Below are 230,686 nucleotides of genomic sequence, written 5' to 3' on the forward strand. Positions count from 1 at the left end.
ATGCCGCAGTAGCGCTCTATTGCAAACGATATGCTTCGTAAAAAGCTGTTGTCGTCATCACAAATGAGGACCTCAAAACTAGGATATAAATTAGTATTCATAGTTCTCTCTCGTGTTGTAATAAGGGTAGTGATAGCTTTACTTTTGTGCCTTTACCGAGGGTTGATTTAAAGGTGAGTTGGCCTTGGTGATCTGCCACGATCCCCGCTGATACAGAAAGCCCTAAGCCGGTGCCGCCAGATTGTCGTTTGGTGGTATAAAAGGGGTCGGTGAGCTTAATTAAGTGCTGTTGATCAATGCCTACGCCTTGATCTTCAATACTCAGCACAACCTGATTGTGTTTAGTATGGAAATAGCTGGTGATAATAATTTTTTGCGATTTGTCTTCAAGCGCTTGGCAGGCATTTAAAATTAAATTTACGATTACCTGCTCGATGCGGCTGCCGCTGCCTTTAAACGCAGGCAGTGAGTTGGCTAAGTTAACCTCTAAGTGGTTTGTCGAGTTTTTAATTTGATTTGTGACTAAGCGAATAGAGCGGTTTGTTAGTAGGTTTAAATCTAGCTGCTCAGTTTTCTCATGCGATGCTTCACCTTTTACGGCAAAGCTTTTTAAATCCTCTACTATGCCCTTTACCTTGTTACTGGCAATGTGCATATCGTCTAAAATTTCTGGCAGCATATGTTTAAAGCGCTGATAGCTTACACCGGCAACAAGAAAGTCGCCTTGGCGTGCTTGATGCTCATCAAGTATGTCTGTTGCATCTTCAAAGGCTTCTTTTATAAACGGAAAATTTAACGTTAAAATACTACATGGGTTATTTATTTCGTGAGCGACTCCCGAAACCAACACCCCCAGTGAGGCCATTTTATCTGCATGAAGTAGCTGTAACTGCTGCGCTTGTAGCTCTTTGGTGCGGCTTTCTACTTTTTTGCGCAGGGCTTTGTTCCAAATTATCACCACGGTGCTAATTAGTAGCAGCACCACTACACATATACCCGCTATTACGCCAGCTTTTGACCAAGGTGATACGTTTAACGGGCCAAACCATTTGTCGTAAATTTCTTGCTGGCGACCGGTGTTTTTTAAAATAGCTAAGCCTTGAGTAAATTGCGATAACAGCGCTTCATCTGCGGTTTTAGTGGCATAGCCATAAAGCCGGTTTCTTTCTAGGCTAGAAATAGCAGTGATGTTTGATAGCCCCAATTTTTTACTTAAATATAAGCCGGGTAAGTTTGAAACCACTGCAAAGTCATAGCGGCCAGAGGCAAGCAAGCGCAGGGCATCGGCATGGGTTTCAACCGGTATAAGGGTAATGTTTAAGCCTGAGTGGTTAAGCATATCAAATGCCGAGCCATTGCTTTGTACAATAACGCGGTAGTTTTCAAGCTCGCTGTAGTGCGTTATTTTAGGACTATTGTCGCGCGCAAATATAGAGTGGTTAACAAACGTGTGCGGGCTAAAGTTATACAGATCGGTGCGCTCGGGTGTGGCGGCCATGCCTTGTAAAATATCCACATTTCCACGGTCAAACTCGGCTCTTATTTCGGCCCAGGGCATTAGCTTTATTTTTATATTAAGCCCCATTACAGCGGCTATTTCTTGGCTAAGTTCTACGTTGTAACCTGTAAGTTCACCATCTTCGTTAATAAACTCATAAGGGGGGTAGTTAAAATCTCCGCCCACTATAATTTGTTTAGGCTGCGATAAATTAGCTTGTGCAATGCAGTTTAGGCTATTAATACCCAGTAGGCTTAGTAGCGCTATTTTTAATACATAAAACCAAGCGTTTTGTTTAATAAACAAGTGAGTAAACCTCTGCATTTTTTAGTTGTGGTAGTGCGTTAGTAAATTGTCTAAACAGTACAAATAAAATGGCGTTTATGTTCCTTTTACAGCCGCAAAAAGGTTGTTTTTAGTTGGCAGCAGGGGACTATAGTCTGTATTTTAATTTTATATAAATTAGGTACTAACGAATTTATCATGGTTTTAAGTCTTATCTATTTATACTTTAAACTAAATAAGAATAAATTAATTGTTAATTAAGGTTTTTTGTAAGGCAGTTATGTCTTTTTAAGGCTGTTTAATAAAATAAAAGCGATTTAATATCGGCTATTAAATCGCTTTTATTGGTTGGGCCTATTTAGAGAATGTTGACCTGTGTAGATTAAAGTTTTTCAAGCTAGGGCAGTTTAAGCAAGGCGCTTGGCTTTTAAGCGAGTGGGCTTAATAATCGCTTTTGCTAAATACTAAACTCACTACTGTAATTTTAATCACGATTGGTCAACATGCCTTAGTACTAAAACTTCATGTTTAGGTTTACTTGAATGCGATCGCGGCCATTGTTGTTAGTGGGTATATCGTTATTAATATTATCCACGCTAAACCATCTTAAATCGGCATTTAGGTTCTCTGCAATTTTGTAATCTAGCTGTACTCGTGTGCCTTTAATATTGGTATAAGAACCCGGAGTATTAGTTTGCGTAAACGCGCCGTTCATAGGTAATGCATAGGCTTCGGTGCGTAGCACGTAAAAACGCAGGCCAAACTGTTTATTAATTTGATAACGAGCATGTACAGTAAACGCTGTATTTTCGCTGTCGGCTTCACTTGTGTAGTAATCGGCTGCAAAGCGCACTGCGCCATAACGTACATCAAAGTTATAGGTCATTACGTTGCCTGCTTGGTCATCATCAAGACCCGACTCAGCACTGGCATAGGCCGTATCTGAGGCGCTAACAAAAATTCCGCCAATACCGGCTTTAAGGTTAATGTTATTAAAACTTGTAGCATATACACCTTGTAGCTGTTGCCAGCTAGCATCGCGCTTGCCTTCGCCATTATCGACGTTTTCTTCAAGAATAATATGCCCCGCATTAACGCTAAACGTATTGTTACTCCAGTTAGCTTGTACACCTTCTAGCGCTATATCGTCACGAAAAAGCAGCTCTGATGAATGCATATAAACGGGTGCCGCTTTACCAATATATACTTGGGTGTTACTAAGCCCTGTGTACTTCATAAAGGCGCGGTCTAAACCAAAGTCATCGTTATCGCTGGTATCGGTGATACCAAAGGTTTGATGGGTTGAATCGTGTTGGCTTGAGGTTGTTCTAAAGCGCATTTGCGCTGACCAGTTATCGGTAGCTGCGTATTTAATACCAAATCGGGCACGCAAACGGGCGCGGCTTGTTGAGTCAATTGTATCGCCTTCGGTGCGCTCAAAGCGCATACGCATATCGCCAAATAGCTTAACGGCTTCAAGGCCATTTAAACCTTCAATTGTAATATCAGCATGGGCTGGCTTAGCTAAGGCAATAACACCTAATGCAACGGGTAAATAGATAAGTTTACTAGTCATGGTTTGTTCTCTATAAAATTACTAAATCGAGGGTTATTGCTTAGCGGGTTGAGCCGCTGTGTTATCTTGGTTGTAAAGGGTTTCGTCAAGCTCGCCTTCGCTTTTGCCAATTAATAAAGTAACCATTAAATCGCCAGTTACATTTATGGTGGTGCGCGCCATATCTAAAATTCGGTCAATACCGGCAACTATTGCAATGCCTTCAAGTGGTAAGCCAACGGTAGTCAGTACTAGCGAAAGCATAATAAGGCCTGCACCGGGTACACCAGCGGTGCCTACAGAGGCTAAAGTAGCTGTAGCTATAATGGTTAAGTAATCTGTTGTGGTGAGGTCAATACCAAAGGCTTGGGCAATAAACAGTGCTAATACGCCTTGGTATAAAGCGGTGCCATCCATGTTAATAGTGGCGCCTACAGGCAGTACAAAGCTTGATACAGTACGCGATACACCTAAGTTTTGGGTGGCGCATTTAATGCTGGCAGGTAAAGTACCTGAGCTACTTGTGGTGGTAAAAGCAATAATTTGCGCTTCAATAATACCTTTATAAAAACGTTGTGGATTAAGCTTGCCTAGTAAGCCTACAAAGCCGCCACCCAACACTAAAACGTGAATAATACAGCCTAGGTACACTAAGCCAATTACTTTTATAAGTGGCAGTAAAACATCCAGTCCGTACTTGCCAGATACCCAAGCCATTAATGCAAATACACCGTATGGCGCCAGCTTCATTACAAGCTCAGTTAATTTGTACATTGCATCGGCTAGGCTTTCAAACATTTTGCTAGCGGGTTCGCCTTTTTCACCAATTAGGTTTAAAGCAATGCCTAAGCTCAACGCAAACACAATAATTTGTAAAATATTACCTGAGGCTAATGAGCCCACTGGATTTTTTGGTACTAAACCTACAATGGTGTCTACTAAGGTAGGGCTTGGTTTAGCATCAGCCACTGTGGTTGCAACCATATTCAAGCCTGCGCCAGGTTCAAATAACAACCCAAGGCCCAAACCAATAGAAATAGCTACTGCGGTGGTGGCTAAATAAAATACGATTGACTTAACACCAATACGCCCCATTTTAGTGGTGTCTTTCATTGAGGTAACACCAACAATTAATGAGCAAAATATAAGCGGTACAATTAACATTTTAATGGCGCTAATAAATAGCTGGCCAATTGGCTTTATATATTCAGCATTATTGCCTAACAGCATGCCGGCAATAATACCCGCTATCATACCTATGAGTATTTTTAGCCAGAGCGCCATTTTTTTAGGCTCGTTGTTATTAATACTTGTTGTACTGGTCATAGTGTTATTCCAATTATTTATAATATTTAGTGGGAGCTATTTAACTTTTGCTTAGGGCGTTAACGCGCTTATTGCACCGGCACGTGCACAGGCCACACAAGGGGCTTGCAATTTTATGGACAAGCTTTCGTTAGCCTTTTTAGATAGGGGTTGTTTGTACACGTGCATAATTAAGCTCTAAAGTTGTTAGATTATTGTTATTGCATTAATAATGCCAAGCACGGTTTTGTTAATAACGTATTGAATGTTATTGGTTTTATTGTTTTTGGTTGGTGGTTTGTTAATATAACTTTTTGAATAATTATTAATAATGAAAGGCGGGTTAAAGGCGGCTTAAATGATGATTTATAAATAAATTATTTAAAATCAATGGGTTGATTGGTGTATAACTTTTATTATTGATATAACAAAAGTTATATTTAATGCATTAATTAATCATATTTTTGATTTTTTAGGGTTTAAAACATTATTAAGTTGTAAATTGGCTGTATGTGGCTTTATTTTTTCTTATACGTTTAACTTAGATAATATTTTTACCCTGTTCAGGATCCCGTGATTTCTCGGCTTGATCACGAATTTCGTCGGTATCACTACTTACATCATCAACCGTTTCATTTTGCTGCTGCAGCTGCTTAGAGCTTTGCTGAGTAGTTAAAGGTTGCTCAGCTTTGTTGGTGGGCTTTTGTGTATCACTCTCATCAGGTGCACTGAGTAAAATACGCTCGCGGGCATCATCTGGCATACTGATGTTTTGCGCTGTAAATTCGGTTACTAGCTCACGCATTAACTGCGAGGCCACTTTTAGCGGACTATGTTGCTCGCTGTTAACCCAAAAAAACAGATTAAAGTTAATTGTTGAGCTGCCTAAATTATTGATCAGCACTTGTGCTGGTGGCTCAGTAATCACACCCGTTTGCTTGTTTGCAATTTCAAGGGCGAGTGTTTGGCAGTAACGAATATCGTTATCGTAACCTATGCCAATCACCACCTTGGCACGCATTTTTGGATTTGCAGTTAGGTTTTTAATGGTATTTTTATAAACCGTGGCGTTAGGTATTTGTATATGGTTGCCATCGTAATCAACTAAGGTGGTTGCGCGAGCGGTGACCTTTTTAACCACACCTAAGCGGCCATCGACTTCTATTACATCGTCTATTTTAAATGGCCGTTGAACGCTCAACAGCAAGCTAGCAATAAAGTTCTCTGCTATGTCTCTAAAGGCAAAGCCCAATATTAAGCCTATTAATCCGGTTCCGCTCATAATAGCAATAGCAAATTCGGTAAGTCCTGCTAAACGTAAAAATAAATACACGCCCAGCAATAAAATTAAAATGCTAATCCCGCGTTTGGCCACTAAGTGCACAAGTTTACTGTCGGTCATATAAATGAGCGGTTTTACTAACAGCTTAGACAAAGGACTGGCGACAAAGTAGCTAATAGTTAAAAGTATAAAACCTAATAAAAGAGTGGGTAATATTTGCGCTGTTGCGTGAAGTAATTGCAAACTTTGGGCGTATAAATACTGCCAACTGAGCACGCTTTCTGGGGTGTTTAAGGCATTCACAGCCGTGGTGTTCACTGCAATTAGCATAGTTATAAGGCTGTTCATGGCGTATTACCTTGGTATTTTAAATAATCTAGCAAGCAGCAAGTTTAATACCAATGCCAAAAGCACAGCTTGGCAAACTTTTTGCTCGATAATAGGCTAAAAAGGAGCAAACAATGAGCAAACCTAAACGGGGACAACATGCCGAGCAGCCAGTGCACATTCCGGTTATTGGTTGGTGGGACATAGCCAAACGTATTTTTAAGCAAATGAGCCAAGATAACTTATCGCTGGTTGCAGCGGGCGTTGCGTTTTATGCCTTACTTGCTATTTTTCCTGCTATTGCTGCAATGGTTTCTGTGTATGCGTACTTTTCATCGCCCACCGATATTAGTGAACACCTGAGTAAAATAGTTACCTTATTACCGCAAAGCACGAGCGATTTAATTTTATCTCAGGTCTCGAGCTTGGCTCAAACCTCTAACGCCAGTTTAAGCTTAAGTGCAATTGGTACACTTATTCTTACTATTTGGAGTAGCTCTAAAGGCAGCCAAGCGCTCATTACTGCCTGTAACATTAGTTATCATGAATACGAAAAGCGCTCATTTTTTCATGCTCAGTTAGTACGTTTTTTATTTTCGGTAGGGGCTATTTTAGTGGCTATTTTTGCTTTGCTAATTATAGGTATTTTACCCATAGTACTTAATTTAGTGGGCTTAAAAGAAAGTATAGACTTACTAATAAAGTTAATATCGTGGCCATTACTCGCCTTTATGTTTAATTTTGCATTGGTGCTTTTGTATCGCTATGCACCACACAGAAAACCCGCTAAATGGCGCTGGATCACACTTGGCTCGTGTATTGCGACTGTATTATGGATTTTAGCCTCAATTGGTTTTTCGTTTTATGTGTCTCACTTTGCAAGCTACAACGAAACGTATGGTTCGTTAGGCGGGGTAGTGATTATGCTAATGTGGCTCTATATAAGTGCCTATATTATTACGCTTGGGGCGGTAATAAATGCGGCAACCGAACAACAAACAGCGAAAGATAGTACCAAAGGCCCCGCTAAAGAACGCGGTAAACGCGGCGCCTACGTTGCTGATCACCTTGATGTAGATGAGCCGACAAACTCTTAGCCCGGCTCGTTATTGCACAAGCTTATGAGATGCTGAGTAAATGCTTGGCCAACGGGGCCTAAACGGTCATTGTCGGTGCACATTAAATAAAGCTTTAAGGAGCGGGTTGTACCTTGCTCTAAATTAAGGGGCTTAAGTGTGTTGTTTTTAAGATAAGGTTTAATTTGTGCACTAGGCAGCCATGCATAACCAAAGTTTTGGCTTACCATATCAATAGAGTTACGTAAGTGACTTACTGTCCAGCGCATATCAGCCCCAAGCCAGCCGTCGTCGTGGCTGGTGTGGGTGGCCGAATCGCGAACAACTATTTGCCTGTGTAATTTAAGCTCTCTGTAGGTCAGTGGTTCAGTGCGCTGGTGTAAGGGGTGATCAGGGTGCGCAACGGCAATAAATTCTATATCGCACAAACTATGGCAATTAATGCCATAAAGCGCAATAGAAGTAATTGCTAAGTCGACCACTGCATTGGTAAGTAATTCGTTTGCGCCGTTAAGTACGCTTTCTATCAGTTCTATTTTTACCAATGGGTATTGCTCATTAATATGGCTTAGCGCTTGGTACAATAAATGCTGCGGAAACACTTCATCTACCGCTATTTTTAATGTGCTTTCAATACCTTCGCTTAATGTATTAGCAACCGATTCTATTTTGCTGGCTTCATCTATTAAAAATTCGGCGCGGCGTAATATAAGCTTACCGTTTTCGGTTAAATACGCTTTACGGCCTTTTACTTCAAGCAATTTTACTTGCAGTGCCGACTCTAACTTTTGCACTGCATGGTGCACGGTTGATTGGCTTTTAAATACCGCGCTGCTAGCACCGGCAAACCCACCATGCTCTACAACAGCTTTAAACATTCTCCATTGCTCGAGTGTTGCCTTTGCCATTTTAAACCTTGTTACTACTTACTATTGATTAAACTACCTGACCGTGTAGACACTCTATTTATTGCGTAACTACTTATTTATTATTGGCAATAACCATTTTTTTGCTGCTCAGCAACGTCATAAACTCTTTTTTAGACACTGGCTTTGAAAACAAATAACCTTGCCCGTAGTCGCATCCTGCTTTTAGTAGTAGCTGCATTTGTTGCTGCGTTTCAATTCCTTCGGCAATAACTTTTAGGCCAAGCTGGTGGGCCATTACAATAATGGCTTCACATAAAGCAAGCTCTTGGCTCCCTGCCTTAATATTATCAATAAAGCGTTTATCTATTTTTAGGTAATCGGTATCCATTTCCTGTAAGTACGCGAGCGATGAATAGCCGGTGCCAAAGTCATCTAGCGCTAATTGCACACCTGACTGGACTAATGTTTTTAAGCGACTTTGGGTTAGTGGCTCTGGGTTAACCATAAGGCCTTCTGTGATCTCGGCCACAATAGAGGAGGCAGGTAGCTTGGCTGCTTTTAAAATCTCACACCAATCGTCAATTCCGCTATCGATTGTTGATAACTGCACAGGAGAGACATTTATACTAATTTGAAATTGCTCCCCTATGGTGGTGTTTATTTCTTTTAGGGTGTGTATTGCTTGTGTAAATACAAATTGGCCCAGCGCATTTATTTGCCTAGTTTCCTCAGCAAGCGGTATAAACGTCGCCGGCGAGACTAACCCCTTTTTAGGGTGGTGCCAGCGAATAAGCCCTTCGGCTTTATGAATGTGCAAATCGTTTAATGCCACAATAGGCTGATAAAATAGCTCAAATTGTTCAAGCTCTATGGCGGAGCGTAAATCTTTTAATAGCTGCATACGCGCTTGCGCATGAATACGCATATCTTTTGAAAAAAACTCAAACCCATTACGGCCGTTATTTTTAGCTTTATACATGGCTTGGTCAGCAGCTTTTAATAGCAGCTCTGTACTTTGGCCATCGCTAGGTGCGCATGCAATGCCCATACTAGCGCTAATAAATAGCTCCTCGTCTTCAAGCTGTATACTTGATGAAAGGCTTTGCAATATATTGCTGGCAATTTGGTTTATATGGCGACTGCTTTTAACATGGTCATATACAATCACAAACTCATCACCGCCAATACGCGCGACAAAACTGGCGTTTATTGCAGCTTGAATTATCCGTTGAGAAACTAACTTAAGTAGATTATCGCCATAATGATGGCCTAACGTGTCATTAATATCTTTAAAGTGATCAATATCGAGCAGCATCACAACAAGTTCGCATTTGTCGCCTGTTACTTCTTCAAAACGCTTATTTAAACGCTCTTTAAGCTCAAGCCTATTTGGTAAATCAGTTAAGTGGTCGAAGTGAGTTTTTCGCCATATGGTTTCATCGGCTTGTTTTTTTTCTGTTAGGTCGGTAAAAATGGCCACCCGGCGAGTAGGCATGTTTTTATCATCGTAAACGGTATCTATGATCAGAAACTCGGTATAGGTGTCGCCATTTTTTTTACGATTAATTATCTCACCCTGCCAACGGCCAGTTTCTCTGAGCTCTGCCCACATTTTTTCATAAAATGCTTTTGAGTGTTTGCCAGATGCTAAAATACGGCTGGTTTTACCTATCGCTTCTTCTTTGCTGTATTGGGTTGTTTCGCAAAAAGCAGGGTTTACGTCATAAATAATGCCGTCGGGGTCTGTAATCATCATCCCTTCACTACTATTACTGTAAACAAGCGACGCTAAATGAAGTGCTTTTTCGTTGACCTTTTTTTGGCTTATATCTCTAAGAACAATAATGTATTCATTATTAGTGAGTGCATTGACTCTTGCCTCAAAAAAGTGCTCTTTAGATTTTTTAAACAATGTAAACTCAATGGTTTGTGAGCCCTCTAAAGTACCTAATTGAGAAAGCAGTAACTCTGCGTTGGCCTCAGAGAGTACATCAACTAATTTTAAAGCTTTGCCTGTCTCAACGTTTAGCACAGGGCTAATATAGCCGCCAATATAAAGGATTTTGCCTTGGGCATTTATACGTATGTAGGTATCGGGTAAAGCATTTAATAAGCTCATTAATTCGTTGTGCTTATTTTTTAATTTAGCCTCTGCAGATAACCGGGTTTGTGCCATCACAGCAAAACGGTCATAAAGCGCGCGCAGCTCTGGGCTATTGGGCTTTTTAATATGCTTGGGCATAGTGCCATTTGCCAGTTCATCTGTGGCTTTGGTTAAATTAGCGATAGGCTTAAATATACTTTGTTTAATTAAGCGCCTAGCTAGCAGCACCAACAGGGCAATAGCCGTTAAAAACGCAAAAATGGTTTTAGCAAAGCTTTCATTCACTTTATTAATAAAGTCTTCAACCGAAACGGCTATATAAATATCTAAATTATTATCATGGCCGTCTTTGTATATAACTGAGCGGTGAAAAACCTGGTTTTCGCCTTCTGCATTTTTAAACACGGTTAACGAGCTTTTATCGTGAAGTAAATCTATGTCAGTAATTTTTTGGCCTAAATTACGTGGTTGATTAGGGTAGTTGGCCAGTATTAAGCCGTTAGAGTCGGCAATAACGGCCTTGGCATTGTTAGGTAATTTTGCTTCGCTTAAGGCGATATTCCACCAATTCAATGCAATAACGGTAACCAGTGTGCCTTTTAGTTGGTTATTACTATCTATAATTGGGTAGGCAAAATTGACACTTTGCGCTTGAATACTTCGGTCGTATTGAAAATACCCTACCGAAAAACTTTTATTACTAATGGCATTTTGAAAATAAGTACGATCGCTAATATTAATATTTTTACTACGACCATTTGTCACGCACTGTAGGTCGCCATTTTTATCAACAATACCTATATTTGCAATATTCTTATAAAGGGCTTTTATTTCGTAAAAGTAATTAGGGCAGGTTGTGGGGAGTGTTTCATTTTTTGCTGTTTTATCGGCTAAATAAATAGTAATACGTTTAACATCATCAACCATTGTTTTTTGATGTTGTGTCAAGTGCTTAGCTATATTTACTATTCTTTCTTCACTTTTTTCTATGGCAGCATCACGCTCATACCATAGCGTAAATACCGTCACAGCGGCACCGGGAATGCTAAGTAGGATGAGTAACCTGTAAAGCTGGCTTTTAAGCGATGAAGTAAAAATAAGTTTTCCTTAAGCTCTGCGTCCCTAAAAAGTGATTGTAGACATAAAAGCCAAAAATAACCATACAAAATATAGGGTTGCACTAAAAAGTTATTAGAAATCAGCTTAAGTCTGTGTTTTTTAATCATGAAGCTTATTATGCCAAATAAACGAATTATCAAAATAAACACTCAATTTTCTAAAAAATAGAACGTTTTGCTCGATTTAAAGACATAGTCGTATTGTTTTATGAATGCTTTAATAAGCTCATTAATTAATCTACTACAGTATTTTAAATATGAACATAGCAAAAGTGTTAACTGCTTACGCCACCCAAGATGGTGATGGTGTAAACATAAGTCGAATACCTGGTTTTGATGGCAAATATCTCGACCCTTTTTTAATGATTGATGAGCTAAAGTCTAACAATGAAAGTGACTATATTGGTGGCTTTCCACCGCACCCTCATCGCGGCATTGAAACCTTTACGTACATTATTAAAGGTGGCTTTGAACACCAAGATCAAATGGGTAACAAAAAAGCGATCCGATCTGGTGATGTACAATGGATGAGTACAGGTAGAGGCGTAATGCACAGTGAAATGCCACTGACAGATGCAAAAGAGGGGCTGCATGGCTTTCAAATTTGGATCAATATGCCCAGTGGCGAAAAAATGCGTGCGCCACGTTATCAAGATACTACACAAAATCCAGCGCCTGAAGTCACTAACAAGCACGGCGTGAGCTTTAGCGCACTTGCGGGTAATTGGCAGTTTGAAGATTGTACGTTAACGTCGAGTTTGCAAAGCTTAGCGGCCAATGCTGCACTGGCCAATGTTACTCTCCCCGTTAATACACGCATGCAGTTAGCAGGGCTTAAACAACGTAAAGTGATGATTTATGTTCATACAGGTGAGCTTATTACAGGTGACGAGCAAACATTTAATGCTGGCAAGTTGCTTATATTAAGTGAAAACAGTGACATTGATATATCTTCACAAAAGGGGGCGGGGATACTTATTTTAGCGGGTAACCCACTTGAGCAACCTATTGCACATATGGGCCCATTTGTAATGACCACGCAAGAGGAAATTAAACAAGCGGTGCGTGATTATCAAAACGGCGAATTTGGCAACATTTAATAATTAATTGAGGAGGTTATTATGGGTTTATTAGTTGATGGTCAATGGCAAGACAAATGGTACGACACCGACTCGAATAATGGTAAATTTAAACGCGAAGCAGCGCAGCTTCGTAATTGGATCACAAAAGATGGCAGCCCTGGACCTACAGGAAACGGCGGATTTAAAGCGCAAGCAAATCGCTATCACTTATATGTTGCCTTAGCGTGCCCGTGGGCGCATCGCACACTTATATTCAGACAGCTAAAGGGCCTAAGCGATATTATTAGCGTATCGGTAGTCAGCCCAGATATGTTAGATAAGGGGTGGAGCTTTGATAAAGATAACCTCAGTAGCGGCGATGATTTATTTAATAGTGAATACTTACATCAAATTTATACTAAGCACGATGAAAATTACAGTGGGCGAGTAACTGTGCCTGTGCTTTGGGATAAGCAGCAAAATAAAATTGTTAGTAATGAATCTGCAGATATTATTCGTATGTTCAATACCGCATTTAATGAAATTACGAATAATACGGATGACTATTACCCACAATCACTACAAGCTGATATTGACGAAATTAACGACCTTGTTTATACCAATATTAATAATGGGGTATATAAAGCGGGTTTTGCAACCACACAAACAGCATACGAAGATGCATTTACTGCGTTATTTAAAGCACTTGATAAAGTAGAGGGCATACTAAGTAAAAATCGTTACCTGATGGGGAGCACATTAACTGAAGCGGATTGGCGTTTATTTACCACACTCATTCGGTTCGATAGCGTGTATGTAGGGCATTTTAAGTGTAATTTACGCACCATTGAAAGCTACCCAGCGCTGAGTAACTATGTACGTGAGTTATACCAAATAGAGGGAGTAGCCAGTACGGTTAACCTTGAGCATATTAAGCGACATTACTATTTTAGCCACACGATGATCAACCCAACGCAAATTATTCCAAAAGGGCCGGCGTTAAACTTTAGCCAAAATCATAATAGAGACAAGTTGGGCTAAGAGGTATTAGAAGGCATTAAAGTAAGCGGCAATTGCACTTTTAAAAAAGCTTTTATAAATGCAATTGCTGCTATGCAAATAACTTTACCAGCCAGCCGTATTTTCGCACAAAGCTCGTTTCGCTTTTGCCAGCTTGAACCGTTGCTCCGGCTAAAAAGGCTGATGCCAATCCTACCTTGGTGGCTGCAAAGCGCTTAAAGCGGTACTTTATTGCTGCATGGTGCTGGCGTTTTAATGCATGCTGTAAATCCATTTGCTTATTTAACGTGTCAACGTTCTCATTGGGTTCTTTAATTAGAAAATTAACGAGCATGGTTATTTCCTTATAGATTTAAAAGTTGCTTCACACTTTTAATCGTTTTACTAAAGCCAATTTTATTGCTTAGGTATACGGTATTTCGCCAAAGCCAAATTAAACAAATTATTTGCGCGAGTGCAGCAGTAGCAAAGCTAAGCCAAACCGAGCCAAATAAATCATATACACCGTAGCCAATTGCACCTAATAAGCCGGCCCACAACAAAATCAAACCACTGGCAAAACATCCTAAAAATATAGTGATCAACGCCATTGATCGTAACGACAGCTTCCACTCAGCTTTTGCAAGTTGGTGGGTAAGCTTTCCTTGCGTTTTATAATCCTCCTTGAGCTGGTCAGAGTATTCAATGATCTTTGCTATATGATCCTGCCAATCATCCTTTTGGCTAGGGTCATCAGTTGTTTGATTTTGAGCATTACCGTCCGTGGTTGCTGTTGTTTGTGAGCTACTCATTATTTATTACTTACGACGAAATAGTGACGTTACAAGCATACCCGCCGCAAAAGCAATACCCGCTGTTGCTAGCGGATTTTCTGAGGCAAAAGCACGCGTTTTTGCGCTGCACTCAGTTAGTTTTTCACGAGCAATAAGTTGTTTTTCGCTTAGTGCTTCTGCAGAGCTTGAAGCGCCTTTACGTACGCTTGACTCAGCAACTGATGCCTTGCTTGAAAGTGCATCTACTGCATCGTGTGCTACAGACGTTGCTTTTTCAGTCAACGGTGCCTCACTCTCTTTTTGTTTAAGATCAGGTTTCATGTTTGTTTCAGTATTCGGTTTTGTATTTGTTGCAGTAGCCATAATCAATCCTTAATAAATAAAATAAAAAAATTTAACTGGTGCTATAGCAGATGCAACGATTAAACCAACCATTAAAAATAATTTAACCACTTGATTTTATTGTTTTTATATATTTAAGGTAGGGTGCGGTAGATTAAATAAAAAGCAGCATGAAGTAAGTATTGCTGCTGTGCTAAGTAAATTTTACATGCCTATAAACCTAGGGCCTGTTTACCTTTCGAGATTTAATTTGCAGCAGTCTGTTTGGGATTTAGGCAAGGTAGAGCCTATGTAGTGTGGTTATTCCCCATAAATAGGCGATAACGACGTATAAATGTCAAACAGGCGCTGCCCGAAGGGTTCTGCCTAGGGGGCATTTACTCTTTGTTACTCGGTTTTTACTTAGCCCACTAGGTTACAAACCTCACGCCGCGATTGAATACCCCCTAGATTGAACAAATTATAATCCTTAAAGGTCAACAGGCCCTAGATTCATTTTTTTGTAATTATTCATTGATTATTCAGTAAGCAAATTATGTAAACCAAACGTTATTAGTATCGCTTAAAAAAAAATTTATCTACTACCTCCACTTTTTCCCACGTAATTCAATCGCTTTGCGTAAAGCCTTATTTTTTCTAGCTTAGCGAGACGTTAAAGCTGGTCAGCTTACTTGACAAAAAGGCTTGTCAAGCCCTAAACTGGAGCACTGTGGTAAAAAGTGGTTTTTAGTGGATCTAACTGGATCAAATTAATCGAAACTCGATTACACAATTTAAAAGTAGGCTTTTTATGTTTCGTGGCGCTAGTTCACTGAGCTTGGATGATAAAGGACGTTTTGCGGTACCGACTAAGTACCGAGACGCTTTGCTGTCTGAAGATCAAGGAACGGTAATATGTACCATTGCGCTAAACGAGCCGTGTTTATGGTTGTATCCTCTTGCACAGTGGCAAGAAATAGAAAGCCGCTTATCTAAAATCTCTAATATGAATCCACGCGCTCGCCGAATGCAACGTATGTTGTTAGGTAATGCCACAGAGTATCAACTTGATAAAAATGGTCGAATTTTGCTGGCGCCTTCATTGCGTAGCCACGCAGAACTTGGCAAAAAGATCATGCTAGTTGGTTTAATGAATAAATTTGAAATTTGGGATGAAGCGCGTTGGCACGAACAAATGCGCCAAGACACTGAGCTGGAAAGGCTCGGCGATTTTGAAGCAAACCAAGATTTAGATAATTTCACACTCTAACGGCACTAAAAAAGGCAAACACAAGCTAATGACTGCGCAATTTGAACACGTATCCGTATTAATGGACGAAACCATCGATGCTCTTGCAATTAAGCCAGACGGCATATACATGGATGGTACTTTTGGACGTGGCGGACACTCAGGTCAAATACTTGCTCGACTTGGTGAGCAAGGGCGTTTACAGGCCATTGATCAAGACCCACAAGCAATAAAATCGGCTGAAAAATTTGCCGATGACGCACGCTTTGCTATAGCTCACACCCGCTTTTCTAACTTATACGATGTAGCAGAGCAAAACGATCTGTTAGGTAAAGTTGATGGCATTTTATTAGATATTGGCGTGTCCTCCCCCCAGCTTGATGACGCAGAGCGTGGCTTTAGCTTTATGAAAGACGGCCCTCTTGATATGCGCATGGACCCAACAAGTGGGCGCAGTGCAGCGCAGTGGCTAGCCGAAGCTGAGCTTGAAGACATTACCCATGTAATTAAAACCTACGGTGAAGAAAAATTCGGTAAGCGTATTGCCCACAAAGTACTTGAGGTAAGAGAGCACACGCCAATTACTACAACCAAGCAACTTGCCGATTTAGTCGATGAAGCGGTGCCCGTTAAAGATAAATTTAAACACCCAGCCACACGTACATTTCAGGCAATCAGAATTTACATAAACAGTGAACTGGAAGAAATTCAAACCGCACTGCAAGCCGCTGTAAAAGTATTAAAGCCAGGTGGGCGTTTAGTGGTTATTTCGTTTCATTCACTTGAAGACAGAATAGTGAAGCAATTTATTAGAAAACAGAGTAAGGGAGAAGCGATACCCAGAGGTCTGCCTTTAACCGACGCACAAATAAATAAAAACCTGACGTTAAAAGCAGTGGGTAAAGCTATTAAACCAAGTGCTGAAGAAATTGAGCGTAATCCACGCTCTCGCAGCTCAGTACTTAGGATTGCACAGAGGCTTGGATGAACACTAAAGCGAATCATCGCCAACCCAATTTATTTTTAGAAATATTAAAAGGCCTAGGAGCTAACAAGCTAACCTCGGCCTTGTTGGTTGTGATATTCGCTTCAAGCTTTGCAGTAGTGCAGGTTACGCACTCGGCTCGCGCGCAGCTAATTAAGCAAGATACGCTGCTACAAGAGCGAGATGAGCTCGACCTTGAATGGCGTTATTTACTTGTAGAAGAAGAGTTTTATTCGCAGCATGCGCGCATTGAAGAAGTTGCTACCACGCAGCTTCAAATGAAGCGCCCTACCAGTCAGGATGAACAGGTAATAATAATACAATGAGAAATCGCGGCAAAAAACAGGTCAATAACTTAATCACATGGCGCTTTATGTTGGTGTGCACTGTGGTGTTTTTAGTGTTTGTAACACTGGTGTCGCGTGCTGCCTATTTACAAGTTATTGAGCCAGATAAAGCCCGTTCAGAAAGCGATAAACGCACCGTTCGTGTAGAAAAACTACATGTACAACGCGGTATGATCTTCGATCGTCAAGGCAAAGAGCTTGCTGTAAGTGTGCCTGTAGTCAGTGTGTATGCCGATCCTAAAGCATTGCATAAGTCACTTGTTGCTAAAGTTATAAAACAAGCACGTAAAAACGGTGAAGATCATAAAACGCTTGCAGAAAATGCCGCTGAGCTTGATAAGCGTACCTCTGTTTATTATGAAAATGATCTGCGTTGGCGTGAGCTGGCAGATGTATTACGTATCGATCCTAAAAAAATAAATTCGCGTTTATTAAATGATCCCACCCGTCGTTTTGTGTATTTAAAGCGCCAAGTTACACCGGCTGTTGCCAACTACATTAGTCAATTACGCTTACCTGGTATTCATTTGTTAGATGAGTCTAAACGTTATTACCCCGCGGGAGAGGTAACGGCCCACATTATTGGTTTTACAAATATTGATGGAAAAGGCATAGAAGGCATTGAAAAACTCTACGAAAATGCCTTAACAGGCGAAGAAGGCCGCCGCACTATTCGTAAAGATGCCCAAGGCCGCGAAGTTGAAGTATTAGATGAGCGTGAGCGTGTAGAGCCTGAAAACATTCAGCTGAGTATTGATCAACGTATTCAAGCAATTGCTTATAAAGCAGTAAAATCTGCTGTACTCACATATAAAGCGACATCGGGGTCGGCCATGGTGGTTGATGTTAAAACCGGTGAAGTTTTGGCCATGGTAAATAGCCCATCATTTAATCCAAATAATTTGAACGATGCACAACCACATAAACGCCGTAACCGCGCAATTACCGATTTGTTTGAACCAGGCTCAACCGTTAAGCCACTAGCCATTTTAGCTGGGCTAGACTACGGCGCAATTAAAGCCGACGACACCATTGATACCTACCCAGGTTGGATGCGTTTAGGCGGCAGTTTAGTAAAAGATACCCGTAACCACGGTGAAATGACGCTTCGCGAAATTTTAAAGTATTCATCAAACATGGGCGTGGCAAAGGTAACGCAGCAAGTACCTAAAGATTACTTAGTTGGCTTATATCAAAAAGTGGGCTTTGGTAGCGATACCGGCACAGGCATGGTTGGCGAAAGTAGTGGTTTATTTTATCCAAACCGCCGCTGGTCTGACTTTGAAATTGCTACGTTATCGTTTGGTTATGCTATTTCGGTAAGTACGGCGCAAATGGCCCGTTTTTACACCATGTTAGGCGCCGGTGGGATTAATCGTCCGTTAACGATTTTAAAGCAAGACGGTGTGCCAGAAGGCGAGCGTATTTTTAAACAAAAAGACGTAGAAGCCGTTGTTCACATGATGGAAAGCGTGTTTGAAAAAGACGGTACAGCCCGAAACATAAAAGTAGATGGCTACCGTGCGGCAGGCAAAACCGGTACTTCTAAAAAGGCGGTTGCTGGTGGTTACGGTGATGAATACGTAGGTTATTTTGCAGGTGTAGCACCGGCAAGTAATCCACGCTTGGCTGTGGTAGTGATGATAAATGAGCCCGGTGGCGATGTGTACTATGGAGGTGCCACCGCAGGCCCTGCATTTGCAGAAATCGTCTCTAACGCATTAAGAATATTAAACGTAGCCCCTGATAAGGAAGAAGTGGCTTACGTAAAAGGTAAAGATAACGATGCGTGATTTAAAGGCTATTTTAAAATACATCGACATAGATGCACCTTCGCAGCTAGTTAAAGATTTACGCCTTGATAGCCGGGATGTAACCCCTGGCGATGTATTTGTGGCTATAAAAGGCCATGCGCTTGATGGCGGACAGTTTATTGCCAAAGCAATTGAAAACGGCGCTACAGCCATTATTGCCGATAGACTGTGTGAATTTGATGTCACTTTTGAGCCACTGTATTTAGTAACTGAGCTTGATAAAAAACTCCCAGAGCTAGCGAGTCAATTTTATGAAAACCCAAGCCAATCTCTCGATTTAATTGGTGTAACGGGCACTAATGGCAAATCTACAACAACGGCTATGATGGCGCATTTAGCGCAGTTTTGTAGTACCCCTTCGGCCATTATAGGCACATTAGGTTATGGCCACCCCGATACACTTACGCCACTTATTAATACCACGCCTTCGGCTGTTGACTTGCAGCACATATTGCATGACTTAAAACAGCAGCATAAAAAGCTTGTGGCGATGGAGGTTTCATCGCACGGGTTAGTGCAACAGCGTGTGGCACAATGCCAATTTAAAGCGGCGGTATTTACTAATTTATCGCGCGATCACCTTGACTATCACGGCGATATGGCAAGTTATGGCGACGCTAAGCTTATGCTGTTTCGCGATTTTGACCCACAGCTAGTGGTGCTTAATCAAGACGATGGGCAAGCAGAGCAATGGCTTGAAAAATACAGTTTTAATAATCTTATTTGTTATGGTCGTAAAAATTTAGCGCCTAAAAATGCACAATATGTGTATTTTTCTGATGTTGAGTATTCTAAAAATGGTATTTCGGCGCAATTGAGCACAAGTTGGGGTGATATTAGCGTAACATCGCCTCTATTTGGTGAGTTTAACTTATATAATTTAACTGCGGCACTGGCAACGTTGTTGGGGCTAGGTTATCCGCTTGAGCAGTTAGCCGCCGGATGCGCGCATTTGCACCCCGTTGCTGGGCGTATGCAAGCGTTTAGCGAAGTTAATTTACCTACGTGCGTTGTTGATTACGCCCATACGCCTGATGCACTTGCTCTGGCTTTACAAGCTTTACAAAAACATGTGCCTGGTGGGGTTAGTTGTGTTTTTGGTTGTGGCGGCGACAGAGATAAAGGCAAGCGTGCCTTAATGGCGCAAGCGGCAGAGCAAAATGCAGATAAGGTTATTGTTACCAGCGACAATCCGCGTTCAGAAAACCCAGATGCTATTTTGGCAGATGTGGCAGCGGGTTTATCGCAGCCTGAAAAAGCCCATTTAGAGGCTGACAGAGCAAAAGCCATTCGCTATGCAATAGAAAATGCAAATGCGGATGACGTTATTTTAATTGCCGGCAAAGGCCACGAGGATTACCAAATTATTGGCGATCAACGTATCGACTTTTGCGATCGCAGTTATGTAAAAGAACAACTAAAAAAAGCAGTAAGAGGGATAACTCAATGATCCCAATGGACTTTGATTGGCTGGCAAATGTGCTAGCAACCGATTATCTAGGTGATAATCTCAATGTAGTAAATATTAATACCGATACCCGCAGCATTTGCGACGGTGAGGTGTTTTTAGCTTTAAAAGGGCCTAATTTTGATGGCCATAAATTTATTGCTGACGCTAAACAAAAAGGCGCTATTGGCGTTATTGTTCAGCATAAAGTAGATGTAGATATTGTGCAGTTTGTTGTTAGCGATACCCGTATTGCATTAGGTAATATAGGTGCGGCAGTTATGGCGCAGGTAAACCCTAAAACCATTGCTATTACGGGCAGCGTGGGTAAAACAACGGTAAAAGAAATGTGCGCCGCTATTTTATCGGTGCACGGAGATGTGCTTGCTACAAAAGGTAATTTTAATAACGATATTGGCGTACCGCTTACGCTATTACGTTTAGAGCCGCAGCACCGTTTTGCTGTTATAGAGCTTGGCGCTAATCATTTAGGCGAAATTGCTTACACTACCGCCATGGCAAAACCCGATGTAGCTGTGGTGTGTAATGTGGCCGCAGCGCATTTAGAAGGCTTTGGTAGTCTAATGGGAGTTGCTAAGGCAAAAGGTGAGATTTTTGATGGCCTAAAAGACGATGGCGTTGCCATTGTTAACTGCGATAGCGAATTTAGCCAATACTGGCTTGATAAATTAAAAGGGCGCTCTGTTAAGTGTTTTTCAAGTACTGAAAAACTTGATATTTGGGCTGAAAATATCAGCCTGGACGAAAACGCTCGCGCGAGCTTTTTATTGTGTACACAAGATCAAAAAGTACCAGTAACGCTTGCTCTTCCTGGTAAGCACAACGTGAGCAACGCGCTTATTGCCGCGGCTTTAACCAGCGAGTTTGATGTATCACTTGAAGAGATAGCCACCGCACTTGCCACCATGGGCGATGTTAAGGGGCGGGTAAATTTAATAAAAGTAACTGATTCACTGACCGTTATTGATGATACCTACAATGCAAACGTTAAGTCGGTAAAAGCAGCAATTGATTTATTAAGTGATATTCAAGGGCACCGTATTTTAGCGCTGGGCGATATGGGAGAGCTTGGTGAACAAGCCAGAACTTACCATCAAGAAGTAGGCGAATACGCCAAACAACAAGGCATTGATGAGCTGTATACGTTAGGTGTGTTAAGTAAATACGCAAGCGATGTATTTGATAAGCCAAACCGTCATTTTTCTAACCGAGAAGAGATGCTCAAGCAAATTCAAACCAGTCTTAATAACACAAACAATAAAACCACGCTTGTGGTGAAAGGATCGCGCAGTTCTCGCATGGAATTATTAGTAACCGATTTAGTAAATGGCCAGCAACAAGCCATCAATGGAGTATCATAATGTTAGTTTGGCTGGCAGAGTATTTAACCCAATATTACAGTGGCTTTAATGTTTTTTCGTATTTAACCCTACGTGCCATTTTAGGCATATTAACAGCGTTAATGATGTCGCTTTATTTTGGCCCTAAGCTCATTCGTTCGTTACAAAAAATGCAAATTGGCCAAGTAGTACGTGATGATGGCCCCGAATCTCACTTATCTAAAAAAGGCACTCCTACTATGGGAGGCTTACTTATTTTAGGCGCCATATTTACCAGCACCTTATTATGGGCTGATTTATCAAACAAATACGTATGGGCAACCTTATTTGTAATTGGCTCATTAGGTTTAGTGGGCTTTATAGACGACTACCGCAAAGTAATACGTAAAGACCCTAAAGGGCTAATTGCTAAATGGAAGTATTTTTGGCAATCGGTTATTGCTCTAGTGGTGGCAACTGCACTGTATGCAACGAGTACACAAGCGTCAGAAACCTCACTTGTTGTGCCATTTTTTAAAGATGTATTGCCACAACTAGGCTTGTTTTACATTGTAATTACTTACTTTGCATTAGTGGGTACTTCAAACGCGGTAAACCTGACTGATGGCTTAGATGGCCTGGCGATAGTGCCGACTATTTTAGTGGCGGCAGCACTGGCGATAATTGCTTATTTAACCGGTAATATTAACTTTTCGGCTTACTTACATATCCCGCATTTACCGCTTGCTAGTGAGCTGGTGGTTGTGTGTACCGCTATTGTTGGCGCAGGGTTAGGCTTTTTATGGTTTAACACATACCCAGCACAAGTGTTTATGGGTGATGTAGGGTCGCTGGCACTTGGCGGCGCGCTGGGCATTATTGCTATTTTAGTACGCCAAGAGCTACTGCTTATTATTATGGGCGGTGTGTTTGTAATGGAAGCTTTATCGGTAATTTTACAAGTGGGCTCATACAAATTACGCGGACAGCGCATTTTTAGAATGGCGCCGATTCATCATCATTACGAGCTAAAAGGTTGGCCAGAGCCACGTGTTATTGTGCGCTTTTGGATAATTTCAATTGTGCTAGTACTTGCTGGCCTTGCGACATTAAAGATTCGATAAATGCAGTATTTAAACGAGATAAAAAACAAACATATAACAGTGCTCGGACTCGGTGTAACCGGTCTGGGCATTGTGCGTTTTTTATTATCTCATGGTTTTGCACCAAAGGTCGTTGATAGCCGGGTTGCGCCACCAGGTATGGATTGGCTTAGCGAGCATGCTCCTGAGCTTAATACGCATTTTGGTGATTTAGCTAGCGCCGCGCTTTGTAAAACCGACATGATCATCATAAGCCCCGGGCTTAGCTTAAAAATTCCCGCAATTGCTCAAGCAATAGAGTCAGGCATTGAAGTAATTGGTGATGTAGAGCTATTTGCTCGTATAAATACAAAGCCGGTTGTTGCTGTTACAGGCTCTAATGGTAAATCAACCGTTGTTACCTTAGCCTACGAGGTATTAAAAGCAGCAGGTTATAAGGTGGCATTAGGTGGCAATATTGGCACTGCGGTATTGGATTTACTAAGTGATGATTTTGACGTGTATGTGCTGGAGCTTTCGAGTTTTCAGCTAGATACCTGCTCAAGCTTAAAACCAATAAGCGCAGCGGTATTAAATATATCTGAAGATCATTTAGATCGTTACGACAGCTACCAAGCCTATATCGACTCTAAATTAAGCATTTATAACAATGCTGAGCTTTTAGTAACCAACGCAGATGATATTCAAACTAAGCCTATTAGTCGCGCTTTAGCGCCGCAAATGAGCTTTGGCACCGACCACGGTGATTACCACTTAGCTGAGCGCAATAATGAGCTGCACTTTATAGTAAAAGGCGAGGCGTACTTACCTGTTAGCACGCTTGCGGTCGTTGGTAAGCACAATTACTTAAATACACTTGCGGTTATGGCGTTATTAAGCCCGTTTGATATTAGCAAAGAACAGTACGCAGCGGCGCTTTGTCAATTTAATGGTTTAGCGCACCGTTGCCAGTTTGTTGATGAGCAACATGGTGTTCAATACTTTAACGACTCTAAAGCCACCAATGTTGGCGCCACTATAGCGGCAATAGATAGTTTGGCCTCAGATCACGAAAACCTGATTGTTATAGCCGGTGGTGATGCTAAAGGCGCTGATTTAAGTGCGTTAAAGCCATATATAAAAAGTCATGTAAAAGCGCTTGTATGCTTTGGTAAAGATGCAGCAGAGCTTGCTGCTTTAACGAGTAAATCGCACTTGGTAAACACAATGCAAGAGGCGGTATCGCTCGCTAAAGTACTTAGCAAGCGCGGTGACATTGTATTACTTGCCCCTGCCTGTGCCAGCATTGATATGTATAACAACTACATGCAACGCGGTGATGACTTTGTGCAATGTGTAATGGAAGGGCAATTATGATTGCCTTTGCCGATTTAAAAGAAACACTCACCCCTAAACCCTCAGCACAGCTTTACGATGTGCCACTGCTTTATTGCATGTTAATGCTTATAGGGGTGGGTTTTATAATGGTGACCAGCGCCTCAATGCCCACAGCCGAAAGGCTGTTTGATAACTCATACCATATTACCATTCGCCACAGCATGTTTTTAGCGATGGCATTTGTTTTATTTTGGATTGCCGCCAGCGTGCCTATGGATTGGTGGAAACGCTCAAACCCGTATTTGTTGCTGCTTGGTATGGTGCTACTTATTGCCGTGTTAATAATAGGCCGCGAAGTCAACGGCGCTAAGCGTTGGATACCCATTGGGCCTGTTGGTTTTCAGGTGGCCGAGGCCGCTAAATTATACTTTTTCAGTTATATAGCAGGCTACTTGGTAAGAAAGCGCGAAGAAGTACAAGAAAATATTAAAGGCTTTGCTAAGCCTATCGCTGTATTCGCGGTATATGCCTTACTTATTTTACTGCAGCCCGATTTAGGAACCGTGGTGGTTATGTTTGTAACAACAGTGGGGCTGTTATTTTTGGCCGGCGCAAAGTTATGGCAGTTTTTTGTACTTATTTTAACGGGCGTAGGGCTTGTTGTATTACTGATTATTGTAGAGCCATACAGAATGGCGCGAGTGGTGGGCTTTTTAGACCCTTGGGAAGACCCATTTGGTAAAGGGTATCAGTTAGTGCAGTCGCTTATGGCCTACAGCCAAGGTGGCTGGTTTGGCCAAGGGTTAGGTAACAGCGTGCAAAAGTTACAGTATTTACCCGAGGCGCATAACGATTTTATTTTTGCCGTTATAGGTGAAGAGCTAGGCCTTGTAGGTGTAGCAAGTATTTTATGTGTGTTGGCTGTGTTTGTATTTAGGGCGCTTTTAATAGGCCAACAAGCTTTAAAATGTGGCAAAGAATACGAAGGCTATTTTGCGTTTGCTATTGGCATTTGGTTTGCGTTTCAAACCATGGTTAATGTAGGCGCCAGTGCAGGGTTATTACCGACTAAAGGGTTAACCTTGCCGTTTATTTCGTATGGTGGTTCAAGTTTATTAATAATGACGATTGCCACCGGTATTTTATTGCGTGTTGATTTTGAAACCAAAATGGCAACCAAACAAGCCACCTCACGCGGAGGTAAGCGATGAGTAAAAAATTAGTAGTTGTGGCCGGTGGTACAGGCGGGCATATATTCCCAGGTATTGCTGTAGCCGATTATTTAAAAGAGCAAGGCTGGCAAGTAAGCTGGATAGGCACGCCAGACAGAATGGAAGCGGATGTTGTACCAAAGCACAACATTGAAATTGATTTTATTAATGTAAAGGGCGTACGCGGTAATGGCTTAAAGCGTCTTATTAAAGCCCCATTCATGGTACTTAATGCAATATTGCAGGCGCGTAAGGTATTGAAATCTCAGCAACCTGATGTAGTGCTTGCTATGGGCGGCTATGTAACCGGGCCAACCGGCATTGCCGCTAAAAGTTTAGGCATTCCACTGGTGATTCATGAGCAAAATGCAGTAGCAGGAATGAGCAACAAGTGGTTGGCAAAATTTGCTAACAGAGTACTTGCTGCGTTTCCAAGCGCCTTTGCACCAGGGCAAGCCGAATTAGTCGGTAACCCAGTACGTGCAAGCGTTGCTAATGTAGCTAAACGTGATGTTTCAAGCCCTATTAATATTTTAGTGGTGGGAGGCTCGCTAGGCGCACAAGTGCTTAACCAAACACTGCCAGAGGCGTTTAATTTACTTGCTAAAACAGCGCTAATTAAAATGTGGCACCAAACAGGTAAAGGCCATATTGAGGGCGTAAAAAGCGCGTATGCGAAAAGCAACATTGCAGATGAAGACCTAAAAGTTGCTGAATTTATAGATGATATGGACGCCGCCTACGCGTGGGCCGATATTGTTATTTGCCGTGCTGGTGCACTGACTGTTAGTGAAATTGCCGCCGCGGGTAAAATGGCTGTGTTTGTGCCGTTTCCACATGCGGTAGACGATCATCAAACCGCCAACGCAAAATATTTAGTAACCGCAAATGGCGCGCTTTTAATGCCTCAGCCGCAGTTTAATAAAGATTCAATAGTTGAGCTATTAAACCCGTATTTGGCAAAGCCTATATTAATTAAACAAATGGCCAGCAATGCTAAGCAGCAAGCCATTTTAGATGCCACAGCAAGCGTTGCTTCGCACTGTGAGCAAGTAACAAATAAGAGAAAATAAGTGAAAGATAAGTCAATACAAGAACAACAAACTCGACCTGCTATGCGTCGAATAGAAACCATCCATTTTATTGGTATTGGTGGTGCGGGTATGGGCGGCATTGCTGAAGTACTGGCTTTTGAAGGCTACCGCATTACAGGCTCAGATATAGCGCACAGCGCAATGACCGAACGCTTAATTAAAGCCGGTGCAGAAGTATTTATAGGCCATCACGAAAACAACGTAAAAGATGCAAACGTAGTTGTTGTTTCAAGTGCTATTGACGAAACAAACCCTGAGATTATTGCTGCAAAAGCAGCGCGTATACCGGTAGTTCGCCGTGCTGAAATGCTTGCCGAATTAATGCGTTTTCGCCATGGCATTGCCATTGCGGGCACACATGGTAAAACCACTACAACCAGTTTAATTGCCAGCATTTATGCTCAGGCAGGGCTTGATCCTACTTTTATTATTGGCGGCTTATTAAATAGCGCGGGCAGTAACGCAAAAGTGGGCAAAAGCGACTTTTTAATTGCTGAGGCAGATGAAAGCGATGCATCGTTTTTGCATTTACAGCCTATGGTATCGGTGATCACCAATATTGAAGAAGATCACATGGAAACCTATGGCGGCAGTCTTGAGAAAATGAAAGACACCTATGTGGACTTTATTCATAACCTGCCATTTTATGGCTTAGCCGTAGTGTGCATAGACTCGCAAGTAGCAAGTGAGCTGATCCCGCGTTTTGGTCGCCCTGTGATCACGTATGGCGAGTCAAAAGATGCCGACTACCGCATGAGCGATTTTAGCCAATCAGCAAGTACTTGTACTTTTACAGTGACACATAAAAGTGGTGAAAGCTTAAGTGCAATGCTTAATATGCCAGGTAAGCACAACGCACTGAATGCCACGGCGGCAATTGCAGTGGCTAAAGATCAAAACATTGCTAACCACGCAATTTTAGAGGCGCTGCAAAAATTTGAAGGCATAGGACGACGCTTCCAGCATTATGGCAGTTTTGAAAATGAGCGCGGCAATGTCATGCTGGTGGATGATTACGGACATCACCCATCAGAAGTTGCTGCCACCATTGCAGCGGTACGCGAAGGCTGGCCAGAAAAGCGTTTAGTTATGGTTTATCAACCGCACAGGTTTACCCGTACACGCGATTTATACGAAGACTTTGTAAAAGTATTAGCAGATGTAGATCAACTTTTATTACTTGATGTGTACAGTGCCGGCGAAGAGCCTATTGTTGGCGCAGACAGTAAAAGCCTGTGCCGCAGCTTACGTCAGCGCGGAAAAGAGCCTCTACATGTAGCAACGAGCGCAGAGCTTGCTGGTGTGCTGGCCGATAACTTACAAAATAACGACTTAGTTTTAACGCAAGGCGCTGGTAATATAGGACAATTGGTTAAAACATTAGCGGCAACAGGTATGTCGGTGGAAAAATTAAAGCAAGGTGAAGTATGACGCAAGCAAACGCGCAATTTGGTAAAGTAGCAGTACTGCTTGGGGGTAACTCAGCAGAGCGCGAAGTGTCACTACGTTCAGGGCAAGCGGTGCTTAATGCACTACAAAATGCCGGCGTTGATGCCATTGCTTTTGACCCGCAAAATCGCTCTTTGTGGGAGCTAAAAGAATTACAGGTCGATCGTGTTTTTATTGCTTTGCATGGCCGTGGTGGCGAAGATGGTACAGTGCAAGGCGCGCTTGAATTTATGAATTTGCCATACACGGGCAGCACTGTATTAGGCTCAGCCTTGGCAATGGATAAAGTCCGTTGTAAGCATTTATTTAAATCTGCAGGGCTAAGCACAGCGCCTTATGCAGTTGTTGATGCTAAAAAAGGCTTTGATGCAAAAGCCATTATGGATGAGTTTAAAAAAGTAATGGTTAAGCCATCGCACGAAGGCTCAAGCATAGGTATGGCGCAAGCAAGTACCGCTCAAGAGCTTGAAGATGCCCTTACACACGCTTTTAAGTTTGATAGCCAAGTGTTAGTAGAGCAGTGGATAACTGGGCGCGAATTTACCGTGACTGTATTAGGCGATGAAGTACAGCCTGTGATTGAAATGACGACTCCAAATGGTTTTTACGATTACCAAGCTAAGTATCAATCAAATACAACACAGTATCATTGCCCTGCAGATTTATCGGCGCAAGATACACAGCACTTACAGGCTATCTCGTTAGAGGCGTTTGATTTAGTGGGTGCAAGCGGCTGGGGCCGTGTAGATGCCATGCAAGATGAGCAGGGGAATTTTTATTTATTAGAAGTAAATACAGTCCCTGGCATGACCGAAAAATCGCTGGTGCCCATGGCGGCAAAAGCAAATGGGGCAACATTTGAGCAATTAGTTGTTCGCATTTTGGGGCAAACGCTTTAATATGCATCCCCTTTTAGAAAAAGCTCAACAGTTAAAACAGCAACTTAACTTTAATTGGTCGCTAATTTTTGGTGTGAGCTTTTTTCTGGTGGTAGTGATTGGGCTCGTGCAAATAACTACCGGTGTATCTGATTGGCTAGTAGAGAACAAAGATGCACAAATAAAGCACTTAACAGTGCTAGGAAAGCCCAAATACACTGACGAAAAGGCCATAATAAAAGCAATAAAAAAGGCCGATTTAAGCAGTTTTTTTGAGCTAGATGTAAAACGCGTACAGCAACTGGTAAAAGATTTACCTTGGGTTGCAACCGTATCGGTACGCAAGCAATGGCCCGATACAATACAAGTGTACGTAGTTGAACACGAAGCCGTAGCCCATTGGAATAGCGATTTACTGCTAAACCAAAGTGGCGATGCCTTTGAAGCAAGTAGCGATAAACTCGCCAATGATTTACCGCAACTTTACGGCCCAGAAGGCAGCGAAAAAGAAGCGTGGATTGCCTTTAAGCAGTTTGACGAAATGCTAAATGTAAATGCGTTAACGCTAAAAAGCTTAGCCCTTTCGGAGCGTTTTTCGTGGCAGTTATGGTTAGATAATGGTGTGCGCTTAAATTTAGGACGCAAAGACAAAGCAAAGCGAGTACAGCGGTTTATAGATGTGTACCCGCGCATGGAAAAGCGTGCAGATGCACAAATAGATGCAATAGATTTACGCTATGATACCGGCCTTGCAGTTAGCTATAAGCCTGTGCAAGAACAGCAATTACAAAATAAGAGTAAGGCATGACTAAGTCAGCAGAAAGAAACCTAGTGATTGGATTAGACGTTGGTACCTCAAAAGTGGTGGCCACGGTAGGTGAAATCACCGCAGATAACAAGCTCAGCATTGTTGGTGTGGGCAGCCAAGTATCTCATGGTATGGATAAAGGCGGCGTTAACGATTTAAACTTAGTGTCTGAGTCGATTCGCCGAGCAATAGATGAAGCCGAGTTAATGGCTGATTGTCGTATTAGCTCAGTGTACTTAGGGATTTCTGGCAAGCACATACAGTGTCAAAACGAAAGCGGCGTGGTTGCTATTAATAATACAGAAGTAACCGATGAAGACATTGAAAATGTAATTCATATAGCGCGCTCTGTGCCTATTTCGGCCGAGCGTAAAATGCTGCATGCATTACCGCAAGAATACAGCATTGATATGCAAGAGGGCATTAAAAACCCCCTTGGGATGAGCGGTGTACGTATGGAAGCACGTGCACACATTATTACCTGCTCAAACGACATGGCTAAAAACATTGAAAAATGTGTTGAACGCTGTGGTTTAGAGGTTGATCAGCTTATATTTACTGCACTCGCATCGTGTTACTCGGTTTTAACCGATGACGAAAAAGAGCTTGGTGTAGCGGTACTTGATATTGGTGGTGGTACAATGGATATCACTATTTATATTAACGGGGCATTACGTCATTCTTCGGTTATCCCAGTGGCGGGTAATCAAGTAACCGGTGATATTGCAAAAATATTTCGTACACCTATATCACATGCTGAGTCACTCAAAGTACAATATGCATGTGCAAGTAGCCAAATGGCCAGTAACGAAGACACCATAGAAGTACCAAGTGTAGGCGGGCGACCAGCACGATTAATGTCGCGCCATACTTTATCTGAAGTGGTAGAGCCTCGTTTTAGAGAATTATTTGAATTAGCGATGGAAGAAATTCGTCGCTCAGGTTTAGAAGACCAAATTGCGGCAGGCCTCGTTATTACAGGCGGGACTGCTAAAATGACTGGCGCAATGGAAGTGGCTGAAGACATTTTCCAAATGCCAGTGAGAATAGGCAAACCAATCGGGATAGTTGGTTTGACAGACTACGTAGACGATCCTTCGTACGCAACCGCTGTAGGTTTGTTACAATACGGGCGCACTATGCAATCGATGAATGCACAAAAGTCGAAAGCAGAGGATAATAATAATTGGTGGAACCGCATTACTAAATGGTTCCAAGGCGAGTTTTAAAGTACTCAAGTCGGAGAGTAAACATGTTTGATATGATGGAACAACACAGCGAAGAAGCTGTAATTAAGGTAATTGGCGTGGGCGGTGGCGGCGGTAACGCTGTTGAGCACATGGTAAAACAACAAATAGAAGGCGTGCGCTTTATAGCCGCAAATACGGATGCACAAGCATTACGTAATTCCGCTGCCGATATTACCGTACAACTAGGCACGCAAATAACCTCAGGGTTAGGTGCAGGTGCAAACCCAGAAGTAGGCCGCGAATCGGCTGAAGAAGATGCAGAAACAATCCGTGCCAGCCTTGAAGGCGCAGATATGGTATTTATTGCTGCCGGCATGGGTGGTGGTACAGGTACTGGTGCTGCACCAGTGGTTGCTAAAATTGCCAAAGAATTAGGTATTTTAACGGTTGCTGTAGTAACGCGTCCTTTTGACTTTGAAGGCAAAAAGCGCGCAGCAGCAGCTGAACAAGGCATTAACGAATTGTCAGAAATTGTAGACTCACTTATTACAATTCCGAACAATAAATTGCTTAAAGTTTTAGGTAAAGGGACTACACTGTTAGATGCCTTCGCTAAAGCAAACGACGTACTTTTTGGTGCGGTTCAAGGTATTGCTGAGCTAATTACACGTTCTGGTTTAATTAACGTGGATTTCGCCGACGTACGTACCGTAATGTCAGCAATGGGTACTGCCATGATGGGCACAGCCTCTGCATCAGGCCCAGATCGTGCTCAAGAAGCTGCAGAAGCGGCTATCTCAAGCCCATTACTAGAAGACGTTGATTTAACCGGTGCTAAAGGTATTTTGGTTAATATTACCGCGGGTATGGACATTGCGATTGAAGAATTTGAAATTGTGGGTAACCACGTTAAAGCGCTAGCGTCTGAAAATGCAACCGTGGTAGTGGGTGCAGTTATTGACCCAGAAATGAGCGACGAGTTACGTGTAACCGTTGTTGCTACGGGTTTAGGCGGCGATCGTCGTCCGCAGTTTGGTATTGTTGATAACGGCTTTAAAAAGGCATCAGGTTCTGATGTAGCAAGTTCATCAAACCAATCTAGCAGCATGTACGTACCAAGCTTTGCAAGCCAAGGCACAAGCACTGAAGAAACGACGCCAAGCACGCAAGTAGAAAGCAAAGAACAAGCGCCATCTACAAGCTCAAGCAACACGGCAAGTTCATCAGCGCAAAACAGTAAAAAAGCGGATAAATCAGAAGGCGGAGATTATTTTGATATTCCGGCTTTTTTACGTAAGCAGGCTGATTAACATTTACTAATGCTTTTGTTTGAAATATGTACAAATATTGAAAGGCAAAAGGATTTATGTTAAACTCCGCCGTCTAACTGTAACTGATTTAAAAGTGAGCGAACCTATGATTAAACAGCGTACGATTGCACAAGTAGTCAAAGCCATAGGAATTGGACTTCATAAAGGTGAGAAGGTCACAATAACTCTCCGACCTGCGAGCGCAAATACCGGGATTGTATTTCGTCGTGTCGACCTTGATCCGGTTGTTGATTTTGAAACAACACCTGAAGCCGTTGGTGATACGCAGCTGTGTACCTGTTTAATTAACAAAGATGGCGTTCGCTTATCAACGACTGAGCACCTAATTGCAGCGGTTGCTGCAATGGGTATCGATAATTTAATTGTTGAATTAGACAGCTCAGAAGTGCCGATTATGGATGGTAGTGCATTACCGTTCATTTATTTGTTACAAAAAGGCGGCATTGAAGAGCAAAATGTTGCTAAACGCTTTATTCGTATAAAAGAAAAAGTACGTATTGAAGAAGGTGATAAATGGGCCGAAGTAGAACCATATGATGGTTTTCATATCGACTTTGAAATTGCCTTTGATCACCCGGCCATTAATGAAAGCCGCCAGCGCATTGGTTTAGATATTACTGCGCAAAGCTTTACTGAAGAAATTAGCCGTGCACGTACGTTTGGTTTTATGAAAGACATTGAATACATGCATGCTAATAACCTAGCACTTGGTGGCAGCATGGACAGCGCAGTAGTACTTGATGACTTTAAAGTACTAAACCCAAATGGTTTGCGCTACAGCGATGAATTTGTAAAACACAAAATATTAGACTGTGTGGGCGACATGTTTATGACAGGTCATAACCTACTAGGTAAAGTAACGGCTTATAAATCGGGTCACGATTTAAATAATAAGTTACTTCGCAAAATTATGGCAACAGAGTCAGCATGGGAGTGGGCAACATTTGAAACGCCTGTTACGATGCCTGCACCCGGCCTTGAATTAGCGACGGCCTAATTTAGTATTTTTTAAAAATACACGCTCACAAACAGTTATAAAAAATGACGCTTAATAGCGTCATTTTTTTTGCCTTAAATTAGCGAGTTGCAGCTAATTACTATTAATTTTTAATAATTAACGCGCAGCTTAAAGCGCTAAAATTGTTGGTAACTGTGCCAGTTCAGTTATGGTGTAGGTTGGGCTTATGCCTGCTGGTAACTGCTCGCCTGGGTGCTGTAGCCAACAGGTATCAATACCGGCATTATTGCCTCCTAAAATATCGCTAGAGGCAGTGTCGCCCACCATTAATATTTTGCTCTTGTCTGGGTTACCCATAAGCTCAAATGTGTGCTCAAAAATAGCCTTGTTAGGCTTAGCAATGCCTACCAGTTCCGAAATAACCAGCCAATCAAACATGTTTTCAAGGCCGGTATGCGCTAGGCGCAGGGCTTGCAAACGGGCAAAGCCATTAGTAATAATACCCAATTGTGCATGCGGTTTGAGTGCATTTAGTAAATCGATTGCGCCGGGGAGTGGTTCACAAATTTGTGCCATAGCATCTAAAAATGCATCGTTTAGCTCCTTAGCGGGTACCCCTAATTTTACAGCCCACTCGTTAAAGCGGGTTACTTGTAAGTAATCGGCGCTAATTTTTCCATCTTGATAATCTATCCACAGCTGCTTATTAGTTTTTTGGTAATGGATGTAATCGGCTTGAGTAAACTCAATATTGTACGCTTTAAACATGCGGGTCATCCCCGCTAAAATATCAAACCTGAATAGTGTTTCGTCTGCATCAAACAGTACATAACTGTATTTCATTAATTTTCCTGATAAAGGCTAGGGTGTAAAAAAGGAGCCATAGCTAAGGTAAGCGCTTGGGTGTAGGTGCTCTGGCGAGTGGCATGATTGTTTGTGAGAAGTCCTATCGCGCCGCCTTTTTGCTTAACATTATGGGTGTTAAATGCTTTATCCATTACATCGCCAAGCTCTTCTCCGTTTAGCAGCGCGTTATATAACACTTGTGGTAACGGCAGGTTACTGCTGCGTCCTATCGCTTGCTCAGAGCCATTATTAATCACAACATAGGCAAAGGTGGCAGCTCCATAGCTAAATTGCTCTGCACCGCCTTCCATTGCACAGTAGTAATCTGCTTGGTACATGCTTTTACAGTAAGTAACTCGGTTTTGTGCGCCTATACGGGTTTGTTCCTCGCCAATTGGTTGATCGGGAACATTTGAGGGAGCATCAACGCCTTGGCAATCAATTTCGTAACTAGGAAAGTACATTGCAAAAATATGTTTTGCAGCGTTAATTTTTACTGGGTTTTTAGAGCCCACAATAATTTTTAATGAGTGCGACACGTTTTCCCTCACTGTTAGCAAAAGCAGCAGTGTACGTCAGAAGTGTAAATCATAAAAGAGGGGCTAAATGGGTATATCTAAAGGGGCTAGGTTTTCAAGAGCACGCTTTTTAACAATAATGTCTTTAATAAGCGGGGTAAGCACCAGCTCCATTGCTAAACCCATTTTACCGCCTGGCACCACAAGGGTATTTATACGCGACATAAAGCTGCCTTCAATCATCTGTAAATAATACGGAAAATCAACGTCATCAATTCCTCTAAAGCGAATAACCACAAAGCTTTCATCTAGCGAAGGAATATCTTTTGCGCTAAATGGGTTTGACGTATCAACCGTTGGCACACGTTGAAAGTTAATATGGGTGCGCGAAAACTGCGGTGTGATGTGGTTAATGTAGTCATCCATACTGCGTACAATGGAGTCCATTACTTTTTCGCGAGAGTGGCCGCGGTCTTGCGTATCGCGGATCAATTTTTGGATCCATTCAAGGTTAATAATAGGCACCATGCCTATAAGCAGATCCACGTGCTTAGCTACATCATGATCCTGATCAACCACGCCACCGTGCAAGCCTTCGTAAAACATTAAATCAGTGTTTGTTTCAAGATCTTGCCAAGGGGTAAACGTCCCCGGTAATTGATTGTATGGCACTGCTTCGTCAAAGGTATGTAAGTATCGGCGCAATTTGCCTTGGCCTGTTTCGCCGTAGGTACCAAATAAGGTTTCTAATGCGCCAAAGTCATTGGCTTCACGGCCAAAGTAACTTATGTGTTTACCTTCTTGTTGTGCTTCGCGTACTTTTTTATCCATTTCTGGGCGCGTGTAACGATGAAAGCTATCTCCTTCGATAAAAGCCGCATCAATGTTGAGGCTACGAAAAATATGTTTAATTGCATTGGTGGTAGTGGTAGTTCCCGCACCCGACGAACCTGTAATAGCAATGATAGGATGTTTAGCTGACATGTATTTTCTCTTTTTTAGGACCAAGTTAGTTATAAAGAGTTGACTGACTTAGGTCAAGTGACGCCATCGGCAAATAACGTTATCATGAGGTGCTTAAAAATAAAACGAGAGAAAGCATGAAACTTATTAAACCATGGCTTGGGCTAGTCTCTTTAGCGGCGCTAAGCCTTGCTACAGCGCAGGCTAGCATGCCTAAAAGCCAAATATTACTTGCTGATTTAAATACACCCTACGGTATGCAAGTGAGTATAGTGAGCGACAAAAACAGCTATAACAACCAACCTTATTTAACAAACAAGGGTATTTATTTCACCCATGAAGTTATTTCAAGCGAGCAAAGTCAAACCGATATTGCCTATTATGATTTAGCAACCAAGCAAATAAGCAACATAACAAATACGCCAGTGAGCGAATATTCGCCCACTGTTATGCCCTCAAAACAAAGTTTATCGGCTATTGTGGTAGAGCAAGATAGCAAACAAAAGTTGTGGCAATACCCACTTGATACTAAGCAAGCACCGAGCCGTATCTTTGATTGGATTGAACCTGTTGGCTACCACGCGTGGGGCGCTCAAAACGACTTAGTGATGTTTATTTTGGGTGAGCCACATACTTTGCAATATACTTCGGTTGCTGCGGCAAAAGGCGAGGTGGTAGCAAGTAACATAGGGCGTACGCTTATTTATAACAGTAAAACCGCAACATTTTTATTTAGTTACACAAAAAATGATCAGCATATTTTAGCAAGCTTTAACCCGCAATCTAAACAGGTAGAAAATTTACTTAGATTGCCAGAGCAAGTACAAGACTTTATTTTAAAAGATGCTAATACAGTGGCTTATGCGGTTAAAAACCGTGTATATATGCGTAATTTAAGCGGCACCGATGAGGTTTCTCAATGGCTTAACTTAAGCCCATATTGCGAGACAAACATAACGCGAATGAGTTATAAAAACGACAAACTTGCCTTTGTATGCGATGTAAAATAATTCGGACTTTGCAGCGCGTATAGGCTAATGTAATGCACCATTAAACATTAAAGGGATCACCACGTGGCTTATAGTGCAGATGAGTTAACAGAGCAGCTCATTCAGTTAAAGTGCAGAAGTAACTTTAAAATTAAAAACATTGCTGAGTACATGTTAGCAAATTCTAAAGAAGCAATTTATACCCACAGCGAAGCGGGTAAAGGCAAAATTATTATTCGCCCAGCCTTTGAGGTGTTTAGCGATGATTTTGCAACAATTGATGAGGTAACACGAGTACAAGGTTATTTTCATAGTAGCGAGATGACACGCTTTCCTACACGTATTCACAAAAGTGCGCAGCCGATTCACTATGGTGTGGCCTTTAAAATTAACTCAGAGCAAGCAGCAAAAGACTTTATTGCCAAGCTAACACAGATTATTAACGGGTAAATAAAAGCCGCTGAGTGAATAACTCAGCGGCTTTTTTAATTATGCATATTTACTTTTAATTAAGCTTATTTGCTTTTTAAAAAGTCATTAACTGATGCCAGTTCACGCTCTTTAAGCGCAATACAGTCATGGGTACTTTCTTCAAGCTTGCTTAGCGTACGCGCGTAGCCCGGTGTTTCTTCAATTTTATCTTTAAAGAATGCTTGCGTGGTTGCTAAACTTTGTTCATCACAACGCGCGGTTGTAAAGTACGGTAAGTTAGGCACAAAAAACGGCGGTAAGCTTTGTGTTACCTTGTCGTAATTGTTGTATATCCACTCAATAAATAGTGCTTGGCGTGGCTCGCTATAACTTTGACCCGCTAAAATAGTGCGCATATCAGACGCGGTGACTTCGTCGGTTAAGGTGTACGCTAATACCTGCTTTTGTAACTGCGCTTTACCCATAAAGCCCATTGCTGCCAGCATGTTTGTGCGTACTTGTGGATCTTTAGTGGTTTTAAAGGTTGCCATAAATTGATCAAGTAAGGCTTTATCCCCATTATAAGCGGCAAGTTTTAAGTAGGTAGCTGCTAAATACGGATCCACTTTTTGCGGATCGTTTAAGTACACTTGCGTTTGCTCTTTTGCTTTGCTGATCACACGTTGATCTTCGCCATCAAAACCAAGCAAGGACACAACACCTGCACGTAGTTGCGATACTGCACCGTCTTCGCCAGCTTGTGCTTCAAGTGAATATTTTTTAGCTGCAGGCATTACTGCACTGCGAATAAACTCAGGCCATAACGCTTCGTTGCTTTCATCTTTAAAGGTATTTTTTTGCGATACCAAGTAGCCCAGCGCTGTATTTGCAACACGAGGGTGATCATCGCTCACAAATACTTCTAAGGTTTGCATTAACTTAGCCGCCGATATTACACCCGCATCAAGTAGTGCATCAGTGGCAGAGAGCAGCGCTAAGCGCTCACGATCATTAAGTGCTTGCGGAGCATGTTTTATTAGTGAATCAAACTGCGCATCGTCCATTACCCAGCGGTAATAACCTAGCGCCCCTTCATCGGGATAAATCCACTGTGGCTCAAAATCAAGTGTTAAGGTTTGGCTTTGCTTATTGAGTAAAATACTGGCTGTTTTTACTTTATCGCCAGCGCCATATTTTATCCCAACAGGGACATTCCAAAGCTGTGCGGGGGCATCTACACCAGCATTAGCAAAGCGACTTTGCGATATAGTAATTTTTTTACCGTCTTGTTTTACATCTACAAGCGGAAAAGAAGACTGTTCAATAAATGATTTTAAAACACTCGCAACATCTTTATTAGAAGCTTTACCTAGTGCTTCCCATAAATCGGCTGCTTCGGCGTTTTTATACGAGAATTTTTTTAAGTAACTTTGAATCCCTTTTTGGAATGCGTCTTCACCAATCCAGTTTTCAACCATAGCCAGTACAGCGCTGCCTTTACTGTAGGCAAGCCCTAAACCATCCATAATATCGGCTTCGGTTTTAATTGGTTTACGAATCGGCTTAGTGCTTAAGCGAGCATCTAATGCCATTACGTTGTTTTGTGGTAAATCAAGGTGAGATTCAAATTCTGGATTAAGCTGCTTAGTAATCTTTGCCGCCATCCAGCTGGCAAATGCTTCGTTTAACCATAAGTCGTTCCACCACTTCATGGTAACTAAGTTACCGTACCATTGATGGGCAAGCTCGTGAGCAATAATCGACACATTACGCTGTTTTTTACTGCGTGTAGCAGCTGCTAAATCAACCAGTAATATATCTTCGCGGTAGGTTACTAGGCCTGAGTTTTCCATTGCGCCAAAAGGAAACTCGGGTACTGCTACCGAGTCGAGCTTTTTATAAATATAAGGAATACCAAAATACGCCTCAAGTGCAGCAAGTACTTTTGGCATGTTCTCTTTTGCGTAATCAGCTAAATGAATTTTACCCTGCGGGGTAATAACACGCCCTGGAATTGGCATGTCTTTTATTTCAAGCTCTTCAAAAGGGCCCACGGCCATAGCCACTAAATAAGAAGGAATAGGTGGCGTTTTATCAAAGTAATGCGTTGTCATCTCGCCGTTAACTGCGGTTTTAAGCTCTGGCGTATTGGCATAAACCTTTTGAGACGTTGGCGCTGTAATTGTTAACTGAAACGGTATTTTATAACTTGGTTCATCAAATACCGGAAATGCACGGCGTGCATCATTCATTTCAAACTGAGTAAATAAATAAGGTGTGCCCTGATCAATTGTTTTGTATAAGCCCACACTTTGGCGATTATACGGCGCAGAAAAATCTATTTTTAGGGTGTACTTACCCGGCTGAATTTGCTCATCACAGCTAAATTTTACTTTTTCTGTTTTTAGCATTTCGTTATTTAAGTCGCAGTTTTCATCGCCTAGTAACTGCGCCATTTTAACAGCGTAAGCCACGCCGTTAAGTTCAATGTAATGAGTGGGTTTTAACACTTCTAGGGCTATTTCTGTCATCCCTGTAAAGGTGTCTTGGCTTGGGTCGAGTGTTAACGACACCTTTTGTGAACTTGGTTTAGCAAGCTTTTCGATAACGAACTCGTTAGCGTTGGCAGTAGTCATTGCTAAAGCAACACTTACTGTTAATAGGCTTTTTAAAAACATAGTGATCCCTAGATTGTTGTTGTTAGAAACTGACTCAAACAGGCATTTCTATGCCCTTAAAAATTGAGATTTAGATATCCTAGCAGTTTTTTTTATGAGAGTAATTTAATAAAGTGGCTGCTTGGATTTAAAATAGTAACAAATAGTGTCAGTGGCTCTGGCGCAGCTTAAAGCGCTGCCAGTGCAGCTGTGGGTTAATGGTGCGAATTTGCTGTATTACGTTGTTTAGTAAGGCGGTATCGTCAAATTTATCATTGGGGTATTCGTTAAACCCCATTAAATAATTAAAGGCGTCTTTTGAATTAGCCTGTAATGCGTAAATACGTACTTGTTGCTCAAAATTAAGTCGTAGGCTACTTATGGCGGTTTTCATACCAAGTTGATCAACAGTGGGAATGGCACATTTTTGCAAATAACCCGCACGCTCACCTTCACCAGTAAACCAAATGCGTACTTTTTCGCTGTAACGGCCAGACTTAGCCGGTAAATCAAACAACAAACGTGTGTGATTATGTGCTTTAACAAAGGCAATAAAGTCGTTAAGCCCTGCATCAACTAAGGCTTGATGCACCGGAACCAAGCGCGCTTTTATTTTTCCATTAGTATGAAAATTAAAACATAAAATGCCATTTTTAAGCTCAAGATCGTCAAGCGTTAAGCAGCCAATTTCATCGCTATATGCGCCACTGTAATAGGCAATTAAAGGCAACCAAAAATGCCAATGCTTTGCTTGCTCTCTTGCTACTTTAAAATCGCCATAAATATAGCCGTTATAAAGCGTATGCAGTTCCATTGCTGAAAAAGGGCGGCGGCCAAGATGGGTTTTCAACGTAATCCCTTGAAATTAATGACATGTTATATTTTATACTTAAAACAGATAAACATGCGAGTATCGATTTTAGTATTTATGTTTTTAGCTACAAAACAAAAACACCCACTTAAAAAGCAGGTGTTGTATTCACTATTTAATTTATAGTGGCAGTTATTCGCTAAGTGCGCGTGCTAAGCCAACAGGCTCTATTTCTACACACACTTGGTCGTCATTCCAATTTAAACCAACTAATGCGCTGTCTTCGTTTAAATCTTCTACCCACTCATCTAAAAATTCATCTAAATTAATTTCTACAGGCGTAAATTCTTGCCACTCTTCTTTACACTGGGCTTTTGCTGCGTCTTCGCTTTCCCATAAAAGCAGTACATCCGTTTCGGCAAACTGGTTAGATTCGCACACTACAAAGCCGCCGTCGTCGCCACCTAACGCCCACACTTGCTCGCTTAAACGTACTTTTTCTACAAAGCTAACTAGTTGTGATTCAATTTCAATATCGCTCATGTGTTTACCTTATTTGTTTAGAGTCTAGGATCGGTGCTTACAGCAGCTTGACGCGTGCCATAGTCGTTATAAAAACTGACTAAAGCTGCGTGTTGGCTAAAGTCTGTTAATTCACGAAAGCAAATCCAATCAAGTAGGCAGTATAAACTGATGTTAAGGCATTCACAGCCTTTAAATTCATCATCGTTTAAATGACTATTTAAATAGCTTAATGTTTCAGCAATTCGTTCGTTTTGCAGATTAAAAAATAATTTATCGTCGTTAGTATCAAACCCTGAGCGTCTGCTAAGTGCTAATTCTACTAACGAGTCGTTACAGGCGTTAATAATATTAAGTAGGTGCTCTTGCGACCAGCTTAGTGGTGTTTTACCAGCCTTGGCGATAAGGTAACGTAAAATAATGGTTGAATCGCTTAGCGTTAAATCACCATCAATTAAAACCGGTATTTTTCTTCCAGGGTTGTTACTGGCTAAGGTAGGGCGGTCTTGCTCAGAAAAAATATCTAGGTTTACTAGCGCTAAGTCAACATTGTTTTGTGCTGCCCACATTCTTACTCTGCGCGCAAATGGAGAAGGGTTAGATCCTATAAGTTTCATAATTGCTCCTAAAAAAAGCCGCATAAGCGGCTTTTTGTGTTGCGATAAGTCAACGTTATTCTGAGCGGCTTGTCACTTCTAGTAAGTGATAGCCAAACTGTGTTTGTACAGGGCCTTGTACTTGATTAATTGGCGCTGAAAATACAACTTTATCAAACTCAGGTACCATCATACCTGGGCCAAACTCGCCAAGTGCTCCGCCGTCTTGACCAGAAGGACAGTTTGAATATGTTTTTGCAAGCTCTGCAAAGTCTTCGCCTTGTTCAATCTTAGCTTTTAAATCTAAGCACTCTGCTTCGCTGTCTACTAAAATGTGCCTTGCACTTGCCACTGCCATAAAATCTCCTGTTTAAAGTTGGTGTATTTAACCATTAAAGCCAGTCTAGTTAGTTTTAACTCGCAGTACCAGTATAAACTTAATTGATGAGTAGCGTATTTTCAATTGCATCAATTAATTCTTTTGAATTAGGAGCTACTTTACTGTTAAAGCGTTTAATTATTTTGCGATCAGCTGAAACTAAATATTTATAAAAGTTCCAGTTAGGTGAGCTGGTTTGCGCGTTTAAGTGTTTAAATATTGGATTTGCATCACTGCCGCGAACTTCGCTGGTAGTAAACATAGTAAACGTAACGCCGTAATTAATAAAACACACTTTTGCTATGTCTTTTTCATCGTTTTCTTCTTGAAAAAAATCATCAGATGGAAAACCTAATACCACTAAACCTTTGTCTTTGTATTGTTGGTGTACTTTTTCAAGGCCTTCAAATTGAGATGTAAAACCACAATTGCTTGCTGTATTTACAATGAGCAAAGGGCGGTTTTTAAATTGGCATAAGTTTAAGGATTCTTTTGAGCGCAGCTTACGTATCTCTACATTTGTAAAGTCTTCACATTGTTGCTGCTGTTGTTTGCTGGGTAACGTGTCATTTGCTTGGGCAGCTAAGCTCGTAATAAAAATACTGAGCCCTAGTATCGTTTTTTTTAACATACTCAACGCCTAAATTTATAATTGTTTGACTAGTCTATCTTACGCTAATATGCACAAAAGTGATCAACAATATTAAGCTGTTATGACTACACGTTTAGCCACTATAGAAGATTTACCTGCCATTGTCGCAATATACAATGAAACGATCGCCTCGCGTATGGTGACCGCCGATACCGAAGAAGTATCGGTACAGAGCAAACGTGAGTGGTTTAATAGCCACACCGATAAGCGGCCTATTTATGTTTATTGCGAAAATGACCAAGTACTTGCCTGGCTAAGTTATAAATCGTTTTATGGGCGCCCCGCATACGATGGCACCGTCGAAATGAGCATTTATATTACCAAAGCGGCGCAAGGTAAAGGGCTTGGCAAAAAGCTGATGGAGTTTGCCCAAATAGAGGCTAAACAGCTCAGAATTGATGTATTGCTTGGTTTTATATTTAGCCACAACTTACCAAGTATTAAGTTATTCAAGCACTTTGGTTTTAGCGTATGGGGTGAGTTGCCTAATATCGCGGTAATGGATAACACACGCTACAGTTTAACAATATTTGGTAAGCATCTACCAAAATAGTTGTGGAGCTTATCGGTAAAAAAATCAAAATTAAGTCTAACAACCTATACCAACTAAGAAATTATAGGCTACGCTATTAACATATAAAGTGTTTACGATAGTGTGGCTTAATGAGTCGAAAAATTTTAATTGTAGATAGCAGCAGTGTTATCGCAATGAGAGTGAAAGTTTTACTAGAATTAATAGGTTGTGAGGCTGAGCTCGTTCATTACTCTATGATTGATTTATACTCTAACACCAGCCAGTATGACTTGGTAATTGGTGCTTACGGAGTGCCGTGTGAAGTAATAAAGTCGTTAGCTCAAAAAATCTCACAAGACCGCTGTGTATTACTTGCCCCTAAAGCCGAAAGCGGTGAGCAACTTAGCGCCTTTAGCGAGCTTAATAAGCTAGTCCCAGATGCAACGGTTATTTATCCGTTTTTTTCAAATAAAGAAATTACCTCATTACTCGAAAACCTCTTAGAGCTTGGCTCTAGCCACGTTTTAAAACTCCCCACTATTTTACTTGTTGATCATATGCCTGAGCGCCTTGAAAAAATGAAAAGTAATTTAGTCGGGGCGCATATCAAAACGCTAACCGCAACCAGCGCAACCGAAGCGGTGGCAGTGGCTAATGAAAACAGTATAGATATTTTAATTAGCGATTTTAGCTTTGAAGATGGCACCGGTTTAAATATTTTTTCTGCTATTAAAATGTCTCAGCCAGATTGCCGATGCTTATTGTTTACCGCACGCCCTGAGCAAGTTTCAATGATTGAGGCAATTCGTAAAGGGGTCGAAGATGTTTTAATAAAGCCTCTAACCGATAGCGTACTGCTGCAATCGGTACATAAATTGTGGCAAACAGAGCTTTTAAAACGCCGTAACGCTGAGCTAGTTGAGCGTTTACAAGATACCGTTGATGCATTAATCGAAAAAGACAGCCTACTACAAGTTATTTATAAAAATACCCCTGACGCCATTATGCTATTTGAGCGCAGCGGCAAAGTAATAGAAGCAAACGATGCCTGCTTAAGGCTGTTTAAGCTACCCTTTGACAAACTCGCGGGCTTTTCTGTATTTGAATTTTTAGATGAGGAATCAAGTGCTGAAATAAAAAATAAAATCAGCACACTCAATCGTAACCGCCAATTTAGTAGCGACCTACGTTTGCAAAAAACAGACGGCGGGTATATTCCGCTGGTTGGTTCGTTTAACGAAATAGACCACCATGGCGAAATTGCGTTAGCGGTTATATTTAAAAATGTAACTCACTTAAAGCAAAAAGAAGAATTACTCCTTGAAGCCAAAGACTTACTTGAGGAGCAAGTGCGAGCTCGTACTTCGCAGCTAGAGCATGCTAAAAATGTGGCCGAAGCTGCCAATTTAAGCAAATCGGAATTTTTGGCTAACATGTCGCACGAGTTACGCACCCCTATGCACTCTATATTAAGCTTTTCACGATTTGGTTTGAGTAAGTTAGAAGCGGGCGATTTTGCTAAAGATAAACTCTTAAAATATTTATCCCGTATTGAAAGCAGCGGCGAGCGTTTACTGTCGTTATTAAACAACTTACTTGATTTATCTAAATTGGATGTAGGGAAATTTCCATTTAACCCACGTCCATACAATATAGAAAGCATTATAAAAACCAGTATTGATGATGTCTCTGGTACGGCTATGGAAAAAGAAATTGAAATTGTTTTTTCAAAACCCGGGCCAGTGGTTGTGCAGTGTGATGAAGAGCAAATTAATCAGCTATTGCGCAATGTTTTAGGTAACGCACTTAAATTTAGCGAACCTAAAAGTCGTATTAAAGTGAACTTAATGGCTGATCAAGATAGCGCCATTATTGATGTAGTAGACAATGGAATAGGTATACCTGAGGATGAATTAGAGCACGTGTTTACTAAATTTGTACAAAGCAGCAAAACGAACAGTGGCGCTGGTGGTACTGGTTTAGGGCTTGCGCTTTGTAGAGAGTTTGTAGCGCTTCATCAAGGCGAAATTACGGCAAGTAATAATAGCGATGGTGGTGCAACAATTAGGATTCAGGTACCCCTAGAAATAGATTTAGATGAGCATTTAGCCGATGATAAGCTAGCAGTGCAAGATAGCTAATTATATGTGTAATTAATGTTTAAATAATATTTAATTGGATGATGAAAATATGGCCTTAACTAAAATTCTTGCTGTAGATGATGAACCTTTCAACCTTGAAATTATTGAAGAAATTTTAGAAGATCTTGATTTCGAATTACAAGTTGCCACAAGCGGCCCTGAGTGTTTAGCCATGGTTGAAGGCTATATGCCCCAAGTTATTTTACTTGATGTAAGTATGCCGCAAATGAATGGCTACGAAGTGTGTAAAGCATTAAAGGCGAATCCGAATACCGCGCATATAATTGTTATGTTTGTTTCCGCTAGAGGAACGGTTGAAGAGCGTATGGAAGGTTACTCAGTCGGTGCTGAGGATTACATTGTAAAACCGTTTGGGCATGATGAGCTTAAATCAAAACTTAAAAACTTAAACCAAGTATTAATAGAAAAACAAAGCCTTGAAAAACAAGTAGAAGATGCAACATCTACGGCATTTAACGCTATGGCAAACAGTAGCGAAATGGGACAAATAGTTAACTATATTGAAAATATTGGTTTTATTAATAATCCGCAAGATTTAGGTAAAGCCTTAATAGACTGCTTACAAACGTTTGACCTACAAAGTAATGTTGAATTTAGACATGGTGATACAATAGAGCACTTTGCCCTTAATGGAGTGTGTTCGCCGATTGTAATTGAGCTGTTTGATATGCTTAAAAACAAAGGTCGCTTACATGAGTTTTCTCACCGAATATTAGTTAACTACGAGATGATTAGCTTGTTAATTCTGAACATGCCAGATCACGACCCAGATAAACACGGGCGTATTCGTGACCACGTTTGTTTTATTGTCAGTGTGACTGAACAGCAGTTACGTGCAATTATGACCAAGCAAATGCTTGAGTCGCAGCAGCAAAAGCTAAATGATGTAGCCAGCACAGTGCATAGTAAGTTTCATGGCTTAATTGGGTTACTAAACGAAAACCGCGAAAGTAACGAAAAAGTATTCAAGCAATTACAAGAAGACCTTGAAGTACGCATACCCACAATGGGGTTAGATGAAGACCAAGAGGTGTTTATTTATAAAAAAGTGGACGAAACTATTCAAAATTCAATTGCCAGAGAAGAGTCGGTTAAACAAGTTAAAGCCGCCTTTGCTGAAATTGAACAAGATTTATCTTTGTTACTTAAAAAATAAACCTTTCACAATAAGGCTCACCTGAGTGATTTACGCATCACGAGGTAAGCCTTTTTCGACAATTCTAATTAGGCGCTGTGTTTTACGAAGTTGTTCTCGTTGTTTATTATTTTGTTGCTCAAGCGCCCACTCTATATGCTCTTTTACTAGCTGCGAGCTAGACTCATGTTTGCTTTCTAAAGCGTTAATAATGCTAGGGCTAAAATCGGCATTGCCTAAACCCACCGCTAAATTACGCAACCAACGTTCGTGTCCAATACGGCGAATAGGGCTGCCTTCGGTATTTTTTAAAAAAGTAGGTTCGTCCCAGTCAAATAGCTCAAGTAAGTCTTTGTTTTTTAATTGCGTACGGGGATGGAAGTCTTGCTCATCGGTAATTTGACCATAACGGTTCCATGGGCAAACCAATTGGCAATCGTCGCAGCCATAAACTCGGTTCCCCAATAATGCACGGTATTGCTCAGGTATAGGGCCTTGGTGCTCAATGGTTAAGTACGAAATACATTTGCGTGCATCTACCACATACGGCTCTACAATTGCGCCTGTTGGGCAAAGCGTAATGCAAGCTACACATTTTCCGCAGCCTTCAAACGTGTTTTCATTATCTATTGGCAGGGGTAAATCAACAAAAAGCTCACCTAAAAAAAACCACGACCCAGCTTCTTGGTTTATTAATAAAGAGTGTTTACCTCGCCAGCCCAATCCCGCTTTTTCAGCAAGCTGGCGCTCAAGCACAGGCGCAGAGTCTACAAATGGCCTAAAACCGTAATCGCCAATTTCTTGCTCTATTTTTTGGCCCAGCTTTTTTAGTCGGTTGCGCATTAATTTGTGATAGTCACGCCCTAATGCGTAGCGGCTAATATAGGCTTTTTCGGTGTTTTTTAGTGTTTTGGCAAAACTAGCATCAGGGGGCAGGTAGTTCATTTTTACCGAAATAACCCGCTGGGTGCCAGGGACTAGTTCAGCAGGGCGTGCGCGTTTCATGCCGTGGGCTGCCATATAATCCATAGAGCCATGGTAGCCCGCATCTAACCAGCGCTGTAATTGTGCTTCGTGTTTAGATAGGTCTATATCGGTAATACCTACCTCACTAAAGCCGAGTTCTTGGCCCCAGGCTTTAATATTTTTGGCTAGCTGTTGATAGTTAGGGGTTGAGTTACTCACACACATTACACACTTAAATAATTAGCTGCGTAATTTACCATATTTATAAAGCGCTGTTGAATGTTGCCAGTTAAAATATTAAGGCAATATACCGCTCGGCTTTTGTTTTGTAATTGCTTATTGCACAAAACGCTTTAATTGCTGTTGTGTTTGTTGGCTAAGTGCATGTGATTGCTGGCTATTACTTAGTGCATGATCAATAGCGCTTTTAGCTTGCTCGCCTAAGGTAACAATTTGCTCTACCGATTGGTGAGTGTGCTGCTGCGCTTGCTCTAGCGTATGCACCGCATCCGCTATTTGCTGTAGCTGCTGTTGGTTTTGTTCAAACTCACCTAGCATTGTTTTAAACCCTTCAGAGGTATTACTAATGGCGCTTTGTGCGGTACTTGAGTGGCTAATTAACTGCTCACTTTCTTGATTGGTTTCGTTAACCAGCTCATTCATTTGGTTAATAAAGTCGCTTATTTGTCGGGTTGCACCACTTACTTTTACCGATAATGTACGTACTTCATCAGCAACAACAGCAAATCCTCTGCCAGCTTCACCAGCGCGTGCCGCTTCAATGGCAGCGTTTAGTGCCAGTAAATTAGTTTGATCCGAAAACTCCTCAACCATTTTTAAAATGCTGCGAATGTTTTCGCTGTTTTCTTTAAGGCCAGACACCGTTTTAGAAAATCTTTGCAGCAAGGTACCAATAAGCGACACCTTATCGACTAAGCTTGCAAGCTCTTGCGACGAAAGCTTAACAAAGTCTAAGTGCTCGCTGTTTACGCTATGCACGCTGTCGGTATTGCTCACTATGCCCTCTAAGCTTTGCACTATTTGGTTACTCGCATTAATAATATTGTGGCTTAGCTGAGTTTGCTGCTCACTTAACTGCTGCGTATTTTGCATAGCGGTATTTACATCAACATTACTTTGCTCACTGGCTTTAGCGCTGGCGTGAGTTGTACTTAGTAAATCACTTAAGTGGTTAGTAAATAAGTTATATTGCGTACTTAGTTCTTTAAATTCGTCAAAAGAAAATTGCGGTAAGTTGGCGGCTAAATTAGCCTCTTGCTGGTTTATGTTTACTAAAGTGTCGCACATAGCTTTTACAGGGCGCACTATTAAATAGCGCATATAAAAAATAGTAAAGGCAAAGCCCGCTACAATAACCAAGGTTAACAACCAAAATGCGCTAGTACTGTGCTGCTCGCTTAAGCTTTGATATAACCAAAATAAGGTAATGGCCTGAAACAAAAAAACAAAGCTTAAATTACCCACTATTTTACGCGTAAGCGTATAAAAAAATGTTCGCTCAATATAATTATAAAATTGCATTACACCACTCATTTTTTGCTTACCCATCTAGGGCGTGTTGACCTTTGATGGTTGAATTTGCAGCAGTATGTTTGGCTTTTAGGCAAGGCAGAGCCTATGAAGTGTGGTTATTCCCCATAAATAGGCGATAACGCTGCATAAATGCCAAACATGCGCTGCCCTTTGGGTTCTGCCTAAGGGCGATAAACTCTTTGTTGCCTACATGGATGTAGGTAAGGGGCGTGAGCAGGACGCGGAAGCTTTACTCGGTTTTTACTTAGCCCACTAGGTTACAAACCTCGTGCCGCGATTTAATCGCCCCTAGATTGAACAATTTCAATCCGCAAAGATCAACACGCCCTAGTATTTATATATAAATCAGCCTAGGTTTTTGTACTTAGGCTGACTTACAAATGACATAACAAAGCCATAAAAACCCCACATTTTTTTAACACCCCTGTAAATAAACTTCATTTTTGTTGTCATAATTCGAAATCATACTGTGCCCGCTTTCATAATTACTTTAGATAATTAAAACCAAACGGGATCACAATGTACGCTTTAACTAATAAATCGATTTTGAGCATGGCAATTGCTATGGCTGTATCAACGTCAGCTTATGCAAATGACAACGAAATAGAAGAAATAACCGTTACTGCAAAACCAACCAGTTACGCAAATAATGTGATTGAGCCTGCAATGCTTGATCAACAAACAACGGTTTCGAGTGTGTTATCGGTTATCGATAACTTACCTGGCATTAGCATAAACGAAGGCGATGCATTTGGTGGCGATGACTGGTCTACCACAATCACTATGCGTGGTTTTAGTATTGACTCAAACCAACAGCAATTAGGGATGACCGTTGATGGTATTCCTAACGGTGGCTCAAACTATGGTGGTGGCGCTAAAGCAAACCGTTACCTAGACACTGAAAATTTAGCCACTGTAGAAGTAGGCCAAGGCACCTCAGATATTAAATCGGCATCGCTTGAGGCACTAGGCGGTACATTTAACTTTGTAAGTAAAGCGCCAAGTCTTGATAGCAGCACCACTTTTGCTTACACCTCGGGTAGTCACGATGCGACCCGCTTTTACGTTAAGCACGAAACGGGTACTTTATTTGATAATACACAAGCGTATGTAAGTTACTCACAAACTGATACTAGCCGCTGGATTGGCTCGGGTAGCAACGGCGGAAAAGATAACCAACACGCAGAGCTTAAATTTGTAACAACGCTTGCTGATTTAACAATTACAGGGCGTTTATCTTACGATGATGTAAGCGAGACTAACTACAACAGTGTAAGTCTTGCGCAATTTGAACAAACGCCAGAGTGGGATCAGCTAACGTGGAACTGGACAGGCGTTCCACATTACGACCAAATGTTTGCTGAGGGCTGGGGTACACTGCGTGAAAATACGTTAGCGTATTTAAAGTTTGAGTATGCGCTTTCGCCAACATCGCTTATTACAGTGAGCCCTTATTATCATAAAAACTCGGGCCGTGGCGATTGGATCCCACCGTATTTAACAACTCCAGTAGATGAAAACGGCAACCCAACCACAGAGGGTGGCACTAACGCAGGCTCTTACGGTTTTGTAGATAGCGCAGGTAACGCACTGGCACCAAACGAAGGGTGTACGGCAAGTTTAAGCTGGCCGTGGGAGTCGGGCCCTGGTTTAAACCCAGCATGTTACGATGATACGGCAATACCTGTAATGTCGTATCGTCATACGCATTACAAAAAAGACCGCTTAGGGGTTACTGCCAACTACCAAGCTACGTTTGGCATGCACGATATAGAAGCCGGTTTTTGGTATGAGCAAAGCGACCGTGACGAGTCTCGCGATTGGCACAAAGTAATTAATGCCAGCATTTACCACCACTTTGATAGCACGCCATACTGGACCCAGTATAAAAACACTTTTGAGACCGACACCCTTAAATGGTACGCGCAGGATTCAATGGCACTTGGCGATTTCACGCTTAACGTAGGTGTTAAAAAGTACCTTGTAGATATTGAAAAGTACGACCATTATCAAAATGCCACAACCGCTAAAGTTAATAGTGACTCTGATGTGCTATTTAGTGGTGGTATTTTGTATCAGCTAAATAACTCAACAGAGCTATTTACCAGCTACAGCGAAAACTTTGCTGCTATTAAAGACGGTGTGCTTGAGCGCGACAGCTCTGATTTATCGGCCATTGAAGCTGAAACCGCTGAAAACATCGATTTAGGTGTACGTTATCAAAATAACGCGCTAAACCTGACCGCAACAGCGTATTCAATTGAATTTGATAACCGTATTACGTTTATTGCCCCAGGTAGTGACACCGGCGGTATTGATTACACCATAGGTACAAATGGCTCTTACTTAAACGTAGGGGGTATTGAATCGCAAGGTTTAGAGCTGTCGGCAAGTTACATGCTAAGCCCACAATGGAGTGTATATAGCTCGTACACGAATAATGACTCAGAGTACAAAGGCGATGCACCCGGGTTTGAAGCCGGTGAAAAAGTAATAGACTCAGTAGATGACTTATTTGTGCTATCGACCGATTACTTTAGCGGTGATTTCCGCTTTGGTTTATCGGCTAAATACACCGGTGAGCGTGGCGAAGTTGATGGCTATACCGTGCTTGATTTAAACGCAGGTTACGCAACCGATATAAACGCAGGACCATTTAAAGCTATTGATGTTGCCTTTGTTGTTTATAACGTTACCGATAAAAGCTATTTAGCGGGTGGTACGGGTAATGGCAGCACTTACTTTATTGGTGCGCCACGTACAGCAGCACTGACGTTATCGGCTACGTTTTAATAGCCATAATGTACAGTAAATAATTAAAAGCCCATCTTTGATGGGCTTTTTGTTAAAGGTACACAGTTATTAGGTACACAGTTATTATGCACTCAATTATAAAAGCCACGGTATTTAGCATCACTGTATTAATCAGCAATACCGTAATCGCAGCGCAAAATGTAGTGCTAGTGACCCTTGATGGTGTGCGCTGGCAAGAGGTGTTTAGCGGGGCAGATAAAAACCTCATTAATAATGCCGATTTTGTTAAAAACCCAACGCAATTAAATAAGCGATTTTGGGCGCCTACCGCCAATAAGCGCCAGCAATTACTCATGCCATTTTTAACGCAACATGTGGCTAAAAAGGGCGTAATTGTAGGTAATAGAGCAAAAGGCTCTTATATGTCGGTGAGCAACCCTTGGTATTTTTCATACCCTGGGTATAACGAAATTCTCACCGGCGAAGTAGACGAAAAAATTAATAGCAACAATAAAGTATTAAACGCGAATAAAACCATTTTAGAGCGCCTAGATGAGCGTGCAGACTTTAAAGGTAAAACCGCTTTGTTTGGGAGTTGGGATGTATTTCCTTACATTGTGAATACACAGCGTAGTAACGTGTATGTGAATGCGGGTTTTATGCCCATAGAAAACGATTTATTTGCTGATGCTAAGCTTTTAAACGCATTGCAAAATGAAATTCCAAGCCCATGGGAAAACGTACGCTTAGACAGTTTTACTTACCGATTTGCCAAAGCGTATATGCTGGCAAAAACGCCGCGCTTATTAGTCATTAGCTTAGGTGAAACCGACGACTTTGCGCACGATGGCCATTACGACCAGTATTTAAAATCTGCAAGGCAAAGCGATGCGTTTTTAAAAGACTTATGGAACACAATTCAAACTACACCGGGCTATAAAAACAATACAACGCTTATTGTTACCACCGACCACGGCCGCGGGGGCAGTGCAAGTGACTGGCAACATCATAGCTCTAAACGTGCGTTGGCTGAGCTGCATTTAGCGGGTAATAAATTTCCTGAGGGCATTGTCGGCTCTGAGCATATTTGGCTTGCTGCCATTGGCCCTGCAATAAAAGGGCACGGCTTAATTAAAACACAAAATGAGCTTAAACAAGCGCAGGTTGCAGCCACTGTTTTAAGCGCATTGGGTATAAACCCTAAACACCTAAATTCAAACATGGCACCGCCAATAAGTGAGATTTTAAAATGAAGCAGTTAGTAAAACCTATTACACACGCCGTATTAGCATTAGGGTTAGCGTTTAGCGCAAATACTATGGCAGCCCCTTCAAAAATTTTATTTGGCTCGTGTGGGCATCAAGATAAAGACATCCCAATATTTGACACCATTAATAAAGAGCAGGGCGATTTATTTATATTTTTAGGTGACAATATTTACGGCGACACCAACGATATGACGGTACTTGCCAATAAATACCAAAAATTAGGTGCAAAACCAGGCTTTAAAACACTAAAAGCGAATACGCCAATCATAGCGATGTGGGACGATCACGACTTTGGTCAAAACGATATTGGTAAAGACTACCCACATAAAGAGCAGTCTCGCCAAATTATGCTCGATTTTTGGGGTGAGCCTAAAAGCTCACCCAGACGCACCCGCACGGACGGCATTTACACGTCGTATATGTATGGTGAAGATAAGCAAACCGTACACGTAATAATGCCCGATTTACGCTGGAACCGTGATGCACTTAACCACGTAAGCGAGCTTGAATATTACACTAAGCGTAAGCTTAATAACCAAGGCCCGTATAGCCCAACAGAAGTGAAAGGCGCCTCTATGCTAGGAGAGGCGCAGTGGCAATGGCTTGAGCAAGAGCTTAAAAAGCCTGCGGCTATAAAGCTAATTGCCTCAAGCTTGCAGCTATTACCCGATTTTACAGGGTGGGAGTCGTGGGCTAATTTCCCAGAGGATCGTAACCGTTTATTTGCGTTAATTAAAAAACATCAAGTGAATGGGGTTATTATCATCAGTGGCGATACGCACTGGGGCGAAATATCAAAGTATCAACAAAACCTTGATTACCCTTTAATAGAAATGACCAGCTCAGGCCTCACTGAAAAGTGGAAAGACGTAAGCCCAAATAAACACCGTGTAGGTGATTACACCCACAATGTGAATTACGGCGATTTAAGCATAGATTGGCAACAAGCAGATCCGGCCATCTCACTTAAGCTTAAAGGGATAGATGGTAAAGTGATTATGCAAAGCGCATTTAGCTTATCAAGCATTAGCCCTTATAAATAAAATGACCTGATCAATAAAACGCACAGTGATTAAAATTAACGCTGTGCGTTTAAACTCCCTGCTAACTCGCTGATTTATTAGTGCCAATTTGCTGATTGCGCTACCCCTACAAATGAAAATATCTTAAACTGGTTTTACTTCAAGTAAGGACTCCAGTTGTATGCTCAATATTATTCAATCAAACCGTATGGAAGCGCTGCAGGCTCAGTTTAATCAGCTATTAAAAGTAAACCCGCTGCAAAGCCCATTCGATAAAGAAGTGGTATTAGTGCAGTCGCCGGGTATGTCGCAGTGGCTAAAAATTGGTTTAAGCGAAAACCTAGGGTTAGCCGCGCAGGTCGATTTTCCGCTGCCATCGAGCTTTATATGGCAGTTGTATCAGCAGTTACTGCCCAATGTACCTAAAGAGTCGGCATTTAATAAGCCTAACCTTGCTTGGAAATTATTTGCAATACTGCCCAGCTGTATTGATGAACCGCTTTATTTGCCCTTAAAAACCTATTTAGAGGGCGACCTAGACGGGCAAAAAACCTTTGCCCTGTGTGAAAAAATTGCCGATGTGTACGACCAATATTTAATGTACCGCCCGCATTGGATTGCCACTTGGGATAGCGGCAAAGACGAACTTGACGATGTTGATGTAAGCATTGCTCCGTGGCAAAGCGATTTATGGCGAAAGCTGGTGGCGCACAGTAAAGCGCTTGGACAAAGCCAATTTCATCGTGCCAATATGCAAGGGCAGCTACTCGCCGCCCTTGAGAATATGGATAATAGCTTACTACCTAAGCGCATTAGTTTATTTGGTATATCGGCGATTGCGAGCTCGCAGCTTGAGGTGTTTGAAGCGCTGAGCAAAAAAACAGAGGTGTTTTTATTCTTTTTTAATCCTAGCGAGCATTATTGGGGCGATGTGGTTGATGAAAAAACAGCAGCCAAAATAAATGCCAAATACGCCAAAATGCCGCTTTTAGAAGCGCAGCAAAAAAAACAAACTAACCCTGATGAAGAATACTACTTTATAGGTAACCCGCTTTTATCGTCATGGGGAAAACTAGGGCGCGACTACTTTGAGCAACTCGTACAACTTGATGCGCGTTGGATTGATGGCTTTATAGATGCGTTTGACGATAGCTTGCTGGGCCAAATTCAAAGCGAGATTTACCAACTGGCATTTAAAGGTGAGTCGCTTACCGATAATAAGCAATGGTTTATTAATGATGAGGGTAAACTGCCCATTAGCGACACCGACACCAGCATTACTTTAAGCGATTGCCACACACCGCTTAGAGAGGTTGAGCGCCTGCACGACTATTTACTTACTTTGTTTAATCAAAACCCGTCGCTCACTCCTAAAGACATTATTGTAATGATGCCTGATGTAGGTACGTACAGCCCGTATATTGAAGCGGTATTTGGCGGCGCGCAAAACACCAGTCGATTTATTCCTTATGCATTGGCCGATTTAGCCATAGAGCAAGAAAAACCGGTGCTTAGCTCGTTTGCCAGCTTAGCCAATTTGCCGTTTTCGCGTTTTGGTGTCTCGGATATTCTTGATTTACTGCAAGTAACACAAATTGCCGAAAAATTTGCGCTAGAGGCGCACGAGTACGAACAAATTCAATATTGGCTTGAGCGTGTAGGGGTTAAATGGGGTATAAATGCGGAGCACAAAAGTAGCTTTGATTTACCCGCAATAGATTTAAATACCTGGCAGCATGGTTTAAACCGTTTACTGCTAGGCATAGCCCAGCGCGATGAACAATGCCCGTTTAACGGCATTTATAGTGCCGATGAAGTAGAGGGAATGGCGCTAGATACCCTTAATAAACTGGTGCATTTTATTGATGTACTGCAGCGCTTTAAAGATGAGCTAACCCCTGATGATACCCTTAGCAATAAAGCGGATATTTTATCTGAGCTAATAAATGCTATTTATTACAATGAGGGCGAAGACAGCTGGGATTTACTGGTACTGCAAAATGTTTTAGAGGAGCTTAAAAAGCACCACGATAATGGCGATTACGATAAACATGTATCGCAACGAATTGTAAGCTACCTGATAAAACAAGGCATTCAAGAAAAAGGCGTAGGGCAGCGCTTTTTAGTGGGGCAAGTTAACTTTTGTACACTAATGCCTATGCGCGCCGTGCCGTTTAAAGTGGTGTGTATGCTTGGCTTAAACGATGCCGATTACCCACGTACGGTGCAGCCAATAGGGTTTGACTTAGTGCCGTATTCTAAAAAACAAAAAGGTGACCGTTCACGTAAATTAGATGACCGCTACTTATTTTTAGAAGCCCTCCTGAGTGCCCGCGAAAATTTATACATAAGTTACATTGGCCGCTCGTGTTTTGACAATCAACCACGTATGCCCTCAACCTTAGTAAGCGAGCTTTTAGAGTACATAGGCCGCAGCTTTACGTTAGCAAATAACAGCGAAAAAACGCTGCCTGAGTGTTTGATTAATCAACAGCACTTACAGCCTTTTAATCGTGCGTATTACACAGCAGACAGTGAAGCTGATGAACAGCTGAGTAATCACAGTTTTAATCCTATTTGGCTGCCAAGCGAGCGTATAGACGCGCAGCCGCTAACAGCCATTGATGTAACCGCGCCCGCGCAATTAGAGCTTGATGTATTTATTCGCAGTGTGTGCAACGCACAAGAGAGCTTTTACCAGCAAACATTAGGTTTACGCCTACCTGAATTTAACGAAGTAGCAAAAGATGAAGAGCCTTTTAGCCTAGATGCGCTGCGCCGCTACTTTTATTTAGACGAAATACTGCAAGCCAACATTAATGAGCAACCTTTAAGTACAGAGCAAATATTGCAACGGGGGGAGCTGCCACAAGCCAATGTGGGCAATTTAGTGTATGAGAGCATGGCGCACCGAGTAGATGCACTAGCAGGGCGAGTAAAAGAGCATATTAAAAGCGGCAAAACCGACCCGCTTGAGGTGTCTTTGCGCATAGAAAACACCACCATTGAGGGCTGGCTTAATCATATTTACCTTCAAAAACAAGTGTTTTACCGAAGTGCCAGTATAAAGGCCAAAGATTTAATTAAGGGCTTTATATATCATCTTGTTGCACAAAGTATGGAGCAAAATGTAGAAACCCTATTACTGGGGCTTGATAAGCAAATTAGCTTTGCACCACTGAGTAAAAATGAGGCCGATGCCTTGCTCGGTGATTGGTTTTCGTTATACCAAGCCTTGCGCAAAGAGCCTGTGGCATTTTATCCGGTAAGTGGCTATGAATACGTTAAAAGTGGTGGCGATATTGGTAAAGCCATTAGCAAGTTTAACCCACAATACATAGGGCGCGGCGAGGGCGAAAACCCGTATATTCGTTTAACGGTGCAATCGCTCAATGACTGCCAAGAAGAGTTTATTAAGTGGAGCGAAAAATTACTCTCCCCATTACATGCACATGCAAAGGAGAGTGACCATGCAAGCGCTTAATCCGCTAACAATGCCGTTAAAAGGGCAAAGTTTAATAGAAGCCAGTGCGGGTACAGGTAAAACCTACACCATTACCGGGCTTTATTTACGTTATTTATTAGGCTTGCAAATACCAGGGGAGATAAACACCCCGTTAAGCGTTGAGCAAATACTTGTGGTTACCTTTACCGATGCTGCAACGCAAGAAATTAAAGACCGCGTACGCAGCCGTATTATTGCTGCGCGCGATGCATTACTTGGCCAAAACCCAAATGATGAATTAATAGAAGGTGTAATAGCCGCAGTAGATGATAAACACCGCGCCTTTGATTTACTCGATGCCGCCGCTAAATCTATGGACGAAGCCGCTATATTTACCATTCATGGTTTTTGCCAACGCATGTTAAAGCAGCATGCGTTTGAATCGGGCGTTGCTTTTAACCTTGAATTTATTTTAGATGAGCGCGACATACTGCTCGACACAATTAAGGATTTTTGGCGCGCCTTTGTATACCCACTTAATAAAGAACGCACTGATGCTATTTTAGAGGTGTTTGCAGCCCCTGAATCGCTATTTAGCCAAGTTAGTAGTGTGCTAAATAAAGCCAATGCGAACATAGTGCCGCAAATAAACTTAGATGACGTATTTAAAGCTCGCGATGAGTACATTGCTAAAGTACCCGCTTTTAAAAAAGCAGTGCTGGAGCAAGAGTTTATAGTTGCAATAAAGGGCTCGGGTTTAAGTGGTTCTAAAACACCCGGGCGAAAAGGCAGTTTAACGGCCCTTGAAGCATTTTGTTTAGGTGATGAGTTATTTTTTGAATTTGGCACCAATAAATACTCGTTTGAGGTGTGGAGCAGCGAAAACTTAAGTGATGCCAGTAATTATAAAAAAAATCAGCCATTATTTAGCCACCCTCTGCTTAGCCTGTTTGATGAGCTCAGTGCACTTAATACTAAAATTAATCAGGGCCTTAAAATTGCCGTTGTACAAACCGCAGCTCGGTGGGTTAAACAGGCAATTGTAAAACGCAAGCAAGAGCAAAGTGTGATCACCCCAGATGATTTACTGACTAATTTACACAGTGCTTTAAATGCCGAGCAGGGCGAGGCTTTATCGCAAAAAATAGCGCAGCTATTTCCTGTTGCCATGATTGATGAGTTTCAAGATACCGATCCGATTCAGTACGGCATTTTTAGCAAAATATACGGCCAAGAAAAAACGACGCTTGCCATGATAGGCGACCCAAAACAGGCTATTTATGGCTTTAGGGGCGCTGATATTTTTACCTATATTGGCGCAAAAGAGTCGGTAGAGCCTGAGCAGCGATTTACTTTAGGTACTAATTTTCGCTCAAGCACCGATATAGTCAGCAGTGTGAACAGTTTGTTTTCTAAACATGCCAATAGCTTTATTTATAACGATGCCATACCGTTTAACGCAGTAGCAGCAAAAGGCAAAAAAGCCGATGAAACATTTACAATAGATGGCAAACCTGCCACCGCGTTTGAATTTAATGTATTTGTAGATGAAGCTGCAGATGAAAAAAACAAACCCACCAGCAAAGGCGTTGGGCAAGGGCATTTGGCCAGCTATTTTGCCAATAAAATAGTGACATTGCTTGAGCAAGCCGAGCAAGGGCGAGCGTGCATTGGTAAGCATAAGGTGACCGCTGCCGATATTTGTATATTGGTGCGCGACCGTGTAGAAGCGCAAATAATGAAAAAAGCACTGAGCAATGCCAATATTGCTAGCGTGTATTTATCGCGCGACAGTGTTTTTAGCCAAGAGCTTAGCCACCATTTACTTAACTTTTTAACGGCATTGCATGGGCAATACAACGAGTCATTACTGCGCGGCGTATTAGCTGGGCCGTTATTTTGTTTAAGCTACAACGAAATTTACGCCCTTGCTGATGATGAAAATAAATGGCAAGAGCACTTAAACTTTTTTGCTCAACTTAGCCATATTTGGAACAAGCAAGGCGCAATGGCGATGCTTGAGCGTTTGTTAAGCCATAATCAGCTGAGCGCTAAGTGGCAAGGCCTTGGCTATAACGTTGAGCGCTGGTTAACCGACTTTAGACACTTAGGTGAAATACTGCAGCAAAAGCAAATAGAGCTAGAAGGCACTTTGCGCTTGCTACGTTGGTTTGCACAAAAAGTAAGCCAGCAAGATGGCGAAACCGTGCAAGTACGCCTAGAGAGTGACGCCAACTTAGTTAAAATTGTGACTATGCATGCCTCAAAAGGGCTCGAGTATCCGCTGGTATTTATGCCTTTTGCCAGCGGCTATCGCGAAACTAAAGAAGCGCTGTATCATCAAAACGGCCAGCTAGTTTACGATTTAAGTAAAAACGAAGACGCCTTAGCACAAGCCGAGCAAGAACGCCTAGCTGAAGACTTACGCTTACTTTATGTTGCCCTTACCCGTGCGGTACATTTTTGTGCACTTGGGGTGTATAACATAGGGCAGGGGCAAAGTAGCCGTTTGGCTATACAAAGTAGTGCATTAGGGCATGTGTTATTTGCAGGGCTTGAGCTTACAAGTAGCCAAACGTGGCGCACCCACTTAAGTGAATTTTGCGACGATCACACCGAAATGCACTATCAGCAATTTACTGCTGAGCAATTGGCCGAACAAGGCCAATTAACACTTAATAGCGCAGTGCAGCAAAGCCAAGCGTTAAGAGTTAATATGGTTACGGCCAACATAGAGCGAGATTGGCGAGCAACCAGCTTTAGCGCGCTGAGCTTTAAAAAGCACACCGATCATATTGAGCCTGGGCGCAGCGATGAAGATCATGAAAAAGATGAATTTGCTAACAGCCAAGATGAAATACAATCGCCTTACAGTTTTCCCAAGGGGGCGAAGCCCGGAAGCTGTTTGCATGAGATTTTTGAGCAAATAGACTTTACCAGTGCGCAAGTACACCCTACAAATCCAGAGCAAAATTTAGCAGAGGTAGTAAAACATGCGCTGGATAAATACCATATTAGCGAAAGCTGGCAACACGTGACCGAGCAATGGGTGCTTGATTCGTTAACTTGCCCCTTAAACAATGAGGGGTTAAGCTTAAGCCAATTAGCCCCGACAGACTGCCTAGTCGAAATGGAATTTAATTTACCTTTAGATAGTTTAAGCGCGCCCAAATTAAACGAAATACTGGTTAAGCATTTTGGTTTTACCCAAAGTAAACTCGAGTTTTCTCATGTAAAAGGTCTGTTAAAGGGATTTATAGATTTAATTTTTTGCTATCAAGGGAAGTATTATATTTTGGATTATAAGTCTAATTACTTAGGCAATACGCCCGCTGACTATGAAAGCGACTTGCTAGAGCAAGCCATGAATAGCCATCAGTATCATTTACAGTATTTAATTTATAGCGTTGCGCTGCACCGATTACTCAAACAACGCATTAGTGATTATTCAATAGAAACCCATTTAGGCGGGGTTTATTATACGTTTTTACGCGGCATGCCGGCGGGCAAAGGGGTGTATTTTAATAAGCTTAGCGCAGAGCAAATCACACTATTAGATGGCTTATTTAGCCAAGGAGCCATGTTATGAGTGACTACCCTATGCAGCAAAGCCTGTTTGATGAGCCGCCAGCACCCGCCCAACCGTTAAATACGGTAGAGCTGCTTGACTACTTATTAGATGAAAAACGCATAAGAATGGTAGATGTAAAGCTTGCCTTAATGCTGTGCGATAACCAGCAAAACGACGTGTTTTATATAGTGTTATTGCTGTGTTTAGCACAGCAAAGCCAGCATAGCTGTTTAACATTAAAAGAAGTCGACTGGCAAAACCCGTTTAATTTACGCCAAAGCGACTTTACTAAAACCGAGGGCAATGTACCAAATATTACATCGCCTTTTAACGAAGCCTTTAACTACCTCGATGCGCTTAGCTGTTTAAGTGCCCATAACAGTGTGGGCGAGGCCAAACCCTTACAGTTATTTAACGAACGGCTTTATTTTGCGCGCCTTGCTGATTATGAGCACACCTTAGCTACACGTTTACTTGCGATGAGTGAGCGCCATTTAAATATAAATACCCAGTTACTCAGCCAATTATTAAATGACTACTTTGTAGATAATTCAGCGCTTGCGATTGATTGGCAAAAAGTAGCTTGTGCTATTGCCGCAACAAAAGGCTTTAGCGTTATTACGGGCGGGCCAGGAACTGGTAAAACCACCACCGTGACTAAGCTATTAGCTATTTTACAGTCGCTTTATAAAAGTGCACCTTTAAGCATTAAACTGGTGGCGCCTACAGGTAAAGCGGCAGCCCGTTTAAGTGAATCAATTTTAGGTGCAAAAGAGCAACTTAAAAATATTCCTGAGGATATAAAGGCCTTAATTCCCGATAGCGCGCAGACTATTCACCGGCTTTTAGGGGTTAAACCCTTTACCAATAAATTTAAGCATAACAGCACCAACCCGCTGCATTTAGATGTACTTATTATTGATGAAGCCAGCATGGTTGATTTATCACTCATGGCTAAATTAATAGAAGCACTGCCTGCGCATGCGCGTTTAATATTGCTTGGCGATAAAGACCAACTTGCCTCGGTAGATACCGGCAGTGTAATGAGTGATTTATGCCAAGGGTTAGCATTGGGTGAAACGCCTAATTACTCGCAAGCACGATGTGATGAGCTCAATGCTTTATGTTTTAAAGGAGAGGCTAAATTAGCGGCGCCTGGACATAGCGATTTTAAACTAGCCGATTGCATTGCGTTTTTACAACACAGCTACCGATTTGATGCACAAAGTGGCATTGGCCAGCTTGCGCTGGCGGTTAATACTAACCATAACGGTATTTTAAAATACGTAGAGCAACAAAGCACACAAGGGCAGTTTAACGATGTTATTTTAGATTATGACTTTGTTGCAAAACCCATAGAAAAATTAATAAACAGTGCTGCTAAGCATTACGCTCATTATTTAAATTTAATCGCACAGGGGGCAAGTGTTGCAGATGTTCACGCGGCGTTTTCTCAATATCAATTATTAGCGGCCGTTCGTGAGGGGGATTACGGCGTAAATAGCTTAAACAGCCGCATTGAGCGCGCACTTGTGCAGCAAGGGTTAATATCGGTAAGCCCAAACCAGCGCCATTACAGTGGTATGCCCATTATGGTGAGCCAAAACGATTATCAACTTAAGTTGTTTAATGGTGATATTGGTATTTTAATGCCCGATGAAAGCGGGCAGTTAAAAGCATTATTTATTGATGAGCAAAACACGGTACGGGCGTTTTCACCTGCGCGCCTGCCTGCTCACGATAAAGTGTATGTAATGACCATACATAAATCACAGGGCTCGGAGTTTAGTTATACAGCTATGGTTTTACCGCCGCTTAAAAACGCCAGTATGGGTGTAAATAGGCAGCTGGTGTACACAGGAATAACACGTGCTAAAAACACCTTTGAGCTGGTGGCCGATAAAAAAGTACTGCAATTGGCCATGAGCAAAAGCGTATCAAGAGCCTCAGGATTGTATGAGCGTTTAAAATACTAATACCTGTTTATATTTAAAGGTTGGACTAATTACTAAAAACCTAACGTATTTTTATGCGTTAGGTTTTTTAGCTTTAGTACTGCCGACTACTAGGTGTGTGTAAATAATACTAAATATTGCAATTATTTGAATTTAAGCCACTGAATATACAGTCAATATAGATTTAACAGAATTTAAATGATAATAAATTGTTGCATTTTTGAGCGTTGTTCCTAATACTGGTCAATGCATGTGCGCCTGCACATGTGTAAATGAATACCTTAAGTACATAGGCATAAAAATAAAACACTGAACACATTAAGGATTTATATGAACAACTCTAAACGAACACACACACTTAAATATCTACTTTTTGCCAGCGCTGCGTTTTTAATGAGCTTTTCTGCACTGAGTAAAGATCACAAAATTATACTGATCCACGGCTTGCAGGTATCGCAAATAACCAATAAGTCGGGCAGCGATGTAATACACGACGGTGAAACCTATTGGCAAACCTATTGGAATAACCGTGCTGATGAACGTATTGATTGGCCTGCCTATGAGCGCATTGAAGATAAAATTGCGACCGATTGGGTATGGCCTAAATTAAAGCAAATATCGCGTTCTAACTTATGTGCTGATGGCTGTGTGCTAGTAACGCATTCAACAGGCGATTTAGTTGCTCGTCATATTATTGATAACCAAGCTAATTGGCTTGAAAATGCAGGCCTTACACCACTTAATATTGTGGCGACCTTTGATTTAGCGGGAGCAGGGGGCGGCAGCGAGCTTGCCGATATTGCCGTAAGTGCTTTAACTGGCGCAGCATGGAACTTTGCAGTGGATGCTGCACTCAAATGGTGGTTAGGCAGCGATGTGACAGAAGCGGTGGGCGTATTACACGATTTAAAAGTAAATAACGCACGCAAAATTTCGCCGTTTCCAGATGCGCGTACGCCGCGTTTACGTTTTGTAGCCGATGGTAATGAGTACCTAGGTTTAACGGGCGGGTTTTTAAAAGGGAATGATGATTCGGTGGTGGCATCGCATTCATCGTGTGGAGCAAGCGCGGCTAAATCGTTTGGTAGTTGTAGTAGCAGTATTGATACTAATGGCCAGTTAAAATCACAAGGCGATGCCGTTAATAGCTTTATGCCGCACCATTATCCAATGATGATGAGCGACAGTTACAGCCACAACGAGATCCATAATGCGCAGCGCAAAGGGAATGTCACAATTGCCATGAACAATATAAATGTAGATGGTCAAAATGTTGGCTTTAACACATTTGATAAAACAACGGGTACTTGGTTTTGGAAAAAACACTACCGCTATATTAAGGATTCAAACACACAAAGTGCCTCGGCACTTATTTATAGCGTGATCCCTTAATAAGTACCTAAATTTTATAAACGCGTTAGGTATTAAACGCTAGAGCGTGTAGTTATTTGCTGCACGCTTTGAAAGGATTGATGCAACATGAAAAAGTTTTACATTGGTGCCGCTGTAGTCAGTATTGCGATGTTTTTACTGTGGTTTACAAATAAAAATGAAGTTAAAACGCTTGAACCTCCCGCTGCGCTGGCAATAAAAAATAAGACAGATCCAGCAAGCCCAGATAAAAACACCGTAATAACCATTGATGTGCCAAAACAAAAACAGGCAAAAAGCCCACCCAAAATACATTATGATCAGCACTTGGCCAGTGCCGCTGAGCATGTGGCAATGCAATACCAAAGCGCACTAAAATACCCGCCTTATTCGCAGCCTTTAAGCGCACTTGATGAAGACCGTTTAAAGCCCAATCAGTTTTACCCAGTTACAAGCCCCATTGACGATGCGGGTAATGCCCTCGTAGTTAGTTTAGATAAATATCGGTTTGTATACCCGCAAGAAATAACCGTTAATATTGCTGCGCAAAACCTAGCAGAGGTAAATGTAGCGCTAAGCAATACCGATACCAAAGCGTCAATCAGTTCAAAAACCACCACAGCTCAGCAGGGTGAAGCCACAGTAAGCTTTAAAGCCAGTGAAGACTACCCGCGAAATTTACAGCTATTTGTAGAGGCAAATGTTGCAGGTAAAAAGGTACCTGCAGTTGCGCAAATACAGTATATGCCACCCAGTGCGACGCTTATTGATTTTGATAATGCCTATGCACAAAACGAAAACATGATAGCCACAGCTCATTTAAAAGTGCTTAAAAGTGGCTTATATAGAATTAGAGCTAATTTATACAGTGATACGACCCCACTTGCACATTTGGTGACTAAAAAGAAACTTTCACAAGGCAGTCAAACGGTGGATTTAAAGGCGCATTGGTCGGTATTACCACAAGGGGTGGTTAACATGCGTTTAAGTGACTTTGTGATAGAGCGCATGTCGCCGAGCCCAGGAGAGCGTAATAGTTTTGGTAGCAGTAACATTACTGAGTTTGAAATTACAGATTTTGCCTACGATAGTTTGCAACAGTTGCCTTATCAAGCAAACGAGCAAGAGCGAATGAGTTTAGAGTTTTTAAAAGGGTTAGCTGATAAAGGCGCTTAGCAGGATTAATGAGTATAAAAAAAGGGGCGAGTAGCCCCTTAACTGTATTTTTAAAACCGTTAGCTTAGCTTAGGTTAATAGTAACCACATCAGCTTGTTGCTGTTGGTTTTCATCTTCATCGCTGACAGGCGCGTTAGGTATATCTGGTTTATCTAGTGCTATATCGCCGCCATCAATAACGTCGCCGGTTTTTAGGTTTTCAAAGTCAAATAGTTCTGTATCGGCTAAATGCGAAGGCACCACATTTTGCATTGCAGTAAAAATACTCTCAATACGCCCAGGGTGGTCTTTATTCCACTGCGCTAGCATGTTTTTAGTGTGTTTACGTTGCAGGTTTTCTTGTGAGCCACATAAGTTACACGGAATAATAGGGTAGCCTTGGCTAAATGCGTATTTACTTATATCGGCTTCTTTACAATAAGCGAGCGGACGAATAACCATATGCTCGCCGTTGTCGCTCATTAATTTAGCCGGCATGCTTTTAAGTTTACCGCCGTAAAACATGTTTAAAAAGAGTGTTTCGATCATGTCATCGCGGTGATGGCCAAGGGCAATTTTAGTTGCGCCCATTTCTTTGGCTGTACGGTACAAAATACCACGACGTAGGCGTGAGCAAAGCGAACACGTGGTTTTGCCCTCAGGGATGATATCGGTAACAATGCTGTAGGTGTCTTCTTCTACAATTTTGTATTCAATATCTTGTTTATCAAGGTACTCAGGTAAAACGTGTTCAGGAAACCCAGGTTGTTTTTGATCGAGATTAACAACAAATAAATCAAATTTAATAGGCGCCACACGCTTTAAATGTTTAAGCATATCAAGCATGGTGTAACTGTCTTTACCACCCGATAGGCATACCATTATACGGTCGCCTTCTTCTATCATGTTAAAGTCCATAACGGCTTGGCCAGTAAGACGGCGTAAACGCTTTTGTAGCTTATTTAAGTTGTATTGAGCTTTGGCTTGAGCTGAGTGAGACACTACGCCCCCTTATAAAACAATGCGGCAAATTATTTGCTGAAAATAAAGGGGCGTATTATATACCCAAGTACTATGGGTATTAAAGCGCTAGTTAAGGCTTTGTTTAACTTTTGGCAAGCGGGCTTACGTAGCCATCAGGCTTTAATGCCAAGACATCGCAATCTAGGCTATCAATTACGTGCTCGGCAGTGTTGCCAACCAATGCGGCACTTAGCCCCGTACGCCCTACGGTGCCAATCACCACCAGTTCGCTATTTAAGCGATTTGCTACATCGGGGATCACATCCTCCGGTAGGCCTTCTTCTATAAAGCATTGCTCATTAGTTAAACTAAAAGTTTTAGCAAGCTCGTTGGTAGATTCTATGTGGTGTTTTTTTACAGATTCGTTATAAAGCCCAGGGTTAAATTCTGGTATCTCTATGGCAATATTAATGGGGGTAGCAGGGTAGGCATTAACTAAGTTAAGTTTAGCGTTGGCAAGTTCACATAAAAATTGTGCATCTTTAATAATGCGTTTATTAAGGGCTACATGCTCATCGTTTTCACTAACCGCATTGACCGCGGCTAAAATATTACCTTGCTCAGGCCAAGTCATTTCTTTTACAAATAACACAGGTGTGGGACATTTACGTACTAAGTGCCAGTCGGTAGGGGTAAAAATAACCGATTTTAGCGCACCATGCTGATGGGTACTTTTAACCACTAAATCGTATTCTTGTTCAATAACGGTATTAATAATGGCTTCAAAAGGGCGGTTATGCCAGACCACCTGGGCGGTGATATTTACATCTGGGTAGGTAAAAATTATATCCTTAAGCCATAATTCTCTATCGTTTATAACGGCTTTTCGCATTGCTTCGCGCTCTTCAAACGACAACATGGTGGTCATTTCGTAAGAAAAGTCGTAAACAGTCATAAAGGCGGTAATACTGGCGCCTGACTTTTTGGCTAAATCAATCGAGCGAGCTAAACCGTGATGGTCATCCTTAGTGGGATCAATAACGGCTAAAATACGTTTAATAGTGTTCATATGCTACTCCCTTTTTAACTTACTTTCAGTGTAACGTAAATACACAGCAGTTAAAGGGGTAGCACACAAATTGTTGTTCTAAATCAAAGTTACAACACCTGTTAGCCTATCAAGGCTTAATTATTGCTGCCGTTTTGGCAAGTGCGTCGCTGTCTAAAATAGTAATAAATTTACCTTCTACCTTTATTAAGTCCGCTTTTTGAAAACGGCTTAGTAAGCGGCTGATGGTCTCAACGGTTAGCCCTAAGTAGTTACCTATTTCACCACGAGTCATGGTAAATCTAAATTCTTTACGAGAGAAACCGCGCTCGCCAAAGCGCTCCGAAAGGTTATAAATAAAGCTCGCTAGGCGTTCTTCTGCTGATTTTTTATTAAGAAGTAGCAGCATTTCTTGATCGTAGGTAATTTCGCTACTCATTAAACGCATAATTTGTTGGCGAAGTTTGGGTAATTTACCTGCTAACTCATCGAGTGTATCAAACGGGATTTCGCATACCATTGATGTTTCTAGTGCTTGCGAAAAGCTCTGATGAGCCATTTTACTAATAGCATCAAAGCCGACTAAATCGCCGGCTAAGTGAAAACCGGTAATTTGCTCATCACCTTGCTCAGACAATGTGTACGATTTAAATGAGCCTGAGCGTACTGCATAAATTGCATTAAGCGCAGCACCGGATTCAAACAAGTAGTCGCCTTTGTGCAGGGGCTTTTTGCGTTCAATGATTTCGTCAAGTTTATCCATTTCTTGGCCATTTAACGAAAACGGCAAACACAATTGGCTGATGCTGCAGTTGTTACAGCTAATTGCACAATTACTTTTAGCGCGACTTTGAGAGAAATCCATAATTTAATCCGTTTTAATTTTTATACACAGCAGTGAAAATAAACCGAGTGGCTTAATGCCGCTGACGATTAATGTACTAGTTTGTCGATGGCAATGATCAACAGGTACATACCATACCAAATTATAATACTGCCTAACACAATTCGCGTCCATGGGTGGTTAATAACACTATTAAGTTTTTGGGCGGCCAGGCCTAAGGTGATCATGGCCGGAAAGGTGCCAAGCGCAAAACAAAGCATCACTAGGGCACCATCAAATGCGCTAGGGCTGGTCATTGCCCATGTGAGCGCTGAATAAACCAAACCACAGGGTAGCCACCCCCACAACGCGCCGTAACCCAATGCTTTAGCCGTTGAATCTACTGGCATTAAATGTTTATTAAGCTTAACAATATGCTGCCAAATAAGTGTTTTGCCTATTTTTTCAAGCCATTGCAAAGTGGGGCCTACGCGCATTATATACACGCCTACCAGCAGCATAAAAATAGCCGCAATGAATGAAAGGGTTACAGAAAAAAACGTATTTTGTTTTGCAAATTGGCTACTTATACCCGCAACGAGTGCGCCAGCCAGCATGTAACTACACGCTCGGCCAAGGTTATAAGCAAATGAATAAATAACAGATTGGCGCTTGTTACTGGCCAATTGCAATGAGCTGGCAATACCACCGCACATGGCAAGGCAATGCCCGCTACCAATTAAGCCCATTAAAAAGGCGCTGGTGTAAAGTGGGTCAATCATTACTTTTGTTGTGCTGTTCTTTATCATCTTCAAACAAAATACTATGACCTTGTTTGTTTAAATCAGAGAATTGCTCGCTTTTAACGGCCCAAAAAAACACGCCAATGGCAATAATCACAAATAATATGGCAATCGGGATTAAAATATAAATTATGCTCATAACTTTAAAAGCCTTAGTGAATTACTAATCACAATAATTGAGCTGGCAGACATACCAATAACGGCCATCCACGGGGCAACAAGCCCAAGCGCTGCAAGCGGTAAAATAGAGGCATTATACAACAAAGACAGCGCCAGGTTTTGCTTAATGATTCGCCTAGTTTGCTTAGCAACATTGAGTAGGTGCGCAATTGAGGCTAAATCACTGTTTAACAGCACTACATCGGCACTGTTTTTAGAAATGTCGGCACCGGTTTCCATTGCAATAGATAAATGGGCACTGGCAAATACTGGGCTGTCGTTAATGCCATCGCCTACCATGGCAACCACTTCGTTTTGAGATGACCATTGCTCTACGGCAGTTTGTTTATCTTTAGGCGACAGGGCGCTTTGGCTGCTGTTGAGCTTTAATTGTTTTGCTATTTTTTGCCCAGCATCTGATGCATCGCCTGTGAGCATATGACAGCTCAAGTTTTGTGCTTGTAAGGTACTTATAAGCTCACTGGCACCGGGTTTTACTTTATCTATAAAGTAAAAACGAGCAACTACGCGTTTATTTATAAATAGGCTTGCTTGGGCATTTGTTTTTTTACTGTCAAACCAGCCGCTTTTACCAATAGCGTAATGATCATCTGTGCTTTGTGCACTAATGCCCATACCTGGGTGTACAGTAATGTTTGTAAGGGCAAGTTCGGTGGTGGCGTATTTATTAAATGCGCTGGCTATGGGGTGCTCAGAATAACGCTCTAACTGGGCTGCAATATTAAGCGCTTGCTCTTTAGAGATTGTGTCATCGAGTATATCAATGGCATCTAAGCTAAATTTACCTTGTGTGAGGGTGCCTGTTTTATCAAAGGCAAACAGTGTTAATTGCGAGAGGGTTTCGAGCACATGTGCTTGTTTAATTAACACCCCTTTTCGGGTGAGCGTGGCTACAGCGCATGTTAATGCGGTAGGTATAGCAAGGCTAAGCGCGCAAGGGCAAGTGGCAACCAATACAGAAATAGTGATCCAAAACGCGTGCTCTGGGTCAATTTGGTACCAGCCAATGGCCGTTATAGAGGCAAAAACTAGCAAGCAGGCAATAAACCACTGGGCAACTTTATCGGTAATTTCTACCAGTTTAGGGCGCTTGGTAAGCGCAGTGTGTTGTAAGTGTATAATTTGGTTTAGTAGGGTGTTTTGGCCAATTTTATTTATTTTTATTTCTATTACGCCATCATGATTAACACACCCGGCATACACATTGTGGCCAATAAACTTATTAACGGGCTGATGCTCACCGGTCATCATCGACTCATCAACGCTTGTTTGCCCCTTGATAAGCTCTCCGTCAGCGGGGATAGTTTCGCCAGCTTTTATGAGTACAACATCATTAAGTTTAAGCTTTTTAGCTGCAATAATATGCTCTTGGCCGTTATCATCAAGGGTGCGGGCGGTTAAAGGTAGCAGCTTTTGTAAGTTGGCAGTAAACTCGCTGGCTTTTAATCGGGCCCTAAATTCGAGGTATTTACCTAATAATAATAAAAAGGTAAACATACATACCGATTCAAAATACACTTCGCCTACTTGCATAAATGTGGCATAACAGCTGGCGCTATACGCACCAAAAATAGCCAGCGAAACGGGTAAGTCCATATTTAACTGTTTTGCTTTTAAGCCATTAATAGCGTTAGTTAAAAAGGGTAATGCGCTGTATAAAATAACGGGGGAGGCAAGCACTAGGCTTATCCACCTAAAGTATTGCTCAAAGTTATTATCCATACCCGAGAACATGCCAAAGTACATGGCAAAGGCAAACATCATCACTTGCATGGTCATCAGCCCTGCAACACCTAAGCGGCGTATATAGGCTTTTGCTGTTTGTTGCTTTTGTTGGGCTTCGTCATCGGCTTGAAACGGGTAAGCTTTATAGCCAATTTTGGCTAAGGAAGTAATAATTTCGCTCAGCGGGGTTTGGGTTTTATCCCATTGGATCATGGCACGGTTAGTTGAGGTATTAACATCAACGCGCTTTACCGTTTTTAAGCTAAGTAATTGCTTTTCGATAAGCCATGCACACGCGGCGCAGGTAATGCCTTCAACACTTAAAAGTACTTGGGATAAGTTATCGGTTGTGGCTATAAACTCATCTTGTATGTCTTCGTTGTCGTAGCTTTTAATAAACGCGAGTTGCTCAGGGACTAACTGCTCTACTTTACCAGCGCGTACGGTGCGGTATTTGTAATAGTCGGTCATGCCTTGGTCAACAATGTTTTGCGCAACTGCTTGGCAGCCAATACAGCACATAGGCTGTGGCGTGTTATCTATTGTTACGGTTGCGCGAAATCCATTTGGCACACTTTCAAGGCAATGAAAGCAAGAAACGCTCATAGTGGTGGCTACTTATAATTTGGGGTAACTAACAAAGGCTGCTCTGTAGGAAGAGTAATGTTTTCTTTTAACTTCCAACTACCATCCACCGCCTCTATAAATACAGAGTAAGCACCTGGTGTGTAGTTATCTAAAAGGGCAGTAAATTCTTTATTTGCATTAGGGGTAAGCGTTGCTTCAAAGTCATGCGCTTTGATGGTGCGATGATAAAAAGACAGCTTTAAAGCGTGTACGTTACTATAATCGCCTTTGGTAAAGGCAAAACTGGCACGCTCGTTTGTAACATTAAGCTTGCCATGTAAAAACAGTGCTTTGGCTTTTTCAAACTTAGTAAGTTCTAAGTTTATTGCTTTGCCTTTTTTATAGTAATCATCAACCACCATATCTGGGCCGTTGCCCACAGCAGTAATAATTAAGGTTATGCACCCAATAATGGCCGCTAGCGGAAAAAAGATTAAAAACCAAGGCCAAAAATTTTTATACCACGGAGTAGGTTGCATAGTTGCTCTAAAATTAGTTTAGGTAGGGCTATTTTATAGCAAATATTTGTAAAAGACTAAAAAAAAGCCTCCGACTGGAGGCTTTTTTGATCTGGATTAATCTGTTGAAATAAAAAGATTAATTAATAGTTAACTCGGTGTTTATTTATCTTGCGATAAACTGTAAACATAGGCAGTTAACAGGTGAATTTTATCTTCACCTAAAATGTCTTTCCATGCTGGCATTACACCGGCGCGGCCATGGTTAAGGGTTTCTTCAACAGCGCGTTGAGAGCCACCGTATAACCAAATGTTATCTGTAAGATTTGGTGCACCAAACGGTAAGTTATGTGCAACAGAGCCTTTACCATCTGCACCGTGACACGCGGCACACATCGCAAACTTAGCGGCACCCGCAGCGGCATCTTTTTGGTTAACAGTACGACCAGACAAGCTAAGTACGTGCGCTGTCATTTCTTTAACGCCTTGCTCACCAAGTGCTGCACTCCAAGAAGGCATTGCTGCTACACGACCATAAAGAAGCGTTTCTTTAATTTTGTCTGGTGAGCCACCGTATAACCAATCTTTATCAGTTAGGTTAGGGAAGCCAGTTGCACCACGTGCATCTGAACCATGACATTGCGCACAGTTTTGCGAGAATAAACGTTGGCCAATTTCAAGTGCTAACTGGCCGTCTGTTTGTTCATGCTTTTCGCCATTTTCAAGGGCTACTTGCTGCGCTGCATCACCTTCAAATTTAGAGTTAACTAAATCTAATACTGGTACTTGTGCAAGCTTGTTAAAAATAGGACCAAAGCGCTCTTGTGCTGCTTCGTATTCTTTATCAAGCTTTACATAGCGGCCTTCTTCTTTTGCTTTAGCCGTAGCTTCTTTAGATTCAGCTAAAGAGGTAATACCTTGGTTAGAGCTTGTCCATTTACCTAAGCCTTCCCAGTTACCTAAACCTGGATAAGCTGCTAAGTAATATACCGACCAAATAAATGTTGCGAAGAACATGTACGTCCACCATTTTGGGAGTGGATTATTTAGTTCGGTAATGCCGTCATATTCATGTCCGCAGTCTTCACCTTCTTTTACGCCCGCATAGTTTTTAAGGTTCCAAACTAATAAGCTAAAAATGATGATTAAGCAGGCTAGGGTTAATACAATAACCCAAATACTCCAAAAGCTAGTCATTTTTCAGACTCCTTTTCCTCGTTAGAGAGTGTGTTGTTATGTTTTTTTTCATCTTCGAAAATGGCATTAGCAGCGTCATCAAAACGATTTTTGCTACGCTTGCTGTATGCCCATACAACAATCACAATAAACAATACTAAAATTACCAGAGTCAAAATGCCTCTGTATGTTCCGTAATCCATAATAATTACTTCAAGTGGGTGCCAAGTTGCTGTAAATACGCGATTAGGGCTTGCATTTCTGTTGCGCCTTCGCCGTTATTCATAGCGTTAACTTTATCAACATCTGCTTGTAGCTCTTCGTCGCTGCCATAACCTAAACCCGGGTGTTTAGGGTTTTCTGGGTTAATAGCAAAAGTATCACGGAAAATTTGTAGTTTTTTCAGAGTCAGGCTGGTATCAACCTTTGTCTCTGCTAACCAAGGAAAACCTGGCATGTTCGACTCAGGAACCACGGCGCGTGGGTCAACTAAGTGTGCATAATGCCAATCGTCCGAGTAACGGTTACCTACACGTGCAAGGTCAGGACCAGTACGTTTAGAACCCCATTGGAAAGGGTGATCCCATACTGATTCGCCCGCTACAGAGTAGTGACCGTAACGCTCAACTTCATCGCGAAAAGGACGAATCATTTGTGAGTGACAGTTATAACAACCTTCACGTACATAAATGTCACGACCTTCCATTTCAAGCGCGTTAAGTGGGCGCAAACCTTCTACAGGTTTTGTTGTATCGTCTTGGAACATTAGCGGAGTAATTTCAACTAATGCACCAAAACTAATAGCAAAAACAGTCAGAATAGCCATTAGGCCAACGTTCTTTTCTACTATTTCATGTTTATTTTGTGAATTTTTATTGCTCATCATCTCACTCCGTTATGCTAATTGTGCTTGCGCGTCTAACTTCAGTGATTCTTTCTCAGCTGAAATTGTACGCAGAACGTTGTAAGCCATAACTAACATACCTGTAACGATGAATACACCGCCTACAAAGCGCATAATATAGAAAGGATGTGATGCTTCTAAAGACTGAACAAAGCTGTACATTAATGTACCGTCAGAGTTAACTGCGCGCCACATTAGACCTTGCATAACACCTGAGATCCACATTGCAACAATGTAAAGTACAACACCTACTGTGTGTAACCAAAAGTGCGTGTTAACCAATTTAACGCTGTACATACGACCTTGTGCGAATAACGCAGGGATAAGGTGGTAAATAGCACCAATTGAAATCATCGCAACCCAACCTAGTGCACCTGAGTGTACGTGGCCAATAGTCCAATCTGTGTAGTGAGATAATGCATTTACAGATTTAATTGCCATCATTGGGCCTTCAAACGTAGACATACCGTAGAAAGACAATGAAACAACTAAGAAACGCAGTACTGGGTCAGTACGTAGCTTATGCCAAGCGCCAGAAAGCGTCATTATACCGTTAATCATACCACCCCAAGACGGTACAAATAGGATAATAGACATAACCATACCTAAACTTTGCGTCCAATCAGGAAGCGCAGTGTAGTGAAGGTGGTGAGGACCTGCCCAAATGTAAAGTGAAATAAGTGCCCAAAAGTGAACTACCGATAAACGGTAAGAGTAAACTGGGCGACCTGCTTGCTTTGGTACAAAGTAGTACATCATACCTAAGAAACCAGCCGTTAGTAGGAAACCTACAGCGTTGTGACCGTACCACCACTGAACCATAGCATCTACCGCACCTGCGTAGATTGAGTATGATTTAGTTAATGACACAGGCACTGCCATGCTGTTTACAATGTGTAGCACTGCAACAGTAATAATAAAGCCAGCGTAAAACCAGTTAGCAACGTAGATGTGCGATACTTTACGTTTGATCAGCGTACCAAAAAATACCACTGCGTAAACTATCCATACTACCGCGATTAAAATATCGATTGGCCACTCAAGCTCTGCATATTCTTTAGAGCTAGTAATACCCAGTGGTAATGTAATTACGGCTAATACAATAACAAGCTGCCAACCCCAAAAAGAGAAAGCGGCGAGTTTGTCTGAGAAAAGGCGCGTTTGACAAGTACGTTGAACGACGTAATAAGACGTCGCAAAAAGTGCACTGGTACCAAATGCGAAAATTACTGCGTTCGTGTGTAACGGACGTAGTCGAGAGTATGTTAACCATGGTGTATCAAAGTTAAGTGCTGGCCAAGCTAATTGGGCAGCAATCAGAACCCCAATACTCATGCCAACGATGCCCCAAATCACTGTCATAATAGCGAATTGGCGTACAACTTTATAGTTATACTCAGTTTGTGATGCTACTGTTTGGCTCATTTTCTGGCTTCCGCTGCAATAAATGCGTTTAGAAATGAATTACCCACCGTTTAAAGTGGGGCCTACTATTTTCCCCAAGCGTATTACCTAAAACGTTCAAAGCCTGAATGCTTCAGAAAACAAACTCGAGAAACCCTTATTTTTTGCGGGTGAAATGATAAATTTTTTGGCCTAAAAAAGATAGGTCAATTACATAAAATTATGACATCAATCAAAGTTTGTGAGTTTGTTGTTTATTTTTTGATACAGATTGTACCTATATTAACCAAACATCACACTGGCTATTGTTATTTCAAAGCATGCTAATTAAGATTTGTTTTTATTTAGCGCGGATTTGTTATGCATATATATAGATTATCTTTGTTTTTAATGCTGTTTTTTGTATTAACAGGCTGTGACAATGCCAACCAAAAAGATCAAAAAGCACTGTTAAAAACAAATTGCGACACGAATCAGCGCTGTATTTATAATACCGGTGTTAAAGTATGGTTAAGTGATAAAAATATTACCCCCGAAACCCCCTTTAGTATTTACCTTGATTTACCCGCCCACCTAAAAATAGATAACGCTAAGCTTGAAAGTATAACCATGTATATGGGTTTTATTCCGCAAAAGTTCACTAAAGAAGCAACTATTTATAAAAGTGACACTATGGTGGGCATATGCTCTGAGAAAAATATGCTGTGGCAACTGGTGCTTAATTTAAGCAATGTTCAAACTGGTGAGCAAATCACTCACTTTTATAATTTTTACGTAACGTATTAAGAAACCTTTTCATGCCAATCATTTTTTTAGCTGGCGCATAACAAAAGTCAGCTATTAATTAGGTATTACTATAATAAGCTATTCCTATAATAAGGCATTACTATTTAGCGGTACGTCTTATATATGTAGCGCTGCAATAGCAAGTGTATAAAATTGTATTTAAAGCACTAACACATTTAAACCTCTTTGCTGCCTTGTATGCTGTAACCTTTTTTTTCATTCTCATCTGTTTTATGTTGGTGTGCTTACTCGTTCTTGTTATAGAGTGAATTGCCTTATGCCAATAGGGTGTATTTTACTTGTTTATAGTAAAAGCGTATTGCTTGCATTACCGAGCATGTAAAAGTAGATCCTGCTTAGTTTCATGATAACTATTTTAATAAAGTTAAACGCCCTCAAATTAAGACCCTCTAATGATTTGCTAAATCAAATAACGCCTCCCGATCCGAGCAAACGTTGAAGTCTCGCTGAACAAAAAATATTACCAAAAAGACTAAATAAATAGCTTAATAAGACTACTTAAGCGGTAAATCTGCATATTTATGGTTATTAATTTTATTACAGCTTTACGGTTTTACTAATGCGCTGTGATTAATATGTTAATTTTTCTAAAAAGGGTATATTTATCCACTAATTACATTTGATTACAATCTGCATAACTTTGATTTCAGGTGTGTTTTAATTGCTTTCTTTTTGTTGCATGCCCATGATTTTTAATTGTTTTTTTTAGTTAACACTGCAACAAGTTATAACCTTTGTACCTTTTTTGGTTATTCTTTTTTGGTGTTGTATATATAGCAATCACCCATTAAGTTTTTGTTCAGTTAACTCAGCCTAAGTTGCCCCCCTGACTCACAATTCTTATAAAAAGTGAGCATTACCAATCAAGGTAAATTTCCAACAAGTAGGGTTTATTCATGAAAAAATCAACTCTTGGTTTAGCTGTAATCGCAGCAATCCCAATGTTCTCAAGTATGCAAGTAGTAGCGGCCGAAGATGGCGCAAACGCTATTGAAAAAATTCAAGTAACGGGTTCTCGCATTAAGCGCGCAGATATGGAAACCGCTAGCCCAGTTACTTTAATCGGTGCAGATGACATTGCTGCAACCGGCGCAGTTTCGGTTGATGCCGTATTACAAAAAATGACTGCTACTGGTGGTGCAATGACCAACCCAGGTATCAATAATGGTTCTGGTGGTAATGCTTCTATCGATTTACGTGGTTTAGGTTCACAACGTACACTAGTACTTGTAAATGGCCGTCGTATGATCAACTCAGGCACAGGTGCTGCCTCTACTGTTGATTTAAACACTATTCCTGTTTCAATGATCAAGCATATTGAAGTACTTAAAGATGGTGCATCTGCAGTATACGGTACTGATGCGGTAGCAGGTGTTGTAAACATCATCTTAAAAGATGACTTTGAAGGTTTAGACTTAAATGTTAAATCTGCAATCACTACAGAAGGTGATGCTGATGAAACGTCTTTCGATATCACTATGGGTGGTAGCTTTGGTCGTGGTAACGTTGTAATCGGTCTTCAGTACACTGACCGTGGTGACGCATCTCAAGCAGATCGTAGCTTCTCTGATTGTCCATTAACTGAAGATGGCGACGGCAGTGCACCTTACTGTTCTGGTTCTTCATACACGCCAAATGGCCACGTATGGTCAGGTGATGAATCACTACAAGGTCAAGCAGACAACGGTTGGCATGACTTTGGTTCTGATGATGCATACAACTACTCATCAGACAGCTACCTATACACGCCTATGCGTCGTTTAAACCTTACAGGTATTGGTAGCTTCGATTTAACAGATGACACGCGTTTATACTCAGAATTCACATACTCTAAGCGTTGGTCAGAGCAACAAATGGCACCACAGCCAGTATGGTTTGACTTTGATTACACTGAAGAGATGGGCGATTCACTAACAAGCCACAACATTAACTACGGTGATGAAGTTTCTTACGGTCGTCGTATGACAGACACAGGTACTCGTGATTTCTCACAAGTTGTTGACACTGTGCGTACTGTAGTAGGTGCTGCAGGTTACCTTGACAGTGGTTACGATTGGGATGTGTCTGTAATTTTTGGTCGTAACGATTCAGTTGACCGTTTAAGCAACCTTCACAACATGGGCTCTATCCAAGATGCAATCGAAGCGGGTGACTTTAACCCACTTATGCAATCTTCTTGGTCTGCTGAGAACTTAAGCGATTACGTTTACACTGAGCAAAACTCAGGTGGTAGCCAATTACTAATGTTCACTGCATCATTAGCTGGTGAAGTAATGGAACTTCCTGCAGGTTACGTAGGGTTTGCTGCTGGTGTTGAGCGCCGTGAAGAAAAAGCATGGTACATCCCAGATTCAATCACGTCACAAGGTCTTGCAAACGACCCACGTGTTGAGCCTACAAGCGGTCGTTTTGACGTAAACGAAGCGTACTTAGAGCTTGCAATTCCTTTAGTTAGCGATGCGTTCTTAGCGCAAAACGTTGAACTAAGCACTGCAATCCGTGCTTTCGATTACAGCACTTTTGGTTCTGACGAAACATGGAAACTTGGTTTAACTTGGCGTGTAAACGACGAAGTAATGCTACGTGGTGTTCGCTCTACAGCATTCCGTGCGCCTACAGTAGCTGAGCTATACTCAGGTAATTCACCTTCGTTTGAACAAGTTAGCTTCGAAGGTGCACAAGACCAAGCAGAAGTAACTGTTGGTGGTAATGACCAATTAACGCCTGAAGAAGCTGATACGCTAACAGCGGGTATTGTGTACGAGCCAGAGTGGTTTGAAGGTTTCTCAATGACGTTAGATTACTACGACATTGAAATTGAAAACGCAATTGCTACTGTTAACAACCAATACATTGTTGACTCTTGTTTAGCAACAGATGGTTCATTAGCTAACCAAAGTACTGCGTTATGTAGCTCTGCTGCGGTATCGTTTAACCAAAGCACTGGCCGTATTGCTTTTAATAACCAACTACAAAACGTAGGTTACGAGCAAACTAAAGGCTACGACTTAAACTTAAACTACACATTTGATGCAGCTGGTCTTGCGTGGAATACATCACTAGATGTTACTTACCTAGACGAGTACCTAGTAGATGTTGTTGAATCAAGCATTGATTACGCTGGTTTAATTACTTCTGGTATCGGTGGTTATGCAGATGTTAAAGCTAACTTTGAACTAACTGTGAAAGGCGACGCTTGGAACGCAAACTACAAAGCACGCTACATTGCAGGAATGGATAGCTACAGCTGTCAAGGTGATGAGTCATCATGTTATGCGCCTACAACGCCTTCAGTTGTATACCATGATATAAGCGGTGCTTACATCTTTAACGAGACTGTGTCAGTAACAGCAGGTGTTAACAACTTATTTGATAAGCAACCTCCTTACTACACAGGTAACAACGATTCTAACACTGACCCGTACACATACGATGTACTAGGTCGCCGTGTATTTGCTGGTGTAAACGTTAAGTTTTAATTAGCACATTAATCGTATTAAGGCTCAGTGTTTACTGGGCCTTTTTTATTGAACAAAATTAAGGAGACCAGTACACTTATACACTCAATAAAAGGAGAGTTGTTTGATAAAACAAGACGAAAATTTATCTTTTGTCATAGAACCAGAGCTATCCCCTCGCTCTGAGCAGCGTATCGACCTGTATTTTTCTATACCCAATGAAATGGGTATAAACGTGCAAACCCTCAGTGAAGAGTCTTATTTTAATAACCACTTTAAATCGCACTTAGCTTATAACGCTAAAAACATACACTTACCCTTAGTGCGTAGCCGCTTTGTTAGTAAAAACAAAGGTGAGCAACAAGATTACCGCCAAAACCTTAATTTGTACTGTTATCAGGTGCGTTTAGCGCTCGACGCTGATATTAAAGATGCATTAAAGATTCAAGAAGTGGATGCTTTTTATGCCCGTGCACAAGAGCTGTTTGAGCAAAGTGAAGGGCTGCTAAAAAAGCTGCGCAGATATACCCCCGATGATGAAAAACTGGTGCCGTTTTACACCAATGCCGATAACTATTTAAGTTGGCATGTTGAGCAGTCGTTTTTAAAGCTATTAGATGAAGGCCCGCGCAGCAGTGACTTTGCGAAAGAGCGCAACGACTTACTGCAATTTTGTAAAAACGAAAATACATACCGGTTTGAGCAAAATTACAACTCAGAAACCACGTTGCAAGATGGTAACCGCATTACAAATAAAATGCGTTTACTGCAGCGCCTTATAGAGCACGGCGTTATTTTGCATCGCAATACGCGTTATTTAAATAGTTACTTAAAGCGTTTAGTAAAAGGCACGGTTACAGCTGTCATTATGGCATTTGTAATGGTGGTTATACTTAACGCGCGCTCAACCTTTACCGAAGTGACCGCTACCCTTATTTTAATATTAGGGGTTATTTACGGCTTGCGTGAAATATTTAAAGAAGACATTACACGGGTAATTTGGCGCGCTATTGTGCGGGGGCGTCCTAAATGGCGGTTTGTATTTAAAAACAGCATCACTAAAGACCGCGTTGCAAGTCAGTTTGTGTGGCTTGAGTATATGCGTTTTAAAAAAATCCCTAGTGAAGTAAAAACAATATTTTCAAAAAGGCGTCAGCAAAACAAGCTAGCCGCGCAGTGGCTGCATTTTGCCAGTGAAACACGTGTTTCAGCTAAAGAGTTTTTACCAGGCTACGATACTCTACAGCAAAGTATGCGCTTTAATTTGGCGCCCTTTGCACGGTATTTAAAACGCGGCGAGGGCAAGCTGTATCATTTAGATGGTAATAAAATATCAAAGCAAGCGGTTGAAAGGCGCTACCAGTTAAACTTGGTGATGGTATTAAAAGACGAGGAAAGAACTTTATACCAGCGTTACAAAATAACCCTCAATCGCAGTAAAATAGTTAATATTGAACTTATTTACTCTAAAAAATAGAAAATAAAAAAGGGATAGCTACGGCTATCCCTTAGTGTCATGTAAATTTACCTAATTTAACGCAGTATTACTGTGTAATACCGTGCTTAGAATAAATAGTTACCTTGTCTGAAACGAGTGTTATTTCAATGTTTTTAGACTCATCACCCCATACACAATTAGTATGTAGGGTTTTTTCTACGCAGTTATCAGCAGAGCCTAAAATAGCTTCTACTTCGGCTTTATCCATGCCAACTTCAATTTTTTCGTAGTTTTCTAGGCTTACTTTTGAACAAGCTGCCAGGCTTAGCGTTGCTGCGATGATCAGGAGTTTTTTCATTGTTATGTCCTATTGATTTAGTGTTTATACTTTCGTATTTGTACAATCATGCCCATACGAGGATGATCAAAGTAATGGATTTCACCACTAATTACACGTTTAAATTGTGAAAAGCGGGCCGATTCTATATCCCCATTAGGTAGTTTTTCGTTTACGTCAAAATCAGCGGTTATGTAAAGGTAGTGGCGTAAATGTATTTTAAATAAACCATCTAGCTCCCAATAGCTTAGGGGCTGCTCTGAGGTATCAAATAGCTGTGGCTTACTTTGTACTAAGCTAATAAAGTCGGGATTTGAATAATTAGGCGTAGTGTTAACGTCGCGTTTTATATGATCCCCAGAAATTAAATGTATGCTTGGCGCACGCGATTTACTTGCCCCTTCAAAGCGCCAACCGGTATGTAGTAGCGGGGCTAAACCTTTTCTGTCTAAAGCGCGGCGCTGGGCAGTAAATTGTAATTGCTCAGGTGCGAGTAAATAGGGCTCATCCATTGTATCTTGTGCCGGTGCTAATGGCGTAACGGGCAACTTGTCGTAACTTTTCATAAAGTCGATACTGTTATCACACACACCCGATTGTGGGTTGGCATTAACTAAAGAGTCGGTAAACGAGCGTTTTTGAAAGCGACTATCGCCATCTATACATGCCTGCATAGCTTGCTCTGTGTATAAAGGGGTGAGTAGCTCTAACGTATTTTTCGCCTTAATGGGCTCGTGCTTTAAGCTAAAGTCTTCTTGTAAATAGGGGGCAGGGCGCTGTTTAAATACCAGCACTTCTACTTCAAACCAACGTTCTGCAAATGCGGTGCTGCTAAATAAGCAACATAACACGATAAGCGATTTTTTTAGCAACATTAATGGCTAACCTTTTTTTCGAAATCTGCAATCATTGCAGTGACCATTTTTAAGCGTTCACGAGGGTTTACCTCATTAATCGCAAAGCGCAATTTATTTGCGCCATCCATTTTGTACACATGGGGTGCACTTTGTATCAAGCCTATGATGAAGCTAGGATTAACCTTCGTATTTTGGCTAAATTCAAAGTAGCCCCCTTTAGGATTTGCCTCTATTTTTGTAATTCCTAAATCGCTAGCACGCATTTTTAGTTGCTGCATACTAAATAGGTTTTTAGTGGCATCAGGTAATAAACCAAAGCGGTCTATTAGCTCTACTTGTAATTCGTCCATATCGGCAAGGTTAGCACAACTTGCAATGCGCTTGTACATACCTAAACGCGCATTAACATCGTGTATGTAATCATCAGGTAGTAAGGCAGGGAGTTTTAAATCAACTTCAGTTTGCTGCTGAAGCAGGTTTTCAAGCGTTGGCTCTTTACCATTTTTAAGGGCATTAACCGCTTGCTCTAGCATTTCCATATACAAGCTAAAGCCAATAGTTTGCATTTGCCCTGATTGATCGTCGCCTAATAGCTCACCCGCACCACGTATTTCTAAATCATGTGTAGCAAGGGCAAAACCTGCGCCTAAATCTTCCAACGACTCAATTGCTTGTAAGCGTTTGGTGGCATCTTTAGAAAGTGCTTTAGCATCGCCGGTTAATAAATAAGCATACGCTTGGTGGTGGCTTCGCCCAACACGACCGCGTAATTGGTGTAATTGCGCAAGGCCAAGTTTATCGGCTCTGTCCATTATAATAGTATTAGCAGTAGGCACATCAATACCGGTTTCGATAATGGTGGTACATACCAGTACATTGTATTTTTGATGATAAAAGTCTGTCATTATTTGCTCAAGCTCTTGCTCACGCATTTGCCCATGAGCAGAGGTGACACTAGCCTCTGGCACCCATTCGCTGATCTCTTGCGAGACTCGCTCAATAGTCTCAACATTGTTATGCAAAAAGTACACTTGGCCGCCGCGTTTAATTTCACGCAGTATGGCTTCGCGTATTAAGTCGCTGTCGCGTTGGCGTACAAAGGTTTTAACCGCTAAACGCTTAGCAGGTGGGGTGGCAATAATAGATAAATCACGCATGCCGCTCATCGCCATATTTAAAGTACGCGGAATAGGCGTTGCAGTAAGCGTTAATATATCTACATCAGCACGTAATGACTTTATTTTTTCTTTTTGGCGCACACCAAAGCGGTGCTCTTCATCAACAATTAGTAAACCTAAGTCGTTAAATTTAATATCTTGCTGAATTAACTTATGTGTTCCAATAACGATATCAAGTTTACCGTCGGCCATTTTTTCAAGCGTGTCTTTTTGCTCTTTAGTTGAATTAAAGCGCGACAACACTCCCACTTCGATAGGGAAATCGGCAAAGCGGTCTTTAAAGTTTTCATAATGTTGCTGAGCCAGCAGGGTGGTTGGTACTAATACGGCTACTTGTTTGTTATCGTTAACCGCTACAAACGCGGCGCGCATAGCCACTTCTGTTTTACCAAAGCCTACATCACCACACACTAAACGGTCCATAGCAAGTTTTGATTGCATATCACCAAGTACGGCTTCAATAGCATTACGCTGATCGTCAGTTTCTTCAAATGGAAAGCTGTCGCTAAATTGGCGATAGCTTTGCCCATCGAGTGCAAATTTATTACCTGGTTTTGCTTGGCGCTGTGCGTAAATATCTAATAGCTCCGCGGCTACATCACGTACTTTTTCGGCGGCCCGCTTTTTGGCTTTCTCCCACGCATCTGAGCCAAGTTTGTGAAGCGGGGCGCTTGCTTCTTCACCGCCCGAATAACGGCTTAGCATATGCAGTGCCGATACCGGCACATACAGTTTTGCTTCACCGGCATAGGTAATGGTAACAAACTCAGTAATTACACCTGCCGCGTCAATTGTTTGCAGGCCTTGATAGCGACCAACACCGTGGTCAAGGTGAACAATTGGCTGGCCCTCTTTGAGCTCGGCTAAGTTGCGAATTAACGCATCTTGGCTTGCTTCGTATTTATGTTTACGGCGCCTGCGTTGCGACACCTTAATACCTAACAGCTCTTGCTCGGTAATAATAGAAAGGCTCGGTTTTGTACCCAGTACAACACTTTGCTCAAGAGGGCTTACAATTAAGCCTACATCGCTTTGGCTTTGTGTAAATTGCTGTAAGCTTTCAAATTCTTTAAACTTTAAGCCGCTTGGCTTAAGCACGCTTAATAAAGACTCGCGGCGACCATCAGACTCAACACTTAATAAAATACGGCTTTTTTTCTTTTTTTGTTCTGCCACATAGTTAATAAATGCGCCGTAGGGTTCGTGTTGTTTATGATCGATTCTTACTGCGGGCAGCTCGCTCACATTTAAGTTTTTATTGCCTGCTTTAGTGGGTAATTTAGCTTGCGATAAACGTATTCGTGAAAACTCACCTAAATTAGAAAACAACTCATTAATAGGTTGATACAACTCGCTGGGCGCCAGTAGTGGACGCAGGGGATCTACTTTACGGTTTTCGTAGCGTACGTTTACATCGTGCCAAAAGGTATCTGCGGCGTGTTCTAAATCACCTAGTTGCATAACCGTAGTGGTGTTTGGCAAGTAATCAAAAATGGTGGCAAGCTTTTCAAAAAACAGCGGCATGTAGTATTCAATACCGGCAGGCCAAGTACCTTTGCTTACTTGCATGTAAACAGAGTCTTGCTCTGAGCTGGCCCCAAATTTGTCGCGATAATTTATTCTAAAACGCTCAACGTCTGCTTCGTTGGTTGGAAATTCATGCGCGGGCAGTAACTCAATTTTCTCTACTTTTTCATCTGAGCGCTGGGTTTCTACGTCAAATAAACGAATAGAGTCGAGTTCATCGTCAAAAAAGTCGAGCCTAAATGGGTGAACACTGCCCATTGGGTACAAATCAACAATAGAGCCACGTATTGCGTATTCGCCGTGCTCCATTACCTGTTGTACGTTTAAATATCCTGCTTGTTCTAAATTACTGCGCAGGTTATGGGTGTCGAGTTTATCGCCTACTTTAAAATTAAGGGTAGAGCCATAAATAAACGAAGCGGGCGCAGTACGTAGCATTAACGTAGATACAGGCACTATAAGTACGCTTTGCTGCTCGTTTTTTAAAGTGTTTAAAGTGGCTAAGCGCGCTGAAATAATATCTTGGTGCGGAGAAAAATGGTCATACGGCAAGGTTTCCCAATCAGGAAATACCATTACCGGGTTATCTGGCAATAAGTATTCGAGCTCGGTTTCAAGCCGTAATGCGCTTGGCGTATCTGGCGTAACTATAAGCACTAAATCGTTTTGCTGTTTTACACCTTCTGCAATGGCTATACTTAGTGCACTGCCAGTTAGCTGCCCCCATTGAATTTTATCTTTTTGAGATTTTACCCACGGCAAGGCTGCCCATTGCTCAAACGCCATTTAGTGCTCCATTTTTTAGTTGGCGTTTGCTTACAAACGCCTTGCAGTTATTTAGTCTCGGTAAATTTTTGTTAAGTCTTGATAGTGATCAATTCTGCGGTCGCGTAAGTACGGCCATATACGTCTTACGTTTTCAGAGGCTTTTTGATCAAGTTCTACTACTAAAATTTGCTCATCAGTATTGTTCGCCTCTGAGAGCATTTCGCCTTGAGGGCCTGCAATAAACGAGTTACCCCAAAATTGTATACCTTCGCTTTGTCCGCTAGGGTCGTTTTCGTGCCCTACACGGTTACAGCTAATAACGGGTACGCCGTTCGCAACCGCATGCGCACGCTGGCTTATTACCCATGCGTCTTTTTGGCGTGTTTGCTCTGCGTTGTCATCACGTGGGTCCCAGCCAATTGCGGTTGGGTAAATTAATACCTCTGCGCCAGCCATGGCCATTAAACGGGCCGCTTCAGGGAACCATTGATCCCAGCATACTAAAACACCTAATTTACCTACTGAGGTTTGAATTGGCTCAAAGCCTAAATCACCTGGGGTAAAGTAAAATTTTTCGTAAAAGCCCGGGTCATCAGGAATGTGCATTTTACGGTATTTACCCGCAATGGTGCCGTCTTTTTCAAGTACCACCGCGGTATTGTGATAAAGCCCGGTGGCACGTTTTTCAAACAGTGAAGCCACAATAACGATGCCTAGCTCTTTAGCAAGCTCGCCCAGTGTATTTGTGCTTGGGCCCGGAATTGTTTCGGCTAAGTCAAATACATCCACATCTTCTGTTTGGCAAAAATACAGACTACGATGCAGCTCTTGCAAAACCACAAGCTGTGCGCCTTGTTTAGCAGCATCACGAATGCCAGCAATCGACTTTGCCATATTTTGGCAGGCGTTATCACTGTTAGTTTGTTGCACTAAGGCAACGGTTAATTTTGCAGGGCTTGTCATTGTGCTGCTCCAGCTAAAAATCCACGAGGTAACTGCATGGTAATGCAATGTAAACTACCAAATTGTTCAATAATAGGTAGGCAATTAACGCCAATAATAGTGTGCGCTGGGTATGCTTTTTGAACTTGCGCTAGCGCCAGTGCGTCGTTGTCATCGTTATACGTCGGGACTAAAACCGTATTATTGATAATCAAGTAGTTTGCGTACGTTGCCGGTAAACGGGTGTTGTCATCATCAAACACTGGTTTTGGCCACGGCAAATCAATTAACGTATATGGGGTATTATTTTGCGTTTTAAAGCTTTGCAGCTGCTTTTTCATCGCATCTAATGCGTTAAAGTGCTCATCTTCTTTAGCATCGCACTTAACATACACAAGTGTATTATTGGGGGCAAAACGTACCAGTGTGTCGATATGGCTGTCGGTATCGTCACCAGCTAAGTAGCCATGATCTACCCATAAAAAGTCAGTTGCGCCTAAATGCGTTGTTAAAATTGACTCTATATCGGCTGATGATAAATCGGGGTTGCGGTTTTTATTCAGTAAACATTCGCTGGTTGTAAGCAACACACCGTGTTCGTTAATTTCAATGCCGCCACCTTCAAGTACCACATTCAGGGCTTGGTAATCAGTGTTTGGATTACTTAGCTGGTTTACCAGTACGGCGTTAATTTTATTATCGAGGGCACTTTCGAACTTATTACCCCAGCCATTAAAGATAAAGTCGTAAATTTTAAGTTGGCGAGCATCGTCAATATTTGCGCAGGTAATAGGGCCGTGATCCCGTGCCCAGGTATCGTTTGTTGGTGTAACAACAAAGTGCACGTGGCTTAAGTTTATATTCGCTTTTGTTAGCAAGGCAGTAATGTGGCTTTTAAGCGCCGTGTTATGGGCAACAATAACAAGCTGCTGCGCGGCTGTGATATGCGTTGCAAGCTCAACATAAACAGGCTCTACGCGTTCAAGCGTATCAGCCCAGTCGGTCTGTGCATGTGGCCAGGTAAGCATAACGGCGTCTTGCTCAGCCCATTCAGGTAAAAGTCTAAAGTTCATGAAGTTTTGATACAAATTACGGTGGCGCTAGTTTAGCATTTTACATGCATATGTCAGCTATTTATCGCCGCTAGAATCATCGTCAATTTGCTCGAGTTCTTGGCGTTTTTTTAGCTGGCGTGTTTGTGCATGTAAGCTGGCTCTGACAACTAATTCTTGGTCTGTGGTTCTTATTGCAGTAAACAGTAATGTGTATTGGTAGTGTTCGCTGTCTTGTTTTTCAACGGCCACAACTTCTGTATAACAGTAAACGGCTGAGGCTTCGTGGTGCAAAAATAGCTTTGTTCTAAATGCTTGGCCTATTGCGTATACATCAGGCGAAGTAAAGCGAATACCGCCTCCGCCGTAGCTATCGCACTGTATGGCGTTATCTTGAGCTTGCTCTGATGCTAAAATGTGGCTCATTATTAAATCAATTTTACGCGACTGTGCTTGTAAAAAAGCCGCCAGCTCTTGTGCTAAATCGCCTAGGTTTCTAAGGGGTCTTAAAGAGGCCTGTTCAAGCTCACTGACTTCGTTAGCTAGCTTAAATAGAGGAGGTATGTCGTCTTCAAGCGCGAGTTGAGATTGCGGCACTAACTGATTTTCTACAGCAAATAAGTTTACTCGAATGCTTTCATTTATTTGAAAGTATTCTTCAAATTCGCTTAATCTTTGACTGTTCATAATTATCTCCACTGCGTATTCATTAAATAGTAGCGTTGTGGGGAGTAAATTGCTAGCAGATAAAAATGCTAAATGGTTTGTTTATAAGCCAGTTTTTAAGAATGTTGATTAGGGCGTGTTGAACTTTGCGGATTGAAATTCGTTCAATCTAGGGGCGTTTAAATTGCGGCGTGAGGTTTGTAACCTAGTGGGCATGATAACTGCTCCTGCGTTTCGCCTATTTATGTGAAATAACTACACTTTATAGGCTCTGCCTTGCCTAAAAACCAAACACACTCTGCAAATTTAACTATTAAAAATCAACACGCCCTAATAAAAAAGCGGCCAATGTCATCCTAACATCGGCCGCTTGGGTATTGATTAATTAGCGCTGGGAGTGCTTATTTAAGTAGAGCGGCTAATTCATGTAAATCTTTCACAACGTGGTCTGGTTTTTTTGCCAGTGGGTAAAGTGTTTTACCTGGGCGGGCGATAAAGGTTGTTTGTAACCCGGCTTCTTTAGCACCTGCTACATCCCAACCGTGCGCCGCTACCATCATTGCTTCATTTGCTTTTACATTTAATTTTGTTAGCACCCACTCATAGGCACGTAAGTCTGGTTTATAAATTTTAATATCTTCAATGCTGTAACGCGCATCAAAGAACGACATTAATCCAGCGCTCTCAAACTGGGCTTTAACACCTTTGTTTGAAGAATTTGTCAGACTTACTAACTTATAGCCCTGTGCTTTGAGTTTTGCCAGTCCTTCTTTCACATCTTTGTGAGGAGGTAGGGTTAAAAGCGGGGTGACAATGGCTGTTTTTGCTTGTTCATTAGTAATGGCTATGTTGTTATTTTTGGCAACCATGCGCAGCGATGCAACGCCAATTTGACCAAAATCGTGGTAATTGCCACTTACAGTATCAACGAGTGAATGATGCAACATGGTCGAAAACCAAAGTGGTAATAAATCCTCACGCCCGCCAAGCGCTTTACCAATAGAGGTGCGCATGGAGGTTAAATCTAACAAGGTTTCGTTTACATCAAAAATAAGTACTTTAGGTTTTACTTGCGCTTGTGGCTCCTCAGCCATAGCGTAGCCAGAGGCAAGGCTAGTACCAACAAGAAGTGATAGGGTAAGGGTTTTTAACGATTTTAAAATAGACATTAGTGTTGCTCCGATTCAAGGGCGGCCAATACATCAGTAGGCTCTGCGCGTAGGGTATAGTCTTCGTTTAAAAAGGCATACGTAATTATGCCTTTTTGGTTAATTACATAGGTTGCTGGTAAAGGTAATTTATAACTTTTATTGCCGTAGTACTTTTCAAAATCAATTCCAAACTGGCTATAAAGCGCCACAATACGCTCATCTAAAGTAAACAGTAAACCAAATTGCTCGGCTACCTTGTTATTAATATCTGAAAGCACATCAAATTCAAGGGCATTCTTTTGTGCGCTAGATAACGTCTCGTCGGGTAATTGTGGTGATATCGCAACTAACTGCGCATTGTGCGTTTTAAATTCGGGTAAGTGATCGTTAAGTGCTTTTAGCTCTAAATTACAATATGGACACCAGTTACCACGGTAAAAGCTAATTATTACCGGGCCATTATTTAATAAATCAGCGAGCTCAACTTGCTCAGCGCTATGATTGTTTAAGCTGAAATTGCTTACTTTAGCGCCTACCTGTAGCGCATTATCTTTTATATGCTGAGCAATGAGCTCTTCATTTGTCTGCGTCATAAGGGCTAATACATCGCTAGGTAGCTTCGCTTCTTTTTGCACGTTATAGGCGTCAATCTGTGCTTTTAAACTCATTATTAAATCTCGAATATAACTGTATGGCGATTATGGATGTTTTAGTTATTTAAATATATATTGCAAAACTGAAAGCTTCATTCGAAAATATTAAATACTAAAAACTGCCTAGCCAAATGTATGTATAATTTAAGTGACCTAGAAACATTTATTGCCGTCGTAGAAAATAAAGGGGTGCTTGCAGCTGCGCGTGAGCAACGTTTGTCGCCGGCAACAGTAAGCCATAGGCTAAGCAAGCTCGAGCGCGAGCTTTCAACCGTGTTAGTGTTTAGAGACAGTAGACGAGTAAGGTTATCGCCCGCCGGTGAGCTATTTTATCATCGCGTAGGGGCTATTATAGAAGCCTTGCACGATGCAGAGCACAGCATTGGCGCACGAAGCTCTTCGGTGAGCGGGTTATTACGTGTGACTATGCCACCGTGGGTTTTTTCAAAGTATGTTATGCCTAAGTTGACCGAGTTTGAAACCCAATACCCGCAACTAAAGCTCGACTTTTTAATTACTGATCATTTTGTCAATGTGGTCGATGATGCACAAGATGTGGCAATTAGAGTAGGGCAATTAACCGATTCTGGCCTGCTCTCTCGTAAAATTGTCAACAACTCCCGTATTTTATGTGCAGCGCCAAGTTATATAAAAAAGCATGGTATGCCTTGTACACTAAGCGAACTGAGCACGCACTATTGGGTGTGTTTACCCTGGCAAAGGCAGTTAAAACTGTATGATGAAAATAATAAAATACATACCTTTAATGCCAAAACGCGCTTTACTATTTCTAATTCCGATAACATGACGCAAGCAGCGCTTGCCGGACATGGCATAGCAATTAAATCTAAAATAGCAATTAACGATGAGCTAAGTGCCGGAAACTTAGTAGAGGTGATGCCCAATGTAATGGCCCAAAGCGACGCGCCGGTGTGGTTTTTACGGCCTCAAAATAGCTTAACAACCCGTAAAACCGAGGTGTTTTATGAGTTTATGAAGTCTTTATTTGCCAGCTATGAATAAGCGGTAATACCCGCGCTTAATAATGAATAAGGTTACAAAGCCAATAAACTCAGCAAAAATAGCAATAATAATGGCGCTGACAAGCGCTGCTATTATGGAGTCTTTTTTTAACACTATTTGCCCTTCAAAGCGTTGCCATACTTGCTTTTTAATGGTGAGAAAGTCGCTGGTTAAAGTAAATAAATAGGGCGATTGGTTAAAGTTATTAACTGCCACTTGTAAAGAGTGCTGGCGATTATTGAGGTTTTTAATATGGGTAGCCCCCTTACCCACAATATCATCACCAATATTTTCATAGTGGGCAATTAACTTGTTTAAATCGTTGTTAAAGTAGTTTTGAGCATCTTTTTTAAAAGGGGCTAATGCGTTATTCGCTTCAATTAAATGTGCATCTAAAGCGTGCCCAAAGTCGCTTACAAAGGCCGGTATTTGTACCCCTAATAGTAAACCTGCTGCAAAAAAGCTGAGCCTTATGTAATCTAATAATTTACTCATTTGATCTCCTGTTTACTCAAAACCCACCTAAACAACGCTAAATTAACATTTGCGCTTGTTTTTATGCCAAAAACTCGTAATCTATCGGTAATAAAAATAACAATAGGCCTATGTTAAGGATGACTACCAAAGTAAATATGACATCAACGTTTGTTGATATCACTAAGCAGTTAAAACGCTTTGTGTCGCGTATTGTACAGCCCGATGACGTAGAAGACATTGTGCAAGAAACCTTTATTAAAAGCTACGAAGCTGATTTAAAACAAGATATTCAGTTTAGACGCAGTTACATGCTTAAAACTGCAAAGCACTTAGCGCTTAATCATATAGCCAAGTGGGATAACAAGTTTAATGACTCGTTAGAGCACGACGCAGAATTACCCCCGCTGCTTAAATCCTCACAACTTGAGGATGAGTACACCTCAAAAGAGCGTTTTTTACTTTTTTGCAGAGCAACGGATCAACTAAATTCTTCTATCCGTAAATGTTTTATATTTAAAAAAGTGTACGGTATGAGCCAAAAAGAAATCGCCCAGCACATGCAATTAAGTGAAAGCACAGTAGAAAAACACATTGCCAAAGGTTTATTACAAACCATGTTATACATGAAAGAACATGAACAAAATCATAACCAATCTGCGGCACATAATTCTGCTTGTAATTCGGCTCTATCAATTGAGAGGGCAGCAAAATGAGTAATGTTCATCAATTTACATCAAAAGATTTAATTTTAGAAAAAGCCTGCCAATGGATCAGCGCAATTGATAGGGGCTTAAGCGAAATTGAAAAAGAGCAATTTAAGCTTTGGATGATGCAAAGCACCGCCCATCAAGATGCCGTCTACGAACTTGCGCAGCTATGGGATGAATTGTCCGTATTAAACGAGTTAAGCAGTTTATTTCCGCATAGAAGTGTAAAACAGCCCCAGAAAAAAAGATGGGCGTTTTCTAGTGCGATTGCCGCGAGCTTATTTGCAGCATTAATGGTGTGTAGTTACTTATTAATTAACCTTGAAAACGGCTACAACGAAGAGCTGGCTAAAATAAATTACACCAAAATATATACAACGAAGGTGGGCGAACAAGCCACGTATGTTTTACCCGACGGCACCATAGTGCAATTAAACACGAATAGCCTATTAGAGGTAGCTTATAGCAAAGGGCGTCGTCAGTTATTACTGAGCAAGGGTGAAGGGCGTTTTAATGTAGCAAAAGATGCATCGCGCCCATTTAGTGTGATGGCTGGCGATAAGAGCTTTACGGCACTTGGTACTGTATTTAATGTACAACGCAATACCTCTTCTGATTTAGAGCTGGTTGTAACCGAAGGTAAAGTGATGATCACCGACCCAAGTGTTGCTGTAAGTGCCAACGATTTTAAAGACTACCAACTGGCTGATAATAACGCTAAAAAAGTACGTAAAATCAATGCCAATATTGTTATCTCTGGTGAAAAAGCAATTATAGAGCAAAGTATTACTAAACCTATCACGCAGCTTTCTATGGATGACGTACAGCGTGATTTAGCGTGGCAAAATGGTATGTTAATTTTTAATGGTGAGCATTTAAGCGATGCATTAAATGAAGTGAGCCGTTACACCTCTACGCGTTTTGAGCTTTCAAGCGATGAGCTTGCCAATATAAAAGTGGCGGGTGTTTTTAAAGCTGGCGATGTTGAGGGGCTACTTGAGAGTTTACAGACTAACTTTGCAATTGAGCATGAGCGTTTAGGTGAACATATGGTGAGCCTAACACAGCAAACTAAATCATAAGAAATGTTATGCATATCAAACAAATGTTAGGTGAAGTTGCATCTTTAAATGTTATTAGTAAAAAAAAGTTTAAAAAAAAGATAAAAAACTATAGAGGAATTTTGTTTGTCAGCTGTTTATATAAATTGCGCAGTAACCAAACGCATTTATTTAGTGGTTTAAGTGTACTTGCTCCGGCTATTTTTAGCTTGAGTGTGCAAGGGGCAACACAGACCACTGGGCAAATGGTGCAATTTGATATACAAGCGCAGCGAGCAGACAAAGCCTTAATAGAATTTGCTAAACAAACAGAGCAAACCGTGGTGTTTTCTTATGAGTTGGCAAAAAATTACCAAGCAAATTCGGTTTATGGTTTTTATACCCAATTAGATGCACTGCAAGCATTATTAAGTGGGACTGAGCTCGATGCGGTTGTTGATCAAAATGGTTTACTGAGTATAAAACTCAAACAAATCAATAGGAAAGATAACAACATGATGAAGCTTTCAGGGGTTAGTGCAGCTGTATTACCAGCATTGCTTGCAGCAAATTCACACGGTGTGAATGCAGCAGAGGATGTTGCACAAGAGAAAATAGAAAAAATTGCTATTGTAGGTAGCCGCGTAGCAGGGCGCTCAGTAGAAGATTTACCCGTACCCGTTGATATTTTAAGTGCTGAAGCACTTGAAAACACAGGCCAAACCGAAGTTGGCCGTATGTTGCAATCTATTGCACCTTCATTTAACTTTTCAAGCTCGTCAATCAGTGACGGCACTGATGCCTTACGACCTGCAACACTGCGTGGCTTAGGGCCTGACCAAACACTTGTGCTTATTAATGGTAAGCGCCGCCACCAGGCAAGTATTATTCATATCAATACCTCAGTAGGGCGTGGTACCGCAGGTACCGATATGAATGCTATTCCAGCCTCAGCTATTAAACGTATAGAAGTTTTACGAGACGGCGCAGCAGCACAATACGGCTCAGATGCAATTGCCGGTGTAATTAATATTGTACTAAAAGATGGCAGCGAAGGCGGCAAAGCAGCGGTTAATTACGGCCAATACTCAGAGGGTGATGGCGAAACAGTAAACGTTGATTTTAATAAAGGGTTTGCCCTAGGTGATAGCGGCTACTTAAATGCAACACTTAATTACCGCGACCGCTCGCCTACTAACCGCGCTGGTTTGCACGGCTCGTGTCAGTTTTATGGGTGTACAGAGCTTAGCGACGGTACTTTACTGGCAGGCGATCCGCGTGAATTGACCGCCGACAGAGACACTTTTCGTATTGGTGATGCCGACTCACAACAATTTGGCTTAACCGTCAATACAGGGTATGAGTTAGGTGATGGCGAGCTGTATGGCTTTATTACTTATTCAACGCGCGATAACGAATCAGCCGCGTTTTTCCGTCATAATGCAAATGCGGGCGGTAACCCTGTTTTACAAGACAACGATGCAACTATCCCGTTAGGCTTTTTACCTAAAATTAATACCACAATTGATGATATTTCTTACAACTTTGGTTACAAAACCGATTTTGATAACGATGCAAGTTTAGATGTATCGTACACCTACGGTGAAAACAGCATTGATTACACAACAAGTGACACAATTAATGCCTCGTACGCTAACTTTTTACGTTACGAGCAAGGTTTAAGTGCCGCAGATATTCGCAGTACTATTCCACGTGAAGCCTATGCCTATGGCATGGAGTTATCACTGCAAACCATTAATATAGATTTCACACAAAACTTTGATGACTACTCACTGGCTATGGGTGCAGAAATTCGTACCGATGAATACCGTATTTTAGAGGGTAGCGAATATGCTTATCGTGATTACGACACCCTTGATGGGGTAAGTATTTATAGTGGTTTAAGTGGCGGTGTAGGCTCTGAAGATGCCTCTGGCGGCACGCAAGGTTTTGGTGGTTCTTCGCCGGCATCATCGGTTGATGAGTCACGCGATGTAATTTCGTTTTACCTTGATGCAGAAACCTACCTAATTGAAGATGTCATTTTATCAGGCGCACTGCGTTATGATAATTACAAAGGCTTTGGCGACACGGTAAACTTTAAGCTTGCTGGTAACTGGGCAATTACTGATGATGTGTCACTGCGTGGTGCATTAAGCTCAGGCTTTAGAGCGCCATCAATGCAGCAATTGTATTTTAACAATATCAGTACGCAATTCGTTGTGGCTGAAGACGGTTCATTAGTTGCAGAAGAAGTAGGTACATTCAGAAACGATTCAACCCTTGCACAAAGTTTAGGTATTCCAAAACTTAAAGAAGAAAAATCGCAAAACCGCAGCTTAGGTATTGTCTACAACGTAACGGATAACATTAATGTTACTGTGGATTACTACTCAATTGATATTGACGACCGCATAGTAATTAGTAACCGTTTAGGTAAAGGGCTTTCTTCAAGCCTAGATGCTGCATTAATCAGCTCAGGCGCAGGTGCAGGACAGTTTTTCTTAAATGGTGCAGATACCGAAACTTCGGGTATTGATTTTGTAGCTACTTGGAATACCGAGGGATTAGGTGGCACGCTTGATTTTACTTTAGCAGCTAACTTTACTGAAACTGAGGTGGTATCGTTATTTACACCATCGGGCTCAGGGCTTGAAACCGTACCGGTTGAAGATGTTTTCTCTGATCAAGAAATTTCAATTATTGAAGAGTGGCAACCAGAAGATCGCATCAACTTAAGTGCGCTTTACCAGCGTGGTGATTGGACTGTAAACCTTTCACTTAACCGCTTTGGTGAATACACAGTAGAAGATGGCGGACGCCAAACCTACGGTGCAGAAATTTTAACTGACGTTAAAGTTAACTACTTCGTGACTGAAGATTTATCTGTAAATATTGGTGCAAATAACTTATTTGACGTGTACCCAGATAAAAACACTATTGGTAACTCACGCTCGGGCACAATTGTAGATTCAAATGGCAATACGATTGTAAGCAGTGATGGGGTATTTGAATACTCTCGCCGTTCAGCGCCATTTGGCTTTAATGGTGCTTATTACTATGTAGGCGCAGAATACCGTTTTTAATAAATAACACTCCCTTATGTTATTTAAGTTCAAAGGGCCGTAAGGCCCTTTTTTTGTATTTAGCCTTTTCAGTATTTATTTCTCAACCGCGATTTTATTGTGTTGCGCCTTACCTCAGCGTTAAATTATATCAATTCGCTTAATTAAACATTATTACGGATTGGTATACCCCCTGTATGGCTTTGATAATACTAAATGAGGCATTTTGGACTTGGCTATACATAGCAGGGTTTAAACTGGACGTTGTAATAATAAAAAACCCAGCGGCTAGGCTGGGTTTTAAATATATGCAATTGAAAATTAATGCTTTTGCATACGGCTCATTTCGGTGTGGCAGCTTTGCATCGTTAGCAAGGTTTTCGCTAAGGCTGCTTCACAGTCGGCTGGCTGTGGTTTATCCATCGCTGCTTTAATTTCTTCAAGTGTTTTATCTTCTACCTCTTCAAGCTCTTTAACGTATGTTTTATCGTTATGAGAACTAAATGAAGTGAGTAGGGCTGTGTAAGCTCTGCGTGCTTCTACAGCAAAAGAAGAGCCGTCTTCACGCTCACCTTTTTCGTTAACTGCATAAGGTTGTAAGCGCTCAACACTTACTTTTCGTGCGTCAATCATGCGTTGAAATAATGCGCCAATGGCTGGGTCTTCAACTTTCTCTTGCGCTTTTTGATAAAAATCAATGCCACTGTTCATTACTTGGATGATGTCAGTAATATGAGTTGCTTCTGTTCCTTGATGGGTATTCATAATGACCTCTCTTTACATGAATTTAAGTTTCATAGTAAGTAGAGCAAAGGCCATTCCAGTTTTATTTTCATTTTTAAGTTATTGTAATTATTGGCTATTTATTTATTTAGTAAGCTACAAGGTTATTTAAAATAAAATAACCTCGCAAATTTTACATAGCTTTTGTAATAAGGTTATTTAAGCTCATCCGCCACTTCGGCTACTTTTTGGCGTAACCAAATATGGCTTGCATCGCGATGCAGTAAAGGGCTCCAAATCATATCTAGTTCAAAAGGCGGAATAGGAAATGGCGGCTCTAAAATTTTAAGGCCTGCATCATCTAAGTAAATATTGGCAGCCTTTGAAGGTAAGGTCGCCACTAAATTTTGCTCTTTTGCTAAATGAATGGCTACGTGGTAATTACGGGTAAACGTGGCAATATTTCGGTGTTTACCAAAATGGGCAAGTGCTTCATCTACCCAACCTAGCTTTTGTACATCTTTAGGGTCCATACCTACGCCAACCCCAAAGCCGGTTTTACTTACCCATATATGGCGGGCTTTTAAATAGCTGTCTAGGCTAAAGTTTTCGATAATTGGGTTGTCGGCTTTTACTAAGCAGCAAAAGCTGTCTTTCCATATGCGTTTATGATGAAAAGATTGCGGAAGGTTTTCAAAGCGGTTAATTGCCATATCCACTTTACCATTTTCAACATCATGAAACGTTACATCACTAGGCGTAAGTATATCTAGGGTTGTATCGGGCGCTTCTTCATGAAGTTTACTTAAAAGCTTTGGCGCTAATGTACTGGCTGCATAGTCACTGGCCATTATTCTAAAAACACGTTTACTTTGGCTGGCTTCAAATTCGCGATTAGGTGCGAGGGTTTCTTCTAGGGTCATTAATATACCGCGAATAACCGGTTGCAGCTCTATAGCACGCTCTGTGGGGACCATACCTTCACTGGTACGTACCAAAATTGGATCGTTAAACAAGTTTCTTAAGCGCTTAAGGCCGTTACTCATAGCTGGTTGAGTAATACTTAACTGGTTAGCGGCGCGGGTTACGTTACACTCACGTAATAGAGTGTCGAGGTAAACCAGCAAATTTAAATCTATTTTACTTATGTTCATTGTGTGTCCTTTAACGCTTACCAGTGATGAATAAAGCGCTGTGCTGTCGGGTATGGGTATATGTGACTAACATGACCCTTTTTTATATTTTGCTGAGCTTGCTTCCAAAAACTAACATCAACAAGCTCGGGGTGTGTACTGAGCAAAAACTGTTTGTACTTTGGGTTTGGCATAACAAAGGTACAAAGTTGCTCAGGAAAAACATCTTGCGGCGCAACTGAGTAACTTTGTTCATCAGTTAAGTAATCATCATAGCTTTTGGCCTTAGGTAAGGCCCTAAAGTTCATATCTGTTAGGTATTGAACCTCATCGTAGTCGTAAAAAATAATGCGCTTGTGTTTGCTTACCCCAAAGTTTTTAAGCAGCATATCGCCTGGGAATATATTTACCGCAATCATTTCTTTAAGTGCTTGGCCATACTCTTCTATTGCATCGGCAGCACTTTCTTCGCTGGCGTTTTCTAAAAATAAATTAAGCGGTGTCATGCGCCTTTCAATATATAAATGCTTGATAATAAGCCACGGGCCTTCAATTACCATAGATGAGCCAATGGTTTTATGTAACTGTGCCAGTAAATTACTATCAAAGCGTGCCAAAGGAAATACGACGTTAGAGTATTCTATGGTATCGGCCATGCGACCAACCCGATCGTGGCTTTTTACCAGTTGATAGCGTTTAAGCACGGTATCACGGCCAAACGGTTTGCTTTCGCCAAACTTATCTTTAATTACTTTAAATACATAGCCAAAAGAGGGCAGTGTAAATACCATCATCACCATGCCTGGTGTGCCTGGCGCTATAATAAAGTTATCGTCTGAGTGAGACAAGTGATGTAAAAATTCACGGTAAAACTCTGTCTTACCTTGTTTATGAAACCCAATGGCATTATAAAGCTCAGCGAGTGTTTTATTAGGCATAAGTTGATTTAAAAATCGCACCATGGCTGAGGGCGCATGGGTTTCAACCATAAAATAAGCCCGTGCAAAGCCAAAAATCACCCGCATTTGCGATGATTTGGTTAATAGCGCATCGAGGTATAAGCCTTTATCTTCATGGTGCAGTACCGCAATAATAAAAGGCTGTACACCGCTTTGAGAGACCACACGGCCGACTATGTAAGCAGCTTTATTACGATAAAAAGGCGCGTGCAAAATATCAAAGCGCATTTGCCAAGGCTGGTGGTGAGTGTCGGGTGCTTGTTTGTAAAATGCCTTTACGAGCAAACGTATATCCCGCTCTAAATTTACAAACGGGGCTTTAAAATCAAAATGCTCAATAATGCGCTTTATTGTGGGCTTTAAACCATCAACCACTGGAAAGTAGCTGCGGTACTCTGCCTCAACAGGAATGGCTGGGGCATCTTTTAATGTGGCTTGTACAAATATAAAGTCGTTATGAAAATAGCGTCTGTGGTACAAACGGCAAAATACTGAGTTATAAAATGTTTCGGCAAGTTCAGCTTGAGGATGAAAGCATAAAAAGCGTTGGTACAGTATTTTTACTTCAAGCCAAAGCTGCTCATCTAATTGCTCAGTTAACTGTGCTTGTTTTAATGCTTTAGTGGTCTCGTTTACTCTGTCATCGTAGTAACTAATACGCAGTTTACTAATTTCATTAATTTGCTGCCAATCGCGCTTTGCAAAGGCAAGCGGGGCTTGGGCGGTGGTTTTTTGAAACAGCTGATAATGCTTTTTAAAACCCGTTAAGATTAATTCAGCTATGTGGCGTGGCTGCATAAACACTCCTTAAAAAAGTGTATATAACGATTTTAGTACAGCATTTATAAATGTTAGTGGTGCTGTAGTGTTATACACGTTAGAGCTTTAACTCTATAGTTGTTAAGGTTATGTTATTTTAAGTTTAAAACCAAGATAAATATTCTCAGTTTTTATACTTTTAGTTTAAAGCATAATTGAGTGTGATGGCAAAAACCATGCTATTGGTAGGAAGCTATTTTTTTCTCTAACTTTTTAATGCGCTTTTCAATTTCGGTGGTTTGCTTTTTATGATCTTTATTTATTATTTTTAATTGCTTGGTAATATCTTTGCTAATTAACTTTTTGTCCTCGTCATCTAAAATACGGTTGAGGCGCTGTTGCTGGTTGTATTCTGCGCGGTCTTTTTTACGTTTTATAATCGCTAATTTATTAGTATTACTTCTCAGCTCAGCTTGCAGGTCAAGCACAATCCGTTCGCGCTCTAATGCGTTTAGCTCTTTTGTGTAGTCTTGCGCTGGTGCAGAATTAATTCCCGATACAGTATTAATTGTGTAGGCGGTAGCGTTATCGTTACAAGGGAATTGCGAAAAGATAGTGCCGTTTTTTGTCACGCATTTATAGTAAGTTGTGGCATTTTGCGCATGCAGAGAAAGTGGGCATACCATTACTGCGCATAAAAAAAGTGTGTGTTTTTGCATTAATTTCATCCCTGAGCGTTTACTATGATTTAGTAAATATAACCTAGCTTGGTGTTATAGCAAGCTAGGTTAAGGGATAGGGCTATTGTGTGTAGGTTTTTAGCTTTTTAATACTTTGTACTAAAAACGGGATATCGAGGCTTTGCTCAATAGAAAAACCTTCAGCGGCAGATATATTTTTATAGTTACCGTCTGAATCTATTAGCGTAATTCTATCTTTTTTGTAAGCAATAACTACGCCTTGAGAGTAATTAACGCCAGTGTCCGTCTTTTTCTTATACAGGTTTTCACCTAGCATGGTTTGTTTAACCACAGACTTACAGTTTAAGTATTGGCCTACACTGGTTGCAATAATATCACTGGGTTGAATAAGTCCATCTACCTTGGCTATTCGCTTATCTGAGCTGTATAACACCGATGATGTAACTACTTCCGAGCTATTATTAGCTAAGCTAAACGCAAAAATATGGGTGTCGTCACTGCGAGGAGACGGATTATCTTCACCTTTAATGATTTTAATTGCGCTGTTTGAATGCGCTTGATCGTTTATAAAGTTTAGCTTTTCAATTCCAGCAAGCTCTATGCTTCTGCGCTGACTTTGCCACGCGGGCAAGGTTTGCTCTGATAAAATAGCCATTTTATAAAAAGAAGGTAAGCCATACACTAAACTAAACAAGCTATCGCCATGGTGTGTTGGCTGTAAAAACTGATCAGTTTTATGTAGGTTTTTATGCTTGGCAACGAAGCGTTTTAACTGCTCGTTGGTATCAAATACAAAAATATCGACTTGCTGCGCAGTGTAATCTTCACATTTTTGCATTGGCGCAGGTATTTGGTAATTAATATTTTGGTTATTAATTCTTACATTGTGAGCTTGTTTATAGCTTTCAATGTCGAGCAAATCATTTTTTGCTAATAAGCTTTTAGCGGTCGTAGGGTACGACAGCGGTAAAACGTTATCTTGCTTCGTTATATCAAACTTTAAATTTGCATCTGCCCAAATGTGAATACTGTGGCTAAGTGCAAAACACAACACTAAAAACGAGCTGGCAAAACGGGCAAACTTAAGTTGTTTTAAACGCGCTAAGTGCTGCCATGTATAGTTACTTACAACTAATTGGAAGCCTAAAATGAGTAAAACAATCCCCCCGGCTAGCAATGTAGTAAGGGCAGGCGAGCTAGTTAGACGATGCCACAGTAAGGAAATGATTTCCGGTAGCGCAGAAGAGCTTAAATGATAGCCCAAATTAACGTATACATACGCATCAAGCGTTAAAATAGACGCCCCAAGCGTAGCAATAACGGCAGCCATACCTCGAATATGTCGAGGGTAGGGAAACACTAAGCTTAAAGGAAATACCGTCAGCACAAATGCTAAAAAAGCGATAAAGCTCGTATGGCTTAACCACGTCACTAACATATAGGTAATACCCATAAAGCTAGTTGGCGGTGAATCTGCAAATAAAAAGCTTAGGCTAATAAAAAGCGCTAAACCAATATTTGCAAAAGTGAACCAGTGGCCCCAACTTAATAACTGACTCGCTTTTGACGAAAACTGATTGTGCTGCGATAAATTCATATAATTTATTTAACCGACTGAGCAAGTGCTTTTGCAAAGTTCTCAGTTACGGCTTGTCTTTTCCCTGCAGGTACATGCTCTTTTAGGATATGCGTGATAGAATTTCCTAAACACATAAGGCTTAAATCAACCGGCGCATTGTGTTGCGTTAGCACATCAATAAGCTGATCGACGATTTGTTCTACTTCTTCATTAGAGTATTTTGATAAGATTGGCATCAGTTGGTTCAATAAAAGAGTTATATTCTCGTATTTTAACACCAGAGGCGTGAAAAACAAAGATGACAACAGACGTTAAAAAATTAGTCGTTCATTATGTAGACAAAAAAGACGACGATACGCAAATTCACCTACGAAACGATGAAATGGTGATAAACGATAAAGTCGCTGTTTTTATCGAACAACTTCATCATGCATACAACTCAAAGCCAGGTAAAGGTTACTGTGCATTTAGTGGCGATAAAAACAGTGTTGTAGCCTCGGCAATGCAAAGCTATCGTAATGACGAGTTAGGCTTTTGGCACATGACCGAGCAGGCATCTACTGTTTTAAAAGAAGAGTTAGATAAATACGCCTTTAGCGAAACAGGCTACTTAGTATTTTGTCATTATCAGTATGTGGCTACTGATTACATGCTAATAGCTATGATCAATATTAAAGAGCACTACAGCATGACCTCTGAGCTTGATTTAGCAGCGTCGCGCCACTTAGATATATCGCGCATGCAACTAGCTGCACGTATCGATTTAACCGCGTGGGATACTCAAGCTGAGGACAATCGCTATATCTCTTTTATTAAAGGGCGAGCAGGGCGAAAAGTAGCAGACTTTTTCTTAGACTTTTTAGGTTGTGAAGAGGGCATAGACCCTAAACAACAAAGCCAAGTGATGCTTAATGCCGTTGAAGACTATTTATCGGAGCAATCATTCGATAAATCAGAAAAAGATGAGTTACGTAAGCAAGTATTTGATTACTGTAACGATTGTGTGACCACGGGTGAAGATGCAAGCGTTACTGAGCTTTCGGCTACGCTAACGAAAGGTGACGATAGTCCGTTTGATAACTTTTGCAAAGAGCAAAGCTACGATTTAGAAGACTCTTTCCCGGTCGATAAAAAAACGGTGACCAGTATGGTTAAGTTTTCGGGTTTAGGGGGCGGTGTTAGTGTTAGTTTTGAGCGTAAACATTTAGGTGAGCGCGTAACTTACAATGAAGCGACCGATACACTGGTCATTAAAGGCATTCCACCAAACTTAAAAGATCAGTTACAGCGCTTTATGGAAAATGAAAGTGAGTAAACTCATTTGATCTAGTTAAAAGCCGATTTAAGAGCGCGATATTTATATCGCGCTTTTTTTATTTTTGCTAGGTAGTAAAGCCACTTAAAAATCTATTGCACAAAGAGAAGTGAAAGAGGAACAAATGAGAAAATACAAGCTATGGTTTATTAGCTGAGCCCTTTTAAATTAGCTTGTTTAGCTTTATTACTCACTCTAAAAGCGCAGCGTCTCTTATCCTCTTTGTGAATATGCGTTTATTACGGGCTTTGCCCATCACGCCAACAAGCTGAGTGTACAATTTAAAATTCACTGTATGAAATTTCGCCCGTAGGCGTGAAGCTTGCTCACGCGAGAATCAGCGTTTTGGTTTTTTTAATTTTTTACTAATAAAAAAAATGCAGATCTATTGCGCAAAGAGAAGCGAAAGAGGGGTAAATGACAAAACACATTTCAGGACAAGACAGGTATTAAAACAAAAAAGCCGCGCTATTTTACATAGCGCGGCTTTTTAATGAGGCTAAGGGTTACTCAGCGCTCATTGTTTTAGTCATGTCTGAACTAGCACGACCTGCAGGTTTAATTGACCCTGCGCGTAAGCCACTATCAGGAACTAACTCACGTTTATCGTGTGCCATGGCAACTGATGTATGCTTTACGTCGCTATCAGCAACTGGTGTCGGTTGAGCCATAGGTGCGCTTGCAGCCCCTTTGCTAATAACCGTTTTTGCATTGGCATCTTTTTGCTCAGCTACTTCAGTCTCTGCTTTAACAGGCTCAGGTTTCGCTGGTTGCTCAGCTACTTCAGGCTCTGCTTTAACAGGCTCAGGTTTCGCTGGTTGCTCAACTACGTCAGGCTCTGCTTTAACAGGTTCTGGTGTTGCTGGTTGCTCAGGGCTCTGCTTTAACAGGCTCTGGTGTTGCTGGTTGTTCAGCTACTTCAGGCTCAGCTTTAACAGGCTCTGGTGTTGCTGGTTGCTCAGCTACTTCAGGTTCTGATTTCACAGGCTCAGATGCTGTTATTGGTTGCTCAGTAACGACAACTGGCTCTTCAGCTGTTTCAGGGTCAACAGTTTGTACTGCATCGTCATTGGCTGTTGGTTGCTCTGCTTTAGGGGCAGCTTCAACTTTAGCTAAGTCTTCTACAGCTAACGCTTGCTCAACATTTTCTGATGCATCGTTTGAGGTTGGCTGTTCAGCTTTTGCTTTTAGCTCTGCCTCATATTCAGCGGCAGCTTGATCTGCTACTGGCACAAATGCCGGAGCTTCATCTGCTTTTTCTTCTGTAGCTTCACCTTGTTCAGGACGACGGCGACGCTGGCCCGAAGCGCGAAGGTGACGAGGAGAACGGCGTGAACGCGTACGTGTTTGCCCTTGCTCATCTTCAGAGTTTGCTTCGTCAGTTGACGCTGCAGCTACTGGCTTTTCTTCTTGCTCAGGTTGTGCTTTAGGCGCTTGCTCTTTCACAGGTGCAGGTTTTGTTTGCTCTGACTTTTGCTCATTTGCAGTTTGCTTTGCTGCTGGCGCTTGCTCTTGCGCTTTAGGCTGCTCTACTTTAGCTGTTTCAGTGCTTTGCTGCGCTTGCTCAGTTGTATCAGATGCTTTTACTTGCTCAGTATTTTCATCTTGGATACGTACTTTTTTGCGAACATTACGACGTTGACGGCGAACTTTTGGCTTTTGCTCTTTAGGCTCAGTGCTTTGCTTAGCCTCAGTTTCATTCGCTTTTGCGTCTGTTTTAACTTGCTCTTTGTCGGCGGTACGATTGTCGTTATTACGGTTATCGTTACGCTTACGCGAGTTAGGATTACGACGGCGCTTATTGCGGTTCTCGTTTTTCTCTTGGCTTTCGTTCGCGGTAGATTCAGTTTTCACATCTTCTTCAGCAGGACGTTCACCACGAGGTTTAGAGCGAGAGTTATTACGACGACGCTGGTTGTTATTGCGGCGACGGTTGTCACTGTTACCACGGCGATTGTTATTACGTGTTTGCTGTTGCTTTTCTTGCTCAGCTTTTTCTTTTGCTTGCTTTTCTTCTTCGCTTTCACCAGCAAATAACGACTTAAACCAATTACCAATAGCAGCCAATAGGCCACCTTCAACCTTAGGTACAGCAACAGGCGCTGCTGGTTTGTCTACTTTAGCTTGTGGCGCTGGCGTTGAAGGCATAACAACACCTTTAAGCATCGGCTCTTCACGAACAGGCGCAGCTGCTGGTTTAGCCATTTCGAACGACTCTGGCTCAGGTGCAACAACTTGCTCGTAACTTACTGTTTCTAGTGTTTCGTCTTTACGTAAACGCATCACTTCGTAGTGCGGTGTTTCCATGTGTTGATTAGGAATAATAACCACATCACATTTATGATGTTTTTCAATACGATGAACGCTTCTGCGCTGCTCGTTTAATAAATAAGCGGCAACTGCTACAGGCACTTGTGCATTTACTTGTGCTGTGTTGTCTTTAATTGCTTCTTCTTCAATTAAACGCAAAATAGACAAGGCGATAGACTCGTTAGAACGAATAGTACCTTGGCCGCTACAACGCGGACATGGGCCTTGGCTTGCTTCACCTAGTGAAGGGCGCAAACGCTGGCGCGACATTTCAAGTAAACCAAAGCGCGAAATTTTACCAATTTGTACACGCGCACGATCTGGACGAGCGGCATCTTTTAAGCGGTTTTCTACTTCACGCTGATGGCGTGGTGGAGTCATATCGATAAAGTCGATAACAATTAAGCCACCTAAGTCGCGAAGACGTAATTGACGGGCAATTTCATCAGCCGCTTCTAAGTTAGTATTCAGTGCTGTTTCTTCGATATCTCCGCCTTTTGTTGCTTTAGAGGAGTTGATATCAATAGAGGTAAGCGCTTCTGTTGGGTCAATTACAATTGAACCACCTGAAGGCAAACGTACTTCACGTTGGAATGCAGACTCAATTTGGCTTTCAATTTGGTAATGCGTAAACAATGGCGTGTCGCCTTGATAAAGCTTTACGCGGCTCATAAAGTCAGGGCGAAAACGCTCAATGTGCGCTTTAGCTTCTTCAAATACACGTGGTTTATCAATTAATATTTCACCAATATCACGACGTAAATAATCGCGAATAGCGCGGAAAATCACATTGCTTTCTTGGTGAATCAAAAACGGCGCTTTAGCACTGTCGGCTGCTTGTTGAATTGCATCCCAATGTACTAAAAGTGCTTTTAAATCGTAGTTTAATTCTTCAAACGATTTGCCAACACCTGCTGTACGAACAATTAAGCCCATACCTTTAGGAAGTTCTAATCGGCTAAGTGCTTCTTTAAGGTCTGTACGCTCATCGCCTTCAATACGACGAGAAATACCGCCAGCACGAGGGTTGTTTGGCATTAGCACTAAGTAGCTACCCGCTACGCTAATAAAGGTAGTAAGTGCTGCGCCTTTTTGGCCGCGCTCTTCTTTATCAACTTGTACAATTACTTCTTGGCCTTCTTTAATCACGTCGCGAATATTTGGGCGACCATGAAAAGTATAACCTTGTGGGAAGTAAGTACGAGCAATTTCTTTTAAAGGAAGGAAACCATGACGATCGGCGCCGTAATCTACGAAAGCCGCTTCTAAAGAGGGTTCAATGCGTGTGATTTTGCCTTTATAAATATTGGCTTTTTTCTGTTCGTGACCTGGGCTTTCTATATCTAAATCATATAGGCGCTGGCCGTCAACCAGTGCTACGCGCATTTCTTCTTGCTGCGTTGCATTGATTAGCATACGTTTCATATTGTTACTCTACTTATTTTTTGTCGCTGACATGACGAAACGTGTTCGCCTGTTCAGTTGTTCCTTTTTTTAGAATGTGCAGCCTCACGACTGGGTCTGTAACGGAACGCTCTGTAATGTGTATGCAGTATTTTTTAAATGCTGGCTAACAATAACGTACGCTTACGTTATTAAATTCTTTATGGTGCTAAAACTGTCGGCTCTTACGCTCTTTACAAGTTTTACCCAGAAGTTGGCCTGTCATATCAATCTTTTTAGTACGTTTATGTTAGGCGCGTAAGGCTCGTTAAGTAACTTAAATACGATGAGTATTTTCTAAGTACTTGCGAGCAAAGTTCGCTGCCGAATGTTAATAAACGCTTATTTGCTAGATTTTTAGTTCTAAATAAGCTGCTATACGGTACTACGTGTGAGCAAATGCTGAACAACGTTTTTACGTCGTCACTATCAAACAAATTATTTGTTCATTGCTTTTATTTTTACATTAAATGTAAATTCATGTTCAAACTTAACCAGTAATATATTACGCGCATTACTGTTAGTTGATCGCACGTGTTAACTGAGTAGGCATAAAAGCTTTGGAAAACTTAACTCGGATCTGTATGATCGGCTACCCAGAATGTGCATCACGAATGTTTTAATGTGTTAAAAAGCACCGTTGTTATTTGCAAATACTAAATATTTGCGCTGCTGATTATCCCACTATTATAACCGTGTTAGCAACTAAATTATTTTACTTAAATCAGTGATTAGGCAATGTCAGAAAAAACCGGCTTACAAGTAACTTTTGTCACAATCAACGAAGACCATTTAGGTCAGCGTATTGATAACTTTCTTATTACCCATTTAAAAGGGGTGCCTAAAAGCGCTGTTTATAAAATTTTACGCAAAGGCGAGGTCCGCGTTAATAAAAAGCGTATTAAGCCAGTTTACAAATTACAGCTTGATGATGTAGTGCGTATTCCGCCAATTAAAGTAGCAGAGCGCGAAGAGTTTGTGCCTAAAAAGCTTGATAAAGTAAAGCAATTAGAAGACGCAATACTCTTTGAAGATAAATACCTTATTGTAATTAACAAGCCCTCGGGCATGGCTGTACATGGCGGCAGTGGCTTAAGCTACGGTTTAATAGAAGCACTACGCGTATTACGCCCAGATGAGCGCAGTTTAGAGCTAGTACATAGGCTTGATAGAGACACATCGGGGTGTTTATTAATTTCAAAGCGTCGCTCGGTACTTACCGCATTGCATGAGCAGCTGCGTGAAAAAACAATGGAAAAAAATTACTGGGCGTTGGTAACAGGGCAGTGGGATTCGTCGGTTAAAAATGTAACTGAAGGGCTGCGTAAAAACACCCTCAAGTCGGGCGAGCGCGTGGTGCGTGTAGACAATAACGAAGGTAAACCTTCACATACTCGATTTAGAGTACTTGAGCGTTTTAACGAGTGCTCGTTAGTGCAAGCCTCACCTGTGACTGGGCGTACTCACCAAATTCGTGTACATACACAGTGTAAAGGCCACCCTATTGCATGCGATGATAAATACGGCGACCAAGGGTTTGATTTATCAATGCGCAAAATAGGCTTAAATCGCTTATTTTTACACGCCCACGATTTAAGCTTTTATCACCCTAAAAACGAAACTACCATGCGTGTAGAGGCACCGCTTGATAACGCACTTAAAAGTTGTATTTTAAAATTAAGAGATGCTAAAGCGTAATGACCACCGCTGTATTAAAAAAATATAAACTGGTTATTTTTGATTGGGATGGCACTGTAATGGACTCAATTAGCAAAATTGTTAATTGTATTCGTCACAGTGCGCTGGCGCTTAATATTGAGCCGCCGAGCGACACTGCAATTAAAAATATTATTGGTATGTCGCTTGAACTTGCTATTGAGGTGCTATTTCCTGAGGACGTAGCGCACCATCCCGCATTAGTTAACGGCTATAAACAGCAATACCGTGTTGATACGACTGCCACTCCTGTATTTGATAATGTAGAAAATGTACTAAGTGCGTTAAAAGCACAAGGGGTTATTTTAGCGATTGCCACTGGTAAAGGGCGTGATGGTTTAATGCGTTTATTAGAGCAAACTCAGTTAGGGCATTACTTTAGTGCCACGCGCACAAGCGATGAAGCGCACTCTAAACCTTCCCCCGATATGCTTGAACAACTATTAGTTGAATTAGCAATAAATGCCGACGAAGCACTCATGATTGGGGATACAAAAATAGATATGGCCATGGCACAGGCAGCCAACATAGATAGAATTGGCGTTACCATGGGCGTGCACAGTGCAGCGCAGTTAAGTGAGTTTAGCCCCGTTGCAACCGTTGATAATTACCAGCAGCTGCAACGCATACTACTTGGCTAAGGTTGAGCGGCGAGTATGTCGAGATTAAACTCAGCCAATAGCTGGCTGAGTTTAATAAGAGGCAAGCCTATTAAGCTATTAGGATCGTCTCCGTTTAATTTTTCAAATAAGCATATCCCTAATCCTTCACTTTTAAAGCTCCCAGCACAGTTATAAGGCTGCTCTGCATCGCAGTAGGCTTCTATTTGCTCTTTGGTGAGTGTTCTAAATACTACTTCAAAAGGCTCTATTAACGTTTTTGCTTTATCGCTAGCAATATCGTAAACACACAGGCCTGTTAAAAACGTGACAGTTTGGCCGCTAAACAAAGAAAGCTGCTTTATGGCGTTTTCTTTATTATGAGGTTTACCAAGTATTTGCCCATCAAATACGGCCACTTGGTCGGAGCCGATTGCAAGGCCTTTAACAAAATGATCGCAAGCGGCACGCGCTTTACGCTCGCTTAGGCGCTTAACAAGTTGCTCAGGGGGTTCGTTTGGTATGGCGGTTTCGTCAATATCAGGCGAAAAAGTCCTAAATGGCAGATTAAATTTTTGCAATAAAGACTGCCTAAATGGCGAGCTTGACGCTAATATAAGCGGGTGCTTCATAAATTATTATCCTAATTAAAATTAGTTTGAGTTAGGATAAATCAGATCCGTAATGAAAACACGTGAAAAACCATGTAAAAATGCTTTTTTGCTTTGACTAACCAATTAACTATCTATATGATGCAGCCCCTATGCAAAAGGTAAAAATTCCCATCACTCTTCATCCTGGGAAAGCAGCGCAACACCGTTTAACTTACGATGGTATTGTACCGCTTGAAAAACTTGCTCGTTTACGAGGTGTTGTACAGGAAGAAGTAGGTGAAATAGCGGTAAAAATTCAGTGCAAAACCGATGAGCAAGGTTTAGTTGTGATTAGTGGCAATTTGTCTACACACGTAACTGTAACTTGTCAGCGTTGTAATGATGATTTAGGGTTGGATTTGGATCAAGACTTTATGTATTCGCCTGTTGGTTTGGATGCTGAGTCAGATGATCTTCCTGAAGTCTACGATGAAGTAGCGCTTGATGAAAACGGTGAAATTAACGTGTTTGAGTTAATCGAAGACGAGTTAATTTTAGCAGTGCCATTAGTGCCTACACACAACGAAGCTTCGTGCAATTACTCATCAAAGCCTGCTAGCTTTGGTGTACTAAAGGCGGAAGATGATAAACCAAATCCATTTGATATTTTGAAACAACTTAAGAAAGATTCTTAGGAGAAGACTAATGGCTGTACAAAAAAGCAAAAAGTCTCGTGCAAGACGCGGCATGCGCCGTTCACACGATGCGATCAACGGTCCAACTTTAACAGTTGACCAAACTTCAGGTGAGACTCATCGTCGTCACCATGTAACTGCTGACGGTTACTACAAAGGCGTTCAAGTAATTTCTAACTAAGAGATTGCTTTATGCTGACTAATCTAACCATAGCGTTAGATATGATGGGGGGCGATTATGGCCCCCGTTCATCTATCCCCGCTGCCGTTTGCGCAGTAAATGCTCATGCCAATTTAACACTCATTTTATGTGGCAACGAGCAAGTAATTACTAATCAATTAGAATCCCTCGATTCACTTTCACACCCACGTTTAATTATTCGCCATTGCAGCGAAGTTGTCACTAATGCCTGCGAACCCGCTTTAGCTGTGCGTTCTAAAAAAGACTCCTCTATGCGTGTCGCCCTTGATTTAGTTAAATCGGGTGAAGCACAAGCCTGTGTAAGCTCGGGTAACACCGGCGCTTTATTTTTTATGGCTCATTACGTATTAAAAATGCTGCCTGGTGTTAAACGCCCTGCATTAATATCGGCCGTTCCTACAGAGCGAAAAAATCCAGTTTATCTGCTTGATTTAGGCGCTAATGTGCATTGTGATTCAGAAATACTTTATCAATTTGGCATTATGGGCTCGGTAGTAGCAGGCCAAGCTCTTGGCTGCGACAACCCTAAAGTGAGTTTACTTAATATTGGCTCTGAAGACATAAAAGGCCATGAAGGCATAAAGCAAGCAGCGCAGCTTATGCAGCAAAGCCCTTATATTAATTACACGGGTTACAGTGAAGGCAGTGATATTTTTTCGGGAAAAGCCGATGTCATTGTGTGTGAAGGGTTTGTCGGAAACGTTGCATTAAAAACCTGCGAAGGCATTGCTAAACTGATCATGAAAAAGTTTACAAGCGCCTTAGAAAAGCACTTAATTTACAAATGCATGGCGTTTATTTTAAGTCCTATCATAAAAAAACTCTATAATCGGGTGAACCCCGACCAGTATAACGGCGCTTCTCTGGTAGGATTGCGCGGTATTGTCGTTAAAAGCCATGGAAATGCATCAGCAAAAGCATTTCAAGCAGCAATCGATGAAGCGGTAAAAGAGGTTGAACGTCAACTTCCAGATAAAATAGCCGCTATTTTCGAAAAAACACATTCTAAAAACTCGGCGGCCGAATAACGTTTAGGTGCCGTAGTTACACTAAATTTTTGTTTAATTAAAAAGAGCAAAGTATGGCACAAAAAATTGCACTTCTATTTCCTGGTCAGGGCTCACAAAGCGTTGGCATGTTAAGCGAGCTACTAGAGAGCTCTGACATTGTAAAAGCAACCTTTAGCGAAGCGTCAAGCGCACTTGGCTACGATTTAGCAGCGCTTGTACTAAATGGCCCAGAAGAAGAACTTAATCAAACTCACCGCACTCAACCTGCTTTATTAACAGCAAGCGTGGCAATTTACCGCCACTGGTTAGCTGCAAACCCAGATGTGGATGTGGTTATGGCTGGTCACAGCTTAGGTGAATACTCTGCATTGGTATGTAGTGAGGTTATTAGCCTAGGTGAAGCGGTAAAACTTGTTGAAAACCGTGGCTTATACATGCAAGAAGCTGTGCCTGCGGGCGTAGGCTCTATGGCTGCCATTATTGGTTTAGGCGATGAGCAAATAAAAACAGCATGTGAAGAGTCTGCACAAGGCGAGGTTGTTTCACCGGTAAATTATAACTCACCAGGGCAAGTGGTTATTGCAGGGCATAAAGCTGCTGTTGATAGAGCTTCACAAGCGTGTAAAGATGCCGGCGCAAAACGTGCCTTACCACTGAGTGTGAGCGTGCCTTCACATTGTGAACTAATGAAACCAGCGGCTGAAAAACTTGCCAACGATTTAGCCGCTTTAACATTTAATACACCTAAGTGTGATGTAATTAATAATGTTGATGTAAAAGCACAAAGCTCGGCTGATGCAATTAAAGATGCATTGGTACGTCAACTATACAGCCCAGTTCGTTGGACAGAAACAGTACAGGCTTTAGTTGCTCAAGGCATTACGCAAAGCTACGAATTTGGCCCAGGTAAAGTATTAACTGGACTTGCAAAACGAATTGATAAAGCAATGGTATGTGGCTCAGTAAATGACGCTGCTGCTATCGACGCTGCAAAATAAGAGAATATAAAATGACTAATTTATTTTCATTAGAGGGCAAAGTTGTCCTAATTACTGGCGCAAGCCGTGGTATTGGTAAAGCAATTGCAAACACTTTAGTAGCGCAAGGCGCAAAAGTAGCAGGTACTGCTACGAGTGAGTCAGGCGCGGCTAAAATTAGCGATTACTTAGGTGATAACGGTATGGGTTATGCTTTAAACGTAACCGATCCTGCATCGATTGAGGCTACATTAGCAGCAATAAAAGCCGACTTAGGCGATGTTGACGTACTTGTAAATAACGCAGGTATTACCCGTGATAATTTATTAATGCGTATGAAAGACGGTGAGTGGGACGATATTATCGACACTAACTTAAGCTCTATCTTCCGTTTATCTAAAGCGGTATTACGCCCAATGATGAAGAAAAAGAACGGCCGTATTATTAATATTGGCTCAGTTGTGGGCACTATGGGTAATGCAGGCCAAGCTAACTACGCGGCAGCTAAAGCGGGTGTTATTGGCTTTTCTAAATCGCTTGCACGCGAAGTTGCATCGCGCGGCATTACAGTAAATGTAGTAGCCCCTGGTTTTATTCAAACTGATATGACCGATGAGCTAACAGAAGATCAAAAAGCGGCCACCCTTGCTAATGTACCAGCAGGTCGATTAGGTCAGCCTGACGAAATAGCAGCGGCAGTGTGTTATTTAGCATCTGACGCGGCTGCGTATGTATCTGGCGAGACTTTGCATGTAAATGGCGCGATGTACATGGTTTAACCGCCATTGTTATAAGCAAATGCTAAAAATAACTTAAGTAAGTGACCTCAAAAACATTGAAATTTTTATGATCTTGCTTTAAACATACTTGAAATCGCTGTGAAAATAAGCGATAAAAGACAAAACAAACACTCAGAGGTTTGACCAGACAATTATTTATGTTCAAATCATTGAATCAGAGAATTATGCGGCGTAAACTACGCCGCAATCTGAAAATAACGCATTGGCGTTTTTAATAAAGGAAAGAAGAATGAGCGATATCCAAGAACGCGTAAAAAAAATTATCATCGAACAGCTAGGTGTTAAAGAAGAAGAAGTTAAAAACGAAGCTTCTTTCGTAGACGACCTAGGTGCAGATTCTCTTGATACTGTTGAACTAGTTATGGCTCTTGAAGAAGAGTTTGATACTGAGATCCCAGATGAAGAAGCTGAAAAGATCACTACAGTACAATCTGCAATCGATTACGTATCAGCTCACGCTGAGTAATTAATCGCATATTAAAGGCAGCATTCGCTGCCTTTAATCTATATATCCAAACCACCTCAAAGTTCATGATTCAAATTCACCCGCTTTTACTCTCTACTGCATTCATTTGTAATAGCATATCTTTAGTTGAATTTGAGACTCGCACTTTGAGGTCGCTTGGGTATGAATTCCCTTTGTAATGCCAATAGATTTAAACTTAGTGAGTTAAACGGCTTACTAAAGTAATACTATTTTAATCAATTGGTTTAAATATCCCTTATTGGAGGCAAACCGTGGCTAAACGTCGAGTCGTCGTAACTGGCTTAGGAATGTTGACGCCGCTAGGTAATGATGTGCAATCTACCTGGCAAGGCTTATTAGATGGTAAAAGTGGTATACAAAATATAACCCACTTTGATACATCAAAATTTGGTACTAAATTCGCTGGACTCATAAATGACTTTGATGCAACTGCATACATGTCGGCGAAAGATACTAAAAAAATGGACTTATTTATTCAGTACGGCATTGCAGCGGGTGTTCAAGCCTTTCAAGACTCAGGCCTTGAAGTTACTGAACAAAACGCAACACGTATTGGCGTTGCTGTAGGTTCAGGCATTGGTGGATTAACCCTAATTGAAGAAAACCACATAAAGCTGCTTAACAGTGGCCCACGTAAGCTTTCTCCATTTTATGTGCCATCAACCATTATTAATATGATCTCGGGCCATTTATCAATGATGCATGGTTTACGTGGTCCTAATATTTCTATTGTGACGGCATGTACTACAGGCCTGCACAATATTGGCCATGCAGCGCGTATGATTGCTTACGGCGATGCCGATGCGATGGTTGCCGGTGGCGCAGAAAAAGCCTGTACACCTATTGGTATGGGTGGCTTTAATGCTGCACGTGCGCTTTCTACCCGTAACGACGACCCACAAGCTGCGTCGCGTCCGTGGGACAAAGACCGCGATGGTTTTGTACTATCTGATGGTGCAGGTGTTGTTGTAGTAGAAGAGTATGAACACGCTAAAGCCCGTGGCGCTAAAATTTATGCTGAGCTTGTTGGATTTGGTATGAGCGGTGATGCGTATCACATGACCTCGCCACCGGAAGACGGTGCAGGTGCGGCACTTGCTATGCAAAATGCATTAAACGATGCACAAGTAAATGCAGACCAAGTTGGTTACATTAACGCACACGGTACATCTACTAATGCAGGCGACAAAGCCGAAACGCAAGCTGTTAAAACTATTTTTGGCAGTGCAGCGCAAGATGTAATGGTAGGCTCGTCTAAATCGATGATGGGACACCTATTAGGCGCAGCGGGTTCTGTAGAGTCTATTATTTCTATTTTATCGCTGGCCGATCAAAAAGTATCGCCCACCATTAACCTAGATAACCCAGATGAAGGCTGTGACTTAGATTACATAGCCCACACTGCACGTGATGCAAAACTCGACTTTGCATTGTGTAACTCATTTGGTTTTGGTGGGACTAATGGCTCGTTGCTATTTAAAAAGGTATAATCCTTTTTAACAACGAACCACATTATAAGAGCTCAGTTGTTTAACTGGGCTTTTTTTATGCAAGCCATTCAATATGCAAACAATAATAACAACCGATGATACAAGTGCGATTAATACACGCGATAGAGGCCTTAACTACGGTGATGGCTTTTTTACCACAGCCAAAGTAATTGCTGGGCAGGTAGAGCATTGGCAGTACCATAAAGCACGTTTGGTAGAATGCGCAAAACGCTTAGCGTTTCCTGCAATTAACTTTACTGAGCTTGAGCAACATATTGCAAAGGCGATTACTGGCTGCCAATTAAATGTGATTAAAATAGTGATCACCCGCGGAGAAGGTGGGCGAGGCTATGGATTGCCGCAACACACCCATTTAACCATTTTAATTACCGTGTTAGAGTTTCCTCAAAGCTACCCAGCATTAACTAAAACAGGGGTGAGTTTAGCCCTAAGCCCAATAAAATTAGCAGCCCAACCTTTATTAGCTGGTTTAAAAACACTTAACCGACTAGAACAAGTGCTGATTAAAAACGCCATGGCAAAACAGCAATGTGACGATGTTTTAGTACTCGATCATCAAAACAATGTGATTGAAGCCTCGGCAGCTAATATTTTTACTATTAGTGATAATAAGCTATATACGCCAAGCCTTGAGCAATGCGGTATTAAAGGGGTTTATCTGCAATCGTTATGTGATAAATTAGCGGTTGAATTTAAGCAAGTAAGCCTAAATGAATTAACCCAAGCTAGTGCTGTATTTATTTGTAATAGCTTAATGGGCGCTGTGCCCGTTAATCGTATAGAACAACATACATTTAATGTTGAGCAAAGCATGTGTTTATTAAATGAATTATTAGCCAAGGAGGCTAAGTGTTAAAAGTTATTTTATCGGTATTATTGTTAGCTTTAGTTACAACGCTAGTAGGGTATCAGCAATTACAAGCAACAATAACTAGCCCGCTAAATATAACAACGCCTACCCAGTTTGAAGTTAAAAAAGGCATGGGCTTTAACCAGCTATGTAAACAATGGCAAGCTAATAATTGGTTAAAAAGCTGCTGGCGTTACCAAGTAATTGCAAAGCTTGACCCAACACTAACCGACTTAAAAGCCGGCTTGTACGAGCTAACGAATACAAGCGTTATTAATAATATAAAAAAAATAAACAACGGTGAGCAAATCAGTTTTAGCTTTACTATTATCGAAGGGCAAAACTTACGCGAAGTGATAGCAGCCATTAGTAGTGCGCCGCATTTAACTAATAACTTAAATACAGAGCAACTGGCGCAGCAAATAGTAGGTGAAAAAGGCCATTTAGAAGGGTGGCTGTTTCCAGATACATATCATTATCACAGCGGTGATACTGCCAGTAGTTTATTAAAACGTGCGGCCGTTAAAATGCAGCAAACACTTGAGCAAGCATGGCCACAACGTGCAGAAAACCTACCGTATAAAAACGCATATGATGCACTGATCATGGCCTCTATTATCGAAAAAGAAACAGGCCTTGCCAGCGAGCGCCCATTAATAGCCGCCGTTTTTATAAATAGATTAAACGCAAATATGCGCCTACAAACCGATCCCACCGTAATATATGGCCTAGGAGAGAGTTTTGACGGTGACATTAAACGAAAAGATTTACGCGATTACACACCCTATAATACGTATCGCATTAAAGGGCTGCCGCCAACACCCATTGCCATGCCCTCAAAAGCGGCTATTTTAGCAGCGCTTAATCCGCCTAAAACACAGTATGTTTATTTTGTGGCGAAGGGCGATGGCAGTCACCAATTTTCAACCACGTTAAAGCAACACAACGCGGCAGTTAAAACGTATATATTAAATAAAACGAATTAAACTTTATATGAAACCAAAATTTATTGTTATTGAAGGCCTTGAAGGCGCAGGTAAATCAACGGCTATTTCGTTATGCCAAGACTTTTTAAATAAAAAACAAATAGACTTTATTAACGTACGCGAGCCAGGTGGTACACCCCTTGCCGAGTCTTTACGTACTTTAGTAAAAGCCGAGCATGAAGAAGACATAGCCTTTGAAACCGAACTACTTATTATGTACGCAGCTCGCTCGCAGCTTATGCATAATGTAATTAATCCGGCGCTTGATAAAGGGCAGTGGGTATTAGCAGATCGCCACGATTTATCATCTCAAGCGTATCAAGGTGGCGGGCGCGGCATAAGCGCTAATACCTTATCGTCTTTGTCGTCTATGGTATTAAAAGGGTTAAAACCTGATTTAACCATATACCTAGACATAGACCCCGTAATAGGCCTTGAGCGTGCTAAAGGCCGTGGAGAGCTTGATAGAATTGAGCAAGAAGCCATTGAGTTTTTTCAGCGCACGCGCATGCGTTATGTTGAGCTGGCAAATGACGATAGCTCAATAAAAACCGTAGATGCCAACCAAAGTATTGATAAAGTACACCGCGATATAACCAATGTACTACGCACTTTTTTTGAAGGGTTAAAATAACATGGCATTGCCATGGCTTAATAACGTAGAACAACAGCTTGCGCAAAGTTATAAAGCGCAGCGTTTTCATCATGCACAGTTGTTATGCGGGCCAAAAGGCGTTGGTAAGTTTGAGCTAAGCGAGCAATTAGCTAATAGCTTATTATGTCAAAATATTAATACCCACATGCAAAACGAAGGTAGCAAGTTAGCCCCGTGCGGGCAGTGTAAAAGTTGCTCATTAACACTTGCGGGTAACCACCCTGATAAACGGCTAACGCAAGTTGAAGGGCAAAGCATTGGTGTTGACGATATTCGTGCGATAAGCGATTTTATGAACCACTCCGCTGCGCAAAATGGCAATAAAGTGGCCATTATTGAAAACTGCGAAAAAATGACCACGGCAGCAGCAAACGCGTTATTAAAAACCTTAGAAGAGCCCAGTAATAGCCGTTTTTTAATTTTAACCACAAGCCACACTGCGCAGTTACCTGCCACCATTTTAAGCCGCTGTGCTAAAACAGATATTAAAGTTGCAAACCCAGAAGCGGCTAAAACCTGGTTAGCCGATTTAAATATTAGTGACTATGTGTGGCTGCCTTTATTTTATACGCAACCACTTTTAATTAAACAGTGGCAAGCGCAAGAGCAGCTGCAACACATTGATACTTTATATAAATTTGCAACTGAGTTTAAACAAAGCCATAATTTTAGTCCGCTTGTAAATATTATAAACAAACAACCTGAGCTAATACGCATTTTTACATTATTTTTAAGCGAGCAATTAAAACAGCAGCTTATAATGGGTTTAAGTTTTGACGCGTACCAAAGTGCTCAGCAAGCGTTGAATGAATTTTTACAAAATAGCACAGAGGTACTCGGGCTAAATTTACCTCTAGCAGTGTCGCGTTTAGCGCATGCCCTGCGTAACATTTAATAGGAATACATATGCAAGAGCTTTTAGTTGATGTAGATAACCTTGACGAACTTTATCGCTGCTACATGCCTTATTTAAAAAAAGGCGGCCTATTTGTACGTACCAATATGCGTTACGAAATCGGCTACTCTTTAGCGCTTAGAGTGACTTTACCTGATGCGCTAGAAGATGACGTGGTAACGGGTAAAGTTGCCTGGATAACACCACAAGGCGCACAAAGCTCTAACCCACCAGGTATAGGCATTAGCTTTTTAGATGATAAAACAAATTTAAACGCTAAAATCGAAAAGCTATTAGGCACTATGTTAAACTCAGGTAATCCTACATATACCATGTAGTTTTAAACGCATTTGCTTAATAGTAATATGCATAAAGCAGCCAGTTAGCGAGCGCTTAACCCTCGTTAACTTGCAATACTAACTTGCTTATATCAATTCGTTTAATACCCATTCGCTTACTTAAGTGATTTACTTTAAGGCTGAAAAAACGTGTTGATAGCTTGGCAAAAAATTCGCTATTTAGTTGTGCTCGACAATTGCTCCTGCATTGCTCTACCTTCTGCATCCATGCAGTCGTAAATGAGATTAGCTCCGCAAAATGATTAGGTATTATTGCAAATTGGTATAACTAAGTATTTTTGCAGGTTAGTATAATTTAACACCCAAAACCATACAGGCCGTATAGTGATTGTAGATTCTCATTGCCATTTAGATCGTCTTGATTTTGACAAATTAGATTTAAACCTAGATCAAGTACTCGACAACGCCCGCGCAAAGCAAGTAGAGCACTTTTTATGTGTAAGTGTAACGCTTGATCAATTCCCAAGTATGCTTGAAAAAATTAAACATTACGACGATGTATCGGCATCGTGTGGCGTGCATCCGCTTGATCAAAAAGATGCCCTTAATAAACAGCAACTCATTGATTTAGCATCGCATGAAAAAGTAGTCGCGATTGGCGAAACAGGCCTAGATTACTATTATTCGAAAGACACGCACGCAGTACAACAAGCCAGTTTTGTTGGCCATATTGAAGTGGCAAACGAATTACAAAAGCCACTGATTATTCATACCCGTGATGCCAGAGCCGATACTATTAACTTAATGCGTGAGCACAAAGCAGAAAACTGCGGTGGCGTACTGCATTGTTTTACCGAAGATTGGGATATGGCTAAAAAAGCGATTGATATGGGATTTTATATCTCTATTTCAGGCATTGTTACCTTTAAAAATGCCGTAGAGCTTAAGGAAGTTGTAAAACAAATCCCACTCGATAGATTACTCATCGAAACAGACTCGCCTTATTTAGCACCTGTGCCGTACCGTGGAAAAACAAATCAGCCTGCGTATGTAGAAGATGTTGCCTACTATATTAGTGAGCTTAAAGGTATTAGCTTTAACGAGCTTGCAAAGGCAACGACTGATAACTTTTATTCACTTTTTAAATTAGCAGCGAAAGGCTAACACATGACTACTCAATCGGCGCAACTCCCACTTTTATTAATGGGGCCTATGGTGCGCCGAGCTGAGCAAAGTGGTATATGTATACAGTTTGCTACTTCACGCCCTGGTAATTGCCAAATCACACTTGAAAACCATCAAAGCTACAGCGAGCAGCAAAGCATTGCATTAGGTAAATACCTTTACCTGCACTTTATAATTATAAAACCCGTTGATAGCCAGTTTCCGCTCGACACATTATTAGCGTATACACTGCATATTAACGAGCAAAAGATTGACTTAACTCCATGGTGCTTTGAAGGGCAAACGGCGCCTTCATTTGCAATTGCCAATAAGCTTACGCATATTTTACATGGCTCGTGTCGCAACGCACATCACCCCGCAAAAGACAGCTTAGTATCAGCAAGTGAATGGCAAAACACCCAGCGCAGTAATAAACTGCAGGGCGCACAGCTTTTACTCCTTAGCGGAGACCAAGTTTACGCCGATGATGTTGCCGGCCCTATGCTACTGGCTATTCATCAGCTAATAGATGTATTGGGTATTTATAAAGAGCAACCGCTTGAGCTCAATTTACCAGCAGATATAAATGAGCAGCTTTTTAACCGCCATCATTACTTACCAAAAACGCCATGGCAAAAACGTTCAAAATTGGGCGTTGGGTACTGGCTAAAAAAAGACGAGCCTCATTTTTCTAGCGTAAAAGCGCATAATCACTTAATTCACTTTGAAGAATTTATAGCGCTGTATTTACTTAACTTTAGTGCCGCCGCGTGGCAATGCGTTGATATTAAAAATAGCCATTACACACAAGGCAATGAAAAAAATAACACCATTTTTAACGCCGAAAAAAAGGCCTTAATTAACTACGCGAAAGGCTTAAACAGCGTAGAGCGTTTATTTGCTAATGTATCTACCTTGATGATGTTTGACGATCACGATGTTACCGATGATTGGAACTTAACAGCAGGGTGGGAGCAAGCTATAAATCAAAACCCAAGTAGTAAACGCATCATTAATAATGGGCTGATAAGTTATTGGCTATTTCAAGGGCTGGGCAATGATGCGCTACATAAAACCGGCGAGCTTATAGATGAGTTTAAACAAAGCCGTAGCGCCAACAATAGTTGGCAGTTTAAAGCCTTTGATAAGCCTCTGAACGAATTTAACTATTGGCATTATGAGCTTACCACCACGCCTAAAGTAGTTGTGCTTGATACCCGTACACACCGCTGGCGTAACGAAAGTAACTTTAATGAACCCTCAGGCTTACTTGATTGGGAGCGCTTAACAGAGCTTGAGGAAAGCCTGCTGAGCCACAGCAAAGTAATTATTGTATCGCCAGCGCCAGTGTTTGGTGTTAAATCAATAGAAGCAATTCAAGCCGCGTTTAATATGTGCGGGCAGCCACTTATGGTTGATGTAGAAAACTGGATGGCACACGAAGGCTCGGCCAAAAAACTGCTTGATACCTTTAGGCGTACAGACACACCCAATGAAACGCTTATTTTATCGGGTGATGTGCATTATTCTTTTTGTTTTTCGGTGCAAAAGCGTTTTGGCGATCACCCAAATAGAATATGGCAGCTCACCGCCAGTGGTATTAAAAATGAATTTCCGCGTAAGCTAATTAATGTACTCGATAAGCTAGACTCAATATTATACGGCCCCAAAAGCCCGCTTAACTTTTTCACCAAACGCTGGCACATGGAAGTAGATAAACACCAAACCAAAGGTGAAGGCCAAAAGTACCTAGTAAGCGACTCTGCCATTAGCTTAATTACACTGGAGCAAGGAGATTTAGCGCGTTATCAACTAATCCACGGCGACGGCCACACCACCGAGTTTGATTTAGAAGAGCAGTAAAACGCCCAGAGCCACTATCAGCTCTGGGCTACAAATGGCTCTTAGTTGAGCCTTGCGCTAACTAAATACACTTTCGCAATTCTTAGGGAGAAGAAGAAAGTACCTCTAAGTGTAGTTAACTAATTTGCAAAACTCTAACTTTTGTTTATTTATTAACCGCAAATGATAACAAAGACTTAATAATATTGTGCACAGGTTACCCTTTGTATTGAGTGCTTTATGCCCAGCTTATTAACTGGGTATTTTGCACAAGATCGCGTGGCAAAGAGTTTTTGATCTTATTTTTTTGCCATTTACCCAGCCCAATAGGGCAGCCACATAAGGTTAGTACTACTTCGCCGCTGGCTTTTGTAACGTCTTCTAGGCGTATATCTTTACCATTAAAGTAGTCGTTTGCTTGCTCGTTTGTTAAAGCATACGTATTGCTTTTGCATTCATTCCCAAACACGGTAGCAAACTCGTGAGTTAGCCTTACGCCGTTTTTATGAATAATACCTAGTTGAATACCTAAACGTGCGTATTTTATTTTGTTTTGAACGGCTGCAAACCCGTCAGGGAATAACCACAGTTCTTTATCGCGCTGCATTAACTTACCTGGAAGCGCATTTAAGCCAAACTGTTTTTTAAGCTCGCTCATAAAAGAAGTGGTTTGTTTTTTATCAAACTCGTTAAACGGAAACGCACCTTTTTTCACGCTTTGGGTTGGGTTATTGCAGCTTGCGAGTTTTTTAAACTTAGCGATAAAAAAGCCTTCACTGTCGAATGTTTGCGGCCACACATGTAAATAGCCCTCGGCGGTTGTGGCTTTTTCTGCCCCTTTAAATAAATCACTTAGCGATTGCGGCTCAATATAGTCGCCAAATTCATTCAGTAGGTAGTTGCATACTTGTTGGTTTTCGAGCGGGGTAAGCGTACAGGTTGAATACACCAGCGTACCGCCTGGTTTTAATGCGTAAAAAGCGCTTTTAATTAAATCTTTTTGAACTTGAGCAATTTCTATATTTGATTCTATTGACCAGTTTTTAAGTGCGTCGGCATCTTTACGTACGGTACCTTCGCCAGAGCAGGGGGCATCGAGCAAAATGCTATCAAAGCATTCAAACATATAATTACCAAATATGACGCCATCAAAATGCGAAAGCGCACAGTTACCAACGCCCATACGCTTAAGCGTAGCGCTAAGTACTTTTAAGCGTGATGACGAAAGCTCGTTGGCAACAAGTACGCCTTGGTTATTCATTATTGCGGCAAGTTGCGAAGTTTTAGAGCCAGGCGCTGATGCCATATCAAGTACGTAATTATCTTGTAAATCTGAGCTTTCAATACTTTGTTTTAGTGCCATAGGCGGCAGCATTGAGCTTGCCTCTTGCACGTACATAGCGCCGCTTAAATGTAAGTCGGTATTGCCTAATGCTAAGTTTTGCTCTTCATCGCTTGGGCGTTCTAGCCAAAAACCCTCACTACACCAAGGTATGGGTGTAAGTTGCCAGTTTTTTTGCTCTGCACGGTGTTTAAATTCAGCAACACTAATTTTTAATGTATTTACACGAATAGATTTTCTGAGAGGGCGACGGCACGCGTTTATAAAGTCGTCTAAATTGAGGTGCGCAGGTAAATAGGTTTTTACGTCGTCAATAAAATGCTCAGGAATAAAAGTGTTGGCGTTCACGCGTTGGCTCGTACATTAAAAAATAAAGCGCGATATTAGCACTTTTAACGCACTATTTCAGTGTTAAATAGCGGCTTTATAATTTATTGGTGTGTCGACACATTATGTTTTTAGTTTAATTTTAAAGCAACTTTATACGACTTTAGATTAACAGTGTCGACAATGAGTGTGTTTTTTACTCATTTTACCTTAGGTGGGGTTGACATGTTTTTTTATTAAGCACATAGTTAACCCATCAATTGTCGACAATTTATTTATAAAGCCATGACGCAACCTTTTTTAAACGATACACCTATTACTACAACATCTGATCAAGTGTTTGTTGATATGCGCCGTGAAATAGTAGAGGGCAGCATACAGCAGGGCAGCAAAATATCGGAGCCTGAGCTTGCAAAGCGCTACGGTGTAAGCCGTGCGACGCTTAGAGAAGCGCTTAATCGCTTAGAAAGCTGTTACTTAGTGGAGCGTAAAGCCAATGTAGGTTGCCGAGTAGTGGCGCTAACCGCAGAGCGTTTAATTGAAGTATACCAAGTACGCAGCTCGCTTGAAGGCTTAGCATGTAGGCTTGCTGCCGACAATATGGCAGCCGATGAGGTTAAAGGCTTAAAGCAATTACTTAACCAACATTTGCAAACTCAGCGTGTTAAAGAGGGTGAGTCGTACTATCAAGAAGCGGGCGATTTAGACTTTCACTATCGCATTATTAAAGGCAGCAAAAACGCCCATTTAATCCATTTGTTATGTAACGAGCTTTACCAATTAATACGTATGTACCGTGTACAAATGGGCATGGTAGGGCCGCGCGTATCAAAAGCGTTTGACGAGCACTTAGCCATTATTAACGCGATAGAAAACCACGATGGTGAACTTGCTGAAATGCTGATGAAACGACACATCAGTGCATCGCAAGCAAATATTCAAACCAAATTTGATGTATACCAATCAATATGAGTATTCGAACAATTTAACTGATTAAATCGCTCTATAACGTCGTTAAGAATTTTTTATTTAGAACCACTAAACATAAAAATTATTGCCTAGTTACAGAACGATTTTCTTAGCGTTAAATAGACCTCATACACATACAGATTGGTATTTGTCATAAACAAAAACTTCTAAAAGCTAAAGCTAATAACAGTTAAACAGTCACAATGTCAGATTAAAAATATAAGTTACTCCATGTAGCAACCGTTCAAAGTGAGGAGAAAATAATGTCAGCAGGATTAAAATTTAAACAGGCCATTGCGAATAACCGCCCATTACAAGTGGTGGGTACTATTAATGCATACACAGCCATGATGGCTGAAAAAATGGGCCACCAAGCTATTTATCTCTCAGGTGCCGGTGTGGCTAATGCCTCTTTTGGTATGCCCGATTTAGGCATGACCAGCCTTGATAATGTACTTGAAGATATTCGCCGTATTACCGGTGCCAGCGATTTGCCACTACTGGTAGATGCCGATACAGGCTGGGGCGGGGCGTTTAATATTGCGCGTACCGTTAAAGAAATGACCAAAGCAGGCGCAGCGGGTTTTCATATTGAAGACCAAGTGGCACAAAAGCGTTGCGGTCATCGCCCTAATAAAGAAATTGTAAGCCAAGGTGAAATGGTTGACCGCATTAAAGCCGCAGTTGATGCAAAAACCGATAGTGATTTTTACATTATGGCGCGTACCGATGCGTTTCAAAAAGAGGGTTTAAGCGCGGCGATTGACCGTGCAGCTGCGTGTGTTGAAGCGGGCGCAGACGCTATTTTTGCAGAAGCCGTGCACGACCTTGCCGATTACCAAGCATTTGCAAAGGCGATTGATGTACCAATTTTAGCTAATATTACAGAGTTTGGCCAAACGCCTATTTACACCAAAGAGCAGTTAAGTGAAGTAGGTGTTGAAATGGTGCTTTATCCACTTAGCGCCTTTAGAGCAATGAATAAAGCCGCGCTTAATGTGTACTCTGCCATTTTAAATGAAGGCTCGCAGCAAAGCGAAATTGAGAACATGCAAACACGCGCCGAGCTTTACGATTTTTTAGATTACCACACATACGAAAACAAACTCGATAACCTTTTTTCATCAAAATCTGACAAATAATAACTATTAAAATAGATAACACACACAAATTTAGATAGGAGAAGATCATGGTAGATAAAGCATTAGGCGGAGCAGGCTTACGCGGCCAAGTAGCAGGGGAAACAGCATTATGTACGGTAGGGCAAACAGGCTCAGGTTTAACGTATTGTGGGTACGATATTAGCGAACTTGCCGAAAAAGCACAGTTTGAGGAAGTGTCTTTTTTACTTTCACGCGGCGAGCTACCAACAGCCAATGAACTAGCCGAGTATAAAGCTAAATTAAAAAGCTTACGCGGCCTGCCAGATGCACTAAAAACCGTGCTTGAAAATATTCCTAAAGACGCGCATCCAATGGATGTTATGCGTACCGGTTGCTCAATGCTGGGTAACCTAGAAATGGAGCTTGATTTTAGCCAAGCAAACGATGCGATTGACCGCATGGTTGCAGTGTTCCCAAGTATTATTTGTTACTGGTACCGCTTTACTCACGATGGCGTACGTATTGAAACACAAACTGATGACGACTCAGTGGGCGCGCACTTTTTAACCCTATTACACGACAAAGCACCGAGCGAGCTTTTTGCGCAAGTAATGAACGTGTCGCTAATTTTATACGCAGAGCATGAATTTAATGCCTCTACCTTTACGGGGCGTGTGTGTGCATCAACGCTTTCTGATATTCATTCTTGTGTAACGGGCGCTATTGGTACGCTACGTGGGCCACTACATGGTGGTGCAAACGAAGCCGCTATGGATATGATTCAGGGCTTTACAAGTGCAGATCACGCTGAGCAAGAAATTATGGGTATGCTAGAGCGCAAGGATAAAATAATGGGCTTTGGACACGCTATTTACCGTGAGTCAGACCCACGTAACGTTATTATTAAAAAGTTCTCTGAAAAACTAGCTAAAGAGGTGGGCGATGATGTGCTTTACCCAGTGTCGGTTAGGTGTGAAGAAGTTATGTGGCGCGAGAAAAAACTGTTTTGTAATGCTGATTTTTTCCATGCATCGGCGTACCACTTTATGGGGATCCCAACTAAGTTATTTACGCCAATATTTGTGATGAGCCGGGTTACCGGCTGGACTGCACATGTTAAAGAGCAGCGTGCTAATAACCGTATTATTCGCCCAAGTGCAGATTACACAGGACCAGAGGCGCGCAGCTACACGCCAATTGAATCAAGAGGCTAATTAGTTACACATAATACCAATCCGTAACAATACTTAATTAAGCGGATTGGTATAGGGTGAGCAATACGCTCACCTCTTGCCTTTTATTTCCCGTCACCTATTAGCGAACAGATATTATGACCATAATTAATAACACCCAATACCGAAAACCATTGCCCGGCTCAAATGTGGATTACTACGATACGCAAGAAGCCGTTGATGCAATAAAGCCTGGTGCTTATGCCACATTGCCTTACACATCACGCGTACTTGCCGAAAACTTAGTGCGCCGCTGTGAGCCTGATATGCTAACCGATGCGCTTAATCAGCTTATTGAGCGTAAGCAAGATTTAGACTTTCCGTGGTATCCGGCGCGCGTAGTGTGCCACGATATTTTAGGCCAAACTGCTTTAGTTGATTTAGCAGGCCTGCGCGACGCAATAGCCGCAAAAGGTGGGGATCCGGCTAAAGTAAACCCGGTTGTGCCAACACAGCTAATTGTTGATCACTCTTTAGCGGTTGAGCACGCAGGCTTTGACCCTGACGCATTTGAAAAAAACCGTGCAATAGAAGATAGACGCAACGATGACCGTTTTCATTTTATAAGCTGGACTAAAACCGCCTTTAAAAATATTGATGTTATTCCGCCTGGTAACGGCATTATGCATCAAATTAACCTTGAAAAAATGTCGCCTGTTATTCAAAAACGCGATGGCATTGCATTCCCCGATACCTTAGTTGGCACCGACAGCCACACACCGCATGTTGATGCACTTGGCGTAATTGCTGTAGGTGTTGGTGGGCTTGAAGCCGAAAGCGTAATGCTTGGCCGTGCCTCGTACATGCGCCTGCCTGATATAGTAGGAGTTGAGCTTACAGGTACTCGTCAGCCAGGCATTACTGCAACCGACATAGTGCTGGCCATTACCGAATTTTTACGCGCTCAGCGTGTTGTATCGACCTATTTAGAATTTTACGGCGAAGGCGCTGATGCACTCACCCTTGGCGACAGAGCAACGATTTCAAACATGACACCAGAATTTGGTGCCACTGCAGCCATGTTTTATATAGACGATAAAACAATTGATTATTTGCGTTTAACAGGGCGTGATGAAGAGCAAATAGCCCTTGTAGAAAACTACGCTAAAACGGCTGGCCTTTGGAGCGATAGTTTAAAAACCGCAAAATATGAGCGCGTGCTTAAATTTGATTTATCGAGTGTTGGACGTAATATTGCTGGGCCTTCAAACCCACACCGTCGTGTATCCACCAGCGATTTAGCAAAAGAAGGTATATCAGGCAAGGTTGAAAACGAAGAAGGCTTAATACCAGATGGCGCCTGTATTATTGCTGCTATTACCAGTTGTACTAACACTAGTAACCCGCGCAACGTAATTGCTGCGGGCTTACTTGCACGTAACGCAAATGCCAAAGGGTTAATGCGCAAACCCTGGGTTAAAACATCATTAGCACCGGGTTCAAAAGCGGTGCAATCATACCTAGAAGAAGCAAAATTACTCCCTGAACTTGAAAAACTTGGCTTTGGTATTGTGGGTTTTGCATGCACTACCTGTAACGGCATGAGTGGCGCGCTTGACCCTGTAATTCAACAAGAAGTGATAGATCGCGACTTATACGCAACAGCGGTACTTTCGGGCAACCGTAACTTTGATGGGCGTATACATCCGTATGCTAAGCAAGCCTTTTTAGCGTCACCGCCATTAGTGGTGGCTTACGCTATTGCCGGCACTATTCGTTTTGATATTGAAAAAGGTGTACTAGGGAAAGATCAAAATGGTAACGATATAACGCTAAAAGACTTATGGCCAAGCGATGAAGAAATAGATGAAGTAATCAAACAAAGCGTAAAGCCAGAGCAATTTAAAAAAGTGTACGAACCTATGTTCGATTTAACCGTAGATTACGGTGAAGACAACGACCCGCTATACAACTGGCGCGAGCAAAGTACCTATATTCGCCGCCCGCCATACTGGGAAGGTGCCCTTGCAGGTGAGCGAACCATGACCGGCATGCGCGCACTTGCTGTACTTGGCGATAACATTACAACGGATCATTTATCGCCATCAAACGCAATTATGGCAAGCAGTGCTGCAGGTGAATACTTAACTAAGATGAATGTACCTGAAGAGGATTTTAACTCTTACGCAACGCACCGAGGCGATCACTTAACAGCGCAGCGCGCTACATTTGCAAACCCTAAATTGTTAAACGAAATGGTGCGTGATGAAAACGGCGAAGTTAAACAAGGTTCATACGCACGATTAGAGCCACAAGGTACTAACACACGTATGTGGGAAGCAATCGAAGCTTATATGCAGCGTAAACAACCACTCATTATTGTAGCCGGCGCCGATTATGGTCAAGGCTCATCGCGTGATTGGGCTGCAAAAGGGGTAAGGCTTGCAGGCGTTGAGGTTATAGCTGCAGAGGGCTTTGAGCGTATTCACCGTACTAACTTAATTGGTATGGGTGTTTTACCGCTTGAATTTAAACCGGGCACTACCCGTAAAACGCTTAACATTGATGGCAGCGAAAGCTTTGATGTAAAAGGTGAGCCAACACCAGGTGCAACGCTTGATTTAGTGATTACACGTAAAAACGGTGAGGTACTAACAGTACCTATGAAATGCAGATTGGATACCCAAGAAGAACTTTCTATTTATGCCGCTGGTGGTGTATTACAGCGCTTTGCGCAAGACTTTTTAGAAGCTACGCAATCAGCATAAGGGGCGTGCATTATGTTTAAACCACAAATTAAAGTGCCAGCAACTTATATGCGCGGCGGCACCAGTAAAGGTGTATTTTTTAAGTTAACCGACTTACCCAAACCTGCCCAAGTGGCAGGTGAGGCGCGCGACAATTTACTGTTACGCATAATTGGTAGCCCCGACCCATATTGCAAACAAACCGATGGCATGGGCGGTGCAACTTCAAGTACTAGTAAAACGGTTATTTTAAATAAAAGCGAGCAACCTAACCACGATGTGGATTATTTATTTGGTCAAGTGGCAATAGATAAACCTTTTATAGACTGGAGCGGCAATTGCGGTAATTTAACCAGCGCAGTAGGTGCGTTTGCTATAACGAACGGCTTAGTTGATAAAAGCACAGTACCCGATAACGGTGTAGCCGTGGTGCGTGTATGGCAGGCTAATATTAAAAAAAGCATTTTAGTTCATGTGCCTATCACCAATGGCGAAGTGCAAGAAACTGGCGATTTTGAACTTGATGGCGTGACCTTTGCTGCTGCCGAGGTAAAGCTAGAGTTTTTAAGCCCCGCCGATGGTGAAGGGGCGTTATTCCCTACAGGCAATGTAGTAGATGACTTAGAAGTACCAGGCGTTGGTACTTTAAAAGCCACCATGATAAACGCGGGTATTCCTACTGTATTTATTAATGCCGAGGATATTGGCTATAGTGGCACTGAGCTGCAAAGCGATATTAATAACGATACTGACGCACTTAAAAAACTTGAAACTATTCGTGCCTATGGCGCAGTCAAAATGGGGTTAATAGCTAATATTAATGAAGCGCAAACACGCCAACACACACCAAAAGTAGCCTTTGTGGCAGCGCCATTAGATTATAACGCGTCAAGTGGTAAGTTTATTGAAGCTACAACAATTGATTTATTAGTACGTGCTATGTCTATGGGCAAGCTTCATCACGCTATGATGGGCACAGCCGCAGTCGCTATTGGCGCAGCCGCCGCTATTGACGGTACGCTTGTTAATGTGGCCGCAGGTGGCGGGACATTAAACGAAGTTAACTTTGGCCACCCGTCTGGCACGCTAAAAGTAGGCGCAGAAGCTAAAAAAATAGCTGGAGATTGGCAAGTTACCAAAGCAAGTATGAGCCGCAGTGCTCGTGTGCTTATGGAGGGCGTAGTTAGGGCTTTGCAATAAGCTGATTTTAACGTTTTATATTGAGTCATTAACGGCGCATATTGCTCGTTAATGACTGTTAAACGTTTAATTTTAATACACAGCTAAATAAACATTCTGTTTATATATTTCATTTCAAAACACCACTCAACCTCATCCTTTTTCATTATATTAGCCTTGGCGGGCGTTTTTTTTAGCGTATCTGTCGCAATTACTTGAAGAATATTATTAACAAACTAAATTAAATGTAATATTCACTTAATATAGTGGATATATGGTACGTCAGAGCGATGCTTCTTAATGGTTTTAACATATGTTATTGAAAAATAGTAAAGCCTATGAAGAAGCGTCGTTTAAATTTAGGTAAAAACTTGTACTTATAGCGCATAAAAATGTAGCAAAAACTCATTGCTTAATGTTACTTTAATTAATAAGTAACAAAGGTTGTTATTGTGTGTCTGTTTATGTTTTTTTGTAAACTTTCACGCGTATATTTTATAAAATAATTTCTGATACTCATTGCAGGCTATCAAGGAGAAATAAATGGCACAGCGTATGAATAAAATTACCCCAATTGCAGCATCTGTTGCACTTACCCTAGGTTTAGCGGGTTGTGGTTCAGACAACGATAGAAACACTTACGTTCCTCCAGTTGAATCTGTTACATCATCTGATGACGCTCAATTTAACGTAGAAATAACAGGTAAAGCTGTTAAAGGTGCAATGAAAGGTGCCGTTGTTAGCGTGATGACACTTGATGAAACAGGGCAAAGTGTTCCAGTTGCATTTAGATTAGAAGCATCAGCAGAAGCTGAAACGTTTACCGGCGAAGCAACTTCTCAAGATGCGGCAGATGCGGCAGTAGAAGCTAGCAAAATAGCAGGTAACCCCGATGCGCTAGTAACCGGCGATAATGGTAGCTACAGCATTTACCTTGAAGATGACTTTACAGGCCCTGTATATATTACAGTGACTACTGCTGAAGAAGGAGATGATAGCTTCTTACGTTGTGATGCTTACGTAGGTTGTGGTACTTACGATGAAGCGCCAGAAGCAGATGATGTAAACGATGGTGATACTAACATTGAGTTTGGTGAATGGTACAAAGCCGACTTAGAGCTTTCTGTTGTTAAATATGTAGCTGCAGCAGAAGCCGACTCATCTGATTCGAGCGGCGTAGCAGGCGATGCAAACGTAGCACGTTCGTTTAAAGCGAATGTAACTTTTTTAACTACGCTGGTTGCTCAAGCCCTACTTGAAGCCGAAGGTGAAGTTGACGCTGATGCTATTGCATCAACAAGTTTAAATACAGTGATCCAAGTTTTAGGACCAGATGCAGCGGTACTATTATCAGCGCTTATTGGTGACCTATCAAGCGGTGGCGCAGTAGATTTAAGTGATGTAGACGGCGAAGAAAGCCTTTCACAAGGCGTGTTGATGATTGCGCAGTTGTCATCTTCGATTCAAGGTTTACCATCAATTTCTGATACTATAGCGAGCATTAAAGCTGGTATTGCAGCAGGTACTTTAAGTACAACTGATATTGCAGCAACATTACAAACAGCCGTTTCTAGTACTGCAAGCGTGTTTGTAGCTATTGCAACGGGTGATGAAGATGCAATTAAAACTGCATTAGAAGCAGCCTACTTAGCAAATAACCCTAATGCATCAGCTGCTGAGATTAATGCATTTGCAGAAAATTCTGCGGGTATTGCAGCTAAAGCAAAAGAAGCAAAAGACAACGCAGTTAAAAACGGTGCGGCAACCGATTCAGAGCTGGCAGAACTTGCAGGTACTGTGCAAGAAGCTCTAGAAGAGCTGGGTTGTTCTGGCGATGAGTGTGTTGCAGGCGATGACTTTTTTGCAGATTTAGCAGTTGCGTTATCAGCGCAAATTGATGCATCTTCTACTGAACTTTCTGCTCTTCAAACATCTATAGATACTGCTGAAGAAATGCTTGCTGATGTTGAAGAAATGGGTGATGCCGTAACTGACGCAGCTACTGCAATTGAATTTGTTGCGGCTGTAGCTGCACTTGAAAATGAAGCTGAAGCAGCGGATTTAGCAACGGCAACAAACAAGGTTTATGTGCAAGCACAAGGCTATGTTAGCACAGCGACTCTATTAGTAGCTCAAAGCTCTGACTACCAAGGCATACTAGATACTGCAATTGATTTACAAGACGCTGCTTTAGAAGAAGTAGAAAACGTAAGCACATACGATGCAGCACTTGCGCAGTTAGTGCTTGATGCAGAAGCCGCTATTACTGAATACGAAATTGAAGTAGAAGCCGCTAAAGAAATTGCTTTGAATACTGCAGATGTTGCAGATGAAAAGAAAGCCGCTGCAGATACAGCAGAAGCCGCTTCAACAAGTGCACTTGCTGATGCGCAAGCTGCTGTTGACTCGGGTGACGATGCACAAGCAACTGTTGAATTAATTGATGCTGCGGTAACGGCTGCGTCAGATTTTTCTGCTGCTGTAGATGCACTAGAGCTTGCGATTGAACAAGCACTAGAAGCAGCAACTGAATATGAAGCTGTAGCAGTAACTGAAGCTGATATGGCTGAAGCTGCTGATTTAGTTGAAAGTGCAGAAATGATGGCCGAAGCTGCTGAAACTCAGGCTGAACTTGCAAACGAGCAACTTGTAACTGCGCTTAGCCTTCAAGCAGAAGCAGAGCTTGCGGTTGCAACGGCATCTGTTAAAGAAACATCAGAGTCACTTTCTACGATGACGGTATTAACAAGTACCGGTGGTGATGCACTTTACGACACAGCTGAAGTGTTATTTGATGTATTTGAAGAGCTTGCCGATATGGGTAACTCTGGTGAAGGTACTTCAACAACGCATCCTGAGTGGGCATACGACTACAGCTTAGATGATTTAACGCTAATGCTTACAAACTCGACTACAGGTAGCATGATCACAGCGTCTGCTGCGTATCAAGATAACCAATTGGTTGTTGCTTGGGGCGGTATGCTAACCACTGAAAGCGATGCAACTGTTGAGCTTGTTACAGGCGATGTAGCCGCAGATGCACTTGAAGAGTGTCAAGCATTTGCTGATGGTACAATTACTGACTCTACACAAATTGATTCGTGTTTAGTATTTACGTTTGACGGTGCTGTAAATGCAGATACGGTTGACGATGCTGAACTAACTATGGCACAGGCGTGGAACCGTGTTGAAATTGAGGACGGCGACTCAGACTTTATGGGTACGCTAAACTTAAGCGGCATGGAAGAGACAGACATGGCTATGCTAGAACTAGCAGGTATGTCTGGCGACTTAGACTTTAGCGTTATGTCTGAAGTGGATAGCAGTGGTGATGAAGACATGACCATGCTTGAAATTAAAGTTAACGGTGACGCAGCTATGGGTTACACGCTGTCTATGTCGGGTACTGAATCAGCTGGTTACATGGGCGATGTTAAAGCTATGTACGATGGCATGATGATGACCTTTGGTACAGCAACTAAGGTAACAAATGGTGTTTCAATTACTTACATTGATGATGAAGTAATTGAATACACAGATGTGACTTTAATTGACTCATCTAACTAATACTTAAACTATAAAAGGGAAAAGCTGTGTGCTTTTCCCTTTTTTTATAGAAAGCGATTAAATTATGAAAAAAAAAATTCTCTTGTTAGGATTTTCAACTGCTCTATTTTCACCTCTAGCTTCTGCAAATAATCAATTTCAAATATTTACTCACTTTGACGCCGAAATTTACACTGAGGCACAGCCAGTACAAGCATTTGTAGATGATTTTGACGAGCCTATTAAGTCTGGCGACAGTGCATTTACTTATAATATTTTTGAGATTGGCGTGGGTTACAACAATTTTAAAGTTGGTTTGCAGAGCCGTTATGACTACGTACTTAATTTTGATCCCGATACTGCACTTTATACTTATTTAGAAAAAAACGATTTACCCTTTGAAGAGCGATTTTACACGTATCAGCTAGATGCTAAGCAAGTGACCTCTAATGGGGTGTTTGTTTCATACGATTTTAAATTTTTAGATAAAAACGCGCTAACTATTACACCGAAAGTGTCTGTTTTTGCCAGTACACATTTTCAAGATGCCTCAGTAGATGGGCGAGTGTTTAGTGACGATGTAGAAGGCAGCATTACTGCTGATTATAATTTTTCGAAAGATATTTTATTTAAAAAATTTACTCCCTCGCAAAATCCTAAAGGCCTAGGCTATAGCTTAGATATTTTTGCTGATTGGCAAGTAAATGACGATTTAAAAGTAGGGCTAAGTGTAAAAGATCTGCTTTATAAAACTGACTTTGATGATACCGGCGCGGTAAAAGGGCAAACAACAGAAATCCCTTTCAGTGAAGATGAAAGTGGTAATGTTACCTCTACTCCGACTGTTTCTCTTCAAACATCTGCTTTTGGTAATACCCAGTCGCACACACTTGATATGGAAATGCGTATTACCGCCTTTGCCGATTATCAAATCAACCGCCGATATTCAACGGCGCTTACAATCAAGCAGTACGACGAAGATACATTTAGTCAGCTAAAAGGGCGTATTCATTTTTGGGATCATTGGAAGGTACAAGCTGGCTATGAAACAAAAAGTGAGGCGTTTTTAGTCGGTATTGAAAACGAGTACTTTGGTCTTAATTTACAAACCGACAGTTTAGACTTAGATAAAGCTTATTATGCGAATGTAAATTGGTACATGAACATTAAGTTTTAAGGAATGAAGATGTTAAAAAAACTTTTACCTTTGTCAGTTGCTCTAGCGCTTAGTGGCTGCGGTGGCTCTTCAAATGACAGTAGTGACGAAGCGGTTGAAATAAGCGTAGCATCTACCTCTACCGTAAACTTTTATGTACCTCAGTGGCAATCAGCCAAAGGTACGCTTAATCAATTAGACAGCCAAGGCAATGTGGTTGAGTCTGTCGCGGTCGAAAACATAAATACCGCCAGCGTGAGTGTATCGCCTCTTAATTTTTATACATTTGAATTTATACCTGACGATAGCGCCTTGCCGTGCCCACGCTTTACAGGCTGTGGCAGAACGCTTCGCGGTGATGTAAACGATATAAACGAAAACCGTTTAATTGATTTTGAAGAGATAACTGGCGTTAATTTAAACTATGCTGCCCGTGCCTATGTTGCGCCAGGCGTTAATGAGGTGTTTTTCTCGCCATTGAGCACCGCAATTACGAATGCAAATGTTGACGCAACCCTTGCAAGTTTATCTGCGAGTCCTTTTTATCAGCTTACACATAGTAGCTTGAGTAATACACTAGAGGCAGAAATCGTTGCTAATGCATTTACGTATAGCGCTATCGTCGCTGGTGTGTCTGTTGAAGGATTTGATTTAGCCACTGCATTTGATGATTTTATCACCCAGCAGGATGATACAAGTGCTTGGCAAACTTACAGCAGTTTAGCTGATCAATACATCGCAGATAACCTTTACAGTGAACAAGGTAATGGTTTAATTCAAAGTGTAGCTGGGCAGGTTAAGCAAACTATTGCGAGCGTGGCTAGTTATACCAATTGGCAACAAAAAGTTGAAACTGAGCAAGCATTAGAGTCACGCGAATTACTCGAAAATATAAGAGATGCGCTAGGTGTTATTCGCTTACAGGACACAACCTACGTTGATGATTTAGACGCGAAGCTTGAACAACTAGAAAGCGCACTTGATGATGATACGCAGCAAACTATTACCGTGCTTGCAGAGGTAATTAATGAGGTACTTATTAATTACTCTCCACTTGCAGAAGTATCTGCGAGCGAAGGGCAGTACACGTTACGTAATCTTGATATTAGCTATTCAACCTCACCCTACGAATGGCTAATTACCGGTACCTATGATGGCCTCCCAGTAAATATAGACATGTCTATCCCCACATTTAGAATAAGCGGTGTACTTGGTGATAAAATAGAAGGGGTAATGAGCGCTTCTGTTATTAATGGCGATACGCGCTTAGATGTTGATGTAAGTGAACTGCTGGTGGAATTTGATGGGATAAGTGAGCAAAGTGAATTATTACCCGATGCACAAACAGGCATTGCTAATATTACCACTGACGTAGTTATTGCTAAGCAATCAGGCGAGCTTACTGGTGAGGTATCATTAGATTTAAATCGATTTGTTACTGCGTTTGCACAGGAAGTTACGTCTTTATCTGCCTTTGATTTTGCTGGCCAATATCAAAGTGATATTCAAACTACGCCTTTTCATATTACAGCATTAGAAGCTTCGCCACTGACGGGTGAGGAAAACGATGATTTAATGTTTGGCCTAGAACTGGCTCTGCCATTAGGTGGTGCGAGTGACTTTAGCTTAGCGTATGTAGGTGATGTTATTGATTTATCGCAGCTTACCAGTAGTGATGTATTTATTAGCGTAAAGCAAAAAGCTTTAGATTTACGCATTAGAGAAGTAAATAGCAATATTAGCTTAACTGCAAAAGGTGAAAACGGTCGCTGGCTTGATGTAAAACAAGCTGGCAGCAACTACAGCGGTGGCTTGTACTTAGGCGATACAAAAATTGCGGATGTAACCGCAGTACGTGGTATTCCTGGGGTATTATTTCCTAATGGTGATTTTGAGTCGTTATTTTAATAGCGGTTTAAACCTAAACTTAAGCCCAGCAAGTTGCCCATACTTGCTGGGCTTTTTTATTACTCGTGCTTATATACTACCTAACTAAGCAAATTGGCATAAGTTATAGTAGCTCTATTTCTACGGTTTCGTCTTTTGCAATATTGCCACTTTCGGCGGGCACCACAATAAGGCAATTTGCGTGGCTAAGCGATGAGAGTACCCCCGAACCTTGCTTATTTATAGGCGTTACCAGTAGGTTATTGTTTTCGTCGGTACTGGCAATACCACGTTGAAAGTCGGTACGGCCGGGGCGCTTTTTAATCAGCGCTGTGGTGATTGCTTTTAAACGTAACTTAGCAGTATGTTCATTTCCTGAAAGCTTTGTAAGGGCTGGCTTTACAAGTCGCTCAAGCGTAACGGCTGCCGATACGGGGTTACCTGGTAACCCAAAAAAGTAGCTGTTAGGTAATTTACCAAAAGCAAAGGGTTTGCCCGGCTTCATGGCAATTTTCCAAAAATGGATATCGCCAATTTCATTTAATACTTCTTTAGTAAAATCGGCTTCGCCAACCGATACACCACCAGAGCTTATTACGGCGTCGGCTTGCTCGTTTGCTTTTAAAAATGTGTTTTTAATGAGCGTTTTATCATCGGCAATTATGCCAAAATCAATCACTTCTATATTGTTATCATTAAGCTCGCTTAATATAACAGCGCGATTACTTTCATAAATAGCTCCTGCTGGAAGCGCATTGCCAGGCTCTATAAGTTCATCCCCTGTAGAAAAAACCGCGACCTTTAGTGTTTCATATACACTTACTTGGTTAATACCAATAGAGGCAAGTAAGCCTACATCTACCGCTTTTAGTTTTCTGCCTGCTTTAAAAACAACACTATTTTTTGCAATGTCTTCACCTGCAAAGCGCACATTATTATTGAGCTCAATATGACCAGTAAATGTTATTTTGTCGTTATCTACGCTGGCGTTTTCTTGCATAACTACCGCATTAGCGCCAGGGGGCAGGGCAGCGCCGGTCATAATTCTAACGCATTGCCCAGGTGTTAAGGTGTTTTTAAAGGTTTGCCCAGCAAATACACTGCCTACTTGCTGATAAGTTGTTAGCCCTTCGCTTAGGCAAAGTGCATAGCCATCCATTGCCGAATTATCGTGAGCAGGCACATTTATATTGGATTTAATATCGCTTGCTAAAACACGGCCAACACTTTGCATTATTGAAATGGTTTCTGCTGCTTTATTAAAGTTAATAGCGCTTAGCATGTTACTAATTGCGGTTTCTACTGGTAATAAACCAGGTGCATTGCATACATCGTTCATATATATTGTTTTTTATAATGTGTCTGATTTTTAAAACAATACTTATAATGTTAAAGCTTTACAATACATGGTGTGGTTATTTGTTATTACTGTTAGTGGTATTTAGCAATCCTCTTAACGCAAAAGAAACGCTGCATATAGCCGTTGCGAGCAATTTTAAACCTGTGCTGCAAACGCTGGTAACTAACCCAGCCCTGAAAAATATTAATATTAAAATATCAGCTGCTTCTAGCGGCGTATTACACTCACAAATTATGCACGGTGCACCGTACGATATATTTTTATCAGCCGACGCTGCACGCCCACACGCACTGATCAAAGACGGCTTTGCACTCAAAAATAGCTTAACCACCTATGCGATAGGTTTATTAGCGCTGTGGCAGCCAAGCAACTCAGTTATTAATAATAAATTAGCCATTGCTAATCCGCGGTTTTCGCCATATGGTCAATCATCAGCGCATTATGCTAAAAATTATATAAAAACACCGTATGAATTTGTGTATGCAAATAATATTACCCATGCGTTTCAATTTGTAGAAACAGGCAATGCCGCTAAAGGCTTGGTCGCGTTATCTACGTTAAAGTCGGCGTATCGCAAAACTAAAAATAAAAAATATTTAAATTACACGCTTATCGAACCTGAAAAATACCCTGAAATAACGCAGCAAGGCGTTATCATAAGCGCTACTAAGCATTTAACGGCAGCTAAACAATTTATGGCTTTTTTAAATGACTCCTCAACCGCAAAAACATTATTAGAGCTTGGTTATAAAGCAAAGGAAAGTGATGTTAGCAAGTGATGTAACAGCGCTGTGGCTTACAATTAAACTTGCCTTTATAACGGCTGCTATTTTGTTGATTATATGCATTCCGCTTGCATGGCAGCTAGCCAGTTATAAAGGTAAGTTAAAGCCTATATTAGAAGCACTTATAGCAATGCCTTTGGTGCTGCCGCCTACGCTAATGGGCTTTTATTTATTGGTATTGTTTTCACCTACTCATGCATTTGGCCAGTTTTGGTTTTGGCTCACGGGTACGCAGCTCGCGTTTAGTTTTCAAGGGGTGGTTATTGGCTCGTTATTTTACTCTCTCCCTTTTGTGATGCAGCCGTTACTGGCGGGCTTTAAACAAATAAATACTACTTATAATCAAGCTGCTATTGCCTTGGGGATCAGCCCATTTAAGCGTTTTATGTATTTAACGTTACCGCTATTAAAGCCAAGCATAGGCAGTGCCTTTGCACTGGGCTTTGCCCATACATTGGGGGAATTTGGTTTAGTGCTAATGATTGGTGGCAATATACAAGGCGAAACTCAAGTGGTGTCTATTGCATTGTACGACCATGTAGAGTCACTTAATTATGGGGCAGCGCACCAATTGTCGTTGGTATTACTAGCAATCTCGTTTGCGTGTTTAGTGTTGTTGTTTAAATTTAATAAAACCGTGATAAACGGAGCTGCTAATCGTGCTTAAAATACAATGCCATCAACGTTTGGACGATTTTGAATTACATGTTGATTTAGCTATAAATCAATTTGATATTTTAGGGGTGTTTGGCCCTTCGGGCTCTGGCAAATCGAGCTTATTACAGGCGATAGCAGGGCTTACGACAGCGCAAAATGTGTGTATAAATAATCATAATATTACCCATTTAAAGCCAGATAAACGCCTACTTACTTTACAGCTGCAGTCGTGCCCGTTATTTCCACATTTAAATGTAATGGGTAATTTACTGTTTACTCACAAGCATTGTAAAAATAAAAGTAATAACCTAACGCCTGATCAGGTAATTGATTTATTAGCACTAAACCCATTACTAAATCGTGATGTGTCGGGGCTTTCGGGCGGGGAGCGCCAGCGCGTAATTTTTGCAAGAACACTACTAAGTGGGCAATCTGTTGTTTTACTTGATGAGCCATTTAGCGCCTTAGATTGGTCAACGCGTTTTACTATGTTGGGGGCTGTTCAACAACTAAATAAATCCCATGGTATTAAATTTATTATTGTCAGCCACTCTTTAAAAGAGCTACTTTATTGCAGCGATACATTACTTCATATAGCGAAAGGCAACGTGCTCCAGTGCGGTGCAACACAAGAAGTGGTGCAAAGTATTTATGCAAATAAGAGCCAAACGCCACTTAGTATACTTAGTTATAGTAAGCCTGAATTTAATGATGCATTTGGTCTTTACCAGCTTACTCTTAGTAATAGCCAACAGCATTTATATGCAGTGCCTTCGCTGGTAAAACAAAACCATAAGTTAATTATAGAAAGCAGCCAAATAACCTACAGCAAAGTAAAACCAATTAACGAGAGCAGTGCAAACGTGCTAATAGGTATGCTTGAAAATGCCCAGCAGCTTGATGAGCAATGGCTACTGACAGTTAACGTAGATACGCAATTACTGTATTGCGCGGTGTCTAAAAGGCAATGGCAGCAAAGTGCTGTAAGCCTAGGCGAGCAGATTTATTTGACAATAAATAACCTAGAAACGCTAAGTTAGGATCTAAAAAACAGTCATGTATTTACCATGTACTAAATTAAGCACTGCAAACAGGGCAGTGCTTATTTTTAACAATATTAAAACGGTTAAACTCCATACTCAAACCATCTACAAGTAATAGCTGCTCGGTGAGTTTACTAGGCAGTCCTGCAATAATTTTAAGTGCTTCAGTCGCTTGAATACTACCAATAAGCCCTACAATAGGCGAGAGCACGCCTGACTCTGAACAGCTTTGAGTTTGTTCGCCAAAGAGCTGTGACACACACCCGTAGCAATGGCTATTAGGCGCCATTGTAAAGCAAGCTACTTGTCCCTCTAACCTTATGGCAGAGCCCGAAACCAAGGGCGTACGGGTGTTATAGCAGGCGCTGTTGAGCAAATTACGTGTTGCTAAGTTATCAGTGCAGTCAATAACTACATCTACTTTGCTAAGTAGTTGTTCAAGGTGCGAATTTTCATTTAAAAATTCATCAATAGTGTGGATCTCTATTTCATCATTTAACTGAGTTAACTGTTTTTTTGCACTGTGGGTTTTTAAGCACCCAACATCACTTTGTTTATAGAGCACCTGCCTTTGCAAGTTAGTTGCATCAACCACATCGTTATCTACAAGCGTTAACGTACCTACGCCCGATGCCGCTAAGTACTGCGCAACTGGACAGCCTAATCCACCTAACCCCACAATAAGAGCATGACTTTGCCATATTTTTTCTTGTCCATCTATATCTAGCTGAGGAAGCATAATATGGCGAGAATAGCGTAATTGCTGCTGATACGTTAAAGGGGGTTTTTGCATTAATGAGTTCTCATAATTTTTTTTTAACAATACCAATTAGTTAAAACCTAGAGCAAGTAAAGCTTAAAAATTCTTTGCACTGTTTACGCCCAACAAAGCTGCTTAAATAGTGCAAAGCGAAATAAATATTAATTCCCAAAAATATAAGTAACTGAAAAACCTACCTATTAATTGTTGGCTTAGTAATTGCTGAAAGCGGTTAACGTTAATTTAACAAATGTCGCAGTGTTATTACTACCAAAGTCGTACTCACTGCTTAAAATAATAATCGTTACAAGGAAAAAAACATGCAACCGAGTTCTGGGTTTAATCTCATATCGTTTAGCGGAAAAATGAAAATACTACATTTAAGCTGGATGGTGTTTTTTATCTCTTTTTTTGTATGGTTTAACCATGCTCCATTATTAGGGGCAATAGCGGGCTCGCTAGGTATAACTATGGCACAGGTAAAAACGCTTCTCATTTTAAATGTGGCCTTAACCATTCCCGCGCGTGTTGTTGTTGGCATGCTGACAGATAAGTTTGGTCCGCGTATTGTTTATGCCGCTTTACTTATTTTATGTAGCATACCGTGTTTTATGTTTGCTATGGCCACCACATTTGAGCAAGCCGCTATCGCGCGTTTTGCACTAGGCTTTATTGGTGCAGGCTTTGTAGTGGGCATTCGTATGGTGAGCGAATGGTTCCCAGCTAATGAGCTTGGTACAGCAGAAGGTATTTATGGTGGCTGGGGTAATTTTGGCTCTGCTGCCGCTGCCATGTTACTACCTGTATTAGCGCTTATGTTTGGCGGTGACGATGGCTGGCGCTATGCCGTTGGTTTAACGGGCGTACTTAGCGTTATTTTTGGTGTTATTTGGTACATAAACGTAACCGATACACCAAAAGGGGGGACGTACTTTAAGCCTAAAAAAGTAGGCGCAATGGAAGTAACCAGCAAAAGTGACTTTGTATTATTGCTTATTATGAAATTACCTATGTATGGCGCACTGGCTTTACTTACGTGGAAGTTGTCTCCTACAGGCGCTAATTTAATTTCTGCCAATTTTGTTTTAGCCGTTTATGCATTTTTAGTGCTGTTATACGCCTACGAGGTATATAAAACCTTTGATATAAACGGACATATCTTTAAACAACCCGTGCCAGAATCACACCGCTACGAATTTAAACAAGTAGCTGTACTTAATATTTTATATTTTACCACCTTTGGCTCAGAGCTGGCCGTTGTATCTATGCTGCCATTATTCTTTATGGAAGTATTTGGCCTCGATATGGTGTACGCAGGTTTACTGGCCTCTGCTTATGCGTTTATGAATTTAGCCTCGCGCCCAGGTGGTGGTTGGATCTCAGATAGAATGGGTCGTCGTAAAACACTTATTGTCCTTACCTCAGGGTTAGCTGTTGGCTACTTTGTTATGGGCTTAGTTGACGCTAGCTGGTCACTTTGGCTTGCTGTAGCTGCTGCCATGGCGTGTTCGTTCTTTGTGCAAGCTGGTGAGGGAGCGGTTTTTGCTGCTGTGCCACTTATTAAACGCCGCTTAACAGGGCAAATTGCAGGTATGACAGGCGCTTACGGTAACGTTGGCGCGGTGGTGTATTTAACGGCGCTCTCATTAGTGGATTACCAAACTTTCTTTATGATTATTGCTGCCAGTGCATTGTTAGGTTTAGGGGCGTTATTTTTCATGAAAGAGCCAGATGGGCACATGACAGAAGTAAACGAAGATGGCTCTGTTGAACTTATTTCAGTGACTTAAGGCAGCGTTAACCATGTTTGATGAAACCCAACACGCTCAAGTTCGTAATAATACGCTAGATGTTTCTTTTGGTGGGCACAGTGCCGCGGGCATAAAAGATGAAAATCAAGATGCGTTTGCTGCTTTAAATACTGAGCACGAACAACAAGAAACAAAAGGCGCTATTGCGTGCTTAGCAGATGGGTGTTCATCGGCTAAAAATGCCAAACAAGCATCGCAGCTCAGTGTTACTCATTTTATAAATGAGTATTTAAATACACCCGACAGTTGGGCGGTCAAAAAATCGGTTTCTAAGGTTTTAGCTAGCTTAAATCAGTGGTTATATTCGCAATCAGTCAACTATAACCACTTAGGGCAACGCCAAGCAGATTGGATGACCACCTTTACGGCGCTTATATTAAAATCAGCTACGGGGTATATATTTCATTTAGGGGATACTCGCATTACGCGTTTACGCGATAATCAAATGGAAGCGATAACGCGGGATCATAAAGTAAATGATACGCTCACTCGTGCTTTAGGCGCGCAGTCACATCAAGAAATTGATGTTTACGAAGTTGACCTAAAAGCCGGCGATATTTACATACTGACTTGCGATGGTGTGCATGATGTATTGCCCTATAGTGAAATTGCCAACGAAATAAACGCCCATAACAACTTAGAGCAGGCAGCAAGTGCCATTACCTCACGCGCTATAGCACAAGGCAGTGATGATAATGTGAGTTGTTTATTAGTGAAGGTAAATAGCATTGCACAGCAAAATCTAGATGAGCTTTATCAATCGTTAACGCAGCGAAAAATACCACCCGCATTAGAGGTTGGCCAAATAATTGATGGATATACGGTTATTCGTAAAATCAACGAAAGCAGCCGATCGCACATTTATTTGGTACAACTAGCACCTGATGCACCCCCCGTTGTATTAAAGGCACCCTCGGTTAATTTTGAAGACGATATACACTACCTTCAAGGCTTTATACGCGAAGGGTGGGTAGGGCAACGTATTAATCATCCTAATGTAATGAAGGTTTTAAATACGCAATCGCAAAGCCGATTTTTATATCATATTTGCGAGTACATGGACGGACAAACCCTCAGTGACTATAAGCACGACGTCCCTTATTTAGAAATAGCTCAAGTGCGCAGTATTGTAGAGCAAATAGTGCATGCGCTAAGGGCTTTTCAGCGATTAGATATGGTACATCGTGATTTAAAACTCGATAACGTGATGATAGATGCTCACGGTAAAGTTACGTTAATTGATTACGGTACTGTAAGTGTTGCGGCTATGGATGAGTCGGTTAAGCAAATAGCCGATGACTGCCCGCAAGGGACTATAGATTATACGGCTCCTGAAACACTTATTTCGCTGCACGCCGATTTTAAAAGCGATATGTTTTCGCTTGGGGTGATTGCTTATGAGTTATTGTGCTCGAAGCTGCCTTATAAAACATTACCGGCAAGTCATACCCCTATTGATTACAGCCACTGGCAATACACAAGTATTCGCAAGTACCGAGCCGATATACCCTTTTGGTTAGATCAGGCTTTAATGAAAGCACTTGCGCCAAAACCAGAGCTCAGATACCACGCATTTTCTGAGTTTTTAACAGATATTAGTAAACCTAATCCACATTTACAGAGCTCAGCCAACAAAATTTCAATAATGAAACGCGATCCAGTATTACTCTGGAAGAGCATTTCGCTGTGTTTATTTATCATTTTATTGTGCGTGCTCATAATTAAAAACTAAGAGACCAACATGTTAAATTATAAAAATAACTTACCTATTATTTTAATGATAGGGTGCATTGCTGCGCCTTCTATTAGTGTTGCAGCGCAAACCGACCTTAATTTTAGGCTGCGTTATGAAAGTGCAGAGCAAGATAACGCACTAAAAGATGCCAGTAGCTTAACGCTGCGTACTCGCCTTACTCATAAAACGGATGAAATGAATGGCTTTTCTGCTTTATTAGAGGTCGAAGATAGCCGAAGCCTATTAGGTGTAGACGATTACAATAATACGCTGGGTAAAAATACTAATTACTCAGTAATAGCCGACCCTGAAACCACAGAGGTAGATCAGGCTTTTGTTAAGTACGCAAAAGATGCTTTATCAATTAAAGTAGGTAGGCAAGTAATAGCGCTTGATGGACAGCGCTTTGTAGGCCACGTTGGCTTTAGGCAAGACAGGCAAACCTTTGATGCTGCAACAGTAAATTACACCTTTAATGATATTAACTTGCACTATAGCTACATAAGTAAGCGCAACCGTATATTTGCCGATAGCAAAGATATTGATGCATCCGATCATCTTATCAATGCAAGCTTTAAAACAAGCTTAGGTAAGGTGGTTTTATACAGCTATTTATTAAGTGACGACGCAATAGATAATGACAGTTTAGATATTTATGGCGTTTCTTTTAATGGTAATAAAACGCTCAGCGATATTAAATTTTACTATAAAGCACAGTACGCCACGCAATCAGCATCAACGAGCATGAGTGATTTTGACGCTGATTACTATGCATTTGAAGGGGGGATAGATTTAGGCGGTTTAGGCATTGAAACCGTTATATTAAAAGCTGGTATTGAGTCACTGGGTTCTGATAACGGCGATTATGGTTTTGCCACGCCGCTTGCCACAATGCATAAATTTAATGGCTGGGCCGATACGTTTTTAGCAACCCCAGCACAAGGGCTTGATGACACTTATGTAAGTTTAAATGGTAAAGCTTACGGCGGTAAATGGCTGTTGGCGTATCACAGCTTTGATGCCAACGATAGCGCCAATGGCGTTGATGATTTAGGCACAGAGCTAAACGTACAATACGTAAAGCCTATTAATACAACCTATGCGGTAGGCGCAAAATATGCCGATTATTCAGCAGGTGATAGCGCTGCAGGCAAAGTCGATACCCAAAAACTGTGGGTATGGGTAAGCGCTAAATTTTAAGTATTTAACCTAAACCCTCGTTATTTAATTTAAAGCGTTACAAGTTGGTGCAATAGCGCCAGCTTGTGGTGCTTTCACTTCTTTTTTACTGCATTAACTTAGTTAAGCTATTGAAATATATTCATTATATATCTGGCTTGCATATTGCTATAACCAACACATAATAAATTATACATTTAAAGTACCCATCTAAAGTTAAGTGTATTTTAAATCAAACAGGTGATTTTAATGCCAAGCAAGCAGCGTGTTGTAGTTGTCGGAAATGGAATGGTTGGCCATCATTTTGTACAACAGCTAGTATCACAACAAGGTGATACTCAAAATATGGAGATTACCGTACTCAGCGGTGAAGACCGACTCGCTTATGACCGCGTACAGCTTTCGTCTTTTTTTAAAGGCAAAACCGAAGATGATTTAGCGCTTACCTGCAGTAAAACCTATCAAGATTGGCAAGTGTGCTTTCATACTCATTCTAAAGTGGTTGATATAAACCGCGATGCAAAAACAGTCACTACTGCAAAAGGCAAAACATTTGAATACGACAAGTTAATATTGGCTACCGGTTCATTTGCATTTGTACCACCCATTCCAGGTAAAGATCGCGAGCATTGCCTAGTTTACAGGACCATTAACGATTTACACGCCATAAAAAAATCTGCACATGCCAGCAAAGTGGGCGTAGTAATTGGCGGCGGTTTATTAGGGCTTGAAGCAGCCAACGCGTTAAAGCAGCTTGGCTTGCAAACCCATGTAATAGAATTTGCACCACAACTTATGGGCGTACAAATAGATGGTGCTGGTGGTCGATTGCTTAAAAATAAAATTACCGAGCTGGGCGTTACAGTGCATACATCAGTGGCGACAGAGCAAATTATAGAGGGTGAAAACAGCCGTTATAAAATGTGCTTTAAAGGGGGGCAAACCCTAGAAACAGACATGATTGTATTTTCGGCCGGTATTCGCCCATACGATAACCTAGCTCGTGAGTTTAATTTAGAAATAGGTGAGCGCGGCGGCATCGTAATAAACAACCATTGCCAAACGAGTGATAAAAACATATACGCCATAGGCGAATGCGCCCTTTGGAATAACTTTATTTTTGGCCTTGTAGCACCCGGCTACGCTATGGCAAAAGTAGCGGCGGGGCATGTTTTAAAGCAGCTTTCTTCAAGTACAGCTTCAAACACACCTTTAAGCAACTATTCAAACAATACTGATGAATTTAGCGGTGCCGATATGAGCACTAAGCTTAAATTAATGGGTGTTGAAGTAGGCTCAATTGGTGATGCTCATGCACGCAGTGAAGGCGCAATTAGCTATTACTTTGAAGATCAACTAAGCGGTATTTACAAAAAAGTAGTCACTAATGAGCAAGGCAATAAGCTCATAGGTGCTGTACTGGTTGGCGATACGAGTGATTACGATAACTTATTGCAGTATCACTTAAATGGCATTGAGCTTAGTGTGCCCGCAGAGTCATTAATAATACCGCTTGCAGGTGACGCGGGCGAGCTAAACGCTGATGATTTGCCACGTGATGCCATTATTTGTGCGTGCCACAAAGTGACAAAACACACTATTGAACAAGCGGTTATACAAGGTTGTAGCGATTTAAACAAAGTGCAGCAAGCCACTAAAGCAAGTACGGGTTGTGGAGGCTGCGAAAAACTAGTGCAAAGCGTTATTAGCAGTGCACTTAGTAATAAAATAGCCACGCTAACCTCAGTAGATGAGCCAGTATCACAGAGCGCTTAACACAAATAATAAGAGAGCAGTATGGAAACATTAAACACATGTTCAAACACACCTTTGCTTAAACAAACCACCTGCGCTTATTGCGGTGTAGGCTGTGGGGTTGATATTTCATTATTAAATAATACCCCAACAAAACTTGAAGGCACGCGCGAGCACCCCGCTAATTTTGGCCGTTTATGTGTTAAAGGCACGCACTTGCTTGACACCATCGGCACTGATAATCGCTTAACATCGCCTCTTATTGATAACGAACCCGCCAGCTGGGATACGGCAACTGATTACGTTGCCAACAAATTTAACGCCATTATTAAAGAGCATGGACCGGAGTCGGTTGCGTTTTATGTATCGGGGCAGTTACTGACTGAAGATTACTACGTTGCCAATAAATTAATGAAAGGCTACATAGGCTCAGGCAATATAGATACAAACTCAAGGCTGTGTATGTCATCGGCGGTTGCCGGTTATAAACGTGCGTTTGGTGAGGACGTTGTGCCATGTAGCTACGACGATTTAGAGCAAACGGAGCTACTTATTTTAATTGGCTCAAATGCGGCGTGGACTCACCCGGTGCTTTACCAGCGTATGGAGCGCGCAAAAAAGCTTAATCCAAACATGAAAGTAGTGGTTATCGACCCGCGAAAAACCGATACAGCCGAACTTGCCGATACCTTTTTAAATATAAAACCAGGCAGCGACGGCGCACTTTATAACGGCTTACTTACTTATTTAAGTGAACATAACTATTTAGATACGCAATTTATAAACGCGCATACAAACGGCTTTGAAATAGCGCTTGCAGAGGCTAAAAAGTGGAGTGTTAAAGCGGTCAGTGATTTTTGTGATATTGACGCGCAGCTAGTCAGTGACTTTTACGCCTTATTTGCAAAAAGCCCAACCGCTATTAGCTTTTATTCAATGGGTATTAACCAATCAAGCTCAGGGGTTGATAAGTGTAATGCCATTATAAATGCGCATTTAGCATCGGGTAAATTGTTAAAACCTGGATGTGGCCCGTTTTCTATAACTGGGCAGCCTAATGCTATGGGCGGGCGTGAAGTAGGGGGCTTGGCAAATCAATTAGCAGCGCATTTAGACATTGAAAACGACGCGCACCAACAGTTAGTGCAGCGTTTTTGGCAATCGCCAACAATAGCTAAAAAAGCAGGGTGTAATGCGATTGATATGTTTGATGAAATCGCCAAAGGGAAAATAAAAGCTATTTGGGTAATGGCAACCAACCCGATGGTAAGCCTACCTAATAACGCAGCAATACAAAATGCACTTGAGCAATGTGAGCTGGTGGTTGTGTCTGACTGTATTGCCAAAAGTGATACGCTAAAATTTGCTGATGTGGCGTTCCCATCAACCGGATGGGGCGAAAAAAACGGCACAGTGACTAATTCAGAACGCAGAATATCGAGGCAGCGCCCGCTAGTTGAGTCATTTTCGGGGGCTAAAAACGATTGGCAAATAATGTGTTTAGTTGCCCAAAAAATGGGTTTTGAAGGATTTGACTTTACAGACCCCAGTGGCATTTTTGAAGAATGGGCACAGCTGACTGATTTTGAAAATAACGGTGATAGGCTATTAAATTTATCAGCTTTAGTGGGGCTTTCGCAGCAGCAATACGATAACTTAAAACCGGTTATGTGGCCGGTACTAAAAAATGAGCCATATAAAAATGGGCAGGTTTTTGTTAATAAACAATTTAGCACCGCAGATAAAAAAGCCCGCTTTATACCTATAACGCCCAAACTTCCTGTGCAGCAAACATCAAGCGATTACCCTTTTGTAATGAACTCAGGGCGAATACGCGACCAATGGCATACAATGAGCCGCACCGGAAAAAGTACAGCGCTTTCTACTCATATAACCCGCCCATACATTGAAATAAACCCCATTGATGCCAGCAGACTAAATATAAAAGCAAACGATTTAATAACTGCCAATGCTAAAACTGGGCAGGTTACAGCTCATGCAAAAATAACGGATGCCGTGCGTAAAGGTGAGTGTTTTATGCCTATTCACTGGAACAAGCAATTTGCCTCATCCGCTACGGTAAGTGGGCTTTATCAATCGGTTGTAGACCCTATTTCGGGCCAGGCTGAGTGTAAGCATGGTGCTGTTGATTTAGTTAAAGCGCAATTTGCTCAGTATATGCAAGTTTTTAGCAAAACAGAGCTTAAAATAACCAGTGATTTTTGGCTTAAAGTTAACGCAAGTAATTGTGTTAACTACCAGTTAGCGCTCAATGAGCCGCAAGATGACTTACTTTATTATTGCCAAACACTGACAGGGTTACAAGGGCAGTGGTCGGCAATGGGCAGTGCAAAAGCAATGCATGTTCAATGTATTCAAAACGAGCAGTTAGTGTTTGTTGCAGTTATTTCGCCAGCTCAAAAAGACATATCACTTGAGTGGATAAATCATTTATTTGCAGAGCCTTTAATAACCTTTAGCCAATTACAGTCATTGTTGTATGCCACGCCTGATGAAGAATTTACTCAAGGCGCACAAGTATGTAGTTGCTTTAAAGTACGTGAACAACCCATTATAAACGCCATTAAAAGTGGTGAAAATACAGTAGAACAATTGGGGTCTAAACTAAAATGCGGCACTAACTGTGGGTCGTGTAAAACCCAGTTAAGCCAATTAATAAAGCAGCATACTACGCAAAACGCTAACAGTATTAATGTTGCAGTTGAAATGTAAATAAACAAGGAAGCATATGCTTAATGATCAATTTGGTCGGCAGTTTAACTATTTGCGCCTCTCAATTACCGATGTGTGTAATTTTAGTTGCACCTATTGTTTACCAAACGGGTATCAGTGCGATACCCCGCGTAACTTTTTAAATAAAAGCGAAATAAACACCTTAGTAAATGCGTTTGCGCAATTAGGCACAAAAAAAGTGCGCATTACAGGCGGTGAGCCGTGTTTACGCAGTGATGTAACCGACATTATAAAGCAATGTAAAAATACTCCAGGCATAGAAAAAGTCGCCATAACAACGAATGGTTTTAACTTATTTAATAAAATTGATGAGTTTTACAGCGCTGGCCTAGATGCCCTAAACATTAGTATAGATAGCTTAAACCCGAGTATGTTTAAATTAATTACAGGACACGACAAGCTAACCCATATTTTAAAAGGGATAGACCGGGCAATTGAGCTGGGTATAAAAGATATAAAAATAAATGCAGTGCTGGCTAAGCAGTTTAATAAAAACCAATTGAAGGATTTTTTAGACTGGGTAAAACATAAAAAAGTAACGGTACGCTTTATCGAATTAATGGAAACAGGTAATGGAGCCACCTTTTTTGAACAAAACCATTTAAGCGGGAAAAGTGTTAAAACGGAGCTTTTAGCACAAGGTTGGTTACAGGTAGTAAGAGGTAAATTAAACGGCCCTGCAGAGGAGTTTTGTCATCCCGATTTTAAGGGGCGCATTGGCTTAATTATGCCCTACAGTAAAGATTTTTGTAAAAGCTGTAACCGATTAAGAGTATCGTCATTAGGCAAATTACATTTGTGCTTGTTTGCCGAGCAAGGTATAGACTTACGCCCGCATTTAAATGCGCAAGATATGCCAGCCACTGTAAACGCGATTCAAGCGGCAATGGGCAATAAAACCATTAGCCATGAGCTTGATAAGCGCTTAACGGGCGCCACAACCCATTTAGCTATGTTGGGCGGCTAAAATGAGCAATAAAGCCGTGTTTACAGGGGTTGTACTCGCTGGTGGGCAATCATCCAGAATGGGCAGCGATAAAGCTAACCTCATTTTAAAAAATAAAACATTACTGCAAAATGCATGTGAATTATTAACAGCAGCAGGAGCAAGTGATGTACTTATAAGCCGTAATGTACAAAGTGCTACTGCGCAATACATTGCAGATATATACCCAGGTTCTGGCCCACTTGGCGGGATTTATTCAACTTTAATGGCGACAGAGCAAGATATACTTATCACCGCTGTTGATATGCCGTTGCTTACTTGCACGTTATTATCGCAAATTGTATCTGCAGCAAGCGATAATCCCCACTTTCAAACAAATCAGCCACAAATACATGCGTGGCACTTTGAAAATGAACCGCTACCCCTGTATATTCGTAACACCCAAAGCGTTAAACGTCATTTAAAACAATTACTCATAAACGTAAATAGTCATAAATCAATTAAACAGTTTACCCGTAGTATTGGGGTGCAAACGTTAAAATGTAATAAAGCGCATGCACTTGTTAATACCAACACGCCGGCGCAATTTAAAGCTGTTAACGAGCAATTTGACCAACACAAACCTAATTTATTGAGAAGAACCCTATGAGCCACACAACTGAGTCACAAATCGCATTAAACATTGCCGTAATGACAGTAAGCGATACACGCGATGAAATTACGGATACCTCAGGCCATTATTTAATTAAAGCCCTTACTGAAGCAGGCCATCACTTAGCGGATAAAGACATAGTTAAAGATGATGTTTACCAAATGCGAGCAGTTGCATCGCAGTGGATTGCCGATGACACCATTCACGCTATTTTAGTCACCGGGGGTACGGGTTTTACCGAGCGCGACTCAACACCAGAGGCATTTGCACCGTTGTTTGATAAAAGCGTAGATGGATTTGGAGAGCTATTTAGACATATTTCGTACGGCGAAATTGGTAACTCAACTATTCAATCACGTGCGTTGGCGGGCCTTGCCAATAACACCGTTATTTTTTGTATGCCTGGCTCTACAGGCGCATGTAAAACAGCCTGGACAGGTATTATAAAAGATCAGTTAGACTCAATGCACAAGCCATGTAACTTTGCACCGCATATTACTATTGGTAAAAAATGCGAATCGCGAGAGCAATAATATGCTGAGCCACGTAGACGAAAATGGCCAAGCAAATATGGTTGATGTATCGCTAAAAGAGGTTACTCTGCGCGATGCATCTGCCGAGGCCTACATTAAAATGAGCAAACAGGCTTTTGAGCAAGTGTTGCTTAATCAAAATAAAAAAGGTGACGTGCTAGGCGTAGCCCGAATTGCAGGTATTCAGGGCGCTAAAAAGTGCGCTGATTTAATTCCGCTTTGTCATCCGCTGGCACTGAGTAAAGTAGCCGTTGATTTTGAACTTGATGAAGCAAATAGCCAAATTAAAGTTACTAGCTACTGTAAATTGGCGGGCAAAACTGGCGTTGAAATGGAAGCACTCACCGCTGTATCTGTAGCGACCCTTACATTATTTGATATGTGTAAAGCCGCCGACCCGCTTATGGAAATACACGGTATGCGTGTAACGCAAAAAGCAGGAGGCAAGCATGGTAGCTGGCAGCGAGACTAATTTAAATGATATTGATGCAGCTGCAGGGCATGTAAACGTACTGTTTTTTGGCCAACTAAAAGAGCGCCTAAAGTGCGATAAGTTAACCGTTGAGATAGCGCATACCCTTAGCATTAAAGCGTTTAAAAACATGCTGGTTGAGCAAAACCCGCATTGGCAGTCATGGCTTGAAGAGCGTGATGTATTGTGTGCGCTTAATCAAACTATGTCATCAAGCGATGAGCTTGTAAAAGCAGGGGATGAACTTGCTTTTTTCCCACCAGTGACAGGTGGCTAATGAGTATAAGCATTAACGTACAAACGCAGGATTTTTCAGTAGGCGAGCAACATGACGCACTTTGCAGTAATAACAAAAGTGATGGTGCCGTAGTGACGTTTACAGGGCTGGTGCGAGAATTTAGCAGCGGCGATAACGTAATTGCCCTTGAGCTTGAACACTACCCAGGGATGACTGAGCAACTACTGCAATCGATAGCTGAGCAAGCCCAAACACGCTGGCAACTTGCCCGCATAAGTATTATTCATCGAGTAGGCTATTTAGCGCTTGGTGAGCAAATTGTATTTGTTGGCGTAACTAGCCGCCACCGCCAAGCCGCGTTTGAAGGCGGACAGTTTATTATGGATTACTTAAAAAACCACGCCACGTTTTGGAAAAAAGAGCATTTTAAAGACTCCTCAAACTGGGTTGAGTTTAAACAGAGCGACAAGCAAGCACTGGATAAATGGCAAAGTATCGAACAGGATGCAATTAAGTAAATGCATATAATCTCTACCAACATCTCTAAAATAAAAACGGTTGAGCATAACGGCAAAGCCATTAAAACCGGTATATTTAAAACACCAACCAATGAGCCAGTTGTTATTGAAAAGCAAAATATAATAGGTGATGAACAAGCTGATTTAGTCAATCACGGTGGTATTGATAAGGCGGTTTATGCGTTTTCGCACAATCATTATGATTATTGGAAGCGCACCCTAAAAAATGATGATTTAGCAGTTGGTGCCTTTGGCGAAAATTTCACAATTTCAGACCTTGATGAGCAAAATATTCATATAGGCGATCGTATTCGTATAGGTACTGCACTGCTTGAGGTAAGCCAGCCCCGTGTGCCGTGCTTTAAATTGGCTATTGCACTTAATAATAAACAAAGCCTAAAACTTTTCACTCAGTATTACCACACGGGTGTTTATTTTAGAGTGCTTGAGGAAGGTGTTGCTAAAACGGGCGATGCAGTGACTATTGAACATAAAGCTGAGCATAACATTTCGGTTAAAACGTTGTTTCAGGCCTTTTTTGATAAACAATACCCAGATTATGAAAGCGTATTATTAGCAGCACTTGAACTACCCGAGCTTGCACTTGAGTGGCAAACTAAAATCAAAAAGAAGTTGGGTAGTTAAAAGAGCGTTATTAAAGCTGTATTACCCTTAATAAAAGCTCACTTTTAGCTGTATTATTTAGTTTGTTAAGTGAGCAACCGCTGATATGTATTTGCACACCAATTTGCTTAATGTGCCGTATTGCTGTTTGTTATTTACCGGCTTACTAAAATCGCTACTTACCGCCACTGCGCATGCCCCCGCTGCAAACCAATGTGTTAGGTTGTCTAAATTAATGCCGCCTACGGGCATTAATGGCACATCAGAAAAAGGCCCCGTTAGCGCTTTAAAGTAATTAACCCCCATACTGCCTGCCGGAAAAACCTTAATAATATCGGCGTTATACTCTATTGCATTGGCAACATCGGTAGGGGTGAGTGCGCCCATTAATACAGGTAAACCATGGCGGTGGGCAAGCTCTACCACTGCTTGATTAGTATTTGGTGTAACTATAAATTGCGCACCGGCATCAATCGCTTGTTGCGCAAGGGCGGTGTTAATTATTGTGCCAGCGCCAATGAGTGTATTTTTATAAGCAGCGCGTGCTTTTGCTATTTCTTGCTCAAAGCCAGGTGTATTTGAGGTGATTTCTAGCGCGTTAATGCCTGCATTAACTAAGCAATTAATTAAAGGGGCTACATCGCTTTGTTGCTTTAAGCGAAGTATAGCAACTAACTTATGTTGCTTTATTTGGTTGCTTATTTTTATTCTGTTGGCATTTAAAATTTGGCTCATAATGTCACTTCACTTTATTTAATCCAGAGTCACACGTGTAACAGCAATCGGCAATAATACTTAATTATTTTGGGGCTAAACGCGTTACAAAGCTCTCACTTTGATCATTTTGAATAACTAAATAGCGAGTTTTTGTCTAGTTATCAACACGCTTTTGCACCCTCAAAATAGCACACTTAATTAAATGGATTGGTATAAACGTTTTTTTCTCATAAAAAAAAACCGCTGAAATATCAGCGGTTTTTTTATAAGTAATAAATTACATTACACGCATGCCTGGCTCTGAGCCATCGTCTGGGTTAAGAATGTAAATTTCTTTACCGCCAGGGCCTGCAGCTAATACCATACCCTCTGACATCCCAAAGCGCATTTTACGAGGTTTAAGGTTTGCAACCATTACAGTAAGTTTGCCTTCAATGTCTTCTGGTGCGTAAGCCGATTTAATACCAGCAAACACTTGGCGTGTTTCGCCGCCTAAATCCAGCGTAAGTTTAAGTAGCTTGTCGGCGCCTTCAACATGCTCTGCTTTAGCAATTTTAGCAACACGTAAGTCTACTTTTGCAAAGTCATCAAATTCAATTTCATCCGCAATTGGCTCTTTTGCCAGTGGGCTATTAGGGTCAATTGTTACTTTTGATTCTAGGCTTTCTTTTGATTCATCAACCATTTTGTTCACTTTATCCATTTCTACACGTTGCATGAGCGGCTTAAATTTATTGATAGGGTGGGCAACAAGTGCATTTTGAACGCCATCCCATGCTAAGTCGTCATTTAAAAAGGCTTCTACGTTTGCAGCCATACCTGGTAATACAGGTTTTAAATAGGTAATTAAAACACGGAACAAGTTAAGGCCAAGCGAGCACACTTCGTGCGCTTCTTGCTGTTTTGCTTCGTCTTTAATGAGTACCCATGGCGCTGCGGCATCAATAAATTGGTTTGCTTTATCGGCTAGGGCCATAATTTCACGAATCGCGCGGCTGTATTCACGGTTTTCATAGTGGGCAGTAATGCTCGGTGCAGCAGCTTGAAATTCTTCAAGTAATTCAGGCTGCATAATTGTGCTACTTAATTTACCGTCAAACTTTTTAGTAATAAAGCCTGCACAGCGGCTTGCTATGTTTACTACTTTACCTACTAGGTCTGAATTTACACGTTGTGCAAAGTCTTCTAGGTTTAAATCAAGGTCAATAATACCGCTGTTTAATTTAGCTGCGTAGTAATAACGTAAGTACTCTGGGTCTAGGTTATCAAGGTAAGTACGTGCTTTTATAAACGTACCCTTTGATTTAGACATTTTTTCGCCATTGACGGTTACAAAGCCATGTGCAAACACGTTAGTTGGCTTTCTAAAATTAGCGCCCTCTAGCATGGCTGGCCAAAATAAGCTGTGGAAGTAAATAATGTCTTTACCAATAAAGTGATAAAGTTCAGCATCAGACCCTTCAGCCCAAAATGCATCAAAGTCGAGGCCTTTTTCGTTACATAGGTTTTTAAAGCTTGCCATGTAGCCAATTGGCGCATCTAGCCATACGTAAAAGTATTTGCCCGGTGCATTTGGAATTTCAAAACCAAAGTAAGGCGCATCGCGGCTAATATCCCACTGTTGCAGGCCATCGGTAAACCACTCATCTAACTTATTCGCCATTTCTTGCTGAATAGAGCCAGAGTGTAGCCACTCTTTAAGCATGCCTTCAAATGCTGGCAGGTCAAAAAAGTAATGCTCTGAATCTTTTAAAATTGGCTCAGCACCTGACATTACTGAGCGCGGGTTTATTAATTCGGTTGGGCTGTAAGTTGCGCCACACGAGTCACAGCTATCGCCATTTTGGTTTTCAGACTTACACGTTGGGCAAGTGCCTGTTACAAAGCGATCTGGTAAAAATATGCCTTTTTCAGGGTCGAATAACTGTGAAATAGTGTGCTTTTTAATATGACCCGCATCATTAAGGCGGTTATAAATAAGCTCACTCAGCTCTTTATTTTCTGAGCTGTGGGTGCTGTGGTATTTATCAAACTTGATGTTAAAGTCGGCAAAGTCGCGCTGGCGTTCAATGCTTACATTTTTAACCATTTCTTCAGGCGTGATCCCTTGCTTTTGCGCATTAAGCATAATTGGCGTGCCGTGAGCATCGTCGGCGCAAACATAATAAGCTTCGTGGCCTTGTAGCTTTTGAAAACGTGACCAAATATCAGTTTGAATATATTCCAATAAATGGCCTAAGTGAGTAGGGCCATTTGCATAAGGTAATGCGCTGGTAATGAGGATCTTTCGCTGCGTCATAATCATTCCGAATTGAGGATAAACCACCATTTTTACTACAAAAAAGGCGGTTATCATTAATTTATCCATAAGCTTTGGACTAACGGTACGCGCAGCTTATGGATTTTTGTTAATTGACTGGTGTTAATGCCCTGAATGTTACATAATTCTGTGGCACTTTTCATCAAAGAAACGCTATTTAATTGCTATGTTTGGACTGTCGAAACTATTCTCCTCTAAATCGGTGCAAAAACAACCGATTATTACTGCCTTAGCGGCGTATCGAAGCGCGGCATTTGCCGTAGGTATTGATGAAAGTTTTATTGATACCATTTCGCAAAATGACGATAAATCAATACACATTAAAATAACGCTGCCATTTGCGGCTCAATCAGAAATGCCGTTAGTTGAGCAGCACGTAAGTGAAAGTATAAATACACCGGTTACCATAGACTCTGTGGTGAGTATAAAAGAGCCTGCAAAATTTAAAGCCATTAAACACATTGTGCTGATTGCCTCAGGTAAAGGGGGGGTAGGAAAATCAACGACCGCTGTTAATTTAGCCGGGGCGCTTAAAAGCGAAGGCGCTAAAGTAGGGATTTTAGATGCTGATATTTACGGGCCTTCTATTCCTATGCTTTTAGGGCTTGTGGGTGCAGAGCCACAAACCAAAGATAACAAACTACTACAGCCATTTGATGCCAACGGCATTAAAGCGCAATCAATCGGCTTTTTAGTGCCAAGTGATGACGCAACGGTATGGCGAGGGCCAATGGCATCGGGAGCGCTCAACCAATTATTAAACGAGACAGATTGGGGCGAACTTGATTACTTAATTGTTGATATGCCACCGGGTACGGGCGATATACAGCTAACAATGAGCCAAAAAGTGCCTGCCAGCGGCACTGTTATTGTGACGACACCGCAAGATTTAGCCCTTGCCGATGCGCAAAAAGGCATTGCAATGTTTAATAAAGTTAACGTACCTGTGCTTGGGCTTATAGAAAATATGAGTCACTACATTTGTAGCCACTGCGGTGAAGCCAACCATGTGTTTGGCAAAGATGGCGCAGAAAAACTTGCCCATAAACACGGCGTACCGGTGTTAAGCCATATTCCACTTGCCATAGATATTCGTGAATACTCAGAGCAAGGTAAATTAATCGCCAGCGATACCAGCGCGGCTATTAGCAACACATACAGCGCAGCGGCAAGACTGATTGCCAGCGCGCTTTTTTATCAGCAGCACCAACACAGTGTTGAGATAGTGATAACGCAGGACTAAGAAAAAATGAGACTCTCAGATACCCATATTAAAGAATATTTAAGCGATGGCCGCATAGTGATTGAACCTGCGCCGACTAACGAAATGATTTCGGGTGTGACAGCCGATTTGCGCTTAGGGAACAAATTTAGAACCTTTAACGCACATAACGCAGCGTACGTAGATTTAAGTGGCCCTAAAGATCAGTTAAATAAGGCTATGGAATCAATAATGAGTGAAGAGATTGAGCTTGCCGACGGCGAAGCTTTCTTTTTACACCCAGGTGAGCTGGCATTGGCCATTACCCATGAAAAAGTAACACTTCCTGCCGACATAGTAGGCTGGTTAGATGGTCGTTCATCACTTGCCCGCTTAGGTTTAATGGTGCATGTAACAGCACACAGAATCGACCCAGGTTGGAGTGGTAATATTGTTTTAGAATTTTACAATTCAGGTAAGTTGCCACTGGCGCTGCGCCCAATGATGAAAATTGGTGCTATGAGTTTTGAAATGCTCTCAGGCCCCTGCGAAAACCCTTATAACATTCGTAAAGACGCAAAATATAAAGATCAAAGTAGTGCGGTAGCAAGCCGCATTAGCGACGATAACCTATAACAATATAAAAATATTAAGCGTTTAAATAGCTTTTTTTGTTAGCTTAAACGCTTAATAATTTATACCAATATGCATTGTTGCTTAAACTGATATTAAATATGTTTTTTATTTCTAGCTTTATAAACGAGTAAAAACTCGACTAATATAGATAATAAAATAACTACAATTACAATGCCTTGAATAGTGTGTAGCCTTTTAACCCTGTCAACACTCTCTTTTTCGTACTGCATAACTACCGTATTAAACGCTTTTAAAAGCGGCTCTTTTGCTAAAGAAAAAAAGCTTTCTTGCGCTGTATCTAAATTAAGTGTTTGTGTTTTTAACTTTAGTACTTCTTCAACTCTATCTGAAAACATACTTAATTTTTTATCGACATTAACAGGCTCTTTAAAATACATTGCTAACAACTCGTTAGATAGCGGGCTTTCATCGCCTAATACTTGCGCCCCATAATGCTCACTTAATAAGTATTTATGATTATTTTTTAAAGAGTTCAAAGCATTAATGGCCAGTAATTTAGAATCCTGCGAACCATACATTAAGTACTCTAAAGTAAACATACTCACCCGTTGCGAAAGCATTCTTTGTTGACCACTTACATTTACGAGTTTTCCAGTATCGGTTTGCGCTTCAATGACTTCATCAAGCATAAAGTGAATACAGATAGATAAAATTGCAATTACAGTTAAGGGAATAATATAAACAAAAGAGATAGCGCCATGCTTTTTATTTGTAAAATCAGTATTTACCATTTAATTGCTACTTAATTTAAAATTATTAATGCTTTAGGATAGGATAGATTAAATATAAGATTTTTCACGTAATTAAAGTTTACAAGGTAGTTTGTGGCTTATTGAGATTTATGAAGTGCATAACCTAGTAGTTCAAAATACTTATTAAGGGCTTTATTTGCTTTATTAATATGCTCATTATCAGGGTAAATTAAATTACTGCTTTTTAAGCCACTGACTAAAAAGCTATTTTGAATAGTGCTGTGAGCATCTATACAGGCTTCAAAGCAGCGTGCTGCTAATTCCTCAGGCATACTCATGTAATTCATGTTGTGTGCTTGGTCGTGTTTTATGCACGTTTGTACAAATTCATTCGCATCTTCCCCATCAAAATCTAAAAACACGTTTTTGTAAAAATCGTTTAGCGCACTATTAAGTGGGTGAGATAAATTTGGCGTATTTGAAAGCCACAGCTTTGAGGCAAAACCAAAGCGAGGTTTTGCATTGAATAAATGCTCGCTTATATGATGATCAAACGCATGAAACCATTCGTGAGCCAATGCGCCACCGCCGGCGTTTTTTGCTAAAGCAAGGGTTTGTGAAGCTGCGTTATAATGCGCTTGTACGCCTTTTTGACCGCCATGCCCAAAGGCAAAATTTAGTTTGCCGCGCAGGCCAATGGCTTTGGGCGGTAAATGTAATATTTGAGCAAGGTCGGCTAGGGCATCGTAAATTAAGTTTGCACTAATAAAATGCTCTTCTTTGGTCACCCATTTTCCTACAACCATAGATCTAAAGCCAAAGGTGTCTCTAATATCACTAAAGTCAACTTGGTCGTCAAAGCGGTAGTCTGGCCCTTTACGAGTGAATCCGCGTTTTAATCTGTTTGGGTAATTACGCATTTACATTTAATGGTGGCTAATTTAAGTAACGTGCTTTTACGTGTTCGGGCATGTGTTGGGTTTGTTTTTGTATTAATTCATCTAATAAATTGTAAAGCGGAGCAGGGTTTAGCTGCTCTATTAACAACAAACTATGTGCAACGGCCTCAAGTGTAGAGAGACTGTCGGCTCTGGGAGCTTTCCTAATAGCGTAACGGTTTTGCGGTAACTGCTTAAAGCTCACTGTTTTAAATTTAGTGAGTAGCGGGGTCAGCTGCAAAATTTTATAGGCTTTTTTCCAGGTGCCATCAATCACGATTAAATGCGTAATGTTACTTAAGGCTGGCTTTGGTTTTGCATCATCTAAGTAGGTGGCGTGCTCATTAGGGTAGAGCAGTACCGTGGACTTAACAGGTAAAGAGTTGAGCATGGCAAAGTCGGTGTTATTTTCCCCTTTGATTATTTTGCAGTCAGTTAGGCTCAAATTAAGCAATTTTGCCGTGTTTTTCGCTATTTTTTCTTCACTGGGGTGTTGTAGAATAACCACGCTAACTTTATTTGTTAAACGTTTAATGGCCCCGCATATACAGGTAGAGGGCGTAAACAAACAGCGTTCACAAACTTGGCGAGTCATTAATTAAACTTTTTATTGCGAGTGTATTTTGATAATTATACATTTATAAAGTAATAAAGTTGGATTTTTTTACGCATAGATATACAGTAATACTATTAATTATAAAATGACACGGAATGTTTAGAAGGGCTTAAAATATGACAGAAGTACAAATAGATGAGGCTGCTTTAGAAAGTATGCAGTCGTTACTTGGTGAGCAGTTTAAAGATACACTTGAATTTTGCTGCAGTGAATTTGAGCGCCTTGGTAATGAAGTAATTGCAACCATTGGTAACGATAAAGAAGCGGCGATTCGTCATGCCCATAGTTTAAAGTCGAACGCGGCACAGTTTGGTGCCACGAGTTTATCTGATGTAGCCCGTGATATTGAGCTTAATCTCAATCAAGATAACTTAGCGCAAGCTGTTACGGCATCTACAGATTTATTGGCGCAAGTAAGTGGTTCGCAGGCCCAATTAAGAGCGTGGGTAGAGTCTAATTAACTTTATTTGTTAACGTGAATTTATTTCAGTATTAAGCAACTAATTACGCTGGCATTCTACGCCTTTACTAGGGTAGTCTTAGACTTTACTAGGGCGTGTTTGGCCTCTCGATAATAAATTTGATCACGCATTGCCCAAGGACCACCCTTGGGCTAGTAACACAATTTTACCGAGCCCATTAGGTTATAACCCTCGCATTGAACAAACCCACTCCTAGTTAATTATTTTTTTCCATAAAGCCAGTTCGCCCCAAAGAGGTAAAAATGTCAGATATTAAAAAGAGTCACAAATTAGAAGGTGTATGTTATGACATTCGTGGACCGGTTTTAGCGCAAGCCAAAAAAATGGAAGACGAAGGTCAAAAGGTACTAAAGCTTAATATTGGTAACCCTGCGGCGTTTGGCTTTGATATGCCAGAGGACATGCACCGCGATATTATTCGTAATTTGTATTCGGCCCAAGGCTACTGCGACTCTAAGGGGTTATATTCAGCCCGTGTAGCGGTTTATCAGCATTACCAGCAACGAGGTTTACATAACCTAGATGTAGATAATATTTATATTGGTAATGGGGTGAGCGAGCTTATCCAAATGATCACTCAAGCGTTATTAAATAACGATGATGAAGTGCTTATTCCTGCGCCTGATTACCCACTGTGGACCGCGTCAGTTAAATTAGCAGGCGGCAACCCTGTTCATTATTTATGTGATGAAGAGCAAGATTGGTTTCCGGATATTGCTGATATAAAAAGTAAAATTACGTCTAAAACAAAAGCGCTCGTACTAATTAACCCTAATAACCCAACCGGCGCGGTTTATAGTGACGATTTACTTTTAGAGTTAATTAATGTGGCGCGCGAGCATAAGCTGTTATTGCTTAGTGATGAAATTTACGAAAAGATTTTATACGATGGCATCACTCACACCTCAATTGGTGCGCTATGCGACGATGTGCCCATTATTACCTTTAATGGCTTAGCTAAAACCTACCGTGCGGCAGGTATTCGAATGGGCTGGATGGTACTAAGCGGGCGCACCTCAGCAATGGAAGATTTACGTAAAGGGCTAGATATTTTATCGTCCATGCGTTTGTGTGCCAATGTACCCGCCCAGTATGCGATACAACAAGCGCTAGGGGGCGTGCAATCAATAGATAGCTTAATCGACCCAGGCGGGCGATTATATATTCAGCGCGATATTGCTTGGCGTGGGCTTAATGCTATTGAAGGGATAAGCTGTAAAAAGCCAAAAGGGGCGCTTTACGCGTTTGCTAAAGTAGACACGGCTCATTTTAATGTCACTGATGATGAAAAAATGATGTTTGATTTACTAAAAGCAGAAAAAATATTATTAGTGCATGGGCGTGCATTTAATTGGCCAGAGCCTGATCACTTTAGGTTAGTGTTTTTACCTAACAAAGACGATTTATCGAGTGCGATGCTTAAAATGCAGCGCTTTTTTAAAGACTATCGCCAAGTTTAGTTAATCCCAACTAATGCGCTGTAAAATAAAAAACGAGCTTAAATAGCTCGTTTTTTATTTACGCGATAATGCTGATACTGGCTTATTAGTACGCGCGGTCAACTCTTACGGTATTATCACTTAAATAGACCAACCGTACGTTATCACCTTTACTAAAGCGCATTGACCGGTCTTGGTCTTGTACCACCATGTATTGATCGCCGTTTTCTACCTGAATCAATAACTCTACTAGGTGTGTTTGCTTATAATAGCTTTTTTGCTGATTATTATGCGCCACGCTTCCGCCAATGACTGAGCCTAAAATAGTGGCGACGGTACGACCGCTCCCACCACCAAATTGATTACCGACAACACCCCCGAGTAGGGCGCCGCCAAAGGTTTTCCAGCCATTGTTTTTGTCTTGCACAAGCTCTTGTTCGGTAATTTTACGTACAGATTTTACATCGCCAAATAAAACCTGTTGTACAGGCACGGCTTTGTTTCGCTCATAGTTCGCAAAACTTGGTGCACTGAGTGTAAGCAATGCACACATTGCTATGGTTAAGGCTTTCATAGATGTCTCCTGTTGGTGTTACGCAAAGGCGATATTTTGCCTTTGCGTGGAAATGTATACCAATGCGCAAAAATACTTAAATATTTTGGGGCTAAACGTGTCGCTAACTAAGTTAAAAATTCTCATTTAAAAACAAACTAAATAGTATTCTCTGCCGAACTCTCAACGCGTTTATCCAGCCTCAAAATAGATAAGTTAATTAAGCTAATTGGTACTATTACCAACCAAATGTCGATTTTTCTTTCGTTTTACGAATTTCAGTTTCGTCTGCCCACTCGACTAGACCGCTTTGCATATCCATTAAGCGCATTGTAAATTTGTAATACACATCTGATTTATCAGCATTTGATTTAACAATGCTCGATAAGTTGCCGTACAACATGTATTGCGCACCAATTTGTTTACCAAAGGCAACTGCGGTGGCTGGATTTACAAGGGCATCTTCGTTTTGAAAGTTAAGCTGCTCACGTACTGATTCAACACGGGTCATGTCAACAAAACGAAACTTACCGCTGCGCAACAGTTGCGTAGAGATTGAGTCGGTAATAGATTCAGTATCTATGTGTTCACTGGTTTTATTTTTAATGCGCTCAACAAATACCACAGGGCGTTTGTTTTGGGTCATTGTACCAATAACCGGCGAGCTGAGTAGTGAGTCGGTCATTTGGCTGGCTACTTTTTGTAAATCGGTAGAGCCAAAGTTTATATCGGTGGTTTCTACTGCTTGCGCGTCGCCATAACTAACTACGGCTTTATTGGCACAACCGCTTAAAATGAGTGCGCTGAGGCCAATAACTGCATAACTCGATAACGTTTTAAATTGTGTAGTGATCATTTTTATAACCCTTATTCTTTAAATTCTTGTGCGTCGGTAGACACTTCTCTTACAGCGAGCGAAAATGTAACCGCATCCGGTGTTGGCGCTAAGCTGGGTAATTGTGTTTTAGAAAAACCAAACAGTGTTAAGGCTTGCCAAGGTGAGTGGTTTCCTTTAATTACAAACCCGTCTTTGTCGTACCAATTAAACTGATACTGTAAATATTGCGACTTTTTATATTGGCTGCTTAGTGTTACTACCACGTCGGTTAACTGGTTTGTTTGGCGTGTTTTAACATCGGTAATGGCAAGCTTTTCACCTAGAGCAGGATTATCAACATGTAACTGCTCGTTAAATGTATTTTTGCTTTGCTCAACCGAAATGCCTGATGTATCAGGTTGGCTTGCACATGCCCCAAGCATTAATGCAGCCACTAATGGCAAAGTATATTTCATGATGACTCCTAGAGTTGAACCACATGGTAGTTAAAATAGTTATTAATAGAGGTTAGGTAAATTAAGGTTAACCCTTGCTTACTAACGGTAAAATTAATAGGCGCATGGTTGCCTATTAAAAGTGTATGCGACCCTGCATTTAAACTGCTACGTGCCATGCTTATTTGATTAGGTAAAGTAAGCCAGCTACGTGTATCAGCCTGCTCAGACGCCAAATTATAAATATTAGCAATAATATTGCCTACATCGCCTGTGCTACGTGCAAGCTCTGCGCGCACTTTTTCTTTGGCTACCAAGCGTAATACTTGCCTAGATACGCGAGCCGGTATTTGTTGCTCTAATGTTTTAGCCGCTAATGCTTCTATATGCACTAACGGGTTTAGCTCTAAATTTTGCGAACCTATATTTACGCCATTAATGTTAGCTATAAACGCATTATCTTTATAAACCGGCATTGCTAAACTGTAAAAACGCGCATCACCACCGGAGGTATAAATAGGCAAGCGTAATTTAAATTCATCTTGTTTAGGCACTAAGCCTTGTTCAACCAATATAACCACTTCACCGTGATTAGCCTGAAGGGGCTTTAATGGGCTAAAGCGGCGCTCAAACTCTTCTAAATCTTGGTTAAAACCTTGCCTTTTAGCTAATCGCATTACATCTTGCTGTAAGTAGTGATTATCAGGTTGAATCTCTAATGCTTTTTTATAATCAATGTAGGCATCATCGTATTGTTTATCACTTTGGTACAACAGCGCAGATAAATAAAACGTAAAGGCATTTTGAAAACCATTTTTAATACCGCGTGTCACATTACTCATACTTGGGTAATGCTGTTGTGCTTGCTCTATTGTGTCGTTTATTTGTGTTTTATTATCAGCAAGCGCATCGACTTGTACTTTGTTAGCGCGACGTATTTCAACCAAGGCGCCTTCTAAATCACTGTTGTATACATAATTAAGTGCTTTGTAGCTATGTAGCATGCTCATTTCATATGCCGGTGGTACATAAGTAATGGCAGAGTCGTTAGTAAATAAGGCATTACTTTGTTCAAGCCCTGCACTTAATTGAATTTTTGCTGCTTCTCGTTTTATTTGTACCTGGGCGTATACGTTTTCAAATTGTTGTTGTGAAAGACTTTGCTCGTTAGCAAGGTCTTTTAAACGGGCTTGCTCTAATTGGTTAAGTAAATAGCTACTGTGTAACTTACTATTGTTGGCAATAAGTGATTGAGCCTGTTCAATATTGTTATTTTGAATTGCGTTTCTTACAGACGTCATTTGGCTTGCATAGTCGTTAAATAAATCATTAAAGCCTATGGTGCTGCATCCACTTAATATAAAACAAACACTTAAAATTATACTTTGGCGCACTGAGCACTCCTATATAGTTAGGTTTTAAAGATTAACATACTCTGGTTTTGGATTTGTGTGAAATAGTGTAAAAAAGCGTAGCCTACTTTAGGGCATATAGACCTGTGAAGATTGAAAATTATTCTCCCTAAGGTAGCCACGCGTTAGTTAAATTACGTGTATTTAAGGTAGGCAAATCATCATGAATAGCTTGTGAATGCCAGAGGATAGACGCTTAATTACAGCAATTTAGCAGTATATAAAGTTATAATGCTGCGAATAAGAATAGAGTAATTACAACAATGCCGCTTTACAGCTAAATGGCTCAGCTGTTTAAATACAGCGCTGGCTGAGCAAGCCAATTTAAAGCATCTCATTATAAGGTTTTAGTTAAGGAGCGATTTTGAAAGCCACTTTATACACCCTCGTTGCATTAATAGCCTTTGCGGCAAATTCTTTACTTTGCCGTATGGCGTTAGCGCAAGGTTATATTGATGCGTGGAATTTTACAATTATCAGGCTCGTAAGTGGTGCCGTGTGTTTAGGCTTAATTATGGCTGTATATACGTATAACCTTAAGCGTAAGGGGGCGCTTAATGACGCTATTTTAAGTGATACCGGAAGTTGGCGAAGCAGTATTAGTTTATTGGTATATGCACTTTGTTTTTCTATTGCTTATATAGAGCTAGATACAGGCACCGGTGCGCTTATTTTATTTTCAGCGGTGCAACTTACCATGATTGGTTGGGGCATATATAAAAAAGAGCAGCTAAGTAAATTGCAGTGGGGGGCTTTTTTTGTCGCGTTAGCTGGATTTGTGTATTTAATGTTGCCCTCTGCCGCTGTGCCTTCTTTGTTAGGGGCATCGCTTATGGCGTTAAGTGGCGTTGCATGGGGCGTTTACAGTATACGCGGTAAAGCGTGTGTATCGCCGCTGCGGACCACCGCCTTTAACTTTATTAGAAGCTTAGTGGCTATTCCTGTTTTATTACTTGTAGCAATAGGCTATTTAAAAACAGTAAGTATGCAAGGGGTGTTACTAGCGTGCGCCTCGGGCGCCATTGCATCAGGCATTGGTTACAGTATTTGGTATGTGGCCATGCCGCTACTAAAAAGCACGCAAGCGGCGGTCGTACAGTTATGTGTGCCTGTACTGGCTGCTATCGCTGGTATGTTGTTTTTATCTGAGCAGGTAACAGTGGAGTTTATTATTGCAAGCTCACTAATACTCGGCTCGGTATTGGTGTTTATATTAAATAAGCATACAGCGCGGTAATGCCAAGAAAAGCCCGCTATTAAGGCGGGCTTACATTTGTTATAAAACGTTTATATAGCGCGGGTAAATTATCTAAAATAGCTGACTTACCCTCTAAATCGCTGTTGCTTATACATTCGTAAAGCATCGCTTCGCTCAATGTGTTTACTAACCGCTGAGACTGCTTAATATGGCTAATATGCCAAAGTTCAGGTGCTACGCCGCCTAAATCCTGTTTGTAGGGGCGATAAAAACCATATTTAGCTAGATTTTTATCAAGCCACTGGCTGAGTGGCGCAAATGGCCCACCATGTTGGTATTCATCAGGGGTAAGTTGCAGCTTATAGTCATCGTTAATTGCAGCGGTATCATACACATCAAGGTCGGTACCTAAATGATGCCGACTAGCCCCTGGCAAGGCGGAGTAGAGCATAATAGCCGTGCATTTTTCCAGCTCATTTAGTTGGCTTAAATCCACTATCTGTTGCTGTTTATTAAAAACAGGGCGTATACCTAAAAACTTGTTATTCCAAATCATAGCTTGGCGATTAAAATCGCGAAAACTTGAGGCAATAGTCAACTCAAAACCAGCATTTTTAGCGCCATTTTGCAGGGCTATAAAGTCATCAATAATATCAGTATGTAACCGATGCGATTGAATCTCAGTGAGGTGTGTATCACTTTGTCCAGTGATACACATTGCTAATGTATTGGTATCGAGTGCCATTAGGTTAACAATTGTTCTAAAATTTGCTCGTAAATATCAGCTAAAGCGATTAAATCATCGGTGCTTACACATTCATCTACTTTATGAATAGTGGCGTTGCGGGGGCCTAGTTCAATCACTTTTGCGCCTGTTTGCGCTATAAAGCGCCCATCTGACGTACCCCCGGTGGTTTCGAGGTTAGTGGTTAAGCCCGTGACGGATTTAATCGCATTTACGGTGGCATCAACTAACGGGCCATGCTCGGTTATAAACGGCAAGCCATTTACTATCCAGCTTAATTCGTAGTTTAAGTCATGCGTTTGTAAAATAGCATTAACCCGTTCTTGCAGTTGCTGATGAGTTACTTCGGTACTAAATCTAAAATTAAATTGCACCTCAAGCTCGCCCGGTATGACATTACCGGCCCCCGTGCCACCATTTATATTTGATACCTGGAAGCTGGTTGCAGGGAAAAATTCATTGCCGTTGTCCCACACTGTTTGGCTCAGTTCAGTAATGGCGGGGGCAGCCAAATGAATTGGGTTTTGTGCTAAGTGGGGATAGGCTACATGGCCTTGCACACCTTTTACTTTTAAAAAGCCAGTAAGGGAGCCACGACGGCCATTTTTTACTACATCACCGAGTACATCTCGCGATGAAGGCTCACCCACTAAGCACATATCAATTTTTTCGCCGCGTGCTTCAAGCGTGTCTATTACTTTGGTTGTGCCGTTGATAAAGGGGCCTTCTTCATCTGAGGTAATTAAAAATGAGATAGAGCCTTTGTGATCAGGGTTTTTAGCCACAAAGCGCTCAGTAGCAACAAGCATTGCCGCCAGAGAGCCCTTCATATCAGCTGCGCCTCGGCCATGCAGCAAACCATCTTCAATTAAGCCTGAAAATGGCGGGTGCTGCCAGTTTTGTGCAGGTCCTGTAGGGACTACATCGGTATGGCCTGCAAAACAAAAGTGTGGCGACTCGTTTCCTTTACGGGCCCATGTATTGAGTGTATCGGTAAAAAATAACGACTCAATATTAAAGCCTAGGGCTTTTAAACGCTCGTTCATCATTGGTTGGCAACCTGCATCTTCAGGGGTTACCGACTCGCGCTGAATAAGCGCTTGTGCAAGTGCAAGTACTTCATGTGTCATTATTTAAATATCTCATCGTATTGCGCAGCTTTAAAGCCTAAGTGGTAGCTGTTGTTATTAACAAGCACTGGGCGCTTGATCATAGCTGGTTGCTCTACAAGTAATGTTATAGCAGTGTCTTTGCTTAGGTTTTGCTTTTGCTCATCACAGAGTGCACGATAGGTTGTGCCACGCTTATTAACTAATTGCTCCCAGTCAATATGCTCAGCAAATTCGCTTACAAGCTGCTCGTTTACACCGTCTTTTCGGTAATCGTGAAAGGTAAAATCTATGTTGTTGTCGGCGAGGTATTTTTTGGCTTTTTTAATGGTGTCGCAATTACTAATGCCGTAAAGAGTGATCATAGGTTTAGTTCTTCTTAATAATAGTTAAAAGGGGGTCTACACCCGCATTTACGTGCGTGTGTGAATAATGAAAAGTGCCTAAGTTATGGCCATTTAATAGCACCAAGCTGGCCAGTAAGGGCGATTTAAGTTCGCGTAAATCAAAGTAAGCTAAGCGCTGCCCTTTGCTTATTTTGCTGCCATTTAGCTGTGCAATATGTGTGTGTGTAATAGGCTGCTGCGCCGGTAGTGACAAGTTAATGAGAACCTTTAAACCGTTATTTGCTTGGAGAATAAATTCACATCCTGCATTTTTAACCTGCACTAAAGTGCCATCAAAGGGCGCTAAAATTTTATGATTACTTAATGCAACCAACATAGTTGGCCCAAGGGTAGAAAATTTAAAAAAGGGCTCAGGGTGTTGGTTTAAATCAATGACTTTGCCGCTAAAAGGGCTGGTAATTTTTAATGCGCTGGCGGGGAGCTTATTTTGCGCTAAAAACTTGATAGAGGCTGCTCTCATTTATTGATCTACTACTAAATTGTAGCCATCGTTTTTAAGTGCAGTGATGGCTTGCTGCGCAGTGTGTTTTTTTACCAAAATATAATCTGTGTCGTAGGTTGAAATAGAAAAAATAGAAATATTAGCCTTTGCAAGCACGCCAGATATATTGGCCATAATCCCCGTTAAAGAAAACCCCAACGGCCCAACCACTTCAAGTGCTTGCCAATCAGGCTCTGTATCTAAACACTCAATAGCAAAATGACTAGGGCAAACAATAGAAAGCTCATCGTGAGTTTTAGAAATAAAAAATAGGGGTAATTTTAATAGCGCTACAGGAATGTCTGCATCCACTTCTAAACTATGAATTGACAACAGCGTGCTGTGTAATTGTAATGTTTGTTTTGACATTAATAACCTGCAAACAGCGTATAGAGTCAGTTAATAGTATAGATTATTGGCTTTAAATTAAAGGTGTAACAGCCACTAAAATAAAGGCTGTGTGACTGTGGGTAATAAGGATTTAAAACTTACCCACAATTTCTGTGGATAAGTATGGGAATTGGTAGGTATAAATAGCCTAACTAACTAATTAATAAGTAAATATTAGCTAGGCTATAAAAAGCACTAGTTTGATTTAGGCGTTTTCGAGCGCTTCAACTTGAGCTGCTTGAATAGCCGTAAGTGCAATGGTGTACACTATGTCATCGACTAATGCGCCACGGCTTAAATCGTTAACGGGCTTTCGCATACCTTGTAGCATAGGCCCTATGCTGATTAGATCGGCACTACGTTGTACGGCTTTGTAGGTTGTGTTACCGGTATTAAGGTCTGGGAAAATAAATACCGTAGCTTTACCGGCTACTGGGCTATTTGGTGCTTTTTTAAGAGCAACATTTTCCATAATCGCAGCGTCGTATTGCAATGGCCCATCAATAATTAAATCTGGACGTTTTTGTTGAGCAATTTGAGTGGCTTCACGCACTTTTTCAACGTCGGCGCCAGAGCCAGAAGTACCTGTGCTGTAGCTTATCATGGCAACACGTGGCTCTATGCCAAACGCAGCTGCAGAATCGGCTGACTGAATAGCGATATCTGCTAATTGTTCTGCATTAGGGTCGGGGTTAATTGCACAATCGCCGTATACTAGTACTTGGTCGGGCAGCAGCATAAAAAACACAGACGATACAAGTGATGACCCTGGAGCGGTTTTAATTAACTGCAGCGGTGGGCGAATTGTATTAGCTGTTGTGTTAACAGCGCCAGATACTAAGCCATCGACTTTACCTTGCTCAAGCATCATAGTGCCCAGTACAACATTATCTTGTAATTGCTCTTGTGCTACGACTTCTGTTAAGCCTTTGCTTTTACGAATTTCGACCATAGGTGCAACATAGTCGTTAATCACCGATTTTGGCTCAACAATACTTACATGTTCGTTAAGCTCAATACCTTGTTGCTCGGCAATACGCATTATTTCATCGCGATCGCCAAGTAATACTGTTTTTGCAATACCACGTTGTCCACAAATAGCCGCAGCTTTAATAGTACGCGGCTCATTTCCTTCAGGAAGCACCACAGTTTTAGCCGCTTTACGGGCTTTATCTGTAAGTAAATAACGAAACGCAGGAGGAGAGAGCTTACGTGTTTTGCCAACATTTTTTGCAAGCGTATCGAGCCAATCAGAATCGATATATTCTGCGTTGTGATCTTTTACTTTTTCAATACGTTGGTCATCATCGCTTGGTACTTCCATATTAAAATTATGCAATAGTAATGATGTACGCCAAGTATCGGCCTCTGTGGCTAAAATAGGCAAACCTGTTTGCATTGCTTGTTCACACAGCGCCATTATACGCGGCTCTGGTTCAAAACCACCGGTAAGTAAAATAGCACCAATTTTAGTGCCGTTCATGGCCGACAAACACGCAGCGACTAAAATATCTGAACGATCGCCTGGGGTGACTAATAATGCGCCCGGTGTAAAGTGGTTCAATATGTTTGATACAGTACGCGCACAAAATGTAATGCGGCGTAAGCGACGGTGTAGCATGTCGCCTGCGTTAATAATGGTGGCTTTTAAATACGCGCTTAAATCTTTAACGCGCGGCGCAACTAAATCAAAGTCCCACGGGATGGCGCCTAACAACATAAATGGGTTTTTTCTAAAAATAGGTAAAGAAGCTAAACGGTTTAATTCGTTATCGAGCTCTTCTGCTTTGTATGAATCGACCAAATCAGCGCGGGCGCGGCCTTCTTCATCAAGCGGGGCATTCACTTTGTTAAAAATACAGCCTAAAACCCGCGGGTGATCAATGCCACCATAATACCCAGCAGCAATTTCTAAACGGTCTTCAATTTGCGTAATGGTGTAATTACCAGGGGTTAGTACAAATACAATATCGGCACCCAGAGTTTGGGCTATTTCGCGGTTTACACGCCCTGCATAAGGTTGGCGGCGAGTAGGCACCATACCTTCAATAATAGCTACTTCGTCATCGTTAATTTTACTTTCAAAGCGCTCTACTATTTCTTCAAGTAAATCATCGCCTTTACCATCGCCAATCATTTGCTCTGCATAGCTTAATGCAAAGGGAGTTGGTGGGGTAATTGATGAGCCTTGCATAATAATTTGAGTCGACTTTTCAGGGCCTGTTTCACCCGTACGTGGTTGGGCAATTGGCTTGAAAAAGTTAACTTTCACGGTTTTTTGCTCAAGCGCACGCACTAACCCGACAGAAACAGATGTTAAACCAACACCCGTAGAAACCGGAATTAACATAATACGACGTGCCATAATTAAAGCTCCTTCACAATGTTAGCGGCATCAAGGGCAATTACCCATTCTTCATTAGTTGGCATTACAACCGCTTTAGTGATCGCGTTGTCAGAGCTAATAATGCCCTCATTACCAAATCGCGCATCTAAGTTGGCTTGTTTATCGCAATCTAGGCCTAAAAACGCCAGTTGTGTGATTACTTTTTCGCGAATAATATCTGAGTTTTCGCCTATACCACCGGTAAAAATAAGCGCATCTAACTGCTGTAATGGCACCATGTAGGCGGCAATTTGTTTAGCAAGGCGGTAGCAAAAAATGTCAAGTGCAAGGGCGGCTTTTTCATGGCCAGCTACAGCGGCTTCTTCTATGGTTCTGCAGTCGTTAGACAGTTCACTAATACCTAACAAACCACTTTCTTTATTAAGTAAGTTGTCGATTTGTTTTGCATCATAATTAAGTTGTGTTGTTAAAAAGTTAAATAAACCAGGGTCGATATCACCACTGCGGGTGCCCATTACTAACCCAGCAAGCGGGGTTAAGCCCATGCTAGTATCTACACTTTTACCGCCTTTAATTGCACACACAGAACAACCATTACCTAAATGCGCACTAATAAAATTGCTTTGCTCAACAGGCTTATTAATTAATTTAGCGGTTTGGCCTGCTACATAATAGTGGCTTGTGCCGTGCATACCGTAACGGCGAACACCGTGCTCTGTGTATAGCTTGTAAGGGAGTGCATATAAGTAGGCTACTTTATCCATGGTTTGATGAAATGCAGTGTCAAAAACAGCAACCTGTGGCAAACCAGCAAACGAAGCCTGCGCTGATGAAATACCCAGTAAGTTTGCATGGCCATGTAAAGGGGCAAGGCTTGAAGCATCTGAAATACCCGCAATGACTTTTTCATCTACTAATGCAGATTGAGTAAAGTGCTCACCACCGTGTACAACACGATGGCCTACGGCAATTAAATGCTCATCTAAGTGGTGATCTTTAATTAGGCTCACAAGCGTATTAATGGCTTCACCATGCGCTTGATTAGCAGCTAAGGTGATAACGGTTTTATCACCTTGGTATTTATATTTAATGGATGGATTTTCTGAACCTAGGCGTTCAGCTAAGCCCGAAATAATTTCATGCCCGTTATCAGCATCAATAATGGCAAATTTTAAACTCGAACTACCACAGTTTAATACTAAAACGTGTTGTGATTTAGAGGGCGTAGTTGGCATAGATACAGTTTCCATAAACAATAAATTTAGTAAGTGTACGTTAAGATATGAACAATACACTTAAGGTGCAAATTAAAGGTAAACTTAGCCACCATATAGATGATAAAAAAGCGACTAAAGTCTAATTTATAAGATGAGTATTTTAACCCAGTTAATAAATTTAGTTTAGTGTTTAGTTGCTTATACATACAAAAACAATAACTTTTACTGCTAAAGTGTGAAGCTATTTATTTGTGTTACACTTACAGGCAGTGGCAAGCAGGCGCTACGGGTTTAAAAGTTTAGATGTGAGGAGTCATGATGCAAAAAAGTGTGATGTCACAATTACAAACGGGTAGGTTATATGCAAAAAAATGGCCTATGCGTAAAGAGTTAGCACCGTTGTTTAACGAATTTAAAGTAATTAAGGCAACCGAGCTGGCAATTACTGTAATGCCAATATTAGCCATGCTTACGTTATTTTTTCAGCTTAACTATTTAGGCCCCGATTTTTTACCGCAAGCGATTGCCAGTGCATTGTTTTTTTTATCGTTGCCGTTGCAAGGCTTGTTTTGGTTAGGTAAGCGAGCCGAAACACCATTAGAACCGAGCATGCAAAAATGGTACAACGAGTTATATACCAAAATGGTGGCAAATGGCTACCAAGCCCAAATAAGCGAAAACAAGCCCCGTTATATGGAACTTGCACACTTATTAAAAGACATGTTTGATAAAATGGATAAAGCGTTTACTAAAGAGCAATTTTAGAGCGCGTTTATCTATAAGTGTATGAGCAGAGTGCACGCTTTGCTCCATTTATTTATAACACTCCCTCTGGCATATGAGCTAACTCAATTTACCCTATCAGTAATTTCCTCACAAACACTCGTTATTAAAATATCAATCGGCTTTACTAAACTTGGTAATGTAAAACGATAGGGTGACGCTTTGGGCGCCTTTTTCTTCAAGAGTTTGCCAATGTTCAGGTCTAAATTTCCACGCAAACGGTGTCATCATTATTAAATTTTTAATATCTGAAAAATTAAGCGTAACCTGCTCTGTAATGAGCTTTTGATCTGCTTTTATAAAGCCGCTTGGCGTGTCAATTTCAGTGTGTTTTGCTACATCTGCATAAATATATTCTTTAAGCTCTTTTAAATGCCACGGCCCTGGGCTTGCAACTACTAATGTGGCATTTGGCGCTGCTAAACGCGCCAGCTCTTGTTCAAACAAAGGCGCAAAAACACTAAGTAATACGTCAGCAGTGCCTGACTTAAAAGGCGCCTGGCTAATTGATGCAACGCTAAAATGACATTGTGGGTATCGCTTTGCTGCATATTTTACGGCTGATTTAGAAATATCGACGCCGTATACCTGCGCCTCTATTTTATCGGCAATGGCATGAGTATAAAACCCTTCGCCACAGCCTAAATCTATTAGCACGTTTGGTTTGCGCTCACTAATTATATTACTTAATGCGCGCTGTAAAAATGCGTAAAAGCCTTGCTCTAAAAAAGCACGCCTTGCTTGTACCATTTCGAGCGAATCACCCGGTTGCTTTGAGTTTTTGTGTTGCACCGGTAATAAATTTACATAGCCTTCTTTGGCGAAGTCGAAGGTGTGATTGTTGTCACATCGAAGTGATGAATTATGTTTTAAAAGTGCGTGGTTACATAAAGGGCATTGGTATTGCAGACTCATGAGTCTAGGTAGTCCTTATCATAAAAAGTTTTGACCCAGTGTGGCCGATAAGTGATCAAAAGCGTAATGGCCATACCGTTAAGCATTGCCTCAGGAAACCAAATGATAGCACTTAGGTATACGTAATTATCTGCCAATTCCTGCCAATTATATTGCCCTATAAGCAAATAAAACAAAGCCCCTAAGCTTATTTTTAGACATGCAATAAAGCCTGCCAATATAAAAGAGCATACAAAAATATAAACAAAAAAGTGACGCGGTAAATACTGATAACTCATTATAAAGCCAAGGTAGCTTAATAATGTAGGAATAAATGCACCAAACAGTATTTGCATGGGCAAAAGATTAAGATCAATGTTTGCAAAAGCCGCCAATAGGGCACTAGCCAGCAGGCTACTTAAAATAGCAAGGCGCCACCCTAAAATTAGCGTTGCGGCAGTTACACCTAAAATGTGTAAATCAAGACCGCTTAAAATACCCGCTTTAATTTGCCATAACATGGCAAACACTAACGCACACGCAAGTACCCCTATTTGCCGTGCAGGCGTTTTATAAAGTGCTTTATAGGTATTTTTTTCTACGCTTATAAAGGTAATAATTAAAACAAGGACCCAAAGTAGCCCTTGCATTTTAAGCGTTAACATAGCAATTATTTAAAGGTTGACCAAATTGGCGCATGGTCAGAGGGCTTTTCTATGCCGCGTAATTCGTAATCTATACCGGTATCAATACAGCGCTCGGCAAGGGCATGGGTAGCAAGCACAACATCAATGCGTAGGCCACGATTATCTACAAACCCTTTAGAGCGATAATCAAACCACGAGTATTTGTCGCTTGTATCAGGGTTTTGCTCTCTGAAGGTATCTTTAAAGCCCCAATTTAATAATTTAGCAAGCCATTCGCGCTCCTCTGGTTGAAACGAGCACTTACCTGTTTTAAGCCAGCGTTTAGCGTTTACTTCGCCAATACCAATATCTAAATCGGTAGGCGAAATATTGATATCGCCCATAACGATAACGTCTTCATCGGGCGTGTGGTTTGTTTCTAAATGGGTCATTAAATCTTTGTAAAACTGGCGCTTATAAGGGAATTTTGTTTCGTGATTTATATTATCGCCTTGTGGGAAATAACCATTCATTACCGTTAGGTCGCGGCCATTTTCTTGCTCAACTGTCACACTTATCATGCGTTTTTGTGCTTCTTCAGTGTCGCTGGCAAAACCTTTTAAGACCGATTTAGGCTTATTTTTGCATAACATTGCCACACCGTAGTGCGCTTTTTGACCATGAAAATAAACGTGATAACCCATTTTTTGTACGTCCTCGAGGGGGAACGCCTCATCATGAACTTTAATTTCTTGCAAACCAATAATGTCTGGCTGGTGTTTATCTATAATTGCTTGTAACTGGTGTAAGCGAGCTCGCAGACCATTGATATTGAAAGAAATAACCTTCATAAAATTTACCTTTAATTAGACTCTGTTTTTATAGCTAAATTGTATCAGTAAATAAGCCTACATAACATGATCGAAATGAGAAAATAGCTGCGCAAATGTTGATCAATTGGTGCGTAAAGTTTAAACATTGTAAATGCTTTATTAATTATTTAAATAAATAAAAAATTCAATTGATCTCGTAATTATTGAATATATAATGCGCAAAAATTACTTGTTTAGTCGTTCAAATAGGATCTCTCTCATGAAAACACAATTACTTTTAGCTACTGCTTTATTAGCCTCTGCGTCTGTATCAGCAAAAAGCAACACTTACTTTAGCCAAGATAATAAACTTGAATCTAAATTATGTGTATTAAGTGCAAATGAAGGCTTTAGCGCAGCGCGTAAAGAAGCAGCACAACACGGTGTATACTTATCGCGTTTTTCTAAAAGTGTTTTATGTAATGGTCAAGATATTCGCGACATTGCTAAAAAAGTAACGTCTAACCAAGCTGCTGAATCAAAAGTTGAAGTGTTTGCAAAAGATGCACACCAAGAAACACAGTTATGTATCACAGCGTTAAAGCAAGGCCTTGCGCCTGTTCGCCAAAAAATTGGTAACTTAAACTCATTAAAGTGTAACGGACAAAACGTAACTGAATTTGTAAAGCGTTACCAAAACGCAGCAATCTAATTGCGCGCTAACATATAGATTAAAATAATGCCCAGTTTGTACTGGGTATTTTTTTGCAAAAATTACAAGGTATGCAGCAATCATTGCAAAGCTAAGTAATTGATTAATGTATATAAAATGAGCTAAATACACGTAACTTATTGATTGTTGGCGGCTTGTGCACTTTGGCATTGGACTTGTATTAGTTAAAGTGACATTTACTAACTACAAGGATACGTCTTATGAAAAAGTTAACACTCGCAACAACTATTTTAGCTTCGTTAAGTTTAGCCGCTTGTGCCTCAAACCAAGGCCTTGAAAAAATCGATAGCGATTTTGCAAGTTTAGATAACGACAGTGATGGTTATATTTCAAAAGTAGAAGCAGATGACGATAGCATCTGGGGCCACTTTTCAAATATTGATACCAATATGGATAACGAGATCAGTCGTAAAGAATTTAACACTTACATGCAGCTAAATACCGGTAAGGTAGCGACTGACAGCGAAGTAAGTGAGTCGGCATTTAAAGCTAAAATAGCTAAATTTGATAAAATCGAAAATGATTTTAGAAGTTTAGATAACGACAAAAATGGCTACATCTCAGTAGAAGAAGCTGACGATGATGATATTTCAAACCATTTTGGTTACATGGATGGCAACAATGATAAACGCATCAGTAAAGGTGAGTTTAAAGGCTACATTAGCAAATACGGTAAAGCCGTTGCTGAAGATGATGCACTAAAGCATTATAAAAACAGCTAATATTAGCTAAATACGCTACACATAAGAGCCAGCATTAATTGCTGGCTTTTTTGTGCATTTAATTTGTTTTAAAAGCAGATATATTTTCCCCCTTTTGCGATGTTCTGTCATAATAGATGGCTACGTATTTTAAAGGGCAAAGCAAAATATTATGGCGGGTCGTCGAATTAGTGATGAACAATTAATTGAGATCATTGAAGCGGCTATATTTGTCGCAGACAAACCTGTTAGCAAACGCCACTTAAAAGATACTGTACTGGCTGATTTAGCTATTCCTATGTCACGAATTAACACTGCAATAGACGCTATACATACTCACTATCAAACACGTGGCATTAAGCTAGTTGAAGTAGGCAGTGGCTATCGCTTTCAAGCGTGTAGTAGTTTAAGCCCTTGGCTTAGTAATTTATGGCAAGAACGGGCACCTAAGTACTCTCGCGCACTACTAGAAACATTGTCGCTAATTGCCTACAGGCAACCAATAACGCGTGGTGAAATAGAGCAAGTACGAGGTGTAACAACCGGATCAGCAATTATTAAAACCCTCCTTGAGCGAGAGTGGGTTAAAGTAGTAGGGCATAAAGAAGTACCTGGTAAACCAGCGCTTTATGCAACAACAAAATTATTTTTAGATTATTTTTCGTTAACCGGTTTAGATGAACTTCCTGCATTGCCAGCGCAACAGGAAAGTAAAATAAACCAGTTATTAAGTGATCCTTCTGTGAGAGAACCATCCGAATGAGTATTCAAGGTGAAAAGTTACAAAAAGTCCTAGCCCGTGCAGGGGTAGGCTCACGACGTGAAATGGAAAAATACATTGATGCAAACCGCGTTAGTGTTAATGGTAAAGTGGCTAAATTAGGTGACCGTGTTGAGGAAACAGACTTAATACGTGTTGATGGCCACAGCGTAAAAATTGAAGAAAAAGCCGACCGTATTTGTCGTGTAATTATGTACAACAAGCCAGAAGGGGAGTTAAGTACACGTAAAGACCCAGAAGGACGTCGTACCGTTTTTGACCGTTTACCACGCATAGACGGTGAGCGTTGGATTGCTGTTGGTCGTCTAGATATTAACACGGCAGGTTTAATGTTATTTACCAACGATGGTGAGTTAGCTAACCGCTTAATGCACCCAAGTTATGAAGTTGAGCGTGAATATTCAGCCCGTGTATTTGGTGAAGTGACCAATGAAACCATTAAAAACCTAACGCGTGGCGTAGAGCTTGAAGATGGTCCGGCTAAGTTTTTAACGGTTAAATCACTGGGTGGCGAAGGCATTAACCGTTGGTACAATGTAACGCTAAACGAAGGGCGTAATCGCGAAGTTCGCCGCTTATGGCAATCGCAGGATGTAGAAGTATCGCGACTTATTCGTATTCGTTACGGAAAATTAGAGCTAGATAAGCGCCTTCCTCAAGGTGGCTGGGCTGAACTTGATTTAGAAACCGTTAACTATTTACGCAAAACCGTTAAATTAGGCCGCGAAACACAAACTAAACTGTCGGTTATGCCTGAAAAACGCAAAGACAAGCGTGCTAAAATTAACCAAATTCGTAAGGCGGTTAAAAAGCATAACCAACGTGTTAAGCAAACTAAGCGTAAGTAATACCAATCCGTAGTAATACTTAATCATTTTGCGGGGCTAAACGTGTCGCTACCTAGGTAAAAAAATGCTTATTTAGCACAGCTAAATAGCGAATTTTTTGCCAAGCGAACAACACGTTTTTCTAGCCTTAAAATAGATAATTTAATTAAGCGAATTGGTATAATTACCAAAAATTACCGACAAAAAAGCCGCAATGTATGCGGCTTTTTTTATAATTAAAAATGTAGTTTACTTTTTTTGTTGCGCATCGAGAGATTCACCGTTTACATCGCTCGAGTCATCACTCATTAAATATAAATACGTTGGCATTAAATCTTCTGGGGTAGCAAGCTTATCGCGATCCTCCCCTGGATACGCTGATGCGCGCATAGAGGTACGCGTTGCGCCAGGGTTTATACAATTTACACGGATATTGGTTTTACCTACTTCGCAGGCCCATGTTTGCATCATGCCTTCAACTGCAAATTTAGATATTGCATAAGGCCCCCAAAATTCGCGCCCTTTACGGCCAACGCTTGATGAAGTGAAAACAATAGAGGCATTTTCTGATTTACGCAGCACAGGGAATAGCGCTTTGGTGATCATTGCTTGCGCAGTAACATTCACTTTCATGATGTTTTCAAACGTAGAAGAGCAAAAGTGCTCAAGTGGCCCTAGCGACCCTAAAATACCGGCATTATTCAATAAGCCGTCTAATCGGCCAAATTGACTTTCGATTGTAGCTGCTAAATCGCGGTAGTTTTGTTTTGTCGCGCCTTTTAAGTCCATTGGCACAATAGCAGGCTGAGGGTAACCAGCATTGACAATCTCATCGTAAACGCATTCGAGCTTATTTGTTGTTTTACCAAGTAAAATAACTGTCGCGCCATGCTTTGCGTAGGTAATTGCTGCTACGCGGCCAATACCATCGCCGGCACCTGTAATTAAAATTACTTTATTTTGAAGTGCATTTGGAGTTGCTTGATAAGTTTGCATATAAATACCAATTTATAAAATTTTTTTGATTTTAACATAGCAAATCGTCAAGTAATCGAATTTATTGAAAATTTAGGTGGCGGAATTATAAACTTTACGTTAAGTTTAACTGGTCTAATGTCTCATTAATAAACTGATTACATTGTTTTAACTTTACTACACTGATTAAACACACTTACTTTGAACGAACACACTATAAAAATAAAGATATGTGCGGAGCCAACAATATGAAAAAAATGCTACTCTCACTCTCGGTTACAGCTGCGTTAGCAGGTTGTGGCGGCGGAGAAACATTAGAAGATGTTAAAAACGATACTGCAACCATAATACCTAATGCCACGGTGACCTTTGACCCTGCAAATGGGGTTTTATCTGTCCCTAACGATTTATTAATGAGCGGCACTCAAGACGGCACAATTAATATTCCAGGTGAATTAGACGATGATAACGTCTCTGTGCCTCGCACTGCTTATGCAGATCCGCAATTAGCGCTAGGTGCGTTAGATGGCTGGTCATCGCAAGTGCCTTACAAAATTGATTTAACTTTCCCTACAGGTGTATCGCTTGATGAAACCTCTGCAGCGTCGCCTGGTACAGTAAGAATTTTTGAAGTGGTTATGGGCGCAAGCTTAACTGATGCAGAATGTGCTGTTGTTACAGCTGGTTCAGCGTGTAAATTGGTAGGTGAATTAACCTACGGCGTAGACTTCATTTCTCAAGCCTCTGGCGATGCAGTTGCTATTATCCCATTAAAACCTTTCACACCAGGAAGTTCTTACATAAATGTATTAACCACTGGATTAAAAGACTCTCAAGGGCGTTCTATTCAGCCTTCTTCTACTTACGCTTCTGTAAGTGAAGAAGCGCCATTGATTACTGATGCTCAGCTTGGTCTTCAAGCGGCAGTAAATAGCTATGAAAATGTGGTTGTAAGCTCAGGTGATATTACTAAAGATGATATTATATTTTCTGCTGCTATGACCATTCAATCAGCAGGCCCAGTGCTTGGTACAATTAAAAACTTACTGGCAGCTAGCTTACAAAATGATGCTTTGCCAACACCAATGGTAAGTGTGCCTGAACAAGCAATGGTAAATGTGCAGCAAGTATTTGCAGCTGCGGGTGTTAGCGTATCGGATGCGTTCTCTGGTGTGCAATATTTAAAAGGTAGCGTTATGTTACCTATGTATTTAGGCACGCCAACAGGCACTGAAATAAGCGATTTAAATGATACATATTGGCAAGGTATGTGTGACAACGCGGTAGCTGTTTTAGGTTACAAAGCTGCAGCAGGCGAGGCTTTCCCTGCAGAGCCAATTAGCGATAATGATGGGCTTTGTGCTGCGTTAAGTGACGGACAGTTGCGTGATTTAGGTTTAGACACTACGCGTCATTTAACTAAGTATAACTCTATTCCTAAAGTGCAAAGCATGGCGAATGTGCCAGTGCAAATAACCAAACCTATTTTACCGGTTATTAATTTTATTCGTGATTCACAAGGCCTTGATCCAATTGAAATGCCAGAAACTGGTTGGCCAGTTGTTATTATGCAACACGGTATAACAACAGACAAAGAAAGCATGTTGGCACTCACTGCACAACTTTCAATTCAAGGTTTTGCCACAGCGGCGATTGACCATCCTCGCCATGGTGAGCGTGGTGTAGATGTTGATGCTGATGGGACAGATGACTTTAATGCGACGACGGGCTCAGTACTAAGTTACATGAACTTAAACTCGTTGTTAGTGGCTCGTGATAGCTTGCGTCAATCATCAGCAGATTTATTAGGCTTACGCTTAGGTTTAAACTTTATTAATGATGCGACGATTAACGCACAAGATGTAACCTATGTAGGGCATTCTTTAGGCTCTATTGTTGCACCTGCATTTATAGCTCAGGCTAATACTCCGCTTGCAGATACAGTTGACCCATTATTTAAGGTAAACACGGTAGCACTTGCCAGTGGCGGTGGCGGTATAGCAAGCTTTTTACTTGAATCGGCTGCGTTTGGGCCATTTATTCAAGGCTCTGTATTATCGCAAGCTGGTACAGCAGAGTCGCAAGAGTTTAACGAGTTTTTACAAGCAGATGCTATTTCAAACTGTGGTACATTATTACCAGATATGGAAGCGTTTTTAACTTGTGGCTATCAGGCGTATGTAACCTCACTTACTACGGCAGGGGAAACTACAAAACTTGCTAACATTCAAGCGGTAATGACCGAGTTTGCTTTTGCAGCGCAAACCGCACTTGATAGCGGAGACCCAACAAATTACGCAGCAGCGGTAAATGCATTAGGTACCCCTGTATACACTAATGTAGTTGTAGGCGATGGTGCAGATAACAAACCAGACCAAGTTATTCCGCCAGCGGCAGCAAATAACCCTATATCGGGCACAATTCCGTTAGCAACATTAATGGGGCTTGAAACAGTAAGCACTTCACAAGCACTAAGTGAAACCCCGGCGAGTTATTTGGTGAAATTTACAAAAGGGCACCATGGCTCAATTTTAACGCCAGCACAAGACGATGCCCAAGCGGCAACAGTTGAGGGCAGTGCAGCAGCAAACGCTGAAATGCAGCTCCAAGTAGCTACTTATTTAGCTGCACGCGGGCGTATGTTATTAGTCAGTAACCCAGAGGTTGTGACTGATTAATCAGCAAAAACCTTATTAACCTTGAAAAGCCACTGTTTAGTGGCTTTTTTTTGTTATAAAGCATGATAAATTAGCTTAAATTTATAAATGGAGAGACCAGTTGGAATTTTTATACGAATACGGTTTGTTTTTTGCTAAAACGGTTACCTTTGTTATTGCTATTGCAATTATTTTAACTCTTATTGTGGGTTCAGCAGTAAAACCTAAAGCTAAAAAGGGAGCCATAGAAATAGACGATTTGTCTGAGCAACTAGATGACTTAAAACACAGCTTTTTAGAAAATACTTTAACTAAAAAAGAGTTAAAGGCGCATCATAAAGCGCAAAAAGTCGAGTCTAAAAAAGCGGCAAATGATGAGCCGAAGCCACGCCTATATGTTATTGATTTTATAGGTAGTATGGACGCTCATGAAGTTGAAAGCCTACGCGAAGAAGTGACCGCAATTATTGCCATTGCTAATCCTGAGAAAGATAAAGTATTAGTTCGCTTAGAAAGTGGGGGCGGCGTGGTGCATGGCTATGGTTTAGCTGCATCGCAATTACAGCGTTTTAAAACTACAGGTATTAAGCTTTCGGTTTCTATTGATAAAGTAGCAGCGAGTGGCGGTTACATGATGGCCTGTGTGGCCGATGAAATATTAGCGGCTCCTTTTGCTATAGTTGGCTCTATTGGTGTAATTGCACAAATACCTAACTTTAATAAAATTTTAAAGAAAAACGATGTAGAGTTTGAGCAAATTACAGCAGGCGAATTTAAACGTACGTTAACCTTGTTCGGCGAAAATACAGATAAAGCCCGCGAAAAGTTTCGTGATGAAATAGAGCAAACACATGGTTTATTTAAAGAGTTTGTAAGCAGCCAACGGCCAACACTTAGTATTGATAATGTGGCAACGGGTGAGCATTGGTTTGCAACACAAGCAATTGAAAAGGGCTTAGTTGATGTAATTAAAACCAGTGATGATGCGTTATTAGAGCAACAAGCTGAGCGTCAAATATACAAAGTAAAATACAAAATTAAGAAAGGGTTAAGTGATAAGTTAGCAATTGGGCTAAGTAGCTCTGTAAATAAAGCAGGCGTTAATTTAATGTCGCGTTTTAAAGCAATGAACCCATAAAACGTTATTAAAGGTAATAAAAAACCCTTGCATAGCAAGGGTTTTTTATGGGCTTAAATAATTACTCAGTAGATTTGTGGTAATCTTCTAAGTCTTTAGCTGCGTTCGGGTCGTTAAATATTGTTTCATCTAATTGACCTTCTGATTTAGCAACCACACAAGTTACCATACAGTCACCCGTTATATTAACGGCTGTGCGCGTCATATCGAGTAATCTGTCAACACCAATAATAATTGCAATCCCTTCTACTGGTAAACCTACTTGGTTAAGTACCATTGCAAGCATGATTAAACCCACACCAGGCACACCCGCAGTGCCTACCGAGGCAAGCGTTGCGGTTAGAATAACCATTAAGTAATCAGAAATCGTTAAATCAACAGCAAACACTTGTGCAATAAATACTGTTGCCACGCCCTGCATAATGGCTGTGCCATCCATGTTAATGGTAGCGCCTAGCGGAATAGTAAAAGAGGCAACCGAGTTATTAGCGCCGAGTTTTTTGGTCGCAGTTTCAAGTGTAATAGGCATAGTCGCGCTTGAGCTTGAAGTGCTAAAACCAAATAAACACGCATGTTTCATTTTAGCTAAAAAGGTAAGCGGGTTAAGGCCTGTTAATACTTTTAAAATAATACTGTAATTAATAAACGCGTGAATTAATAACGCCGCCACTACTACAAGGAAGTACTTAGCTAGGCTGAGTATTAATCCCATTTCGATAGTGGTAAAAAGTTTAGCCATTAAAAAGAACACACCGTAAGGTGCAATGTTCATAAGTAGCGTTACTAGTTTTAAAATAACCGTGTTTAAATCTTCAAATACTGCGGCTACACGTTTACCTGCTTTGCCACTTAGCGCCATTGATACACCAAATAAAAGCGCAAACACAATAACTTGCAGCATGTTCCCTTTAGCCATCGCTTCGAATGGGTTAGTAGGGAACATATCGATAATCACTCGCGCTAAGGTAGGGGCTTCTTTAGCATTAAAGCTTGCATCTGATGGCAGTGCAATGCCTTGACCTGGATTAAATAATAACGCCAGTGAAATAGCTACGGTAATTGCCACGGCAGTTGTAACTAAATATAAGCCAATCGATTTACCACCTAAACGGCCTAATTTTTTAGGATCGCTTAAGCTACACGTACCACATACAAGTGATACAAATACCAGCGGCACAACCAACATTTTTAAGCTGGCAATAAAAATTTGTCCGCCAACATGGAAAAGGCCATCTACAAAAAAAGCTTTAATTGGCAAAGAGAATAACCCAAGAGGAATTAGATAATCGTCTTCACCAGCTAATATAGCCTGAAATAAAAAGCCTACTGCAATACCTAGTGCCATGCCAATCATGATACGGGTAGTTAAACTCATTGAACGTATTTTAGACATATTCCCTAATCTATTTTTTCAAATTTGCCATAGACTACCAGCAAGGAAATATTTACTACAGAAAAAAATAGCCTTTGCGGAATTATTTACATAAAAAAGTGACAAAAAACTGTGATATTAGACTAAGTTATAGGTTAATATTAGGTAAACAACTATTAGTAAATAATAACAACGCTAGGGAGAGGTCCATGCCTTTAACGCGACTACTCAGCATTACACTATTTAGCATTTTGCTTTGCGCTTGTGGTGGTGGTGGAACAATCGAAAAAGACGGCACCATCGGAGATGATGACGATTCTACTACAGAAACATCCACTTACACGGTAACTTTAAAAGGTTACTTACAATCTAGTGACACTGAGTCAAACACGGTCACAGCGGCTGCTCCTTTAGAGCTTAGAGCTACTTTAGAAGATGAAGATGGCGATGCAGTCTCAGGTGAGCGTATTACTTTTACCCTTGCTGACTCAATCGGTGAACTAAACCCTACAGCAGGTACAGCGTTAACCCAATCAGATGGTATAGCGATACTGGAACTTACCGCGGGTGAAAATGCAGGAGCTGGTGAAGTAACAGCAACCTATACAGTAGATGGCGAAAGTTACACCGATACGTTTGCATTTGAGTCGGATGGCGCACAATCAACAGATCCACAATTGAGTGTAACGCTTGTTGATTCATCTGGAGCTACGACTCGAAGTGTTGATTATTTAAACCCTGTTACCGCGCAGGTTGAACTATTAATTGATAATGAACCCGCTGCTTACCAATTAATTGAGTTTGTACTTACTGGTTTAGGGAGTATAAATCCTACAAATGGTACAGCTTTAACAAACGAACAAGGCATTGCAACAATTAGCTTGCTTGCAGGGACTGAAGCTGGGGCTGGCTCTATTGTGGCCACCTACACCGATAACGAAAATACTGTTTATAGCTCTGAAGGTTATACATTTACAACTGAAGGGGATGCGCCCATTCAAGGTGAATCATTAGACTTTTCTATCGGTTTAAGTCTTACCTCTTCAACGACGTTATCAGAAATTAGCACAATCAGCGCTGCAGATAGCGCAGTTGTTAAAGCAACTATTCTTGACGGAGATGGCGTTGAAGTTGAAGGGGCAGTTGTAAACTTCTCATCAACTTTAGGTAATTTAATCCCAAGTATTGGTACTGCACTAACGAATGAGAGTGGTGTTGCATCAATTAACTTAACTTCGGGTACTGTAGAAGGTGCAGGCGTTATAACAGCCCAGTACGAAGGTGTTGAGCAAACGCTGGGTTTTTATACAAAAGGTGATGCTGTAAATCCAGACCAAAGTACTGCAGATATTAGTTTTTCAATCCTAGAAAATTGTCCAGCAGACTTTAAATCTCAAAGAGATGCAAGCCAGTGTGATCTAGTAACTAGTATCTCAGGTGATTCAACGGCGATTCTTTATATCGAAGTGACTAACGAGAATTCGACAACTCCTCTTACGCAGACCCTAGTAACAGCGAGTACAACAATTGGCTCAATTACACCTTCAACTGGCACGGCTATTACCGATGCAAATGGTATCGCACTTTTAGATATAGTTCCTGGTCAAGATGTAGGCGCCGGTGAAATTACTGTGTCAGTGCTCGATAGCGATTTAACTAAGGCATTTCAAATTGCTGCTGTAGATGTTGAAATTGCTATTAGCAGCTCGGTTGCAGACGATGAACTATTAGCTGCAGGTGCAACAGCACTTATCTCAATTGAAATCTCAAAAGACGGTGAGCTATATACCACACCACTTACTGTTGAATTTTCATCTGGTTGTGTTGGCTCTGGCCAAGCACTTATAGACGAAACAGTAACCAGCATTGGCGGCTTTGCACGCTCTACATACCGTCCGCTTACTTGTGTGGGTGGCGACATAATTACGGCTACCGTGATCACCGGTGGCGATACGGTTTCTGCTAGTACCACTATAAATGTATCACCTGCCAATATTGGCTTTTTACAATTTGTAGAAGTGACTGAGCCAGTAATTGCATTAAAAGGTACGGGTGGTGCTGACAGAACTGAAATCTCTGAAGTAACATTTAAACTTGTGGATTCAAATGGCAATGATTTAGCTTCAAGAACGGTTAACTTTGAGCTGTCAACGGCAGTCGGTGGTATAACGTTAGGCACAGCCAGTGCAATTACTAATGCCAGCGGTGAAGTGACTACCTCAGTTCAATCAGGTTCAATTGCTACGCCTGTGCGTGTTATCGCTTCTAGCGAAGAAGACGTAGATGGCGACACGGTTATTGTAACCGCCCCTTCAGATATTCTTGTAATTAGTACAGGTATTGCTGATCAAAATAGCTTTTCGCTATCGCGTTCAATATTTAACCCTCATGCGTTAAATGTTGATGGTAATACGGTATCGGTTAATGCTCGCCTAGCTGATCACTTTAACAACCCTGTGCCAGATGGAACAGCTGTTAGCTTTATCACAGAAGGGGGCGTAATAGAGCCCAGTTGTACAACAACCAATGGTACGTGTAGCGTAACGTGGACCAGCAGTAACCCACGCCCGTTTACTGACTCTATGTATGAAAATACCATTACGCAAAAGTGTGATGGTGGCTTACCATGCCCATTAGGAATTTTAAATAATGACTTAACGGTAGATTTACCGTTAGGTGGACGTGCAACTGTACATGCTTATGCAATTGGTGAAGAAACGTTTTCTGATTTAAATGGCAACGGCTACTTTGACAGTGAAGACTTTTTTGATGATTTATTTGATATTCCAGAAGCCTTTATCGATAACAATGAAGATGGCACCTATGGCGGTAAAGACTGTAATGATGGAACCGACCCCTGTTCACGTGATAACTCAACCGGTGATGAGTTTGAAGAATTTGTCGATTTTGATGGCAATGGTACATGGACCACAGAAAACGGCCTATACAATGGTTTACTGTGTCGTGAAGAAGACGAAGCCGCAGGTATTTGTAGTCGTCAACTGGTTAATGTATTCCAAAATCAAGAAATAGTGATGTCAGGGGATGCTGCGTTCTTCAGGGTTGTTACGTTTGCTGATGACTGTGCCGCAATACCTGGTGTTACAGCGACCGAAGTACGCGTTAATAGTGACCCTGCAAGTCCACTCGTACGTAGGAATCCTGTAGATCCAACAAGTGCGCAAATGTGTCAAATATCGCAAATTGATTTAACCGAAGGCACCGGGGTTACTACTGCTGGGGTGACGGTATTCATTGCAGATATTTATAATAACCCTTTACCAGCGGGCTCTGAGGTGAACGTCAATACGGATCAAGGAGAACTTTCAGGCACGACGAATTATACTTTCCCTAACACGACAAGTATTCAACCTGCTAATCTTTCATTTAGCATATCAAGAGTGTTAGTTGAAGATAGAAATGCGGTAGTTAGTGGTGCTTTAACTATTACCACAACGGCAACATCAGGTTTGATTTCGTCGTCGTCAATAACAATATTACACGATGCAAAACTGTAATTCGGTAATGATTAAACAAAAATGCCAACCTTAAGGTTGGCTTTTTTATTTGTGTTCTATATATTCCACAGCAATTATTTTAAAAACACCGGTTTGTATAATTTAACAACAAAAATTGTTTGTTTATTCAGTAAATACTGAAAAGTTTGTATTAAAAGCTTGTAACAATAGGTGTTTGTAGATATACCTATAAATATTCGCGCCGTTTATGTCGGCAAAACACATTTAAATATTTGGTTAGAAATAGGCAACTATGGGCAAATCGCTAGTAATTGTAGAGTCACCTGCTAAGGCTAAAACAATTAATAAATACTTAGGTAAAGACTTCATCGTAAAGTCCAGTATTGGACATGTGCGTGATTTACCTACTTCAGGTTCGAACAAAGCTAAAGTACCGGCGACTAAAACGCCAGCTGAAGTTCGTAAAATGGAGCCTGAAGAAAAGGCAGCGTATAAACAGCAACGAGATTACACTAACTTAGTTGCACGTATGGGTATTGATCCTGAAAAAGGGTGGGAGCCACATTACGAAATTTTGCCAGGTAAAGAGAAAGTAGTTCAAGAGTTAAAAAAGCTGGCCGAAAATGCAGACCAAGTTTATCTCGCAACGGATTTGGATAGAGAAGGGGAAGCAATTGCTTGGCACCTTCAAGAAATTATTGGTGGTGAGCCTGAAAAATATAAACGCGTTGTATTTAACGAAATTACAAAAAATGCGATTCAACAAGCGTTTGAAACACCTGGTGAACTAAATACCGACATGGTATATGCACAACAAACACGCCGCTTCTTAGACCGTGTAGTTGGCTTTATGGTATCGCCATTATTATGGGCTAAAGTAGCGCGCGGGCTTTCTGCTGGGCGTGTGCAATCGGTTGCGGTACGTTTATTAGTAGAGCGCGAACGTGAAATTAAAGCGTTTATTCCAGAAGAGTTTTGGGATATACACGCCGATGTTAAAAATACTGAGTCACAATTACGCTTAGAAGTCACCAAACAAGCTGACAAGCCATTTAAGCCGGTAAATGAGGCTCAGGCTACAGCCGCAGTTAAAAGCCTTGAGACAGCCGAATATAAAGTAATAAGTGTTGAAGAAAAACCAAGCAAAAGCCGCCCAAGTGCGCCTTTTATTACTTCAACCATGCAACAAGCCGCCAGTACACGTTTAGGCTATGGCGTTAAAAAAACAATGATGCTTGCACAGCGCCTCTACGAAGGCGGTTACATTACTTATATGCGTACCGATTCAACTAATCTGTCAAAAGATGCAGTTGAAATGTGTCGTGATTATGTAACCCAAGAGTTTGGCGCAAAGTACTTACCTAAAGACCCAATTAGCTACAGCTCTAAAGGCAACGCACAAGAAGCGCACGAAGCGATCCGTCCTTCAAGTGTCACTGTACTTTCTGGGCATGTTGAAGGTGTTGATGCCGATGCCAAAAAACTGTACGAATTAATTTGGCGTCAATTTGTTGCCTGTCAAATGGTACCTGCAGAGTACGACTTAACAACGCTTACTGTGGCCGCTGATGAGTTTCAACTAAAAGCAAAAGGGCGAGTACTTCGCTTTGATGGTTGGACAAAAGTACAACCTGCGGTACGTAAAAAGAATGAAGAAGATCAATCGCTGCCAGCAGTAAAAGAAGGTGAAGTACTTAGTTTGATTGAGCTTGACCCTAAGCAGCATTTTACTAAACCGCCAGCGCGCTTTAGTGAAGCAAGTTTAGTAAAAGAGCTTGAAAAACGTGGTATTGGTCGTCCATCTACGTACGCATCAATTATTTCAACAATTCAAGACCGTGGTTATGTACGGGTAGAAAACCGTCGTTTTTTCGCTGAAAAAATGGGCGAAATTGTTACCGACCGTTTGGTTGAAAACTTCACTGATTTAATGAACTTTGACTTTACAGCAAAAATGGAAGGTCGTTTAGATGATATCGCCGAAGGCGAGCGTGTATGGACCCAAGTGCTTGATAAGTTTTATGCTGATTTTTCTACGCAATTAAACATAGCCAAAGATGAGCCAGAGCAAGGCGGAATGCGCCTTAATCAAATGGTCGAAACCGACATTGACTGCCCTACATGTGGCAGAAAAATGGGTATTCGAACAGCATCAACGGGTGTTTTCTTAGGGTGTACAGGTTATAACTTACCGCCTAAAGAACGTTGTACAACCACTATGAACCTAGTGTCAGGGGATGAAGCGGTTGCGGCAGATGTTGAGGACATTGAAACTGAAACATTAATGCAAATGAAGCGCTGTCCAATCTGTGAAACGGCTATGGACTCTTACCTAATAGACGAAACCCGTAAATTACATGTTTGTGGTAATAACCCTGCATGTGAAGGGTATATCGTTGAGCAAGGTACCTTTAAAATTAAAGGATACGATGGGCCTATTATCGAATGTGATAAATGTGGCTCAGACATGGAGCTTAAATCGGGCCGTTTTGGTAAGTATTTTGGCTGTAACAACGAAGAGTGTAAAAATACGCGTAAGTTACTTAAAAACGGCGAAGCTGCGCCACCAAAAGAAGATCCTGTGCACATACCTGAACTTGAATGTGAAAAGTCAGAAGCTTATTTTGTTTTACGTGACGGGGCTGCAGGTATTTTCTTGGCGGCTAACACTTTCCCTAAATCACGCGAGACGCGAGCGCCTAAAGTGGCTGAGCTAAAGCGTTTTAGAGAGCGTATTTCACCTAAGTTTTATTACTTAGCTGATGCGCCAGATAAAGATCCTGATGGTAATTTAGCCGTAGTACGTTATAGCCGTAAAAATAAAGCGCAATACGTGATGACTGAAGTTGACGGAAAAGCCACAGGCTGGACTGCTCACTACGAAGCGGGTAAATGGGTAGAAGAAGCGAAGAAAAAAGCAGCGCCTAAAAGGAAAGCGGCTGCAAAAAAATCGCCAGCTAAACCTAAAGCAAAAAAAGAAGCTGAATAAACGTTAAAATTTATTTAGCCTAAGACAAATAAAAACCGGAATACACAGCCTGTGTCATTCCGGTTTTTTTATGATTATATGCGTCGCAATGGCTTTATTAGCCGCATATTTTTTATTGTTTAGATTTGTACAGTAGATACTTTTTTGTAGCCTTCAGACTCTAATTCATCATTAACGCATTGAAGAACATAGCCAAATAGATCGTCGTTACTTACATCATCATCTTTAGCCCAATTTACACACATATCTGTGTATTCTTTAATTGTTTGTGCAGAAGCTACTGGTGCATCGTCTGCGATTGCAACCGTTGCAGATACAGCAAAAAGTGGTGCAACTATTAATGCTAGCAATGCTTTATTCATTTGTTGATTCCTAAATAAATGGTTTAACGATTTAAATACATTTTAAAGCTGTATTTAAATAGTGCCCAATGCAGAACAACTCTGTTGGTGTAGTGATTTTTAATCGAAATTAAAATAAAAGATAACGAAAAATTTTTATCGTCAAGATGAGTAAATTACGCTTAAATAATTATATAAGTAATTGTGTTGTAATAAATTATAAGCTAAGGTCGCTTTTTTATAAAAAGATAGATTAATGTCAGAACACCAAGCAAAACCAACCAGTACGCCTCGTAAAATACACCAAGTAGAGCAGGGCTTAGAGTCGTTTATATTTAAAGGGCGCTGGTTATTAGCCCCGTTTTTTGTAGGCCTACTATTTGCTGTAATATTGCTATTAATAAAGTTTTTTAAGCAACTTTATTTAATGGGTATTGCCACTTTTAGTGCAACAAACCAAGAGTTATTAGTGGGTATACTTACCCTAGTTGATACCGCTTTACTGGCTGGTTTATTACTTATTATTATTTTTAGTGGTTATGAGAACTTTGTTTCAAAGCTTAATATAGAGGGCCACGAAGATAGGCCGTCATGGATGGGAAAAGTAGGTTTCTCTGGCTTAAAAATGAAGCTTATTAGCGCAATTGTTGCCATATCTGCGGTTGAGCTTTTAAAGGTATTTATTAATTCTAATATTCATTCAAGTGAGGAGCTATTTTGGAAAGTGATTATCCATGTCACCTTTGTAAGCTCTGGCGTGTTATTTGCGCTCACTGATTATTTAAATAGTAAAACACAATCACATTAGAAAGGTTAAGTTAGTGGTTTGGAGGTCGGTATTTCGTCTTAATACCGGCTATAGCAGCCCCACTATTTGAGCGCACAAAAAAGCCCGATAAAATCGGGCTTTTGAGCATCATACGTCAGGGCATTCTTATTTTACAAAAGCAAAGTAACAGTCAAAACCATTCATGTTTAGCTTATTACCATCTAAAGTAGCATTACAATGAGATAGTGAGTCATGCGCCTCAGTCACTGTTTTAGTCAACTCAAATGTTTGATTGGTATCAGCTAAGTTAAACACACATAACATCGTTTGCTCGTTTAGCGTTCTGTAAAAAGCGAGGATAGGCTCAGCAGTATCAATAAACTTAATATCGCCTGCTAATAACACAGTATGCTGTTTACGCCATGCCATAAACTCACGATAAGCATTGAGTATAGAGTTTGCATCTTTATCTTGTACAGACACAGCCTGCTGCGTATGCGCGCTATCAACCGGTAACCACGGTTTAGCAGCACTAAATCCTGCGTTTTGTGTGTTGTTACCTTCCCATGGCATTGGCGTTCTACAGCCGTCGCGACCTTTAAAGTTTGGCCAAAAGGTAATGCCATATGGGTCTTGTAGGTCTTCAAATGCTACAGAGGCTTCACCTAGCCCCAGCTCTTCACCTTGGTACATACATACACTACCACGTAATGAAGCAAGTAGGGCAGTAAGCATTTTGCATTGTGCTGGGTTTATTTCACCATTTTGGCTCCAGCGGCTCGCAACACGCTCTACATCGTGGTTGCTAAACGCCCAGCACGGCCAACCTTCAGTCATGCGCTGCTCAAGAGTCTGTACGGTTTCTCTTATGTATTCACTTGAATAATCATCAGTGAGTAGCTCAAAACTATAGCCCATATGCAGCTTATCGCCGCCTTGGGTATATTCTGCCATTGTTGCCAATGAATCTTCCGATGAAATTTCACCAAGTGATACAGTACCCGGGTATTTATTAAGTAGTGCTCGTATGTCTTGCATAAACTCAATGTTTTCTGGCTGGGTGTTATTATAATAATGGTACTGAAACGCATATGGGTTATCTTCACTAAAGCCACGGCCTTGGCGTTTATCTTTAGGCTTTGCTGGATTGTCACGTAATTGTGCATCGTGGTAGCAAAAGTTAATAGCGTCTAATCTAAAACCATCTACACCTTTTTTAAGCCAAAACTCTACGTTTTCTAAAACAGCTTTTCTTACATCTGGGTTATGAAAGTTTAAATCAGGCTGTTCGGTTAAAAAGTTATGTAAATAGTATTGACCGCGACGAGGCTCCCATTGCCAAGCACCGCCACCAAAAATAGATAACCAGTTATTAGGCGCTGTGCCATCTTCTTTAGCATCCGCCCATACGTACCAGTCTGCTTTATCATTGTTTTGGTTTTCGCGGCTATCTAAAAACCAGTGATGTTGGTCTGATGTATGGCTTAACACTTGGTCAATAATAATTTTAATGTCGCGTTTATGTGCTTGATCTATTAACTCATCAAAGTCGTTTAGGTCACCAAATATGGGGTCTATATCGCGATAGTCACTTATGTCGTAGCCAAAATCTTTCATTGGTGATTTGAAAAAAGGAGAAATCCAAATAGCGTCAACGCCTAAGCTTTTAATGTAATCAATGCGATTAATTATCCCTTTAAGATCACCAATACCATCGTTATTGCTGTCTTGAAAGCTTCGCGGGTAAACCTGATAAATAACCGCACCTTTATACCACTGCTGTTGGGCCATGCTTTTCTCCGTCGTTCCACACAGTATTTATATTGTTATTAGTTTGATTGAAACAATCACTAAATTTTCAAAAAGCATACGTGAAGGGTGCCGCTCTGTAAAAAGTCTGCATACGTATGCAGCTAATTTACTTACATAAAAGCGGTTTTACCTAAGCAGAAAGTTACGCATAAAAACCGCTGCAGCACTTTTACCAATCATGTTTATTTAGGTGTAACTAAAACAACTGGCTATTTTGGTGCTTATTTTTAAAGGGCTGCACAGCTTTGGTGATTTCATTCTTTGGTCAGACCAATTTAACCTGGTAATCTTTACAAAAGATATGCGTGTAAATTTATAAAAAACCTTTAATTAACGCTATTTACAAACAATGACACAGGGATTTCAGTTAAATAATTGATGTATTTTTATAATGATAATAAATCACTAGGTTGCACCAATATAAAACTATTTAAAACAGTAGGTTAAAGTTTTATTTGTGAACTCATTGTTAACTTTTAGCCTTTTGCATAGTACTGAATACGTATGCATAAAGTTGTTAATAAAATAATTCGAGCGTTAATATTGATGCTGACAACAAAATTAGCTCGTCTGTTTGACTATCACTCAAATAAAGAAGCGAGTATCACAATATGGGTAACGGGAAAAACATCATGTCTATGTTCAAACCAAGTATATTAACGTTGGCAATGGCTACTGCAGGATTAGCAAGCTTTGCCTCTGTAGCAGCACAAGAAGATACAGTTAAAAATGATGACGTTGAGGTTATCGAAGTAAAAGGCTTTCGTGGCAGTGTTGTAGAATCAATCAACACAAAGCGTTTTTCTACTCAAGTCGTTGAGTCAATTTCAGCTGAAGATATAGGTAAACTTCCTGACTCGTCTATTGCTGAGTCTATTGCACGCTTACCAGGTTTAACGGCGCAGCGCCTAGATGGTCGCGCAAGTAGAGTATCAATTCGTGGTTTTGGTGAAAACGAAAGTGGCACCACATTTAATGGCCGCGAGCAAGTATCTATTGGCGATAACCGCGGCGTAGAGTTTGACCTTTACCCATCAGAAATTATGAGCGGCGTTACCGTTTATAAAACACCTAATGCAAGTATTGAAGCAGAAGGTATTGCCGGTGTTATTAACATGCAAACCGTACGTCCTTTAAGTAAAGGCGAGCGTGTATTTCAAGTTAATGGCCAGTACGAGCAAACTAGCTTTGATAAACTAAACCCAGACGGTAACGACGATGGTTACCGCGGTACTATTTCATACATTGATCAATTTGCAGATGACACCATAGGTGTTGCGTTTGCACTAAATACCATGAGCTCTCCAAATCAAGAAAAACGTTGGAACGCTTGGGGTTACCCTGAATTTACTGCTGATGATGGTCAAACGTACTCTATATTAGGGGGTGCAAAACCATTTGTACGTTCATCAACCCTTGAACGTGACTCAGCAATGCTCGTACTAGAGGCCGCGCCTACAGATAAATTAAACATGACGTTTGATGCGTTATATGTTGATTTTACAGATGAAAAAATCTTACGTGGTATCGAAATTCCATTCGCATGGGGTCAAGGTTCGATTGACCCTGCAAGCGTAGCTGTAGATGACGCAAGTGGTTTTATTACCAGTGCGGTAACAAATGGCCAACGTGTGGTTGTTCGTAACGACTACGAAGAGCGTGAAGCAGAACTAACCGCGTTTGGCTTTAACACTAAATACGATATTGATGACTCGTGGTCAGTAGAGTTTGACGCAAGTTACTCTCAAGTTGACCGTAAAATTTGGAGCCTTGAGAGTTACTCAGGCACAGGTCGAGGCGATGCTCGCGGTGTTGCAGATAACCTTGGTTACACATTTAACGGTGGTAATACAGGTGCTACGTTTACTCACGATTTAGATTACAGCGATTACAGCTTAATGCAATTAGGTGGTCCTTTATCATGGGGTGCAAGCTCTGCTTTAAATGATAAATATGGCTTAACGGGCACCGAGTATGAAAACCAAGCGCAAGATGGTTTCATTAATGCACCTACAATTGAAGATGAGTTATCTACGTTAAAACTAGCGGCATCTAAAGTATTAGAAAACGAATACTTCAGCTCAATTGAATTTGGTATGTCTTATAAAGAGCGCGAAAAAACCAAAGATTCGCAGGGCTTCTTTATGACGTTATCTGGGTTTTCACTTGATAACCCGGGTTTAGTTACCGTGCCAGAGCAGTATCGAATGGGCAGCGTTAATTTAGACTTTATTGGCATGGGCGATATGATTGCCTACGATGTAAATGGTCTTGTTAATGACGGCTACTACGACTTACTAGATGAAAGCTTAACAAATACGAGCCACTTAACTAAATCGTGGACCGTAAAAGAAGAAATTACCTCTGCATTTGCACAAGCTAATATTAATGCCGAAGTAAGCGGCTTAGCGTTAACGGGTAATATCGGTGTACGTTACGTTCACACTGATCAGTCATCGCAAGGTAATGCATTTAGTACTGTAGATGGCATTGTTGTGGCATCACCTACCAATATTAGCCACGATTATTCACACGTTTTACCAAGTTTGAACTTATCACTTGCGATTGATGAGCAGCAAACAGTACGTTTTGGTGCAGCTAAAACAATCTCACGCGCCCGTTTGGACGAGATGAACTCATCTATTGATGCATCATACAACACAACGCCTGATGAAAACGGTAACTTTTGGTCTGTATCGGGTGGTAACCCTAACCTAGAGCCTAAAGAAGCAACTGGTTACGATTTAACGTACGAAAACTACTTTAGCGATGAAGGTTACTTCTCTGCTGCGTTTTTCTATAAAGACTTAACCCAGTGGATTTTTGACGGCACATACGAAATTGATATGTCGGGCGTTGCTGACCCTTCAACGGGTGAAATACCAGCTACTTCTGAAGGTACTGGCAGTGGTAAAGTAAATGGCGGTGGCGGCGACCTATACGGTTACGAGCTATCTCTCGCATTGCCATTTAAAATTTTCCACCCATCACTTGAAGGCTTTGGTTTAATTGCAAGCCATACCGGTATTGAATCAGACATTGAAGATCAAAACGGTAATGAGTACGAGCTACCGGGTCTGTCTGACAAAATTCAGAGCTTAACGGTTTACTACGAAATGAATGGTATTCAACTGCGTACCAGCATGCGTAAACGTAGTGCCTTTAAAGGTGATGTATACGGGCTAGGTTTTGATACCGAGCAAGTGGATATCCTAGGCGAAACAATTTGGGACATTCAAGCGGGCTACGACTTTAGTGAGGCCGGTGTTGAAAGCCTTGAAGGGTTATCAATTCAGTTCCAAGTTCAAAACTTAACAGAAGAGCCGTTTACATCGCTTTCTGGCGATAACGCGCTACAAGTTCGTGACTACCAAGATTACGGTCGTACTTACTTGTTAGGCTTTAGCTACAAGCTATAATAAAGGTTGTGTGTAGGAGCCCTTGTAATTTGTTTTACAAGGGCTTTTTTATAGCTACTTTATCTAAATTTTATCAAACTTAACAAAGCTTTAAACTGTAAACGTGGACAATAATATGAAACCAATAAAACACGTCGTAATCGCAGGCGGGGGCACGGCAGGGTGGATAACAGCCGCCTTGCTTAATAAAGTGTTAGGTAAAGTAATTAAAATAACCCTTATTGAGTCAAGTACTATTGGCACTATAGGCGTGGGTGAAGCAACAATTCCGCCTATTATTCAACTTAACAATGCACTGGGTATAAACGAGCAAGATTTTATAAACGCTACAAATGCATCTATAAAACTAGGAATTGAATTCGAAAATTGGAAAACCCCCTCTCATAGCTACATGCATGCTTTTGGCTCATTTGGAAAAGACTTCCCCTTTTGCGATTTTTACAATTTTTGGGTAAAAGGACATATTAGCGGTGCAGAAGAAAGCTTATGGGACTTTTCTCTTAACTACCAAGCGGCTAAACAGCATAAATTTGCACCCTTAAATACCCTACCTAATACACAATTGCCTGGCTTGAGTTATGCGTATCACTTTGACGCAACGTTATATGCTGAGTTTTTAAAAAAGCTCGCAACATCACGCGGTGTTGAGCATATTGATGCCAAAATAGAGCAGGTTGAACAATGCCCTCTATCAGGGAATATAAAATCATTAACCCTTGGTAACACACAGCAGATAAATGGCGACCTTTTTATAGACGCTACAGGCCAGCGCGCCTTACTCATAGAGCAAACCCTTAACACCGGTTTTGTCGATTGGTCTCATTATTTACCCTGTGATAGTGCCGTGGCGGTGCAGTCTCAAGGTACTAGCGAGCTAAAACCTTATACGCGTTCAATTGCACACAGCGCAGGCTGGCAGTGGCAAATACCGCTGCAAAGCCGAATAGGAAATGGCTTGGTGTACTGTAGTCGTTATTTATCTGACGATGCGGCAACGCAGTTATTATTAAATAATTTACCTGCTGAGCCAATGACTGAGCCGCGGGTGATTAAATTTAAAACAGGGCGGCGGTTAAAGCAATGGCATAAAAATGTGGTATCGGTTGGCCTTGCCAGTGGCTTTTTAGAGCCGCTAGAGTCTACCAGTATTCATTTAATACAAAGTGCCGTAACCCGTTTAATAAAGCTGTTTCCACACAATGGCATAAGCGAAGCTTTAGTTACTGAATTTAATAAGCAAAGCGTGATAGAAATAGAGCACATTCGTGATTTTATAATATTGCATTACACACTAACAGCGCGAGAAGACTCCCCATTTTGGCGACAATGTAAGCAAATGGACATTCCTGACTCATTGGCCCATAAGCTCAAATTATTTAAGCAAACCGGCAAAGTAGTGCGCGAAAACGACGAATTATTTGCCGAAGTTGCCTGGCAACAGGTGTTTATTGGCCAAGGACTTATCCCCGAAGATTACAACAGCATTGTTGACTCACTCAGTAGTGAACAACTAAACGATTTATTCTCAACACTAAAAACGCTTATTACCTTAACGGTAGATCAATTACCCACTCATAAAGATTTTTTAGCAAAAATTAAAAAGGCCTGATGATGCAACTTTTAAAAAAACTTTTACTTGTAAGTGCCTGTACTTTACCAACCATTAGCTTCGCACTTGACGTTGAGCCAGCTAATTGGTGGGTTGGCATGAACAAAAACACGATTACCATCATGGTTCATGAGCAAAACATTGCAAACGAGCAAATTAAATTAGCTAAATACAACGGTGTTAAGTTAAATAAAGTAACCCGTACCGACAATCCAAATTATGTATTTTTAAATATTACCATTACCGACGCCGCTAAAGCCGGAACGCTTGAATTTAATAGCAGCGAAACGAGCAATAACTTTGAGTTTCCACTTCTTGAGCGAGATAAAAACAGCGCTCAGCGTCAAGGGTTTACATCAGCTGATACGCTTTATTTAATTAACCCAGATCGCTTTGCTAATGGTGATAAACAAAACGATACCGTCCCAAGCATGTTAGAAGCGGCAAACCCGAGTATAAAAGGTGGGCGCCACGGTGGTGATATTCAGGGCGTTATAAACGCGCTTCCCTATTTAAACGACTTAGGCGTAACACAGCTTTGGCTAACGCCTGTGCTTGAAAACAACATGCCTAATTATTCTTATCATGGTTATGCAATTACAGACTTTTATAAGGTTGACCCACGCATGGGCTCAAACCAGTTATACAAAACGTTATCAGTAAAAGCCAAAGAGCAGGGTATAGGGCTGGTAATGGATATGGTCCTTAACCATTTTGGCTCTGAGCATACTTGGGTTAACGATAAGCCAACTAAAGATTGGATTAACTTTAATGGTGAGTTTAATAAAGGCAAAAATGCCACCAGCCATGCGCGCCAAACCATACAAGACCCACACGCCAGTGAATACGACAAGCGCCAGTTTAACGATGGCTGGTTTGTAGAAACCATGCCTGATTTAAATCAGCGCCAACCACTGTTAAGTGAATACTTAATTCAAAATGCGATTTGGTGGATAGAATACGCCGATTTAAGCGGCATACGTGTTGATACCTACTCATATTCAGATAAAGCATTTTTGAGTGATTGGACAAAAGCCATAATGCAAGAGTACCCAGATTTTAATATTGTTGGAGAAGAGTGGACGTCTAACCCTGCTATTGCCTCTTACTGGCAACGTGGAAAGCATAACCAAGATGGCTATACATCAAGCTTACCAAGCGTGATGGACTTTTCGTTGCAAGAGTCGGTAATTCAAGCGCTAAATGAAGATGAAAGCTGGAACACGGGTTGGGTTAAAGTATATGAATCGTTAGCTAATGACTTTTTATACCCTGATACAAATAACATTATGGTATTTGCCGATAACCACGATATGAGCCGTGTTTACACTGAGCTTGGCCAAGATGTAGCCAAAACAAAAATGGCGATGACCTTGTTTTTAACTACACGTGGCATAGCGCAAATGTATTACGGTACGGAAGTACTATTAGATAACACCCCAAGTAAAGACCATGGTGATATTAGAATCGACTTCCCCGGCGGGTTTGAAGGCCAAACTCGTAATGCCTTTACCAAAGAGGGCTTAACAAAACAGCAAAAAGAGATGCATAACACCATCAGTACGCTGCTTAACTTTAGAAAAAACAGCTCAGCATTAGATAAAGGAAAGCTTGTACACTTTACGCCTCAACAAGGGGTTTATAGTTATGCGCGTATTAGCGATGAGCAAACAGTGTTGGTATTTATGAATAAAAACACACAAACGCTACAAAAAAATATTGAGTATATGCAAGAGGTAATGCCTAACAGCACAACAGCATTTAATTTATTTACTCAAAAAACACAAAAGCTTGGCAAAACCATTGAATTACCAGCGATGAGCGCAACGGTACTCGTTATAAATACGCCACAATAGTGACCTGAATACGTATGCAGCAACTGTATGGTTGCTGCAGTAATCTTTAGTATAAAGTTAATAACAATACTGACAAAAAAGACACACAATGAAAAAATCAGTTTATGTACCCGCAGTACTGTGTAGTGCACTTATTGCTACAGGGTGTTCAGAAAATAACAAACCTGAACAACAGCAAGCACCTGCCCACACGCAAAATGAGCTTACCAAGCCGGTTGTATATCAAGTATTTACGCGTTTGTTTGGTAATACCGAAACAGCCAATGTGCCATGGGGCACTAAAGAGCAAAACGGCGTAGGTAAATTTGCCGACTTTAACGATGCAGCCCTCAAAGGCATTAAAGAGCTAGGTACCACGCACGTTTGGTATACCGGTGTGTTACACCACGCGTTAGTGGGCGATTATACCGACTACGGCATTTCACAAGATGACCCCGATGTAGTAAAAGGCCGCGCAGGTTCACCGTACGCAATTAAAGATTACTACGATGTTAACCCCGATTTAGCCGTTAATGTAACAAACCGCATGGGGGAGTTTAGTCAGCTTATTGAGCGTACACATAGCCACGGTATGAAAGTCATTATTGATATAGTGCCTAACCATGTTGCCCGAAACTATCAATCACTTGGAAAGCCTAAAGGCGTAGAGGATTTCGGCGCAAAAGACGACACCAGTAAAACGTACGATAAAAATAACAACTTTTATTATGTGCCTGGGCAGTCATTTCAAGTGCCTACCTCTACAACTTATACCGTGTTAGGGGGAAAGGATCACCCACTTGCGGATGGCTTTTTTGATGAAACACCTGCTAAATGGACAGGTAACGGTGCCCGTGCACCAAAACCCGATATTAACGATTGGTACGAAACAGTAAAAGTAAATTATGGAGTAAAGCCTGATGGTAGCTACGATTTTGCTCAGCTGCCAAACGACTATAAAGACAAAGATTACCGTGCTCATTATGCGTTTTGGCAAGATAAAGAGCTACCAGATAGCTGGTACAAATTTAGAGACATTGCGCTTTTTTGGCTAGAAAAAGGCGTTGATGGCTTTAGATACGACATGGCCGAAATGGTCCCGGTTGAATTTTGGAGCTTTTTAAATTCGTCAATAAAAATGCAAAAAAGCGATGCCTTTTTATTGGCCGAAGTATATAACCCGTTAATGTACCGTGCCTATATTCAGCAAGGTAAAATGGATTACCTTTACGATAAAGTCGGCTTTTACGATACCTTAAAAGCGATAATGCAACTTAAACAACCTGCCAATAGTATTTTTGATGCGCATCAAAGTGTGCTCGATATAGAGCAACATATGCTGCATTTTTTAGAAAATCACGATGAGCAACGAATCGCAAGCCCAGACTTTGCAGGTAATGCCCAGTGGGGTAAACCTGCTTTAGTTGTTTCTAATTTAATTAGCCGCGCGCCAACACTTTTATATTTTGCTCAAGATGTGGGAGAAGATGGCTCTGAAAACGCGGGGTTTGGAGCGCCGACACGTACCAGTATTTTTGACTACATTGGCGTCCCAGCGCACCAAGCATGGATGAATAACGGAAAATTTGATGGCGCTAATTTAACCGCAGAGCAAATAGCACTTCGTGATTACTACAAAGCGGTTATGTCACTGAATAGTTTACCTGCTGTAGTAGGCGGAGAAATGTCGGCACTTAACCTTGTAGGAAGTGAACGTGTTGTTGGTTTTACCCGCTCTTTAGGCCAGCAAAGTGTGTATGTGTTAAGTAACTTTAGCGAGCAGCCACAAACAGTTACGGTTAATTTATCAAAGGCACAATTAGGTGCAATGAGTGAAAATACGCTATTAAATGATTTACTTGAAAATCACACCACCGGGCTTAAAGCTCACCCGCAAGGCGCTACATTTAACCTCACACTTGATGCATTTAGCAGCGCAGTATTAACAAATAAGGCTAATAATGAATAATCAAAATAATAATACCGATAAGCCAAATTTAAGTTTTTGGCAAATATGGAACATGTGCTTTGGCTTTTTAGGCATACAATTTGGTTTTGCCCTGCAAAACGGCAATGTAAGCCGAATATTTCAAACATTAGGCGCACAAGTTGATGATATTCCCATTTTATGGGTTGCAGCCCCCCTTACCGGTTTAATTGTTCAGCCTATTATAGGCTATTGGAGTGATAAAACCTGGGGGCGCTTTGGGCGTCGTCGTCCGTTCTTTTTTATAGGCGCAGTGTTAACAACGCTTTCACTATTTATTATGCCGCATTCACCAACGCTTTGGATTGCCGCGGGTATGTTATGGATCATGGATGCGTCAATCAACGTAACCATGGAACCGTTTAGAGCACTTGTTGGTGATAACTTGCCAGAAAAACAACGCGCGACAGGCTACGGTTTACAAAGCTTTTTTATTGGTATTGGTGCTGTACTAGCCTCAGCATTACCATGGATGATGACCAACTGGTTTGATGTAAGCAATACTGCAGCATCAGGGCAAATTCCTGAATCTGTTAAATACTCATTTTATTGGGGCGGGGTGGTGTTACTTGTTGCCGTGCTTTGGACCGTAGCACGTACTAAAGAATATAGCCCTGAGCAATTAACGGCTTTTGAAAAGCAAAGCGCACAACCTACAACAAGCAAAGTGGTTGATATTAACTTTAATAAAGGTGCCATTATTTTTGTGGTACTGGGTTTAGCAACTCTTGCATTAGTCATGGGCTTATCCCTTGAAAAAGAATTATACCTACTTGCTGGTGGTTTATTAGCCTTTGGTATTGTGCAGTGGATTACAGCGGCGCTTAAAAGTGCGAATAAAACCCAAGGTGGTTTTTACCAAGTAGTACAAGATGTATTTACTATGCCAGAGGCCATGAAGCAGCTTGCCTGGGTGCAGTTTTTTAGCTGGTTTACTTTATTTGCTATGTGGATTTATACCACCGCTGCAGTAACAAGCTTTCATTATGGTAGTAGCGATGCAACCTCTAAAGCATTTAACGATGGTGCTGACTGGGTGGGTATTTTATTTGCCGCTTACAATGGATTTGCCGCAATAGCCGCTATGTGTATTCCGTTTTTAGTTAAAAAAATGGGATTAAAAGGCGCGCATTGCTTTAATTTATTGCTTGGCGCGTTAGGTCTTGCAAGCTTTATGTTTATACAAGACCCTAAAATGTTACTTATACCTATGATAGGCGTAGGGTTTGCGTGGGCGTCTATTTTATCACTCCCGTATGCCATGTTAAGTAATGCACTACCGAGTAACAAAATGGGCGTTTATATGGGGATTTTTAACTTTTTTATAGTTATACCCCAGTTACTTGCCGCCAGTGTTTTAGGGCTTATTTTACGCCACGTATTTTCTAATCAGCCTATTTACGCATTATTAATTGGTGCAGCTTCGTTTGTTGTTGCTGCTGTTGCAGTAATGCGCGTTAAAAATTCTCATTAAGGACACACAATGAAAAAATATAACCTTATAACCGCCTCTCTTTTAACGTTAGGTTTAACGGCTTGCGGCGCTCAAAACACAAGTACAACTAACGAAAGTACCACAGCACAGGTTACATCAGCACCAGGTGCCCCAGGTGCAGAGCCTTTTTGGGCTTATGCGGGTAAAACAGGTATTGGTACATCATACGAGCAATACCAAAACGGCCAATACACTGATGCAGCTGCAACGGGGGATGTGTCTAAAGTATGGTTTTCAATTGCTAAAGGGGTGATCACCGAAACCATGTTTGGGCTTATTCACCAAGCACAAATAAAAGACATGCAATTTATAGTAACAGGTAAAGATTTTACCGTTAGTGAAGCGGATGATTTAAATGTCACCATTGATTACTTACATAAAGATGCACAAGGTCGCCCGTTATCGCTGGCTTATAAAGTAACAAGCACTGATAAACAAGGCCGCTTTAGCCTAGAAAAACACATCTTTACTGACCCAGATGGGCAAACCCTATTTGTACGCAGCGTATTTAATACTGAGCTTGAAGGGCTAAAAGCGTATGTGTCTGTTAATCCGTACATTAATAATAACGGCTTAGGTGACTTTGCTAAAACAACAGAGCAAGGCCTAGTAGCATGGGAAAACGATAACTATCTATCACTTCAATCCGCGTCACCATTTAAAGCAAAAACGGTAGGGTTTACAGGAAAAAGTGACGGTATTAACACCCTTAAAACTACGCAATCTATAACTACCCAATACACAAATACCGGCGAAACTGCTGGTAATGTAAGCATGCTTGCAGAGCTTGGCGAGATAAGTGCAAATACCACTTTTGATTTAGCCCTGAGCTTTGGTAAAACGCAGCAGCAAAGTATTCAGCAAGGTGAACAAAGTTTGGCAAAAGGGTACCAAACGGTGCTCGATCACTACAACGGCAAAGGTGAAGCGCTAGGCTGGGAAGATTACCTACAAAGCCTAAAACCACTTAATACCATGGTTGAACAAACAGCCGATAACGGTAAGCTTTTATACACCAGCGCCATGGTATTAAAAGCACAAGAAGATAAAACACACGCAGGGGCATTAATTGCTTCTTTATCTAACCCATGGGGCGAAACGGTTTCAGCCAAAGAAGGTTCTACGGGTTATAAAGCGGTATGGGTGCGCGATTTTTATCAAGTAGCCATGGCATTTATGGCGCTTGGTGATACTGCCACAGCAAAAACAGCGTTTGAATACCTTGAAAAAGTGCAAGTAAATAGCAAAACACCAGGTAATAAAGGCGATACAGGCTGGTTTTTACAAAAAACACACGTCGATGGTGAATTAGAATGGGTAGGCGTACAGCTTGACCAAACCGCTATGCCTATCATGCTGGCATGGAAGTTACATAAAGCCAACGTACTTAGCGATGAAGAGCTAAAAAACTGGTACGGCAAAATGTTAAAACCAGCGGCAGATTTTTTAGTAGAGGGCGGACTTGCTAAAATTTTGTGGAACGACACACAAATTACACCACCGGCAACACAACAAGAGCGCTGGGAAGAGCAAAGCGGTTATTCGCCATCTACAACTGCGGCAATAGTGGCAGGCCTTATTACCGCAAGCGATATCGCAACGCTTAGTGGCGATGATAAAAACGCGCAGCGCTACCTTGCCACGGCTAAAAAATACAGCAGCGATATTGAATCGCAAATGTTTACTACCGAAGGTAACTTAAAAGGCGAAAATAGCGATGGCGAATACTTTATTCGCATAGGCCAAGATACCGATGCAAACTCAAACACTAAAATTAACGCTAATAATGGCCGCGAAGGGTTTAATAAAAAGCAAATTTTAGATGGCGGGTTTTTAGAGCTAGTACGCTATGGTGTACGCGGTGCAAATGATGAAAGCATCGTTAAAACACTACCTGAGTATGACGACGAAACACTAGAAGATAACCTACAAGTTAAATACAGCTTTAGCTTTGACGATGGCAGCGGCACTTTTGCAGGCTACCGCCGCTATGGCAATGATGGCTACGGTGAAGATGAAGTTAAAGGCACAAACTATGCTGAGGGTGGCAGTAATACACCAGGCCAACGTGGGCGTGTATGGCCATTTTTCACCGGTGAGCGCGGGCATTACGAAATCGCAGCGGCTAATGCAAACAACGCTCTGGATGATGCTAAACAAGCGCAAATTAAAAACAGCTATGTAAAAGGCTTAGAGCAATTTGCTAATAACGGCCTTATGTTACCAGAGCAAGTATGGGATGGTGTAGGGGTTAACAAAGCAGGTTATGAGCTAGGCGAGGGGACTAATTCAGCAACACCATTGGCATGGACTCATGCCGAGTATATTAAATTAGTCCGTTCACTGAGCGACAAACAAGTTTGGGATCATTATCCCGTTGTTGAGAAAGCTTTAAAAAATTAAAGTTAAAATTAAATTTAAAATTAAAGCTCCTTAATTGGAGCTTTTTTATATTCTTTATATTCTTTTTTACAACTATGGCCGCTACTGAAACTATTAAAGTGTTTATGGTGAAATGTTTGGATTAATTACTAAAACACAACTTTTTTAAATAAATATCGTTGTTCAAAGTATTATAATGTGGTTTTAACTTACGGTGTTTTTTAAAAAACATTAAGTTAACATTTGAAGCTTCTTTTTTGAAAAAATCAAAAAAAACCTACCGTTGCGCAATGTGCAATTTAATTTAATTTATTGTTAAATCGCTGTTTAATAACCTCTTTTTTTGATGTTTGATAGGTGTCGCATATTATTGACGTATTTGTTTTTATTATGTTATTAGTTTGTTCCTCTTTTTGTTTAAGAGGTTTTTCATTTACATCTTAGATTTATATGTAAATGAAATTGATTTTATAATAATTAAAAATTATTCAGGGATATGTTAAATATGAAAAGTAATTTCTCTAAAACATTTAAGCGCTCATTAACTGCTGCTGCAGTAGCAATGACAATAAGCGCGGCCATGCCTGTAATGGCAGATAACGTTAATGGTGCTATAAAGGGGAGTATAACAACACCATCAGGTTTATCGTTAGCGGGTGCTAAAATAACAATTACTGATGATACGAAAGGGTATTCAAAAACTCTAATAGCAGATTCAAATGGTGAGTTTGACCTAAAGCAAGTACCAGTAGGCAAATATGACATTATAGTTTCTCAAACTGGTTATGATCAGGCCCAAGTTAAAGATGTTGTTATTGGAGTGGGTAAAACAGCTCTAATCGAGATTCCACTGACTGCTGGTAATATTGAAAGGATTGCAGTTGTAGGTGGTTCAGTTAGAGCTATCGATGTGTCTGTATCTGAGTCATCATTAAATATTAGTTCTGAGGAGTTAGAGCTCTTACCTATATCTCGTTCTGTAACTTCTGTTGCACTGCTTGCGCCTGGCGCAACAGAAGGCGACAGTCGTTTTGGTGACCAGGCGTCTTTTGGTGGTGCCTCAGTTGCTGAAAACGCGTATTACGTAAATGGTCTAAATATGACTAACTTCCGTAATGGTCTTGGTGGTGCAACAATTCCATTCACAGCTTACGATAGCTTCCAAGTTAAAACAGGCGGTTATTCTGCAGAGTTCGGTCGTACTACAGGTGGGTTAATTTCATCGGTTACTAAATCGGGCTCTAATGATTTTCATTTTGGTGTTGAAACGATTTATTCATCTGACTCGTTAAGTGAGCAAGCTCCTAACTCACTTTACAAGCAAAATGATCGCTGTGATGATGCAGACGGGCATTGTATTGGTGATTTATATGTGAATAACCAAGACGATTATGATAATTCATTTGAAACAAATATTTATGCTTCAGGTGCGATAATTGAAGATACATTATTTTTCTATGGTATTTACACTGCAAGAGATAATGATTACGAATACGGTAATGCATCTCAAACAGATTTAACTGTCGAAAAAGATGATGACCCATACTACCTAGCTCGTTTTGATTGGAATATAAACGAAGATCACCAGCTAATGCTGTGGGGCTTTAGTGATAAACGCACATATTCAGAGAAAACGATTTCAGATCCTGAAGGAAATGGTAATTACACTGAAGATGGCGGTACAGCTTACCACAAGCGAGGCGGTGAGAGTTTTGCAATTCGCTACACTGGTAATCTAACTGAAGATTTAAGCATGTCTGCTATGTATGGTGAAGTGAAGTTCTCGGAAACAGATTACTCAGATTTTGATGACTGTCCTACAGGTTACGATGCTGACTTAGGTGAAGATACCACGTGTTATGTGAACTTTACCGTTGGTGCAAATGAAGATAAACGTGAACAATTGCGTGTTGACTTTGACTACTATCTAAACGATGAGCATACATTAAGATTTGGTTATGACTCGGAAACCAATACAGCTGACTCAACAACCATAAACTCTGGTGGCGTTTACTACTACTACAGAACATATGAAGAAGGCGCTAGATTACCTAATGGTTATGTTTTACCAGAAGAAATGAAAACAACACGAGTTCGTGATTATAAAAATGGTGGCCAGTTCGAAGTAGAAAACTGGGCTATTTATATTGAAGATCAATGGTCAGTTACTGAAGATTTAACGTTAACACTTGGTCTACGAAATGACAGCTTTACTAACTATAATGCTGATGGAGAAGAGTTTGTTTCTATTGATAACCAAATTGCTCCGCGGATAGGTGGGTCTTGGGATATCAATGGTGACGGTGATAGTAAATTATACTTCACAGCAGGTCGCTACTATTTACCTGTAGCTGCGAATACTAATATTCGTTTAGCAGGTGCAGAGACATACATTCAAACATGGTATGCATATGAAGGCTTAAATGCAGACGGTACTCCTGTTGGTTTAAGCACACAGTTAGGTGATCCTGCTATTTCTAATGGCGGTGACGGTACTGCAAAACCATCAAATACCCTATCAGACAAAGATCTAGAACCAATGTATAACGATGAGTATATGATTGGTTACCAAGCAGCAATTAATGATGATTGGTCATGGGGAATCAAGGCAACTTACCGTGTTTTAGGTAATCAAATTGATGATGGTTCTTACATCTTTAGGGATGAAAACGGTGAATACTTAGGTGAAAACTGGTTCTTATTTAACCCTGGTAATGGTGCTACTTTCAATTTCGATCTGGATGGTGACGGTACTACTGAAGAATATAGCTTTAGTGCTGAAGAGTTAGGCTATCCAGACGCTAAAAGAAAATATGCTTCAGTTGATTTAACATTAGAGAAAACATGGGATCAGGTATGGTCTTTAAAAGCACTATATACATGGTCACACAACTACGGTAATACAGAAGGTTTTGTTAAATCTGATAATGGCCAAGATGATGCTGGTCTTACGCAAGATTGGGATTACCCATATTTAATGGATGGTGCTAATGGTAATCTACCTGCAGATCGACGTCATAACATTAAAATTTATGGGGCGTATGCTGTTACAGAAGACTTCTTGATTGGTGCAAATGTTAATGTTGCTTCAGGTCGTCCTTGGACAGCTTTAGGTCAAGGTTATACACCAGATCCTGATTTATACCAATATGGTGATACATACTACGTAGGTGACAAACGTTTCCCTCGTGGTAGCATGGGTACTACACCATGGACAGCTCGCTTAGATCTTAACTTTACTTATAACCTTCGCTTTAACGATCAAAAAGTTCGTTTAGCCATGGATATATTTAATGTATTTGATGCTTCTACAGCAACTCGTTACGATGAGGAAGCAGAAGTTGCAGCTGGTGATGGAAATGCTACATTTGGTTTAGCTCAAACTTACCAATCACCACGTAGAATTCAATTATCAGCTTCATACGACTTCTAATAAGTTAAATAGCAGAGTTTGATTAACTAAAAAGCCTCATTATGAGGCTTTTTTTATGACTTTTTCAGAATTTTAAATGATATAGACTCTGAGAATGATATTTATAAGTAGATAAAAAAGCAGTTTTACTATTAAAATAATTTATAAGCATTCTATTTTATATACATTTGCAATTCTAGCTACTCCCTCTAGCAATTAATACCGGCGGTAAAAGGGTGCTTTGCACCTCTTCTTCGCGTATTAATTTAAGTAAATTCTCTACTAACATTTGCCCTGCGACGGTGGTGTCTTGCGCTATGGTTGTAAGCGGTGGGTTTATGTAGCTTGCAATGGCTATGTTATCAAAACCGACCACGGCCACTTCGTTAGGAACATTAATATTGGCTTCTTTTAAAGCGCGAATTGCACCAATGGCAATTAAATCACTGGCGGCAAATAAGGCGTTAAATTTTATGTTATTAGCAATAAGTGAGCGTGTAGCATGATAACCAGACTCTTCAGTTGAAATAGCGTTGGCCATTTTTCGCTCATTAATGGTTATACCATTAGTAAGTAGCTCATCTTTAAACCCTTGAAAGCGGGCAAAAAATTCTGGGCTGTGATCAGATGCATCACCGATAAACGCGCAATCGGTGCGGTTATGGGCAATTAAATGGCCAGCGGCTAGTTTGCCCCCGCCGTAGTTGTCGCAGCATACAGTAAGATCTGGGCGGTTATCTACTGTTGCGCCCCAGCATACAAACTTAGTATTTTGGTCAAGCAAGGTTTTAAATTTTGGTTGAAAGTCTATGTAATCACCATAGCCGAGCAAAATAATACCATCGGCTCTGTGGCTGTCTTCGTAGTCGGCTTGCCAATCGGCGCTAGCTGATTGAAACGATACTAATAAGTCGTAACCTTCTTTTGCACACGCACGAGTAATACTGCCCAGCATTGATAAAAAGAATGGATTTATTTGTGATTCATCTGATGTTGGGTCTTCAAACAACAATAGCGCAAGGGTACTACTTTGCTGAGTACGTAAGTTGCTGGCATTTTTATCAACTTTATAGTTAAGTTGTTTTGCTATGTCGTGGACGCGTTTGCGTGTTTCTTCATTAACAAGGGGGCTGTTACGTAAAGCGCGAGATACAGTTGATTGTGAAACCCCTGCATAATGGGCAATGTCAAATGAGGTGGCTTTACCTTTCATTGTTACAACTTAATTAAATGCTAAATAATTGTGTCATTTTCGACTATTAGTGAATTATTTCAAGCTTTTTGCGATTTATTATTGATCTAATCCTGACACCGGTGTCATAATGCCAATGTTTTATCATTTTGTTGTCAAAACGTATTAGCTGCTATTTTATATAGCAGCCTTTTTACTGTGATAGCTACTTTGAGGTGATAGCTCAAAGTGTATAAATAACAACGCATAGCCGTTGTAAAATAATAAGCATAAGCCGCTTACACAAAAGAGATAATACCATGAGCCAAAATTCTTCTGCCCAGTTTAACCCTATCTTAGTTGCCGATATTGGTGGCACCAATGCGCGCTTTGCATTAATTACCGACTTTAATGAGCAAACTAACCAATTTGTTATTGAGCATATTAACATATTTCCCAGTGCTAATTTTGGCTCTTTAGAAAGCGCACTTGAACAATACCTAACAACGATTCCCCATCTTACGCCAACTCAGGCATGCTTAGCTGTTGCAGGCCCTATAAAAGCAGGCCAAGTGCATTTAACCAATTTAGGTTGGCATTTTAGTGTTAGTGAATTTAAAGCACATTTTAATTTAACACAATTAGAAGTAATTAATGACTTTGCTGCATTTGCTTATGCAGCGCCTTATTTAGACTCAACGCAAAATATTACTATTAAGCCTGGTCAAGCCGATGCAAATGCAAATATTGGTGTTATGGGACCAGGTACTGGCTTTGGTGCTGCGTGTTTAGTGCGTACAGCGCAGTCAACTGCAGTATTAAGCTCTGAGGGCGGGCATATGTCGCTTGCTCCTGTAAACGAGCTAGACGCTTTATTAATTAACGAGCTTCGAAAAGAGCACCCTCATGTATCTATAGAAACTGTTTTTTCAGGCCCAGGTATTGCCCATTTATACAAAGCAATGGCAGCCGTGAAAGGGGTTACAGCTAAAAATTTAGATGCAGCACAAATTAGTAGCCTTGCGAACAGTGGCGAGTGTGAAGTGTGCGATGCAACGCTTAATCAGTTTTGTGACTGGATTGGCAGTGTGGCAGGCGATTTAGCGGTAGTATACGGCGCATTAGGTGGCCTATTTATAGGCGGCGGTATTTTACCGCGTATGCAAACCCGATTACTTGAAAGCCGTTTTGTAGAGCGTTTTTCGCAAAAAGGTGTTATGTCGCAATATGCAGGGCAAATTCCAGTTACTTTAGTAACACAAGATAACATACCGCTAATTGGGGCGGGTGCGTGTTTATATAACAGCAAGTAAATTTGCTTAATGGTTGTATTTGGATAATGAACAAATGAAAAAAGTAACCATAAATAGCGTAGCAAGCCATGCGGGGGTTTCTAAAAAAACCGTGTCGCGGGTTTTAAATAATGAGCCTAACGTGAGTGCAGCTACGCGCGAAAAAGTACTTAAAGTATTTAAAGAGCTTGATTACACGCCTAACCCAATAGCACGCGGGCTTGCGCAAAATCGCAGCTTTATTATTGGCTGCTTATACGACAACCCCAGTAAAAGTTATATAACACGCGTACAAACGGGTGCGCTTGCTGCCTGTAAAGAAAATAACTACAACTTACTAATACACCCGTGTGAATTACGTGGTGATGATTTAATTAACGATATAGAGCAGTTATTACAAACCTCGCGTTTAGACGGCGTAGTACTGACCCCGCCATTTGGTGATTTTGAAAAGCTCGCTAATTTTTTAAAAGCTAAAAAAATACCCTATGCACGGGTTGCATCGGCACTGCTAGAGGATGATTCAATTTCAGTGCGCAGTAATGACGAGCAGGGCGCTTATGAAATAACCGAGCACTTAATTTCGCTTGGTCATAAGTCGATTGCTTTTATTAAAGGCCACCCTGATCACAGTGCTACACAACAGCGCTTTAAAGGTTACAGACGAGCGTTGGCAAGCCACGGTATAGAATTTGACGAGCGCCTAGTAGAAGAGGGTAACTTTAGTTATCACTCAGGTGTAGACAGTGCGCGCAGCATTTTAGATTTATCGCCACGTCCTACCGCGGTATTTGCATCAAACGATTACATGGCGGCGGCGGTATTAAAGCTTGCCACACAGCGCCAATTACGCGTACCCGATGATATTTCTATTGCAGGGTTTGATAATGCACCAATTGCACGCCATATATGGCCGGGCTTAACGACTATTGCACAACCTGTAGAAGAAATGACTAAACAAGCTGTTACGCAGCTTATATCGCATATTTCGCAGCCACAAGAGCAGCCGTATCAGGTAACGCTTGAATCACGCTTAATTACCCGCGAGTCTACAGCAGCAATAAAATAACCCCCTTTTTTTGTTTTTCACAGTAACCCGAATTTGAGTGACGCTTATTCGGGTTTTTTTTGTGCGGATTTTAGCAAATAAACTAAAATTAGCATGGTCATTAATTGGTCACGTTAAAATTTTACACTATTTTTGTTACTCAGGGTTGACACCGGTGTCAATGCTATGCGTTAATACAGTGACACCGGTGTCAGGGTTGTTGTGAGAGGCTCCCTGGTAGCGTACCTTTGAACGGGTAAATCAAAGATGCTCAGTGCAGTTATTTACGTGGAGTCTGTAATTGCTACTGAGCCTTTTTCCTCTAACTAATAGAGATGAGCTAAATTATGTTGCACCCTCGCATTGAAGAAGTCACCCAACGCGTTATTGAACGCAGTAAACAAACCCGTCAAGATTATTTAGATCGTATTTCGCACGCAAAAAAACAAACAAGAGTCCGTGCCGGACTAGGCTGCGGAAACATCGCACACGTTATGGCTGCGTGTAGCAGCGACGACAAAGCGCGCTTAAAGGCTGATGAGCAGCCAAATCTTGCTATTATCAACTCATATAATGATATGCTTTCGGCCCATGTGCCATACAAAGATTTCCCAGATTTAATCAAAGACCTTGCTACTAAGTACGACGCCACTGCCCAAGTTGCAGGCGGTGTACCAGCAATGTGTGATGGCGTTACGCAAGGGCGTGACGGCATGGAATTATCGCTTTTTTCTCGCGACGTAATTGCTATGTCTACTGCGGTATCACTATCGCATGACGTATTTGACGGCGTTTTTTGTTTAGGCGTATGTGACAAAATTGTCCCAGGTTTATTAATTGGTGCCTTATCTTTTGGTCACTTACCGGTATTCTTTTTACCTGCAGGGCCAATGCAATCTGGTATTCCTAACAAAGAAAAAGCACGTATTCGCCAAAAATTTGCACAAGGTTTAGTAAGCCGTGAAGACTTACTTGAAGCTGAAAGCGCCTCGTACCACAGCGCAGGTACATGTACGTTTTACGGTACCGCTAACTCAAACCAAATGTTAATGGAAATAATGGGCCTACACCTTCCAGGTAGCTCGTTTATTAATCCTTATACTGAGCTTCGCGATGGTTTAACAGGTAATGCTGTAGAAACCATGCTTAAGCAGCTTACAGATGATAAAGAAAGCCCGTGTTTAGCAGATGTAATCAGCGAAAAAACCATTATTAATGGTTTAGTTGGCTTGCTATCAACAGGTGGCTCAACTAACCACGCTATTCATATTGTTGCTATCGCAAAAGCGGCGGGTATTCAAGTAACGTGGAAAGACATGTCTGACTTATCAGAAGTTGTACCACTACTTACGCGTATTTACCCTAACGGCTCAGCCGATGTAAACCATTTCCAAGCCGCAGGCGGTATGGGCTTCTTAATGCGTGAATTAGCCGGCGCAGGTTACTTGCATACTGATGTTAAAACAATGCTTGGTGAAGGTTTAGCGCCTTACATGATGGAGCCGCGTTTAGATAAAGACGACAGCTTAATTATGAGCAACTCAACAGGCCCTTCAAAAGTGAAATGGGTAGATTGCCCAGAAAACTCACTCGATGAAGAAGTACTGCGTCCAATTAGCAATCCATTTAGCAAGCAAGGCGGCCTACAACTACTTACGGGTAACCTAGGTAAAGCAGTCATTAAAGTGTCTGCTGTAGCCACTGAGCACCAAGTAGTAACAGCCCCAGCTAAAGTATTTAGCTCACAAGGCGAACTGCAAGAGGCATACAGCCGTGGCGAGTTAAACCAAGACTTTATTGCCGTGCTTAAAGAGCAAGGCCCTAAAGCGAAAGGTATGCCAGAGCTGCATAAATTAACGCCTGTAATGGCAACACTTCAAGACGAAGGCTTTAAAGTAGCTATTGTGACTGATGGCCGTATGTCGGGCGCATCAGGTAAAGTACCTGCTGCTATTCACTTAGCGCCAGAAGCTGTTGAAGGTGGCATTATTGCAAAAATTCTTGAGGGCGATTTAGTAACACTGGATGCGCCAAACGGAATATTAAAAGTACATGTTAGCGACGAAGAGCTTGCTAAGCGTGAACTACAACTTAGCCAACCAAGCTTAACCTTTGGTACCGGCCGAGAGTTATTTACTGGATTTAGAAATATTGTAAGCAGCGCCGATTTAGGTGCGAGTGCTTTTGGACTTGAATAATAATTGCCACACACTGGGTAATGAGGAACAAGTAATGAGTATTGAAAAAATCTTAGCGTCGGCACCTGTGGTGCCAGTGGTTGTAATCGAAAAACTAGAAGATGCAGCACCACTCGCTAGAGCGTTATACAACGGTGGCTTAAAAGCCCTTGAAATTACGCTACGCACGCCTGTTGCAGTGGAAGCTGTAAAACTAATGAAAGCAGAAGTTCCAGAAGCTTACGTTGGTACAGGTACAGTGGTTGATAAAGCAAGCTTTGACGCTTCAGTAGAAGCAGGCGCTGATTTTATGGTAAGCCCAGGTGTAAATGATGAATTATTAGCATTAGCTAAAGATTCAGACATCCCTTTTTTACCGGGTGCAGCAACTGCAAGCGAAGTAATGCAGTTAGCAAGCCATGGCTTTAAGTACTTAAAATTCTTCCCTGCAGAGGCTGCAGGCGGAACGGCAATGCTTAAGTCGATTGGCGGGCCATTGCCGCACATTACTTTTTGCCCAACCGGTGGTATTAGCCTAGCAACAGCCCCTAATTACTTAGCGCTTAATAACGTTATTTGTGTTGGTGGTACGTGGATGCTAGATAAGCAACTAATTGAAAACAAAGACTGGCAAGCCATTGAAGCGCTTGCTCGACAAGCAAGTGAAGTTAAATAGGAGTCTAAAAATGATTAATGTAGCAATTAATGGCTATGGCCGTATCGGTCGCAACGTATTACGTGCACTTTACGAGTCAGCACAAAACAGTGAAATTAAAATTGTAGCAATTAACGATTTAGCACCGGCTAACGTAAATGCGCATTTAACACAATTTGACTCAGTTCACGGTCAATTTTCTCAAAAAGTAACGTTATCAGATAACACTATGCTGATTGGTGATGACGTAATTACTTTGACTCAAGAGCGTGACCCAGCAAACTTACCGTGGAAAGAGTTAAACGTAGATATCGTTTTAGAATGTACTGGTTTTTTCACTAAGCGTGAAGACGCAGCTAAGCACATTACAGCAGGTGCTAAAAAAGTAATTGTGTCTGCTCCTGGTAAAGATTTAGATGCAACGGTAGTACACGGCGTTAACAGCGATGTAATTAACGCTGATAGCAACATTATCTCTAACGCATCATGTACGACTAACTGTTTAGCGCCAATTGCAAAAGCAATTAACGACACAGTAGGTATTGAGCAAGGTAGCATGACTACAATTCATGCATATACAAACGATCAAAACTTATCTGACGTTTATCACCCAGATCTATACCGTGCACGTAGTGCAACTCAGTCTATGATCCCAACTAAAACAGGTGCTGCTGCAGCTGTTGGCTTAGTACTTCCTGAGCTTGCGGGTAAATTAGACGGTATGTCGGTACGTGTACCTACTATCAATGTTTCTTTAGTTGATTTTACGTTTATCACTAAGCGCGAAACAACTGCTGAAGAAATCAACGAAGTAATGAAAGCCGCAGCAACAGGTTCAATGAAAGAAATTTTAGAGTACAACGAGCTTCCGCTTGTTTCTATTGATTTTAATCACAACCCTGCGTCATCAATTTTTGATGCAACGCAAACTAAAGCTGATGGCAAACTAGTTAAAGTAATGGCTTGGTACGACAACGAGTGGGGTTTCTCAAACCGCATGTTAGACCAAGTTAAAGCATTAGGTCAGTACTTATAATTGACCCTGTAAAAGTTTAGCTTTATCCAACCAAGCCTGCATTATGCAGGCTTTTTTATTTTGATTAATTTATACCCGCTCGTTTAATAGAGCGCTTAGCTCTTTAAAACTAGGCCGCGATGCAATATCAGTATTTATAGCACGCGCTGCTATATCGGACATTTTACCAAACAGTTCGTTTTGCTTATCTGCAGTGCTAACAGTGCTTAGTAAATCCTCAATTAAGCAACCAAAAGCACGTACTTCTATAAGTTCTATGCGTTTTTTTTCTTCTTGAGTAAGCATGTTTAAATTTGTTGCAGCACCAAAATCGCCAAATAAAACATCGTATTGCTCGTTGAACATGGTGTTATGGGCGTAAATATCGCCATGACTTACGTTGTTAGCATGTAAGTGGGCAAGGGTGCTTATCATTTGCTGGGCAACTTTATAAATTGCCTCAGGCGAATAGTGACAGTGTGTATTAAAGGTATCGCGCGTACAGGTTTCTAAACTTGGCGGCAAACCTAAATTAGTAAAGCGTGTATCTATTAGCTCCATCACTAAACCAAGCTGTGTGCTTTGCTCTATGTAGCTTAATACGTTAATTAGGTTTTTATGATAGCCTGCTTGTAAACAGCAGTTTACTTCATCAAGTGGGTAGCCATCGCTTGTTATTGCCCCTTTAAATAATTTTACCGCCACATCGTGCTGTGCTGTTTTAGCTAAATGAATAACGCCCGATGCACCTTGGCCAATTACTTTTTTAAGCTGAAAATTTTCAAGTGGCGTGTTTTGTAAACGACAGTTAGTTAAGCATTGAGCTTTATTAAATGCATTACCAGCAAAGGCAAGCCAAGCAAGTTTGGGGAGTTCTAATAGCCAATTATCAAGTTTTGTTAGTTTATTAGCAGAGAGCCTAACTAGCTCTAAATTAGTACAAGAGGCCATACTCGCGGGTAGTTGTTTTAGGTTATTTCCTGCAAGGGCGAGCTTTTTAAGCTGTGTGTAATTACCAAAGTCACTTGGCAATGCGCTTAATTTGTTATCGGTCAGTATTAACCATTCAATATTTTTAGGTAAGCTGTTTAGTGCAAACTCTGTTATTTGATTACCTTTAAATGCAACCATAATTAAAGCAGGGCACTTAGCGAGTACTTCAGGTATATGTTTAAATTGGTTAAACGATAAAAACACCCGCTTAAGCTTTGTTAAGCACGCAAACTCATCTGGCAGTGTAGTGAGATTATTGTTTGATAAATCGAGTACTTCTAAGGTATCTGCAAGGGTTAAAATTTCTAAAGGAAACTGTGTTAAGCCTTCTACGAGTTGTAAGCGAGTAACACCATTCAACCTACCAGACTTAAGCTCTGCAAGGGTATTCATAAATTTTCACAAGCCTTTTAAAATAAAAAAGCCAACATTGCTGTTGGCTTAAAATAAATACGTTTAGTAAAGTTTAAAATTGCGCGTTATGGTAAACGTTTTGCACGTCGTCACAATCTTCAAGCATGGCTAAAAAGCGCTCCATTACTTCTACGTCTTCACCTTCAATAGGGGCTTCAACTTGTGGTACAAACGAAATTAAATCTACGTCAAAATCTGTAATACCCATTTCTTCAAGCGCTGTACGGGTGTTGTTGTATTCTGTATGTGGTGCAAAAACCGTCACTTTACCGTTTTCTACTTCTACATCTGTTACATCAACATCGGCCATCATAAGGGCTTCTAGTACTGCTTCATCGTCATCGCCATCAAAAACAAAAATAGCGAGGTGATCAAATAAATGTGATACCGAATTTTGTGCGCCTATTTTAGCGTTTGCTTTGGTAAAACAAATACGCACATCAGCAAACGTACGTTTGTTGTTGTCGGTTAAACAGTCAACAATAATCATACAGTTACCAGGGCCGTAACCCTCATAACGTGTGGCTGCGTAATCTTCACCGCCGCCGCCTTTGGCTTTGTCTATTGCACGCTCAATAACGTGTGCGGGTACCTGGTCTTTTTTAGCGCGCTCGATTAAACGGCGCAGCGCAAGGTTACCATCTGGATCTACGCCACCATTTTTAGCGCAAATGTATATTTCTTTACCGTACTTAGAATAAACTTTAGTTTTAGCACCCGCAGTTTTAGCCATTGAATCTTTTTTGTTTTGGTAAGCTCTTCCCATCTGCGTTTCGCCTTAATATATGTAAATTATTGAATAAAATTGCAAGGCCGTATTCTAAAGGTAAAGCCGCAGTATCGCCAGTAAATGGCGTTAATTAATCATCTTGCTGTTGTAATTGCCACATTTGAGCGTATTGACCATTTTGTAATAAAAGCGCTGAATGTGTGCCTTGCTCAACCAGTTCGCCCTTTTTAAATACTAATATGTTATCGGCATCAACTATAGTTGATAGTCGGTGCGCAATCACAATACTGGTGTGGTTTTGAGTTACATCGCGCATTGCCTTTAAAATGGCTTGCTCTGCATGCGAGTCGAGCGCCGAGGTTGCCTCATCAAAAATTAAAATAGGAGATTGCTTTAAAATTGCACGTGCAATGGCAATACGTTGTTTTTCGCCGCCAGATACTTTTAAACCGCGCTCGCCTACCAACGTTTTATCGCCTTGCGCTAAAGTTGAAATAAAGTCTTTTAAATGGGCCATTTCTATTGCTTTATCTATTTCACTATCGCTTGCTGTGGGTCTGCCATAGGCGATGTTTTCGCGTATGCTGGTGTTAAATAGCACGGTGTCTTGTGGCACTATAGCAATGGCTTTACGCAGGCTATCGAGGGTGACGGAGTCTATAGCTTGGTTATCTATGGTTATACTGCCCGCGCTAATATCGTAAAAGCGGTAAAGTAACCGCGCCAAAGAGCTCTTACCTGCACCACTTGCACCTACAACGGCAACCTTACTGCCTGCTTTAACTTTAAAGCTAATATTACTAAGAATAGGGCGGCTGGCATCGTAACTAAAACTCACATTATTAAAGGCTATATTGCCTTTGCTAACACAAAGGTGTTGAGCATGGGGGCGCTGCGTTACCTGTGGTTTTTTATTAAGTAAGCCCAGCATGTTTTCTAAATCGGTTAGGGCGCGCCTTATTTCTCGATAAACAAATCCTAAAAAGTTAAGCGGTAAAAATAATTGGATCATGTAGGCGTTTATCATTACAAGTTCGCCAATTGTTAGAGCGCCCGTTACCACTTCTTTGGCACCTAACCACATTAGCGCTGTAATAGCGCTTGCTATTATCAACGCTTGGCCTGAATTAAGCGCAAGCAACGACATTCTATTTTTTAAACGGGCGGTTTCCCAATTTGCTAAAAAAGAGTCGTATGTTTTGGCTTCAAATTCTTCGTTATTAAAATATTTTACAGTTTCGTAGTTAAGCAGGCTGTCTATGGCGCGCGTATTACTAAGGTTATCGGCGGCGTTTGCCTCGCGTATAAAACGGTTTCGCCACTGCGTTACTGTTACAGTAAAGGTAATATAAATAGCAACCGCTAATAAGGTTATTAATGCAAACCAAATAGAGAATAGCGAGCCAAAAATAATAGCAACGGTCAGTATTTCAAAAAGGGTGGGGACAATATTAAACATTAAAAAACGCATTAAAAAGCTCAGCCCACTAGTACCACGCTCTATATCACGGCTTATTCCACCGGTTTGTCTATCGAGATGAAAAGCAAGCTCTAGCGAGTGTAAATGTTTAAATACTTTTAACCCAATATCACGCATCGCGTGCTCTGTCACACGAGAGAACACCGCATCGCGTACTTCGCCTAAAAACACGCTGGCAAACCTAAGCCCACCATACATAAGCAATAGTAATGCAGGGATAACTAAAACTGGATTGATTGATTTATCAACCGAGTCGATAATTTCTTTTAATGCCCAAGGCATTAAAAGAGTTGCGCCTTTAGCTCCTATAAGCGCTAAAAGGGCTAAAAGTACGCGCCCTTTAAATTTAGTAATGTATGGCCACAGCGTTTTAATACTTTGTTTTAAGGTCATTGCATCGGCGCGTTTTATAGTACTGTGTTTAGAGCGCATTACGGATCTCAGTCAAATAAATACTTAATTAATATGCATTGTATTTTAAATACTTGCCCATATATACTACGCATCCCTTATTTTAGTTTGACGCAACCATGTTTAACATTCGTGTGTTTATATCTGCTTTTTTAATGTTTTGTGCGCTTTTTAGTGTTCAAAGTAGTGCGCAGTGCGCGACACATAAATTAAACACTGCAACCACCTCATTGAGTGTGTTTGCTGATAGCGTTGGTCTAGCTAAAACGCTGCCTATATCAACATCGGTAAAGGCAAATGAGCACAAAAAAACACATCAAACTGGGTTTGACGCTCATCAACCTAGGTTAACGGCTAGTAATTCTTCGTTATTTTTACATGTCGCGCAAAGTGAGCCTGAATACGACGTTGTATTTGAATTTTTTGCACACACCCTTTTTAGAGAAATATACCTAAGCCCCAACGCGTTTATTGCCCAACGGCCATGGTATACACTTGTAACGCATAGCAAAAAGTCGCGACTCAGCGGCTGGAAAGACGCTAATTTACTTTATACCGCCGTAAGTACCTACCACGCTTAATTTTCTTATTTAATTTTTATTAGGTTTTAACGTTTTACGTTTAAGCCTTGAGATTAATTGTGCTTTTAAAAAGTACGTTACCGGTTCTGGTAATAAGGAAACACCATGTTAAGTGTAAAAAAAGATCACAAGCCGTTTATGGCTAAATTTAAATTAAGCTATATAGCCATGCTTATTGTGCTGGTTTTATTAGCCATTAGCGCATTACCCAACTTATACCCTAATAAATCGTGGTTACATGTAAGCAATGCACCTTATAGCGAAACACAAGCTGTGCCAAGTACTAATGCATTAGTTACTTTTTTAAATAACCAAGGCTTAAAAGTTGAGCAAGGGCTAAATAATCAAACATCTATAAATATTTTGTTAAACGAACCAACTAAAAGCGCACAAGCCCAAGCGGCTATAAAGGCGCAGTACCCAAACACGCAAGTTAAAATTGTAGAACATGCAACGAGCCCACTTTGGCTGCAAGAGTTTGGTTTATCGCCAATCAAATTGGGACTAGATTTAAACGGCGGTGTGTTATTTGTACTCGACGTAGATTTAAATAAAGCAATTGATGAGCAATTAGTCAGTGCGTATCAACAAGCAAAATCAATTATTATTAAGCAAAAAGCGCACGGCCTTAAAGTGCTGCAAACAGGGCACGGCTTTGAAATAAATGCACACCCAAATGGAGCGAAAAAGCTTACCCCGGTAATCAATGAGCTACAAAGTCGATTTGCTAATTTAGCAGTTTCAACAACCAGTAATGGTGATATTAAAAATGCAAAATTCACCTATTCAGAGCAAGGGCGAAGCAACTTTGATAAAGAAGTTATGAGCCAAACGCTCACAACGCTTCGCTCACGCATAGAAGAATTAGGCATTACCGAAGCCGTCACTCAGCGCCAAGGTAAAAACCGTATACGCATAGAGCTACCTGGCGTGCAAGACCCAACAGAGGCAAAGCGCATCATAGGTGCAACTGCTTCACTTGGGTTTTATCAGTTAAAAGAAATTGGTGGTAAAACATTTGATATGCAATCTGGCGGGACCCTCAAACTTGATCCTGTGCCAATTTTTACCGGTGAGCATATTAATAATGCCACCATAGGGCGCGACGATTGGGGTAAACCACTTGTGCAACTTAGCCTTGATGGACAAGGCGGCGATGCCATGTCAGCGTTTTCAAAAGCAAATATTGGTAAGCCTATGGCCACGGTTTACTCTGAGTACTCTCAAAACGCTAAAGGTGAAACGGTTAAAAAAAGCGAAGTTATAAATGTAGCGAATATTGCGCAGCATTTAAGTTCACGTTTTAGTATTACTAATATGAAAAGCCAACAAGCAGCGGCCGATTTAGCACTATTATTACGCGCAGGCTCGCTAACTGCACCGGTTACTATTGTGCACGAGCAAACAATTGGCCCAAGCCTAGGTCAAGAAAATATAACTAACGGCTTGGCCGCATTGATGCTGGGCATGGGTATTACACTTGCCTTTATGGCAATGTGGTATCGCCGTTTAGGGCTTATTGCAAACGTAGCGCTGTTATTAAATTTAACGTCGCTTGTGGGGCTAATGTCGTTATTACCAGGGGTTGTGTTAACACTTCCGGGTATTGCCGGGCTGGTACTCACCATTGGCATGGCGGTAGATACCAACGTTATTATATTTGAGCGAATAAAAGAAGAGCGTAGAAAAGGGCGCTCTGCTTATCAAGCTATTCAAGAAGGTTACAAGCAAGCCGCTAACACCATATTTGATGCCAATATAACCACCATGATCACCGCGCTTATTTTATATGGAATAGGTTACGGCCCAGTTAAAGGCTTTGCTATAACATTGGCACTTGGCTTAATAACCTCGGTATTTACTGGCGTGTACGTATCAAAAGTACTAAGCCAAACGGTATATTTAAAAATGGCTAAAAAAGCAGGAGTAAATGCACATGCTTAACACTTTTTTAAAGGGCGAGGCGGGTACACGTCTGCGTTTTTCGGGCATGCTTTTGAGCGCCATACTTGTACTGCTATCGGTATTTACGCTTAGTCAAAAAGGGCTTAATTTTGGGCTCGACTTTACCGGTGGTTACCTAACAGAATTTACCACCAGCCAAGGTGTTGAGCTAAAACAACTTGAGCAATTTATTACTAAAAATCACAATGGCGAGTTTGAACTAACCGCACAAGGTAATAGCCATTATCAACTTCGCGAAGCGCCCAGCGGTTCAACAGCAAATAGTAGTGATTGGCAAAGCGCCATTACACAAAATGCAGATATTAACGCCGAGGTTTTATCATCAGCGTATATAGGCTCGCAAGTGGGTGATGAACTGTTTGAGCAAGGTTGTTTAGCGTTATTTTCAGCTATGGTTGCAGTAATGCTTTATTTAGCTGTACGGTTTGAATGGCGTTTAGCCGTTGGCTCTGTGGTTGCGCTAGTGCATGATATATTACTGGTACTGGGGCTATTTTCGCTTTTAAGTATTGAGTTTAATTTAACCGTACTTGCCAGTTTGCTGGCCATTATAGGTTATTCACTTAACGACTCTATAATAGTGGGCGATAGAGTACGCGAGCTTTTACGTGTTAAATCTAATAATGCGCTTAGCCCCGCAAGTATTATTAACAACGCCATAAAAAGTACTTTAACGCGCACATTTATTACATCGGGTACCACACTTGCTACAGTTGCAAGTGTTTGGCTCCTCGCCGGTGCGCCATTACAAGGCTTTGCCATCGCGCTATTTACCGGCATTGTAGTAGGCACGTTCTCATCTATTTGTATTGCGGCTACTTTACCTGAGCTTTTAGGGTTAAGTGCTAAAAATTACGAAGAAAAACAAGATGCAGAAACGCAAGCGTTGCTCGGTATGCCTTAGCAATAAATGCTTTTAAAAATCTTCATTAAAACACAGGCGCTTAAAATAATGGTTTTAAGCGCCTTATAACGGTAAAATTAATCACATAGTTTACCGTATTGGTTATTAGCGCCTTTCATGAATAAATCCCACGTAATAGAACACCTTAAATTTGCACTAGAAGCCCAATTAAACAGTGCAAAACAAGCAGCAAAAGCCGCGCACGACGCCGCCACTCACGAAGAAAGCGTTGCAGAAACGCAGTACGATACCCTAGGACTCGAGGCCGCTTATTTAGCACAAGGCCAAGCCGAGCGTGTAAACGATTGCTACAAAAGCATTAAACAGTTTGAAGCCATTTTTAAAGAGCCCACTCACAATAAAGTGATTATAAGCTCACTCGTTTGCCTAGAAGATAAAAACGCCTTACAAAAATGGTTTTATTTAGGCCCAGCCGCAGGCGGCTTAACGGTTGAAGTAAAAGGACTAACTATTCAAGTTGTTACCCCCGAAGCACCGCTAGGTAAACAACTTTTAGGCAAGCAGCTTGACGATGAAGTAAGCCTAACCATTGCAGGCAAAAACCATGAATATGATGTGGTAGAGATTTTATAAAGCATCAGTTTTATATGTAGGTCGGATAAGCTAAGCGCCATCCGGCAAAACCATATCAATACAATAAACGCTTATACTTATAAATTAATTGTCGGATGGCATGGCTTCGCCATTTATCCGACCTACGAATTAGCCTTTTTCACAAACTTCGCTGTTACCATCATTTCGCCAATACCATCTACTTTGCAATCTAGCTCGTGATCTTTTTTATCAAGCACACGCCTTACGACCGCTTTTGTGCCAATTTTAATAACTTGTGAGCTGCCTTTAATTTTTAAATCTTTGGCTACGGTTACTTTATCGCCATCAGTAAGTAAGGTGCCGTTGGCATCTTTAACTGAAATTGCGTCTTCATCGTTTGTACTATTTGGGTTCCATTCATAGGCGCATTCAGGGCATATAAGCAGTTGTTGGTCTTCGTAAACATATTCAGATTGGCACTGTGGGCAGGTAGGGTGTGACATTTATAACGCTCATAAAATAGTAATTTTGCGTATTTTAATCTGCATTAATAGGAAAATATAGTTAATCAATATTTTTTATCTTCACGCTAAAAATATCTCGTTTGTGTGGTTTTTAAAAAGAGCATATAAAGCAGATGTCGCTTAAGCAATTTAAGCGCTAACACTTACAGTAGGTATTTGTTAAAGCACCCATCGTATTAAGTGATACGCGCAATGCCCACTTAGTACGATGGGTGTTTCTATTTATAGTGCTGAGTATTTTATTAGGCATGCTTTTTATATTTCTGACTTAACTAGGAAAAGTCGTGTTTAAAACCTTAATAGTGGTTGATAACAACGAGCAAACACTTGCTCAATCGTTCGAAAATGTAATTACGTTTAATAGTTACTTACGTGATTACCCAAAACATAATGAACCTAAAACCCGCATTATTAATTTATGCGACTCAAGCCAATACTTGAGTAAAGGTTACTATTGCTCATTACTTGCAGAGGCCCGTAAACACCAAGTATTACCCAGCGTTAAAACAATAAACGCGCTTCGAAGCGGTCAAGCTCCTATGTTAAATATTGGCTCTATTGATGGCGAAATTTACTTTGGTAATGCCTTAAACGAATTACAAAGCAAAGCGGCTAAATCGGTATTTAAGCAATACCCAGCGCCTATTTTATATGTAGATGAGCAAGGCTTGTTACAGCAAGGTTCGCTTAGCTCTTTAAACGAGGAGC

The 230,686-nt window shown here is 41.2% G+C and carries 190 protein-coding genes and 1 pseudogene (2 of these 191 only partly in view); 111 read left to right on the forward strand and 80 right to left on the reverse strand.

Going from position 1 to position 230,686, the window contains the following annotated elements; translation table 11 throughout:
* The 5 genes from AN395_RS05335 to AN395_RS05355 all read right to left on the reverse strand — a co-directional run.
* On the reverse strand, positions 1 to 101 hold the start of the coding sequence (locus AN395_RS05335) for a sigma-54 dependent transcriptional regulator (protein WP_004589118.1). The gene continues 1,312 nt to the left of window position 1, outside the view; only the first 101 of its 1,413 coding nucleotides appear in the window; it begins with the start codon at positions 99 to 101; its stop codon lies beyond the left edge, outside the window.
* Positions 98 to 1,804 (reverse strand): transporter substrate-binding domain-containing protein, encoded by a 1,707-nt coding sequence (locus tag AN395_RS05340; RefSeq protein ID WP_054982311.1) that lies wholly within the window; start codon positions 1,802 to 1,804, stop codon positions 98 to 100. The genes AN395_RS05335 and AN395_RS05340 overlap by 4 nt, the downstream gene beginning before the upstream one ends.
* 493 nt (positions 1,805 to 2,297) lie before the next feature.
* A complete protein-coding gene (locus AN395_RS05345) occupies positions 2,298 to 3,359 on the reverse strand; it encodes a putative porin (protein ID WP_054982312.1) in 1,062 nt (353 codons plus the stop codon).
* A 33-nt stretch (positions 3,360 to 3,392) separates the two neighbouring features.
* Positions 3,393 to 4,664 (reverse strand): dicarboxylate/amino acid:cation symporter, encoded by a 1,272-nt coding sequence (locus AN395_RS05350; RefSeq protein ID WP_004589122.1) that lies wholly within the window; start codon positions 4,662 to 4,664, stop codon positions 3,393 to 3,395.
* A 520-nt stretch (positions 4,665 to 5,184) separates the two neighbouring features.
* Positions 5,185 to 6,255 carry a mechanosensitive ion channel family protein gene (locus tag AN395_RS05355; RefSeq protein WP_054982666.1) on the reverse strand — a complete coding sequence of 357 codons (1,071 nt, stop codon included), beginning with the start codon at positions 6,253 to 6,255 and terminating at the stop codon, positions 5,185 to 5,187.
* 131 nt (positions 6,256 to 6,386) lie between these two features.
* Here AN395_RS05355 and AN395_RS05360 point away from each other — a divergent pair, with 131 nt between their 5' ends.
* Entirely contained in the window at positions 6,387 to 7,349 is a 963-nt protein-coding gene (locus AN395_RS05360; protein ID WP_004589124.1) for a YihY/virulence factor BrkB family protein, read from the forward strand.
* Here AN395_RS05360 and AN395_RS05365 read toward each other — a convergent pair.
* Together AN395_RS05365 and AN395_RS05370 are read right to left on the reverse strand one after the other, a co-directional pair.
* Positions 7,346 to 8,236, reverse strand: a complete 891-nt coding sequence (locus AN395_RS05365) for a LysR family transcriptional regulator (RefSeq protein ID WP_004589125.1) — start codon at positions 8,234 to 8,236, stop codon at positions 7,346 to 7,348. The two genes, AN395_RS05360 and AN395_RS05365, sit on opposite strands and share 4 nt — an antisense overlap.
* Before the next feature lie 73 nt (positions 8,237 to 8,309).
* The gene (locus AN395_RS05370; protein ID WP_095206621.1) at positions 8,310 to 11,330 is read right to left on the reverse strand and encodes an EAL domain-containing protein; all 3,021 of its coding nucleotides are present in this window, start codon (positions 11,328 to 11,330) and stop codon (positions 8,310 to 8,312) included.
* Between the two features lie 346 nt (positions 11,331 to 11,676).
* Here AN395_RS05370 and AN395_RS05380 point away from each other — a divergent pair, with 346 nt between their 5' ends.
* A complete protein-coding gene (locus AN395_RS05380; RefSeq protein WP_054982314.1) occupies positions 11,677 to 12,519 on the forward strand; it encodes a pirin family protein in 843 nt (280 codons plus the stop codon).
* A gap of 21 nt (positions 12,520 to 12,540) precedes the next feature.
* Entirely contained in the window at positions 12,541 to 13,521 is a 981-nt protein-coding gene (locus tag AN395_RS05385; protein WP_054982315.1) for a glutathione S-transferase family protein, read from the forward strand.
* A 70-nt stretch (positions 13,522 to 13,591) separates the two neighbouring features.
* On the opposite strand, the gene AN395_RS05390 is transcribed toward AN395_RS05385, so the two are convergent.
* The 3 genes from AN395_RS05390 to AN395_RS05400 are packed head-to-tail and all read right to left on the reverse strand — an operon-like array spanning position 13,592 to position 14,636.
* Positions 13,592 to 13,834 carry a hypothetical protein gene (locus AN395_RS05390; RefSeq protein WP_004589129.1) on the reverse strand — a complete coding sequence of 81 codons (243 nt, stop codon included), beginning with the start codon at positions 13,832 to 13,834 and terminating at the stop codon, positions 13,592 to 13,594.
* A 10-nt stretch (positions 13,835 to 13,844) separates the two neighbouring features.
* Entirely contained in the window at positions 13,845 to 14,291 is a 447-nt protein-coding gene (locus AN395_RS05395; RefSeq protein ID WP_024033307.1) for a hypothetical protein, read from the reverse strand.
* A 6-nt stretch (positions 14,292 to 14,297) separates the two neighbouring features.
* Positions 14,298 to 14,636, reverse strand: coding sequence for a hypothetical protein (locus AN395_RS05400; RefSeq protein ID WP_004589131.1), 339 nt, complete (start codon positions 14,634 to 14,636; stop codon positions 14,298 to 14,300).
* Between the two features lie 769 nt (positions 14,637 to 15,405).
* Between AN395_RS05400 and mraZ the strand changes: the two genes are divergently transcribed.
* The 16 genes from mraZ (at position 15,406) to lpxC (ending at position 33,154) form a co-directional block, all read left to right on the forward strand.
* Positions 15,406 to 15,864 carry a division/cell wall cluster transcriptional repressor MraZ gene (mraZ, locus tag AN395_RS05405; protein WP_004589407.1) on the forward strand — a complete coding sequence of 153 codons (459 nt, stop codon included), beginning with the start codon at positions 15,406 to 15,408 and terminating at the stop codon, positions 15,862 to 15,864.
* A gap of 28 nt (positions 15,865 to 15,892) precedes the next feature.
* Positions 15,893 to 16,831: a 16S rRNA (cytosine(1402)-N(4))-methyltransferase RsmH gene (rsmH, locus tag AN395_RS05410; RefSeq protein WP_004589408.1), complete on the forward strand. Its 939-nt coding sequence runs from the start codon at positions 15,893 to 15,895 to the stop codon at positions 16,829 to 16,831.
* Entirely contained in the window at positions 16,828 to 17,154 is a 327-nt protein-coding gene (gene ftsL, locus AN395_RS05415; protein ID WP_024033306.1) for a cell division protein FtsL, read from the forward strand. The genes rsmH and ftsL overlap by 4 nt, the downstream gene beginning before the upstream one ends.
* Complete coding sequence (locus AN395_RS05420) at positions 17,151 to 18,968, forward strand: penicillin-binding transpeptidase domain-containing protein (protein WP_024033305.1); 1,818 nt, start codon at positions 17,151 to 17,153, stop codon at positions 18,966 to 18,968. Before ftsL ends, AN395_RS05420 begins: the two co-directional genes overlap by 4 nt.
* Positions 18,961 to 20,439 (forward strand): UDP-N-acetylmuramoyl-L-alanyl-D-glutamate--2,6-diaminopimelate ligase, encoded by a 1,479-nt coding sequence (gene murE / locus AN395_RS05425; RefSeq protein WP_054982316.1) that lies wholly within the window; start codon positions 18,961 to 18,963, stop codon positions 20,437 to 20,439. The genes AN395_RS05420 and murE overlap by 8 nt, the downstream gene beginning before the upstream one ends.
* Positions 20,436 to 21,818 (forward strand): UDP-N-acetylmuramoyl-tripeptide--D-alanyl-D-alanine ligase, encoded by a 1,383-nt coding sequence (murF, locus tag AN395_RS05430; RefSeq protein ID WP_054982317.1) that lies wholly within the window; start codon positions 20,436 to 20,438, stop codon positions 21,816 to 21,818. The genes murE and murF overlap by 4 nt, the downstream gene beginning before the upstream one ends.
* Positions 21,818 to 22,900 carry a phospho-N-acetylmuramoyl-pentapeptide-transferase gene (gene mraY / locus AN395_RS05435; protein WP_004589413.1) on the forward strand — a complete coding sequence of 361 codons (1,083 nt, stop codon included), beginning with the start codon at positions 21,818 to 21,820 and terminating at the stop codon, positions 22,898 to 22,900. Before murF ends, mraY begins: the two co-directional genes overlap by 1 nt.
* Positions 22,901 to 24,235 carry a UDP-N-acetylmuramoyl-L-alanine--D-glutamate ligase gene (gene murD / locus AN395_RS05440; protein WP_054982318.1) on the forward strand — a complete coding sequence of 445 codons (1,335 nt, stop codon included), beginning with the start codon at positions 22,901 to 22,903 and terminating at the stop codon, positions 24,233 to 24,235.
* Entirely contained in the window at positions 24,232 to 25,407 is a 1,176-nt protein-coding gene (gene ftsW, locus AN395_RS05445; protein WP_004589415.1) for a cell division protein FtsW, read from the forward strand. The genes murD and ftsW overlap by 4 nt, the downstream gene beginning before the upstream one ends.
* A complete protein-coding gene (murG, locus tag AN395_RS05450; protein ID WP_054982319.1) occupies positions 25,404 to 26,480 on the forward strand; it encodes an undecaprenyldiphospho-muramoylpentapeptide beta-N-acetylglucosaminyltransferase in 1,077 nt (358 codons plus the stop codon). The genes ftsW and murG overlap by 4 nt, the downstream gene beginning before the upstream one ends.
* A gap of 42 nt (positions 26,481 to 26,522) precedes the next feature.
* Complete coding sequence (gene murC / locus AN395_RS05455; RefSeq protein WP_054982667.1) at positions 26,523 to 27,932, forward strand: UDP-N-acetylmuramate--L-alanine ligase; 1,410 nt, start codon at positions 26,523 to 26,525, stop codon at positions 27,930 to 27,932.
* Positions 27,929 to 28,849 (forward strand): D-alanine--D-alanine ligase, encoded by a 921-nt coding sequence (locus tag AN395_RS05460; RefSeq protein ID WP_054982320.1) that lies wholly within the window; start codon positions 27,929 to 27,931, stop codon positions 28,847 to 28,849. The genes murC and AN395_RS05460 overlap by 4 nt, the downstream gene beginning before the upstream one ends.
* A 1-nt stretch (position 28,850) precedes the next feature.
* Positions 28,851 to 29,636, forward strand: a complete 786-nt coding sequence (locus tag AN395_RS05465) for a cell division protein FtsQ/DivIB (protein WP_054982321.1) — start codon at positions 28,851 to 28,853, stop codon at positions 29,634 to 29,636.
* Positions 29,633 to 30,865, forward strand: a complete 1,233-nt coding sequence (gene ftsA, locus AN395_RS05470; protein WP_004589420.1) for a cell division protein FtsA — start codon at positions 29,633 to 29,635, stop codon at positions 30,863 to 30,865. The genes AN395_RS05465 and ftsA overlap by 4 nt, the downstream gene beginning before the upstream one ends.
* A 23-nt stretch (positions 30,866 to 30,888) precedes the next feature.
* Positions 30,889 to 32,136, forward strand: coding sequence for a cell division protein FtsZ (gene ftsZ / locus AN395_RS05475; RefSeq protein WP_004589421.1), 1,248 nt, complete (start codon positions 30,889 to 30,891; stop codon positions 32,134 to 32,136).
* Positions 32,137 to 32,242: 106 nt separating this feature from the next.
* Entirely contained in the window at positions 32,243 to 33,154 is a 912-nt protein-coding gene (gene lpxC, locus AN395_RS05480; RefSeq protein WP_004589422.1) for a UDP-3-O-acyl-N-acetylglucosamine deacetylase, read from the forward strand.
* 129 nt (positions 33,155 to 33,283) lie between these two features.
* Here lpxC and yjjG read toward each other — a convergent pair whose 3' ends face one another.
* The 3 genes from yjjG to AN395_RS05495 all read right to left on the reverse strand — a co-directional run bounded on the left by yjjG (position 33,284) and on the right by AN395_RS05495 (position 35,463).
* Complete coding sequence (gene yjjG, locus AN395_RS05485; protein WP_054982322.1) at positions 33,284 to 33,958, reverse strand: pyrimidine 5'-nucleotidase; 675 nt, start codon at positions 33,956 to 33,958, stop codon at positions 33,284 to 33,286.
* The gene (gene yjjX / locus AN395_RS05490) at positions 33,958 to 34,500 is read right to left on the reverse strand and encodes an inosine/xanthosine triphosphatase (RefSeq protein ID WP_054982323.1); all 543 of its coding nucleotides are present in this window, start codon (positions 34,498 to 34,500) and stop codon (positions 33,958 to 33,960) included. Before yjjX ends, yjjG begins: the two co-directional genes overlap by 1 nt.
* 63 nt (positions 34,501 to 34,563) lie before the next feature.
* Complete coding sequence (locus AN395_RS05495) at positions 34,564 to 35,463, reverse strand: phosphoribulokinase (RefSeq protein WP_004589425.1); 900 nt, start codon at positions 35,461 to 35,463, stop codon at positions 34,564 to 34,566.
* A 116-nt stretch (positions 35,464 to 35,579) separates the two neighbouring features.
* On the opposite strand from AN395_RS05495, the gene AN395_RS05500 reads away from it, so the two are divergent.
* Complete coding sequence (locus AN395_RS05500) at positions 35,580 to 36,452, forward strand: hypothetical protein (protein ID WP_054982324.1); 873 nt, start codon at positions 35,580 to 35,582, stop codon at positions 36,450 to 36,452.
* Between the two features lie 63 nt (positions 36,453 to 36,515).
* Entirely contained in the window at positions 36,516 to 36,881 is a 366-nt protein-coding gene (locus AN395_RS05505) for a hypothetical protein (RefSeq protein ID WP_004589427.1), read from the forward strand.
* Between the two features lie 65 nt (positions 36,882 to 36,946).
* Here the strand turns inward: AN395_RS05505 and AN395_RS05510 are convergent, their stop codons facing one another.
* The 6 genes from AN395_RS05510 to AN395_RS05535 form a co-directional block, all read right to left on the reverse strand.
* Positions 36,947 to 39,520 (reverse strand): M1 family metallopeptidase, encoded by a 2,574-nt coding sequence (locus AN395_RS05510; RefSeq protein ID WP_054982325.1) that lies wholly within the window; start codon positions 39,518 to 39,520, stop codon positions 36,947 to 36,949.
* Positions 39,521 to 39,668: 148 nt separating this feature from the next.
* Positions 39,669 to 40,349, reverse strand: coding sequence for a hypothetical protein (locus AN395_RS05515; RefSeq protein ID WP_029774055.1), 681 nt, complete (start codon positions 40,347 to 40,349; stop codon positions 39,669 to 39,671).
* Between the two features lie 153 nt (positions 40,350 to 40,502).
* Entirely contained in the window at positions 40,503 to 40,853 is a 351-nt protein-coding gene (locus AN395_RS05520; RefSeq protein WP_004589430.1) for a DUF2750 domain-containing protein, read from the reverse strand.
* Positions 40,854 to 40,870: 17 nt separating this feature from the next.
* Positions 40,871 to 41,449 (reverse strand): glutathione S-transferase family protein, encoded by a 579-nt coding sequence (locus AN395_RS05525; RefSeq protein ID WP_054982326.1) that lies wholly within the window; start codon positions 41,447 to 41,449, stop codon positions 40,871 to 40,873.
* A gap of 55 nt (positions 41,450 to 41,504) precedes the next feature.
* Positions 41,505 to 41,786 (reverse strand): peptidylprolyl isomerase, encoded by a 282-nt coding sequence (locus tag AN395_RS05530; protein ID WP_004589432.1) that lies wholly within the window; start codon positions 41,784 to 41,786, stop codon positions 41,505 to 41,507.
* 79 nt (positions 41,787 to 41,865) lie between these two features.
* Entirely contained in the window at positions 41,866 to 42,438 is a 573-nt protein-coding gene (locus tag AN395_RS05535; protein WP_054982327.1) for a glutathione peroxidase, read from the reverse strand.
* Between the two features lie 82 nt (positions 42,439 to 42,520).
* Here AN395_RS05535 and AN395_RS05540 point away from each other — a divergent pair, with 82 nt between their 5' ends.
* The 3 genes from AN395_RS05540 (at position 42,521) to AN395_RS05550 (ending at position 46,291) form a co-directional block, all read left to right on the forward strand.
* Positions 42,521 to 43,012, forward strand: coding sequence for a GNAT family N-acetyltransferase (locus AN395_RS05540; protein ID WP_054982328.1), 492 nt, complete (start codon positions 42,521 to 42,523; stop codon positions 43,010 to 43,012).
* 110 nt (positions 43,013 to 43,122) lie between these two features.
* Positions 43,123 to 45,114, forward strand: coding sequence for an ATP-binding protein (locus tag AN395_RS05545; RefSeq protein ID WP_054982329.1), 1,992 nt, complete (start codon positions 43,123 to 43,125; stop codon positions 45,112 to 45,114).
* Between the two features lie 49 nt (positions 45,115 to 45,163).
* Entirely contained in the window at positions 45,164 to 46,291 is a 1,128-nt protein-coding gene (locus AN395_RS05550) for a PleD family two-component system response regulator (protein ID WP_024033288.1), read from the forward strand.
* A 30-nt stretch (positions 46,292 to 46,321) separates the two neighbouring features.
* Here AN395_RS05550 and queG read toward each other — a convergent pair whose 3' ends face one another.
* Both queG and AN395_RS05560 read right to left on the reverse strand, forming a co-directional pair.
* Complete coding sequence (queG, locus tag AN395_RS05555; protein ID WP_054982668.1) at positions 46,322 to 47,455, reverse strand: tRNA epoxyqueuosine(34) reductase QueG; 1,134 nt, start codon at positions 47,453 to 47,455, stop codon at positions 46,322 to 46,324.
* Between the two features lie 117 nt (positions 47,456 to 47,572).
* Entirely contained in the window at positions 47,573 to 48,790 is a 1,218-nt protein-coding gene (locus AN395_RS05560; RefSeq protein WP_054982669.1) for a methyl-accepting chemotaxis protein, read from the reverse strand.
* 519 nt (positions 48,791 to 49,309) lie between these two features.
* Here AN395_RS05560 and AN395_RS05565 point away from each other — a divergent pair.
* The 8 genes from AN395_RS05565 (at position 49,310) to AN395_RS05600 (ending at position 65,352) form a co-directional block, all read left to right on the forward strand.
* Entirely contained in the window at positions 49,310 to 51,583 is a 2,274-nt protein-coding gene (locus AN395_RS05565; RefSeq protein ID WP_054982330.1) for a TonB-dependent receptor domain-containing protein, read from the forward strand.
* Between the two features lie 86 nt (positions 51,584 to 51,669).
* Positions 51,670 to 52,797 carry an alkaline phosphatase family protein gene (locus AN395_RS05570; protein WP_054982331.1) on the forward strand — a complete coding sequence of 376 codons (1,128 nt, stop codon included), beginning with the start codon at positions 51,670 to 51,672 and terminating at the stop codon, positions 52,795 to 52,797.
* Complete coding sequence (locus tag AN395_RS05575; RefSeq protein ID WP_054982332.1) at positions 52,794 to 53,855, forward strand: alkaline phosphatase D family protein; 1,062 nt, start codon at positions 52,794 to 52,796, stop codon at positions 53,853 to 53,855. The genes AN395_RS05570 and AN395_RS05575 overlap by 4 nt, the downstream gene beginning before the upstream one ends.
* A 160-nt stretch (positions 53,856 to 54,015) precedes the next feature.
* The gene (recC, locus tag AN395_RS05580; protein WP_054982333.1) at positions 54,016 to 57,318 is read left to right on the forward strand and encodes an exodeoxyribonuclease V subunit gamma; all 3,303 of its coding nucleotides are present in this window, start codon (positions 54,016 to 54,018) and stop codon (positions 57,316 to 57,318) included.
* Positions 57,305 to 60,868: an exodeoxyribonuclease V subunit beta gene (recB, locus tag AN395_RS05585; protein WP_054982334.1), complete on the forward strand. Its 3,564-nt coding sequence runs from the start codon at positions 57,305 to 57,307 to the stop codon at positions 60,866 to 60,868. The genes recC and recB overlap by 14 nt, the downstream gene beginning before the upstream one ends.
* Entirely contained in the window at positions 60,865 to 62,826 is a 1,962-nt protein-coding gene (recD, locus tag AN395_RS05590) for an exodeoxyribonuclease V subunit alpha (protein WP_054982335.1), read from the forward strand. The genes recB and recD overlap by 4 nt, the downstream gene beginning before the upstream one ends.
* 309 nt (positions 62,827 to 63,135) lie before the next feature.
* On the forward strand, positions 63,136 to 64,197 hold the full coding sequence (locus AN395_RS05595) for a hypothetical protein (protein WP_054982336.1): 1,062 nt from the start codon (positions 63,136 to 63,138) through the stop codon (positions 64,195 to 64,197).
* Positions 64,198 to 64,284: 87 nt separating this feature from the next.
* Entirely contained in the window at positions 64,285 to 65,352 is a 1,068-nt protein-coding gene (locus AN395_RS05600) for a hypothetical protein (protein WP_054982337.1), read from the forward strand.
* A gap of 64 nt (positions 65,353 to 65,416) precedes the next feature.
* Here AN395_RS05600 and ttcA read toward each other — a convergent pair whose 3' ends face one another.
* From ttcA to ccoN, 11 genes are all read right to left on the reverse strand, one after another.
* Positions 65,417 to 66,334, reverse strand: a complete 918-nt coding sequence (gene ttcA / locus AN395_RS05605; RefSeq protein WP_029774533.1) for a tRNA 2-thiocytidine(32) synthetase TtcA — start codon at positions 66,332 to 66,334, stop codon at positions 65,417 to 65,419.
* A gap of 103 nt (positions 66,335 to 66,437) precedes the next feature.
* Entirely contained in the window at positions 66,438 to 67,364 is a 927-nt protein-coding gene (gene uspE, locus AN395_RS05610) for a universal stress protein UspE (RefSeq protein WP_054982338.1), read from the reverse strand.
* Between the two features lie 109 nt (positions 67,365 to 67,473).
* Positions 67,474 to 68,208, reverse strand: a complete 735-nt coding sequence (locus AN395_RS05615) for an FNR family transcription factor (protein ID WP_054982339.1) — start codon at positions 68,206 to 68,208, stop codon at positions 67,474 to 67,476.
* Between the two features lie 68 nt (positions 68,209 to 68,276).
* Entirely contained in the window at positions 68,277 to 68,948 is a 672-nt protein-coding gene (locus AN395_RS05620; protein ID WP_054982340.1) for a sulfite exporter TauE/SafE family protein, read from the reverse strand.
* The gene (ccoS, locus tag AN395_RS05625; protein ID WP_002963071.1) at positions 68,941 to 69,108 is read right to left on the reverse strand and encodes a cbb3-type cytochrome oxidase assembly protein CcoS; all 168 of its coding nucleotides are present in this window, start codon (positions 69,106 to 69,108) and stop codon (positions 68,941 to 68,943) included. Before ccoS ends, AN395_RS05620 begins: the two co-directional genes overlap by 8 nt.
* Entirely contained in the window at positions 69,105 to 71,480 is a 2,376-nt protein-coding gene (locus AN395_RS05630) for a heavy metal translocating P-type ATPase (RefSeq protein ID WP_054982341.1), read from the reverse strand. The genes ccoS and AN395_RS05630 overlap by 4 nt, the downstream gene beginning before the upstream one ends.
* A gap of 8 nt (positions 71,481 to 71,488) precedes the next feature.
* Positions 71,489 to 71,980 carry a FixH family protein gene (locus tag AN395_RS05635; protein ID WP_054982342.1) on the reverse strand — a complete coding sequence of 164 codons (492 nt, stop codon included), beginning with the start codon at positions 71,978 to 71,980 and terminating at the stop codon, positions 71,489 to 71,491.
* Positions 71,981 to 72,121: 141 nt separating this feature from the next.
* On the reverse strand, positions 72,122 to 73,156 hold the full coding sequence (ccoP, locus tag AN395_RS05640) for a cytochrome-c oxidase, cbb3-type subunit III (RefSeq protein WP_054982343.1): 1,035 nt from the start codon (positions 73,154 to 73,156) through the stop codon (positions 72,122 to 72,124).
* On the reverse strand, positions 73,153 to 73,338 hold the full coding sequence (locus tag AN395_RS05645; RefSeq protein ID WP_004588824.1) for a CcoQ/FixQ family Cbb3-type cytochrome c oxidase assembly chaperone: 186 nt from the start codon (positions 73,336 to 73,338) through the stop codon (positions 73,153 to 73,155). Before AN395_RS05645 ends, ccoP begins: the two co-directional genes overlap by 4 nt.
* Positions 73,339 to 73,343: 5 nt before the next feature.
* A complete protein-coding gene (gene ccoO / locus AN395_RS05650; RefSeq protein WP_004588825.1) occupies positions 73,344 to 74,018 on the reverse strand; it encodes a cytochrome-c oxidase, cbb3-type subunit II in 675 nt (224 codons plus the stop codon).
* 12 nt (positions 74,019 to 74,030) lie between these two features.
* Positions 74,031 to 75,464, reverse strand: a complete 1,434-nt coding sequence (gene ccoN, locus AN395_RS05655) for a cytochrome-c oxidase, cbb3-type subunit I (protein WP_004588826.1) — start codon at positions 75,462 to 75,464, stop codon at positions 74,031 to 74,033.
* A 339-nt stretch (positions 75,465 to 75,803) separates the two neighbouring features.
* Here ccoN and AN395_RS05660 point away from each other — a divergent pair, with 339 nt between their 5' ends.
* The 3 genes from AN395_RS05660 (at position 75,804) to AN395_RS05670 (ending at position 81,185) form a co-directional block, all read left to right on the forward strand.
* Positions 75,804 to 76,229, forward strand: a complete 426-nt coding sequence (locus tag AN395_RS05660) for a hypothetical protein (protein WP_054982344.1) — start codon at positions 75,804 to 75,806, stop codon at positions 76,227 to 76,229.
* A 917-nt stretch (positions 76,230 to 77,146) separates the two neighbouring features.
* Entirely contained in the window at positions 77,147 to 79,729 is a 2,583-nt protein-coding gene (locus AN395_RS05665; protein WP_054982345.1) for a TonB-dependent receptor, read from the forward strand.
* 103 nt (positions 79,730 to 79,832) lie between these two features.
* Positions 79,833 to 81,185, forward strand: coding sequence for a hypothetical protein (locus AN395_RS05670; RefSeq protein ID WP_024032591.1), 1,353 nt, complete (start codon positions 79,833 to 79,835; stop codon positions 81,183 to 81,185).
* Between the two features lie 67 nt (positions 81,186 to 81,252).
* Here the strand turns inward: AN395_RS05670 and AN395_RS05675 are convergent, their stop codons facing one another.
* From AN395_RS05675 to AN395_RS05710, 8 genes are all read right to left on the reverse strand, one after another.
* Positions 81,253 to 81,504, reverse strand: a complete 252-nt coding sequence (locus tag AN395_RS05675) for a hypothetical protein (protein ID WP_004588905.1) — start codon at positions 81,502 to 81,504, stop codon at positions 81,253 to 81,255.
* Between the two features lie 17 nt (positions 81,505 to 81,521).
* Positions 81,522 to 82,358, reverse strand: coding sequence for a peptidoglycan binding protein CsiV (locus AN395_RS05680; RefSeq protein ID WP_054982346.1), 837 nt, complete (start codon positions 82,356 to 82,358; stop codon positions 81,522 to 81,524).
* Complete coding sequence (mfd, locus tag AN395_RS05685) at positions 82,358 to 85,831, reverse strand: transcription-repair coupling factor (protein WP_054982347.1); 3,474 nt, start codon at positions 85,829 to 85,831, stop codon at positions 82,358 to 82,360. Before mfd ends, AN395_RS05680 begins: the two co-directional genes overlap by 1 nt.
* 51 nt (positions 85,832 to 85,882) lie before the next feature.
* Positions 85,883 to 86,776 (reverse strand): carbon-nitrogen hydrolase, encoded by an 894-nt coding sequence (locus tag AN395_RS05690; RefSeq protein ID WP_004588908.1) that lies wholly within the window; start codon positions 86,774 to 86,776, stop codon positions 85,883 to 85,885.
* Positions 86,773 to 87,828: an agmatine/peptidylarginine deiminase gene (locus tag AN395_RS05695; RefSeq protein ID WP_054982348.1), complete on the reverse strand. Its 1,056-nt coding sequence runs from the start codon at positions 87,826 to 87,828 to the stop codon at positions 86,773 to 86,775. Before AN395_RS05695 ends, AN395_RS05690 begins: the two co-directional genes overlap by 4 nt.
* Positions 87,829 to 87,885: 57 nt before the next feature.
* Positions 87,886 to 88,494 (reverse strand): PilZ domain-containing protein, encoded by a 609-nt coding sequence (locus AN395_RS05700; RefSeq protein WP_054982349.1) that lies wholly within the window; start codon positions 88,492 to 88,494, stop codon positions 87,886 to 87,888.
* A 380-nt stretch (positions 88,495 to 88,874) separates the two neighbouring features.
* Complete coding sequence (locus AN395_RS05705) at positions 88,875 to 89,642, reverse strand: haloacid dehalogenase type II (protein WP_054982350.1); 768 nt, start codon at positions 89,640 to 89,642, stop codon at positions 88,875 to 88,877.
* The gene (locus AN395_RS05710; RefSeq protein WP_054982351.1) at positions 89,642 to 90,292 is read right to left on the reverse strand and encodes a peroxiredoxin-like family protein; all 651 of its coding nucleotides are present in this window, start codon (positions 90,290 to 90,292) and stop codon (positions 89,642 to 89,644) included. The genes AN395_RS05705 and AN395_RS05710 overlap by 1 nt, the downstream gene beginning before the upstream one ends.
* 120 nt (positions 90,293 to 90,412) lie before the next feature.
* On the opposite strand from AN395_RS05710, the gene AN395_RS05715 reads away from it, so the two are divergent.
* Positions 90,413 to 91,300, forward strand: a complete 888-nt coding sequence (locus AN395_RS05715; protein ID WP_024032599.1) for a LysR family transcriptional regulator — start codon at positions 90,413 to 90,415, stop codon at positions 91,298 to 91,300.
* Here the strand turns inward: AN395_RS05715 and AN395_RS05720 are convergent.
* Positions 91,280 to 91,795 carry a DUF2937 family protein gene (locus AN395_RS05720; RefSeq protein ID WP_054982352.1) on the reverse strand — a complete coding sequence of 172 codons (516 nt, stop codon included), beginning with the start codon at positions 91,793 to 91,795 and terminating at the stop codon, positions 91,280 to 91,282. The genes AN395_RS05715 and AN395_RS05720 overlap by 21 nt on opposite strands.
* A 119-nt stretch (positions 91,796 to 91,914) precedes the next feature.
* Between AN395_RS05720 and AN395_RS05725 the strand changes: the two genes are divergently transcribed.
* Genes AN395_RS05725 through AN395_RS05735 form a run of 3 tightly spaced genes read left to right on the forward strand, consistent with a single transcriptional unit; the run spans position 91,915 to position 96,610 of the window.
* Complete coding sequence (locus tag AN395_RS05725; protein ID WP_004588915.1) at positions 91,915 to 92,490, forward strand: RNA polymerase sigma factor; 576 nt, start codon at positions 91,915 to 91,917, stop codon at positions 92,488 to 92,490.
* Positions 92,487 to 93,566 carry a FecR family protein gene (locus tag AN395_RS05730; RefSeq protein ID WP_054982353.1) on the forward strand — a complete coding sequence of 360 codons (1,080 nt, stop codon included), beginning with the start codon at positions 92,487 to 92,489 and terminating at the stop codon, positions 93,564 to 93,566. Before AN395_RS05725 ends, AN395_RS05730 begins: the two co-directional genes overlap by 4 nt.
* 8 nt (positions 93,567 to 93,574) lie before the next feature.
* Entirely contained in the window at positions 93,575 to 96,610 is a 3,036-nt protein-coding gene (locus AN395_RS05735) for a TonB-dependent siderophore receptor (protein WP_054982354.1), read from the forward strand.
* 300 nt (positions 96,611 to 96,910) lie between these two features.
* Here AN395_RS05735 and AN395_RS05740 read toward each other — a convergent pair whose 3' ends face one another.
* From AN395_RS05740 to AN395_RS05765, 6 genes are all read right to left on the reverse strand, one after another.
* Complete coding sequence (locus tag AN395_RS05740; RefSeq protein WP_004588918.1) at positions 96,911 to 97,354, reverse strand: PA2169 family four-helix-bundle protein; 444 nt, start codon at positions 97,352 to 97,354, stop codon at positions 96,911 to 96,913.
* A gap of 173 nt (positions 97,355 to 97,527) precedes the next feature.
* Positions 97,528 to 98,466 carry a LysR family transcriptional regulator gene (locus AN395_RS05745; RefSeq protein ID WP_024032602.1) on the reverse strand — a complete coding sequence of 313 codons (939 nt, stop codon included), beginning with the start codon at positions 98,464 to 98,466 and terminating at the stop codon, positions 97,528 to 97,530.
* A gap of 17 nt (positions 98,467 to 98,483) precedes the next feature.
* Positions 98,484 to 100,202: a bifunctional isocitrate dehydrogenase kinase/phosphatase gene (gene aceK, locus AN395_RS05750; protein ID WP_054982355.1), complete on the reverse strand. Its 1,719-nt coding sequence runs from the start codon at positions 100,200 to 100,202 to the stop codon at positions 98,484 to 98,486.
* 200 nt (positions 100,203 to 100,402) lie between these two features.
* Positions 100,403 to 100,882 carry a hypothetical protein gene (locus tag AN395_RS05755; RefSeq protein ID WP_054982670.1) on the reverse strand — a complete coding sequence of 160 codons (480 nt, stop codon included), beginning with the start codon at positions 100,880 to 100,882 and terminating at the stop codon, positions 100,403 to 100,405.
* Positions 100,883 to 100,964: 82 nt separating this feature from the next.
* Positions 100,965 to 102,461, reverse strand: a complete 1,497-nt coding sequence (locus tag AN395_RS05760; RefSeq protein WP_004588922.1) for a DUF3413 domain-containing protein — start codon at positions 102,459 to 102,461, stop codon at positions 100,965 to 100,967.
* Between the two features lie 5 nt (positions 102,462 to 102,466).
* Entirely contained in the window at positions 102,467 to 102,679 is a 213-nt protein-coding gene (locus AN395_RS05765) for a DUF1414 domain-containing protein (RefSeq protein WP_004588923.1), read from the reverse strand.
* Positions 102,680 to 102,741: 62 nt separating this feature from the next.
* Between AN395_RS05765 and yejK the strand changes: the two genes are divergently transcribed.
* Positions 102,742 to 103,758 (forward strand): nucleoid-associated protein YejK, encoded by a 1,017-nt coding sequence (gene yejK, locus AN395_RS05770; protein ID WP_004588924.1) that lies wholly within the window; start codon positions 102,742 to 102,744, stop codon positions 103,756 to 103,758.
* A 506-nt stretch (positions 103,759 to 104,264) separates the two neighbouring features.
* On the opposite strand, the pseudogene rne reads toward yejK, so the two are convergent.
* Positions 104,265 to 107,493: pseudogene (gene rne / locus AN395_RS05775) on the reverse strand (ribonuclease E).
* Positions 107,494 to 108,249: 756 nt separating this feature from the next.
* Between rne and rluC the strand changes: the two are divergent.
* Both rluC and AN395_RS05785 read left to right on the forward strand, forming a co-directional pair.
* The gene (rluC, locus tag AN395_RS05780) at positions 108,250 to 109,209 is read left to right on the forward strand and encodes a 23S rRNA pseudouridine(955/2504/2580) synthase RluC (protein WP_054982356.1); all 960 of its coding nucleotides are present in this window, start codon (positions 108,250 to 108,252) and stop codon (positions 109,207 to 109,209) included.
* Complete coding sequence (locus AN395_RS05785; protein ID WP_054982357.1) at positions 109,209 to 109,868, forward strand: HAD-IA family hydrolase; 660 nt, start codon at positions 109,209 to 109,211, stop codon at positions 109,866 to 109,868. Before rluC ends, AN395_RS05785 begins: the two co-directional genes overlap by 1 nt.
* Here the strand turns inward: AN395_RS05785 and AN395_RS05790 are convergent.
* The gene (locus AN395_RS05790; protein ID WP_054982358.1) at positions 109,865 to 110,458 is read right to left on the reverse strand and encodes a nucleoside triphosphate pyrophosphatase; all 594 of its coding nucleotides are present in this window, start codon (positions 110,456 to 110,458) and stop codon (positions 109,865 to 109,867) included. The genes AN395_RS05785 and AN395_RS05790 overlap by 4 nt on opposite strands.
* A gap of 131 nt (positions 110,459 to 110,589) precedes the next feature.
* On the opposite strand from AN395_RS05790, the gene yceD reads away from it, so the two are divergent.
* From yceD to AN395_RS05860, 14 genes are all read left to right on the forward strand, one after another.
* Entirely contained in the window at positions 110,590 to 111,114 is a 525-nt protein-coding gene (yceD, locus tag AN395_RS05795; RefSeq protein ID WP_004587685.1) for a 23S rRNA accumulation protein YceD, read from the forward strand.
* A 10-nt stretch (positions 111,115 to 111,124) separates the two neighbouring features.
* Complete coding sequence (gene rpmF / locus AN395_RS05800) at positions 111,125 to 111,295, forward strand: 50S ribosomal protein L32 (protein ID WP_004587686.1); 171 nt, start codon at positions 111,125 to 111,127, stop codon at positions 111,293 to 111,295.
* Positions 111,296 to 111,306: 11 nt separating this feature from the next.
* Positions 111,307 to 112,344, forward strand: coding sequence for a phosphate acyltransferase PlsX (gene plsX, locus AN395_RS05805; RefSeq protein ID WP_004587687.1), 1,038 nt, complete (start codon positions 111,307 to 111,309; stop codon positions 112,342 to 112,344).
* A gap of 53 nt (positions 112,345 to 112,397) precedes the next feature.
* Positions 112,398 to 113,324 (forward strand): ACP S-malonyltransferase, encoded by a 927-nt coding sequence (gene fabD / locus AN395_RS05810; protein ID WP_054982359.1) that lies wholly within the window; start codon positions 112,398 to 112,400, stop codon positions 113,322 to 113,324.
* An 11-nt stretch (positions 113,325 to 113,335) separates the two neighbouring features.
* Positions 113,336 to 114,082: a 3-oxoacyl-ACP reductase FabG gene (fabG, locus tag AN395_RS05815; protein ID WP_054982360.1), complete on the forward strand. Its 747-nt coding sequence runs from the start codon at positions 113,336 to 113,338 to the stop codon at positions 114,080 to 114,082.
* 250 nt (positions 114,083 to 114,332) lie between these two features.
* Positions 114,333 to 114,569 carry an acyl carrier protein gene (gene acpP / locus AN395_RS05820; protein ID WP_004587690.1) on the forward strand — a complete coding sequence of 79 codons (237 nt, stop codon included), beginning with the start codon at positions 114,333 to 114,335 and terminating at the stop codon, positions 114,567 to 114,569.
* Positions 114,570 to 114,841: 272 nt separating this feature from the next.
* A complete protein-coding gene (gene fabF / locus AN395_RS05825) occupies positions 114,842 to 116,080 on the forward strand; it encodes a beta-ketoacyl-ACP synthase II (RefSeq protein ID WP_004587691.1) in 1,239 nt (412 codons plus the stop codon).
* Positions 116,081 to 116,153: 73 nt separating this feature from the next.
* Positions 116,154 to 116,957, forward strand: a complete 804-nt coding sequence (gene pabC / locus AN395_RS05830) for an aminodeoxychorismate lyase (RefSeq protein WP_054982361.1) — start codon at positions 116,154 to 116,156, stop codon at positions 116,955 to 116,957.
* A complete protein-coding gene (mltG, locus tag AN395_RS05835; protein WP_004587693.1) occupies positions 116,951 to 117,937 on the forward strand; it encodes an endolytic transglycosylase MltG in 987 nt (328 codons plus the stop codon). Before pabC ends, mltG begins: the two co-directional genes overlap by 7 nt.
* A gap of 7 nt (positions 117,938 to 117,944) precedes the next feature.
* A complete protein-coding gene (gene tmk, locus AN395_RS05840; protein WP_004587694.1) occupies positions 117,945 to 118,571 on the forward strand; it encodes a dTMP kinase in 627 nt (208 codons plus the stop codon).
* Between the two features lies 1 nt (position 118,572).
* Positions 118,573 to 119,487 (forward strand): DNA polymerase III subunit, encoded by a 915-nt coding sequence (locus tag AN395_RS05845; RefSeq protein WP_054982362.1) that lies wholly within the window; start codon positions 118,573 to 118,575, stop codon positions 119,485 to 119,487.
* Between the two features lie 11 nt (positions 119,488 to 119,498).
* Entirely contained in the window at positions 119,499 to 119,825 is a 327-nt protein-coding gene (locus tag AN395_RS05850) for a PilZ domain-containing protein (RefSeq protein ID WP_004587696.1), read from the forward strand.
* 345 nt (positions 119,826 to 120,170) lie between these two features.
* Positions 120,171 to 120,950, forward strand: coding sequence for a TatD family hydrolase (locus AN395_RS05855; protein ID WP_029773701.1), 780 nt, complete (start codon positions 120,171 to 120,173; stop codon positions 120,948 to 120,950).
* Between the two features lie 3 nt (positions 120,951 to 120,953).
* Positions 120,954 to 122,813 carry an alkaline phosphatase D family protein gene (locus tag AN395_RS05860; RefSeq protein ID WP_054982363.1) on the forward strand — a complete coding sequence of 620 codons (1,860 nt, stop codon included), beginning with the start codon at positions 120,954 to 120,956 and terminating at the stop codon, positions 122,811 to 122,813.
* Between the two features lie 217 nt (positions 122,814 to 123,030).
* On the opposite strand, the gene rsmF is transcribed toward AN395_RS05860, so the two are convergent.
* Entirely contained in the window at positions 123,031 to 124,482 is a 1,452-nt protein-coding gene (rsmF, locus tag AN395_RS05865) for a 16S rRNA (cytosine(1407)-C(5))-methyltransferase RsmF (protein ID WP_054982364.1), read from the reverse strand.
* Between the two features lie 264 nt (positions 124,483 to 124,746).
* On the opposite strand from rsmF, the gene AN395_RS05870 reads away from it, so the two are divergent.
* The 8 genes from AN395_RS05870 to AN395_RS05905 all read left to right on the forward strand — a co-directional run bounded on the left by AN395_RS05870 (position 124,747) and on the right by AN395_RS05905 (position 138,241).
* Entirely contained in the window at positions 124,747 to 125,433 is a 687-nt protein-coding gene (locus tag AN395_RS05870) for a GntR family transcriptional regulator (RefSeq protein ID WP_054982365.1), read from the forward strand.
* A 260-nt stretch (positions 125,434 to 125,693) separates the two neighbouring features.
* The gene (gene prpB, locus AN395_RS05875) at positions 125,694 to 126,572 is read left to right on the forward strand and encodes a methylisocitrate lyase (protein WP_054982366.1); all 879 of its coding nucleotides are present in this window, start codon (positions 125,694 to 125,696) and stop codon (positions 126,570 to 126,572) included.
* Between the two features lie 47 nt (positions 126,573 to 126,619).
* Entirely contained in the window at positions 126,620 to 127,747 is a 1,128-nt protein-coding gene (prpC, locus tag AN395_RS05880) for a 2-methylcitrate synthase (protein ID WP_054982367.1), read from the forward strand.
* 116 nt (positions 127,748 to 127,863) lie between these two features.
* Entirely contained in the window at positions 127,864 to 130,473 is a 2,610-nt protein-coding gene (gene acnD / locus AN395_RS05885) for a Fe/S-dependent 2-methylisocitrate dehydratase AcnD (RefSeq protein WP_054982368.1), read from the forward strand.
* A 12-nt stretch (positions 130,474 to 130,485) separates the two neighbouring features.
* On the forward strand, positions 130,486 to 131,652 hold the full coding sequence (gene prpF / locus AN395_RS05890) for a 2-methylaconitate cis-trans isomerase PrpF (RefSeq protein WP_054982369.1): 1,167 nt from the start codon (positions 130,486 to 130,488) through the stop codon (positions 131,650 to 131,652).
* Positions 131,653 to 132,174: 522 nt separating this feature from the next.
* The gene (locus AN395_RS05895; RefSeq protein ID WP_054982370.1) at positions 132,175 to 135,198 is read left to right on the forward strand and encodes a hypothetical protein; all 3,024 of its coding nucleotides are present in this window, start codon (positions 132,175 to 132,177) and stop codon (positions 135,196 to 135,198) included.
* Between the two features lie 64 nt (positions 135,199 to 135,262).
* Positions 135,263 to 136,354, forward strand: coding sequence for a hypothetical protein (locus AN395_RS05900; RefSeq protein ID WP_054982371.1), 1,092 nt, complete (start codon positions 135,263 to 135,265; stop codon positions 136,352 to 136,354).
* A gap of 9 nt (positions 136,355 to 136,363) precedes the next feature.
* The gene (locus AN395_RS05905; protein ID WP_054982372.1) at positions 136,364 to 138,241 is read left to right on the forward strand and encodes a hypothetical protein; all 1,878 of its coding nucleotides are present in this window, start codon (positions 136,364 to 136,366) and stop codon (positions 138,239 to 138,241) included.
* Positions 138,242 to 138,344: 103 nt separating this feature from the next.
* Here the strand turns inward: AN395_RS05905 and glp are convergent, their stop codons facing one another.
* Positions 138,345 to 139,559, reverse strand: a complete 1,215-nt coding sequence (glp, locus tag AN395_RS05910) for a gephyrin-like molybdotransferase Glp (protein ID WP_054982373.1) — start codon at positions 139,557 to 139,559, stop codon at positions 138,345 to 138,347.
* A gap of 47 nt (positions 139,560 to 139,606) precedes the next feature.
* Between glp and modA the strand changes: the two genes are divergently transcribed.
* Genes modA through AN395_RS05925 form a run of 3 tightly spaced genes read left to right on the forward strand, consistent with a single transcriptional unit; the run spans position 139,607 to position 142,062 of the window.
* Positions 139,607 to 140,359: a molybdate ABC transporter substrate-binding protein gene (modA, locus tag AN395_RS05915; RefSeq protein WP_054982374.1), complete on the forward strand. Its 753-nt coding sequence runs from the start codon at positions 139,607 to 139,609 to the stop codon at positions 140,357 to 140,359.
* Positions 140,346 to 141,032 carry a molybdate ABC transporter permease subunit gene (modB, locus tag AN395_RS05920; protein ID WP_004587743.1) on the forward strand — a complete coding sequence of 229 codons (687 nt, stop codon included), beginning with the start codon at positions 140,346 to 140,348 and terminating at the stop codon, positions 141,030 to 141,032. The genes modA and modB overlap by 14 nt, the downstream gene beginning before the upstream one ends.
* Entirely contained in the window at positions 141,025 to 142,062 is a 1,038-nt protein-coding gene (locus AN395_RS05925) for an ATP-binding cassette domain-containing protein (protein WP_054982375.1), read from the forward strand. Before modB ends, AN395_RS05925 begins: the two co-directional genes overlap by 8 nt.
* A gap of 37 nt (positions 142,063 to 142,099) precedes the next feature.
* Here AN395_RS05925 and AN395_RS05930 read toward each other — a convergent pair whose 3' ends face one another.
* Positions 142,100 to 142,858, reverse strand: a complete 759-nt coding sequence (locus AN395_RS05930) for a molybdopterin-synthase adenylyltransferase MoeB (protein ID WP_054982671.1) — start codon at positions 142,856 to 142,858, stop codon at positions 142,100 to 142,102.
* A 287-nt stretch (positions 142,859 to 143,145) separates the two neighbouring features.
* Between AN395_RS05930 and AN395_RS05935 the strand changes: the two genes are divergently transcribed.
* The 12 genes from AN395_RS05935 to AN395_RS05990 all read left to right on the forward strand — a co-directional run bounded on the left by AN395_RS05935 (position 143,146) and on the right by AN395_RS05990 (position 156,063).
* Positions 143,146 to 144,615, forward strand: coding sequence for a NarK family nitrate/nitrite MFS transporter (locus tag AN395_RS05935; RefSeq protein WP_054982376.1), 1,470 nt, complete (start codon positions 143,146 to 143,148; stop codon positions 144,613 to 144,615).
* 13 nt (positions 144,616 to 144,628) lie between these two features.
* Complete coding sequence (locus AN395_RS05940) at positions 144,629 to 146,368, forward strand: bifunctional protein-serine/threonine kinase/phosphatase (protein WP_054982377.1); 1,740 nt, start codon at positions 144,629 to 144,631, stop codon at positions 146,366 to 146,368.
* A 9-nt stretch (positions 146,369 to 146,377) separates the two neighbouring features.
* Positions 146,378 to 147,571 carry an alginate export family protein gene (locus tag AN395_RS05945; RefSeq protein ID WP_054982378.1) on the forward strand — a complete coding sequence of 398 codons (1,194 nt, stop codon included), beginning with the start codon at positions 146,378 to 146,380 and terminating at the stop codon, positions 147,569 to 147,571.
* Between the two features lie 228 nt (positions 147,572 to 147,799).
* A complete protein-coding gene (locus tag AN395_RS05950; RefSeq protein WP_054982379.1) occupies positions 147,800 to 149,326 on the forward strand; it encodes an FAD-dependent oxidoreductase in 1,527 nt (508 codons plus the stop codon).
* A 21-nt stretch (positions 149,327 to 149,347) separates the two neighbouring features.
* Positions 149,348 to 152,038, forward strand: a complete 2,691-nt coding sequence (locus tag AN395_RS05955; RefSeq protein ID WP_054982380.1) for a nitrate reductase — start codon at positions 149,348 to 149,350, stop codon at positions 152,036 to 152,038.
* A gap of 16 nt (positions 152,039 to 152,054) precedes the next feature.
* On the forward strand, positions 152,055 to 153,026 hold the full coding sequence (gene moaA / locus AN395_RS05960; protein WP_054982381.1) for a GTP 3',8-cyclase MoaA: 972 nt from the start codon (positions 152,055 to 152,057) through the stop codon (positions 153,024 to 153,026).
* A gap of 1 nt (position 153,027) precedes the next feature.
* Positions 153,028 to 153,654: a molybdenum cofactor guanylyltransferase gene (locus tag AN395_RS05965; protein ID WP_054982382.1), complete on the forward strand. Its 627-nt coding sequence runs from the start codon at positions 153,028 to 153,030 to the stop codon at positions 153,652 to 153,654.
* A complete protein-coding gene (moaB, locus tag AN395_RS05970) occupies positions 153,651 to 154,190 on the forward strand; it encodes a molybdenum cofactor biosynthesis protein B (protein WP_004587753.1) in 540 nt (179 codons plus the stop codon). Before AN395_RS05965 ends, moaB begins: the two co-directional genes overlap by 4 nt.
* 1 nt (position 154,191) lies before the next feature.
* Complete coding sequence (moaC, locus tag AN395_RS05975) at positions 154,192 to 154,662, forward strand: cyclic pyranopterin monophosphate synthase MoaC (protein ID WP_004587754.1); 471 nt, start codon at positions 154,192 to 154,194, stop codon at positions 154,660 to 154,662.
* Positions 154,640 to 154,939: a MoaD/ThiS family protein gene (locus tag AN395_RS05980; protein WP_054982383.1), complete on the forward strand. Its 300-nt coding sequence runs from the start codon at positions 154,640 to 154,642 to the stop codon at positions 154,937 to 154,939. The genes moaC and AN395_RS05980 overlap by 23 nt, the downstream gene beginning before the upstream one ends.
* Complete coding sequence (moaE, locus tag AN395_RS05985) at positions 154,939 to 155,418, forward strand: molybdopterin synthase catalytic subunit MoaE (protein ID WP_054982384.1); 480 nt, start codon at positions 154,939 to 154,941, stop codon at positions 155,416 to 155,418. Before AN395_RS05980 ends, moaE begins: the two co-directional genes overlap by 1 nt.
* On the forward strand, positions 155,419 to 156,063 hold the full coding sequence (locus AN395_RS05990; protein WP_054982385.1) for an MOSC domain-containing protein: 645 nt from the start codon (positions 155,419 to 155,421) through the stop codon (positions 156,061 to 156,063).
* A 57-nt stretch (positions 156,064 to 156,120) separates the two neighbouring features.
* Here AN395_RS05990 and AN395_RS05995 read toward each other — a convergent pair whose 3' ends face one another.
* Both AN395_RS05995 and metG read right to left on the reverse strand, forming a co-directional pair.
* Entirely contained in the window at positions 156,121 to 156,777 is a 657-nt protein-coding gene (locus AN395_RS05995; RefSeq protein ID WP_054982386.1) for a bifunctional 4-hydroxy-2-oxoglutarate aldolase/2-dehydro-3-deoxy-phosphogluconate aldolase, read from the reverse strand.
* Positions 156,778 to 157,036: 259 nt separating this feature from the next.
* Complete coding sequence (metG, locus tag AN395_RS06000; RefSeq protein WP_054982672.1) at positions 157,037 to 159,058, reverse strand: methionine--tRNA ligase; 2,022 nt, start codon at positions 159,056 to 159,058, stop codon at positions 157,037 to 157,039.
* A 187-nt stretch (positions 159,059 to 159,245) separates the two neighbouring features.
* On the opposite strand from metG, the gene apbC reads away from it, so the two are divergent.
* Entirely contained in the window at positions 159,246 to 160,322 is a 1,077-nt protein-coding gene (apbC, locus tag AN395_RS06005; protein ID WP_054982387.1) for an iron-sulfur cluster carrier protein ApbC, read from the forward strand.
* Between the two features lie 6 nt (positions 160,323 to 160,328).
* Positions 160,329 to 160,916 (forward strand): dCTP deaminase, encoded by a 588-nt coding sequence (dcd, locus tag AN395_RS06010; RefSeq protein ID WP_004587761.1) that lies wholly within the window; start codon positions 160,329 to 160,331, stop codon positions 160,914 to 160,916.
* Positions 160,917 to 161,008: 92 nt separating this feature from the next.
* On the opposite strand, the gene AN395_RS06015 is transcribed toward dcd, so the two are convergent.
* The 3 genes from AN395_RS06015 to AN395_RS06025 all read right to left on the reverse strand — a co-directional run bounded on the left by AN395_RS06015 (position 161,009) and on the right by AN395_RS06025 (position 163,162).
* Entirely contained in the window at positions 161,009 to 161,668 is a 660-nt protein-coding gene (locus tag AN395_RS06015) for a type IV pili methyl-accepting chemotaxis transducer N-terminal domain-containing protein (protein WP_054982388.1), read from the reverse strand.
* Positions 161,669 to 161,766: 98 nt separating this feature from the next.
* Complete coding sequence (locus AN395_RS06020) at positions 161,767 to 162,549, reverse strand: CLCA_X family protein (RefSeq protein WP_054982389.1); 783 nt, start codon at positions 162,547 to 162,549, stop codon at positions 161,767 to 161,769.
* 16 nt (positions 162,550 to 162,565) lie between these two features.
* Positions 162,566 to 163,162 (reverse strand): tRNA-uridine aminocarboxypropyltransferase, encoded by a 597-nt coding sequence (locus AN395_RS06025; RefSeq protein ID WP_054982390.1) that lies wholly within the window; start codon positions 163,160 to 163,162, stop codon positions 162,566 to 162,568.
* 137 nt (positions 163,163 to 163,299) lie between these two features.
* Here AN395_RS06025 and AN395_RS06030 point away from each other — a divergent pair, with 137 nt between their 5' ends.
* Both AN395_RS06030 and AN395_RS06035 read left to right on the forward strand, forming a co-directional pair.
* Positions 163,300 to 163,644 (forward strand): Hpt domain-containing protein, encoded by a 345-nt coding sequence (locus AN395_RS06030; RefSeq protein WP_004587765.1) that lies wholly within the window; start codon positions 163,300 to 163,302, stop codon positions 163,642 to 163,644.
* A gap of 263 nt (positions 163,645 to 163,907) precedes the next feature.
* A complete protein-coding gene (locus tag AN395_RS06035) occupies positions 163,908 to 165,125 on the forward strand; it encodes a pyridoxal phosphate-dependent aminotransferase (RefSeq protein WP_054982391.1) in 1,218 nt (405 codons plus the stop codon).
* A gap of 85 nt (positions 165,126 to 165,210) precedes the next feature.
* On the opposite strand, the gene AN395_RS06040 is transcribed toward AN395_RS06035, so the two are convergent.
* The 4 genes from AN395_RS06040 to AN395_RS06055 form a co-directional block, all read right to left on the reverse strand.
* Positions 165,211 to 165,678, reverse strand: coding sequence for a glycine zipper 2TM domain-containing protein (locus AN395_RS06040; protein ID WP_054982392.1), 468 nt, complete (start codon positions 165,676 to 165,678; stop codon positions 165,211 to 165,213).
* Positions 165,679 to 165,895: 217 nt separating this feature from the next.
* Positions 165,896 to 166,513 (reverse strand): penicillin-binding protein activator LpoB, encoded by a 618-nt coding sequence (lpoB, locus tag AN395_RS06045; RefSeq protein ID WP_024032666.1) that lies wholly within the window; start codon positions 166,511 to 166,513, stop codon positions 165,896 to 165,898.
* An 11-nt stretch (positions 166,514 to 166,524) separates the two neighbouring features.
* Complete coding sequence (locus AN395_RS06050; protein WP_004587769.1) at positions 166,525 to 166,950, reverse strand: YcfL family protein; 426 nt, start codon at positions 166,948 to 166,950, stop codon at positions 166,525 to 166,527.
* A gap of 8 nt (positions 166,951 to 166,958) precedes the next feature.
* On the reverse strand, positions 166,959 to 168,323 hold the full coding sequence (locus AN395_RS06055) for a COG3014 family protein (protein ID WP_054982393.1): 1,365 nt from the start codon (positions 168,321 to 168,323) through the stop codon (positions 166,959 to 166,961).
* A 382-nt stretch (positions 168,324 to 168,705) separates the two neighbouring features.
* Between AN395_RS06055 and AN395_RS06060 the strand changes: the two genes are divergently transcribed.
* Entirely contained in the window at positions 168,706 to 169,578 is an 873-nt protein-coding gene (locus AN395_RS06060) for a DMT family transporter (protein ID WP_054982394.1), read from the forward strand.
* A 19-nt stretch (positions 169,579 to 169,597) separates the two neighbouring features.
* On the opposite strand, the gene AN395_RS06065 is transcribed toward AN395_RS06060, so the two are convergent.
* The 7 genes from AN395_RS06065 to AN395_RS06095 form a co-directional block, all read right to left on the reverse strand.
* Positions 169,598 to 170,284: a M15 family metallopeptidase gene (locus tag AN395_RS06065; protein WP_054982395.1), complete on the reverse strand. Its 687-nt coding sequence runs from the start codon at positions 170,282 to 170,284 to the stop codon at positions 169,598 to 169,600.
* Complete coding sequence (gene dapE, locus AN395_RS06070) at positions 170,284 to 171,414, reverse strand: succinyl-diaminopimelate desuccinylase (RefSeq protein WP_054982396.1); 1,131 nt, start codon at positions 171,412 to 171,414, stop codon at positions 170,284 to 170,286. The genes AN395_RS06065 and dapE overlap by 1 nt, the downstream gene beginning before the upstream one ends.
* Positions 171,414 to 171,758, reverse strand: a complete 345-nt coding sequence (locus AN395_RS06075) for an ArsC family reductase (protein WP_054982397.1) — start codon at positions 171,756 to 171,758, stop codon at positions 171,414 to 171,416. The genes dapE and AN395_RS06075 overlap by 1 nt, the downstream gene beginning before the upstream one ends.
* A 4-nt stretch (positions 171,759 to 171,762) precedes the next feature.
* Positions 171,763 to 172,260: a PTS glucose transporter subunit IIA gene (locus tag AN395_RS06080; protein WP_054982398.1), complete on the reverse strand. Its 498-nt coding sequence runs from the start codon at positions 172,258 to 172,260 to the stop codon at positions 171,763 to 171,765.
* Complete coding sequence (locus tag AN395_RS06085) at positions 172,261 to 172,650, reverse strand: ACT domain-containing protein (protein ID WP_004587776.1); 390 nt, start codon at positions 172,648 to 172,650, stop codon at positions 172,261 to 172,263. It abuts the gene before it with no gap.
* Positions 172,651 to 172,876: 226 nt separating this feature from the next.
* Positions 172,877 to 175,036, reverse strand: coding sequence for a phosphate acetyltransferase (gene pta, locus AN395_RS06090; protein ID WP_054982399.1), 2,160 nt, complete (start codon positions 175,034 to 175,036; stop codon positions 172,877 to 172,879).
* A 2-nt stretch (positions 175,037 to 175,038) separates the two neighbouring features.
* A complete protein-coding gene (locus AN395_RS06095) occupies positions 175,039 to 176,253 on the reverse strand; it encodes an acetate kinase (protein WP_024034025.1) in 1,215 nt (404 codons plus the stop codon).
* A 300-nt stretch (positions 176,254 to 176,553) separates the two neighbouring features.
* Between AN395_RS06095 and yfbV the strand changes: the two genes are divergently transcribed.
* Entirely contained in the window at positions 176,554 to 177,000 is a 447-nt protein-coding gene (yfbV, locus tag AN395_RS06100) for a terminus macrodomain insulation protein YfbV (RefSeq protein WP_054982400.1), read from the forward strand.
* A gap of 132 nt (positions 177,001 to 177,132) precedes the next feature.
* Here yfbV and AN395_RS06105 read toward each other — a convergent pair whose 3' ends face one another.
* Genes AN395_RS06105 through xthA form a run of 3 tightly spaced genes read right to left on the reverse strand, consistent with a single transcriptional unit; the run spans position 177,133 to position 179,389 of the window.
* Complete coding sequence (locus tag AN395_RS06105; RefSeq protein WP_054982401.1) at positions 177,133 to 177,933, reverse strand: putative RNA methyltransferase; 801 nt, start codon at positions 177,931 to 177,933, stop codon at positions 177,133 to 177,135.
* Positions 177,930 to 178,577 (reverse strand): energy-coupling factor ABC transporter permease, encoded by a 648-nt coding sequence (locus AN395_RS06110; RefSeq protein WP_054982402.1) that lies wholly within the window; start codon positions 178,575 to 178,577, stop codon positions 177,930 to 177,932. Before AN395_RS06110 ends, AN395_RS06105 begins: the two co-directional genes overlap by 4 nt.
* Before the next feature lie 5 nt (positions 178,578 to 178,582).
* Positions 178,583 to 179,389 carry an exodeoxyribonuclease III gene (xthA, locus tag AN395_RS06115; protein ID WP_054982403.1) on the reverse strand — a complete coding sequence of 269 codons (807 nt, stop codon included), beginning with the start codon at positions 179,387 to 179,389 and terminating at the stop codon, positions 178,583 to 178,585.
* 241 nt (positions 179,390 to 179,630) lie between these two features.
* On the opposite strand from xthA, the gene AN395_RS06120 reads away from it, so the two are divergent.
* From AN395_RS06120 to rluB, 4 genes are all read left to right on the forward strand, one after another.
* On the forward strand, positions 179,631 to 180,062 hold the full coding sequence (locus AN395_RS06120) for a hypothetical protein (RefSeq protein ID WP_004587783.1): 432 nt from the start codon (positions 179,631 to 179,633) through the stop codon (positions 180,060 to 180,062).
* Positions 180,063 to 180,283: 221 nt separating this feature from the next.
* The gene (locus AN395_RS06125) at positions 180,284 to 180,805 is read left to right on the forward strand and encodes an EF-hand domain-containing protein (RefSeq protein WP_004587784.1); all 522 of its coding nucleotides are present in this window, start codon (positions 180,284 to 180,286) and stop codon (positions 180,803 to 180,805) included.
* Positions 180,806 to 180,956: 151 nt separating this feature from the next.
* Positions 180,957 to 181,547 carry an SMC-Scp complex subunit ScpB gene (gene scpB, locus AN395_RS06130; RefSeq protein ID WP_029772523.1) on the forward strand — a complete coding sequence of 197 codons (591 nt, stop codon included), beginning with the start codon at positions 180,957 to 180,959 and terminating at the stop codon, positions 181,545 to 181,547.
* Entirely contained in the window at positions 181,544 to 182,413 is an 870-nt protein-coding gene (gene rluB / locus AN395_RS06135) for a 23S rRNA pseudouridine(2605) synthase RluB (RefSeq protein WP_004587786.1), read from the forward strand. The genes scpB and rluB overlap by 4 nt, the downstream gene beginning before the upstream one ends.
* Positions 182,414 to 182,641: 228 nt before the next feature.
* On the opposite strand, the gene AN395_RS06140 is transcribed toward rluB, so the two are convergent.
* Positions 182,642 to 183,388 (reverse strand): YciK family oxidoreductase, encoded by a 747-nt coding sequence (locus tag AN395_RS06140; RefSeq protein WP_004587787.1) that lies wholly within the window; start codon positions 183,386 to 183,388, stop codon positions 182,642 to 182,644.
* Positions 183,389 to 183,615: 227 nt separating this feature from the next.
* Between AN395_RS06140 and AN395_RS06145 the strand changes: the two genes are divergently transcribed.
* Positions 183,616 to 186,045, forward strand: a complete 2,430-nt coding sequence (locus AN395_RS06145) for a VolA/Pla-1 family phospholipase (protein WP_054982404.1) — start codon at positions 183,616 to 183,618, stop codon at positions 186,043 to 186,045.
* 100 nt (positions 186,046 to 186,145) lie between these two features.
* The gene (gene sohB, locus AN395_RS06150; protein ID WP_054982405.1) at positions 186,146 to 187,162 is read left to right on the forward strand and encodes a protease SohB; all 1,017 of its coding nucleotides are present in this window, start codon (positions 186,146 to 186,148) and stop codon (positions 187,160 to 187,162) included.
* A gap of 61 nt (positions 187,163 to 187,223) precedes the next feature.
* On the opposite strand, the gene AN395_RS06155 is transcribed toward sohB, so the two are convergent.
* Positions 187,224 to 188,555, reverse strand: a complete 1,332-nt coding sequence (locus tag AN395_RS06155) for a dicarboxylate/amino acid:cation symporter (protein ID WP_004587790.1) — start codon at positions 188,553 to 188,555, stop codon at positions 187,224 to 187,226.
* 188 nt (positions 188,556 to 188,743) lie between these two features.
* On the opposite strand from AN395_RS06155, the gene AN395_RS06160 reads away from it, so the two are divergent.
* Positions 188,744 to 192,052 (forward strand): Ig-like domain-containing protein, encoded by a 3,309-nt coding sequence (locus tag AN395_RS06160; RefSeq protein ID WP_054982406.1) that lies wholly within the window; start codon positions 188,744 to 188,746, stop codon positions 192,050 to 192,052.
* Between the two features lie 253 nt (positions 192,053 to 192,305).
* Positions 192,306 to 195,002: a type I DNA topoisomerase gene (topA, locus tag AN395_RS06165; RefSeq protein WP_054982407.1), complete on the forward strand. Its 2,697-nt coding sequence runs from the start codon at positions 192,306 to 192,308 to the stop codon at positions 195,000 to 195,002.
* A gap of 119 nt (positions 195,003 to 195,121) precedes the next feature.
* Here the strand turns inward: topA and AN395_RS06170 are convergent, their stop codons facing one another.
* On the reverse strand, positions 195,122 to 195,364 hold the full coding sequence (locus tag AN395_RS06170) for a hypothetical protein (RefSeq protein WP_004587793.1): 243 nt from the start codon (positions 195,362 to 195,364) through the stop codon (positions 195,122 to 195,124).
* Positions 195,365 to 195,599: 235 nt separating this feature from the next.
* Here AN395_RS06170 and AN395_RS06175 point away from each other — a divergent pair, with 235 nt between their 5' ends.
* A complete protein-coding gene (locus tag AN395_RS06175) occupies positions 195,600 to 196,151 on the forward strand; it encodes a TIGR00645 family protein (RefSeq protein WP_054982408.1) in 552 nt (183 codons plus the stop codon).
* Positions 196,152 to 196,277: 126 nt separating this feature from the next.
* Here the strand turns inward: AN395_RS06175 and AN395_RS06180 are convergent, their stop codons facing one another.
* Positions 196,278 to 197,903: an alpha-glucosidase family protein gene (locus AN395_RS06180; protein WP_054982409.1), complete on the reverse strand. Its 1,626-nt coding sequence runs from the start codon at positions 197,901 to 197,903 to the stop codon at positions 196,278 to 196,280.
* A gap of 653 nt (positions 197,904 to 198,556) precedes the next feature.
* Between AN395_RS06180 and AN395_RS06185 the strand changes: the two genes are divergently transcribed.
* From AN395_RS06185 to AN395_RS06215, 7 genes are all read left to right on the forward strand, one after another.
* Positions 198,557 to 201,343 carry a TonB-dependent receptor gene (locus AN395_RS06185; RefSeq protein ID WP_054982410.1) on the forward strand — a complete coding sequence of 929 codons (2,787 nt, stop codon included), beginning with the start codon at positions 198,557 to 198,559 and terminating at the stop codon, positions 201,341 to 201,343.
* Positions 201,344 to 201,458: 115 nt separating this feature from the next.
* Positions 201,459 to 202,952: a tryptophan halogenase family protein gene (locus AN395_RS06190; RefSeq protein WP_054982411.1), complete on the forward strand. Its 1,494-nt coding sequence runs from the start codon at positions 201,459 to 201,461 to the stop codon at positions 202,950 to 202,952.
* A complete protein-coding gene (locus tag AN395_RS06195; RefSeq protein WP_054982412.1) occupies positions 202,952 to 204,808 on the forward strand; it encodes a glycoside hydrolase family 13 protein in 1,857 nt (618 codons plus the stop codon). The genes AN395_RS06190 and AN395_RS06195 overlap by 1 nt, the downstream gene beginning before the upstream one ends.
* A gap of 88 nt (positions 204,809 to 204,896) precedes the next feature.
* The gene (locus AN395_RS06200; protein ID WP_054982413.1) at positions 204,897 to 206,756 is read left to right on the forward strand and encodes an alpha-amylase family glycosyl hydrolase; all 1,860 of its coding nucleotides are present in this window, start codon (positions 204,897 to 204,899) and stop codon (positions 206,754 to 206,756) included.
* Positions 206,749 to 208,248 (forward strand): MFS transporter, encoded by a 1,500-nt coding sequence (locus tag AN395_RS06205; protein ID WP_054982414.1) that lies wholly within the window; start codon positions 206,749 to 206,751, stop codon positions 208,246 to 208,248. Before AN395_RS06200 ends, AN395_RS06205 begins: the two co-directional genes overlap by 8 nt.
* 9 nt (positions 208,249 to 208,257) lie before the next feature.
* The gene (locus AN395_RS06210) at positions 208,258 to 210,672 is read left to right on the forward strand and encodes a glycoside hydrolase family 15 protein (protein ID WP_054982415.1); all 2,415 of its coding nucleotides are present in this window, start codon (positions 208,258 to 208,260) and stop codon (positions 210,670 to 210,672) included.
* 484 nt (positions 210,673 to 211,156) lie between these two features.
* The gene (locus AN395_RS06215; RefSeq protein WP_054982416.1) at positions 211,157 to 214,084 is read left to right on the forward strand and encodes a TonB-dependent receptor; all 2,928 of its coding nucleotides are present in this window, start codon (positions 211,157 to 211,159) and stop codon (positions 214,082 to 214,084) included.
* Positions 214,085 to 214,259: 175 nt separating this feature from the next.
* Here the strand turns inward: AN395_RS06215 and AN395_RS06220 are convergent, their stop codons facing one another.
* Entirely contained in the window at positions 214,260 to 215,276 is a 1,017-nt protein-coding gene (locus AN395_RS06220; RefSeq protein WP_054982417.1) for a LacI family DNA-binding transcriptional regulator, read from the reverse strand.
* 278 nt (positions 215,277 to 215,554) lie between these two features.
* Between AN395_RS06220 and glk the strand changes: the two genes are divergently transcribed.
* The 5 genes from glk (at position 215,555) to gap (ending at position 221,442) form a co-directional block, all read left to right on the forward strand.
* Positions 215,555 to 216,547: a glucokinase gene (gene glk, locus AN395_RS06225; RefSeq protein WP_054982418.1), complete on the forward strand. Its 993-nt coding sequence runs from the start codon at positions 215,555 to 215,557 to the stop codon at positions 216,545 to 216,547.
* Positions 216,548 to 216,581: 34 nt separating this feature from the next.
* On the forward strand, positions 216,582 to 217,595 hold the full coding sequence (locus AN395_RS06230) for a LacI family DNA-binding transcriptional regulator (protein ID WP_024034047.1): 1,014 nt from the start codon (positions 216,582 to 216,584) through the stop codon (positions 217,593 to 217,595).
* Positions 217,596 to 217,921: 326 nt separating this feature from the next.
* The gene (edd, locus tag AN395_RS06235; protein ID WP_029773525.1) at positions 217,922 to 219,772 is read left to right on the forward strand and encodes a phosphogluconate dehydratase; all 1,851 of its coding nucleotides are present in this window, start codon (positions 217,922 to 217,924) and stop codon (positions 219,770 to 219,772) included.
* A gap of 34 nt (positions 219,773 to 219,806) precedes the next feature.
* The gene (locus tag AN395_RS06240; protein ID WP_054982419.1) at positions 219,807 to 220,427 is read left to right on the forward strand and encodes a bifunctional 4-hydroxy-2-oxoglutarate aldolase/2-dehydro-3-deoxy-phosphogluconate aldolase; all 621 of its coding nucleotides are present in this window, start codon (positions 219,807 to 219,809) and stop codon (positions 220,425 to 220,427) included.
* A 10-nt stretch (positions 220,428 to 220,437) separates the two neighbouring features.
* A complete protein-coding gene (gene gap / locus AN395_RS06245; protein ID WP_029773117.1) occupies positions 220,438 to 221,442 on the forward strand; it encodes a type I glyceraldehyde-3-phosphate dehydrogenase in 1,005 nt (334 codons plus the stop codon).
* A 69-nt stretch (positions 221,443 to 221,511) separates the two neighbouring features.
* Here gap and AN395_RS06250 read toward each other — a convergent pair whose 3' ends face one another.
* From AN395_RS06250 to AN395_RS06260, 3 genes are all read right to left on the reverse strand, one after another.
* Positions 221,512 to 222,807 carry a leucine-rich repeat-containing protein kinase family protein gene (locus tag AN395_RS06250; RefSeq protein ID WP_054982420.1) on the reverse strand — a complete coding sequence of 432 codons (1,296 nt, stop codon included), beginning with the start codon at positions 222,805 to 222,807 and terminating at the stop codon, positions 221,512 to 221,514.
* Positions 222,808 to 222,880: 73 nt separating this feature from the next.
* Positions 222,881 to 223,594: a YebC/PmpR family DNA-binding transcriptional regulator gene (locus AN395_RS06255; RefSeq protein ID WP_004587809.1), complete on the reverse strand. Its 714-nt coding sequence runs from the start codon at positions 223,592 to 223,594 to the stop codon at positions 222,881 to 222,883.
* 94 nt (positions 223,595 to 223,688) lie between these two features.
* On the reverse strand, positions 223,689 to 225,470 hold the full coding sequence (locus AN395_RS06260) for an ABC transporter ATP-binding protein/permease (protein ID WP_054982421.1): 1,782 nt from the start codon (positions 225,468 to 225,470) through the stop codon (positions 223,689 to 223,691).
* A 98-nt stretch (positions 225,471 to 225,568) separates the two neighbouring features.
* On the opposite strand from AN395_RS06260, the gene AN395_RS06265 reads away from it, so the two are divergent.
* From AN395_RS06265 to AN395_RS06280, 4 genes are all read left to right on the forward strand, one after another.
* A complete protein-coding gene (locus AN395_RS06265; protein ID WP_054982422.1) occupies positions 225,569 to 226,030 on the forward strand; it encodes a hypothetical protein in 462 nt (153 codons plus the stop codon).
* Between the two features lie 105 nt (positions 226,031 to 226,135).
* Positions 226,136 to 227,974 carry a protein translocase subunit SecD gene (gene secD / locus AN395_RS06270; RefSeq protein ID WP_054982423.1) on the forward strand — a complete coding sequence of 613 codons (1,839 nt, stop codon included), beginning with the start codon at positions 226,136 to 226,138 and terminating at the stop codon, positions 227,972 to 227,974.
* The gene (gene secF / locus AN395_RS06275; RefSeq protein ID WP_054982673.1) at positions 227,967 to 228,899 is read left to right on the forward strand and encodes a protein translocase subunit SecF; all 933 of its coding nucleotides are present in this window, start codon (positions 227,967 to 227,969) and stop codon (positions 228,897 to 228,899) included. Before secD ends, secF begins: the two co-directional genes overlap by 8 nt.
* Positions 228,900 to 229,016: 117 nt before the next feature.
* A complete protein-coding gene (locus AN395_RS06280) occupies positions 229,017 to 229,493 on the forward strand; it encodes a GreA/GreB family elongation factor (RefSeq protein WP_054982424.1) in 477 nt (158 codons plus the stop codon).
* Positions 229,494 to 229,615: 122 nt separating this feature from the next.
* On the opposite strand, the gene AN395_RS06285 is transcribed toward AN395_RS06280, so the two are convergent.
* On the reverse strand, positions 229,616 to 229,957 hold the full coding sequence (locus AN395_RS06285) for a zinc ribbon domain-containing protein YjdM (RefSeq protein ID WP_054982425.1): 342 nt from the start codon (positions 229,955 to 229,957) through the stop codon (positions 229,616 to 229,618).
* 305 nt (positions 229,958 to 230,262) lie between these two features.
* Between AN395_RS06285 and AN395_RS06290 the strand changes: the two genes are divergently transcribed.
* On the forward strand, positions 230,263 to 230,686 hold the 5' portion of the coding sequence (locus AN395_RS06290; protein ID WP_054982426.1) for a RimK family protein. The gene runs 971 nt beyond the window's last position; the window shows 424 of its 1,395 coding nt (coding positions 1–424); its start codon is at positions 230,263 to 230,265; its stop codon lies beyond the right edge, outside the window.

Source organism: Pseudoalteromonas sp. P1-30 (assembly GCF_001400005.1).
Lineage (GTDB): Bacteria > Pseudomonadota > Gammaproteobacteria > Enterobacterales > Alteromonadaceae > Pseudoalteromonas > Pseudoalteromonas atlantica.

Coding starts and splice junctions, on each gene's coding strand:
- AN395_RS05345 (WP_054982312.1), bottom strand. CDS start 3,359: ATGACTAGTAAACTTATCTATTTACCCGTTGCATTAGGTGTTATTGCC.
- AN395_RS05350 (WP_004589122.1), bottom strand. CDS start 4,664: ATGACCAGTACAACAAGTATTAATAACAACGAGCCTAAAAAAATGGCG.
- AN395_RS05355 (WP_054982666.1), bottom strand. CDS start 6,255: ATGCTAATTGCAGTGAACACCACGGCTGTGAATGCCTTAAACACCCCA.
- AN395_RS05360 (WP_004589124.1), top strand. CDS start 6,387: ATGAGCAAACCTAAACGGGGACAACATGCCGAGCAGCCAGTGCACATT.
- AN395_RS05365 (WP_004589125.1), bottom strand. CDS start 8,236: ATGGCAAAGGCAACACTCGAGCAATGGAGAATGTTTAAAGCTGTTGTA.
- AN395_RS05380 (WP_054982314.1), top strand. CDS start 11,677: ATGAACATAGCAAAAGTGTTAACTGCTTACGCCACCCAAGATGGTGAT.
- AN395_RS05385 (WP_054982315.1), top strand. CDS start 12,541: ATGGGTTTATTAGTTGATGGTCAATGGCAAGACAAATGGTACGACACC.
- AN395_RS05390 (WP_004589129.1), bottom strand. CDS start 13,834: ATGCTCGTTAATTTTCTAATTAAAGAACCCAATGAGAACGTTGACACG.
- AN395_RS05395 (WP_024033307.1), bottom strand. CDS start 14,291: ATGAGTAGCTCACAAACAACAGCAACCACGGACGGTAATGCTCAAAAT.
- AN395_RS05400 (WP_004589131.1), bottom strand. CDS start 14,636: ATGGCTACTGCAACAAATACAAAACCGAATACTGAAACAAACATGAAA.
- mraZ (WP_004589407.1), top strand. CDS start 15,406: ATGTTTCGTGGCGCTAGTTCACTGAGCTTGGATGATAAAGGACGTTTT.
- rsmH (WP_004589408.1), top strand. CDS start 15,893: ATGACTGCGCAATTTGAACACGTATCCGTATTAATGGACGAAACCATC.
- ftsL (WP_024033306.1), top strand. CDS start 16,828: ATGAACACTAAAGCGAATCATCGCCAACCCAATTTATTTTTAGAAATA.
- AN395_RS05420 (WP_024033305.1), top strand. CDS start 17,151: ATGAGAAATCGCGGCAAAAAACAGGTCAATAACTTAATCACATGGCGC.
- murE (WP_054982316.1), top strand. CDS start 18,961: ATGCGTGATTTAAAGGCTATTTTAAAATACATCGACATAGATGCACCT.
- murF (WP_054982317.1), top strand. CDS start 20,436: ATGATCCCAATGGACTTTGATTGGCTGGCAAATGTGCTAGCAACCGAT.
- mraY (WP_004589413.1), top strand. CDS start 21,818: ATGTTAGTTTGGCTGGCAGAGTATTTAACCCAATATTACAGTGGCTTT.
- murD (WP_054982318.1), top strand. CDS start 22,901: ATGCAGTATTTAAACGAGATAAAAAACAAACATATAACAGTGCTCGGA.
- ftsW (WP_004589415.1), top strand. CDS start 24,232: ATGATTGCCTTTGCCGATTTAAAAGAAACACTCACCCCTAAACCCTCA.
- murG (WP_054982319.1), top strand. CDS start 25,404: ATGAGTAAAAAATTAGTAGTTGTGGCCGGTGGTACAGGCGGGCATATA.
- murC (WP_054982667.1), top strand. CDS start 26,523: ATGCGTCGAATAGAAACCATCCATTTTATTGGTATTGGTGGTGCGGGT.
- AN395_RS05460 (WP_054982320.1), top strand. CDS start 27,929: ATGACGCAAGCAAACGCGCAATTTGGTAAAGTAGCAGTACTGCTTGGG.
- AN395_RS05465 (WP_054982321.1), top strand. CDS start 28,851: ATGCATCCCCTTTTAGAAAAAGCTCAACAGTTAAAACAGCAACTTAAC.
- ftsA (WP_004589420.1), top strand. CDS start 29,633: ATGACTAAGTCAGCAGAAAGAAACCTAGTGATTGGATTAGACGTTGGT.
- ftsZ (WP_004589421.1), top strand. CDS start 30,889: ATGTTTGATATGATGGAACAACACAGCGAAGAAGCTGTAATTAAGGTA.
- lpxC (WP_004589422.1), top strand. CDS start 32,243: ATGATTAAACAGCGTACGATTGCACAAGTAGTCAAAGCCATAGGAATT.
- yjjG (WP_054982322.1), bottom strand. CDS start 33,958: ATGAAATACAGTTATGTACTGTTTGATGCAGACGAAACACTATTCAGG.
- AN395_RS05495 (WP_004589425.1), bottom strand. CDS start 35,463: ATGTCAGCTAAACATCCTATCATTGCTATTACAGGTTCGTCGGGTGCG.
- AN395_RS05500 (WP_054982324.1), top strand. CDS start 35,580: ATGAAACTTATTAAACCATGGCTTGGGCTAGTCTCTTTAGCGGCGCTA.
- AN395_RS05510 (WP_054982325.1), bottom strand. CDS start 39,520: ATGTTTTTAAAAAGCCTATTAACAGTAAGTGTTGCTTTAGCAATGACT.
- AN395_RS05520 (WP_004589430.1), bottom strand. CDS start 40,853: ATGAGCGATATTGAAATTGAATCACAACTAGTTAGCTTTGTAGAAAAA.
- AN395_RS05525 (WP_054982326.1), bottom strand. CDS start 41,449: ATGAAACTTATAGGATCTAACCCTTCTCCATTTGCGCGCAGAGTAAGA.
- AN395_RS05530 (WP_004589432.1), bottom strand. CDS start 41,786: ATGGCAGTGGCAAGTGCAAGGCACATTTTAGTAGACAGCGAAGCAGAG.
- AN395_RS05535 (WP_054982327.1), bottom strand. CDS start 42,438: ATGTTAAAAAAAACGATACTAGGGCTCAGTATTTTTATTACGAGCTTA.
- AN395_RS05540 (WP_054982328.1), top strand. CDS start 42,521: ATGACTACACGTTTAGCCACTATAGAAGATTTACCTGCCATTGTCGCA.
- AN395_RS05545 (WP_054982329.1), top strand. CDS start 43,123: ATGAGTCGAAAAATTTTAATTGTAGATAGCAGCAGTGTTATCGCAATG.
- AN395_RS05550 (WP_024033288.1), top strand. CDS start 45,164: ATGGCCTTAACTAAAATTCTTGCTGTAGATGATGAACCTTTCAACCTT.
- AN395_RS05560 (WP_054982669.1), bottom strand. CDS start 48,790: ATGAGTGGTGTAATGCAATTTTATAATTATATTGAGCGAACATTTTTT.
- AN395_RS05565 (WP_054982330.1), top strand. CDS start 49,310: ATGTACGCTTTAACTAATAAATCGATTTTGAGCATGGCAATTGCTATG.
- AN395_RS05570 (WP_054982331.1), top strand. CDS start 51,670: ATGCACTCAATTATAAAAGCCACGGTATTTAGCATCACTGTATTAATC.
- AN395_RS05575 (WP_054982332.1), top strand. CDS start 52,794: ATGAAGCAGTTAGTAAAACCTATTACACACGCCGTATTAGCATTAGGG.
- recC (WP_054982333.1), top strand. CDS start 54,016: ATGCTCAATATTATTCAATCAAACCGTATGGAAGCGCTGCAGGCTCAG.
- recB (WP_054982334.1), top strand. CDS start 57,305: ATGCAAGCGCTTAATCCGCTAACAATGCCGTTAAAAGGGCAAAGTTTA.
- recD (WP_054982335.1), top strand. CDS start 60,865: ATGAGTGACTACCCTATGCAGCAAAGCCTGTTTGATGAGCCGCCAGCA.
- AN395_RS05595 (WP_054982336.1), top strand. CDS start 63,136: ATGAACAACTCTAAACGAACACACACACTTAAATATCTACTTTTTGCC.
- AN395_RS05600 (WP_054982337.1), top strand. CDS start 64,285: ATGAAAAAGTTTTACATTGGTGCCGCTGTAGTCAGTATTGCGATGTTT.
- uspE (WP_054982338.1), bottom strand. CDS start 67,364: ATGAACACTATTAAACGTATTTTAGCCGTTATTGATCCCACTAAGGAT.
- AN395_RS05615 (WP_054982339.1), bottom strand. CDS start 68,208: ATGGATTTCTCTCAAAGTCGCGCTAAAAGTAATTGTGCAATTAGCTGT.
- AN395_RS05620 (WP_054982340.1), bottom strand. CDS start 68,948: ATGATTGACCCACTTTACACCAGCGCCTTTTTAATGGGCTTAATTGGT.
- ccoS (WP_002963071.1), bottom strand. CDS start 69,108: ATGAGCATAATTTATATTTTAATCCCGATTGCCATATTATTTGTGATT.
- AN395_RS05630 (WP_054982341.1), bottom strand. CDS start 71,480: ATGAGCGTTTCTTGCTTTCATTGCCTTGAAAGTGTGCCAAATGGATTT.
- AN395_RS05635 (WP_054982342.1), bottom strand. CDS start 71,980: ATGCAACCTACTCCGTGGTATAAAAATTTTTGGCCTTGGTTTTTAATC.
- ccoP (WP_054982343.1), bottom strand. CDS start 73,156: ATGACTAGCTTTTGGAGTATTTGGGTTATTGTATTAACCCTAGCCTGC.
- AN395_RS05645 (WP_004588824.1), bottom strand. CDS start 73,338: ATGGATTACGGAACATACAGAGGCATTTTGACTCTGGTAATTTTAGTA.
- ccoO (WP_004588825.1), bottom strand. CDS start 74,018: ATGAGCAATAAAAATTCACAAAATAAACATGAAATAGTAGAAAAGAAC.
- ccoN (WP_004588826.1), bottom strand. CDS start 75,464: ATGAGCCAAACAGTAGCATCACAAACTGAGTATAACTATAAAGTTGTA.
- AN395_RS05660 (WP_054982344.1), top strand. CDS start 75,804: ATGCATATATATAGATTATCTTTGTTTTTAATGCTGTTTTTTGTATTA.
- AN395_RS05665 (WP_054982345.1), top strand. CDS start 77,147: ATGAAAAAATCAACTCTTGGTTTAGCTGTAATCGCAGCAATCCCAATG.
- AN395_RS05675 (WP_004588905.1), bottom strand. CDS start 81,504: ATGAAAAAACTCCTGATCATCGCAGCAACGCTAAGCCTGGCAGCTTGT.
- AN395_RS05680 (WP_054982346.1), bottom strand. CDS start 82,358: ATGTTGCTAAAAAAATCGCTTATCGTGTTATGTTGCTTATTTAGCAGC.
- mfd (WP_054982347.1), bottom strand. CDS start 85,831: ATGGCGTTTGAGCAATGGGCAGCCTTGCCGTGGGTAAAATCTCAAAAA.
- AN395_RS05690 (WP_004588908.1), bottom strand. CDS start 86,776: ATGACAAGCCCTGCAAAATTAACCGTTGCCTTAGTGCAACAAACTAAC.
- AN395_RS05695 (WP_054982348.1), bottom strand. CDS start 87,828: ATGAACTTTAGACTTTTACCTGAATGGGCTGAGCAAGACGCCGTTATG.
- AN395_RS05700 (WP_054982349.1), bottom strand. CDS start 88,494: ATGAACAGTCAAAGATTAAGCGAATTTGAAGAATACTTTCAAATAAAT.
- AN395_RS05705 (WP_054982350.1), bottom strand. CDS start 89,642: ATGTCTATTTTAAAATCGTTAAAAACCCTTACCCTATCACTTCTTGTT.
- AN395_RS05710 (WP_054982351.1), bottom strand. CDS start 90,292: ATGAGTTTAAAAGCACAGATTGACGCCTATAACGTGCAAAAAGAAGCG.
- AN395_RS05715 (WP_024032599.1), top strand. CDS start 90,413: ATGTATAATTTAAGTGACCTAGAAACATTTATTGCCGTCGTAGAAAAT.
- AN395_RS05720 (WP_054982352.1), bottom strand. CDS start 91,795: ATGAGTAAATTATTAGATTACATAAGGCTCAGCTTTTTTGCAGCAGGT.
- AN395_RS05725 (WP_004588915.1), top strand. CDS start 91,915: ATGACTACCAAAGTAAATATGACATCAACGTTTGTTGATATCACTAAG.
- AN395_RS05730 (WP_054982353.1), top strand. CDS start 92,487: ATGAGTAATGTTCATCAATTTACATCAAAAGATTTAATTTTAGAAAAA.
- AN395_RS05735 (WP_054982354.1), top strand. CDS start 93,575: ATGCATATCAAACAAATGTTAGGTGAAGTTGCATCTTTAAATGTTATT.
- AN395_RS05740 (WP_004588918.1), bottom strand. CDS start 97,354: ATGAATACCCATCAAGGAACAGAAGCAACTCATATTACTGACATCATC.
- AN395_RS05745 (WP_024032602.1), bottom strand. CDS start 98,466: ATGAACATAAGTAAAATAGATTTAAATTTGCTGGTTTACCTCGACACT.
- aceK (WP_054982355.1), bottom strand. CDS start 100,202: ATGCAGCCACGCCACATAGCTGAATTAATCTTAACGGGTTTTAAAAAG.
- AN395_RS05755 (WP_054982670.1), bottom strand. CDS start 100,882: ATGCAAAAACACACACTTTTTTTATGCGCAGTAATGGTATGCCCACTT.
- AN395_RS05760 (WP_004588922.1), bottom strand. CDS start 102,461: ATGAATTTATCGCAGCACAATCAGTTTTCGTCAAAAGCGAGTCAGTTA.
- AN395_RS05765 (WP_004588923.1), bottom strand. CDS start 102,679: ATGCCAATCTTATCAAAATACTCTAATGAAGAAGTAGAACAAATCGTC.
- yejK (WP_004588924.1), top strand. CDS start 102,742: ATGACAACAGACGTTAAAAAATTAGTCGTTCATTATGTAGACAAAAAA.
- rluC (WP_054982356.1), top strand. CDS start 108,250: ATGTCAGAAAAAACCGGCTTACAAGTAACTTTTGTCACAATCAACGAA.
- AN395_RS05785 (WP_054982357.1), top strand. CDS start 109,209: ATGACCACCGCTGTATTAAAAAAATATAAACTGGTTATTTTTGATTGG.
- AN395_RS05790 (WP_054982358.1), bottom strand. CDS start 110,458: ATGAAGCACCCGCTTATATTAGCGTCAAGCTCGCCATTTAGGCAGTCT.
- yceD (WP_004587685.1), top strand. CDS start 110,590: ATGCAAAAGGTAAAAATTCCCATCACTCTTCATCCTGGGAAAGCAGCG.
- rpmF (WP_004587686.1), top strand. CDS start 111,125: ATGGCTGTACAAAAAAGCAAAAAGTCTCGTGCAAGACGCGGCATGCGC.
- plsX (WP_004587687.1), top strand. CDS start 111,307: ATGCTGACTAATCTAACCATAGCGTTAGATATGATGGGGGGCGATTAT.
- fabD (WP_054982359.1), top strand. CDS start 112,398: ATGGCACAAAAAATTGCACTTCTATTTCCTGGTCAGGGCTCACAAAGC.
- fabG (WP_054982360.1), top strand. CDS start 113,336: ATGACTAATTTATTTTCATTAGAGGGCAAAGTTGTCCTAATTACTGGC.
- acpP (WP_004587690.1), top strand. CDS start 114,333: ATGAGCGATATCCAAGAACGCGTAAAAAAAATTATCATCGAACAGCTA.
- pabC (WP_054982361.1), top strand. CDS start 116,154: ATGCAAACAATAATAACAACCGATGATACAAGTGCGATTAATACACGC.
- tmk (WP_004587694.1), top strand. CDS start 117,945: ATGAAACCAAAATTTATTGTTATTGAAGGCCTTGAAGGCGCAGGTAAA.
- AN395_RS05845 (WP_054982362.1), top strand. CDS start 118,573: ATGGCATTGCCATGGCTTAATAACGTAGAACAACAGCTTGCGCAAAGT.
- AN395_RS05850 (WP_004587696.1), top strand. CDS start 119,499: ATGCAAGAGCTTTTAGTTGATGTAGATAACCTTGACGAACTTTATCGC.
- AN395_RS05860 (WP_054982363.1), top strand. CDS start 120,954: ATGACTACTCAATCGGCGCAACTCCCACTTTTATTAATGGGGCCTATG.
- AN395_RS05870 (WP_054982365.1), top strand. CDS start 124,747: ATGACGCAACCTTTTTTAAACGATACACCTATTACTACAACATCTGAT.
- prpB (WP_054982366.1), top strand. CDS start 125,694: ATGTCAGCAGGATTAAAATTTAAACAGGCCATTGCGAATAACCGCCCA.
- prpC (WP_054982367.1), top strand. CDS start 126,620: ATGGTAGATAAAGCATTAGGCGGAGCAGGCTTACGCGGCCAAGTAGCA.
- acnD (WP_054982368.1), top strand. CDS start 127,864: ATGACCATAATTAATAACACCCAATACCGAAAACCATTGCCCGGCTCA.
- prpF (WP_054982369.1), top strand. CDS start 130,486: ATGTTTAAACCACAAATTAAAGTGCCAGCAACTTATATGCGCGGCGGC.
- AN395_RS05895 (WP_054982370.1), top strand. CDS start 132,175: ATGGCACAGCGTATGAATAAAATTACCCCAATTGCAGCATCTGTTGCA.
- AN395_RS05900 (WP_054982371.1), top strand. CDS start 135,263: ATGAAAAAAAAAATTCTCTTGTTAGGATTTTCAACTGCTCTATTTTCA.
- AN395_RS05905 (WP_054982372.1), top strand. CDS start 136,364: ATGTTAAAAAAACTTTTACCTTTGTCAGTTGCTCTAGCGCTTAGTGGC.
- glp (WP_054982373.1), bottom strand. CDS start 139,559: ATGAACGATGTATGCAATGCACCTGGTTTATTACCAGTAGAAACCGCA.
- modA (WP_054982374.1), top strand. CDS start 139,607: ATGTTAAAGCTTTACAATACATGGTGTGGTTATTTGTTATTACTGTTA.
- modB (WP_004587743.1), top strand. CDS start 140,346: ATGTTAGCAAGTGATGTAACAGCGCTGTGGCTTACAATTAAACTTGCC.
- AN395_RS05930 (WP_054982671.1), bottom strand. CDS start 142,858: ATGCAAAAACCCCCTTTAACGTATCAGCAGCAATTACGCTATTCTCGC.
- AN395_RS05935 (WP_054982376.1), top strand. CDS start 143,146: ATGCAACCGAGTTCTGGGTTTAATCTCATATCGTTTAGCGGAAAAATG.
- AN395_RS05940 (WP_054982377.1), top strand. CDS start 144,629: ATGTTTGATGAAACCCAACACGCTCAAGTTCGTAATAATACGCTAGAT.
- AN395_RS05945 (WP_054982378.1), top strand. CDS start 146,378: ATGTTAAATTATAAAAATAACTTACCTATTATTTTAATGATAGGGTGC.
- AN395_RS05950 (WP_054982379.1), top strand. CDS start 147,800: ATGCCAAGCAAGCAGCGTGTTGTAGTTGTCGGAAATGGAATGGTTGGC.
- AN395_RS05955 (WP_054982380.1), top strand. CDS start 149,348: ATGGAAACATTAAACACATGTTCAAACACACCTTTGCTTAAACAAACC.
- moaA (WP_054982381.1), top strand. CDS start 152,055: ATGCTTAATGATCAATTTGGTCGGCAGTTTAACTATTTGCGCCTCTCA.
- AN395_RS05965 (WP_054982382.1), top strand. CDS start 153,028: ATGAGCAATAAAGCCGTGTTTACAGGGGTTGTACTCGCTGGTGGGCAA.
- moaB (WP_004587753.1), top strand. CDS start 153,651: ATGAGCCACACAACTGAGTCACAAATCGCATTAAACATTGCCGTAATG.
- moaC (WP_004587754.1), top strand. CDS start 154,192: ATGCTGAGCCACGTAGACGAAAATGGCCAAGCAAATATGGTTGATGTA.
- AN395_RS05980 (WP_054982383.1), top strand. CDS start 154,640: ATGGTAGCTGGCAGCGAGACTAATTTAAATGATATTGATGCAGCTGCA.
- moaE (WP_054982384.1), top strand. CDS start 154,939: ATGAGTATAAGCATTAACGTACAAACGCAGGATTTTTCAGTAGGCGAG.
- AN395_RS05990 (WP_054982385.1), top strand. CDS start 155,419: ATGCATATAATCTCTACCAACATCTCTAAAATAAAAACGGTTGAGCAT.
- AN395_RS05995 (WP_054982386.1), bottom strand. CDS start 156,777: ATGAGCCAAATTTTAAATGCCAACAGAATAAAAATAAGCAACCAAATA.
- metG (WP_054982672.1), bottom strand. CDS start 159,058: ATGACGCAGCGAAAGATCCTCATTACCAGCGCATTACCTTATGCAAAT.
- apbC (WP_054982387.1), top strand. CDS start 159,246: ATGTTTGGACTGTCGAAACTATTCTCCTCTAAATCGGTGCAAAAACAA.
- dcd (WP_004587761.1), top strand. CDS start 160,329: ATGAGACTCTCAGATACCCATATTAAAGAATATTTAAGCGATGGCCGC.
- AN395_RS06015 (WP_054982388.1), bottom strand. CDS start 161,668: ATGGTAAATACTGATTTTACAAATAAAAAGCATGGCGCTATCTCTTTT.
- AN395_RS06020 (WP_054982389.1), bottom strand. CDS start 162,549: ATGCGTAATTACCCAAACAGATTAAAACGCGGATTCACTCGTAAAGGG.
- AN395_RS06025 (WP_054982390.1), bottom strand. CDS start 163,162: ATGACTCGCCAAGTTTGTGAACGCTGTTTGTTTACGCCCTCTACCTGT.
- AN395_RS06030 (WP_004587765.1), top strand. CDS start 163,300: ATGACAGAAGTACAAATAGATGAGGCTGCTTTAGAAAGTATGCAGTCG.
- AN395_RS06035 (WP_054982391.1), top strand. CDS start 163,908: ATGTCAGATATTAAAAAGAGTCACAAATTAGAAGGTGTATGTTATGAC.
- AN395_RS06040 (WP_054982392.1), bottom strand. CDS start 165,678: ATGAAAGCCTTAACCATAGCAATGTGTGCATTGCTTACACTCAGTGCA.
- lpoB (WP_024032666.1), bottom strand. CDS start 166,513: ATGATCACTACACAATTTAAAACGTTATCGAGTTATGCAGTTATTGGC.
- AN395_RS06050 (WP_004587769.1), bottom strand. CDS start 166,950: ATGAAATATACTTTGCCATTAGTGGCTGCATTAATGCTTGGGGCATGT.
- AN395_RS06065 (WP_054982395.1), bottom strand. CDS start 170,284: ATGGCACTCGATACCAATACATTAGCAATGTGTATCACTGGACAAAGT.
- dapE (WP_054982396.1), bottom strand. CDS start 171,414: ATGACACATGAAGTACTTGCACTTGCACAAGCGCTTATTCAGCGCGAG.
- AN395_RS06075 (WP_054982397.1), bottom strand. CDS start 171,758: ATGATCACTCTTTACGGCATTAGTAATTGCGACACCATTAAAAAAGCC.
- AN395_RS06080 (WP_054982398.1), bottom strand. CDS start 172,260: ATGAGAGCAGCCTCTATCAAGTTTTTAGCGCAAAATAAGCTCCCCGCC.
- AN395_RS06085 (WP_004587776.1), bottom strand. CDS start 172,650: ATGTCAAAACAAACATTACAATTACACAGCACGCTGTTGTCAATTCAT.
- pta (WP_054982399.1), bottom strand. CDS start 175,036: ATGGCACGTCGTATTATGTTAATTCCGGTTTCTACGGGTGTTGGTTTA.
- AN395_RS06095 (WP_024034025.1), bottom strand. CDS start 176,253: ATGCCAACTACGCCCTCTAAATCACAACACGTTTTAGTATTAAACTGT.
- yfbV (WP_054982400.1), top strand. CDS start 176,554: ATGCAAAAAAGTGTGATGTCACAATTACAAACGGGTAGGTTATATGCA.
- AN395_RS06105 (WP_054982401.1), bottom strand. CDS start 177,933: ATGAGTCTGCAATACCAATGCCCTTTATGTAACCACGCACTTTTAAAA.
- AN395_RS06110 (WP_054982402.1), bottom strand. CDS start 178,577: ATGTTAACGCTTAAAATGCAAGGGCTACTTTGGGTCCTTGTTTTAATT.
- xthA (WP_054982403.1), bottom strand. CDS start 179,389: ATGAAGGTTATTTCTTTCAATATCAATGGTCTGCGAGCTCGCTTACAC.
- AN395_RS06120 (WP_004587783.1), top strand. CDS start 179,631: ATGAAAACACAATTACTTTTAGCTACTGCTTTATTAGCCTCTGCGTCT.
- AN395_RS06125 (WP_004587784.1), top strand. CDS start 180,284: ATGAAAAAGTTAACACTCGCAACAACTATTTTAGCTTCGTTAAGTTTA.
- scpB (WP_029772523.1), top strand. CDS start 180,957: ATGGCGGGTCGTCGAATTAGTGATGAACAATTAATTGAGATCATTGAA.
- rluB (WP_004587786.1), top strand. CDS start 181,544: ATGAGTATTCAAGGTGAAAAGTTACAAAAAGTCCTAGCCCGTGCAGGG.
- AN395_RS06140 (WP_004587787.1), bottom strand. CDS start 183,388: ATGCAAACTTATCAAGCAACTCCAAATGCACTTCAAAATAAAGTAATT.
- AN395_RS06145 (WP_054982404.1), top strand. CDS start 183,616: ATGAAAAAAATGCTACTCTCACTCTCGGTTACAGCTGCGTTAGCAGGT.
- AN395_RS06155 (WP_004587790.1), bottom strand. CDS start 188,555: ATGTCTAAAATACGTTCAATGAGTTTAACTACCCGTATCATGATTGGC.
- AN395_RS06160 (WP_054982406.1), top strand. CDS start 188,744: ATGCCTTTAACGCGACTACTCAGCATTACACTATTTAGCATTTTGCTT.
- topA (WP_054982407.1), top strand. CDS start 192,306: ATGGGCAAATCGCTAGTAATTGTAGAGTCACCTGCTAAGGCTAAAACA.
- AN395_RS06170 (WP_004587793.1), bottom strand. CDS start 195,364: ATGAATAAAGCATTGCTAGCATTAATAGTTGCACCACTTTTTGCTGTA.
- AN395_RS06175 (WP_054982408.1), top strand. CDS start 195,600: ATGTCAGAACACCAAGCAAAACCAACCAGTACGCCTCGTAAAATACAC.
- AN395_RS06180 (WP_054982409.1), bottom strand. CDS start 197,903: ATGGCCCAACAGCAGTGGTATAAAGGTGCGGTTATTTATCAGGTTTAC.
- AN395_RS06185 (WP_054982410.1), top strand. CDS start 198,557: ATGTCTATGTTCAAACCAAGTATATTAACGTTGGCAATGGCTACTGCA.
- AN395_RS06190 (WP_054982411.1), top strand. CDS start 201,459: ATGAAACCAATAAAACACGTCGTAATCGCAGGCGGGGGCACGGCAGGG.
- AN395_RS06195 (WP_054982412.1), top strand. CDS start 202,952: ATGATGCAACTTTTAAAAAAACTTTTACTTGTAAGTGCCTGTACTTTA.
- AN395_RS06200 (WP_054982413.1), top strand. CDS start 204,897: ATGAAAAAATCAGTTTATGTACCCGCAGTACTGTGTAGTGCACTTATT.
- AN395_RS06205 (WP_054982414.1), top strand. CDS start 206,749: ATGAATAATCAAAATAATAATACCGATAAGCCAAATTTAAGTTTTTGG.
- AN395_RS06210 (WP_054982415.1), top strand. CDS start 208,258: ATGAAAAAATATAACCTTATAACCGCCTCTCTTTTAACGTTAGGTTTA.
- AN395_RS06215 (WP_054982416.1), top strand. CDS start 211,157: ATGAAAAGTAATTTCTCTAAAACATTTAAGCGCTCATTAACTGCTGCT.
- AN395_RS06220 (WP_054982417.1), bottom strand. CDS start 215,276: ATGAAAGGTAAAGCCACCTCATTTGACATTGCCCATTATGCAGGGGTT.
- glk (WP_054982418.1), top strand. CDS start 215,555: ATGAGCCAAAATTCTTCTGCCCAGTTTAACCCTATCTTAGTTGCCGAT.
- AN395_RS06230 (WP_024034047.1), top strand. CDS start 216,582: ATGAAAAAAGTAACCATAAATAGCGTAGCAAGCCATGCGGGGGTTTCT.
- edd (WP_029773525.1), top strand. CDS start 217,922: ATGTTGCACCCTCGCATTGAAGAAGTCACCCAACGCGTTATTGAACGC.
- AN395_RS06240 (WP_054982419.1), top strand. CDS start 219,807: ATGAGTATTGAAAAAATCTTAGCGTCGGCACCTGTGGTGCCAGTGGTT.
- gap (WP_029773117.1), top strand. CDS start 220,438: ATGATTAATGTAGCAATTAATGGCTATGGCCGTATCGGTCGCAACGTA.
- AN395_RS06250 (WP_054982420.1), bottom strand. CDS start 222,807: ATGAATACCCTTGCAGAGCTTAAGTCTGGTAGGTTGAATGGTGTTACT.
- AN395_RS06255 (WP_004587809.1), bottom strand. CDS start 223,594: ATGGGAAGAGCTTACCAAAACAAAAAAGATTCAATGGCTAAAACTGCG.
- AN395_RS06260 (WP_054982421.1), bottom strand. CDS start 225,470: ATGCGCTCTAAACACAGTACTATAAAACGCGCCGATGCAATGACCTTA.
- AN395_RS06265 (WP_054982422.1), top strand. CDS start 225,569: ATGTTTAACATTCGTGTGTTTATATCTGCTTTTTTAATGTTTTGTGCG.
- secD (WP_054982423.1), top strand. CDS start 226,136: ATGTTAAGTGTAAAAAAAGATCACAAGCCGTTTATGGCTAAATTTAAA.
- secF (WP_054982673.1), top strand. CDS start 227,967: ATGCTTAACACTTTTTTAAAGGGCGAGGCGGGTACACGTCTGCGTTTT.
- AN395_RS06280 (WP_054982424.1), top strand. CDS start 229,017: ATGAATAAATCCCACGTAATAGAACACCTTAAATTTGCACTAGAAGCC.
- AN395_RS06285 (WP_054982425.1), bottom strand. CDS start 229,957: ATGTCACACCCTACCTGCCCACAGTGCCAATCTGAATATGTTTACGAA.